The sequence below is a fragment of the Mesorhizobium sp. 1B3 genome (genome assembly GCF_050958605.1).
Classification (GTDB): Bacteria; Pseudomonadota; Alphaproteobacteria; order Rhizobiales; family Rhizobiaceae.
In genome coordinates this window covers 1-175,588 of sequence record NZ_JBJHDO010000013.1, presented here as the reverse complement: position 1 = coordinate 175,588, position 175,588 = coordinate 1, and the positions used below count along the sequence as shown (strand labels likewise).

Sequence of the window (175,588 nt, the reverse complement as noted above, 5' to 3'; positions counted from 1 at the left end):
GCATGCGGGGAGAGATGTCCGGCAGGACAGTGAGGGGCAGCGCAAACCGTCAATCCTCACGATCCCAGCCGCTCCATTCGCGCCGCATCAATCCCGGGCCAGCGAAGCGAAGAACGCACGCACCGCTTCGAACAGGAACACCTCGGTGGCCTCGTCGGCCAGCATGCCGTCCTTGACCTTGGCATTGGCATGGGTGACCACGACTTCCTGCCAGACGAAGGTTCGCGCCAGCACGGCACCCAGTATGTTCTTCAGATGCGCCTGAGCACGCACCCCGCCGAGCGCGCCGCCTGAGACGGAGGCGATGAACACCGGCTTGCCCTTGAGCACCGATGCGTAGCCGGGACGCGATGCCCAGTCGATGGCATTCTTCAGCACGCCGGGAACGCTGTAATTATATTCCGGCGTGACGATGATCATCCCGTCCGCGGCCGATATGGCCGACTTCAGCGACATCACGGGCTCGGGCAGCGGGTCGAGATCGGCGTTGTAGTGCGGCAACGACCCTATATCGAAACGAGAGAAGTGGGCTTCGTCTGCCAGCTTCTCGCAGATCGTCTCCACGACCGCCTTCGAGGTGGACGCGGTGCGCAAGCTGCCCGACAGGCAGAGGATCGAAACCATCTCAAAGCCTCGCCAGCCAGGTCGCGATCTCAGGGAAGATCGCGAGGATGATCAAGCAGACGACCATGGCCATGACGAAGGGCATCGACCCGCGGAAGATTTCGCCGACTTTCAACGTCCGGTCGTCGATGGCCGCTTTGATCGTATAGACCGACAGGCCGAAGGGCGGCGTGAGCAAGCCGATCTCCACCGCAACCACCGTCATAACCCCGAACCATATCTTGTCGAAACCAGCCGCCTCCGCCACAGGCAGGACGATCGGCAGCAGGATCAGCATGATCGAGATGGAGTCGATGAAGCAGCCCATCACGATGACCAGCGCGATGAACAGCACCAGAAAGCCGTAAGGGCCGATGGTGCCGCCGATCAGGAGCCCGGCAAGCGCGGCCGGGAGGCCCGACATGGCCAGCATCCTGCTGAAGAAGGTCGCGGCCACGATCAGGAACAGCACCGACACGGTGATCTGCCCGGTCTCGACGAGCAGCGACCAAAACTTCGATGGATTGAGAGAGCGCCGCTGCAGGGCGATGCCGAGCGCGCCAAGAGCGCCGACGGCGCCAGCCTCCGTCGGGTTGAGGAAACCGCCATAGAGCCCACCGAGCACCAGCGTGACGAGCAGGACGATCGGAGCGCCCTTGCGGAAAACCTCGAGGACACTGCTCGATGGCAACGTCTCGAGCTTGGCCTCCGCCTCGAAGACCGAGGCAGGCCGCCAATAGGCCATGATCAGGATGGTCACGGCGAAGAGAACGGACAGCAGGATTCCTGGGCCGACACCGGAGAGAAACATGCGGCCGACCGACTCTTCGGCGAGCACCGCGTAGACGACCATCAGCAGCGACGGTGGAATGAGCATGCCGAGGACGGAGCTGCCCGCGACGACGCCGGTCGAAAACCGGCGCGTGTAGCCATGCCGGACCATTTCGGGCACCGCAACGCGCGAAAACACCGAGGCTGAGGCGACCGAGATCCCTGTGATCGACGCGAAAACGGCGTTGGCGAAAACCGTGGCGATGCCGAGCCCGGCCTTGACCCGGCGAAGCAGCCGCTCGAACAGATCGAACGTGTCCTTCCCGACGCCCGAAACCGTCACGAGCAGGCCCATCAGCACGAACAGCGGCACGATCGCGAAAAGATATTCCTCCAGACTGTCATTCGCCACCGAACCGAGCATCCTGAGAGCGACTATTTCGTTGCGGATGAAAGCGACGCCACCGAAGGAGGCCACCATCATCGCGACGCCGATCGGCATGCCGAGAATGATCAGGAGCAGAAGGACCGCGATTGCCGCCACGCCGATCTCGATGCCGGTCATCGCGATCCATCTCCAGGGCTTGCCGGCTGACGCAGCCGGCTTGCCGCCAGGAGCACGAACTGCACCGCGGCGACCACGGCTCCGATGAAGATCAGGGCACGGAAGGGCGAAGTCTGCATCGTCAGCACGCCCGTCACGCCGATGAACTCCCGGTGCTCGATGTCGCGCCAGAGGATTCCCCAGCTCGACCAGGCGATCCCGGCACAGACCGCCGCGCCGAAAAGGTCCCAGACAGCGCGTATGACCGCCGCCGCTTTCGGACGGCGGAGGGAGACGGCATCGAGGAAGAAGTCCGTGCTGGCCAGCCTGTCGTTTCGCACGGCGGTGCCGAGCTGCAGGAAGACGATCAGCACCACGGTCAGCGCGCCGAGCTCGGCGATCAGCGGCAGCGAAGCGCCGAGCAGGTTGCGGACCACGACGTCGGCGACGATCATGGCCATGAGCAGCACGATCATGATCGTGCCGAGCGCGGCGAGCCCGTCGACCCCCCTGTTCCAGAGACCCAGCCGCTCGTGAACGCCCGGCACGGACGGTGCCCCGGCGTTCGGGTTCTTGTCTTCACCCTCCATGACCAACCCGATCCGATTTCCTAGAGCGCCTTGTCCCAGTCGCGCGCCGGCTTCTCGCCCTTGGCGCGCAGGCCATCCATGTAGGCCTTGAGGAATGCCTTGCTCGGAAGGCCCCGCGCTTCGGCCTCGGCCGCCCACTCACCGGCAATGTCAGGCAGGTTGTCGACCCATTTCTGGCGGTCGCCGGCCGGCAATTCGCTGATTGTGACTGGCGGGTTCTGCCCGGCGCCGAGCTCGACCATCTTGGCGAAGGCCGCTTCGTGGCGCTCCAGGAGATCCTTGCCATGCGCATCGGTGTAGAACTTGCCGGCCTGGATCATCGCCTGCTGCACCTCTTCGGGCAGTCCGTCCCAGCTATCCCCGTTGATGGCGATTGCGCCGGAGAAGGCCGTGCCGATGCGCACGCGGGTGATGTAGGGCGCCACTTCGTAGAGCTTGGCCGGCAGCACGCCGAGCGCCAGTGAGAGCACGCCGTCCGATACGCCCGTCTGGATGTCGGTGTAGAAGGTCGGCAGGGAGCCATCCACCGCATTGGCTCCGGTGCCCCGCAGCCATGAGCCGAGCACGCCCGGCGCCGAGAGCTTCATGCCGTTGAGATCGCTGAGGCCCTTGATCGGCTTCTTGGTATAAATGTCGTAGCTGTCCGTTCCCGTCAGCCCGAGAACCCTGAGATTGTACTGCTCCCACTCCTTCTTGAAGGCCTCGTTGCTGTCGAGCAGATCCCATGTCACCTGGAGCTGCACCGGAGGATTCGCGGTGGCGAAGGGGGTGTAGGTGGAAGCCTGGCTCAGCGGCAGCTTGGCACCCTCCAGAAAGGAGAAGACCCAGCCGATATCCGTCACCCCTTCCTGGACGGAGGTCAGTGTTGCATTTGCCTTATAGAGCGATCCGCCGAAGGCCTCGTTCCATGCAATCTTGTAATTGCCCTTTTCGGCCAGGATGCGGTCCGTCTCCGCCATGAAGTGCGATTTGATCATGCCGACCCAGGGGATCGCGAGCGGATGGCTCGAAGCCACCGTCAGTTCGATGGTCTCCTGCGAATGGGCCGTGATGGGAAAGGCCATTGCAACGCCAAGAAGCAGCCCAGTCAGTCTGTACATCTCCATTCCTCCCTTTGTTTCGGCTTTGTGCACGCCTATGGCGGGCTGCACCTTCATCCTTGCCGGACGACCATTCTCCCAGAATTTTCGCATAGCGAATTTTTTTTCTCTAAACGGAAAGTATGGCTCGCGTCAGCGTACTGTCAAGCTCGGATAGGCGCCATCCGCCATCGAGGATGGAATGTTCGCCACCCGCGCAGCGCCGGGGCCGAACCGGGACTTCGGCAATTGACAGGGTGGAATTCGCCAATATAGCATCCGTATCGAAAAAGTTTTCGCATAGAGAAATTCTATCCCAGCCAGCCCTCGTGTTGGGCCGGCAGCATCGAGGTGGTCAACGTTGATGCCATGAGGGTGATGCCAGGATCTCGTCGGCATCGATCGCCGCGGAAGACGGTGAGCAATCCCCTTTGTGGCAAGGATGTCGACAGGCCTTGCGCCTGTTGCCATGGAGGAGGAATTCGATGCCCCGCACGCTCCCCTTACTGCCGACGTCTCTGGTCGGCTCCTATGCCCAGCCTGACTGGCTGATCGACCGCAAGAAACTGGCCGGGCGCTTTCCTCCGCGCGTGCGCGCCCGCGAGCTGTGGCTCGTCGCACCCGAATGGCTCGACGAAGCGCAGGACGACGCCACGCTCCTCGCCATCCGCGACCAGGAACGCGCGGGGCTCGACATCATCACCGATGGCGAGATGCGGCGCGAGAGTTACTCCAACCGCTTCGCCACCGCGCTCGACGGTGTCGACATCGATAATCCCGGGACCGCGCTCGACCGCTCCGGCCATCCCAACCCGGTACCCCGCGTAACCGGCAAGGTGCGCCGCCGGCATCCGGTGGAGGTGCGTGACGTCCAATTCCTGCGCGCCGCCACCGACCATCGCATCAAGATGACCGTGCCCGGCCCCTTCACCATGTCACAGCAGGCGCAGAACGATTTCTACGAAAGCGAGGAGGCGCTTGCGATGGACTATGCTGCGGCGGTCAACGAGGAGATCAAGGATCTCTTTGCCGCGGGTGCCGACATCGTCCAGATCGACGAGCCTTATATGCAGGCCCGCCCTGAAAAGGCGCGCGCCTATGGGCTGAAGGCGCTGAACCGGGCGCTCGAGGGCGTCGAAGGCGAGACGGCGGTGCATATCTGCTTCGGTTATGCCGCGATCATTCACGAGCGGCCCGAGGGTTATTCTTTCCTGCCGGAACTCGCCGGCTCGACCGCCAAGGCGGTGTCGATCGAGACCGCCCAGTCCGGCCTCGACTGTTCCGTGCTGGCAAAGTTGCCGGACAAAACGATTATTCTCGGCGTGCTCGACCTTTCGACACACGAGGTCGAGGCGCCCGAAACGGTCGCGGCACGCATCCGCCGCGCCTTGCCCTATGTGCCGCTCGAACGCATCGTCGTGGCTCCCGACTGCGGGCTCAAATACCTGCCGCGCGATGTTGCCTTCGGCAAGATGAAGGCGATGGCGGAAGGCGCGGCGATCGTCCGCGCCGAACATGCCGGCGGCGCCCGGACATAGGCCGCCGGCAAACGCTGCGCCCCACACTCCTCTGGCCTGCCGGCCAGAGGAGTGTGGGGCATGCGAACATCCATATTGCGGCAACGTGGCGGACGAGGGACAATATGTGCTTCTAGCGCATTTCGCAGCCGACCGGATTCGGTCGGCGTCGTGAGAATGCGGCAAAAACAAAGATTTAAAGCGTGTCACCCGAGTCCGATTGCCAGCGACACGCTTTAAGCATCGGAGAACGGTCGCCTATCGAAAGACGCGGAGGGGGGAGGCCCGCATGGGCAGGACAGGGAGATGGCGGCGCGTGGCGCTCGTGGCAGGGGGCCTGGTAGCAGCGTATCTGCTTGTCGCCTATCTCGTGCTTCCCGCCGCATGGACTCATTACGAGCGGCAGCCGGGCCTCGCCGGTCGGCCTATGGTCACGCGCACGGCGCAAGGCATTCCCGGCGATCCGCTGAATGTCGGCCTGGTCGGCGACCGTGACGACATCGCCAGAGCGATGCGGGCCGCGGGGTGGTACCCCGCCGATCCGTTGACGCTTCGCTCCGATGCCGAGATCGTCGGCAGCGTGCTTCTGGATCGCCCAGACCCGACTGCCCCGGTTAGCACGCTCTATCTCGACGGCCGTCGCGAGGATCTCGCCTATGAATTTCCCGTCGGCGACAACGCCAGACATCGGCATCACGTGCGGCTTTGGCGCGTGATGGACAAGGGAGCCGAGGCCCGCCCCGTCTGGCTGGGCTCGGCGACGTTCGACCGCCGGGTCGGCGTGAGCGACTATACGGGCCAGGTGACCCACGACATCGCGCCCGACATCGACGCCGAGCGCGATTTCCTGGCCGAGACGCTCGTCAAAGCGGGCATGGCCGAAACCCTCTACCAGATCTCGGGCGTCGGACCGACGCTCAACGGTCGCAACGGCGAGGGAAGCCGCTATTGGACCGATGGCGAAATCCGCGTCATCGTGCTCGTCGCCGACGGGGTCCGCTGGCCCTCGCCGCCGGCCGTGGTGTCGGCGCCCACCTTCATCGCGGCGAAGGATGCGCTATGGCAATCGGTTGGCAACGCATTCTGGGATTGATGGTGGCCGGCCCGCAGGCCCTCTGGGGTCACCCAGCCAATCCCACTACTTCCCATTCACCAGCCTGAGGATGAGCTGATGGACATTGCCCCCGTCGCTCATCTCGACCTTGTCGAAATCGCGGCTGCGCTGCCGCTGCGCCAGAGAAAGTTCGGCGAGCCGCTTGGTGAGCTCCGTCCTGATCTTGCGGCAATCGGGATCGGCGGGAACGGAAAATCCGACGCTCGTCGCCTCGATCGCCTTCACCATGTCGACGATGATGTCGCCATGCACCTTTTCATGGGCGCTCAGCCCCGAGATGAAGGTCTCCCAGTTTTTCCGGATCTCGGGCGGGAGTTTGGCGGCAGGCTTGGGCAGGGTGTAGGTGATGATGAGCTTGGGCTTTGCCGTCACCAGCGTGCAGGCGCCGTCCGCCTGCGGCTCGTATTTGCGCGTCCAGGTGAGCTTGAAATTGGTATGGGCGATGGTGCGGACGAGCCCACGGATCTTCGGGCCTTTTTCCCCAATTGAGCGGTATAGCTCGGCCCCAGTCTTGCCGGAGATCGCATAGGTTTCGACCTTCTCCACCGGCTTCCATTGGGCCCGCGCGGCAGTCGCGGCCGGCAGCAAGGCGGCCAGCAGAAAAAGTCGGAGGGCTGTCCTCACCTGAATCCTCACCCCTGAATTTCGAAGGCCAAGCCATAGGAGGAACGCGCACTGGTTTCAACCGGCCGCCGGCAGGTAAACCGGGCAATCGACCCCTGCCTTACCAGGACGCGGAATTCGCTTTCGGCAAGCTGCTGGCGAACCCGAGGGAAAGCAATTACAACTTCGGCGCGATGACAGCAGCTGTCACCTGGAGAAGGAGGTATTCCATGCGGATCTCGCTCGCGATCCTTGCGGCAACCTTGGCTACCGCCGCCATCGCCATGCCGACAAGAGCAACCGCCGACGAATGCGACAATGCCCAGGGCGGCCAGGCGGGGCTGAATGAATGCTACGACAAGCTTTCCAAGAAATCGGATGCCGAGCTCAACAGGCTCTACAAGGAAATCGAAACCCGGCTGAAGGATGATCCGGACACGAAGAAGCTGCTGGTAACGGCACAGCGCAGTTGGGTCGCCTTCCGCAACGCCGAATGCAATTTTCAGGCGGCGGGTTCTTCGGGAGGCAGCGTCGCCCCGATGATCTATTCGATGTGCCTGGATGGCCTGACGAAAAGCCGGGTCGAGGACTTCAAGGGCTACCTGCAATGCGAGGAAGGCGACCTGAGCTGCCCGGTCCCGGCGGCGAACTGATCGGCCAGGTCGGCGGGATCGGCTGGCGCGCTCCGCTCTTCCTTCGAGCGAAACAAGTGGCCTGACCAGCAGGCGCCTCCATCCTACGGTGAAGGAAGGGCGGTCGATCACGCAAAGCGTGATTTGGTCGTCAAGCCGGGCTTTGTTACCTTGCGCTGGTCGCAGACGAAACGAGGATGACGAGAATGACCAGAGCCCTGCTAGTGGCCGCTGCTCTTGGCCTATCCCTCGCAGGAGCGAATGCCTGCGAGTTCCAGCGTTCCGCCTCAACCAAGGTCGACCAGACCAAGGTGGCAAGCACCACCCATTCCATGTCCAAGCCGATGAGCACGGCACCGACCGTCACACAGGCGGACCAGAAAAAAAACACCACCGCGACCGTCGAGAAAGACGGTTAATCCAAGGGTCGATTATCGACCCTGGAAGCGCGCGACCGCGCGCCGCGCCCGTTGGCGCGAAAGCCAAGCGGCCTGGATAGGCCGCGCCGGCGACTGAGGCGACCTGGATGTGTCAACATCCAGGTCCAGTGATTTGAGTTCCCTGCCCACTGCCGGCTACGGCTGGCGAGGGTCCTCGGGCGGCGGCTTCGATCGAAGTTGCCGCCCCAGTCTCTGGGATACCAAGACCAAGTTGTGCGTTTCCCGCGCATATGCGGCTTGGCTGGCGTTCCGCCCACCAGGGGCCGGAGCGAGTTGCGTTTTGCTAACAAATGAAACCGAAGCGCACTTTCCGCGTTCTTCTGCCGTAGCAACCGACGGAGGACCGCCCAATGGCCAATCCCGCACGGAAATATGACGACCCACAGGATCCGCGTCTCGTCAACGATCCCGTCAATCCCGTTCCACCGCTTGGAACGGACCCGGCGGAGCCCCGCATGTCGGCGGACATGCCCCGCGGCGACGACCCTGTAATGCGTACGGATCGCGGCATGGGGACGAGCGTCTTGATCGCGGCAGTAGTGCTGGTGCTGGCGGTGATCGCCTATTTCATGTTCGGGCCGCAAGGCACCGAGACGGTGACGCCGACCGATCAGCCGGCAGCGACCGAACCGGCTACGCCGTCGACACCGGCGCCTGAATCGAGCGCGCCGACAACGCCGGCTCCGAGCGATTCCGCTCCGGCCACGCCGACGGAACCCGCTCCGGCTCAGCCCAACCCGGCGACGCCCGCACAGCCCGCTCCAGCGCAGTAGGCGAGAAATAAAGGCGGCCCGCTCCTGGCGGGCCGTGCCCTGAATTCCGCGACGGCCGATCCGGCCGGGCGATTATGTTCGTTCGTCTTTTTTAGATGTGGATCGGCTTGAAGAAGGTCGCCAATGCGGCCTCCTTCACCGCCTCCGACATGGTCGGATGGGCATGGCAGGTACGAGCGAGGTCTTCCGACGAGCCGCCGAACTCCAGCAGGACCGCCGCTTCGTGGATCATCTCGCCGGCGCCGAAGCCGACGATGTGGGCGCCGAGCACTCGATCCGTATCCTTGTCCGCCAGGATCTTGACGAAACCGTCCGTATGGAGCGAGGCGCGAGCCCGGCCATTGGCCGAGAACGGAAACTTGCCGGCCTTGTAGGCGATACCTTCGGCCTTGAGCTGCTCCTCGGTCTTGCCCACCGAAGCCACTTCCGGGCTGGTGTAGACGACACTCGGGATGACCTCGTAGTTCACATGGCCCGCTTGGCCGGCGATGATCTCGGCGACGGCCACGCCCTCGTCCTCGGCCTTGTGGGCGAGCATCGGCCCGGCGATCACGTCCCCGATCGCGTAGATGCCGGGAATATTGGTGCGAAGATGGGCGTCCGTCTTGACACGGCCGCGCTCGTCGACCTCCACGCCCGCTTCGGCAAGGCCCAAGCCTTCGGTGTAGGGCTTGCGACCTGTGGCGACGAGCACGACGTCGGCTTCGATCGTCTCGGCCGCGCCGCCCTTCACAGGCTCGAAGGTCACCTTCGCGCCTTTCCCATCCTTCTCGACGCCGGTCACCTTGGCGCCCAGCTTGAAGTCCACACCCTGCTTGGCCAGCATGCGCTGGAACTGCTTGGCCACCTCGCCATCCATGCCGCCGAGGATCGTGTCGAGGAATTCCACCACCGTCACCTTGGCGCCGAGCCTGCCCCAGACGGAGCCGAGTTCGAGCCCGATCACGCCGCCGCCCACCACGACCAGATGGCCGGGAACCTTCTCCAGCTCCAGCGCCCCGGTCGAGGAGACGATCACCTTTTCGTCGAATTCGAAATTCACGCCGGGAATGCCGTTGACGTCCGACCCCGTTGCGATGACGATGTTCTGCGTCTCGATCTCCTGGACCTTGCCGTCCTCAGCGGTGACGGCCACCTTGCCTGTGGCCACGATGCGGCCCGTGCCGCGCAGCACGTCGATCTTGTTCTTCTTCATGAGGAAGTCGAGACCCTTGACGTTCTGGTCGACCGTCTGGGTCTTGTGGTCCAGCATCTTGGCGAGGTTGAGCTTCGGCTTGGCGATCTCGACGCCGAGCGCCTCGAAACCGTGGCTCGCCTCAGCGAAAACCTCCGAAGCATGGAGCAGCGCCTTGGAAGGAATGCAGCCGACATTGACGCAGGTGCCACCATGGGTCGGGCGCTTCTCGACCACGGCGGTCTTCAATCCGAGCTGTGCTGCCTTGATCGCGCAGACATAGCCCCCGGGGCCGGTTCCGATCACCACGACGTCATAAGCCATTGCAACAATTCCTTTTGCCAACCGCATCTAAAGCATGTCTCCCGAAAGTGTGCAGCGGTTTCGGGAGAAAGACATGCGCCGAATCAAGAACCTACAGCGCGCCGCGTGAATCTTTTTCGCGCGGCCCGCTGTAGGAGCCGCCGCGCTTTCGCGCCATGGCGGAGCCAGTCATTCCTGACAACCCTTCAATGCAAAAACATCGAAGGGCAACTTCGTAAATCCCTTCTCGCCAAAGGCGGAGGATTGCTTCAGCGCCGGTCCGAGATCGGGAAAGATCAGCGTCTGCGGCGCAGCCGTCCCTTCCGCCGGCAACAGCCCGACTACACCGGACGAATCAGCCGTGTAGACGACGCCCTGCCAGGCCGTGCAGGCGGCAATCTCCTCGCCGGTCACGTCGCCTTTCGGGCAATCATGCATCAGCATGCCGTTGGGTCGCGCCACATCGGCCGACCACATGACGATGCCGTCGAGCACGAGGCCCTCGCCCAGCACCATGCGGAAGGTGTTTGTGACCACCGCGCTCCCGCCCGTGGGCACGAACTCCACCGAAGCCACGCCATCTCGGTCATCGAAGACGGCGAGCTCGATCGGGCAGGCAGCGTGAACTGGCGACGCGATGCCCAGCATCAGCGCGGCGACAAGAACGGCCGGGGCCTTAAGACACCCCCTTCTGATCGTGGCGCGTGCGATAGGTCCCCCTCTCCGTCTCGGCTTCGCCGAGCCACCTCTCCTCCACTTCGTGGGGAAGAGGAAGGGCGCCGAGTGTACAGCTGCCGATTCCTCTCCCTCACGATAGTGGGGGAGAGGTGGCTCGGCGAAGCCGAGACGGAGAGGGGGAACCTGCCAGGCAATGAGCCAGGACAGAAAAGGGCGCGAAGAAGGAATGCCGCGCCTCATCTCGCCTTCCCGATCGGCGCGTTGAAGGCCCAGACATGGCCGAAAGGGTCTTTAACCTTGCCGTAGCGGGCGCCCCAGAACATGTCCGCTACGGGCGTCGAAACAATCGCTCCCGCGGCGACCGCCCGCTCCACCGCCTGGTCGACTTCGGCAGGCGCCTTGAGATTGACATGAACAGTCAGGCCCGCGCCGCCCCGGCTTTCCGGCGACATGACGTCCGCTCCGAATTCGGGAAATTCGTCGTGCAACATCACCTCGGTGCCGAACATCGAGAGATTGGCGTGCATCACCCGCTCGCCATCCGGGGCCATTTGCTCATAGGTCTCGATCGCGCCGAAGGCTTGCTCGTAGAAAGCGATCGCGGCTTTGCCGCGTCTGACACAGAGATGCACCTGGATGGGCGGGATGTCGGGTTCGAAAGCCATGCCGGATGGTCCTCTCCCTCAACAGACGGGACGGCGCCGGCCGCCCCATCTTTTGTAGCTGCGGAGCCCGCGATTACAGGTCCAGCACCAAGCGTTCCGGATCCTCGAGGCTCTCCTTGACCCGCACGAGGAAGGTCACCGCCTCCTTGCCGTCGACGATGCGGTGATCGTAGGAGAGCGCCAGATACATCATCGGCCGGATCACGATCTGGCCGCCGACCACCACGGGCCGCTCCTGGATCTTGTGCATGCCGAGAATGCCCGACTGCGGAGCGTTGAGGATCGGCGTCGACATCAGCGAGCCGTAGACGCCACCGTTGGAGATGGTGAAGGTGCCGCCTTGCATGTCGGTGACGGCGAGCTTGCCGTCGCGTGCGGCCACGCCCAGCCGGCCGATCTCCTTCTCGATCTCGGCGATGCTCATGCTGTCCGCGTCGCGCACCACCGGCACCACGAGGCCCTTGTCGGTGCCGACGGCGACGCCGATATGAGCGTAGTTCTTGTAGATGATGTCGGTGCCATCGATCTCGGCGTTGACGGCCGGGATCTCCTTCAGCGCATGCGTCACCGCCTTGGTGAAGAAGCCCATGAAGCCGAGCTTCACGCCGTGCTTCTTCTCGAACACGTCCTTGTACTTGGCGCGCAGGTCCATCACCGCCTTCATGTCCACCTCGTTGAAGGTGGTCAGCATGGCGGCAGTGGACTGGGCCTCCTTCAGGCGGCGCGCGATGGTCTGGCGCAGCTTGGTCATGCGCACGCGCTCCTCGCGCGGCTCGTCCTCGGCGGGCGACGGCGCGCGCGCCGCAACCGGGGCGGCCGCCTGAGCCGGCGCGGGCTGCGCGCCGGCACCCCTGGCGATGGCATCGAGCACGTCACCCTTGAGCACCTGGCCACGCTTGCCGGAACCGGCGACCTGGTCTGCCGAGACATTGGCCTCGGCGAGCAGCTTTGCGGCGGCGGGCGCCGGCGGCATGGTCCGTTCGGTGATCGGCGGAGAGCCGGCGATCTTCGCGGTCTTGGCCTCGGCCTCGCCGACCGTCGCCGCGCCGGAATTGCCGGCCGCCTGGGCGACGGCCTCGGGCTTCGCCTCGGCGGGCTTGGCCGGTGCGGCCGCCCCCGCGGCGATCGTGCCGAGCAAGGCGCCGACATTCACCGTCTCGCCCTCGTTCACGGCGATCTCGGACAGCGTGCCGGCGGCAGGCGCAGGGACCTCGACCGTCACCTTGTCGGTCTCCAGCTCGACAAGCGGCTCGTCGACCGCGACGGCGTCGCCTGCCTTCTTGAACCATTTTCCGATGGTCGCCTCGGTGACGGATTCGCCGAGGGTCGGAACACGGATTTCGGTAGCCATCGGTTCTTCTTCCTGCCTTTAGCTTTGTTCGCCGAGCGCGTCCTCGAGCAGGGACTCGAGCTGCGCCAGATGCTTTGACATGAGGCCGGTCGCGGGGGACGCCGCCGCGGGCCGGCCGGTATAGCGCACGCGCTGGTGCTTGGCGTCGATATGGGCGAGCACCCACTCCAGGTAGGGGTCGATGAACGACCAGGCGCCCATGTTCTTGGGCTCCTCCTGGCACCACACCATCTCCGCGTTGCGGAAGCGCGACAGCTCCGTGATCAGCGCCTTGGCCGGGAACGGATAGAGCTGCTCGACGCGCAGCAGATAGACGTCGTCGATGCCGCGCTTCTCGCGCTCCTCGTAAAGATCGTAATAGACCTTGCCCGAGCACAGGACGACCCGGCGGATCTTGGAATCCTTGACCAGCTTGATCGACTGGCCGTCCTGGTACTGCGCGTCGTCCCACAACAAGCGGTGGAAGGAGCTTTCGCCCGACATCTCGGCCAGCGTCGAAACCGCGCGCTTGTGGCGCAGGAGCGACTTCGGCGTCATCAGGATCAGCGGCTTGCGGAAGTCGCGCTTAAGCTGCCGGCGCAGGATGTGGAAATAGTTGGCCGGCGTGGTGACGTTGGCCACCTGCATGTTGTCCTCGGCGCAAAGCTGGAGAAAGCGCTCCAGTCGGGCCGAGGAATGCTCCGGCCCCTGCCCTTCATAGCCATGCGGCAGCAGGCAGACCAGGCCCGACATGCGCAGCCATTTGCGCTCGCCCGACGAGATGAACTGGTCGAACACCACCTGAGCGCCGTTGGCGAAATCGCCGAACTGCGCTTCCCACAGCGTCAACGCTTTCGGATCGGCCAGCGAATAGCCGTATTCGAAGCCGAGCACCGCCTCTTCCGAGAGCATCGAGTTGATGACCTCGTAATTGGCCTGCGCCGCCGACAGGTTGTTGAGCGGGATGTAGCGGTTCTCGTCGCGCTGATCGTAAAGCACGGAGTGGCGCTGCGAGAAGGTGCCGCGCTCGGAATCCTGGCCGGAGAGGCGGATCGGGTTGCCGTCGAGCAGGATCGAGCCGAAGGCCAGCGCCTCGCCGGTCGCCCAGTCGATGCCTTCGCCGGATTCGATCGCCTGCCGGCGATTGTCGAGGAAGCGGCCGATCGTGCGGTGGACCTCGAAATCCTTGGGAACTTCGGTGAGCTTCCTGCCGATCTCCTTGAGCGTCTTCACCGGCACGGCGGTCTTGCCGCGGCGCAGCTCGTCCTGCTGGTCGGCGGTCCGGAGCCCTGTCCACGCGCCGTCCAGCCAGTCGGCCTTGTTCGGCTTGTAGCTCTGGCCCGACTCGAACTCGGTCTCGAGATGGGCACGCCACTCGGCCTTCATCGCATCGACTTCGGCCTGCGTGACGAGTCCCTCGCCGATCAGCTTCTCCGCATAGAGCTGCAGGGTGGTCTTATGATTGCGGATGGAGCGATACATGATCGGCTGCGTGAAGCCGGGCTCGTCGCCTTCGTTGTGGCCGAAGCGGCGATAACAGAACATGTCCACCACCACCGGCTTGTGGAAGCGCATGCGGAACTCGATCGCGATCTTGGCCGCGTAGACCACGGCTTCCGGATCGTCGCCGTTCACGTGGAAGATCGGCGCCTCGATCATCTTGGCGACGTCGGACGGATAGGGAGACGAACGCGAGAAGCGGGGATTGGTGGTGAAGCCGATCTGGTTGTTGATGATGAAATGCAGCGTGCCAGCGACGCGGTGTCCGCGCAGGCCGGAGAGGCCGAGGATCTCGGCGATCACGCCCTGGCCGGCGAAGGCGGCGTCGCCGTGGAGCAGCAGCGGCAGCACCCTGGCGCGCTCGGCCAGCGGCACGATCTCCTCGCGCTTGCGGCCGTAGAGCTGGTCCTGCTTGGCGCGCGCCTTGCCCATCACCACGGGATCGACGATCTCGAGATGCGAGGGGTTGGCGGTCAGCGACAGATGCACCTTGTTGCCGTCGAATTCGCGGTCCGACGAGGCGCCGAGGTGGTACTTGACGTCGCCCGAGCCCTCGACGTCGTCCGGCGCGTAGGAGCCGCCCTTGAACTCGTGGAAGATGGCGCGATGCGGCTTGCCCATGACCTGGGAAAGCACGTTCAGACGGCCGCGGTGGGCCATGCCGAGCACGATCTCTTCCATGCCGAGCGAGCCGCCGCGCTTGATGATCTGCTCCAGCGCCGGGATCAGCGCCTCGCCGCCGTCGAGACCGAAACGCTTGGTTCCCTTGTACTTGACGTCGATGAACTGCTCGAAGCCTTCGGCCTCGACCAGCTTGTGCAACATTGCCTTCTTGCCGGCGTCGGTGAAGGCGATGCCCTTGTCGACGCCTTCGATGCGCTCCTGGATCCAGGCCTTCTCTTCCGGATCGGAGATATGCATGAACTCGACGCCGAGCGTCGAGCAGTAGGTGCGCTTGAGGATCTCCAGCATCTGCCGGATGGTCGCGTATTCGAGCCCCAGCACATTGTCGATGAAGATCTTGCGGTCGTAGTCGGCCTCGGTGAAGCCGTAGGTGAGCGGCGACAGTTCGTTGTAGTCCTCGATCGGCTTGGCGAGGCCGAGCGGGTCGAGATCGGCATGGAGGTGGCCGCGCATGCGATAAGCGCGGATCATCATGATGGCGCGCACGGAATCGCGCGTCGCCCGCAGCACGTCGCCGTCGCTGAGCGACACGCCGCCGGCCGCGGCCTTGTCGCGCACCTTCTTCTCCAGGTGCTTCTCGACCTGGCCCCAATTGCCGTCCAGCGCCGACACCAACTCGCCATTGGCGGCGATCGGCCAATTGGGCTTCGACCAGGACGCGCCCTCCGCGTTCTTCCTGACGTCGCCTGCCTCGTCCTTCAGCCCGGAGAAGAAATCACGCCATTCCTCGTTCACCGAGGAGGGATCGTCCTGGTAGCTGGAATAGAGCTCCTCGATGTAATCGGCATTGCCGCCGTAGAGGAACGAGGTGAGGGAAAATTGGTCGTTGGCCTGATCCTGCCGTGCCATCTTCAAATCGGAGCTTTTGCTCCGTCTCCTTTTGCGCGGGCTCTGCCGCTTCCATCGAACAGGTCCGTTCTTTCCCGTAACCGTGCCCTCAATATGGCCCGGCTCGTCTTTCGCGACCTGTCCGTCAATGACCGGGCGGCGGCCCGCTGGGAAGCCGCCGCCTTGTTCTTCAGCCCTTGATCGCCTCGAGCAGCGTGGTGCCGAGGCGCGCCGGCGACGGCGATACGCGGATGCCCGCAGCTTCCATCGCCGCGATCTTGTCTTCCGCGCCGCCCTTGCCGCCGGAGATCACTGCGCCGGCATGGCCCATGGTGCGGCCGGCAGGCGCCGTGCGGCCGGCGATGAAGCCGGCCATCGGCTTTTTGCGGCCGCGCTTGGCTTCGTCCTTGAGGAACTGCGCCGCATCCTCCTCGGCCGAGCCGCCGATCTCGCCGATCATGATGATCGACTGCGTCTCGTCGTCGGCCAGGAACATCTCCAGCACGTCGATGAACTCGGTGCCCTTGACGGGGTCGCCGCCGATGCCGACGGCCGTCGTCTGGCCGAGCCCGGCATTGGTGGTCTGGAAAACCGCTTCGTAGGTAAGCGTTCCCGAACGCGAAACGACGCCCACCGAACCCTTGCGGAAGATGTTGCCGGGCATGATGCCGATCTTGCATTCGTTCGGGGTCAGCACGCCGGGGCAGTTGGGACCGATGAGGCGCGACTTGGATTTGTCCAGCCTGGCCTTGACCTTGACCATGTCCGTCACGGGGATGCCCTCGGTGATGCAGACGATGAGCGGGATCTCCGCGTCGATCGCCTCGATGATGGCCTCGGCCGCACCTGCCGGCGGCACATAGATCACCGACGCGTTGGCGCCGGTCTTGTCGCGGCCCTCGGCCACGGAGGCAAAGATCGGCAGGGTTTCGCCGCCGGCGCCCGTCCAGGTCTCTCCGCCCTTCTTGGGGTGGATGCCGCCGACCATCTTGGTGCCGTGATAAGCGAGCGCCTGCTCGGTATGGAAGGTGCCGGTCTTGCCGGTGAGTCCCTGGACCAGGACCTTGGTATCTTTGTTGACGAGAATGGACATGCCGTTTCCGTTCGAATTGGGGTGGGACCGTATCGCGTGGCGGGGGCGCTCCCGTGAGCGCCCTGCCTGCCCGCGACGGCTCTATCCGTTCACCGCGGCGACGATCTTCTTGGCCGCGTCGTCGAGATCGTCGGCCGGCGTGACGTTCAAGCCGCTCTCGCGCAGGATCTTCTTGCCGAGATCGACATTGGTGCCTTCGAGGCGCACGACCAGCGGCACCTTGAGCCCCACTTCCTTCACCGCGGCCACCACGCCTTCGGCGATGATGTCGCATTTCATGATGCCGCCGAAGATGTTGACCAGGATGCCCTTCACGGCCGGATCGGCGGTGATGATCTTGAACGCCGCCGTCACCTTTTCCTTGGACGCCCCGCCGCCGACATCGAGGAAGTTCGCCGGCTCGGCGCCATAGAGCTTGATGATGTCCATGGTCGCCATGGCGAGACCGGCGCCGTTGACCATGCAGCCGATATTGCCGTCGAGGGCGACATAGGCGAGGTCGTATTTGGAGGCCTCGATCTCCTTCTGGTCCTCTTCCGTCGTGTCGCGCAGCTCCAGCACGTCCGGATGGCGGAAGAGCGCGTTGTTGTCGAAGGACACCTTGGCGTCGAGCAGCCTGAGCCGCCCGTTGGTCATGACGATCAGCGGGTTGATCTCGAGCAGGCTCATATCCTTCTCGACGAATGCCTTGTAGAGCGCCGGGAACACCTTCCCACCGTCCTTGGCCGCCTCGCCGGTGAGCTTCAGCGCGTCGTTCAGCTTGGCGACATCCTCGCTGGTCACGCCCTTGTCCGGGTCGATCGCCAGCGTCACGATCTTCTCCGGCGTGTCATGAGCCACCTGCTCGATGTCCATGCCGCCCTCGGTCGAGACGACGAAGGCGATGCGGCCGGCCGTGCGGTCGACGAGGATCGACAGATAGAGCTCCCGGTCGATGTCGGCGCCGTCCTCGATATAGAGGCGATTGACCTGCTTGCCGGCCTGGCCGGTCTGCTTGGTCACGAGCGTGTTGCCGAGCATCTCCTTGACGTTGGCCACCACCTCGTCGGCCGAGCGCGCGAGCCGCACGCCGCCCTTGGCGTCCGGGCCGAGCTCCTTGAACTTGCCCTTGCCGCGGCCTCCGGCATGGATCTGGCTCTTCACAACGTAAAGCGGTCCCGGCAGGCTGGCCGCCGCCGCGGCGGCTTCCTCTGCCTTCAGCACGGGAACGCCCTCGGCGACGGGAAGGCCGTAACCCTTGAGCAACTGCTTGGCTTGGTATTCGTGGATATTCACGGGCAAGGCCTCCTTACTTCGCGCCGAGATTCGGCGCGATGCCGATGCAGGCCTCGCACAGGCCCTGCACGGCGGCGACCGACTTTTCGAACATCGCCTGCTCCGCCTTGTTGAGGTCGATTTCGATGATGCGCTCGATGCCGCCGGCGCCGATCACGGTCGGCACGCCGACATACATGTCCTTGACCCCGTACTGGCCGCCGAGATGGGCCGCGCAGGGGAGCACGCGCTTCTTGTCCTTAAGATAGGCTTCCGCCATGGCGATCGCCGAGGAGGCAGGCGCGTAATAGGCCGATCCGGTCTTCAGCAGACCGACGATCTCGGCGCCCCCGTCACGGGTGCGCTGCACGATCTGGTCGAGCTTCTCCTGCGAGGTCCAGCCCATCTTGACGAGGTCGGGCAGCGGAATGCCGGCGACGGTGGAGTAGCGGGTGAGCGGCACCATCGTGTCGCCATGGCCACCCAGCACGAAGGCGGTCACGTCCTCGACGGAAACCTTGAACTCCTCGGCGAGGAAATAGCGGAAGCGAGCGGAGTCCAGCACCCCGGCCATGCCGACGACATGGCTCTTCGGCAGGCCGGAGAATTTCTGCAGCGCCCAGACCATGGCGTCGAGCGGGTTGGTGATGCAGATCACGAAAGCCTTCGGCGCGTATTTCTTGATGCCGGCGCCGACCTGCTCCATGACCTTCAGATTGATGCCCAGGAGATCATCCCGGCTCATGCCCGGCTTGCGCGGCACGCCGGCGGTCACGATGCAGACGTCGGCGCCCTCGATCGCGGAATAGTCGTTGGCGCCGGAATAGCGCGCGTCGAAGCCATCCACCGGCGAGGACTGGGCGATGTCCAGGCCCTTGCCCTGCGGAATGCCTTCGGCGATGTCGAACATCGTGACGTCGCCGAGTTCCTTGAGGCCGATCATATGGGCGAGTGTGCCACCGATCATGCCTGAGCCGATGAGGGCGATCTTGTTACGAGCCATGTTGGAGAGTATCCCTTGTCTGAACCGTCACGGACGGCGCTGTGGTGGGCATAAAAGGACAGGCCGGAAGGGCCGGGATTTCAGCGCTGCAGATAGCCCCATGGGTCGCAATATTCAACCGATTCTTTGAGCGCTAGGTTTTTCAATCGTTTAGATTGTCTGGCATTTACGTAAAGGTAAGAATTTCGGATCGCTCGCGGTAGAGGACCACAGCATGGAGATCGAAATAAGGCGGGTCGGACCGGGCGACGCCAATCTCTTCGGACATGTCGCAGAGGAGGTCTTCGACGAGACGGTCGATTCCTGTCGGCTCGCGGCCTATCTCGGGCAACCCGGCCACCACATGATCGTCGCGGTGCATGACGGCACGGTGATCGGCCAGACCGCCGCGGTCATCCACCGCCATCCCGACAAGCCCACCGAACTCTACATCGACGAGGTCGGCGTATCGCCCCTCTTCCACCGCCAGGGCATCGCGCGCCGGATGCTCGAAGCGATGTTCGCGCTCGGTCGCGAGCTCGGCTGCGAGGAGGCGTGGGTCGGCACCGAGATGGACAACATCCCGGCACGCCGGCTTTACGAGACGCATGGCGAGACAAAGACGGAGCCCTTCGTCATGTATGTGTATGAGCTGTAGCTAACAGGTTGCGGCGCACCCCTCATCTCCCACAAGGGGAGAAGGGAAGGCCCACCGCAACGCCGATGCCAATCGCCAACGTTTGCGATTGGCGAGGAGCGCTCATGCCAAACTCCTCCCTTCTCCCCTTGTGGAGAAAGTGGCCTCGCGAAGCGAGGTCGGATGAGGGGTTGCTTGCGCCGACCGTTCAAGCCTGCTCGACGCCAACCTCCTCCCGATGTGGGCCGGAGCGCATCGCCCAGTCGCGGCTCTGCATCTCGATCAGCCGCGACGCGGTGCGGTCGAACTCGAAGGCTTCCGTCCCGCGCTTGCCGACATAGAGCCCTTGCGGCGGAGCCTCGGCGCTCGCGATCAGCCGCGCCTTGCGGTCATAGAGCGTGTCGACGAGCAGGATGAAGCGTTTGGCCTCGTTGCGCCGAGCTTCGGCGAGCACCGGCACGTGATCGAGGAAGATCGTGTCGTAGCGCTCCACGATCGCGAGATAATCGCGCGCGCCGAGCGGTTTTTCGCAAAGGTCGCGGAATGTGAAGCGAGCGGCCGAGCCGGCCGCCCTCGGGATCGGGACATGACGTCCTTTCACCACGATCTCGGCCGGAGCGATGCCATGCCCCTCCGTTGCCGTCGCCCAGGCGGCATCCATCCTGGCGTCGGCCTCCGCCCCGAGCGGTGTGAGATAGACCGGAAGGTTGTCCAGCTTCTCCAGCCGGTAGTCCTTCTTGGCGTCCAGCGACAGCACGTCGGCGTACTCTTTCAGGATGGCGATGAAAGGCACGAAGAGCTGCCGGTTCAGCCCGTCGCGATAGAGTTGGTCGGGCACCACGTTGGAGGTGGCCACCAGCACCACGCCTTCGGCGAAAAGCGCCGAGAACAGCCGCGACAGGATCATGGCGTCGGCGATGTCGGTCACCGTGAATTCGTCGAAGCAGAGCACCCAGGCTTCTTCGGCAAGCGCCTTGGCGACCGGCGGGATCGGATCGTCCTGTCTGGTCTCGCCATTCTTGCGCGCTGCCCGCTGCTTTTGGATGCGGTCATGCACATCGGCCATGAAATCGTTGAAATGGGCGCGGCGCTTACGCCGCACGGGCACCAGCTCGAAGAACATGTCCATCAGCATGGTCTTGCCGCGACCGACGCTGCCATGGATGTAGAGGCCCTTGACCGGCTCCGGCTTGCGCTTGCGGCCGAACAACCAACCGAGGGAACTGGATTTTGCCGCCAGCCTTTTTTCCGCGATCTCGCCGATCAGCCGGTCGAGGGCCTTGGCGACGACTTCCTGCGCGCCGTCATGGCCGATGGCGCCGGTCTCGACGAGATGGCGGTAGCGCTGCACGACGGAAGGGTGCGTCTGTATGCCGTCGCGCAGGTGGTGCATCAGATGTTCCGGAAGCGAAGGGCCAGGGGCGCTTTATTACCTGATTACCTGGAGAGCGAAATCGGAACTCCGCCTTCGGTCTGGCCGTCGAACTTCTCCGCGCCCGAGGAATAGAGGCGCGCGAGCGTGCTGCCGCTCTCGTCATAGAGCGTGAGCTGCTTGCCCGAGACGTTCCACGCCTTCACCCCGTCGAGCGGCGCCGGGCAGCGCAACGGCCCGGCACGGAAACCGGCGCCGAATTTGGTCTGCGGCGTCGCCACCTTGCAGCTCTGCCCCGAGACGGAGGCATTCCACACACCGGCGACGTTCGCGGCCGTGAGGTCGGGCGCGTCGGCCGGCGGCTGCGGGGGCAGCGCGGCGACGTTGGTGCCGGCACCCGGTGCGGGCGGGAAGGTACCCGGCTGTGCCGGCGGCGGCAGTTGCGAACCGGTGACGGTGCCCGACGGCGCCGGCGTCAGCGGTTCAGGCTGCGACTCCAGCGATGAAAACCGCGAGCTCGAGCACCCCGCCACGGTCAAAGCCACCAACGAAACCGCAACCGCGCCCATCTTCGAGAAATTCATGACACCCTCCGTCGAAGCTCCTTGCGCTTCGGCCGACCCTGATCATCGCAACCAAATCTGCGATGTTGGCGAAATTGCAACATCACATGGTTAAAATAGCGTATCTATCCGGCAATTGTTGCGTTTCTGCCACGGTTTTCGCGCAGACCTCCGCTTTCGTCGCTCGACCGCGCGCCCGCATAAGCGAGGAACCTATCCCGCCTCCGCTACGTTCAACTCGCGATGGAGGTAAGTACCCGATGATCAAATGGATCCTCATTCTTCTCGTCGTGGCCGCGATCGCCGGCCTGCTTGGCTTCAATACGCTGGCCGGCACTGCCCTGACGGCGGCGCGCCTCCTCATCGTCGTCGTGCTTGTCCTGTTCCTGCTCGTCCTCTTCGGCATCATCGCCATAGCCTGAGCCTGCTTGCACTGGTAATTCCCGCTGGTTTCCGCCATATAGCGCCCAAACGGAACAGGCCTTGGGGAAACAAGCCCTAGAATGACCGCGAGAGCGCAATTCGCCAAGATGAACGGGCTCGGCAACGAGATCATCGTCGCCGATATGCGCGGGCGCGCGGATCGCGTGTTGCCCGCCGCCGCGGTCGCGCTCAATGCCGACCCCGCCACCCGCTTCGACCAGATCATGGCGATCCACGACCCGCGCACGCCGGGCACGCAGAACTATGTCGAGATCATCAATTCCGACGGGTCGATGGCGCAGGCCTGCGGCAACGGCATGCGTTGCGTGGTGCAGGCATTGGCAGCCGAGAACGGGCGCAAGCGCTACACCTTCGAGACGATCGCCGGCATCCTGACAGCCGAGGAGCATGCCGACGGCCTGATCTCCGTCGACATGGGCGTACCGCGTTTCGGCTGGAAGGACATCCCGCTTGCCGAGGAGTTCCACGACACCCGCGCGATCGAGCTGCAGGTCGGCCCGATCGACGATCCGGTGCTGCATTCCCCGTCGGTCGCATCGATGGGCAATCCGCACGCGATCTTCTGGGTCGATCGCGACGTCTGGTCCTACGAGCTCGATCGCTTCGGGCCGCTGTTGGAGAACCATCCGATCTTCCCCGAGCGGGCCAACATCACCATCGCCCAGGTGACGGCGCCGGACGCCATGACGATCCGCACCTGGGAGCGCGGTGCAGGCCTCACCAGGGCCTGCGGCTCGGCAGCCTGCGCAGCAGCCGTCAGCGGCGCGCGCACAGGGCGAACCGGGCGCAAGGTCACGGTGACCGTGCCGGGCGGTCCGCTCTCCATCGAATGGCGCGACGACGACCATGTCGTCATGACCGGCCCGGCCGAGTGGGAATTCTCCGGCACCTTCGATCCGGCCACCGGCGGATGGGACCGCGACCGGCAGGACGTCGCCTGATGGCTGTCGATATCGTCACATTCGGCTGTCGGCTGAACACCTATGAATCCGAGGTGATGCGCCGCGAGGCCGAGACGGCCGGGCTCGGCGCGCTCAAGAATGGCGCGGTGATCTTCAACACCTGCGCGGTCACGGCCGAAGCCGTACGGCAGGCCAAGCAGTCCATCCGCAAGGCGCGTCGCGACAACCCGAACGCCCGCATCATCGTCACCGGCTGCGCGGCGCAGACCGACCCGGCCGCGTTCACGGCGATGGGCGAGGTCGACCTCGTTCTCGGCAACGAGGAGAAGCTGAAGTCATCGAGTTACCGGGCGCTCCCCGATTTCGGCGTCAACGACACGGAGAAGGCGCGCGTCAACGACATCATGAGCGTGCGCGAGACCGCCGCCCATATGGTCGACGCCATAGAGGGCCGCGCCCGCGCCTTCGTGCAGGTCCAGAATGGCTGCGACCATCGCTGCACCTTCTGCATCATTCCCTACGGCCGGGGCAATTCGCGCTCGGTGCCGATGGGCGCGGTGGTCGAGCAGGTGAAGCGGCTCGCCGGCAACGGTTACGCCGAAGTGGTGCTGACCGGCGTCGACATCACGAGCTACGGCGCCGACCTGCCGGGCGCCCCGAAGCTCGGCAGGCTGGTGAAGACGATACTGAAACAAGTGCCCGACGTCCGGCGGCTGCGCCTTTCCTCGATCGATTCGATCGAGGCGGACGACGATCTGCTCGACGCCGTGGCGAACGAGAGGCGGCTGATGCCGCATCTCCATTTGTCGCTCCAGGCGGGCGACGACATGATCCTGAAGCGCATGAAGCGGCGCCATCTGCGCGACGATTCCATCCGCTTCTGCGATGAGGCGCGCCGGCTTCGTCCTGAGATCGTTTTCGGCGCCGACATCATCGCCGGCTTCCCGACCGAGACCGAGGCGATGTTCGAGAACTCGCTCAGGATCGTCGAGGAATGCGGCCTCACGCATCTCCACGTCTTCCCCTTCTCTCCGCGCCAGGGAACGCCGGCGGCACGCATGCCGCAGGTCGACCGCGCCGTCGTCAAGGAACGGGCCGCGCGCCTTCGCGCCGCGGGCGAACGAGCCTACCAGGCGCATCTCGCCGCCCTTTCCGGCACGCGCCAGTCTTTGCTCGTCGAGCGCGACGGGCTCGGCCGCACCGAGGGCTTCACCCTCGCAGCGATCGCCGGCGGTGGCCCCGGCGATATCATCGACGCGATGGTGACCGGCCATGACGGGCGCCAGCTCCTGGCTTCCCCCCTCGCCGCGCGCGCGGCCTGACGGAACGATCGATGGCGTTCAATTTCATCAAAAAGGTCTTCTCCTTTGGCCGCAAGCAGGCCGAGGAGAAAGAGCAGGCCGCAGACCAGGCGGCGGAGGAATTGCGGCCACTGGATCAGCCCGAACAGGCTGGCCCCGTCCCGCAGGAGCCGCAACCGGCGCCGCCGCCCCCACCTGAACCGGCTCCGGCTCCCGAGCCTGTCGAGCCCGAGAAGACGCCGGAGATGCCGCAGCCGGCACCGCCCGCGCCGCCCCCGGCGCCGCAGCCTCAGCAGCCACCCGTCGAGGTCCCGACACCGCCAGCCGAACCGGCTGCGGAGCCCCAGCCTGAACGGCCGGAAGTCGAACCGGCGATACCCGAGCCGCAGCCCGAGCAGGCTCCGGACGAAGTACCGCCACCACCAGCACCCCCGGCCCCTTCTCCCAACACGCCGACCAAGGCTGCCGCTGAAGAGACGCCAAGCGCCGCAGAGACGTTAGCGGCCGCACCGACGTCTCCTTCCCCCTCGAGGGGAGGGTCGATCGGCGTAGCCGATCGGGGTGGGGTCGCCGAAGAACCTGGCACTGCCGTCGAAGCGCTGACCACCACGGAACGGGTGCCGCTCCCTCCCCTCAATGAGGAGGAGGAAGCGAGCTCGTCTGCGTCTGATGTTATCGAGGAAGCGCCGCGCGCTGCCGAGACCACCCCCTCTGGCATAGAGCCCGCCCTCGAGCTTGCCGAAGGCAAGATCCGTGGGGGCCCTCCTCCCCTCGAAGGGGGAGAGGACGCCGCGCCCGTTTCGGGCTCGCCGGATGACGCCGCGCCGACGCCTCCCTCCCCCTCGAGGGGAGGGTCGATCGGCGTAGCCGATCGGGGTGGGGATGCCGCAGAACCTGACACCGTCGAAGAAGCGCCGCACGCTCCCGATTCGCCATCTGCCGACCAGACGCGAGGCGCCGTCCCGTCACCTGCCGGCAGGGTCACCGTCAGCAAGAAGGTCGAAGAGAAAGCCGTACCTGCCAAACCCGCCGAGACGGCCCCAAGGCTCTCCTGGTTCCAGCGGCTGAAGCAGGGCCTGTCGCGCTCGTCCAAGGAACTCTCGGGCAACATCGCCGGCGTCTTCACCAAGCGCAAGCTCGACGAAGACACGTTACAGGACCTGGAGGACGTGCTGATCCGCGCCGACCTCGGCGTCGAGACCGCGCTGCGCGTGACCGACGCCCTGGCTTCCGGCCGCTACGGCAAGAACGTGTCGGACGAGGAGGTCCGCACGATCATGGCCGAGGAAGTGGAGAAGGTGCTGAAGCCTGTCGCGCTCCCGCTGGAACTCGACCTCTCGCACAAGCCGCACGTGATCCTGGTGGTCGGCGTCAACGGCACGGGCAAGACGACGACGATCGGCAAGCTCGCAGCCAAGCTGACCGAAGGCGGGTTGTCGGTGACGCTCGGGGCGGGCGATACGTTCCGGGCCGCGGCCATCGAGCAATTGAAGATCTGGGGCGAGCGGACCGGCTCGCCGGTCGTGTCCTCCAAGCTCGGCGCCGACGCGGCGGGCCTCGCCTACGACGCCTTCGAGAAGGCGAAGGAGGCCGGTTCCGATGTGTTGATCATCGACACGGCCGGCCGCCTCCAGAACAAGGCCGAATTGATGGCGGAGCTCGAGAAGATCGTGCGCGTGCTCGGCAAGCTCGATCCGGAAGCGCCGCATACCGTGCTGCAGACGGTCGACGCCACCACCGGTCAGAACGCGCTGAACCAGGTCGAGATCTTCCGCAACGTGGCGGGCGTCAACGGGCTGGTGATGACCAAGCTCGACGGCACGGCTCGCGGCGGCATCTTGGTGGCCATCGCCGCCAAGCATAAACTGCCGGTCTATTTCATCGGCGTCGGCGAACAGGTCGACGACCTCGAACCCTTTTCCGCGAGCGATTTCGCCAAGGCGATCGCCGGAGTGGCGTGATCATGAACGAACCGATCCTCGAACGCGACCCCACCGATCCGAAGAAGAAGGAAATCAACCCGCTCCTGAAGCTCGCGCTCGAACTCGGGCCGTTGCTGGTTTTCTTCTTCGCCAACACCCGCGGCGAAGCCCTGATCGCGCGCTTCCCGGCGCTCGGCGAGTTCGGCGGCCCGATCTTCCTGGCGACCGGCCTCTTCATGGTGGCGACGGGAATCGCGCTCGCCGCTTCGTGGCTCCTCACCCGCACCTTGCCCCTGATGCCGCTCGTATCGGGCGTGGTCGTCTTCGTGTTCGGCGCGCTGACGCTTTGGCTGCAGGACGACGTCTTCATCAAGATGAAGCCCACCATCGTCAATACGTTGTTCGGCGCGGTGCTGCTCGGCGGACTTGTCTTCGGCAAGTCGCTGCTAGGCTACGTCTTCGATTCGGCCTTCCGCCTCGACGCCGAAGGCTGGAAGAAGCTCACCTTCCGCTGGGGCCTGTTCTTCCTGTTTCTGGCTGTCGTCAACGAGATCGTGTGGCGGACGTTCTCGACCGACGCATGGGTGGCTTTCAAGGTCTGGGGCATCATGCCGATCACGCTCGTCTTCACCTTCAGCCAGATGCCCCTGATCATGCGCCATTCGCTCGACGAGCGCATGCAGAAGTAGCGCACGGTCGCGACGGGTTTTCACGTCGACCGAACCGAAGTAACGTCGCTCCACGTCACGGGAGGGGGAGATCCATGGAGTTCGTCGGCACACGCGAGGAACTGCGCTCGATCTACAAGCAGCCGGGAGACGGCGCGGTGCGCAAGGAGTTGAGGGCTCTCGATTCCCACTGCCGCGGCTTCATCTCAAAAAGCCCGTTCGTGCTGATCGGCTCCTCCGACGGCGACGGCAATGGCGACGTCACGCCCAAGGGGGACAAGCCCGGCTTCGTCGCCATACTCGACGACAACACGATCGCCATACCCGACCGGCCCGGCAACAACCGGCTCGACACGCTTGAAAACCTTCTCGTCAATCCCGCGGTCGGCCTGCTCTTCCTGATCCCCGGCATGAACGAGACGCTTCGCATCAACGGCGAAGCCCGGATCACCACCGACCAGGTGCTGCGCGAAAGCATGGCGGTCGAAGGGCGCCTCCCGATCAGCGTCATCGTGGTCAAGGTGAAGGCCGCCTACATGCATTGCGCCAAAGCTTTCATGCGTTCCGAGCTGTGGAAGCCCGACACCTGGATCGACCGCTCGACGCTGCCGACGCTCGGCACGATCCTCAAGGATCAGCTGGCACTCAGCGAGCCCGCCGCGGAGACCGATGCGTGGCTCGACGAGGCTTATAAGAAGTCGTTGTGGTGAGCGGTAGCTTTGAGCTGCCCTCGTCCCCGCGTTGAGTGATCCTGCCTTGCCGTCCAGAGTTTCACCTCCGAGCCTGCAAGCGTGTCCAGGGATCGCGCCTACCGCTCGGTGGGGCGGATGCTATTGCGGAAGCGCGACGACGGCATCGATCTCCACCAGCCATTCGGGCAGACCGAGACATGCAACTCCGACATATGTGCTGGCACAGAGCGGCCAATCCTCGCCGAAAATGTCACGACCGGCACCGAAGATCTCCTCGATGCGGGCCGGCAAGTGGTCCACGACATGGATTCGCATCTGCAATATGTCGGATGGCTCCGCTCCAATCGCGTCCAATGCAAGGCGTATGTTGAGGACGCACTGACGTGCCTGCTTGGCATGGCTGCCCGGACCGATGAGCGCGCCTTCGCCGTCGATCGCCACCTGGCCGGAGATTGCTGCCAGGCGCGCACCGGCGGGGGACACGACAATCTGGGAGTAGAGGTCCATGACGGGCGGCGCCATGGTGGAAGGATTGAGACGCTGCATTGAAGATTCCTTTCCTTGAACCATCCGCTTCAGGCCGCCGAGGCAAGATAGCCGTCGGGACGGACCAGGAGAGCGGAGTAGCCCGCAAACAGTTCGTCCTCGGAGGATACGCGAAGATCAAGGACGTCCCGGTCGCCCAGCCAGTCGGGGCGTGGCGCGGTCGTCCCCGCCGCCAGCGACAGATGCAGCCATTTGCCGCCGGCCAAGAAGCTGTGCAGCCCGGCCAGCTCTCCTTCCTTCGTCGCCAGCTCGACGTCGGGAACGCGGCTCCCGGGAAGCAGGCGGCCGTCCTGCGCGCTGCATCCCGCGGCCTCGTCATAGGCGACATCGAAGCCGGAGAGTTCTCCGGCCAGGTACCTGTTCACGGCGGGTATCTTGAGCAGCGCTTCCATGGTTACGCGCAGCGCCTGACCGGAAGGGCTGAAGGCGCTGACCAAGGCTGTCTGGGACAGAGTGTTGGCGTACAGCCGTTCGCCGACCGGACGCCGTTCGCGCTCGTAGCTGTCGAGCAAACTTTCAGGCGCCGAACCTTTGACGACGGCTGCCAGCTTCCAGCCCAGATTCATCGCATCCTGGATTCCGACATTCATGCCCTGGCCGCCTGCGGGCATGTGGATGTGAGCGGCATCGCCTGCAAGGAGAACCCTGCCCTTGCGATAGGTGCGCGCAAGCCGTGTCTCGTCGGTGAAGCGGGAAAGCCAGATGGCATCCGTCGCGCCGAAGTCGCTTCCGAGGATTTTGCGCGCCGAAGCCGATAATTCGTCGAGGGTGAGCGGCTCGTTCTGCGGGACACCGCTTCTGTCGGGATCGAGCAGGACGATGCGGTGATGAACACCGTCGCCGAGCGGCGCCACCATGGCACAACCCTGTGAGTTGACCGACGAGATGACCGGTTTCGGCAAGGGCTCGCCGAGCACTACATCGCCGAGGACGAGCGTCTGCGTAGCCGGATAGCCTTCGAACCCAATGCCTGTTTCTCGCCGCACGAAACTGCGCGCACCGTCCGCCCCGACGACGTAAGAAGCCGAAAGCCTAATACGGCCTTCCTTTCCCTCGGCGTGCACGACCATGTTTGCTCCGGCGTCATCGAGGCCCATTGCCGTCCAGCCGCGCATGATATGGACCCCAAGCTCGCGCGCTCGCTCCTCGAGCATGGCCTCGGTCGTGGCTTGCGGAATGAACAGGGTGAAAGGATAACGGCTGCGGAACGGCGAGAAATCGAGCCTGGTGTCGAGCACGCCAAAATGCCCCGTCGGAATGGGCCTGCCGGAGCCGAGGAACCGTGCCTCCAGCCCCCGCAACGCGAACACTTCCAAGGTCCGCCCGTGAATGGTCAGAGCCCGCGATTGGCGCGCCGGTTCGTCACGCCGATCGATCAGAGCCACGTCGACGCCGGCAAGCCCCAATTCGCACGCAAGCCAGAGCCCGACAGGACCCGCGCCAACGATGACGACATCATGTTCGTTCTTCATATCACCCCTCCATTGTCGCGATTTCTTCGATCTTGCGGGCAAGTTCACCGGGCTGCGTGAACATGACCATGTGGCCTGTCTCGATGTCGCCCCGACGCCAGCCCTGCCGTTCAGCCTTCTCGGCCGTCGCTGCAAAGATCGGAAAATCCGTGCATCGAATGTAGTGCCGGTCGATTGTCGTCAGCCGCGCCATGTCATGACGGAACGGCGTGGAATGTGTCCGGATCGGCATGGGACGAGTCCTGGCGTCGTGACGCTCCGCCTGCGGCCCGTCCGGCAGACCAAGGGCGGAGGCCGGCAAGGGCATGATCTGCCAGGGCGCCGTCGGGTTCAGCAGCGGTTCGGTGATGGCACGGATTTCAGGATGCAGGTCGAAGACGGAGCGTCCGGTCTCGGCCAAAAAGCCGTCGACGATTACGAGTGATCGGATTTTCTCCGGGATGCGACAGGCGACCGCGCTGGCGACAAGTCCGCCATAGCTGTGCCCTACGAGAACGATGGCGGCGGCATCGGCGAATTCGACCGTCTGGATCACGTCCTCCGCATGGAGCTCATGATCGATATTCTCATCGATGAGATGGGTCCGGTCGCCGAGGCCCGTCAGCGTCGGCACCAGGATACGCCCGGCTGCGCCGGTCATGCTTGCGACCACCTCGTCCCAGACCCATCCGCCTCCCCAGGAGCCGTGGACGAGCACGACGGTCGCATCGGGTTTTTCTGTCATTCTTCCCCTCCTCAAAGATCCAGAACCAGCGTCGCGCTCGAACATCCGGAGACGCAGGGCGTCAGGAATTGCCGCCGTTCGGCAGGCTTCATGACTAGGTCACGATGAATCGGTTCGCCGTCCAGGAACCGTATTCTGCAGTCGAGACATACGCCCGCTTCGCAGGACGCAGGCATGTCGACGCCGGCTCGCCGCAACGCATCCAGCATCGTCATCCCTTCGAGAACCTCGATCCTTCGGCCGGTTTTGGCGAGCTCGAGCGAGTAGGCGGCGCCTGTCGTCGTGACGGTCGGGCCAAAATGCTCGACGTGAAGCCTGCCTTCCGGCAGCAAGGTCCCCGCGATCGCCTGAGCAGCATGAATCAGGGATGAAGGACCGCAGCAATAGACGTGAGCGTCGGGCGCAGCCGCGCTCAGGACGGCAGCCAGATCGATACGATGGGGTTCCCTTTCCCGGCTGAAATAGTGGATCAGCCTTCCGCTTACCGCGAGGGGCTGGAGCTGTCTCAGGAACGGCGTGTCCGCCCGGGTTCGCGAGCAGAAATGCAATTCGAGGTCGGCTCCCGCTCGTTCGATCTCGGGGATCATCGACAGGAAAGGCGTGATGCCGATGCCTCCGGCGATCATCACGTGCCTTCGGGCCGCCGCCAGCCCGAAACAGTTGCGCGGCAATGAGACCGGCAGGATGGTTCCCACGCCGGCATGGCGATGAAGGCACAACGAGCCTCCCCGCCCACCATCCTCGCGCCGGACCGCGATCCGGTACCGATCGGCCTCGGCAGGGTCGCCGATGAGCGAATACTGGCGCACCATTCCATTCGGCAGGTGGACGTCGATATGGGAGCCCGCCGTGAAGGGCGGCAGCTTCCATCCATCGGGATCGGCTAGCTCGATCGCGACGACATCGTCGCAGACCGCTTCCATGCCGACGATCTTGACCGTCACCCTGTGGATCAGCTTGGGCACCGTTCACTCCGGAATGATGGCGTCGCCCAAGCGAACGCGACCGCCTTCGAGAATGCGCGCATGCAGCCCCGAGCGATTGAGCAGGAGCGTGAAGATCTCCTGCCCTGTTATCTGCTCGATATGACGGCACGGGGTGCTCAGCCTGGTTCCTTCCAGGACGGCACCGCCGATCCTGAACCTGCGGCCGACCAGATGATTGAGCGGCACGTTGCGCGTCGTGATGTTTCGGCGATGGTCGGCGGTGCCGAGTGTCACCTTGTGGTCGCGCAAGAGCGCTTCAAGCGTCTCTGCCTCGAAAAGCGTCACCTGCCGCCCCTCTTCCGGACGGTCGGAATAGAAGCCTTCCCCGGTTGCGTAACGATCGCCCTCCACGCCCTTGCCCGCAACAAGGAGCAGTTCCCCTGCTGCCTTCATCGGCAGGAAGGAGCGCGGCGCAAGATGAAGGGCATCCACACGTCCCGACCTCATCGCAAATGCCCTCCTCCGGTGCCGATATACGAGAGCGACCATCGGCCGCTTCTACTGACGCGGATGGACAACTTAGTTGTCCATAAGGCAACTATGTACCAAGGCAAGGTCGAACACGCAAGCCTCGCGCCGCCAAAACTCATCTGAGCCTTTGCATTTGATCCCTGCCGTCGACGGTCGCGGCCGAAGCTGCTATCTCTCCCGGTGCCCCCCAGGACAACCGAGACAACAGAGCGACGAAAATTGAATAAACAAGAAGGGACCCCGAGCGAGGGCATCGCCAATTACGGTTTTCATGCCCGCGCCTTGCGCATTGGCAGGAACATCACGCTCGATCAGCTGGCGGCGCAGACGGGATTGAGCAAGGGGCACCTCTCGCGATTCGAGCGAGGCCAAAAGTCGCTCTCGGTAGCGGCCCTGATCAGGCTGGCGGCCGCCCTCGACACGTCCGTCTCGTCGCTGTTGGGCGAGACCCTGGACGAGGACGCGCTCCATGTCGTGCGGCGTCGGGACAGAAAGATGCACAGGGCCCCGGTCGAAGACGGCGGCTATCTCTACACCATGCTGAGCCGCCCTTCTGAGAATCGCGCGGTCAGCGCTTTCCTTGTCGAGATCGCCGCCGAGGCGGAGCGCCCCAGTGAGGGCCACCATTCGGGGGAGGAAATATTCCTGGTTCTCAGCGGCGAGGTGGAGATCCGCATCGCGGATCGCGTGGTGATTCTTGGTGAGGGGGACTATCTCCAGTTCCCCGGTCGGCTAACCCATGTCATCAAGGGACGGGAGGCCATGAGCCGCGTCTTCGTCGTTGTGATCGGCGGTTGAAAGGCTGCCGCGGCAGCGGTGGACATGGAGCCGCCGCCGACAACGTATTTTCATGCATGTCGTTTGCCCAAACCACTGCACTTGGGCGACATGCATTACGGCTCACAACTCCAGGGATCGCCATGCAAAACATGCATTGCTGCGATGCAGCAGTATATTTTGCAGTGCAGCATCGCTATGTCATGCTTGCAGAACGAGGAAAGCAGCGCGCCGGATGGGCCGGCGCCGAAAGGACAATGCGATGGTCTTCTCCAACCTTATCGGCCGAGCGCAAGACAGGCTCGCCAAGCGCGCCAGGTATCGCCGGCTGGTTAGCGAGATCGAAAGCCTCTCCAACCGCGATCTCGTCGACCTCAGGGCCGACCGCGGCGAGATGCTCTATCAGGCCTACCGGTCCGTCTACGGTTGAATTGAGCTTACCGCAGCCCTTGGCCGGCGCTTCATCCATGCGATGAGGATTGCGGCGGTGATATAGGCGACCAGCCCGTAAAGTGCCGGCGGTATGGCCATCTCCGGATTGTTCAGGAGATCCCTGCTCAGCGCGATCGTGATCACCAGCACGGCGTTGTGTAATCCGATCTCCATACAGATGGCGATCGACTGCCTTTCGTCGAGGTTGAAGAAGCGCGGCACCCAGTAGCCGACGGCCATGCTGACCAGGTTGAAGGCGAGCACCGCAAGCCCGACAACCGGGCCCCAGGTCAGAAGCGTGTTCCATTCGCGCGCGACCGCCACGAGCACCAGCACCACGACGAAGACGAGCGACAGGATCTTGACCGGCCGTTCCATCCGGTCGGCCAGTTCGGGATACCCGCGGCGGACAACCATGCCGATGATTGCCGGCACGACGACAAGCCCGAGGAACAGCAGGATCTGGCTGAACTGCAAGGGGATCACCATCCCTTCGCCGTAAAAGGCGACCAGCGAGAAATTGACGATGATCGGCAGGGTGACCACCACCAGGACCGAATTGATCGCGGTGACGATGATATTGAGCGCCACGTCGCCCCCGGCGAGGTGACTGTAGAGGCTGGCGGACGTTCCGCCCGGACTGGCGGCGAGCAGCATCATGCCGACTGCGAGCGCCGGCGGCAGGGCCATTGCTTGGACTATGCCGAAGCAGACGACCGGCAGGACGAGCGTCTGGCAGACCAGCGCCACGATGACCGGCTTCGGCCGCGCCAGCACCTTGCGGAAGTCGGCGACCGTCAGCGACAGGCCGAGGCCGAGCATGATGATGACGATCACCAGCGGCATGAAGACGGTCAGCACGGCGCTTTGCTGCATGTCGATGGCCCTGGTGATCCCGCCACGAATTCGCGATTCGCCAAGGTTAGATCAACCCGAGCCTGCTATGAAGTGGCCCCATCACGTTCTTGTGAAGCGGTGGCGATGCTATCGCAGCAGGAGCGCCTCAGACGCCGATCGACCGTGGCGCGTTTCCCGGCATTGTCCGCCTGCGCGCCAGTTGGAGCGCGGCGATGCAGGCGGCGAGGGCGAGCGCAGTGCCGATGGGGATGGCCGTCGATGGCTGGTCCGCCTTGCGCAGGACCGCGGCGACATCATAGCCCGCTTCGAGGCCAATGCGCTTGGCTTGGGAGCCGAAGGCGACATTGGTGATGGTCAGCATTTCGCCTGTTCCGGCCAGCGTCAGCCCGACGGCGCGCAACCGCTCGGCGGATGTGCCGGGTTCTCCGACCGGAAGGGTGACGGTCTTGCGGACATCGTCGCCGTTGAGGTCGATGCCTTCGACGACGAAATCGACGTGGCTGCCGGGACTCGCCTGCTCGACCTCGGCCAGGAACTGGCTTGCGGGAAGCTCGTGATAGGGCTCCGACACCTGGTTGATCCACCAGTCCGGGCGGAAAAGGGTGAAGCTGACGACGAGCAGGATGGCCGATTCCCAGAGGCGGCTGCGGGTGACGAAATAATTCATCGTCGCCGCCGAAAAGAGCAGGATGGCGGCGAGCGAGATCGCCCCCACCCAGACGGTATGCGTCCAGCTCTCGACGCCGATCAGGAGCATTGCCGGATTGAAGATGAAGACGAAGGGCAGGATCGCCGTGCGCAGTGAATAAAGCGCACCCTGGAAACCGGTCGAGATCGGGCTTTCCCTGGAGATCGCGGCGGCGGCGAAGGCCGCCAGTCCCACCGGCGGCGTGATGTCGGCCATGATGCCGAAATAGAAGACGAAGAGGTGCACCGCGATCAGCGGGATGGCGAGGCCGGCCTGCGCGCCGAGATCGACGACGACAGGCGCCATCAGCGTGGCGACCAATATGTAATTGGCGGTGGTGGGAATGCCCATGCCCAGCACGAGGCTGACCGCGGCGATCAGAAGAAGCATCAGGACGACGTTGCCGCCCGAGATGAGTTCGACCAGTTCGGTCATCATGAGGCCGAGGCCGGTGAGCGTGATGGTGCCGACGACGATACCGGCCGTGGCGGTCGCCACAGCAATGCCGATCATGTTGCGCGCGCCCAGCGCCAGCCCCTCGACGAGGTCGTCTCCGGCGGCGCGGATCGCCGCGGCAAGCTGCTCGTTGCGGAACAGCGCCATCAGCGGCTTGCGCGTGGCCACGATACCGATGATCGTGATCGTCGCCCAGAAGGCCGAGAGGCCAGGCGACATCTGCTCGACCATCAGGCACCACAGCAGAACGACGATCGGGATCAGGAAATCCAGCCCGGTGCGCGTCACGTCCCATGCACGCGGCAATTCGAGGATAGGAGCATTGGGATCGTCGAGCTCGAGGTCGGGGTAACGGGAGGCGAACCAGACCGACGCCACGTAAAGGGCGAGCCCGGCCAGGGCGAGAGTGAACGGGGCGGCCGGGCCGAGCAGCAACTGGACCAGGAGGATGCCGTAATAGAGCACACAGACGGCCAGCACGCTGCCCGAGATGCCGATGCCCATGCGCAGCAGGCGCTCCCTCGCCGGGGTGGGACGCTGGGGGATCGGCTTCAGCCCCATCTTCACCGCCTCGAGATGCACGATGTAGAGCAGCGCCAGATAGGAAAAAACCGCTGGCAAGAGCGCGTGCTTCACCACCTGCGAATAGGGGATGCCGACATATTCGACCATCAGGAAGGCGGCCGCGCCCATGACGGGCGGCATGATCTGGCCGTTGATGGAGGCGCTCGCCTCGATGGCGCCGGCCTTCACACCGGACAGGCCCGTCCGCTTCATGAGGGGTATGGTGAAGATGCCGCCGGATACGACATTCGAAACCGACGAGCCGGAGACGATGCCGTTCAGCGCCGACGAGATGACGGCCACCTTGGCCGGGCCGCCGCGCAGGTGGCCGAGCAGCGCGATGGAGATCTGCATCATCCAGTTGCCGGCTCCAGCCCTCTCGAGCAGCGTGCCGAAAAGCACGAAGAGGAACACGAAGCTGGTCGAGACGCCAAGCGCGATGCCGAACACCCCTTCGGTCGTCAGCCATTGATGGTTGAGGAACTTCACCAGCGACGCGCCGCGATGTTGGATGACGTCGGGCATGTATTGACCGCCGAACGTGTAGGCGATGAAGACGACGGCGACGATGACCATGGGCAGGCCGAGGGCACGCCGCGTGGCTTCGAGGAGCAGCAGGATGCCGACCGTACCGGTGACGAGGTCGAGCGTCGTCGGCAAGCCGGGCCGCTGAGAAAGCGCGTCGTGGAACAGGAAGAGGTAGGAACCGGCGAAGGCGCCGACGATGGCCAAAACCCAGTCGAGCAGAGGCACCCTGTCGCGCGACGAAGATTGCAGGGCGGGATAGGCGATGTAGGTCAGGAACAGCGCGAAGCCGAGATGGATCGCGCGCGCCTTCGTATCGTTGAGGATGCCGAAACCGAGGACGAAAGGCAGCGGCGAGGCATACCACAGCTGAAACAGCGACCAGGCGACGGCGGTCCAGAGCAGCACCCGGCCGGCGACACCGACGGCATGACGTCCGCCCGTGTCGGCTTCGGCCACGAGTTGCTCCAGATCGACCTCGGCCGCTTGCGGTTTGGCTTCGCTCATCTTGTCCTCCCGGAGCATCTTGCAGTCAGTGCATCATCTGGCGTCGCAGGATGCGACCAAGATAGATCGCCCTGACGCGTCCAAAGGGACGCACGGCGTTCCATCGCGCATGACGAAGCGGGCACCTTCAGGCCTGCTGCCCAGTGCCCGCCATGTTGCCTTAGACGGCAAGCTTATTTGAGCCAGCCTTTCTCCTTGTAGTACTTCTCGGCTCCGGGATGGAGCGGCGCCGAGAGCCCGTCCTTGATCATCTTCGCCGGGTCGAGGTTGGCGAAGGCCGGATGGAGCGCCTTGAAGTCCTCGAAATTCTCGAAGGTCGATTTGACGAGCTGGTAGACGGTTTCCTCCGGAACCTTGGCGGAGGTGACCAGCGTGGCCAGCACGCCGTAGGTTTCGGTGTCGTCGGGATTGCTGTTGTAGAGGCCACCCGGAATGGTTGCCTTGGCGTAATAGGGCGATTCCTCGAGCAGCTTGTCGACGGCCGGCCCCGTCAAGGAGACGAGCTTTGCGCCGCAGGTGGTCGTCGGATCCTGGATATTGGCCGAGGGGTGGCCGACACCGTAGAAGAAGCCGTCGATCTTGTTGTCGCACAGCGCCGGGCCGTGCTCGTCGGCTTTCAGCTCCGAAGCCAGCGAGAAGTCTCCGAGCGTCCAGCCCATCGCGCTCAGCAAGCGCTCCATGGAATCGCGGGTTCCCGAACCTGGATTGCCGACATTGAAACGCTTGCCCTTGAAGTCCTCGAACTTCGTGATGTTTGCGTCAGGGCGGGCGAGCACCGTGAACGGCTCCGGGTGGATCGAGAAGACCGAGCGCAGATCGGAATGCGCCCCGCCCTCCTTGAAGGCGCCCTCGCCCTTGAAGGCGTTGTACTGCACGTCCGACTGCGTGGTGCCGAAATCGAGCTCGCCTTCCTTGATGGCGTTGACGTTGAAGGCGGAGCCGCCGGTCGACTCGACCGAGCAGCGGATGCCGTGGGTCTTGCGGTCCTTGTTGAGGAGACGGCAGATGGCGCCACCGGCGGCGTAATAGACGCCGGTGACGCCGCCCGTGCCGATCGTCACGAAATTCTGCTGCGCCGAGGCGCTGCCGCAGAACAGCAGCGCCGCCGACAGCACTGCGGTTTGGGCGGCGGCCCGGAATGTTTTGGCCTGAAGCATCCGATTTTCTCCCATTGGTGATTCGCCTAGGTCAGTGGTTATTGTGCAACGGCGGCAATCGCCGCGTCGATGGCATCGCCGAGTCGCTCGACGATGCGGCCGATGTCTTCGCGGTCGGCTATGAAAGGCGGCGCCAAGAGCACATGGTCGCCGAGCCGGCCGTCGATCGTGCCGCCCATCGGATAGACCATGAGGCCGCGAGCCATCGCCTCCCGCTTGATGATGCCGTTGAGTTTCACGGCTGGATCGAACGGTGCCTTCGTCGTCCGGTCGGCCACCAGTTCGATGCCGCGGAACAGGCCGCGGCCGCGGATGTCGCCGACATGATGATGGTTGCCGAGGCGTTCCGTCAACCGGTGCTCGAGCTCCTCGCCCATCGCCACGACATTGGCGAGAAGCCCCTCGCGACGGATGGTCTGCTGGACCGCCAGGCCGGCGGCGGCGGCCATGGGGTGGCCCATATAGGTGTGGCCGTGCTGGAAAAAGCCGGATCCCTGCTCGAAAGCCTCGAAGATCTTACCCGACAACAGAACCGCGCCGATCGGCTGGTAGCCGCCGCCAAGGCCCTTGGCGATGGTCATCAGGTCGGGAGCGACACCCTCCTGCTCGCAGGCATGCAAAGTGCCGGTCCGGCCCATGCCGCACATCACCTCGTCCAGGACGAGCAGGACGCCGTAGCGATCGCAGATTTCCCGAATGCGCTTGAAATAGTCCGCCACCGGCGGCACCGCGCCGGCGGTCGCGCCGACAACCGTTTCGGCGACGAAGGCAAGCATCTGATCGGGGCCGAGTTCCAGGATCTTGTCCTCGAGTTGACGGGCGGCGCGTTCGGCATAGGCCTCGTCGCTCTCGCCGGCCTGTTGCAGCCGATAGGCGTAACAGGGGTCGATATGATGCGTCTCGATGAGCAGCGGCCGGAACTGTTCGCGTCGCCATTCATTGCCGCCGGCCGCGAGCGCGCCGAGCGTATTGCCGTGGTAGCTCTGCCGCCGGGCGATGATGTGCCTGCGCTGGGGTTCGCCCTTCTCCACGAAATATTGCCGGGCCATTTTCAGCGCGGCCTCGACGGCCTCGGAGCCGCCGCTGACGAGATAGACATGGCTGAGCCCCGCCGGCGCGTCTTCGATCAGGAGCTCCGCAAGCTCCTCGGCCGCCTCGCTGGTGAAGAAGGCGGTATGGGCGTAGGCGAGCTTGTCGAGTTGCGCATGCAGGGCCGAGAGCACGGCCGGATGACCGTGGCCGAGGCACGAAACGGCGGCACCTCCCGACGCATCGATATAGGCTTTCCCCGATGCGTCGAAGATCTCCATGCCGCGGCCACCGACGGCCACGGGCGGATTCGAACGGATAACGCGCTGCAGGAGTCTGGTCACGAGCGTTTGGCCCTGTTCTTGATATGCGTGTTGAGCGCCGCGGACTGGCGATCGGCACGGGCGATGGCCTCCCTCGCCGCATCACCCCCGTGCCCGGCGACGAGCGCTCCGAGGATCTCGGCGACCATGAAGGCCGGTGCCATGGTGTGCAGGAAGGACGGACTCTCCGTCGGAACGACGACGGCGGCGGCGGCAAGCTGCGCCAGCGGCGCGACCGGGCTGTCCGTGATGGCGACGATCCGGACGCCAAGGGATTGAGCATAGTCGACGATCTCGACGGTCTGGCGCGTATAGGGCATCACGCTGACCGCGACGAGAACGTCCTGCGAAGCAGCGCTGCTCAGAACATCCGGCCCGATGCCGCCGGCGCTTTCGAGCATGGTGGCGTTACCGCCGGCCAACGCCAGCATGTAATGAAGATGCCACGCCACCGGATAGCTCGAGCGCAAGCCGAGGCAATAGACTCGTCGGGCCCGCTCGATATGCCGCGCCGCCTCCACCAGGCTTTCGAGGCCTGCCGAGTCGGCGAGCGCGACGACGTGGATGCCGGCCCCGCGCAGGATCTCGGCGGCCAGAGCCTGGTCGCCCTTCAGCCTCTGGTTTTGCGCCTGAGCATCGACGCGCGGAGCAAAGCCTGAATCCTCGCCGCGAAGGTAGTCCGCATAGAGCTGACGCACGTCTTCGTAGCCGGCAAAGCCGAGATGCTTGGCAAGCCTTGTCATGGTGGCCGGCTGGACCTCGCCCCGCCTTGCCTGCTCGCGCATCGACAGCAGCGCGACCTCCCGCGGATTGTCTAGAATGTAACGGGCGGCCGCCTGCAGCTGTTTCGACATGTCGTCGAAACCATCCACGATCGTGTCTGTCAGCGGCCCCCTCTGCATCGAGCCAAGCTAGCCACTTGCCCGCAGTCTTGCAACAATTGTTTCATCGCAAAACCGAATGACTGGATTGGATCATCGGCGTACCGACTGGAAAGTGACAGCCGTGTCCGGCTTGAGCATCGGGTAGTCCTCCCTAGTTTCCTTCTGATCAAGCCAGGACATGGAAGGAACATTGCATGAAACCCTGCTTTGTGGTGATAGGCCTGCTGTCGGTTGGCGGGCTGGCTTCGATGACCGCCCCGGCCTTTTCGGAGACTCCCATCCGCGCGCTGGCGGAATGGTCGCCGGTCCGCCCCCCGGCTGGCCTTGGCGATAGTCAGCCGCCGCTGGTGCGCCTCGCCCAAGCGGAGGCCGACCGCGAACAGGGTCCGAAGCGGATGTCGGATCGTGGCGGAGATCGCGCCGGCCCACGAGGATGTTGCCGGGGCGAGATGCCCAGGATGGGACGCATGGGCCACCATGGCGAAGCGCATCGCCGGGGCCCTGTCGGGCTCAGGATCGCGGCAAGATTGGCACAGACGGAGACCTATGTCGGAATCACATCGGCGCAGCTCGACGTTTGGCGCGCCTATACCTCGGCCCTGATCGATTTCTTCGAGCGGCCAGCTCGGGATCGCGACGAGGGTGGCCCACGTCCGTCCGACGCACCGCCGCCGCCCTCGCAGGATGAGGCCGGACCAGCGCCAGCCGATGCCGGGCCTGCCCTGTTCGCCGACCGTCTCGCCGACCGGGCGATCGCACGGGCGGACAAGGCGAGAGCCCTCAAGACGGCCCTCGATGCACTTCGAGCCCAGCTCACTCCCGAACAGCTCGACAGGCTGATGAAGGCCGATCGCGCTTTCGGGCCGCATCGGCGTCATCATGACTCCGGCGGGCCTCACCACCGACAGCGGGCCGGCATGCCGTCAATGTCTCCCGAGGACATGCCTGCGGCATCGCCCGGGGATATGCCCGAGGCCTCGCCGCAAGACATGCCCGATACCGAGGAGATGCCTACCGAAACGCCCGAGGATACATCTCCGGAAGATCCCCAGGAATAGCCACCGTCCGCGGCAGAGCGAACCTGCAAAAAATCAGGAAGCCGGAGCCGACAGCGCCTTCTCGATTTCCGGCAGCAGCCGGTCCCTGACGGCTCCGGGCGTCAGCGGGCCGACATGCTTGTAGAGGATGGTGCCGTCCTTGCCGACCAGGAAGGTCTCCGGCACGCCATAGACGCCCCAGTCGATCGCCGTGCGACCCTTTTCGTCGACGCCGAGGGCGCCGAAAGGATTGCCGAGATCGGCGAGGAAGCGGCGGGCGTCTTCCGGCCGGTCCTTGTAGTTGAGGGCCGAGATGCCGAAACGCTTGTCCTGGGCGAGCGCCATCAGCACCGGATGCTCCTCGCGGCAAGGGCCGCACCACGAAGCGAAGACGTTGACCAGCGTGACCTTGCCGATGAAATCCTTGGAAGCGAGGCCGGGCAGACCAACGCCCTCGAGCGGGGGCAAGTCGGTCGCGGGAGCCGGCGACCCGATCAGCGCGGAAGGGATGACCGAGATGTCACGGCCGGAATAGAGCTGCATCAGGAACACGCCGGCTAAGGCCACGAACACCGCCAGCGGCAGGAGCACGAAGATCTTGCGCGGCTTCCTCGCATTTTCGGCTTCGCTGCTCATGCCTTTGCCCCGCCGTCGCGATCGGAACGACGGCGCACGCCACGCGCCTCGAGTTCGAGGAGTTCGCGGCGCCGGCTCCTCTGGTCCACGAGCAGCCAGCCGATCAACCCGGCAAGCACCAGCACGGTGACCCCGTAGGCGACCGCGACGTAGAGGGCGTGGGCGCTCATGCCGGCGCCTCCGTGGTTTCGGCGCGCCGCGCCGCCACCCGCCGCATGGCCGTCACGCGGCGGCGCCAGATTTCGGTGCGCATCGCCATCAGATGCAGGGCGAAGAACAGGATGGTGAAGCCGAGCGCCATGACCATCAGCGGCCAGAGCAGGCTCGGATGGATGGTCGGGCCATCCAGGCGGAACACCGAGGCCGGTTGGTGCAGCGTCGCCCACCAGTCGACCGAGAACTTTATGATCGGGATATTGATGAAGCCGACCAGCGCGATGACGGCGGCCGCCCGCGCCGAGCGCGAAGGGTCGTCGAGCGCGCGGGTGAGCGCGATGATGCCGAGATAGAGAATGAAGAGCACGAAGACCGACGTCAGCCGGCCATCCCACACCCACCAGGTGCCCCACATCGGTTTGCCCCAGACCGAGCCGGTGATCAGCGCCAGCGCCGTGAAGACGGCGCCGATGGGCGCGGCCGCCTTCAGCGCGACATCGGCGAGCGGATGGCGCCAGACCAACGTGCCGAGCGCCGAGATGGCCATGACCGTGTAGCACATCATCGACAGCCAGGCGAAAGGCACGTGAATATACATAATGCGCACGGTGATACCTTGCTGGTAATCCTCGGGCGCGGCGAAGCTCATATAGAGGCCGGCGGCGAGAACCAGCGTCGCCAGGCCCGCGAGCCAGGGGATCAGCCGGTCGGCCAGCGCGACGAAACGCGTCGGGTTGGCCAGATCGGTCCAGCGGAGGGACTGGGTGCTCGTCTCGTTCATCGCCGTTAAATAACCTCGCGACCTCATGTCCGCAATTCGCCGACTTTGCCGCATGTCCGGCGGCAAAGGGTGGATCAATCCGCCGAATAGCGCAATGCCGCCGCCGCCGCGATGGGGCCGATCACGGCAAGGAACAATGTGAGCGCGGCAAGAATGAGGAAAGGCGGCAGGAAAGGGTTTGGCTCGGCCACTGCCGCGTAAGCCGCCGAGACGCCGAAGATCAGCACCGGGACGACCAGCGGCAGCACCAGCACGGAGACCAGAACGCCGCCGCGCGGCAGCGCGACGGCAACGGCCGCGCCGGCCGCCCCGATGAAGGCGATGGCCGGCGTGCCGACGAGCAGCGTGAGCGCCGTCGCTCCGATGCCGACAGCCGACATGTTCATGAACAGGCCGAAGAGCGGCGCCGCAACGACCAGCGGCAGGACGCTCACCGTCCAATGTGCCAGGCATTTCACGAAGACGGTCAGCGCCGGCATGTGCCTGTCGCGCGCGATCAGCAGCGCATCCAGCGAGCCGTCCTCGCGGTCGGCCTGGAACAGCCGGTCTAGACCGAGCAGGCTGGAGAGCAGCGCGCCGATCCACAGGATCGCCGGCCCGATGCGGGCGAGCAGGTTGAGGTCCGGCCCGACGGCAAAGGGCACCGCGGTCACGACCGCCAGGAAGAACAGGACGCCGGTCAGCCCGCCGCCTCCGGCGCGTATGCCTAGCCTTGTCTCGCGCAGGAAGAGGGCTAGCATGGAGGGGGCGCTCCGCAGCCTAGGTCGCGCTCTACGTTGCCCCCCTCTGTCCTGCCGGACATCTCCGCCCCAAGGCTACGAGATTCACACATCCGGCGGAGCTTTCTGGAGCGCCCCTCATCCGACCGCGCTTGGCGCGGCCCCCTTCTCCCACAAGGGGAGAAGGGGGAGTTTTGCAGAAGCGCTCCTGCCAATCGCAAACGCTGGCGATTGGCATGAGCGCTGCGGCCGTCTTGCCTTCTCCCCTTGTGGGAGAAGGTGGCCGACAAGCTTGTGACGCGGCCAGGCCGCGGCACAAGCGCCGGAGGTCGGATGAGGGGTGTTCCAGAGACCGCCGACGATACGTGAGATGTGTGAATGTCGTAGCCCACAAGGGGGGAGATTGGCTGTGGCTGGCTACGGCGTTTGTTCTGCAATGTTGCCGATTGGCGAAAACCAAGCGGGCGGCCAATCTCCCCTCTTGTGGGGGAGATGTCCGGCAGGACAGAGGGGGGCAACGTCGAGCGCGACACCACAAGACCTGTCATCCCACCCGCCCCTTCATCGCTAGTGTCTTTCCTTCCAGCCCCAACGGCAGATGCGTCGCCGCGACGATGATGCCGCCACCCTCGAGATGGGAGCGCATGAGCCCGGCGAATCGCTCCTCCGACGCCTTGTCGAGCCCCGCCGTGGGCTCGTCGAGCAGCCATACCGGGCGGTGGCTGACCAGGAGCCGGGCGATCGAGGCGCGCCGCCTCTGGCCGGTCGACAGGTATCCGAACGGCAAATGTCCGATCGCCTCCAGCCCGACCGCTTCCAGCGCCTCGTCCACCGCCAGGCGCGCCGCGCCATTGTAGTCCTGCCAGAAGCGCAGGTTCTCCGTGACGGTGAGAGCCGCCTTCATCGCGTTCTGGTGGCCGAGATAGTGAAGCGCGCCGCCAAGCGTCCGCCATTCCTCGCCGCCGTCCTCGAGCGCGACGCGGCCGGCCGAAGAAGGCAGCAACCCCGCGATTACCCGCAGCAGCGTCGATTTGCCGGCGCCGTTCGGTCCCGTGACGACGAGGCTCTCGCCCTTGCCAAGGGCGAAGCCGAGATCGGAAAACACCGTTTCCCCGCCGCGTTCGCCTGCCAGTTTCTCGGCAATCAGCCGCATCTTCATCCCGTAGCCGGAGCCTCTTGGCGGGCCATGTGCACCGCGGCGAAATTGCCGATTCTCGGTCTAGAACTATTCCAGGAATTTCTCTATATGCGTCTGGACCATGCCAGCGGTCGGCATGGGAAACATATTTGCGCCGAACCAGCGCGCGCGCCGCCTTGAACGGCCGGGTGCGAGGGGGCGGACAGCGGAAATGGCCGTACCCGCACCTTTGCGCGTGATTCCAGCATGCCGAGGCGTCCGTTCCCAGGCAGAACAGACCAATGGGATCGCACGTGTCCAAATCTCTCGACAGTTTCAATTCCCGCAAGACGCTGAAAGTCGGCGACGCGGAATATGTCTATTACGACCTCGTCGAGGCCGAAAAGAACGGCCTGACCGGCATTGCCCAGCTTCCATACTCGATGAAGGTGCTGCTTGAGAACCTGCTGCGCAACGAAGACGGCCGCTCCGTCACCAAGGAAAGCATCCAGGCGGTCGCCGGCTGGCTGACCGACCGCGGCAAGGCCGGCGTCGAGATCGCCTACCGCCCGGCACGCGTGCTGATGCAGGACTTCACCGGCGTTCCCGCCGTGGTCGACCTTGCCGCCATGCGCGACGGCATCAAGGCGCTCGGCGGCGACCCCGAGAAGATCAACCCGCTCGTTCCCGTCGACCTGGTCATCGACCACTCCGTCATCGTCGACGAGTTCGGCACGCCGATGGCCTTCGCCCGTAATGTCGAGTTGGAATACGAGCGCAACGGCGAGCGCTACCGCTTCCTGAAATGGGGCCAGCAGGCGTTCCGCAATTTCCGCGTGGTGCCGCCCGGCACCGGCATCTGCCACCAGGTGAACCTCGAATATCTCGGCCAGGTCGTGTGGACCAACACCGGCGAGGACGGCGACATCGTCGCCTACCCCGATACTTGTGTCGGCACCGATTCGCACACCACCATGATCAACGGTCTCGGCGTTCTCGGCTGGGGCGTCGGCGGCATCGAGGCCGAGGCGGCCATGCTCGGCCAGCCCGTATCCATGCTCCTTCCGGAGGTCATCGGCTTCCGCCTCACCGGCAAGCTCAAGGAGGGCGTGACCGCCACCGACCTCGTGCTGACCGTCACGCAGATGCTGCGCAAGAAGGGCGTGGTGGGCAAGTTCGTCGAGTTCTTCGGCCCCGGTCTCTCCAACATGACGCTCGCCGACCGCGCCACGATCGGCAACATGGCGCCGGAATATGGCGCGACATGCGGCTTCTTCCCGGTCGACGCCGAGACGATCCGCTATCTCACCATGTCCGGCCGCGCCGAGAACCGCATCGAACTGGTCGAAGCTTATTCGAAGGCGCAGGGGATGTGGCGCGACAACAGCTCGCCGGACCCGGTCTTCACCGACCTGCTCGAGCTCGACCTCGCCGACGTCGTGCCGTCCATGGCCGGCCCGAAGCGTCCCGAGGGCCGCATCGCGCTCGAAGGTGTCGCCTCGGGCTTCGCCAAGGCGCTCGAGACCGAATACAAGAAGACGGCCGATGTCGCCAAGCGCTACGCCGTCGAGGGCACTGATTTCGATCTCGGCCATGGGGATGTGGTCATCGCGGCCATCACGTCCTGCACCAACACCTCCAATCCGAGCGTGCTGATCGGCGCAGGGCTGCTTGCCCGCAATGCCAACCGCATCGGCCTCAAGCAGAAGCCTTGGGTAAAGACCTCGCTCGCCCCCGGCAGCCAGGTCGTGGCGGAATATCTGGAGAAGTCCGGCCTGCAGAAGGAGCTCGACCAAATCGGCTTCAACCTGGTCGGTTTCGGCTGCACCACCTGCATCGGCAATTCCGGCCCGTTGCCGGGGCCGATCTCCAAGACCATCAACGACAAGGGCCTGATCGGCGCGGCCGTGCTGTCCGGCAACCGCAATTTCGAAGGCCGTGTGTCGCCCGACGTGCAGGCGAACTATCTCGCCTCGCCGCCGCTGGTCGTGGCCTACGCGCTCGCCGGCACCGTCACCAAGGACCTCACCACCGAGCCGATCGGCGAGGACCGCGACGGCAATCCGGTGTTCCTCAAGGATATCTGGCCCTCCAGCCAGGAGATCGAGGAGTTCATCGCGAAGAACGTCACCCGCGAGCTCTTTGCCCGCAAATACGCCGACGTCTTCAAGGGCGACGAGAACTGGCAGCAGGTCAAGGCGCCGAGCGGCCAGACCTATGCCTGGGACGACAAGTCGACCTATGTGCAGAATCCGCCCTATTTCGCCGGCATGGGTGCCAAGCCCGGTCAGATCGGCGATATCAAGGGCGCGCGTATTCTCGGGCTGTTCGGCGACAAGATCACCACCGACCACATCTCGCCCGCCGGTTCGATCAAGGCGGCTTCGCCGGCCGGAAAGTACCTGATCGACAATGGCGTGGGCGTCGCCGACTTCAATCAGTACGGCACGCGGCGCGGCAACCACGAGGTCATGATGCGCGGCACCTTCGCCAACATCCGCATCAGGAACCACATGCTGGGGGAGAACGGACGCGAGGGTGGCTACACCATCCATTATCCGTCCAAGGAAGAGATGCCGATCTACGACGCCGCCATGGAATACCGCAAGGAGGGCGTGCCGCTCGTGATCTTCGCCGGCGTCGAATACGGCAACGGCTCGTCCCGCGATTGGGCGGCCAAGGGCACCAACCTGCTCGGCGTGCGTGCCGTCATCGCCCAGTCCTTCGAGCGTATCCATCGCTCGAACCTGGTCGGCATGGGCGTGATCCCCTTCGTGTTCGAGGAGGGCACTTCCTGGGCCTCGCTCGAATTGAAGGGCGACGAGACAGTCACCATCGACGGCCTGGAGACGATCAAGCCACGCCAGAAGATGCACGCCACGGTCACCTTCTCCGACGGTACGGTGAAGAACGTGCCGATCGTCTGCCGCATCGATACGCTCGACGAGCTGGACTACTTCAAGAACGGCGGCATCCTGCAATACGTGCTGCGTGATCTCGCGGCCTGATCCCTCGCCTCCGCAACAGCGTCACCGGGCCTCCGCGCCCGGTGATTCCTAAAGCGTGTCACCCGAATCCGATTGCCAGCGATACGCTTTAGGTTCTCGATTTGCGCATGTCTTTCCCGAAACCGCTGCACACTTTCGGGAGACATGCTTGTGTCCTGGCCGGCGGCGGCCGGGCTCTGATTTCAAGCGAACGTGACTTCCCGTTGAAATACGCTTCTGCCAGTTTGTCCGCCAAACAAAACAGCCGGCAAAGCTGGCGCAATGTGACGGAACGGCCAATGGGTTTTCGGCAACTTGTCCGGCTGGCGGCAACGGCGCTGGCCACGGCAGCTCTTGCTGGGCAAGCCGGCGCGGGCGAGTCCAAACAGCCGAAAGGGGTGATTGAACTCTTTACCAGCCAAGGCTGCAGTTCCTGTCCGCCCGCCGATGCCGTGTTCGGCGAGATGGCGGACAAGGGCGACGTCGTGGCGCTGGCCTATCATGTCGATTATTGGGACTATCTCGGCTGGCGCGACACGCTCGCCAATCCCGACAACACGGCGCGGCAGAAGGACTATATGCGCGCCTTCGGCAGCCGCTCTGTCTACACCCCGCAGGCCGTTATCAACGGCCGTACCCATGTCAACGGCTCCAACCGGCAGGCTATCGAGACCGCGCTTGCCGAGACTGGCGGCCTGCCCGTCGCCGTTTCCGTCAAACATGCCGGCGACAGCATGGTGATCGAGGTCGGCGAAAGCAGCGGGACCAACCAGAAGGCGCATGTGTTGCTGGTTTATTACGACCTGGCGACGCCGATCGCCATCCGCGACGGCGAAAACCAGGGCCGCACGCTTTACTACTGGAATCCCGTGACCGGCATCCAAACCGCCGGCATATGGCACGGCGCGGTGGCCCGATTCGAAATGCCGGTCAGCGAAATCGCCAAGAAGGGCACGGGTGGTTGCGCGGTGCTGCTCCAGGCCGTCGGCAAGGACGGCGCACCGGGCCCGATTCTCGGCGCGGCGACCATACCGCGTGCCGACAGCCTGTGATTCGGTTTCGAGCTTTCGCCGGGGAAAGCGGCGCGATACGAAATACTGTTGGTCGAGCCGGCTCATAGGCAATAAAAAACCGGCGCCAGCCGTAACTGACACCGGTTCAGTCGATTTGGGATCGTCGCACCCGGTTCCTTGCTAAACCGAGGTTGGTTCGATCCGACGCGGGCCCGTGGGCGGGGGGCTTGGGGTTTACGAGCCGGTGCCGGACCGAACCGTCTCAGGCAACGGGTGAATGGTCGCCAGAGATTGGGGCGACAGATTGGATAATTTGTGGCGACATTGTGTCACAGGATCACCAATTCTAACGTGACCGCCTAGTTTGTGACCTGACGTGAACGTAAAGTTTCAATTGGTTTGCAGTTTTTGTGAAAGCTGAAAATTTGAGCGAAGGCTTGCTTTTGCGGAATGAAAGGGCAAACTGCCGAAGAACTCGATCAAAACTTGAGGAAAAGGTCGAAATATGACGGATCGCGGTGCCGGAACGGAGGGTAGGGACGAATCCGCAATATTGATCCCCTTCCAGGCACGCCGAGAACGATCTGATATGCCTGTCACATTCAATCGGCGGGAGCTGGACCAGATTCTTCGCCTTTATGGCCAAATGGTAGCGGCCAATGAGTGGCGGGACTATGCGATCGACCATCTTTCCGACCGCGCCGTTTTCTCGGTTTTCCGGCGCGCCAGCGAGACCCCGCTCTTTCAGATCGTCAAGGATCCCCGGCTCGCCCGCAAGCAGGGCGCCTATTCGGTGATCGCCGCCACGGGGCTGATCCTGAAGCGTGGCCACGAACTCGCCCGCGTGCTCGGTTTCTTCGACAGGAAGCTGAAGGTGGTTTAGCCGTTCGTGCGTCCTTCGAGGCCCGCTTCGCGGGCACCTCAGGATGAGGATCATAGCGCCGACCTTCCTCATCCTGAGGTGCCCGCGAAGCGGGCCTCGAAGGACGCACTATGACTCCTTTCGGAAATTCCTCTCCGGCAAGGAATCCGGATCGGGCGCCAGGGACGAGCCGCCATTGAGCGCGAGCTGCATGATCACCGTGTCGAGCCAGCGCCCATGCTTGTAGCCCGTTCCTTCCATCGTGCCACAAAGGCGAAAGCCCATCGCTTCATGAAGGCGTACGGAGGTGCTTTGCGGCGAGCCGTCGCCGATCACCGCGACGATCTGCCGGAAGCCCAGCGCCTCGCAGGCGTTTATGAGCCCCTGTAGCAACAGTCGTCCTACGCCGCGCCCCTGATGGTGAGGAGCGATGTAGATGGAATCCTCGACGATGAAGCGATAGGCAGGCCGCGCCCGGAACGGACCGGCATAGGCGAAGCCGACCACGCACCTGGCTTCCTCCGCGACGATATAGGGGTAAGAGCCGTCCTGAAGAGCGGCGAAACGCTCACCTATTTCGGCCCGGGACGGAGCTTCGAGCTCGTAGCTCGCCGTGCCATGGCGCACCGCATGGGCATATATGTCGGTGACCGCATCGAGATCGGTCGTGGTCGCCGGCCTTAATATCATCGATCGGGCTTTCTGCATGGGACGTCAGCGCGCCGCGATCGCCGCCGCCGCTCCAGCCATGGTGGTGGCGCTGACGCGGTTGGCGATGCGCATGGCGCGCGCGCTCTTCAACAACCGGCGCGCCTGCGCCGCGGCGAAGACCCAGGCGAGATCGATCGCGATCAGAACGATTGCCAACGTGAGCGTCAGCTCCATCCAGCCGAGCAGGGTGACCGAGGCCAGATCGATGATGGTGGGCAGGAGCGCCATGTAGAACATCATGATCTTGGGATTGCCGAGGGTCACGGCCATGCCCGCCAGGAACATCTTGACGGCTGAGTCGTCGCTCGGCATGTCGCCTTCCGACACGACCACCGGCGCAGTCCACATCTTCCAGGCGAGATAAGCGAGATAGACGACGCCAGCCCATTTCAGGACCGTGAAAGCGAGGTGGAAGGTCTGCGCCACGAAAGCGAGACCGAAGACCGCCAGGGACAGCCAGATCGCTTCCCCGATCCACATCGCAGCCAGGAACGGCAGCACGTCGCGATGCCCCTTGGCGATGACACGGGCGACAAGCGCGGCAATCGACGGTCCTGGCGAGCCGGCCGCGACGAAGAGCGCGGCCGCGAATATGAGAAGCGAGGTCGGTTCCATGGCGTGCCTCAAAAGCTGAGACGGGGACCTTACAGCAGCGAACTCGGTTTCGGAATCGGTCCGTTGTAGGAGATTTGTTGTTTTCGCACCCGCGCGGCCATCATTGGCCTGAACTTAGGCGGAATGTCCGGCCGCTTGTCGTTTAAGACGGCGTATTTCTTCGAAGCGGGTCGTCACATCCCGCAAGATAGCAGCCATACCGTGGATCTCATGGGTGCCATCACGAAGCAGGATGATCGTGAACTCGACTGAAATCTGGCGGCCGTCCTTGGTCACTGCTGGTACCGCCAGCAGGTCGCCTTCGCCATAGCGTGTTTCGCCGGTTGCCATGACGTGTTCCCATCCGCTCCAGTGCCGCTGCCTGAGCCGTTCGGGAATAATGATGTCCAGCGACGCTCCGAGAGCTTCCTTCCGGGAGAAGCCGAAGATGCGAACTGCGCCAGGGTTCCAGAAGCGGATCACACCCTGTCGGTCGGTTGCAAGAATGGCGTCGCCCGAGGCGGCGAGAACAGCTTGTGCCAAGCCGTCGATGACCTGCTCCAGATCGCGTCCCATTTACGGCTTTGCCCGCCCGGCGGTGACAGCCGCGGCAAGCCCGCGTTCCAGATCGGCAACGAGATCGACCTCGGCCTCGAGACCCACCGAGAGGCGCAGCAGCCCGTCGCCGATGCCGGCGGCCCGGCGAGCCTCCGCTCCCATGCCGGCATGGGTCATCGTTGCCGGGTGGGCGACAAGGCTTTCCACGCCGCCGAGCGACTCGGCCAGCGTGAATATCTTCACCGCCTCCACAAAGCGGCGTACCGCGTCGACGCCGCCGGCGAGCTCGAAGCTCAGCATGGCGCCGAAACCGTCCTGTTGGGAACGCGCCAAGACGTGACCCGAGTGAGATGCAAGTCCCGGATAATGGACGACGCTTACAGCCTCGTGCTTCTCCAGGAAAGAAGCGACCACAGCGGCGTTCGCCTGCTGGCGCTCGATGCGCGGGAACAGCGTCCGTATCCCACGCAGGGTCAGATACGCGTCGAACGGGGAGCCGGTCACTCCGGTAATGTTGGCCCATGCCCGCAACTGTGCCAGATCAGCCTCGGCGGCGCAGACCACCGCGCCGCCAACGACATCGGAATGGCCGTTGAGGTATTTGGTGGTGGAGTGGACGACGAAGTCCGCCCCAAGTTGGATCGGCCGCTGTAGCGCCGGCGACAGGAAGGTGTTGTCGACGGCAACCTTTGCGCCCGCTTCCTTCGCTCGCCGTGCGATGGCACGGATGTCGACCACGCGCATCAGCGGGTTGGACGGGGTCTCGACCAGCACCAGAACTGGCCTGCGCGCAAGCACGGCGTCGAGCGCGGCAACGTCGGATTGGTCGATGTAGACGACGCCGAACTGGCCTTTGTCACGGCGAGCACCAAGAAGCCTGTAGGTGCCGCCATAGCAATCGTGCGGCGCAACGATCAGGTCGTCGCGGCCGGCAAGCGACAGAACGAGATCGACGGCTGCCATCCCCGACGACGTGACGACGGCGCCAGCGCCACCTTCGAGCTGCGCCACCGTGTCGGCAAGAAGGTCGCGCCCCGGATTGGCGGTGCGACCGTATTCGTAGCCGCGGTGTCTCTCGAAACCGGAAAAGGCAAAGGTGCTGCTGAGGTAGAGCGGCGGCGTCACCGCCCCATAGCTCTCATCGATGGCAACGCCGTTAGCGGCTGCAACAGTCCTGGGATCACGCTCGCCCATCTTGTCCTATCCGTTTGCGCTCGAGCGATTCCCAACAACTATCTGCCGAGCCAGACGGTACCGCTCTCGTTGACGACTGGCACGCCGACGGCGTTGCCGTATTCCAGGAGCCATCGTAGTTACGGGTATCGTATCCGGGCAAGCGCTTAAACGCGAACCAAAAGCGGCTCGGCTCGACCGCTCGCCGAGCAGATGATCGCCGTGGCCTTGGACCGGCAGCCATTGCCCAGCGCCCGCCGCGTCACTGCCGAACCACCACCTCCTTGAGCCCTCTCAGCGCGTCCTGAACGTCGCTCCGTCCTTCCGCTGATTCCGGATAGACGGCATAGGCAGGGTAGGTGAATTCCGGCGCCCCCGCGACGAGTTCCAGCTCTCCCGCCTGGATATGGGGAGCCGCCACCCCTCTTCGGAAATATCCCATTCCGCCGGCGCGCAGAATGTAGTTGAGGCCGAGGGGGCCGAGCCCGACAAGAAGTCCGGGCTCCCCGAAGGCAGCCTGTCCGAAGCCGGCTTCGGCGGCGAATTGAGGCCCCCAATCGACATGAACATAATCGAGAGGTTCGTCGTCCCTGGCCGGCGTCCTGACCAGCACGAGCTGTTCTTCTTCGACGAGCTCGACCTTGAAGCCGGGCAGAAGCTTGGGTGCATAGAGCACCGCGAGATCGAGTACGCCCGTCCTCAACTGCTCCAGCAACTGATCGGGCACGCCGACATGCGCATGGATCGCGATCTTCGGCTGCTCCCTCTTCATCCAGACGAGCCAATCGAGCAGGAGCGGATTCCACAAGCTGAGCTCGCCTCCCAGCGCCACCACGCTGGTCCGCCCTGGCGGGATGGTGAGCTGCTGTCGCGCACGTTCCCATATCTGAACGAAGGATTGCGCGAAGCGCTCGAACTCGCGGCCGGCCGGCGTCAGCGTCGCACCGTTACGGGTGCGGACGAACAGCTGGCGCCCGAGCCCTTCCTCAAGGGTACGGATACGCGCGCTCACCGTTGTCTGGGTGACGTGAAGGCGATCCGAGGCCTTCAGGAAGCTGCCGGTATGGACGATCTCCAGAAACGTTCTGGCCCGATCGATATCCATGAAGCGCACTCCTTAAATGCAATTTTTTTGTAGTCATACAGCATTTAATTCCGTTTGCCTTCCTGTTTCAGCACGCGCAGGCTGGCTTCGACAACAGCGGAAACGACATCATCGCCCTGCTCTATGCACGAATGGCGCCAGGTCATCGCGTGTGCCCGCAAGCCACTCGTCATAGGCGTCCGATATGCCTGGAGCAGGACACAGACCGTTTATCCTCAACCCCACGGCATTCCCATGGAGACGTGATCGTTAGGGACTGATCCACAAGACACAGGCAAGGCCTGGCGCCATCGCGACGACGGCATCTGACGCCGTCCCGTTCCGAAACCACCGGGCCTGCCGCAATAGAAAGGCAGGACGAGATGTCAGACACGGCCAGCAGCGAGATCGATCACAAACCGGGCTTCGTGGCGCGCTGGCTGTTCTCCACCAATCACAAGGACATAGGTACGCTCTATCTCGTCCTGTCCATGCTTTCGGCTATCCTCGGCACCGGCCTGTCGGTTCTCCTGCGTGCCGAATTGCAGGAGCCGGGGCTGCAGATATTCGCCGATCCCAGCCTCTTCAACGTCGTCGTCAGCTCGCACGGCCTGGTGATGATCTTCTTCGTCATCATGCCGGCGCTGATCGGAGGCTTCGGCAACTGGTTCGTGCCGATCGTCATCGGCGCGCCTGACATGGCGTTTCCGCGCATGAACAACGTCTCGTTCTGGCTGCTGGCAACGTCGCTCGCCCTGTTCATCCTGTCGATGTTCGTTCCCGGCCCGCCCGGCTCCACCGGTCACGGCGGCGGATGGACGCTCTATCCCCCCTACGCGACGGACGGCCAGCCGGGTCCGGCGGTAGATCTCGTCATCCTGTCGATCCACCTGTCCGGCGCTTCTTCGATCCTCGGCGCGATCAACTTCATCACCACCATCTTCAACATGCGCGCGCCCGGCATGACGCTGCACAAGATGCCGCTATTCGCCTGGTCGATGCTGGTCACGGCATTCATGCTGCTCCTTGCGCTGCCCGTGCTTGCGGGCGCCATCACCATGCTGCTCACCGACCGCAACTTCGGCACGGCCTTCTTCGCGCCACAGGGCGGTGGCGACCCGATCCTCTACCAGCACCTGTTCTGGTTCTTCGGGCATCCGGAAGTCTACATCATGATCCTGCCCGCATTCGGCATCGTCAGCCATGTCGTGTCGACTTTCTCCCGAAAACCTATTTTCGGCTATCTGGGCATGGTCTACGCGATGGTGGCGATCGGCGCTATCGGCTTCGTCGTGTGGGCGCACCACATGTACACGTCGGGCATATCGCTGGATTCGCAGCGATACTTCGCCTTCGCGTCGATGGTCATCGCTGTGCCGACCGGGGTGAAGGTGTTTTCCTGGATCGCCACAATGTGGGGCGGTTCGATCACCTTCAGGACGCCGATGCTCTGGGCGCTGGGCTTTGTGATGCTCTTTACGATAGGCGGCGTGACCGGGGTCGTGCTCGCCAATCCCGGCGTCGATCGCGCGCTGCACGACACCTACTACGTGGTGGCGCATTTCCACTACGTCCTGTCCCTTGGCGCTGCCTTCGCGATTTTCGCCGGCTTCTATTACTGGTTCCCGAAGATGTCGGGATACATGATGAGCGAGACGCTGGGCCGGCTGCACTTCTGGCTTACCTTCGTCGGCGTCAATCTCGTCTTTTTCCCGCAGCATTTTCTCGGCTTGGCCGGCATGCCGCGTCGCTATGCCGACTATCCGGACGCGTTCGCCGGTTGGAACTTCGTCTCCTCGATCGGCTCCTACATCTCGGCCGCGGGCCTGGTCGTCTTCTTCGTCGCCGTAGCGGAAGCTTTTGCACGCAAGCGCAGGGCGAAAGCCAATCCCTGGGGCGAGGGCGCGACGACCCTGGAATGGACGCTGTCCTCGCCGCCTCCATACCACCAGTTCAACCTTCTGCCCCGCATACGCTGATGGAGGATCGCCGTGAATGAAACCGCCGACATCGCAAACAACATTCCCGCCATTGTCCTGCTCTCGATGTGGTGGGCGTTCCTGTCGACGCTGGACATGCTGCTTACGCCACGCGAGCCCGACAAGGCGGACCGCATAGCCGCCAAGCCCGCGGATGGCGACGAGCAAGCCACCCCGGATGATCCAGGTTTGCGGGAGTTTCGCAAACTCGATCCGGAGTTCAACGCGGAGACCTTCCTGAGAGGAGCGGAGCGCGCCTACGAGGCTGTCCTTCAAGCTTACGCGGCAGGCGATCTGGCAACGCTGCGACCGCTTCTCTCCACCGAGGTGCTGGAGACCTTTGCCGAAGCCTGTGCGGAAAGGATCGCGAGACAGGAAACGCTGGAGCTTACCTTCATCGGGATCGAATCCGCCGAGATCGTCGGCGCCGCGACAACCGCCGAGGCAATGGAGATCACCGTGCTCCTCCGGGCGCATGTCGTCAGTGCCGAGCTCTCGGCCACGGGCGATGTTCTTCGCGGCGATCCCCTAGCCGTCATGATGACGACCGACCTCTGGACATTCTCCCGCCCGATGCCAGCTGGCGGCGCTGAATGGCGCATCGTGGCAACCGATGAAGGCTGAGACCGGCCAGCGCGATCACTTTTTCTCTTCGATGAATTCCTTCAGCACGACCGCCTGGTTGTGCGCTTCATCCTTGGCGCCGTAAAGAAGCGTCACACGTCCATCACCCCCGTGCTGGCGCAGGCTCTCGATCTCTTCGTTTCTATCGCTCAATTCGGCGCGGTAGCGACGACGGAACTCTGCCCACTTCTTCGGGTCGTGCCCAAACCATCTGCGCAACTCGGCGCTCGGCGCTATTTCTTTCAGCCACAGGTCGATGTCGGCTTCCTCTTTCGTCAAGCCGCGGGGCCAAAGGCGATCGACAAGCACCCGCAGTCCGTCGTCCTTCGCCGGCTGCTCGTAGACGCGCTTCAGATGAAGTTTCATGACGGTCCCGTTCGGGAATCGGACGACACCACCGGCCTCGTCGGGCAGGATATGAGGGCCGCCTCCTCGCCCCGGGCTGCCTGCACGACTTGCGCGAGGATCGAGAGCGCCAGATCGCTGGCGCTCCGGGCATGAGGAAGCAGGCCCGCCGGCCCCTGGATGCGCTCCAGATCCATCCTGCCGAAGCCCTTTTCACGGAGCTTCTCGAGCCGCTGGACCTGCGTCGTACGGCTTCCCATCGCACCGATGTAGAAGGCATCGGTTGCGAGTACCGCCGGCAGCAGCCGCTCTTCGCGGTCATGGTCATGGAAGGCGAACACGACCGCGCTGCGGTCGTCGATGTCCTCGAGATCTCCCTCGCCCGATAAGCCGATGGCAGCGCCTGCAAGGCGGGCGGCGTCGGCCGTCAGCTCGTCCGGCGTGCGCACGACGACCTCGAAGCCGGCCGCGATCGCCACTCTCGCCAGATGTACCGGAACCGGCCCGAGCCCGAAGACGACAAGCCGGCGGCGTGGCAGATAGCGTCGCGTGAAGAATAGCTCTTCTTTCCCCTCGTCGATCCGAGGTCCGGCGACCGGCACCTGCAACGCGGCCGGCTGACGCTGCTCGAGCCTGGCGTCGATCGCGTCCAGGCGCGCCAATGGAACCCCCACGTCGAAGATCAGCTCGATCGCGCTACCACATGGCAAGCTGATGTCGATGTAGCGTGAACCCCGGCCGTAGCGGACGCGCCGGCTCCGGCCACTGGCGATCGCATCGCCTGCTTCCGCCGCGATGGCGCGCTCGATGCAGCCGCCCGACAGATAGCCGACCCATGCTCCGGTTTCGGAAACCGCCATTTGGGCGCCGAGGGGACGTGGCGACGAGCCTTCGATCTCGACCAGCGTGACGATTGCGACACGTTCCTTCGCCCTCATGCGCTCCACGGCGAAATCGAGCACATAATCGTCGAAGGGATCCCAAGTCCCGTCAGGCCGCTTCATGCCGAACGCCTCCCATCCTTAACGTCGTCGGCAAGGTCGCCGAGGACGGCCGGGTCGGCAAGGGTGGAGACGTCGCCCAGATCGTCGAAGCGACCCTCCGCCAACTTGCGCAGAATTCGCCGCATGATCTTGCCGGATCGGGTTTTCGGCAGTGCCGATGCCCACTGCACGATATCGGGTTGGGCAATCGCGCCGATCTGGCGGCGGACAGAGACGCGCAGTTCCTGCCGCAGCGCCTCGGTTTCCTCCTCCCCGGCCTTGAGCGTGACGAAGGCATGGATACCCTGGCCTTTGACGGCGTGGGGAAAACCCACGACCGCGGCCTCGGCGACAGCGGGGTGTGCCACGAGCGCGCTCTCGATCTCCGCGGTGCCTAGCCGATGGCCGGAAACATTGATCACATCGTCGACACGCCCTGTGATCCAGTAATAGCCGTCTTCGTCCCGCCGGCATCCGTCACCGGTGAAGTAGAGCCCGGGAAAGCGCCTGAAATACGTTTCCACGAACCGGTCCGGATCACCATAGATCGTACGCATGATGCCTGGGCCGGCATCCTTCAGGCATAAAAACCCCTCGCCCGCGCCTTCGATGACGCGCCCCGCATCGTCGACCAGCACCGGCTGAACACCGAAGAACGGCAGTGTCGCCGAGCCGGGTTTGAGCGGCGTCACCCCGGGAATGGGCGCGATCATGATGGTGCCGGTCTCGGTCTGCCACCATGTATCCACGACCGGGCAGCGCTTCTCTCCGACGACATCGAAGTACCACCGCCAGGCTTCAGGATTGATCGGTTCGCCGACGCTGCCCAGCACCCTGAGCGAGCTCCTGTCGGTCCGCTGCACATAGGCATCGCCTTCCCGCATCAGGGCTCGGATCGCGGTCGGCGCAGTGTATAAGATATTGACGCCGTGACGATCGCAGACTTCCCAGAAACGTGAAGGCGTCGGATAGGTCGGAACGCCTTCGAACATCAGCGTGGTGGCGCCGTTGGCCAGCGGCCCGTAGACGATATAGCTGTGGCCCGTCACCCAGCCGACATCAGCCGTGCACCAGTAGATGTCGCCTTCGCGGTAGTCGAAGACATGGCGGTGAGTCAGGGCGCAAGAGACCAGATAGCCGCCGGTCGTGTGCAACACGCCCTTCGGCTTGCCGGTCGAGCCTGAAGTATAGAGGATGAACAGCGGGTCTTCGGCGCTCATCCACTCCGGCTCGCATTCCGTGCCCATGGCGTCGACCAACCGCAGATAGTGGACGTCACGGCCTTCGACCCAATTCACATCCGTGGCCGTTCGACCGACAACGATGCACTTTTCCACCGACGGACAGGATTTCAACGCGTCGTCGACATTGTCCTTGAGCGGCACCTTCCTGCCTCCGCGGACGCCTTCGTTGGCGGTGATGACCAGACGCGCCCCGCAATCCTTGATCCGCCCGGCCAGCGCGTCGGCCGAGAAGCCTCCGAAGACGACCGAGTGGATGGCGCCTATGCGCGCGCAAGCGAGCATGGCAATCGCCGCTTCCGGAATCATCGGCAGATAGATTGCAACCCTGTCGCCCTTGCCGATGCCGAGCGATCGCAGCCCGTTGGCGAGGCGGCAGACCGCGGCGTGCAACTCCTTGTAGGTAATCCTCTCACAAAGGCCAGGCTCATCGCCTTCCCAGAGGATTGCGACCTGCTCCCCGCGCGTGGCCAAGTGCCTGTCGATGCAGTTGAAGCTGGCGTTGAGGACGCCATCCCAGAACCATCTGATGGACACGGTGTCAGGCCCGATCTGGATGTCGCGTATTTTTGTGAACGGCTTTCGCCAGTCGAGACATTGGGCTTGGTCGGCCCAGAAGACCTCCCATTCTTCCACCGAGCGTCGGTATATCTGGTCGTACGTGGCGCGGTTGTACGCAGGGGCATAACCAGGCACCGTGATGATATCGGGTGTTACGTTCATGGCGGCCTGCCTCGGGTCCATCTCGACCAGGAGGGTCCGGCACCGGACCGATTGCGCCGGAACGCAACCAGTATCGGAACGACGACGGTACGCCGCAAATGAAATTAAATGCTGCCTCGAAGCGAAAAAATTGCGCCGATCGCAGAGCAGTTGACGCCCGTGTATCGGCAATCAGAACCGCGGCCACACACTCCAATGAAAGAGGCGCCGGATCGCCCGGCGCCATACTGTAAGTCTATCAGGGAATGTCTGATCAGGCCGCGCCGGCCGTCTTCGACTTCTCGAAACGCTTGCGTTCATGCGTGTCGAGATAGAGCTTGCGCAGGCGAATCGACTTCGGCGTCACCTCGACCAACTCGTCGTCCTGGATCCAGGCAAGGGCGCGCTCGAGCGTCATCCGGACCGGTGGGGTCAGCCGGACCGCCTCGTCCTTGCCGGCCGCGCGGATGTTGGTGAGCTTCTTGCCCTTGAGCACGTTCACTTCGAGGTCGTTGTCGCGCGTGTGGATGCCGACGATCATGCCGGCATAGACCTTGACGCCGGCATCGATGACCATCGGGCCGCGATCCTCGAGGTTCCAGAGCGCATAGGCCACCGCCTCGCCCGGTTCATTGGCGATCAGCACGCCGTTGACGCGGCCGGGAATCTCGCCCTTGAACGGCTCGTAGGAATGGAAGAGCCGGTTCATGACGGCGGTGCCGCGCGTATCGGTCAGGAGCTCCGACTGGTAGCCGATCAGGCCGCGGGTCGGCGCATGGAAGACCAGACGCTGACGGTTGCCGCCGGAAGGCTTGAGTTCGACCATCTCGGCCTTGCGTTCAGACATCTTCTGTACGACCACGCCGGCATGCTCCTCGTCGACGTCGATCACGACTTCCTCGACGGGCTCGAGCATCTGGCCCGCTTCGTCCTTCTTCATGACGACGCGCGGACGCGAGACCGCGAGTTCGAAGCCCTCGCGGCGCATGGTCTCGATCAGCACGGCAAGCTGGAGTTCGCCGCGGCCCGAGACGTAGAAGGAGTCCTTGTCGGCCGACTCCTCGATCTTGAGCGCGACGTTGCCTTCGGCCTCACGCAGCAGCCGGTCGCGGATGACGCGGCTCGTGACCTTGTCGCCCTCGGTGCCGGCGAGCGGCGAGTCGTTGACGATGAAGCTCATGGTCACCGTCGGGGGATCGATCGGCTGCGCGAGCAGCGGCTCGGTCACCGCCGGATCGCAGAACGTGTCGGCGACCGTGCCCTTCGACAGGCCGGCGATCGCGACGATATCGCCCGCCGAGGCTTCTTCGATCGGCTGCCGCTCGATGCCGCGGAAGGCAAGGATCTTGGAAACGCGGCCGTTCTCGAGCACGCTGCCGTCGCGCGCCAGGACCTTCACGGCCTGATTGGGCTTCAGCGTGCCGGATTCGACGCGCCCGGTGATGATGCGGCCGAGGAAGGGATTGGCCTCCAGGATCGTGCCGATCATGCGGAACGGTCCGGTTCCGACCCTGGGCTCCGGCACATGCTCGAGCACGAGATCGAACAGCGGCGCCAGCCCCTCGTCCTTGGGGCCCTCCGGATCGGCGGCCATCCAGCCGTCGCGCCCGGAACCGTAGAGGATCGGGAAGTCGAGCTGCTCATCGGTGGCGTCGAGCGCGGCGAAGAGGTCGAACACCTCGTTGATGACCTCGTCGGCGCGCGCGTCGGGGCGGTCGATCTTGTTGATCGCAACGATGGGGCGCAAGCCCACCTTGAGGGCCTTGCCGACCACGAATTTGGTCTGCGGCATCGGGCCCTCGGCGGCGTCGACCAGCACGATTGCGCCGTCGACCATGTTCAGGATGCGCTCCACCTCGCCGCCGAAATCGGCGTGACCCGGCGTGTCGACGATGTTGATACGGGTGTCCTTCCAAACAACCGAGGTTGCCTTGGCGAGGATCGTGATGCCTCGTTCCTTTTCGATATCACCGGAATCCATGACACGCTCGGCGACGCGCTGGTTGTCGCGCACGGAGCCCGATTGCTTGAGGAGCGCATCGACCAGCGTGGTCTTGCCATGGTCGACATGCGCGATGATCGCGATATTGCGGAGTTGCATATTCTGCTCGGGAATGTTCGGGCCACGACAGAGGGCGGCCAGCATTTCGGTTGGCCGCGCTCATACAGTGTTTTTCGCAATTGCGAAAGGGGGCCCGGGGTGCCTCGGCCGACGCCGGGCACCCGAATGTCTAGCGAACCACGTAGACGATACGCCGCGTCTCGGGCTCGACCAGCACGGGCTGGCTGTTTACATAGACGTAGCGATAGCGGTAATCCGGGATCTCGCGGAACTCCACATCTTCGGGCAGCATGGCCCCGACCGCAACCTCGCCGTCGAGATAGATGGTATCCGTGCGGTTGTCGACGACATAGGACCTGATCTCGGTCGGCGGTTCGATGGCTTCACCAAGCTCTCCGCCAACGATGGCGCCCGTCACTTCGTTGGAAACAACGACGTCGCTTTCCGGTGCGGGAATGTACTCGATGTCGAAATCGGCAGGCCGCTCGGTGATCACGACACGCCTCCCGCCGACATCGCCGACCAGGTATTCGGAATAGGCCCAGCCCTTGCCGCCATTGACAGAGCACCATTTGCTTCCCTTGATGCAACCATCGAGCGTGGCCGGCTGTCCGCGGCCGATCATGCCGACCACCGGATGGTGGGGTCCCGGCCCGGCACGGACGTTGAGATCCGTAGTGGCTGTAACGGACGAGGCGGCGGTCGCGCCCGCGACCCCGGCAAGTAGAATGGCCGTCGCGGCCGAAACCAGAAGATGCGTTCTCATCTTTCTTACTCCGTGTTGTCCCTCGACGGGAAAAACGGAGCCGAAGACGATCCGTTCCTTGATGAAATCGGAACAACATCACGGTTTGTTTCTGACTATCGTTTCGAATTCCATTGCGATTGAGGCCCGGCATCCAGCCGATTTACTCCATTCTGCTCACAATCTGCGGCCGATCATCGAACCTCTTTCCTTTGCCTCGCCACGCCCTACTTCAACGGGTTGCGCCTGGGGATGGTTGACCTTAGGAGAGTTTCTGCCGCAATCAGCAAGACTTGCTTCTGCCGTAAACTTGATCTTAACGATGGCGATAAGAAATTTCCGCCGGCGTGCCCGGCACACCAATCAGGCAATAAGGAGAAGGGAATGGCAGCTCTTGCCAAGGTGAAGATTGTGGCCGTGGCGGCTGCCTTGATGGGCCTGGCGGCTGGGGCGGCGCAGGCTGCCACATGCGGCAACAAAGCCGGTGGCTTCGAGGGATGGAAGGCCGAATTCGGACGGGAAGCCGCCGCCAACGGCGTGGGCAAGCGGGGCCTCTCCGCGTTGGCCGGCACGAGCTACGCCTCGAAGACTATCTGGGCCGACCGCAACCAGAAGAGCTTCAAGCTTTCGCTCGACCAGTTCATGGCCAAGCGCGGCGGCAAGGCCATCGCTTCCAAGGGCAGGGCGCTCAAGAAGCAGAATGCCGCCCTGTTCGACCGCATCGAGCAGCGCTACGGCGTGCCGGCCGGCCCGCTGATCGCCATCTGGGGCATGGAGACCGGCTTCGGCAGCTTCATGGGCAACGCCAACATCCTGTCGGCAGTGGCCACGCTCGCCTATGACTGCCGACGCACGGAATATTTCACCGAGCAGCTTTATGCGGCGCTGACGCTCGTCGACAGAGGCACGCTCAGCCCCTCGGCCATCGGTGCCATGCATGGCGAGATCGGCCAGACCCAATTTCTGCCGCTCAGCGTTGTGCGCTACGGCGTCGACGGCGACGGCAACGGCTCGATCGACCTGATCCGCTCCAAGGCCGACGCCCTGGCTTCCACCGCGAATTTCCTGCGCGGCCATGGTTGGCGCGCCGGCGCCGGCTACCAGCCGGGCCAGCCCAATTTCGGCGCGCTGCAAGGCTGGAACGCGGCCAGCGTCTACCAGCAGGCCATCGCCATCATCGGCGCCGAGATTGATGGGAGATAGCGAACAGCAATGGCGATAGCGTAAAAGCGAAAGTCCCTTTTTCCGCTATTTGCTTTGTTACGTCCTATCGCTCTTCGCATCGTTGATGCCCGCCCGACGAAACGAGCCCGTCGGGCGGTCCAGATAACCCGACGCTATCCCTCGACGGGCTTCGATGCCTCTGCGGAATTCGGCTCGGCATTCCGAACCGGAACCGCATCCATCGCCGCCAGTTGTTCGGCACACAGATCGGCCGCTCCTGGAACTGGGTTGTCGAGGCCGACGAGCTTGGCCCAGCCGCCATCGGTGATGAAGTCATCCCGCTGGTAGGAAGAAGCTTCCTTCAGTTGGGCAAGGCTCTGAGATGCATTGGCCGCAGTCACGAACTTTTCAACGCAAACGCTGGCCGCAAGTTCGGCGCGAGCATTCCGAGCCGCATCTCTGGCCATTTCCGCAGCCGTCCCTCCGGTCGTCCAGCCTCCTGCAGTGAAGCCGACGATCATGGTCGCGACAGCAGCGCCCGCCGCCGACCAGAACCAAAGTGCCTTGGATGGTCGGTAGCTCTCCCAACGCTGCGACAGAGACTCGTTCGCGGTCATTTTTTCCCCTTTCGTTCCCGGTTCGTTACACTCAGTTACAAATCGAGAGTAACATGATGACAGCGAGCGCATAACCCTGCTTTTAAATTTTGTGACCCTCGCTCAAAAAACTCCCTAGTTCAGCTCCTTATCTTTGAAGCTTCTTGAATAATTCATCTCATTATAAATAGTCATCCGAACCTGACTTTCATGTCATCGAAATTCTCATGATGTATACGGAATACTGTCAAAATCCGAGGAATATTTAAATAAGATTTTTCCTAGCACGAAAGTGGATTTTCTTTGATTTTCGATCGAACGCCAGAATTAAAATTGTTCTGAATTGTTCGACACCGTCGCCGCTGGATCCCGAAAGTCATCGTCCGAACCTCTCGCCGGGGTAGGTGCCCCACAGATGTGTTTGTCTGATGAAACCGGTGAACGACTTGACTGCAACCCGGCACCACTCGCCGTCACAGTCGGCCAGCTCGAGCATTACCTTTGGCTCCAGCCATGCAACGACGCGGCTTTGTTCGTTCGGCCGCTTGCGTAACGCAATGTTCGTCTTGCTCCACGGCGCGGCGAGCCCGGTACGGCGGCTTGAAAGAAGCGATCCGAACACCCATCCGCTGTTTCCCTCCCAATCGCGAACGCGTCGCCAATGACCGTATTCCTGGTAAATCTCCAGAGGGAGGCTCCGCATGACATACACCCACTTGACCTTGTACTGAACGCCGGGTCCGACCCGCACGTTGACCGGACTCCCCTTGAGGGATGCAAAGCGGGGCAAGGGAAATCCGCTTGCGCCTGGCGCCGGACCAGCCACGATGGCCGCTGCGGCAAATGCGATTACGAAGAAGAACCACCTGATCGGGATGGGTCTCGCTCGAACGAGCCTCGCTGGGAACCGAGACGGAGAGCGGTGATCGGCAATGTTCGATCCGGCAGTGCTTGAGGACATCACGAAATCCGACACGATGCAAAAATAGCTGATCGACAGAATGCTCCCTATGCCCCACAGTGTCGGACCGACGCAATATCGGAACATTCCGTTTAGGCGAGTCGACCGCTCGACAGGAAGACGAGCGCGACGGCAACGACGATTGATCGGCTATTCGAAATAGCACCCTTGTCCGGAGGTTTCGAACAACGCTGGAAACGGTATGAAGACAGCAGCTTCCATGGTTCTCTGCGCCTTGGCGCTGAATGTGTTTTCCGCTCTGCCATCCCTTGCGCAAACCCGGATGTGGGTCGGCGTCGATGATCTGTGGCGGCACTCCTGCCCGTCGATCGACTGCGGGATCGTCGGTCGGCTGTTCTTCCGGGAATCGGTTATCGTCTATCAAACTCGGGATGGCTGGTCGCGAATATCAGGTTACAGCGCAGCCGGCTGTTCCGGCGGGAAAGCGGCATTCGTGCAGTCCGGGCGCGACGACTGCTCCAAGGAAAATGGAATCTCTAACGGCGAATTCGCGGAATGGGTGGACTCGAAAGGGCTCGCCACCGAGAAGCCCGATCGGCCGCAGGACTTGTCGGCAAATCCTGCGGCCGCGTTGCCGATCGACTGATGCATCTCGCTCAAACTGCAGCCAAGCAGCATCACCTGGCGCCGCACAAACGCGGCTGGAACGAATAGAGCGCCGCAGCGCGCCCGAACGGACGCGGCGCTCCATTCGCTGTTCGCGCCGTCAAAGCGTGTCTCTCGCAATCGGCTTCGGGTGACACGCTTTAGGTCTTTGTTTTTGCCGCATTCTTGCGACGCCGACCGAATCCGGTCGGCTGCGAAATGCTCTAGCGTTTGCGCGCGGCGAGGGTACGAAGCCTCAGTCCGTTGAGCCGGATGAAGCCCTCGGCGTCCTTCTGGTCGTAGGCGCCGCGATCATCCTCGAAGGTCACCAGCGCATCCGAGTAAAGCGACTTCGGCGACTTGCGGCCGGTGACGATGACGTTGCCCTTGTAGAGCTTGAGCCGGACGGTGCCTTCCACATCCTCCTGGCTCTTGTCGATCAGCGCCTGCAGCATCTCGCGCTCCGGCGAATACCAGAAGCCGTTATAGATGAGCTCGGCGTAACGCGGCATCAGCTCGTCCTTGAGGTGAGCCGCGCCGCGGTCGAGCGTGATGGACTCGATGGCGCGGTGCGCCGCGATCAGGATCGTACCACCCGGCGTCTCGTAGACGCCGCGCGACTTCATGCCGACGAAACGGTTCTCGACCAGGTCGATGCGGCCGATGCCGTTGTCGCGGCCGAGATCGTTGAGCCGCGAAAACAGCGTGGCCGGTGACAGCTTCTCGCCATTCAGCGCGATCGGATCGCCCTTCCTGAACTCGATCTCGATCTCGGTCGCCCGGTCGGGCGCATCCATCGGGGAGACGGTGCGCTGATAGACATATTCCGGTGGCTCCAGCCAGGGGTCTTCCAGCACCTTCCCCTCCGAAGAGGAGTGCAGGAGGTTGGCGTCCACCGAGAACGGCGCCTCGCCCTGCTTGTCCTTCGGCACCGGGATCTGATGGTCGCGCGCGAAGTTCAGGAGGTCGGTGCGCGACTTGAAGGACCAGTCGCGCCAGGGCGCGATGACCTTGATGTCGGGGTTCAGAGCATAGGCCGAAAGCTCGAAACGCACCTGGTCGTTACCCTTGCCGGTAGCGCCATGGGCGATCGCATCGGCCCCCGTCTCGCGGGCGATCTCGACGAGATGCTTCGAGATCAGCGGTCGGGCGATGGAGGTTCCGAGCAGATAGACCCCCTCATAAAGCGCGTTGGCACGGAACATCGGAAAGACGAAGTCGCTGATGAACTCCTCGCGGACATCCATGATGCGGATATCCTTGATGCCCATGAGCTCGGCCTTCTGGCGCGCCGGCTCAAGCTCGCCGCCCTGGCCGAGATCGGCCGTGAAGGTCACGACTTCGGCCTTGAGCTCGGTCTGCAGCCACTTGAGGATGATCGAGGTGTCGAGCCCGCCGGAATAGGCAAGCACGACCTTCTTCACGTCTTTCCACTTCGACATGTCTTCTTCCGCCTGGATTGGGTTGGAGACTGTCCGAGACTGTCTCTTGCCGCCAGCTATCACGCTGGTTCCCGGCTTCGCAAGGGCATGGACGCTGAACCAGCGGTTAGAAATTTTCTTGCCGCAATGGGACGGTTCAATCGAGCATGCCTGATTCGCGAAGGCCGTGGGATTTAGAGACGTGAAACAACTTGGCTTGTCGATAACGCTTGCTTTCGCCTTGCTCGCCGCTTCTCAGGCATGGTCCTCGTCATGGCAGGAGGCAGGAAGCGGCGCGGTCGCGATCCTGCCCGCGCCCGAAAAAGCATCGGGTGTCACCGGAGCGTCGCTCTTCTGCGCCGAGCAGCGCTGGAGCTTCCTGTTGCGCCTCGAGCCGGGAAGCCTCGCTTCCGACACGAACATGCCCGGCGTGCTGACGACCGGCGGCACACGTTTCCCCGTCGAAGGCCTGCCGGAGAACGGGCAGCTGGTCGTACCGCTTGGGCCCGATATGCTCGAGCCTATCAAGGCATCGGTGCGCATGAAGGTCGAAATCGGCGACAAGGACAAGGGCGTGAAGGCGGAGTTCGCGCTCGCCGCGTCCCGCGCCGTGATCGACAGGATCACCCCCCGCTGCAGCCCGGTCGACATGTCGGCCTATGAGCGGGTCGCGCTGGTGGAAACCGACCCCGCGGTGGCGGAGGCCCGGGCTCTGCTCGCCGACGAGGCAAAGCTCTTCCGCGAGGCGACAGGGCTAGAACCCGCTTACGCCGCGAGCAAGCTGGACCTGGCCGACGGCAAGGCCCTGCTGCTCGCCTCCGTCTGCGGTTCCACTCGCTATTACGGCGAATCCGGCTGCAGTATTTTCGGCTTCGTGCGATTGAAGCCGCAAGACGAATGGCGCCTCGCCTATGACACCGAGGGCGTCCAGCTCTATCTGGACCGAGAGGCGGATAAGGACGGCTTCCCCACGCTCCTGACCCTGCCGATGACCGGTGCGGCGGAACCGAGCCGCTGGGCCTGGACGGGGAAGGCCTACGAAATCCGCGACGACATGATGGCCGAAGGACATCGCACCGGCGCCGGCCAGGCGCAGTGAGCGACTAGATCCGTCGCTTGGCGGCATCCGCCTTATCGGATAGTAGAGCGGTAAGATGATCGGATGTCGGCCTGGTTTACCGGCAACACGATCGTGCGTCCTTCGAGGCATCTGTGACCATTTCGCCGCAACTGGAGAGCCTTGTCAGGTGACCCACGCCATTGAAGCCGGCCCGCGCGCGCTCCTGCGCGCCGACACAAGTTTCGGCCTGCTGCTCGCCCTGCTCCTCGCAGCGCTGGTCTTGCGCATCGGCGGGCTCGCAGTCTCCCATGCCGAGCTGTTCTTCGACGAGGCGCAATATTGGGCCTGGGCGCAGGATCCGGCCTTCGGCTACTACACCAAGCCGCCGCTGATCGCGTGGCTTATCGGTGCGTCCACCTCGCTCTGCGGCGACAGCCCGGCTTGCGTCCGCCTGCCGGCGCCGCTCATGCATTTCGCCACGGCGCTTCTCGTCTACGCCGTCGCGGCCCGGCTCTTCGACAGGCGTGTCGCCTTCTGGTCGTCGCTGATCTATGCGATCATGCCAGGCACGTCGATCTCGGCGACACTGATGTCGACCGACGTGCCACTGCTCTTCTTCTGGACGCTTGGGCTCTTCGCCATCGTTCTCCACGTCGAGCGGCCATCGCTCGCGGCCGGCGCGCTGTTCGGCCTGGCGGTCGGGCTGGGCCTCAACGCCAAATACGCCATGGCGTTCCTGCTCGTCTGCTTCCTTCTTTACGCGGCGTCCACCCGCGAGGCTCGCCACCTCCTCAAGCATCCTGGAACCTGGCTTGCGGTTCTCATCGCCGCACTGCTGATTGCGCCGAATGTCTGGTGGAACATGGAGCACAGTTTCGCCACCTTCTCCCACACGCGCGACAACGCCGGCGCCTGGGGCTCACGTTTTCCGAATTTCCTCGGAGTGCTCGAATTCATTGGCATCCAGGCCGCCATCATCGGCCCCGTTCCTTTCGTCGCCTTCGTGCTGACGGTGCTCGGCGCAGGCGGCAAGGTGGCGGCCGGTCCGAAGCGCCTTCTTCTTTTCCATTCGCTGTCGGTTTTCCTGGCGATCATCGGTCAGGCGTTGCTGCACAAGGCGAACGGCAACTGGGCCGCCACCGGCTTCCCTGCCGCCGTGATCCTTGCCGTGGCAGCCATGCTGGCGCTCGAGTGGCGCCGCGGCATGATCGCGACGCTCTGGATCTCGGCCGTGGCATTGGTTGCCGTCTCCTTTGCCGGCGCGCTGGCCGGTACGCTGACAAGCGGTCCCGCCGGCCGCGAGCTCGGCAAGATGGTCGGCTGGGGCGATCTCGCCGCAAATGTGCGCCGTATCGCCGAAACGAGCGGCATCCGGACGGTCGTCTTCCCGCAACGCGGCCTGACGGCTTCAATGATCTACGAGCTGCGCGACAGCGGTCTCGACGTCAAGGCTTGGCGGGCCGATCCCGACCATCCGCTCGACCATTTCGAGCTGACACGGCCGTGGGGCGCTGCCGATGCCGGCCCCGTGCTGTTCGTCACCATGGGTGAGGCACCGCCGCCCGAGCCGCTCGCGGCGCGCGCCACCCTGCTCGAATTGTTCCCCACCCAGGTCTTCATCGCCCGCCGCGCCGGCGCCGTCGCCTCGGCCTATCGGATAGACTGACAAAGCCACCAGAGCTGCAGAGATGAATTTCATTCCCGAAACGACGATCCTGCTGCAATTCATCGCGGCGACCATCGTGCTGGCGATAACGCCGGGCCCCGACATGACCCTCTTTGTCAGCCGCACGCTGAGTCAGGGCCGCGTTGCCGGCTTTGCCACGGCGATGGGCACCTATTGCGGTGTCGTCGTGCATACCACCTTGGTGGTGGTCGGCATCTCGGCGCTCATCGTCGCCTCGCCGCAGGCCTTCCTCGCGCTCAAGATCTTCGGCGCCGGCTATCTGCTCTATCTCGCCTGGCAGGCGATCCGCCACGGCTCGGCCTTCTCGCCCAAGACCACTAGCGGCGGCGACCGCTCGCTCCTGCGCAATTGGGCCAACGGTTTCTGGGTCAACCTCCTGAACCCCAAGGTCATCCTCTTCTACATGACCTTCCTGCCGTTATTCGTGTCGGCGCACGACCCTGACGCACCGGCCAAGCTGCTGTTCCTCGGCCTGCTATCGATCGCCGTTTCGATCCCGATCACCGCGCCGATGATATTCGCCGCCGACCGTTTCGCCGCGATGATGAAGAAGAGCCCGCGAGTCACCCGTATCGTCGACTATCTGCTGGCAGGCCTGTTCTCGGCCTTTGCCATCAAGATCCTGTCGGCCCAGGCGAAGTAGACCGCCGCCAACCACCTGCCCAGCGACCGGCGACGAGCCAATAGGCGATGCCGCCGATGATGCCGCTGCCGACGATGGTCAGGATGAAACCGGGATCGATAGGGGCTGGCGGCGCCGTCGGATCGGCTTGGTAGACGTACCACGACGTCTGCCAGGAGAGGCCGACGACCACGGCTCCCACAAGACCGCCTGCCAGCGCATAGGACAGCCAGTCGCGCTTGCCCAGGAGTTCGGCCACGACGATCGCCGCGCAGGCAGGAAGAAAGGCATAATAGGCGACGAAAAACGCCATCACCGGAACGGCAACCGCGAGCGAACCCGTCATCACCCACGGGATCTCTTCGGGCAACCAGCCGAGCGGTCCGACAATGAGCAACACGACGAAGGCGCTCGCGGCGAGCGCCGCAACGGCATAGCCGAAAAGGATGACGGCGAGGCGCAGGATGAGGGTGAGAAGGCCGTTCACGCAGCACCAATTATCATTTGTGACATCAGCTGGCCATCGGAGGAGCGACTGAACTTCCGCCTTCGCGACACACCGGCCTGTCAGCCAACCAGCCGCCGGACGGTGGCTGTTGTCAGTTTCACGCTTCGCCGTGGCCGGCGATCATCATCGCCTCGAGCGCCAGGCGGTCGCTCTTGCGCATGCGCTCCGACTCCGACTTCAGCTGACCGCAGGCGGCGAGGATGTCGCGGCCGCGCGGCGTGCGGATCGGCGAGGCGTAGCCTGCCTGGTTGATGTAGTCGGCGAATTTCTCGATCGTCTCCCAATCCGAGCACTGGTAGTTGGTGCCGGGCCAGGGATTGAAGGGGATGAGATTGATCTTGGCCGGGATGCCCTTGAGCAGCCGTACCAGTTCCTTGGCATCCTCCAGCGAATCGTTGACATCCTTGAGCATCACATACTCGAAGGTGATGCGCCGGGCGTTCGACAGGCCGGGATAGGCGCGGCAGGCTGCCATCAGTTCCTTGAGCGGATACTTCTTGTTGATCGGCACCAGCATGTCGCGCAGATCGTCGCGCACGGCGTGCAGCGAGATCGCCAGCATGACGCCGATCTCCTCGCCGGTGCGGGCGATCCCCGGCACGACGCCCGACGTTGAAAGCGTGATACGGCGCTTGGAGAGCGAGAGGCCGTCGCCGTCCGACGCGATCAGCAGCGCCTTCTTCACGTCCTCGAAATTGTAGAGCGGCTCGCCCATGCCCATCATGACGATGTTGGATATCTTGCGGCCCTCGGCCGGGACGATCGCGCCGTCGGGCGTGTCACGGTCGGGAAAATCTCCCAGCCGGTCGCGCGCCGTGAGGAGTTGCGCCAGTATCTCCTCCGCCGTCAGGTTGCGCACGAGCTTCTGCGTGCCTGTATGGCAGAACGAGCAGGTCAGCGTGCAGCCGACCTGCGAGGAGATGCACAGCGTGCCTCTGCCCTCTTCCGGAATGTAGACGGCCTCGATCTCGACCGGACGCCCGGCGCCGCGCGGCGGAAAGCGGAACAGCCATTTGCGGGTGCCGTCCTTGGACACCTGCTCCTCGACGATCTCCGGCCGGGCGATCGAGAAATGCCGGTCGAGCGCGGCGCGCAGATCCTTGGAGATGTTGAACATGTGAGCGAAGTCGGAGACGCCGCGCACATAGAGCCAATGCCAGAGCTGCTGGACACGCATCTTCGCCTGGCGTTCCGGCACGATGCCGGCCGACACCAGCGCCTCCGCCATCTCGGAACGAGACAGGCCGATAAGCGACGCCTTCTGCGCAGCTGCCGAGCGGGCGGCGAGCGCGGCGCGCGTCGTGTCATTGGTGAGATCGAGCGAAAGGGCCATGATGGACCGCAATATAGGGTGGCGCTGTAGGATTTGTCGAATGGGGCGCGCTCTTATCACGCATGGCGCGCCGCGTCACGTGTGGTGGATGGTCTCGGGGCTGACGAGGTACTACGCCAACCCGCTCATCAACTCGGGCAGTTCGCCGAGATGCGCGACTTGGCGAAAGCGGGGTGCGTCGACAGGGGGTTCGACATGCTCGAACACCCAGGTCAGGTCGTGAGGAATGTAAACGCCCCAGCCGCCTGCCTCGAGGGCCGGCACGATGTCGGACTTCAACGAATTGCCGACCATCACGGCGCGGTCCGGACCGTCGCCATGACGATCGAAGATGCGCCTGTAGGTCTCGACGTTCTTCTCGCTGACGATCTCGACCGCCTGGAAGAGCTTCGCGAGTCCGGAACCGGCGAGCTTGCGTTCCTGGTCGAAGAGATCGCCCTTGGTGATCAGCACCATGCGATAGGTCCCGGCGAGGCGGTCCAGCGTCTCCTCGACATGCGGCAGGATCTCGATGGGATGGGCGAGCATCTCGCGTCCGGCGGCGAGGATTTTCTCGATGACGGTGGTGGGCACCTTGCCCCCGGTCACCTCGATCGCTGTCTCGACCATCGAGAGCATGAAGCCCTTGATCCCGAAGCCGTATAGCTTCAGGTTACGCCGCTCGACGTCGAGCAGCCTGCCCTTGAGGTCGCTTCCCTCGGCGTGATCGGCGACCAGCTCGGCGAAGCGATCCTCGGTGAGCCGATAGAACTGCTCGTTCTGCCAGAGCGTGTCGTCGGCGTCGAAACCGATCGTGGTGGGCGTCAAGGACATTGCCCATACTCCGAAACGCAAAGGCCGGACGTTTCGGCCGGCCCCCACATCTCATCTTATGTATGTCCGCCGCTCGCTACTTGCAGGTGGCGATCGACTGCAGGGCGGCCGTGATACCCTTCAGCGAGAAGGTGTAGTTGGTCGGATTGCCCCGTCCCGACTTGGCGGCGACCTTCATATCGGCACCGCCCTTCATGGCGGCGATGAGAGCCGGCTCCTCGGCCGCGTTCTCCATCCAGGCGGACTTGCCGCGCGTGAACATGGAGAAGCTCTTATTGCCGACCGACACTTGGACCTTGGAATCTTCCTGGAAATTGTAGGACGCAATGAACTGCGGCTCGTAGGAAATGTTCTGTCCGGGCTTCTGACTGACGAAGAAGAAGATGTCGCCGTGATCGAGATTGGTCGGCTGCTTGTCGGTGGGGACGGTAAGCACATAGCAAACCTTACCGTTGCCGGCCTGGTAGGAATAGGTGCCCCAGGCATCGTGCTGCTTGATCTTGGTGGCCGATTGGGCCAGCGCCGGCGCGCTTGCCGCGATCAGAGCCAAGCCTGAGAGAATGGAAATCAGTCCGCGCATTGTCGTCCGTATCAACCCCTGTCTTTGGCGTGGTGCAGGCGAGCGGCCCGGCCCCCCAAGCCAAGCCCGATTGCTTCATTTTGATTTAATCTGAGTTACCAAAAGATGAATCGCGGGGCAAAAACCACGAACCGATACCCAGACACCACCACCGTCGTCGCCGTCCGCCCCGTGCGAGGCTTTCCGCATGAACCGTCCCTTGCCCGTCGTTGAAGACTACGAAAACGGCGAGAGTTTGGCTGGCCAAGCCGATGGACAAGACGCTCAGCGACCGGCAAGCGCCTCGCGCGCCGCAGCCTTGTGCCCCGGCTTGAGATGCGTTCGTACCGTGGAGATGGCAGCTGTCAGGACGGCGATATCATCGGTGAAGCCGAGACCGAGCATGACATCGGGAATGGCGTCTGCGGGAAGAACGAAATAGCCCAGAGCGGCAAGCAGGATGCCTTTGGCACGCAGCGGCGTCTGCTTGTCGAGGGCGCAGTAATAAGCCGCCACGACATCCTCCATGAACGGCACCTGGCGCGCCGCCTTCTTGGCCGTGCGCCAGAAATCCCTGCGCACGCTCGCTTCGTCATGGTCGATCGTCGTCGTCACCGTCGTTCCTTTCCAAGGTCCGCAAACCTCGGCTTCTTCCGTTCCGAAACCTGGTTTGTTATGTGGGAACCACCGCCCCTCCCCGCAAGCGGGACGATTTCGTTCTCGCGCGGTGCGTGTTACGGGGATCGGCCATGAACGAAATCCCTGTTTCCATTCTGTTCGTCTGCCTCGGAAACATCTGCCGTTCGCCCTTGGCCGAGGGCGTGTTCCGCGCCGTCGTCGAGGCGCGGGGCGAGGCCTCCCGCTTCAGGATCGATTCGGCCGGCACCGGCGGGTGGCACGCCGGGTCGGCGCCCGACCCGCGCTCGATCGCGATCGCGGCGCGCCATGGCGTCGACATTTCCGGCCAGCAGGCGCGCAAGGTGTGCCCGCGGGACTTCGCCGAATTCGATCTCATCCTCGGAATGGATCGTTCGAACGTGGACGATCTGCGCAGGGTTGCACCTAGGGAGGTGCAGCCCCGCATCCATCTCTTTCTCGACTTCGCGGCCGGTCAAATCGTTGACGTGCCGGACCCCTATTATGGCGGACCGGAAGGATTCGCCGACGTCTACCGCATGATTCGGGAGGCGTCGGAAGCGCTGGCCGGAAAGGCGGCATGGCGCGAATCGGTGCCGACGAGCGGCCATGCCTCCTCGACGATGTAAGGCCCCCCGCCGACCGAATCGCGCGACGACATCAGCACGAAGCGGTTGACGCGGAACGGCATGGCGGCGAAGTTGCCGCGCGCCGACAGATAATGCGCGACAGCGGCCGGATTGGCGTTCTTGAGGCGGGCCAGCGTCACATGAGGCGAGAACTTGCGGGGATCGGCGGGCAGGCCGAGCCGCTGGCAGATCCGTTCGATATCGGCCTGCAGGGCGTGGAGGTTGGGAGAAGCGGCAACACCCGCCCACACCGCGTGCGGCTTTTTGCCGAAGGCGCCGACGCCGGAGAGCGTCAACGAAAAACCAGGACGCCGGACACGGTCCAGGGCATTGGCCACCTCGTCGGCGACGTGGCCTTCGACATCCCCGATGAAGCGCAGGGTGAGATGGTAGTTCTCGACATCGACCCAGCGGGCTCCCGGCAATCCCCCGCGCAGGAGGGAAAGCGACAAGGCGGCATCGCGTGGGATCTCGAGGGCGGTGAAAAGTCGCGGCATGGCTACCTCCCCGATTCGAACTGACGATGGAAGCGAATCACCGATTGGCTGCCTGGGCAAGCTCTTTGTACGCGCAGGTCCCCTGCCCAGACTCTGGTGACGCTGTGATCCTGCCCTGGGAATAGTCCGGATTTGTGACAGGCCTGTGGGTGGCACGGAGGGAACGGGCACGAAGCCGAAATGCTGTAGCAATCCAATCGCTTATCTGTCCAGATCGGTTGCGCATGTCCTATCGTCTCAACGCGCCGCCTCCGCAGCAATGGCTTTTTCCACAGCTGGCAGCATCTTCTCCACCATGCGGTCGATGCCGATCGCGTTGGGATGTATCCCATCCTCCAGCAGGAAAGCACGGTCGGCGGCGACACCATCGAGAAAGAAAGGATAAAGCGCGATGCCGTGCTTTTCCGCCAGTCGCGGATAGATCGCATTGAACGAATCGGCGAAGTCCGACCCGAGATTGGGCGCGGCAACCATGCCGGCGAGCAACACGGAGATGCCGCGCTGCTTGAGCCGCGTGATCATGGTGTCGAGGTTTTTTTCCGTGATCTCGGGTGGGATGCCGCGCAGCATGTCGTTGGCGCCGAGTTCCAGGATAACCAGTTGCGTTCCGTCCGGAACCGACCAGTCGAGCCTGGACAGGCCACCGCTGGTCGTATCGCCGGAAACGCCGGCATTGGCGATCACGACATCGTGACCTTTCTTGCGTAGCGCAGCCTCCAGCTTTTCCGGAAAAGCTTCGCCTGGGCCGAGGCCGAAACCGGCCATGAGGCTGTCACCGAAGCCGACGATTCGAAACGGTTCCGCGGGGGCGGCGGCAATGCTGGCCAGGAGGACGAGAAGTGTTGCGATGAAAGCCCGCCCGATCCGTTTGAAAGCCATGATCCGCAACCCATATGACGAAAACTGCCCTGCCTTCTCCATATAGGATGATTCAGCCGTGACAGAAGCCGTCATCGAACTGCGGGACGTGTCGCTCACCCTGGGCGAAGGAGCATCCTCCGTCCATGTGCTGAAGGGCGTGAGCCTCGACGTGATGGCTGGGGAGGCGACGGGGATCGTCGGCCCGTCGGGTTCGGGCAAGTCGACCCTGCTGATGGTCGTGGCCGGCCTGGAACGGGTCGACTCCGGCACGGTGCGTATCGCCGGGCAGCTGCTGAACGGCCGGACCGAGGACCAGATCGCTTCGTTCCGGGGCCGCAACGTCGGCATCGTGTTCCAATCCTTCCACCTCATCCCGAACATGACGGCGCTGGAGAACGTCGCGGTTCCCTTGGAGCTTGCCGGCCATCCCGATCCCTTCGCGGTCGCGGAGCGCGAGCTCGCCGCCGTGGGGCTGAGCGACCGCGTCACCCACTATCCCGGCGAATTGTCAGGCGGCGAGCAGCAGCGCGTGGCGATCGCCCGCGCCCTGGCGCCGGAGCCGCGCATCCTGATCGCCGACGAGCCGACCGGCAATCTGGATCAGACGACCGGCCGTCAGATCGCCGACCTGCTCTTCGCCAAGGCCGCCGAGCGCGACATGACGCTTCTCCTGGTCACGCATGACCCCGCCTTGGCCGCGCGCTGCTCGCGCCAGGTGGCGATGCGCTCGGGGCGGATCGAAGGCGCCACCTTGGCTTCTGCCGAGGTCGCCTCAATAGAGGTTGCATAGTCCGTGCGTCCGTCGAGGCTCGCTTCGCTCGCAACGCGGTATGAGGGCGGTTGGCGCTGTAGCGATTATTTCCGGCGCGGTCGCCTGGCGGCCGATCTTTGCAGTCGAGCACGGAGCGTACGACAGTTCCCCCTCTCCGTCTCGGCTTCGCCGAGCCACCTCTCCCCCACCTTGGTGAGGGAGAGGAACCGCCGGCCGCATGCTCGACGCCTTTCCTCTTCCCTACGAAGTGGGGGAGAGGTGGCTCGGCGAAGCCGAGACGGAGAGGGGGAACTGCCAAGCGATGAGGGAAGACATTTCCAGAAGTGTGAATGTTGTAGTCCTCATCCTGAGGTGCGAGCGAAGCGAGCCTCGAAGGACGCACCCGCCATTTCTTCTGCGCGGAGATTTTAAGTGGACGCCCGATCACCAGCGCCGGCTGCCTTCCCGTCGACCTCGGTTGCCAGGGGCGGCGCGCCTCGCAACCTCAAGCTGGCCATCCGGTTTGCCCTGCGCGAGATGCGGGGCGGCCTGTCGGGCTTCATGATCTTTCTCACCTGCATCGCGCTCGGCGTCGCGGCGATTGGTGGGGTCAATTCGGTCGCTCGGGCAATCACGGCCGGGGTCGCCGACGAAGGCCAGACGCTGCTCGGCGGGGACATGCGTTTCGAACTCGCCCAGCGCGAAGCGAGTGCTGCCGAACTCGCCTTCCTCAGCGAGTTCGGGGCGCTGGCGACGAGCGCCTCCATGCGTTCGATGGCGCGGCTGGAGAACGGCGCCGACCAGGCTCTCGTCGAGGCGAAGGCGGTCGACGACGCCTACCCGCTCTATGGCGAACTGGTGACCCAGCCCGCTCTGCCGCTGGCAGAACTCTTCGAGCAGAAAGACGGCGTCTTCGGCGCCGCGGCGCCCGACCTGCTGTTCGAGCGGTTGGGCGTCGCGCCGGGCACCCGCATCAAGCTCGGCAACGCCACATTCGAGCTCCGTGCCAAGCTGATCACCGAGCCCGACGCGCTTTCCGACGGCTTCGGCTTTGCCCCGCGGCTGCTCGTTTCCCTCGAAGGCCTGCGTGCGTCGGGCCTGATCCAGCCGGGCAGCCTCGTGGAGCACGCCTACAAGCTGCGCCTTCCCGCCGGCTCGAGCGAGGCCGACATGGTGGGGATCCGCGAGCAGGCCAAGGCCCGGTTTCCGGAAGCCGGCTGGTCGATCCGCACGCGCAGCAACGCCGCTCCCGCGCTTTCCGCCAATATCGAGCGATTCTCCCAATTCCTTACCCTCGTCGGGCTCACGGCGCTGGTGGTTGGCGGGGTAGGCGTGGCCAATGCGGTCCGCGCCTATCTCGACGGCAAGCGCGGCGTGATCGCCACCTTCAAGAGCCTCGGCGCCTCCGGCGGTTTCGTCTTCACCGTCTATCTCGTGCAGATCATGACCATCGCCGCGCTCGGCATCGCAGCCGGCCTCGTGCTCGGCGCGCTGATGCCTTTCGCGGCCGGCGCGGCACTTGCCTCCATCCTGCCCCTGCCCGCCGAAGCTTCCGTCTATCCCGGCGCGCTCGGTGTCGCCGCCCTTTTCGGCGTCATGGTCACGCTCGCCTTCGCGCTCCTGCCGCTCGGCCGTGCGCGCGACGTGCCGGCCACTGCCCTGTTCCGCGAGTTGGGATTCGAGGGCAGCGGCTGGCCGCGCTGGCCCTATGTCGCCGGAGCGGTCGGCATCGCGGCCCTGCTTGCCCTTTTCGCCATCTGGTTTTCCGATGACAGGCGCATCGCCACCATTTTCGTCGGCGCAGCCATCTTCGCCTTCGTCGTGCTGCGTTATGTCGGCGTCGCGGTGCAGTGGATCGCGAGGAAAAGCCCACGCGTCCGCTCCACCGCGCTTCGGCTTGCCATTGGCAATATCCACCGGCCGGGTGCGCTCACGCCTTCGGTCGTGCTGTCTCTCGGCCTCGGCCTCACCTTGCTGGTGACGCTGGCCCTTATCGACGGCAATCTGAGACGCCAGATCGCGGGCAGCCTGCCCGAAAGGGCGCCGAATTTCTTCTTCGTCGATATCCAGGCAGCGGAAGTCGAGAATTTCACGCAACTCATGGAGCGCCAGGCTCCGGAGGGAGTGCTGGAGCGCGTGCCCATGCTGCGTGGCAGGGTGATGGCGATCAACGGCACCGACGTCCAGAAGATGAGCGTGCCGGCGGAGGGGGCCTGGGTGCTGCGCGGCGACCGAGGTCTCACCTATGAGGCCGATATCCCGGACAATGCGCGCCTGACGGAAGGCGCGTGGTGGCCGCAGGATTATGCCGGCGAGCCGCTCGTCTCCTTCTCGGCCGAGGAAGGCAAGGCGATCGGGCTGAAAATCGGCGACACCGTCACCGTCAACGTGCTCGGCCGTAACGTGACGGCGCGCATCGCCAATTTCCGGCAGGTCGAATGGGAATCGATGGGGATCAATTTCGTCATGGTGTTCTCGCCCAACACCTTCGCCGGCGCGCCGCATTCCTGGCTGGCGACGCTCACATCGAAGGACACCTCGGCTGCCGAGGAAGCCCGGATTCTCAACGCCGTGACGCGAGCCTTCCCCGCCGTCACGACCGTGCGCGTCAAGGATGCGCTCGACGTAGTGAACCAGCTTGTGGCGCAGCTCGGGACCGCGATCCGCGCGGCGGCGGCGGTCGCCTTGGTCGCCTCCGTGCTGGTGCTCGCGGGCGCGCTCGCCGCCGGCAACCGCGCGCGCATCCACGACGCTGTGGTGCTGAAGACCCTCGGCGCCACGCGACGCACGCTGATCACGGCTTTTTCGCTGGAATATGCCCTGATCGGACTGGCGACCGCCATCTTCGCGCTTCTCGCCGGCGGGCTTGCGGCATGGTTCGTCGTCGCCCGCATCATGACGCTGCCGTCAACCTTCCTGCCGGAGGTCGCCGCCGCGACCGTGGCGATCGCTCTCGCCCTCACCATCGGCATCGGTCTCGTCGGCACCTGGCGGGTGCTTGGCCACAAGGCGGCTCCGGTGCTCCGCAATCTGTAGCCCTCAGCGTTTCCCGCCGGCAATGCGGACCGCTTCGGGCTGGTATCGCAGCCGCCACATGGCCAAAACCCCGAGCGCGGGCCCGATGGCCAGAACGGCGAAGGCGAAACGCCAGCTCAGCAGGTCGATGACAAGGGGCATGGCCTGTATGGTGAAGAAGGTGAGCAGAAAGCCGAGGCAGGTCTGAATGGTCAGCATGGTCCCGACCATCTGAGGCGCCGACAGTTCCGTGATGGCAGCCGAGAACTGCGCGGAATCGGCCACGATCGTCAGGCCCCAGAGGATCGCCACCCCGACGAGGATGGGTGCGCCGAGCGCCGGCACGAGGCCGATCGTGGCAGCACAGGATCCGCTCACCGCCATGCAGAGCATCGTCACCGTGGTTCGGCCCAAGCGATCGGCAAGCAGGCCCGCGACCACCGACCCGACCGCGCCGGCGGCGATGACGAAGAAGGTCAGCACGCCGACACTCGCTGTCATGGGAGCGCCGGCCTGAGAGAAGCCCCAGGTCAGGAAGACGCCGATCCAGGCCCACATGGCGTAGAGCTCCCACATGTGGCCGAGATAGCCGGCATTGGCCAGAAGCAGCGGACGGCTGCGGAACTCCTGGAAGGCGTGAGCGAAAACGAAGCGCTGGCTCGGCCGGTGCTTCGGCCCGAGCCCGACGGCCAGGATCGCGACGCCGGCCGCGGCGGCGCACCCGGACGAGGCCAGGATCGTCGTCCGCCAATCCAGGCCACTCCAGGCGTTGAAGAGATGGGGCAAGGCCGAGCCGAGCGTCAGCGCGCCGACAAGCGTTCCGATCATCAGGCCGACGGCCCGCTCCGCCCATCCGGCGGCCATCTTCATACCGACGGGATAAACCCCGGCAAGGACCGCCCCGGTTACGAAACGAAGCGCGACGGTGCCCCAATTGTCGAAGCCGAAACGAAGAAGCAGGAGGTTGGCCCCGGCGCCGATCAGTGCGGCGACACAGAAGAGCCGGCGGGGATCGAGCCTGTCGGCGAGGCCGAGCAAGGCGCTTGCTATCGTTCCCGCCACGAAGCCGAGTTGAACGGCGCCGGTCAGCAGCCCGGCCTGCTGGTCCGAAAGCCGGCCAGCCTCCACCAGGCCGGTCGCGGCAGCCGTGGCGGAAAACCACAACGTCATCGCGGAGATCTGGCACAGCACGATCAACAGAACAGATCCCGCCTTGCCGAGCATCGGTCTTTTCCCCCGAGGGTTCCCGCCGTTCGCCACCAGTCGCCGCGGGACATTTGTCGAACCCGACCCTAGACCATGATCAGGCCGGATGCGAAGGGCGAGAACTGTCCGTCGACCGAAATCCCGTCATGACAAGACGAACGGTCTTCGCTACTCCAGCCGGCACGAGCCAGGAGAGGAGATCCCATGACATCACCGCTCACCACCTTCGTTGGCGTCGTCCATCCCTGGATGTGCGACGTGATGGGCCATATGAACGTGCGCTACTACGCCAGCATCTTCGACGATGCGAACTTCCAGCTCGTAGGCCACCTAGCCGGGCTGGAAGGCGCCGAAGACAAGACCAAGGGGTGGGTCGATGTCCGCTCGGAGACCGAATACAAGCACGAGGTGAAAGCAGGCGCCCTCGTCACCGTCCGCTCCCATATTGTAAAGGTGGGGCGCAGCTCGATCACCCTCGAGCAGATCATGTCCGGGAGCCTCGACGGCGCGGTCCATGCGATCAATCGGGCTGTGACGGTGCGGTTCGATCTCGTCGCTCGAACGTCCATCGAACTCGACGCGGCCACGCGCGGGCGTGCCGAGGCGCTGTTGCTGGCAGGTTGAGCGCGCGACCACTGACCGCCGAGACCACCCGCGCAGCCATCACCACCCGGCCGCCATACCCTCTGGACGTATGAAAAATGTAGGTTATTGTGCGGTAACGGTCGTTTGCGCTTCGTAACGGGCCTTGTTCTCGCCCGAAAGAAGCATCATATTTCGCGCAGGCATGCTGGAGTCCCGCCAGCGGCGCCTGGGCGCCGACAAGCCCGACACCCGACGGGACAGTAGCAACAGAGGAAAACATGGCTGACCTTCGTAACTACCAGACCCGCGTCGCGGCCGGCAGCCGCGTCGACGCGTCTATCGACGAAGGCCTGCGCGCCTACATGCTCAAGGTTTACAACCTTATGGCGCTTGGCCTCGTCATCACCGGCGTCGCCGCGTTCGGCACGATCATGCTGGCCACCACCAATGATCCCGCCACGGCCGTCGCCACGCTCGGCAACGGCAAGATGCTGACCGCATTCGGCGCCACCATCTACGGGTCGCCGCTGCGTTGGGTCGTCATGCTTGCCCCGCTCGCCGTCGTGTTCTTCCTGTCCTTCAGGGTCCACACGATGAGTGTTTCCGCCGCCCAGACCACCTTCTGGGTCTACGCCGCCCTCGTCGGTCTCTCGCTGTCGTCGATCTTCCTGGTCTTCACCAGCCAGAGCATCGTGCAGACCTTCTTCGTGACCGCCGCCGCCTTCGGCGCGCTGTCGCTCTACGGCTACACGACGCGTCGCGACCTGACGGCCATGGGCTCGTTCCTGATCATGGGCGTGTTCGGCATCATCATCGCGATGCTGGTGAACCTCTTCCTGCAGTCGTCGGCTCTGCAGTTCGCTATCTCGGCGATCGGCGTGCTGGTCTTCTCGGGCCTCACCGCCTACGACACGCAGAAGATCAAGGAGATGTATTTCGAGGGCGACGATGTGCTGGTCGCCGGGCGCAAGGCCATCATGGGCGCGCTGACCCTCTACCTCGACTTCATCAACCTGTTCACCTTCCTGCTGCAGTTCCTGGGCAACCGCGAATAACGGTCGGAAGACAGCTAATCGATTAGACGGAAAGGGCGGCCTTCGTGCCGCCCTTTTCTTTTCCGACGACAGGCGCCATCGTCATCTTCCGTTCACCGCTTGGCTACATTTTCGCGTGAAAGGGAGGGATGAAGGCGGTCGTCAAAAGGTGGCCGTCTGATACGATAGCCTGATGCGTCGAGCCCGCAGGGTAGACGCTGGAAACACGCATGCGGCGAGAGGGAAACGCCATGGTCGTCAGCCAGAAAGTGAAGAGCGCGTCGAAATCGGCGCCCGCCGGCGAGAAGCGCAGCGGCGCGGCGAGGCTGGCCGCCTTCCTTCTCGACCGGGCCGCGGCCGAGGACGTCGCCGCCTATGAGTCCGCGGAGTTGGAGAAAGCCGCCGCACTCGCCTGGGACGCGGTCTCCAAACACCGCAAGGGCTCGAGCGTCGTTGCCATCGACAATGGCAGGCAAGTGCGGCGGGAAGGCCGCCCGATGACGGTGATCACCGTCGTCAACGACAACATGCCCTTCCTGTTCGATTCGCTGCTCGGCGAGATCACCGACAGCGCCGGCGAGCCGGCATTCGTCGTGCATCCGGTACTTCTCGTGAAGCACGGCCGCGAGGGGGTGAGCGAGATCCTCGACGAAGCGGGCCACGTCAAGGCCGATGCCGGCGCCGATCGTATCAGCGTCGTCCATGTCCATGTCGGCCAGCTTTCCGACCAGCAGGCGGCCGGTCTTAGCGCCCGCCTCGACAAGATCCTGGGCCAGGTGCGCGCCGCCTTCACCGACTGGAAACCCATGCTCGCCCGGCTCGACCATGCCATCTCGGAGTTCCGCTACGGTTCCGTGCCCCTCGACAAGGACGACGTGGCCGAAGCGATCGCCTTTCTCGAATGGCTGCGCGACGACAATTTCACCTTCCTCGGCATGCGCGAATTCAAATATTCCGGCGGAGAAAAGAGCGGCATGCTCGAGCGCGCCGACAGCCCGGGTCTCGGCATTCTGGCCGACCCCGACGTGCTGGTGCTGCGGCGCGGCGGCGAGGCGGTGACGACGACGCCGGAAATCCGGGCATTCCTGCATGGACCCGACCCGCTGATCATCACCAAGGCGAACGCCAAGTCGGTGGTCCATCGCCGCGCCTATCTCGATTATGTCGGCGTCAAGACCTACGACAAGAAGGGCAAGCTGTCGGGCGAGTTGCGAATCGTCGGCCTGTTCACCTCGACCGCCTATACCCGCTCGGTCATGAAGATCCCCTACCTGCGTTCCAAGGCGCAGGCGATCATCGCCAAATCGGGCTTCGATCCCAACGACCATTCCGGCAAGGCGTTGACGAACGTGCTGGAATCCTATCCGCGCGACGAGTTCTTTCAGGTTCCCGTACCGAAATTGCGCAAGCACGCCATGGCGATCCTGGCGCTGGGAGAGCGGCCGCGCGTCAGGGCGCTGGTGCGTGTCGACCAGTTCGACCGTTTTGTCTCCGTGCTCGTCTTCGTGCCGCGCGACCGCTACGATTCGATCGTGCGGGAGAAGATCGCGGCCTTCCTGAAGGAGCGTTTCGACGGGCGCCTGTCCGCCTTCTACCCGGCCTTCCCCGAAGGGACACTCGCGCGCATACACTTCATCATCGGGCGATCGCGCGGACGCACGCCGCGGGTTGAGCAAGCCGAGCTCGAGGCCGGCATCCGCGACATCGTGCGGACCTGGGAGGATGCGCTGCGCGAAGCCGCCGCCGACAGCGGCGTCGAGGGCGGGCTGACCGATATCGCCAGGCGTTTCCCGGACAGCTATCGTAACTCCTTCTCGCCGGCCGTGGCGCTTGCCGACGCCGGACGGATCGCCGAGCTCAGCGCGGAAAGCCCCATTGCGATAGACTTCTATCGCAACGGCAGGACGCCGGAGCAGGCAGCGCTGAAGATCTATCATTTCGGTGCGCCTGTCGCGCTGTCCCGGCGCGTGCCCATGCTGGAGAACGCCGGTTTCCGTGTGATCAGCGAACGCACCTTCGAGGTGGGCGAGACCGATCGCGACACGGTCTTCGTGCACGACATGGAGTTGGAGAACGCCTTTGGCGGCCCGATCGACCTCGCGGACGACGGCGAGCTGTTCGAAGACCTCTTCCTCTCGGTCTGGCGGGGCATTGCCGACAATGACGGCTACAATGCGCTTGCCCAGACCGCCGGCCTGCGCTCTGCGGAGATCACGGTGCTGCGCGCCTATGGCCGCTATCTGCAGCAGGCAGGCATCCCGCAAAGCCAGGATTTCATCGCCGCCGCGCTCAACCGCTACCCGGCCATCGCGCGCGGCCTCTATCAGCTCTTCGTGACCCGCTTCGACCCTGAGGCGGCGAACGGAGAGGTGACGGCCCGGCATCTCGTCGCCAAGGTCAAGGACGAGCTCGATGCCGTGCCCAGCATCGACGACGACACCATCTTGCGTCGCTATCTCAACCTGATCGAAGCCTCGCTGCGCACCAACTATTTTGCCCCCGGCACGAGCGGCGAGAGCGTATCGCTGGCGATCAAGTTCGATCCCCATGCGATCTCCGGCCTGCCCGAGCCGCGGCCGTGGCGCGAGATCTTCGTCTACGGCCCCGAGGTGGAAGGCGTGCATCTGCGTTTTGGTCCTGTGGCGCGTGGCGGCCTGCGCTGGTCCGACCGGGCCCAGGACTACCGCACGGAAGTGCTCGGCCTGGTCAAGGCGCAGCAGGTCAAGAATGCCGTCATCGTCCCCGTCGGCGCCAAGGGTGGCTTCTTTCCAAAGCAACTGCCCGCGGGCGGCACCCGCGACGCCGTCTTCGAAGCCGGCAAGCGGGCCTATGTGAACTTCGTGTCGAGCCTGCTTTCGATCACCGACAATCTCGAGGCCGACATGGTCGTTCCGCCGGCGGGCGTACGCCGCCACGACAATGACGATCCGTATTTCGTCGTGGCCGCAGACAAGGGCACGGCGACCTTTTCCGACACGGCCAACGCGATCAGCGAGCGTCACGGCTTCTGGCTCGACGACGCCTTTGCCAGCGGCGGCTCTGCCGGTTACGACCACAAGAAGATGGGCATCACCGCGCGCGGCGCCTGGGAAGCGGTCAAGCGCCATTTCCGCGAGATGAACCGTGACATCCAGGCCACGCCCTTCACGGTGGTCGGCGTCGGCGACATGTCCGGCGACGTGTTCGGCAACGGCATGCTGCTCTCCGAGCAGACCCGGCTGATCGCCGCCTTCGATCATCGCGACATCTTCATCGATCCGGATCCGGATGCGGCGGTCTCGTTCGCCGAGCGCAAGCGTCTCTTCGAACTGCCCCGCTCGAGCTGGCAGGACTATGACAAGTCCAAGCTCTCGGCCGGGGGCATCGTCGTGTCGCGCTCGCAGAAATCGGTCACGCTGTCCGCGACCGCGGCGGCAGCCATCGGCCTCGACAAGACGACGGCGACACCCGTCGAGATCGTGCGCGCCATTCTCAAGGCGCCGGTGGACCTGCTCTGGTTCGGCGGCATCGGCACCTATGTCCGGGCCTCCTCGGAAACGAATGTCGAGGTGGGCGACCGCGCCAATGACGCAATCCGCGTCACGGCCGCCGAGGTCGGCGCCAAGGTCATCGGCGAGGGCGCCAATCTCGGGGTCACCCAGCGTGCGCGCATCGAATTCGGATTGAGGGGCGGAGCCTGCAACTCCGATGCCATCGACAATTCGGGCGGCGTCAATTCCTCCGACGTCGAGGTCAACATCAAGATCGCGCTGGCCTCGGCAATGCGCCGGGGGGCGCTTACCCGTCCGGCCCGCAACAAGCTGCTGGCCGAGATGACCGGCGAGGTCGCCGGACTGGTGCTCGACAACAATTATCAGCAGACGCTCGCCATCTCGCTCGTGCAAAAGCGGGGGCTTGCCGAGCTTCCCCACCAGGCGCGCTTCATGACGGCGCTGGAAACGCGTGGCCTGCTCGACCGTGCCGTGGAGCATCTCCCCTCGTCGGCCGCCCTCGCCGAGCGCGAGACCCGCGGCGAACCGCTCACCCGGGCCGAGATCGGCGTGCTCCTGGCTTATGCCAAGATCGTGCTGTTCTCCGACATTGCCGAAAGCAGCCTGCCCGACGATCCGCATTTCGAACGGGATCTGCTCGGCTACTTCCCGGATCGCATGGCCGGGAAATTCGCCGACGACATCCGTGGCCACAGGCTGCGCCGGGAAATCATCGCGCGCGTCGTGGTCAACGACCTCGTCAACCGCGGAGGCCCGACCTTCGTCAACCGGCTCCAGGATCTGACGGGGCGCGGGCCAGCCGAGGTGGTGCGGGCCTTCGCGATCGTGCGCGACGGCTTCGGCCTCGCCGGCGTCTATCGCGACATCGACGCACTCGACAACAAGGTCGACGGCCAGGCTCAGCTCGCCTTCTACGAGACGGCCGGCAAGCTGACCTGGGGAGCGACGGCATGGCTCCTGAAGAACGACCATGGCGACGCCTTGCTTGACGAACGCATCGCGGAGCTTCGTGACGCACGCAAGCTGCTCGAACCGGCGATCGGTGACCTCCTGCCCGCTTTCATGCGCGAGAGGCTCGAGGAGCGTCGGCAGGATTTCGCCAAGGCCGGAGCACCGCAACGCCTTGCCGAGCAACTCGCCGCGCTCACCGTCGCCGAGCTTCTCCCCGACATCGTCCAGGTGTCGCGCTCGAGCGGCGCCGACCTCACCGTGTCGGCCAAGGCATTCTTCGCGGCGAGCGATGCCTTGCGCATCGTCCGCATCGAGGATGCAGCCCGCGGTCTCCAGCCCTCCGATTATTATGACGGGCTGGCGCTGGCGCGCGCCCAGGATACGATCGACGCGGCAAGGCGAGGCATCGCCGTGTCGGCGCTCTCAGCCTACCGCGAAGCCGCCGACCCGGTGGCGGCATGGCTCGACGCCGGCGGCCAGCGGGTCGCGCGTACGCGAGAAAGGCTGCAGGCGCTGACGGAAGGGGGCGATCTGACTGTATCGAGGCTGTCGGTGGCGTCAGGCCTGATGAGCGACTTGATCACTGTGTAATACCAACGGCATTGACCATTGACCGGTCGCAAGTTGCCCCTCACTGTCCTGCCGGACATCTCTCCCCGCAAGCGGGGCGAGAGACGACGGCCGCATGGGTTTCGCTAGTCGCCAGCGGTAGGCGACTTGGCGAAAGCGGAGACGACATCGGTCTTCTCCTCGCTGGCGGGGAGAAGGTGCCGGCAGGCGGATGAGGGGCTGGCGTTCGAGCCCGTGCTGCAGGCGCGTGTCCGATAGACGGACCAGACGGATGGAGCAGGGCATGCTCCGGGAAGCGGGAGAGGGAATGCCGTCACAAGGGATTTTGACGCCACGGCGCGGCGTCTGGGGATGGATGCTGTTCGATTGGGCGGCCCAGCCCTTCTTTACAGTCGTCACCACCTTCATCTTCGGCCCCTATGTCGTCTCGCGCATGGCGAGCGATCACGCGGCGGGACAGGCCGCCTGGGCTTACGGCATAGCCGCGGCCGGCTTCGTCATCGGCATCCTGTCCCCGGTGCTGGGTTCGATCGCCGACCAGACGGGGCCGCGCAAGCCGTGGATCGCATTCTTTGCCGCCATCAAGATCGTCGCGCTGGCCTTGCTATGGTACGCGGAACCGGGATCGAGCCTCGTCGCGGTCATCGTCGTCTTCTCGCTCGCCTCGATCGCGGCGGAATTCTCCATCGTTTTCAACGATTCCATGATGCCGCGCCTCGTCACGAGGGACGAGATCGGCAAGGTCTCCAACATCGCCTGGGGCCTCGGCTATCTCGGCGGCATGATCTTCCTGATCTTCGTCATCGTGCTGTTGTCGGCCTCGCCGGAGACCGGCAAGACCATGTTGGGCGTCCCTCCCCTGTTCGGCCTCGATCCGGCGAAAGGCGAGGATGCGCGCATCACCGGCCCGCTCGCCGCGCTGTGGTACCTCGTTTTCATCCTGCCGATGTTCCTGTTCACCCCTGACAGCGGCAAGGGCTTGCCGGCCGGCCGGGCGGTACGCCTCGGCCTGGCCGAACTCACGGCGACGCTGCGGGAAGCCAGAAGGCGCGGCGGTATCTTTCGTTTCCTGATCGCCCGGATGATCTACCAGGACGGGGTCAACGCGCTGCTCGCGCTCGGCGGCACCTTCGCGGCCGCCATGTTCGGCTGGTCGATCATGGAACTCGGCCTCTATGGCATCATCCTCAACGTCGTCGCCATAGCCGGCTGCCTGGCAGCGAGCCGCATCGACACGGTCCTCGGCTCCAAGGCCGTGGTCGTCATGTCGCTGGTGCTGCTGTCGGTCGCCACCATCGGCATCATCTCGACCGGCCCCGGCTATACGTTGTTCGGCCTGCTGTCCCTGCCCGGCGCGGACACGGGCGGCCCGTTCGGCACGCCGGCGGAAAAAGCCTATATCGTCTTCGGCCTCTTGATCGGCATCGCCTTCGGCCCCGTGCAAGCCTCGTCACGCTCGTATCTGGCACGCAGCGTAGCGGCCGACGAGGCCGGCCGCTACTTCGGCCTCTACGCTCTGGCCGGCCGCGCCACGAGCTTCCTGGCGCCGTTCCTGGTGGCGACGGTCACGGCAACCAGCGGTTCGGCCCGTCTGGGTATGGCCGTGATCATCCTGTTCCTGCTCGCCGGCCTGCTGATGCTCGCCGGCACGCCCTACCCGGCAGCGAAGGTCGAGGAGTGAGATCGTCCTACGATTGCGCGTTGCGGGACGGGAGATTGGAACGTGGGGCGGCCGGCCGAGAGGTCACGGCATGGATCCACGGATCACCTTCGGCTTCGCTTCGCTTGCCTCCGGGTCCGTGGATGACGAAGCTTCTATGTCGATGCCAATCGCAAACGTTGGCGATCGTAGTATGCGCCTAACGCGGTCGTCATCCTCGGACCCGAGCGAAGCGAGGTGATCCGAGGATCCATTCCGTGACCTCTCGGCCGACTGCCCAACATCCCAGGACCAACCGACCCATCAAAAATCGCTAGTCATGCCCTTGACCTCCCAGTCGCCGTAGCGGCCGGGCTCGCGGCCGCCGCGACCGCCGATCTCCTTGGGCATTTCGGCTTCCTTCCTCAGATATTCGGCACGACGCGCCTGGGCTTCGGCGAGCGCGCGAGCGGCGGCCGGCGAGAGCTTCCGCTGCTCCGTCGCGATTTCCTGCGGCGCGGGTTCCATCTTGTCCGATCCTTCCTCGATCATCGTTCCAACCCTTGCAAAGCATTGAAAGAAGGCTTTTGCCGTCCCATCATATCATCATATAGACAGGCCCGGTCGTAGGATCGACCCTTTCGAGGAGCACGGAACCAAGATGAACATCATGCGCACGGCCATGCTGCTGGCCCTGATGACCGCGCTCTTCATGGGCGTCGGCTATCTCATCGGCGGCTCCGGCGGCATGACCATTGCCTTCTTCATCGCCGCTGCGATGAACCTGTTCAGCTACTGGAACGCCGACAAGATGGTGCTGCGCATGCACCATGCCGTCGAGGTGGACGAGCGCACCGCGCCCGAATATTACGGCATCGTGCGCGAGCTCGTCCAACGCGCCGGCCTGCCCATGCCGAAAGTCTACCTGATCGACAACCCGCAGCCCAATGCCTTCGCGACGGGGCGCAACCCTCAAAATGCCGCGGTCGCAGCGACGACGGGCCTCCTCGACAGGCTCTCCTACGAAGAAGTGGCCGGCGTCATGGCGCACGAGCTCGCCCATGTCGAGCATCGCGATACACTGACCATGACGATCACCGCCACGCTTGCCGGGGCGATTTCCATGCTCGGCAATTTCGCCTTCTTCTTCGGCGGCAACCGCGACAACAACAATCCGCTCGGCTTCGTCGGCGTGCTCGTCGCGATGATCGTCGCACCGCTGGCCGCCGGTCTCGTGCAGATGGCGATCAGCCGCACACGCGAATACGCGGCCGACCGACGCGGCGCGGAGATCTGCGACCACCCGCTCTGGCTGGCCTCCGCCCTCGACAAGATCGCGCGCAATGTCCAGCGCATCCACAATCCCGACGCCGAGCGCAATCCCGCGAGCGCCCACCTCTTCATCATCAATCCGCTGTCGGGCGAGAGGATGGACAATCTGTTCTCGACCCATCCGGCGACGGAGAACCGCATCGCCGCATTGGTCGAGCTGGAACGTGAACTGTCGAGCCGGGTTCCGGACCGGACCGCGCCCGACGCCTCGCCCCGTTCCGCCGCGCCGGAGGCGCAGGTGCGTCCGACGAAGCCGCGCGCGACGGGGCCTCGACCCCCGGCGAATTCCGGACCTTGGGGCGAAGCTGAAAAACCTGCCGAGCCCCATAAGAGCGGCCCTTGGGGACGCAATCCGACCGGCCCCAAGGGCGGGCGGAAGGGCCCGTGGTCGTGACCGTCGCGGCCAGGAAGCCAAAGCCGGACAGGAAAGGCGGAACCACGGACGACACAGTACCCGGACTTGCAGCGCGCAAGGCGGCGGCGAAGCTGTTGGCGGCTGTCATCGATGCCCATACCCCACTCGACGGCCTCACCGACCACGAGCATGGCCATCCGCAGTATCGGGCACTCGACATGCGTGATCGGGCGCTGGTCCGCGCCATATTGGTGACGGCATTGCGCTTCCGCGGCACGATCGAACGACTTATCGCCCGCAGGCTGGAGCGGCCGCTGCCGGCCAACGCCCATGCGCTCGCCCATGTGCTCCACGTGGCCGCGGCGCAGATTTTGTTCCTGGACGTCCCCGACAGTGCCGCGGTCGATCTCGCCGTCACCCACGCCAAGTCCGATCCGCGTACGGCACGTTTCTCCGGCCTGGTCAACGGCGTGCTGCGGGCGCTCGTCCGGGTCAAGGACAGAGCCTTGCCCGCCGAGCTCGCCAGAAACGACGACGCGCCGCAATGGTTCGCGGAGCGCCTGGCCGACGCCTATGGGCCGGACCGCGCGAAGGCCATTCTCGCCTCCCACAGGATCGAGGCGCCCACCGATTTCACCGTCAAGTCCGACCCGCGGGGCTGGGCCGAAAAATTCGGCGGTATCGTTCTGCCCACCGGCACTGTCCGTGTCGAGCGGCTGCCGGCGCAAGTTTCGGATCTGCCCTGCTTCCGCGAAGGCGAATGGTGGGTGCAGGACGCTGCCGCCGCCCTGCCGGCGCGCCTGCTCGGCGAGGTCAGCGGGCTCGATGTCGCCGACCTCTGCGCCGCTCCGGGCGGCAAGACGGCGCAACTCGCGCTCGCCGGGGCACGCGTCACGGCGGTTGACGCGTCGAAGAGCCGTCTCAAGCGCCTCGCCGCCAATTTCGAGCGGCTGAAGCTCTCGGCCGAGATCGTCGAAGCCGATATCGGCACGGCAACGCCGCCGAGGCTGTTCGATGCTGTGCTGCTCGATGCGCCTTGCTCGTCCACCGGAACGGTGCGGCGCCATCCCGACGTGCCCTGGACGAAGTCTCCTGACGATATCGAGAAGCTCGCGGGGCTTCAGCGGCGTCTTCTTGCCCGCGCGGTGGGATGGGTGAAGCCCGGCGGGTTGATCGTCTTCTCCAACTGCTCGCTCGATCCACTGGAGGGCGAAACCTTGGTCGCCGCCTTTCTGGAAGAGGAGCACGAGGTCATGGCCGAACCGATCCAGCCGGGGGAAACCGCCGGTGCCGATCCGTTCCTGACGCCGCAAGGCACATTGCGCACGACGCCAGCCGACATGGTTCTCGATTCGCCGGAGGTTTCGGGCATGGATGGCTTCTTCGCCGCCCGCATGCGTCGGCAGGGTTAACCGGCATAGAACCCGCGCTTGCCTGGTGGTAAAGGAATTTTCACCCTCGCAGTAAACCATTAATCAACTACACTGGCGGCATGGCGAATCTGGAACTCGCTGCTATCGGCAGCGCAACGCGCGGGTTCCGGACCGTCGGAAATCAACAATGCCGCACCGGTGCGGTGTGGTTCCGGGTCTGAAGTCCTGAACGCGGATGCCTTGGAAACAGCAGGGACTTTCTCATCCATCATGAGCGACATGCAGCCGGGGGACATCATCCGGAACAACCCGCTGTCCGGCGGGGCTGGCCTCAGGAGGCAGTTCTTGGCGAGTGCCGGCGACGTACCGCGCCTGTGGGGACTGGTCGCCCGCGAATTGTGGCGTCGCACCCGCCGGCGCCTGCGCTCCGGCCCGGTCTATCGCTGGCGATACACAGGCCGCACGCCTGATCGCGTGCTGATCGCGCCACCGGATCTCAGGCTGGCCGATCCGCAGATCGCGACCGAAATCTATTACGGCCGCTTTCCACTGGCTGGCCATCTCGTCGAGACTGGCGGCGCATCACCTTTCCAGCTCGACGTTGCCAATCGCGCGTGGCGCAAATCGCTGCACGGCTTTCGCTGGCTGCGGCACATGCGTGCAGCCGGCACGGAGCTCGCCTCGGCCAATGCTCGCGCGCTGGTCTCGGACTGGATCGCAATCCATGGCGGGCGCATTACCCGTCCTGCCTGGAAGCCGGCCACGACCGCGCGACGTATCATCTCCTGGCTCCAGCACTCCTCCGTGGTGTTGCAAGGGGCGGAATTCTCCTTTTATCGGGCTTTCCTGAAGTCCCTTGCCATCCAGATCCGTTACCTTCGCTCCATGGCTCCGGAGATGGCGCCCGGCGCGGAGCGGCTCAGGGCGCGGATCGCGCTCGCCTTCGCTGCGCTGTCGCTGCCCATGCCGGCCTCGACGCTCAGGAACGCCACCCGCAATCTGGCCCATGAGATAGAACTTCAGATCCTTCCGGATGGCGGTCATGTTTCCCGCAATCCGGCGGCCGTGCTGGAGCTGCTGGCCGACCTCCTGCCGCTGCGCCAGACCTACGCCAACCAGGCGGAGACGCCCCCGCCTGCCTTGATCGCGGCGGTCGAGCGCATGCTGCCCGCCTTGCGTTTCTTCCGCCATCAGGACGGAAGCCTGGCCCGGTTCAATGGCATGGGCATCACCATCCATGACCGCATCGCCGCGATCCTGCGCCACGACGATACGGGCGGCGCGCCACTTCTGCATGCCCCCCATTCCGGCTATGAGCGCCTGTCGATGGGCGGTACGACCGTGATCGCCGACACCGGCGCGCCGCCGTCCGTCGAATTGTCGGATGACGCGCATGCGGGATGCCTATCCTTCGAACTGTCTTCCAGCCGCCAGCTCTATGTCGTGAATTGCGGCGTCGACACTTTCGGAGCCGACGATTTCCGGCCGCTGGCGCGGGCTACCGCCGCCCATTCGACGGCCGTGCTCAACGACACCTCCTCGGCGCGTTTCAGCCATTCGGCTCGGGTCAACGGCCTGATCGGCCAGCCACTGGTGGACGGGCCGAAGACCGTGCGCTGCGAAAGGACGGACGCGGCGGGACAGCAAGGCTTCGTCGCCAGCCATGACGGTTATGTTGCCCGCTTCGGCCTCTATCACGAACGTGAGCTGACCTTGTCCAGGGACGGCGACATGCTCGACGGGGCCGACCGCTTCTTCGTCGCCCGCGGTGGCGTCGCCCCCGCCAATGGCCGCGATGCGGTGACCGTCCGCTTCCACCTTCATCCCGACGTCAGTCTCATGCGCGACGAAGAAGGTCGGCTGATCCTCATTGCTGCCGGCATGGACAGCTGGGCTTTCGCCGCGGCGGGCGTCCAGCCGACCATAGAGGAATCGATCTTCTTCGCCGGACTTTCCGGCCCGCGCCGGTCGCGCCAGATCGTGCTCTCCTTCAGGGCCTCGGAGCGGCCCGAGCTGCGCTGGCGCATGATGCGCCTGCGGGCGCTCGCGCGTGGCTAGTTTTCAGCCATGAGAGGCGGACCGACCGCGGAGGCAGATGGCCGAAGCCCCCCTCATCCGACCTCGCTTCGCGAGGCCACCTTCTCCCACAAGGCGAGAAGGGAAGACGGCCGCGACGCCGATGCCAATCGCCAGCGTTTGCAACTTTGCAGAAGCGCCGGTGCCAAGCTCCACCTTCTCCCCTTGTGGGAGAAGGTGGCCGCGCGAAGCGCGGTCGGATGAGGGGTCCTCACACGCTCCGTACTCCGCAGGAATTCCTGCCCTATTCCTCCTCGTCCTCCTGGACGCGGCCCTTGAGCGAGGAGAGCTTGGCGAAGACGGCGTTCGGATCGAGTTCCTTTTCCTCGTCCGGCTTCTCGGCTTCTGGCGACAGGCGCTCGGTGAGAGCCGCGGGCAGCAGCGTGTCGCCCACCGGCGCGGCGGGCTGCTTGCCGTGCGAGGCGCGCTGGACCTCGATATCGAGGTCGGTCTGCGAGCAGAGCCCCAGCGTCACCGGATCCATCGGCACCAGGTTGGCGGAGTTCCAGTGCCGACGCTCGCGGATCTGCTCGATGGTCGACTTGGTCGTGCCGACCAGGCGCGAGATCTGCGCGTCCTTCAGCTCCGGATGATTGCGCACCAGCCACAATATGGCGTTCGGACGGTCTTGTCGCTTCGACAGCGGCGTGTAGCGCGGGCCCTTGCGCTTGGTTTCCGGCACGCGGACCTTCGGCTCCGAGAGCTTCAGGCGATAGTTCTGGTCTTTCTCGCCCTTGGCGATCTCATCGCGGGTGAGCTGGCCGGTCATGATCGGGTCCATGCCCTTTATGCCCTGCGCCGACTCGCCGTCGGCGATCGCCTTCACCTCGAGCGGGTGCAGCGTGCAGAACTGGGCGATCTGGTCGAAGGACAGCGCGGTGTTGTCGACCAGCCAGACGGCGGTCGCCTTGGGCATCAGAAGCGTGTTGGCCATGGGTCAAATCCTCTCGTTCGCCCGCGTCCCTGGCGCGGGCGGTGGATGGAAACCACCAAAAATTGGGAAATCGCGCTTCATATAGCGGTTCGTCCGCCTCTTCGCAACGATTTCTCGACGAGGCGGAAGATCTATGGGGTGCAAAGATCTCTGCATGCGAGAACTGTCTCGTTCAGGCGACGTCCAGCACGATCTTGCCGATATGCTCGCCTTCTTCCATGCGTTCATGTGCTCGCCATGCCTCGCGGAAGGGAAAGATCATGTCCATGACCGGGGCGATGCGGCGGTCTGCCAGAAGCGGCCAGACCTGCGCCTCCAATGCCGCCGCCACCGCGCCCTTGAACTCGACCGTGCGCGGCCGAAGCGTCGAGCCCGTATGGATGAGACGCTTGACCATGAGCTTGGCGAAGTCGGCGCTCGCCACTGCCCCGGCCTGGGTCGCGATCTGCACGATGCGCCCGTCGACGGCGGCGGCGTCGTAATTGCGCGCGACATAGTCGCCGCCGACCATGTCGAGGATCAGGTCGGCGCCGCGCCCGCCCGTCGCCTCCTTGGTGACGGCCACGAAATCTTCCCGCCGGTAGTTGATGGCCCTGTCGGCGCCGAGGGAAAGACAGGCCGCGCATTTCTCGTCCGAGCCGGCGGTCGTCAGCACATAGGCGCCGAAGGCGGAGGCGAGCTGGATCGCGGTGGTGCCGATGCCGGACGAGCCGCCATGCACGAGGAAGCTCTCCCCCTTCTTCAGCGCGCCGCGCTCGAAGACGTTATGCCAGACGGTGAAGAAGGTCTCCGGCAGCGCCGCCGCTTCGGTGAAGGTGAAGCCGGCCGGCAGCGGCAGCGCGTTGCTCTCGTGGACCTTCGCATATTCGGCATAGCCCCCGCCGGGCGTCAGGGCGCAGACCGCGTCGCCGACACGCCAGCGCGAGACGCCCTCGCCGACCGCGGCGACCTCGCCGGAGACTTCGAGGCCCGGCAGGTCCGAAGCACCCGGCGGCGGCGGATAGGCGCCCTTGCGCTGCGCAACGTCCGGCCGATTCACGCCCGCAGCGCGCACCCGGATCAGGATCTCGCCCGGCGTGGGGATCGGAACGTCGCGCTTCTCCGGCTTCAGCATCCGGGGGCCGCCCGGCTCGGTGATGGCGATGGCGGTCATCCGGGTGGGAAGCTTCAACGTTTCGGTCATGATCGGCGTCTCGTCCTGTCGCCGGCAGAGCCGGCAATTGCATCATCGATCCCCGACTATGTATTCTCCCTGTTGGACAATCAAACCGGAGAAGCGAAATGGCCATCTTCGACGACGAATCTGTGAAAAAGCCTCGCGTTCACGAGATCGGCCAGGATCTTTCGCTTCTGTCAGTGGGCGAACTCAACGAGCGCATCGTCCAGTTGAAGGTCGAGATCCACCGGCTCGAGGCCGAGCTGAAGGCCAAAGGCGCGACAAAGGCGGCGGCGGAGGCGCTGTTTCGACGCGAAAGTTGAAACCTGTGGCGCTGGATCGCCGTTGAAAAGCCTGAAACGCTTTATCGTTTGACGATATTGTTCCGATCCTTCCCGCCTCCGGACCCACGCATGCTCGCTTCCTACAGACCGATCTTTTCGCTCCTGCGCGGCACGGCCTTCCTGCTTGCCGCTTCCGGCCTGCACGGGCTGCTCCTGCCGTTGCGCGGTCAGCTCGAAGGCTTCTCCACCACGGCTCTCGGCCTCATGGGAACAGCCTGGGCCGCGGGTTTCGTCACGGGATGCTTCTTCGCCCCGCGCCTCGTGCGTCGGGCCGGTCATGTGCGGGCCTTCGGCGCCTTCGCCGCGTTCGGCGCCATCATCGCGCTGCTCACCGGGCTGATCATAGAACAGACAGTATGGATCGTGCTGCGCGCCTTCACCGGTTTCACCATGGCTGGCGCCTTCATGGTCATCGAGAGCTGGCTGAACGAGCGGGCGACCAACGAAAACCGCGGCACCGTCTTCGGCCTCTATATGATGGTCACCTATGCGTCCATCATGGCCGGCCAGATGATCGTCGCGGCGGGCGACATCCGCACCGACGCCCTCTTCATGGTCACCGGCATCTTCTTCTGCTGCTCGCTGATCCCCACAGCCGTATCGAGCCAGGCGATGCCGAAACCCCTGCAGGATGTCTCACTCGATCTTGGGAAACTCTACGACAATTCGCCCGTGTCATTCGTCGGCTGCCTGCTGATCGGCGTCGCCAACGGCGCCTGGGGCACGCTCGGCGCCGTCTATGGCGCGCGCATCGGCATTTCGACGGCCGGGATCGCGCTGATGATGAGCCTTGTCGTGGTGTCCGGCGCCGTGCTGCAAATGCCGGTGGGGCGCATCTCGGACGTGACCGACCGGCGCTACGTGCTCGGCGGAGCCGCACTCGGAGCCGCGCTGATCGGCGTGCTGATCTATATCGTCGCGCCGCGCTCCGCCTTTTTCATTATCGCCATGACGGCCTGCTACGGCGCGCTCGCCTACACGCTCTATTCGGTGGCCGTCGCCCATGCCAACGACCATGCCAGCGCCGAGGAATTCGTGAAGGTGTCGGGGGGACTGCTGCTGCTCTACGGCTTCGGCACCATGATCGGCCCGGTGATCGCGGCGGCCCTCATGGACAGGCTGCATCCCGAGGGTCTGTTCCTTGCCACCGCGCTCGCGCATTTCCTGCTGGCTGGCTACGCCGCCTTGCGCGTCAACCGCCGCGCTCCTGTGCCGCTCGAGGCCCGCGAAGCCTTCCAGACGATGCCGGCCGACCGGGCGGTCACGCCGGAGGCCGTGCACCTCGACCCGCGCGCCAACCCCGAACCCGAAGAAGGAGGAGGTTGAGATTCAGCCGGTGTTGCCGCCGCACAAAGGCTTATAGGGAGAGTCGGCGGCAGGGCTGCCGCCGACTAGGCCGTGCGCCGCGCACGGCAATTGGAATGCTGGGGGTCAATGGGTCGTGGAACGCGACCTCAACTTTTCAATCTCGTCCTTGAGCGCCAACTTGCGTCGCTTGAGGCTCACGATTTCAAGGTCGTCGACCGACGGATGCGCCATCGCTTCGTCGATTTCACGCTCGATGTCACCGTGCTTGCGCTTCAGCTCATCAAGATGGGATGCAAGAGACATGATTGGTTCTCCCTTTCATGGTTTCTCGAAGCACCGCCTACGGCCCGTCCGAGGGGCCGGCCGGTCCCGTGACGGTACGGTGACACTCTGACACCAAGTCGGCTTAAAGTCGAATAGGTCGTAGTAGCATTTCCCGAAGCCTTGAAATGTGGTAAGAGCTGGCCGCCGGATTCGAGAGGCTCCGGACCCGCCGGTTGGCGCCTCGAAGTGGCGTCGGAGACTTCAGACGGTAGACATGTCGGAACAGGAACAGGCCGAGATTCGTCTCGAGTTTGCACGTTTGAAGCAGGAGCATGCGGATTTCGACGCGGCCATCAACGCCATGATCGCAACCGGCTGCGACCCGCTGCAGATTCAGCGCATGAAGAAAAAGAAGCTTGTTCTCAAGGACAAGCTCAAGATGCTGGAAGACAGGATCATCCCCGACATCATCGCCTGAATGGTGAAGGGTGAACGGAACGCATACGGCTGCGTTCCGCAGAAAGCCATTCACCATTGACCATTCACCATTCACCGCTTAATCCCGCGCGGATAATCCGGGAGATGCTGGTGAGCCGAGCCGACGTCGCGATCATCATGGGCAGTCAGTCCGACTGGGCGACCATGCGTCATGCCGCCGAAACGCTCGACGCGTTGGGCGTTTCCCACGACGCCCGCATCGTTTCGGCGCACCGCACGCCGGAACGCCTTTACGAATTCGCCAGGGGTGCCAAGGAAGCCGGTTTCAAGGTGATCATCGCCGGCGCCGGCGGTGCTGCCCATCTTCCGGGAATGGCCGCGGCGCTGACCCCGCTCCCCGTCTTCGGCGTGCCGGTTGAATCGAAGGCGCTCTCCGGCCAGGACTCCCTGCTTTCCATCGTGCAGATGCCGGCCGGCATTCCCGTCGGCACGCTCGCCATCGGCAAGGCGGGCGCCGTCAACGCCGCTCTCCTTGCCGCCGCGGTGCTTGCGCTTGGCGACCCAGCGCTCGCCGGACGCCTCGACGACTGGCGCGCGGCGCAGACCGCTAAGGTGGCCGACAGACCGTCGGACCAGGCATGACCGCCCTTCCCATCGGCTCGACCATCGGTATCGTCGGCGGCGGCCAGCTCGGTCGAATGCTGGCGATGGCCGCGGCGCGCCTGGGCTACCGCACGATCGTCCTGGAACCCGAGCCGGGCTGTCCGGCAGCCCAGGTCGCGAATCGCCAGATCGTCGGGGCCTATGACGACCCCGCTGCCCTCGCCGAGCTCGCCCGGGAAAGCGCCGTCGTCACCTATGAATTCGAGAACGTGCCTGTCGCGGCCGCCGAGAAGCTGTCGGACCTGGTCCCTGTCTTCCCGCCGGCGCGGGCGCTCGAGGTGGCCCAGGATCGGCTGGTCGAGAAAACCTTCCTGAACGATATCGGAATATCCACGGCGGAATTTCGTGCCGTGGACAGCGACGCGCAACTGGCGCAGGCGCTGGACAAATTCGGCGGCGCCGGCATCCTGAAAACCCGTCGCCTGGGCTATGACGGCAAGGGCCAGCGCGTCTTCCGTGCCGGCGAGCCAGCGGCGGGGGTGTTCCAGGCAATGGGTGGCGTGCCGCTCATCCTGGAGAGCTTCGTGCCCTTCGAACGCGAGATCTCGGTGATAGCCGCACGTGGCAGGGACGGCGCCCTTGCGGCTTACGAGCCGGCTGAGAACGTCCACCGCGAAGGTATCCTGCGCAGTTCCACCGTGCCGGCCGCCATCAAGCCCGAAACGGCGGCGGCGGCACGCGCGGCAGCCTTCGCCATCCTGTCGGCGCTCGACTATGTCGGCGTCATCGGCGTCGAATTCTTCGTGCTCGCCGATGGCGGCTTGCTCGCCAACGAAATCGCGCCGCGTGTCCACAATTCCGGCCACTGGACGGAGGCCGCCTGCGCGATCTCGCAATTCGAGCAGCATATGCGCGCCGTCGCCGGCCTGCCGCTCGGCGACGCCTCGCGCCACTCGGACTGCGTTATGGAGAATTTGATCGGCGACGACGTGCTAAAGGTGCCGGCGCTGCTCGCCGAGCCTCACCTCGTCCTGCATCTCTACGGCAAGGCCGAAGCCCGGCCGGGCCGCAAGATGGGCCATTTCACCAGGCTTTCCAAACGCTCCTGAGCGATTACCCCTCATCCGACCTCGCTTCGCGAGGCCACCTTCTCCCACAAGGGGAGAAGGCTGGAGTTTGGCATGAGCGCTCCTGCCAATAGCAAACGCTGGCGGTTGGCATCGACGTTGCGGCGGTCGTTCCCTTCTCCCCTTGTGGGAGAAGGTGCCCGAGCGAAGCTCGGTCGGATGAGGGGTCCCCGCGCCCCCGCGGCTACTTCTTCCGGCTCTTCTGCCGGTAAACATCGGCGACGACGGCGGCGATGATGATCATGCCCTTGATGATCTCCTGGTAGAAGGCGTCGACCCTCAGGAAGGTGAAGCCGGAGGTCATGGTGCCCAGGATGATCGTGCCGATCACCGTCCCCGTGATGCGCCCGACGCCGCCGGTGAGTGAGGTGCCGCCGATGACGGCCGCGGCGATGGCGTCCAGCTCGTACATCACGCCCATACCGGCCTGCGCGGTCTGGGCGCGCGCGGCGGTGACGACGCCGGCCAGTCCGGAAAGCAGGCCGGCAATAGCATAGACCTTGATGAGGTGCCGCTCGATGTCGATGCCGGAGACCCGGGCGGCCTGCACATTGGCGCCGATCGCATAGGTGAACTTGCCATAGCGCGTGTAGCGGAGCGCGACATGGAAGATCAACGCCACCGTGAGGAAGATCACCACGGGCCAGATGCCGGAACCGATCGTGGTGAAGGAATCCGTCAGGCCGGAGACCGGCTGGCCCTTGGTGTACCATTTGGACAGGCCGCGCGCCGACACCATCATGCCGAGCGTCGCTATGAAGGGCGGGATCTTGGTGTAGGCGATCAGCAAGCCGTTGATCGTGCCGGCGAGGAGACCGGTGCCGAGGCCGACAAGGACCGGCACGATCGGCGGCAGGTCGGTCAGCGCGGGATAGAGCGCCTTCGTCCATGCCGAGGACTGCGCCAGGCTCGCCGCGATCATGGCGGTGAGGCCGACGACAGAGCCCGACGACAGGTCGATGCCGCCCGTGATGATGACCTGGGTGACGCCGACCGCGATGATGCCGATCACCGAAACCTGCAGGATCATGATCGTCAGCCGTTGTGGGTTGGCCAGAAAGCTCTGGCCGATGACGATCCAGCCCAGCACTTCGAAGACCAGGGCGATGCCGATCAGGATGAGCAGGATGCTCGCTTCGACCGGGAGGCGGCGCTTGGACGCTGCCGGAACGGCGATGGAAGAGGTCGCGGACGTGTTCTGCACGGACATTTGCGGTTCCTCCCGGTTGCTCTCCGGACCTCCTGCAGCCCTATTTCGCTGCCAGTTCCATGATCCTGACCTGGTTGGCCTCCGCGCGGTCGAGAATGCCGGTGACGCGGCCTTCATGCATGACCATGATGCGGTCGCTCATCCCCAGCACTTCCGGCATCTCGGACGAGATCATCATGATGGCCACGCCTTCGCGGGCAAGCTGCGTGACCAGGCGGTGGATCTCGGCCTTGGCGCCGACATCGATGCCGCGCGTCGGCTCGTCGAGGATGAGAATGCGCGGCCTGGTCAGGAGCCAGCGCCCGATCAGCACCTTCTGCTGGTTGCCGCCCGACAGGTTCTCGATGCGCTCATGAAGATCGGGCGTCTTCACGCGGAGCTTGTCGCTCATGGTCTTGCAGGCGTCGGTGACGCCCCGCTCGGCCACAAAGCCCCTGGAGACGAAGTTCTGCTGCAGCACGGCGATCTGCATGTTATCGAGTACATCCAGAATGAGCAGGCAGCCTGTTTCCTTCCGGTCCTCGGTCAGCAGCGCCATGCGGTGGCGGATCGCCGCGTTCGGCGAGGCGATGGCCACCTCCTTGCCCATGATCTCGATCCGGCCCGAGGTCGCCGGCGTTACGCCGAACAGCGTCTCTGCCACGTTCGAACGGCCCGACCCGACCAGGCCGGCCACGCCCAGGATCTCGCCTGCCCTGATATCGAAGGAGACGTCCTCGAAGACGCCCTTGAGGCCGAGCCCTTTCACCGACAGCACGACGTCGCCGATCGGCACCTCTTCCTTCGGGAACATCTGCGTGATCTCGCGCCCCACCATCATGCGGATGATGTCGTCTCGGGTCACGTCGGTGGAAGCATGCGTTCCAATATAGCGCCCGTCGCGGAAGACGGAGGCCTCGTCGGCGATCTCGAACAGCTCGTTCATCTTGTGGGTGATGTAGATGATGCCTTTACCCTGCGCCTTGAGGTCACGGATGATGGCGAAGAGATGCGACACCTCGCGTTCGGTGAGCGCCGAAGTAGGCTCGTCCATGATGAGAACGTCGGATTCGTAGGAGACCGCCTTGGCGATCTCGACCATCTGACGATTGGCGACGGTGAGGTCGCGCACCTGCACTTGCGGATGGATGTTGATGTTGAGGCGCCGGAACAGCTCGGCGGTCATGCGATTCATCCTGGGGTGATCGACGAGGCCGAACCGGTTCAGCGGCTCGCGGCGGATCCAGATGTTCTCCGCCACGGTCATGAAAGGCATCAGGTTGAGTTCCTGATGGATCATGGCGATGCCGTTTTCGAGCGCGTCGAGCGGCGACTTGAGCCGGATGGGCTGCCCGCGAAGCGTCACCTCGCCGGCATCGGCCGAATAGATGCCGGCCACGATCTTCATCAGCGTCGACTTGCCCGCGCCGTTCTCGCCCATCAAAGCGTGCACCGTGCCGCGCCTCAGCCTGAACGACACGTCGTCGAGCGCAAGCACGCCCGGGAACTCCTTGCGCACCCCCTCCACGGTCAGGAGATATTCGGAATTAGGGACCGCTCCGCTAGCGCGGACAGCCGCCATGGTCGACGGACTGATCATAGCGTTCTCCTCCCACGAGGACCGACGAGGCACGGCCGCGGCGTGCCCCGTCGACGGGACGGCTCAGTTCTTGGCCTGGTATTTTTCCAGGTTGGCCGAGGTCACCAGTTCGAACGGAATATACACCTTCTGCTCGACCTTTTCGCCCTTGGCGAGCTTGAGCGCGGCGTCGACCGAACCCTTGCCCTGGCCGGCCGCGTTCTGGAACACGGTGACGTCGAGGTCGCCCGCTGCCATCGCGGCCAGAGCATCCTGGGTGGCGTCGACGCCGCCGACGATGATTGTCTTCATATCCATGCCGGCCGCTTTCATCGCCTGGATCGCCCCGATCGCCATTTCGTCATTGTTGGAAACCACGGCATCGAACTGCAGGCCGGCCGAAAGCCAGTTGCTCATCAGGTCGGCGCCCTGAGTGCGCTGCCAATTGGCGGTCTGCTCCTCGACGATCTTCATGAAGGAGCATTCCGGCGTGGCAATCACGTCGTGGACGTCCTGCGTACGCTGGCGAGCCGCCTGGTTGGACAGCTCGCCCATCATGACGACGATATTGGCCTCGGTCTTTCCGGCTTCCTTGAGGAGCCGGCAGATCTCCTTGGACTCCAGCGTCCCGGATTCGCGTTCGTCGGACGCGACGAAGGCCTGGGTCTCGGGCAATTCGTTGACGTTGATCGGCTCGCGGTTGACATAGACCAGGGGGATCTTCGCTTCGGCGGCGATCTTCGACATGGCCGCGGTCGCGTCCGTGTCGACCGGGTTGACGATGATGGCGTCGACGCCCGCGGCGATGAAGTTCTGGATCTGGCTCTGCTGCTTGGCCACGTCGTTCTGGGCATCCTCGACCTGGAGGGTCACCCCGTCCAGTGTCTTGGCGTATTCGATCATGCCGTTGCGCAAGACCGTCAGGAAATTGTCGTCGAACAGCGCCATCGACACGCCGATATTCTCGGCGAGCGCCGACGTCGTCATGAGGGCCGACGCGGCCACGCCCAAAAGCAGCTTCCTCATTGGTCTTCTCCTCCACATAGCGGGTGTCCGGTCTCACCCTTTTCCGGAAAATCCCCTCCTCCGGGGATTTCATGCAGGAGACGCAAAGAACGTACTCGCACCCATCGCGGCCGAGCCCTCCGACCTCGCCGGAGGAAAATGAAACATTTAATCTGCATTCGCCTCCATTTGGATTATTTATTCTAAATCCTTCGGGCGCGTCAAGCGCGATTCGGACCCGTGCTTCGAGCGACCCTGCTTGCCGCCTGAGGTGATTCCCGTGAAACGACCGTGCTTTATGGAACAATCCCCGACACCGATCTTCGCGAAATAAAGTTGCGCGGCGACGAGCAAATACGACGCGGACCCGCGCTCACCTTCCCCCACGGAGCGTGATACAGTCCGCGCCGACCGGGGCAGGCGGATGCGGATTCCGCCCCGGGGTGACAAAGGGAGGCTGCGTCGTGACATCCGATAGAGTTTCGCCCGCGCCGTTGCGGCTCCATGTACCGGAGCCGGAGGTGCGACCCGGCGGCACGCCCGACTTTTCCAGCGTCAAGATTGCGCCGGCGGGCTCCGTGCGGCGGCCGGAGGTGGACGCGAATCCCGAGGACATCCGCGACCTCGCCTATTCCATCATCCGCGTGCTCAACCGCCAGGGCGAGGCTGTCGGCCCCTGGGCGGGCTTGCTCAGCGACGAGGAACTGATCGAAGGACTGCGCCATATGATGACGCTGCGCACGTTCGACGCACGCATGCTGATGGCGCAGCGACAGGGCAAGACCTCGTTCTATATGCAGCATATGGGCGAGGAGGCAGTGAGCTGCGCATTCCGCCGCGCGCTCCAGCCCACGGACATGAATTTCCCGACCTATCGACAGGCCGGCCTGCTCATCGCCGGCGGTTATCCGATGGTCGACATGATGAACCAGATCTTCTCCAACGAGGCCGACCCGCTGAAGGGACGGCAGCTCCCGATCATGTATTCGTCGAAGGAGCACGGCTTCTTCTCGATTTCCGGCAATCTCGGCACGCAATTCGTCCAGGCGGTCGGCTGGGCAATGGCCTCGGCGATCAAGAACGACACGCGGATCGCCGCGGGCTGGATCGGCGACGGTTCGACAGCGGAATCCGATTTCCATGCGGCCCTCGCTTTCGCCTCGACCTACCGGGCGCCGGTCGTCCTCAATATCGTGAACAACCAGTGGGCGATCTCCACCTTCCAGGGCATCGCGCGCGGCGGCTCGGGAACCTTCGCCGCCAGGGGTCTCGGCTTTGGCCTGCCTTCCCTGCGGGTCGACGGCAACGACTATCTGGCCGTTCACGCCGTGGCCTCCTGGGCGGCGGAGCGGGCGCGGCGCAATCTCGGCCCGACCCTCATCGAATATGTGACCTATCGGGTCGGCGCCCATTCGACCTCGGACGACCCCTCCGCCTATCGGCCGAAGACGGAATCCGACGCCTGGCCGCTGGGTGACCCGGTCATTCGCCTCAAGAACCACCTGATCAAAAGGGGCGTGTGGTCGGAGGAGCGGCAGAAGCAGACCGAGGCGGAGATCCTCGACACGGTGATTTCAGCGCAGAAAGAGGCCGAGCGCCACGGCACGCTGCATGCAGGGGGCAAGCCGTCAGCGCGCGATATGTTCGAAGGCGTCTATGCCGAGATGCCGCCGCATCTGAGGCGGCAACGTCAGCAGGCGGGGGTTTGATCATGCCGCGCAAAACGATGATCGAGGCGATCCGCGACGCCATGGACGTGATGATGGGGCGCGACGATGACGTCGTCGTGTTCGGTGAGGACGTCGGCTATTTCGGCGGCGTCTTCCGTTGCACGCAGGGGCTCCAGGCGAAATACGGCAAGACGCGCTGCTTCGATACGCCGATCAGCGAACTCGGGATCGTCGGGACGGCGATCGGCATGGCCGCCTACGGATTGAGGCCCTGCATCGAGGTGCAGTTCGCCGACTATGTCTATCCCGCCTACGACCAGATCGTTTCGGAAGCGGCACGGTTGCGTTACCGCTCCAACGGCCAGTTCACCTGCCCGATCGTCATCCGCATGCCGACCGGCGGCGGCATTTTCGGCGGCCAGACGCACAGCCAGAGCCCGGAAGCGCTGTTCACTCATGTCTCCGGCCTGAAGGTTGTCGTGCCATCCAACCCGCGCGACGCCAAGGGCCTGCTCATCGCGGCGATCGAGGACCCGGATCCGGTGATCTTCCTGGAGCCAAAGCGTCTCTACAACGGCCCGTTCGACGGGCATCACGAGCGGCCGGTCACCGCTTGGTCGAAACATCCGCTGGGCGAGGTGCCGGACGGCCATTTCACCGTGCCGCTGGGCAAGGCGGCGATCCGGAGAGAAGGCACGGCCATGACCATCCTCGCCTATGGCACGATGGTCTATGTCGCCGAAGCCGCGGCCGAGGAGACCGGGATCGACGCCGAGGTCATCGATTTGCGCACCCTGCTGCCGCTCGATCTCGAAACGATCGTCGCCTCGGTCAGGAAGACCGGACGCTGCGTGGTGGTCCATGAGGCGACGCTGACGTCAGGCTTCGGAGCCGAGCTTGCCGCGCTCGTCCAGGAACATTGCTTCTACCACCTGGAAGCGCCGGTCGCCCGGGTGACGGGTTGGGATACGCCCTATCCGCATGCGCAGGAATGGGACTATTTCCCCGGCCCGGCCCGTCTGGGCCGCGCCATGCTCGAAACGATGGAGAATTGAAGCCATGGGCGAGCATGTCATCAAGCTCCCGGATGTCGGCGAGGGTGTCGCGGAGGCCGAACTCGTTGAATGGCACGTGAAGGTGGGCGACCTCGTGCGCGAAGATAGTCTGCTCGCCGCCGTCATGACCGACAAGGCGACGGTGGAGATTCCTTCGCCCGTCGATGGCGAGATCCTGTGGCTGGGCGGCGAGATCGGCGACACGATCGCCGTGGGGTCGCCGCTGGTTCGGCTCAAGGTGGAGGGCGAGGGTAACGCTGCCAAGGCCGCCATTCCTGAGCCGGCAGCCATCGAGGTGATGGTCCCCGCTCCGGCCGCGGAACCTGCAGCGAAGAAGCCCTCGGACACAGCGCCGAAGCAGAAACCCACGGCTGAGCCCGAGCCCCCTCCCGCCGCTTTCAGTTCGCCAGTCGGCGCTCCGCGTCCTGAGGGCGAAAAGCCCCTTGCTTCGCCGGCGGTAAGGGTTCGCGCCAAGGAGGCAGGCATCGACCTGCGTCAGATTCCCGGTACCGGTCCGGCGGGGCGCATCACGCATGAGGATATCGAAGCCTTCATGCGTCGTGGGCCGCAGTCGATTCGGCCGGCGACGGGTCTTGCCGAGGACAACACGGTCGAGGAGATCAAGATCGTCGGCCTGCGGCGGCGGATCGCCGAGAAGATGGCGATCGCCAAGTCGCGCATTCCGCACATCACCTATATCGAGGAGATCGACGTCACCGCGCTCGAGGAGTTGCGCGCGACGCTCAACAAGGAGAAGCGGCCGGACCGGCCGAAGCTCACCCTGCTTCCCTTCCTGATGCGCGCCATGGTCAAGGCCATCCGGGAGCAGCCCGGCATGAACGCCCTCTTCGACGACGAAGCTGGCGTCATCCACCGCCATGGCGGCGTCCATATCGGCATTGCCGCGCAGACATCTGCCGGGCTCGTCGTGCCCGTGGTGAAACATGTCGAGGCGCGGGACCTCTGGGATTGCGCCGCCGAGGTCAACCGGCTTGCGGAAGCCGCCAAGAACGGCACGGCGACGCGCGAGGAGCTTTCCGGTTCCACCATCACCATCACCTCGCTCGGTGCCATGGGCGGGGTCGCCACCACCCCGGTGATCAACCATCCCGAAGTCGCCATCGTCGGCGTCAACAAGATCATGGTGCGACCGGTATGGGATGGCTCCGCCTTCATCCCGCGCAAGATGATGAACCTGTCGTCGAGCTTCGATCACCGCGTCGTCGACGGCTGGGACGCGGCGGTCTTCGTCCAGCGCATCAAGACGCTGCTGGAAACGCCGGCCCTGATCTTCGTAGGTGAATAGGCAATGGCAGGCGATACCGCCCTTCGGGAACCCCTCATCCGACCCCTTCGCGGCCCCCTTCTCCCACAAGGGGAGAAGGGGGAGCTTGGCATGTCGGCATCTGCAAATCGCCAACGCCAGCGATCGGCGCGAACGATCCCGCCAACCTTTCCTTCTCCCCTTGTGGGAGAAGGTGGCCTCGCGAAGCGAGGTCGGATGAGGGGTGAGCCAAAGAGCACATTGTGCCAGATGCAACATCGGACCCGGTCATGAAGGAAATCTCCTGCAAGCTGCTCGTCATCGGCGCCGGCCCCGGCGGCTATGTCGCGGCCATCCGTGCCGGCCAGCTCGGTATCGACACCGTCATCGTCGATGACCAGAAGCCCGGTGGCACATGCCTCAATGTCGGTTGCATCCCGTCCAAGGCACTCATCCACGCGGCCGAGGAATTCGACAAGGTGGTTCGCGCCAGCCGCGCCAAGAGCCCGCTCGGCATCTCGCTTTCCGATCCCGCCCTCGACCTGGCCCAGACCATCGCCTGGAAGGACGGGATCGTCGGGCGCCTGAACAGCGGCGTGTCAGGGCTCCTGAAGAAGGCAAAGGTGAAGATCGTCGAGGGGCGCGCAAGGTTCCGCGACGGCAAGACGGTGGAGGTCGCGACCGAGATCGGGTTGCAGGTGATCCGCGCCGAGACGGTGATTATCGCCACGGGTTCCGCACCGGTCGAGCTCCCCGCCTTGCCCTTCGGCGGGCCGGTGATCTCGTCGACGGAGGCGCTGGCGTTGACCAAGGTGCCCGAGCGTCTCGTGGTGGTTGGCGGCGGTTACATCGGTCTGGAACTGGGCATGGCCTTCGCTCGCTTCGGGTCGACGGTCACGGTGGTCGAGGCCGAGCAGAAGGTCCTGCCGCTCTACGACTCCGAACTGACGCGGCCGGTGGTGAAGCGCTTGTCGGAACTCGGCGTCGAGGTGCTGACCGGAGCCACGGCGAGGGGTCTCTCGGCGAAAGGCGATGCCTTGCTGGTCGAGACGGCCGATGGCGCGGAAAAAAAGATCGCGGCCGACAAGATCCTCGTCACTGTCGGACGCAAGCCGGTCACCGAGGGGTGGGGTCGCGAAGAGATCGAACTCGACATGGCCGGCCGCTTCATCCGCATCGACGAACAATGCCGCACCTCGATGCGCGGCATCTACGCCATCGGCGACGTCACCGGCGAGCCGATGCTCGCTCATCGCGCCATGGCCCAGGGCGAGATGGTCGCCGAGATCGTCGCCGGCCACAAGCGCAGCTGGGATAAGCGCGCCATTCCCGCGATCTGCTTCACCGACCCCGAGATCCTCTCGGTCGGCCTCTCTCCGGACGAAGCGAAAAAGGCAGGGCGCGAGGTCAAGATCGGCCTCTTCCCCTTCCAGGCCAACGGCCGCGCCATGACCAAACTGGCCGAGGATGGCTTCGTGCGGGTGGTAGCGCGCGCGGACAACCATCTGGTGCTGGGCATCCAGGCAGTGGGCGAAGGTGTGTCGGAACTATCGGCGGCCTTCGGCCTCGCCCTCGAGATGGGCGCACGGCTCGAAGATATCGCCGGCACGATCCACGCCCATCCGACCCAGGGCGAAGCCTTTCAGGAGGCCGCGCTCCGGGCGCTCGGCCACGCTCTACATATTTGATGGCGAGGAAGAACGCTGGGGCTTGGATGACCGCGTCAGTCTTGATCGTTGGGCAGCCGGCTGAAAGGTCACGGAATGGATCCACGGATCACCTTCGGCTTCGCTCCGCTCGCCTGCGGGTTCGTGGATGACGAGGATCTACCCTCATCGCCCACGTTTGTGATTGGCGTCGACATCGTAGCTTCGTCATCCACGGACCCGAGCGAAGCGAGGTGATCCGTGGATCCATTCCGTGACCTTTCGGTCGGCTGCCCTGCGGTTAAGCCTAAAACCTCTCCCCTCAGCTCCGCCTGACCTGCCAGGCGAGATAGGCGATCGAAGAGCCGACGCTGATCAGCTCGATGCCGAGGAGCAGCCCGATCAGCCACACGGCTGTTACAGGCAGACTTGCCCACAGCACCAGCGACAGCAAGATCCCGACGAACCCGCTCGCCAGCACCCAGCCCCAATTGGGAAACGGTCGAATGGTGAGGGCGAAGACGATCTTGGAGATGCCCTCGATCATGAAGAAGACGAGCAGCAGCAGCGTGATCGTCACCAGGCCTTGCTCGGGATCGCGCAGGAACAGGAAGCCGATGAGCACGGCAAGGATGACGGAGATGAGCTGCAGCCAGAAATGCGGCGCCTGGCCGGCGCCGATCAGGCTGATCCCCTGGGCGATGCCGCTGATGATGAGCAGCCAGCCGAGGAGCACGATGACGGCCACCGAAGAGATCACCGGATAGATGATCGCCAGCACGCCCGCGATGATGAGAAGGATGCCTTCTATGAGATACCAGAGCGAATAACGCTTGACCGCCCGGCGCATCGCTTCGCGAAAAACTTCCGCTGCTGCATCCAATGACATCGACATGGCCTGCCTCCTCTTTCCAGCCGTCCCCTTCGCCTCACGGCCACGCCAGCCAAGCATGACCGAAGCGTCGGCATTTTGATTTGTATCACGGAACGGTGGAACATTGTTACAGGCGTTCGCTCCTGCCGCCTGCCCTCCTAGGGCTTGCGCCATCGCGGCGTCAAAGCACTACCACCTTCGACCCGTTGGGAACGCGGCCATAAAGATCGATCACGTCCTGGTTCATCATCCGGATGCAGCCGGATGAGACCGCTTTGCCGATCGACCAGGGCTCGTTCGTGCCGTGGATACGATAGAGCGTGTCCTTGCCGTCCTTGAACAGATACAGCGCACGTGCGCCGAGCGGATTGCGCGGGCCGGGCTCCATCCCGCCGGCGAGCGGCCCGTAGCGGCCCGGCTCACGCTCGATCATGTCCGGCGTCGGTGTCCATCGCGGCCACTGCCTTTTGTAGGTGATGTTGGCCGTACCGGTGAATTCGAGCCCCGCCTTGCCGACACCCACGCCGTAACGCAGCGCCTTGCCTCCTTCCTGGACGAGATAAAGGAAGCGGTTCTTCGGGTCGACGACGATGGTGCCCGGCGGCTGATCGGTCGGATAGTCGACGATCTGGCGCCGGTTCTGCGGCGGCAGATGCTTGAGCGCAACGGCGGGAACGGGGAACTTCTCGTCGCTGACGGCGCCGTAGCGCAGGGCATCCGGCGAGCTTTCGACTACGGCGGCAGGTTTCACCGGAGCCTTCTCGGAGGGCGTCGTGCAGGCTGCCGCGAAAACGGTCAGGACAAGGATCGTGGCAAGACGGAAGGCGGAGCGAAGCATCGGGATCAACGTCCCTCCTGGGCGGCGCGGGCGTCGGCGACGACTTGCTTGAAGCCCTCATAATCGAGGGTCGTGGTGCGGAACGGCCCGATGAGATAGGCAGGCGTGCCGTTGATGCCGAGCGCCTCGGCCTGCGCCAGATTGCGTTTCAGCAGGGCCGAAATCTTCGTTCCATGCGTGGTGAGGTCAGCCTTGAGCCGGGCCATGTCGATGCCGGCCTTTTTGATGGCGGCCTGCATCTCTTCCGCTGTCGTGCCCCGGCTTTTGATGCTCATCAGGGCCTTGTGCGCGGCTCCGTAACGCCCCTGATATTTGGCGCCGAGCGCCAGCTGCGCCCCGTGCACGGAGGATTCCGAGAGGATCGGCCAATCCTTGTAGACGAGCCGGATCTTCCCGTCCGTCTTTACGATGCGCTCGAGATCGGGCGCGGTCTTTCGGCAATAGGGGCAGTTGTAATCGAGGAAGGCGACGATGGTGACGTCCCCCTTCGGGTTGCCCGCGGTCGGCGCCTCCGGGTCGTTGAGGATCGCGTCGACATCGACCTCTTGCGACAGGGCCGGTCCGGCCGCCGCGAGAAGCGACACGCCGGCGAGAGCGGACAGATGAAGAAACGAGCGGCGATGTATGGTCATGGGTTTCCCCTGGCTGCGGTTCCGTGGCGCGGCCGGAAACTGGGCGCCGGCCAATTCGTCGCGGCAACTGTCGAAAACCCACCTTAAGCCAGCCTTAAGGCGCGTGCGCTTCGACGCCTCCGGCGAGCAGCCAGGAACGGCGGCTGGCCTGAGGGCACTGGAGACGATAGGCTTCGCCGAGACCGCCGGCTTCTCGGGAGCTGCAGCCGGGGTCTTCGCCGACCAGCACATCCATCGATGGGGCAAGCCCGGCCGTGGAAAGCGTAACGACCATCCTCTTGCTGCTCCTGGCCGTCGTCGCCAGCGGTGCTCTGTCGCGCGCCTCGCCCGTTCCGCTGCCGCCGCCCCTCGTGCAGATCGCGCTCGGCGCTCTCATTGCCGCTGTCGCCGATCGGGGCATCGTGCTCGAACCGGACATCTTCTTCCTGCTTTTCCTGCCGCCCCTGTTGTTCCTGGACGGCTGGCGCATCCCCAAGGAAGCGCTGGTCCGCGACAGGCGTGCGATCGTCGGGCTGGCTTCCGGCCTCGTGGTCTTCACCGTGCTCGGCCTCGGCTTCGTCATCCATGCCATGATCCCGGCCATACCCATGGCCGTCGCCTTCGCACTGGCCGCGATCCTGTCGCCCACCGATCCCGTCGCGGTGTCGGCGATCGCTGCACGAGTGCCTATCCCAAAGCGACTGATGCAGATCCTGGAGGGCGAGGCGCTGTTCAACGACGCCTCCGGGCTGGTGTGCATGCGTTTTGCCGTGGCGGCGGCGCTGACCGGAACGTTTTCGCTCGTCGAAGCCTTTGGCACGTTTCTTTGGGTCGCCACGGTCGGCATCGCTGCCGGAGTCGCCGTGACCTGGGCCATCATCTGGGTGAAAAGCTGGATCTCCCATCGTTTCGGCGAACACACCAGCTCGCAGATCCTCGTCAGCATCCTGATCCCGTTCGGCGCCTACCTGGCAGCCGAACGCCTTCACGCTTCGGGCATATTGGCCGCCGTCGCGGCAGGCATCACGATGAGCTATGCCGAACAGTTCGGCCGGGCGCTGGCTGTTACCCGCGTCCGCCGCAACACAGTCTGGGACACGATCCAATTCGCGGCCAATGGCGTCATTTTCGTGCTGCTCGGCGAACAGTTCCCGAAAATCGCCGACGGAGCGGCGCAGGTTGTCCAGGAAGCGGGACATTACCGCGCGGCCTGGCTCGTCATCTACGTGCTGGGCATCAGCGCGGCGCTCATCGCCCTGCGCTTCGCCTGGGTCTGGCTGACTTTGCGTTTCACGCTGTTCCGGGCCGCCAGGACAAGGCGGGGCATGCAAGGGACCGAGTGGCGCGTGATCGCCGCGACCTCCTTCGCCGGCGTCCGCGGCGCCATAACCCTGGCCGGCATTCTCACATTGCCGCTCGCAACGCAGGATGGGGCGCCCTTTCCGGCGCGGGACCTCGCCATCTTTCTCGCGGCCGGAACGATCATCGTTTCCCTGGTCGCGGCCAGCATCGCACTCCCCTTCCTTTTCAAGGGGCTGAAGCTGCCGCCGGAGCCCTCCCACCAGAAGGAGGAGGACCGGGCGCGTATCGCCGCCGCCAAGGCCGCCATCGAGACGATAGACCGCCTGCAGCACGAACTCGGGGAAGGTCGCGACGACGCCGACATCTATGCCAATGCCGGCTCCCACATCATGGAGATCTATCGCCGGCGCATCGACAGCCGCTCGAAAACGGGGGACGACGCCGGCCTCATGCGCAAGATTGATGCGATCGAGCGCGAATTGCGCCTGGCCGGTCTGCATGCCGAGCGTGATGAGATATATCGCCTCGGCCGGACCGGCCAGATTCCCGAAGAGTCCGCAAGAAGCCTCGTCGAGGAGATCGACCTTGTCGAAGCCCGATTGACGGCTAAAGCACCGGCCCGAACATGGCGATGACATTGTTCCAGAGCCGCTTGCCCCCGCTCCATCGCAGGACCATGTGCTTGTCCACGGGCACCGAGGCGTCAATGTAGTGTTGCTGGCGGGCGCGCACTTGTGCGGTAAGCGGCGGGTCCCAGAACAGGATGTTGTTCTCCGAATTCAGTTCGAATGAACGGCGGTCCATATTGGCCGAGCCTATCAGGGTCAGCTCGCCGTCGACGGTCAGCGATTTGGCGTGCAGCAGCCCGCCGACATATTCATGGATATGGACACCGGCTTCCAGCAGTTCCTGGTAATAGCTGCGGCTCGCCGCCGCCACGATCCAGGAATCGTTCCTTTGCGGAAACACGACCCTGGTCTCCACGCCGCGGCGGGCGCTGGCGCAAAGGGCGGCCTGGATGGGTTCATCGGGCACATAATAGGGCGTCGTGACGACGAGTTCGCGCCGAGCCGCGCTCATCATGGCGACGAACATCTCCGGCATGGCCGAGTAACGCACCGTGGCGCCCGTGCCGATGGCCTGGGCGGGAAAGCCCGGGCCGACGCTTGCCGGCGGTGCATGAAGCAGCGCGCTCAGGTCCTCCTTCACATGTCCCATCCAGTCGCTGGCGAAAAGGTGCTGGTTCTGCCGGACGATGGGGCCTTCGAAGCGCATCATGATGTCGACCCAGGGGGCGTATTTCGCTTTGACCGCAAAGGCTGCATCGGCACAGTTCTGGCTGCCGCAATAGGTGATGCGGTTGTCGATCACCACGATCTTGCGATGGTTGCGCATGTCGATGCGCCCCTTGAGCGGGCGCGACAGCGGGTTGCCGATCGGCAATGCACGGGCAAGGCGAACACCAGCCCCCGCCATATCCTTCCAAAAGTCGGAACGGATCAGTGCCCGTGATCCTAGATCGTCCACCATGACCCGGCAGGCCACGCCGCGCGCCGCGGCGCGCTTCAGCGCCTCGATCACCTTCAGCCCGTTATTGTCCGTCAGCCAGATGTAGAAGAGCACATGCACATGGTGGGTGGCCGCGTCGATATCGGCCACGATCGCGTCGATCGCAGCGTCCGTATCCGCCATCAACTGTGCGCGGTTGCCGCCGACGGGTGGGTAGAAGCTTATGGACTGCCCCACCCGGAAGAGCGGCGCATAGGGCTCCGGCACGGAAGCCTCGCTCTCATGTTCGTCAGCGCCGCTGATTTCGGCGAGGGACGGCAGGCGCCGGAGCGCGGCGCGCATGCGGGCGATGCGCCGTCGCCCGATATTGGTCTCGCCGAAGAAGACATAGGCCAGGATACCGATCACCGGCGCGACGGCGATCGCCACCACCCAGGCCAGCCGCGACGCCGGCTCACGATGGGGACGCAGCAACGCCCGGATGATGAAGAATATCTGCAACGCGACATGCAGCGCCGCCAAACTCCAGGCGATGTAGTTGGTTACGTCCATCCGACGAGCCGTCCTCCGTTCTGCTTCGATATGCCTCTTCACCGCCCGTGGGAGAAGATGATGCTTGCAATGTTTTCATCAACCATCCCGAGAATGACAACGCAGGCGCATGCCGGCCTTGCGAGGCGGCCCGCCGCGCCCCATCTGCGCGTCACGCGTGTCGGCCGCCAGGTGGCGCCACGCGCCCGCCGACCGAGCATTTGCGAGAGATCCTTTTCATGGCCTCCCTGGATTTCAACGACGAAGCGTTCTTCGCCGCGCCTCCCGGCTGGATGCTGGACGGCTACGACTGGACACGACAGACCATCGGCTGCTCCGACGCTGCGGTATTCCGTTTGGAGAAGGCCGGCCGGCCCGCTCTATTCGCCAAAACCGAACCTGTCGGGCGGCATGCGGAACTGCCAGGCGAGATCGCCAGGCTGCGCTGGCTTGCTGGCAAGGACGTTCCCTGTCCGCTCGTCCTCGACGTGGCCGAACACCACGATCGCACCTGGCTGCTGATGAGCGCGGTTCCGGGACGGGACCTGGCATCGTCCGGGCTGGAGCCTCTGCGTATCGTCGAGATCGCGGCGCACGCCTTGCGGGACTTGCATCGGCTCGACATTTCGGGCTGCCCTTTCGACCACAATGTGAACACCCGGATAAATTGGGCATCGGCTCGCATAAAAGCGGGTCTCGTGGACGAGGACGATCTCGACGAGGAAAACAGGGGTTTCGGCGCGGCGGAACTCCTTGCAAAGCTGCAAGCCCAGCGCCCCGCGAGCGAAGATCCGGTTGTTGCGCATGGTGACGCTTGTCTTCCCAACATGCTCGCGGATGAGCATGGCCGCTTCACCGGTTTCATCGATTGCGGCCGTCTCGGCGTCTCCGACCGGCATCAGGACCTGGCGCTCGCGACGCGCAGCATCGCGTCGAATTTGGGCGAAGAATGGGTTGGCCGCTTCCTCGACCGCTACGGCATCGCGGCCGATCCCAATCGAATCGCTTTCTACAGGCTGCTCGACGAGTTTTTCTAAAGCTCGATCTACAGCCGCGCGCGGGTGCTGCGCGGCGTCGCCAGCAGGAGGTTGGTCTCCGAAGCCGTGACACCTGGAATGAGCCGGATGCGCCTCAGGACCGCATCGAGGTCGGTGAGGCTCTTGGCGCCGAACTCGGCGATCAGATCCCATTTGCCGTTGGTGGTATGGATCGCCGAGACCTCGGGAAAACCGCCAAGAACCGAAACCACCCGGTCCGCTGCCCGTCCTTCCACTTCGATCAGCATGATGCCGCGAACCGGCATGGCAACTGCATCGGCGCGCAGGATGACCGTGTAGCCGACGATGTCGCCCGCCTTTTCCATGCGCGCCATGCGCGCGCGAATTGTCGCCCGCGACACGCCGAGTTCGGCGGCAAGGTCGGAGACGCTGCGCCGCCCGTTGTGGCGCAGAAGGGTCAGGAGCTGTTGATCGAGATCAGCCATGCCAAAGTGGCGCTATGAACTACCAGTTTGATAAGCCATTTTAGACGGCTTGCCAATTTGCTTGTTCGTTTCGCCAGCACTCCTCGTTAGCCTCGGTGCAATCGCAAGGAGCTACCTTTGAATCAGAAGACATGCATCTTGATAGGGGCGCCCGTCCAGGAAGGCACGGGCCGGTTCGGCTGCGACATGGGGCCGAGCGGCTTCCGGGCAGCGGACCTGGCCGGCGCGCTCGGCCAGCTCGATTATTCCGTTGTCGACCGAGGCAATCTGACGCCCGCGCCGCTGCGCGACGTCAGCCACCCCAACCCGGCGGTCAAGGCGCTGCCCGAGATCGTGGCCTGGACGGAATCGATCGCCGAAGCAGCCTACCGCGTCAGCGCCGAAGGCATGCCGATCGTGCTCGGCGGCGACCATTCGATCGCGGCCGGCACGCTTTCCGGCTTGAGCCGCCGTGCCGCGGAAGCGGGCCGCAAATTCTTCGTGCTCTGGCTTGACGCCCATCCCGACTTCCATACGCTCGACACGACCCAAAGCGGCAACCTGCATGGCGTCCCCATGGCCTATGCGACGGGGCGGCCCGGTTTCGGCGGCATCTTCCCGCCGCTGCCTGCTCCGGTGGATCCCAGGAATGTCTGCATGATGGGCCTCCGCAGCGTCGACCCGGCCGAGCGCAAGGCTCTGGCCGAGGCGGGCGTAATCGTGCACGACATGCGTGCCATCGACGAGCATGGCGTCGGGCCTCTGCTCGATCGTTTCCTGCGTGAGGTCGCCGCCGCCGACGGCATCCTCCATGTCAGCCTCGACGTCGACTTCCTCGATCCAGAGATCGCGCCCGGTGTCGGCACGACCGTGCCGGGCGGCGCGACCTTTCGGGAGGCGCATCTGGTGATGGAGAAACTACACGACAGCGGGCTGGTGGCGAGCCTCGACGTCGTCGAACTCAACCCGTTCATGGACGAGCGTGGCCGCACGGCGCGCCTGCTCGTCGATCTCGTGGCGAGCCTGATGGGCCGCCGCGTCCTCGACCGTCCCACCAGGAGTTTCTAAGAGATGACGTCCAAATTGAATGTCGTGCCCTTCGTCAACGTCGACAACATGATGAAGCTGGTACTGTCGATCGGCGTCGAACGCTTCCTGGTCGAACTCGCCGGCTATATCGAGGACGACTTCAAGCGCTGGGAACTGTTCGACAAGACACCGCGCGTCGCCTCGCACAGCACGGAGGGCGTCATCGAGCTGATGCCGACCAGCGACGGCGCTGTCTACGGCTTCAAATATGTCAACGGCCACCCGAAGAACACGCGCGACGGCCGCCAGACCGTGACGGCCTTCGGCGTGCTGGCGGATGTGGGCACGGGCTATCCGCTGCTGCTTACCGAAATGACCATTCTGACGGCGTTGCGCACCGCCGCCACCTCGGCGGTTGCCGCCAAATATCTCGCGCCGAAGGAAGCCCGCACCATGGCGATCATCGGCAACGGCGCGCAATCCGAGTTCCAGGCGCTCGCCTTCAAGGCCCTGCTCGGCGTCGACAGGCTGCGCCTCCACGACATCGATCGTTCGGCGAGCCTCAGATGCGCGCGCAACCTCGCCGGCTTCGAATTCGACATCGAAATCTGCTCTTCGGTCGAGGAATCGATGGAAGGTGCCGAGATCGTCACCACCGTCACCGCGGACAAGCAATATGCGACGATCCTGACCGACAATCTGGTCGGGGCCGGAATTCACATCAACGCGGTGGGCGGCGACTGCCCGGGCAAGACCGAGCTTCATGCTGACATCCTGAAGCGCTCCGCTATTTTCGTCGAATATCCGCCGCAGACGCGCATTGAGGGAGAGATCCAACAGCTCGCGCCCGACCATCCGGTCACCGAGCTGTGGCAGGTCATGACCGGACAGGCCATCGGACGCCGCGACGCCAGGCAGATCACGCTGTTCGATTCGGTTGGCTTCGCGATCGAGGATTTCTCGGCGCTGCGCTACGTGATGGCTCAGCTCGAGCGCACCAAGCTCTATGACGAGTTGGACCTCCTGGCCGACCCTGACGAGCCGCGCGACCTCTTCGGCATGCTGCTGCGGGCGCAGGCGGCGCAGACCGCTGCCTGAAGCGGCAAGATGGCCGGCTGAAATCATCTCATGCCCGAGGAGCGGCCAAATGATCGAATCGCGCGAACGCTGAAGTAATGGCACGTTTTCAAGGCCATAGCACTCTCCATACGAGAGTGCTAAAATTTTTTCCTCTGCCTCTTGAAAGGCGAAAATCTTCAAACTAGCTCGATAGCGCGCGATGCTCTTCCAGGGATCGCGCGCCCCGCCCGGTCCCCTTAGGGCCGGCGCGGAGGAACCTCTCAATCTGTTTGTCCTTAGAGGAGAACGACATGACGTTCCGTCCATTGCATGACCGTATCCTGGTCCGTCGCATCGAGGCCGAGGAAAAGACAGCAGGCGGCATCATCATTCCCGACACTGCCAAGGAGAAGCCTCAGGAGGGCGAAGTCGTCGCCGTCGGCCCAGGCGCCCGTGACGAGAGCGGCAAGCTGGCCGAACTCGACGTGAAGGTCGGCGACCGCATCCTGTTCGGCAAATGGTCCGGCACCGAAATCAAGCTCGATGGCGAGGACCTGCTCATCATGAAGGAAAGCGACGTGATGGGCGTGATCGAAAGCACGGCCGAGCAGAAGAAGGCCGCCTGACGGCTTCTTTACCGGCCCGAAGAGTCAACGAAAGCTGCCGATGAAGGAGTGATCCAATGGCTGCCAAGGAAGTCAAATTCCATTCCGAAGCTCGCGAGAAGATGCTGCGCGGTGTCGACATTCTCGCCAATGCCGTGAAGGTGACGCTCGGCCCGAAAGGCCGCAACGTCGTCATCGAGAAGTCGTTCGGCGCGCCGCGCATTACCAAGGACGGCGTCACCGTCGCCAAGGAGATCGAGCTCGAGGACAAGTTCGAGAATATGGGCGCCCAGATGGTGCGCGAGGTCGCGTCCAAGACGAACGATCTGGCGGGTGACGGCACCACGACCGCGACCGTTCTCGCACAGGCAATCGTCAGGGAGGGCGCGAAGGCGGTCGCCTCGGGCATGAATCCGATGGACCTGAAGCGCGGCATCGACAAGGCGGTGGATGCCGTTGTCGAAGAGCTGAAGAAGAATGCTCGAAAGGTCACTCGGAATGACGAGATCGCCCAAGTCGGCACCATCTCGGCCAATGGCGACACCGAGATCGGCCGCTTCCTCGCCGAGGCCATGCAGAAGGTCGGCAATGAGGGCGTCATCACCGTCGAGGAGGCCAAGACCGCCGAGACCGAGCTCGAAGTGGTCGAGGGCATGCAGTTCGACCGCGGTTATCTCAGCCCCTATTTCATCACCAATCAGGACAAGATGCGGGTCGAGCTGGACGAGCCCTATGTGCTGATCCATGAAAAGAAGCTGTCCAATCTGCAGGCCATGCTGCCGGTGCTGGAGGCGGTGGTGCAATCGGGCAAGCCGCTTCTGATCATCGCCGAGGACGTCGAGGGCGAGGCGCTGGCGACGCTGGTGGTCAACAAGCTGCGCGGCGGGCTGAAGGTGGCGGCGGTCAAGGCGCCGGGCTTCGGCGACCGCCGCAAGGCCATGCTGGAAGATATCGCCATCCTGACCGGCGGCACGGCGATCTCGGAGGATCTCGGCATGAAGCTCGAGAACGTCACCCTGCAGATGCTGGGCCGCGCCAAGAAGGTGGTCATAGAGAAGGAGAACACCACTCTTGTGGATGGCGCCGGCCGCAAGGAGGAGATCCAGGGCCGCATCGCGCAGATCAAGGCGCAGATCGAGGAGACCACGTCGGACTACGACCGTGAGAAGCTGCAGGAGCGGCTGGCGAAGCTGGCCGGCGGCGTCGCGGTGATCCGGGTCGGCGGCTCGACCGAGGTCGAGGTCAAGGAAAGAAAGGATCGCGTCGACGATGCCATGCATGCCACCCGCGCGGCCGTCGAGGAAGGCATCCTGCCCGGTGGCGGCGTTGCCCTTCTCAGGGCGGCGAAAGCGCTCGATGCTGTCGAGGCCGAAAACGCCGACCAGAAGCACGGCGTAGAGATCGTGCGCAAGGCCATCGAAGCCCCGGTGCGGCAGATCGCCGAGAACGCCGGAGCAGAAGGCTCGATCATTGTCGGCAAGCTGCGTGAAAAGGCCGAATTTGGTTATGGCTGGAACGCGCAGACCGACGAGTTCGGCGACCTTTTCACCCAGGGCGTGATCGATCCCGTGAAGGTGGTGCGTGCTGCGCTGCAGGACGCCGCTTCGGTTGCTGGCCTGCTCGTGACGACGGAAGCCATGGTCGCGGAGAAGCCCAAGAAGGAGGCTGCTCCCGCCATGCCGGCCGGCGGCATGGACTTCTAAGCTTCCATCAGGCCCGCTCCCTCCGGAGCGGGCCTCTTATCTCGACGGAGCTTGGAGACGATCATGACAGCAATGACAGGCATCGGCACCGTGCCGCCGCCCACCTATCGGGCCAACGAGTTCGTCGCCTATGAAGCCGAATGCAAGACCGCCCTGGCGCCATTGTTGGCGGGACTACTCGATATGGCCGAGCAAGCGGGCTGGAACCGCCGGACGGCAGCATCCACCCTGATGTACCTCGCCGCGCAGAATCTGACCGCGACGAGGGCGAGCGCCTCGGCCGCGTCTCCCTGACCCATGGCGCGCATCATGTGGACTTGGCGCGATAGGGCAGCGGAGCAAAACCCCGAAGGACTTAAGCCTCGACCAAGGCGCGCTCGATCAACGCCTTTGCCGGCACGCCGGGGCCGAGCGTCCCAAAGACCAGCCCGTGGTCTCCCGAAAGGCGGGAATCGCAAAAAGACCGCGCCACAACCTCGTTGCCCGCCTTGAGCAGGATCGCTCCCTGAAGGGCGAGCGCCGCCTTCTCCACCAGGAGGCGGCTGCGCCGTTCGATGTTCTCCCGGTCGGCCAGGGCGTTCTCGATCCACGCGACCTCGCGGTCGAGGCCGGCATGCAGCCCCTTGACCGAGCGCAGTTCGGCAAACAGCGCGTCGGCCACCTCCGGCTCCCTGTTCACGGCGCGCAGCACATCCAGGCACTGGATGTTGCCGCTGCCTTCCCAGATGGAGTTGAGTGGCGCCTGGCGATAGAGGCGGGCAAGATTCGCCTCCTCCACATAGCCGATGCCGCCCAGGCATTCCTGCGCTTCGTTGACATGCGCCGGCGCGCGCTTGCAAATCCAGTACTTGCCGATCGCCGTGGCGATGCGGGCGAAGCTGGCTTCGGCTTGACTAGCCGCGGCTCCGTCGACCGCCCGCGCCACGCGCATGGTCAGCGCGATTGCCGCCTCGCTCTCCAGAATAAGATCGGCTAGCACGTTCTGCATCAGGGGCTGGTCGATCAGGGCTTTGCCGAAGGCATGGCGCTGCCGCGTATGGTTCAGCGCCTGTACCACTGCCTGGCGCATCAGACCGGCCGAGCCCGTCATGCAGTCGAGCCGGGTGAGCGCCACCATCTCGATGATCGTCGCGATGCCGCGTCCCTCGTCTCCCACGAGGAAGCCTGTGGCGCCGGCGAACTCGACCTCGGAGGAGGCATTGCTCCAGTCGCCGAGCTTGTCCTTCAGGCGCTGGATGCGCACGGCGTTGCGCGATCCATCGGGCAGGATGCGGGGAACCAGGAAGCAGCTCAGGCCACCATCGGCCTGGGCCAGCACGAGATGGGCGTCGCACATCGGCGCGGAGAAGAAATATTTGTGGCCGACGATCGCGTGAGTGCCGTCCGGCTGGCGGATCGCCCTCGTCGTATTGGAGCGGACATCGGAACCGCCTTGTTTCTCGGTCATGCCCATGCCCACGGTGCAGCCGGCCTTCTCGCCGGCCGGCACCGAGCGGGGGTCGTAGTCCAGCGACGTGATCTTGGGCAGCCAGTCCCTGGCCAGATCCGGCGCGTGGCGCAGCACCGGCACCGAGGCATAGGTCATGGTCAGAGGGCAACCCGTGCCGGAATCGGCCTGCCCGGCCATATAGGCGAGGGCTGCGCGGGCGACATGCGCGCCCAGCCGGTTGGCGTTGCGCCAGGCGAAGCTGTGCACGCCGAAGCGCATCGAGAGCCGCATGATCTCGTGATAGGCGGGATGGAAGTCGACGTCGTCGAGACGCCTGCCGTAGCGGTCGAAGGAATGCAGCTTCGGCCTGTTCTCGTTGGCCGCATAGCCGAGCTCCATGAGCTCGCCGCCGACCAGCTTCCCGAATTCGCCGAGATGGGCTTCCGCCCAGCCGCCTCCCTCGCGTTCGACCGCTTCGCGCAGCGCCGCGTCTGTTCCCCAGGCATCGTAAGCCGCCAGGGGAAGCGGCTGGTTCTCCAGCTCGTGGGTAAGGAATTGACTGGATATCGACATGGCGCTCTCGCCTCCCTGGACCGCCGCTTGGCAATATATTACTGATACGGTAAGTTTCGGTCAATATGAGTAATATTCCCAGCCCCGCCGCCCGACATCTCCTGATGAACCTGCTGCTGGCCGTCGAAGACGGTGTGCTCAGCGCGGCCGACGCCGTGGCGGCCGCGCGTCTCTTCGACATATCAGGCAACGCCACGCGTGTTGCACTGGCACGGCTCGTGTCAGCCGAGCTGATCGAAGCCGTGGGGCGCGGCAGATACCGTCTCGGCCCCGCTGGAAGGGGCGTTGCGGAGGAAGTTTCGACCTGGCGGTCTGCGGAGGAAAGGCTGGGGCCGTGGGACGGCGGCTGGATCGTGGTGGCCACCGGCGGTCTGCCGCGAACCGACCGCGGCGCCTTGCGTATGCGGGACCGCGCGCTCGGGATGCTCGGCTTGCGCGAGATGGAGGCCGGTCTGTTCATCCGCCCCGACAATCTTGCGGGCGGCGCCGCCGGGCTGAGAGCACGACTCCAGGTGCTGGGCGGGGAGGCGCCGGTGTTCCGGGCGACCGATTTCGACGACGAGCGGGAACGCGGCGCCCGGAAATTATGGGCGGCCGACGATCTCGCCAATGTCTACCGCGATGGGCTCCGCCGTATCGATGAGTGGCTCGCCCGGGCCGAGGGCCTGCCGCAGGGACTCGCGGCACGCGAATCGTTCCTGCTGGGCGATGCCGCGATCCGGCAACTCGTCTTCGATCCGCTCCTGCCGCAGCCGCTCGTCGACGTGCAACTGCGCCGCGCATTCCGCGATGCCGTCATACGGCTGGATGATGCGGGCCGCGAGATCTGGCAACGCTATCTCGCCGGGGGATAGCCGCGGCACGCTCGGCCGCCGAGGTCACCCCGACATTGCGGTCAGGCGACAGCTGCGAGCTGCCTCAGGCCTGTCAGCACCGCCTCGCTGTCATGCTCGGGAAGATCGCCGATCTCGGACATCTTGCGATCGAGCTTGGAGAGCATCTCGATAAAGGCGGAAGCATAGGTCGGATCGCTTGCGCGGTTATGCAGCTCGAAGGGGTCTTCCCAGCAGTCGAACAGCTCCCATTCCGGCGGCTCGTCACCTTCGTGCGCGCCGCTTTGTCCGAGCGGATCGTTGTACCAGTAGATCAGCTTGTAGCGTGCGTCGCGCACGCCGTAGTGAGCGAACGCGTTGTGGAACTCGTCCTTGTGCATCCAGTAACGATGGTAAGCGACATCCTGCCAATCGGCGCCTGCTGTCTGCTCGAGCACCGGGCGCATGCTGATGCCCTGCATGTAATTCGGTATCTCGACGCCGGCATAATCCAGGAAGGTCGGGGCGAAATCGACATTGGTCGCGATCATCGAGGAGGTCGCACCTGCTGCGATCGCCTGGGGGTAGCGGATGAGGAAGGGCATACGCAGCGACTCCTCATACATGAAACGCTTGTCGAACCAACCATGCTCGCCGAGGAAGAAGCCCTGGTCGGAGGTGTAGATGACGATGGTGTTTTCGCTCAGGCCCTCGGCGTCCAGATAGTCCAGCAGGCGGCCGACATTTTCGTCGATCGAGGCGATCGTCTGCAGATAACGCATCATGTAGCGCTGGTATTTGAACAGAGCGAGCTCGGCCGGATCGGTAAAGATGTAGTTTTGGCCGGTAACCGCATCGACGAGCCGCAACTCCTCGCCCGGCCTGATTTCCGGTACTTTGCGATCCTTCCAGCCCGCCGTCAAAAGTTCGCCCACCTCCGTGCCGCCCTCCGGCTGTACGAGGCCCAGATCCTTGTAGGTCATGTCAGAGCGAATGCGCATTTTGGCTGCGGCCGCTGCCGCGGCGCGGTTCGCATAGTCGTCGTTGAAGGTCTCGGGAACCGGCAGCTTGCCGTCGGCATAAAGGTGCCGGTGCTTGGGATGCGGCTCGAAGCTGCGATGCGGCGCCTTATGATGGCACATCAGGAAAAAGGGCCGCTCCGCGTCCCGGCACGACAGGAACTCCAGGCACTTGTCGGTAATGATGTCAGTGGCGTAGCCCAGCTCCACGTGCTCGCCGCTCCTGTCGATCATCACCGGGTCGAAATAGTCGCCCTGCCCCGGCACGACGGCCCAGTGATCGAAGCCGGTGGGCTGATGGGCCTTGCCCTCGCCGAGATGCCATTTGCCGAAGATTGCGGTCTGGTAGCCGGCGGAACGCAGATGCTTGGCGACATTGGGCAGCCGGTTGTCCATATGCGTGTCGAGCGTCGTCACCTGGTTCACGTGGTTGTAGGTGCCCGTGATGATCGCCGCCCGGCTCGGCGTGCAGATCGAATTGGTGACGTAGCAATTGTCGAGTCGCATGCCCTCATTGGCAATACGGTCGAGGTTCGGCGTGCTGTTGAGGCCGGAGCCATAGCAGGAGATCGCGCGCGCGGCGTGATCATCCGACATGATGAAAAGGATATTGGGTCGTCTGCTCATGTAAGTCTCTATGGTCCGGCAGCGGCGGTTCGCGCCGCTGCCCTGTGTGCAGAATGGAAGAATGTCACAGCTCGCGCTGGCGCGGCTCCGTTGCCTCTCGCTGCAGGGTCGCTGGCCCGGGTCCGCGCATATAGTGCTTCTCGGGCTGATAACGCTTCCGGCCGATCTGGCGCAGCCATCGCTCCAGGCGCTTTCGCAAATCCGACAGCGTTGCGGACTTCCCTGTCGCCATGGCAGGCTTGGTTCCTTCTTCGTTTATTCAGATCTCGAAGGGCGTATTCCCAACTCAACCGCCGGCATACAGATCGCCGAGGTAATAATCCTTTGGATCGAGCGGGTTCTGCAGCTTGCCGAAAGCGACGAACTGCTCGTTGAGGCCCTTCAGCCAGCTGGCCACCGAACCGTCCTTGGTCGCGGCGATGAGTTCGGCTGTGGTCAGATATTTCCCGTTTTGGCTTTCCGTCACAAACGGATCCGCGGGGACGCCTAGGAACTTTGCGGTGATCTCGACCGACCGCGGCACGTCGGCGGCACGGTAATCATTTGCATCCTTGAGAACGGCAATGAACTTCTTGACCGCCTCGAGATCCTGCTCCGCCACCTCGTTCCGCGCCACGAAAGCCGAAGGAAAGGAGTTCGCCGGGTAGAAATCGGCGCTCTTTGCCACTTCCACCAGGTCCGGCACGGTCTTCTTGATGACGCCGACCAGCGGGTACCAGATGCCGGCACCGTCGACCTGCTTTGACGCAAAGGCCGATACGACCGTCGACGGATCCATCTTGATCACCTCGACGTCGGAAATCTGCATGCCGGCCTTGGCCAGGGCGAGACGCAGCAACATATCGCCGGACGTGCCTTCCGGGACGCCGATCTTCTTGCCCTTCAGATCGGCCATGGTACCGATGCCGGCCTGAGCGATGACGCGGTCGGAGAGGCCGAGCGCGTTCATGGCGACGATCTTCGCCTTGCCTGAAGCCGGAAGCCACAGCGCGCCCGGGCCGACATAGCCGAAATCGAGACTGCCCGCACCGAGCGCCTGGATCTGGATCGGGCCATTGGTGAACACCTTCAGCTCAGGCTCCAGCCCGTGCTTTGCCCACAGGTCCTGGTCGTTGGCGATGGCTGTCAGGCTGGTGCCGAAGTAATCGGCGATGTAGCCGACACGGATCGTCTTGGCCTGCGCCCGTACGCGGCTGGCCGTGCTCAGCAGTGCCGGTGCGGTGGCAACGCCTGCGGCCGACAAAGCCAGAAAATTCCGTCTGGTGATGCTCATGTGCACTTCCTCCCTGATCAGTGCCTTGCTTCGATCTGCGGTTTTTGGTGGTAAACGGCGTGCCAGACCCGGTTGCGGATTTCCGCGAACTCCGGCGACAACCGCATCTCCTCGGTTCGCGGATAAGGCAGGTCGACCGGAATGACCTTGTGCAACCGGCCCGGCCGCGCCGCCATGACGACGACCCGGTTGGCGAGATAGACCGCCTCGTCCACGTCGTGCGTGATGAAGATCACGGTGCGACGCTCGCGGCTCCAGGTGTCGAGCAGCTGGTCCTGCATATTGACCCGCGTCAGCGCGTCGAGCGCGCCGAAGGGCTCGTCCATCAGCAGAACGCTGGGATTGACCGCATAAGCGCGAGCGATGGCGCACCGCTGTTTCATGCCGCCCGAAAGCGTCTTCGGCAGCGCGTCGGCGAAATCCTTCAAGCCGACGAGGCCGATGAAGTGATCGGAAATCCGACGCCGCTCCTCGGCCGGAATGCCCTTTATGCGAAGACCGAACTCAACGTTTTGCCGCACGGTCAGCCACGGGAACAGAGCGTATTGCTGGAAGATCACGCCACGCTCCGGCCCCGGACCGCGCACCGGCTTGCCGTCGACCAGCACCCGCCCTTCGGAGACCTCGGTCAGCCCGGCGGCTATGTTCATGGCCGTTGATTTACCGCAGCCGGACGGCCCGACGACCGTCACGAACTCGCCGTCGGCAATGTCGAGGGAGAGCCGGTCGAGCGCCAGGAACGCCTTCTCGGCTTCGCCGAAGCGGCGCGTGACGCTCTGGAACGAAATCTTCGGCTGGGCGGTGCCTGGCTGTGCGGTCATTGGGCGCGCTCCTGCCAGCGGGTGAGACGGCGTTCGGTCGCCTGCAGCAGGCGGTCCATGGCGAGGCCGAGAATGCCGATCGTGATGAGGCTGACGAAGATCGTCGGCAGGTCGTAATAGAGCTGCGCCTGCTGCATGCGGAAACCAAGGCCCGACTGCGCGGCGATCAGCTCCGCCGCCACGACGGTCGCCCATGCGGAACCCAATCCGATGCGCACCCCCACCAGGATGAAGGGAATGGAGGCCGGTATGATGACGCGCGGGAAGATCACCGAATCCGTGGCTCCAAGCACGCGCGCGGCGTTGATCAGCGTGCGGTCCACGCTGATCACGCCTTGATAGGTTGCCACGACGCAGGACAGGAACGAGGCGAGGAAGATGACGAATATCTTCGGTGCCTCGTCTATGCCCATCGTGACGATGGCCAGCGGGATGACCGCCAAGGGCGGGATCATGCGGAAGAATTGGACATAGGGCTCGATCAGCGCTCGGGCGACCTGATACCAGCCCATCAGGAAACCGACGGGAACAGCCAGCGCGACGCCCAGCAGGAATCCGGTCAGCACACGTCGCAGGCTCGACACCATGTCGAGCGGCAATTGGCCGTTCGCGGCAAGTTCCATGGCCCTTTGCAGGACCTCCAACGGCCCCGGCAGGACGGCCAGCTTTGCCGCGGTGATCGCCCACCAGATGGCGATGCCGATCGCAAAGGCAATCAGGTTGAGAAGGAAAGGAGGCATTTGCGCGATCGACCGCCTTTGTCGACCTTCGGTGATCACCGCGCCGTTCAATGGAGAACTCCCGAATAGAAGAAGTGGTCGAGGGCCGTGGCCGCGCCACCGATAGCGCCAGCTTGCGAGCCGAGACTGGATCGCTGGATGTTCAGTATGTCGCGCATATGCGGCATGACGCGCGGAGGCAGATCGCTTCGCAGCCGGTCGAACAGGCTGTCCGGTGCTTCGCCGAGATGACCTCCGAAAACGATAAGGTCCGGCGTCAACAGATTGACGGCGCTGGCAAGCGCACTGGTGAGATGCCGCACCACCACATCCCAAGCCTCCGGGTTCTTTTCGACATGCGCCAGCAAGTGCTCTGGCGCGCTGCCCGTCAGCCCAGATGCGTGCATGAGTGTGCTCTCGCGTACGAACGTCTCCAGGCAGCCGGTATTTCCGCAGGCGCAAGCCGCGCCGCTTTGCGTGACCTGGATGTGCCCAAGCTCGACCGCGCCGTGTCCGCCGGGGCGAAACGGCATGCCATCGACCACAAGGCCGGCGCCGAGGCCCGTACGAAGATAAACGTAGAGCAGCGCCGGTACATCCTTGCCGATGCCGTAGCGGCTTTCGGCCAATGCCATGGCGCTGACATTGTGCTCGACGATCGCCGGCTTGCTCAGCGCCTGTTCCATCAAGTCCGCGAAGGGAACGTTCCGCCAGCCGATATTGATCGATGCGATGGCCTTGCGGCGCGCCGCGTCGACCGGCCCTGGCACGCTGATGCCGACGCCGATCAGGCGCTCCGCCTCGATCTGCGCCTCTTCCGCGAGTTTGTTCACAGCCTCTGAAATGCGCTTGACTATGGCCGTGGGATCGCCGCCCTTCACAGCGAAGTCGAACGACGTCGCGGCTTTGGTCGAAGCCCTGAGGTCGGTGACGGTGACCTGAATGCTGCTCGCGCCGATATGCACACCGGCTACGGCATAAGCTTCCGGCGCGAGCCGGATCGCCTGCGCAGGGCGACCGACGGAGCCCAAGCCTCCGCTCTCCAACTCGATAACGGAACCGTCCTTGAGCAGATGCGCCGTGACATGGGTCAGAGTGGTCGCCGACAGCTTGCTGCGGCGCGCAAGCTCGGCTCGCGACTGGGGTCCCTCGTCACGCAGGATGCGTAGCACATGGCCGTGATGGATACCCATCCAGGCCCACCTCCCTAGTTATTTTCTAAACTTTAGAAAATAACCCTGGCAGAGTCAATCGCCGGTGGACGGATCGCCTGAGCCGAAGATGGAGGCGCGAAGCCGATAAACATGAATTGACTCCTAGCCGATGATTGGCCTGATATTCCAGGCCAATTTCTTCAGGTAAATCAGACCAATTGTTCAAGCACTCTCAACTTGAATCCGTGCAGGCGTGGCTGGCAAATCCCGCTCATGCGGCAATGCCGCTTCACGCGCGAATACAACGGGCGGTCCGGCAACTGATCCTCGACGGCGCGCTTGGGCCCGGCAAGCCGCTGCCGGCAACGCGCGCTCTTGCGAAATCGCTCGGCGTCTCGCGCGACACCGTGGAGTCCGCCTATGCCCAGCTTTACGCCGAAGGTTTCATCGAGCGTCGCGTCGGCAGCGGCAGTTTCGTGGCTGAGATGACGGAGTTCACCTACGGCCATCGGAGTTCGAAGCGTGATGCGCTTCTGCGCAATCAGGCTCCGAACCTGAGCAAACGCGGCAGCGCCATGTTCCGCAGCGGCGGCGTGCGCGAGATGCTGATGCCGCAGCCATTCGCCCATGGGGTGCCGGAGACCCGCAGCTTTCCGATCCGGCTATGGGAACGGCTCGAGCGACAGGTGCTGAAGGAGGTCGGAACGCGCGCGCTTCTCCACTGCGATCCGCAGGGAGCCGAGCCGCTGCGGCAGGCCATCGCCGATTATTTGAACCTCGAACGCGGCGCGCGCGCCACGGCCGATCGGGTGCTCGTCCTGACCAGCTCGCAGCAGGCGATGACGCTGTGTGCGAACATGCTGCTCGATCCCGGCGATTCGATCTTCATCGAGGACCCGTCCTATTACGGTGCGCGCAAGGCGTTCGATGCCGCCGGCCTCGAATGCGTGCCGGTCCGCGTGGACCGCCAGGGTATCGTGGTCGAACGGATAATGGACAATCCGGGCCGCGCCAAGGCAGTGTTCCTCACGCCCTCACACCAGTTCCCGACCGGTGCCACGCTGACTCTTGACCGCCGTCTTGCACTGATCGAATGGGCGGCCCGAAATCAAGCCTGGATCATCGAGGACGATTACGACAGCGAATTCCATTATTCCGGCAAGCCTACCGCTTGCGTGCAGGGCCTCGATCCGCATGACCGCACCATCTATATCGGCACCTTCACCAAATCCCTCTTTCCGGGCTTGCGCATCGGCTATGTCGTGCTGCCGCCCCAGCTTGTAAAGCCGATGGCGCTCGGCCGCACGCTGCTCGACGGCCACACAGCCTCTATGGCGCAACTGACGCTGGCCCGGTTCATGGAGGGCGGGCATTTCGGGTCGCACGTCCGCACAATGCGCGGGATCTATGCCCAGAGACTCGATGTCCTGGCGGACCAGGTCAACAAGCACCTTTCCGGATTTGTCGAACCGCGCGTCCCCATCGGCGGGCTGCAAATGCCCTGCATGATGACTTGCGATATTCCGGAGCGGGTAGCAATCGACGCCGGGCGGAGGGCCGGCGTCGAGCTGCTGGGATTGTCGGCGCTCCATGCGGGCGACGATGGCAAGGCCGGGTTCCTGATGGGCTTTGCCGCCTACACACCGGCCGAAATCGAGGGCGCCGTCAGGAAATTGGCGAAAGCGCTTAAATCGCTAAGACGGAAGTAGCTCTCGCGATGCCTGGCATCACCTCGTCCGGTGCTGGCACACTGTTGCGCGCGACAGAAATGGCGGCCATTCGATCGCCAACGAACCACTGACAACTGCCACGCAATGGTCTGCATCCGTCCTTGGAATTGGATGGGCGCAGCAGACCATCTCCATGATAGAGGCCGGTGAACTTGCCGTCATGCGAAACCCGCACGGCGGCGATTATCCTTGCCGGCATTTGAAGGGAGATTGGCGATGCAAACATCTGTCGCGCAGCACGCGGGTGAAACAAGAGAAACCGCCGGCGTGAGCGCGGCTCCATGGGCCTTCGCCGACGAAGCCGTCGCCGTTGCGATCGCCAACGAAAGGGCCCGCCAGCGCGACTCAATCGAGCTGATCGCTTCGGAGAATTTCGTCAGTCCCGCGGTTATGGAGGCGCAGGGGTCGGTTCTCACCAACAAATATGCCGAAGGCTATCCACACCACCGCTACTATGGCGGCTGCGCGAACGTCGATGTCGTCGAGGATCTTGCGATCGAGCGCGTGAACCAGCTCTTCGGCAGCACCCATGCCAATGTCCAGCCGCATTCGGGCAGTCAGGCCAATCAGGCGGTGTTTCTCGCGCTGCTCAATCCTGGTGACACGATCCTTGGCCTCGACCTCAAGGCCGGCGGGCATCTCACCCATGGCGCTCCCGTCAACATGTCCGGGCGCTGGTTCAATGTCGTCAGCTATGGCGTGGACGCGAACAGCCATCTCATCGACATGGATCAGGTGGCCGAACTGGCGCGACAACATCGCCCCAAGCTGCTGATCGCCGGCGGCTCGGCCTATCCGCGTGTGATGGATTTCGCGCGCTTCCGCCAGATCGCCGATGATGTGGACGCGATCCTGTTGGTCGATATGGCGCATTTCGCGGGGCTGGTGGCTGGCGGAGTCTACCCATCGCCGGTGCCCTTCGCCGATGTCGTCACCTCGACCACGCATAAGACTTTGCGTGGGCCGCGCGGCGGCTTCGTTCTGACCAATGACGCCGAGATCGCGAAGAAGATCAATTCCGCCGTCTTTCCTGGCCTTCAGGGCGGTCCGCTCATGCACGTCATCGCGGCAAAGGCGATCGCCTTCGGCGAGGCGCTGCAACCGTCCTTCAGGACCTACGCAGGGGCGGTGGTCGAGAATTGTCAGGTGCTGGCGCAGGCCCTTGCCGATGGCGGGCTCAAGATCACCTCCGGCGGCACGGATTGCCATCTTGCGGTGGTTGATCTGCGCCCCTTCGGCGTGACGGGCAACATCGCCGAGAAGGCGCTGGAGTCGATCGGCATTACCCTCAACAAGAATGCCGTACCGAACGATCCGGAAAAGCCGATGGTGACGTCAGGTATCCGCGTCGGCAGCGCCGCCGGCACATCGCGCGGCTTCGGTCCCGATGAATATCGCCAGATCGCCGCGCTCATGCTCGATACGCTTGAAGCTGTCCGTGGCGGAACGCTCGAAACACGCCGACAGGAAATCAACGGCCGCGTGCGCCAGCTCGTCGCGCATTTCCCTTTGCCTTACTGATCGGGAGCGGGGTCGACATGAACGCGCCATTGCAGATCGAAGTTTTCCCCGAGGAGATCGCCCGGTTCGGCAACGATCCTACCACGACGTTTGCGCCATCGGGGCCAAGGACGGCGATGCTCCTCGCTCATTCGAACAGCTTCTTGATATCCGTCATAGGCCGGAACAGCCTCATCGGCTGATCCAGAAAAGCTAGAATTTCCAACTTATCACATCACAGGAGCGATCCGCGGCAAGCTGGGGAAGACGACGATCAGCGACGGCCTCCGGCTCTCCCGGCGCGATTCACTGTTACCGCCGAAGCGTCGCCCTCAGGGAGAGTGCGAGCGGTAGCTGGAGATGATCTTCCGGCAGACGGTACATGTCGTCGGCATCGCGCAGCATGTTCGGAAAATAGGGCCAGGTCAGCCGCGTATGTTCCCTGATCCAATCGAGACGCAGCCCTGCGCCGACAAACGCGTTCAGCATGTCAGCGATCGGATGGATCCACTCATAGCTTGGCAAGTCGGCCCCCTGGTCGCCCGTATAGGTCGTTTCGCCGGTCTCGACCATGGGTCGGCCCCTTGGCGTGCGCCAGTCGGTCCGCAGGGTAATTCGCCCATCCACCATATTCATGCACAGCATCATCGGATGGCAATCAGCGAAATAGAGCGACCCGCCCGGTTTCAGCAGTGAGGCGACAACACGCGCCCAGGCGGCAACATCGGGAAGCCAGACGATGGTGCCCCAGGTCGAGTAAACCATATCGAACTCGCCTTCGAGGAGGTCGCGGGCGTCATGGACGTCGCCTTCCACAAATCGAACATGGGTGCCGGTCTGCTGCGCCAGCTTGCGTGCCTCGGCGACAGCAGGCGGCGAGAAGTCAAGTCCCGTGACGTTTGCCCCGCGCCGCGCCAGGCAGATGGAGTCCATCCCGAAATGACATTGCAGATGCGCGATGCGCAGGCCGCGCACGTCACCAATTTCGGAAGCCTCGATCGGATAAAGTACGTCCTTGCCGGCAAGGAAACTCTCGACCCTGTAAAAGCCGGTTTCGTCCCGGCGGTGGATCGCGACGCGCTCGTCCCAGAGTCTGCGGTTTGCATCAAACGCAGTTTTTAGGTTGTCTGTCATCGTAACGTGCCCTGGCCGCGCATGCTGCGGAACTCTCCTCCATTCTTGCACCGGCTTGGTGTCTTCGCCGACCGGCCGCTACAGGTGAGCATTGCGCCCGCACGTCGCACCGTGGCGCTTGTCGAGCCGGGTTTGCCGAAGCATTCATGAGCATATTAGGATCACTTGGGAGAGAAAATCTTGAGCCAAGCTACGGCAGAGGTGATCATACTCGTGATCAACGCGCTTGGAGCGGGAATCCTGCTCTTCGTTGCATATTTCATTTGATGAGCGCCATGACATCCGCCTGGCAATCGGCGAGCGGATTAACATCATTGGCCGCGCGCGCCGCCAATGACCGCATCCAGGCGGCGTGCCGGCATCGAAGTTTATGCCCCGTTGTCCACATCACCGATTTATTGATGTCGATGAACCCACTCACATCCGTGGAGACGATTGACAAGGGCTGCTGGCAAGGTCTTTCTGGGATCATGACCTCGTGTGAAGCGAGTCGTATCGTCTCTCTCGTATCGTCCCTCTTTGTCAAAGCACAGGGCTCAACAAGGAAGTATAGGGTCTCTCGATGTCAGCGCATGTTGTCATCAATCACATGATGGAATTCTTTTCCAGCTTGGCTCTCGGCTAGTAGCCGATTTCCCACATTTACCACTGACGAGATTGCTGTCGGGCGTCGGGGCTCTCAATTTTGATTGAGCTGCCGAGGTTGGCCTTTGTTCTGTTCTGCAAAGTGTCTGACTGCTGACGCGCAAGGCACGTCGCGAGCGCTCCCATCCTTCGGGTGATCGTTTGGCCATTGCTGCGAAAGCCGCAAGCCAGCGGTCGCACGCGGCTGCAGCCGGCTCTCGCCAGATCGTTCTCACTACGACCCAAGGCTCCGGCGCGCCAGCGTGCCTGCGCGCGTGCGGTCTTTCTCAAGAACCAAGGAGATGAACGTGCACCTCGCACCTCATGAAACCGATAAACTGATGCTGGTAACAACCGGCCAATTGGCGCAGCGCCGCCTGGCACGCGGCATCCGCCTGAACTATCCGGAGGCCGTCGGGCTTATTTCGCTCGTTCTTCTGGAATTGATGCGCGACGGCAAACATTCGGTCGCCGACCTCATGGCCATCGGAGGCACGCTGCTTGGAAAGCGCGAAGTCCTTGCCGGTGTCCCCGAAATGCTCGAGGAAGTGCACATCGAAGGCACCTTCCCGGACGGCACGAAGCTGGTTGCCGTTCAGTCGCCGATTACCGCAGAACACGGCGACATGGACCTGGCACTGTACGGCAGTTTCCTGCCCGTTCCAGCAGCCTTTTCCGAGCCCCGGGGCGATACAGCGACGGTCGGTGCCGTCATCAGCCAGGAAGGCGAAGTCGAGCTCAACGCCGATCGTACCACAACGACGCTGACGGTTTCCAACACGGACGACCGGCCGATCCAGATCGGCAGCCACTACAATTTCGTCGAGGCCAATGCGCGCCTGACATTCGACCGTGAAGCCGCGTACGGGAAGCGGCTCGACATTCCCGCCGGCACGGCGATCCGCTTCGAGCCCGGCCAGACCCGTGACGTGACGCTGGTCGAGATCGCCGGCAACAGGATCATCCGCGGCGGCAACAATCTGGCCGACGGCGAAATCAACGATGCCAACAAAGACCGAATGCTGGATCGCGTCAACGACCGTGCATTCGGCAACAACTGATCGAAGGACGACCATGGCATACAAAATTTCACGCGCCGACTACGCAAAGCTCTTTGGACCGACAAAGGGCGACAAGATACAGCTTGGCGACACGGGCCTGTTCGCGGAGATCGAGCACGACTTTGCCGTCTACGGCGACGAATGCGTCTTCGGCTCGGGCAAGGTCATTCGTGACGGCATGGGGCAGGCGACGGGCGTCAGCGCCGACAGAGCGCTGGATTGCGTCATCACAAACGCGGTGATCATCGATTACACCGGCATCATCAAGGCCGACATCGGGATCAAGGACGGCAAGATCGCCGGCATCGGAAAAGCGGGCAACCCCGATATCATGGCGGGCGTCGATCCGGATCTCATCGTCGGCGTCAACACCGAGGTCATTTCGGCCGAGGGCGCGATCATCACGGCAGGCGGTATCGATACGCACTACCACTTCATCACGCCATCGCAATGCACGACGGCGATCGCCAGCGGCCTCACCACGGTGCTCGGCGGCGGCACCGGCCCTGCGACCGGGTCGATGGCCACGACCTGCACGCCCAATCCGACCTACATCCAGCAGATGATGCAGGCGACGGACGACATTCCCTTGAACGTCGTTTTCACCGGCCGGGGCAGTTCCTCGCGTCCCGAAGGTGTTCGCGAGCAGATTCTTGCGGGCGTCGGCGGCCTCAAGCTGCATGAGGACTGGGGCACGACACCCGCGGCAATACATGCCTGCATGAGCATTGCCGATGACTACGATATCCAGGTGACCATCCATACGGATTCGGTCAATGAAAGCTGCTCGCTCGAGGACTCCGTCAAGGCCTTTGGCGGGCGCACGATCCACACCTACCACTCGGAAGGCGCCGGCGGCGGCCATGCCCCGGATCTGCTGCGCATCTGCTCCGAGCCGAACATCCTGACCAGCTCGACCACACCGACATTGCCGTTCACGATAAACACGGTGGACGAGCATCTCGACATGCTCATGGTCTGCCATCACCTCGACAAGAACATTCCGGAAGACGTGGCCTTTGCCGCGAGCCGCATCCGGGCGAACACCATTGCCGCCGAAGGCGTGCTGCACGATATCGGCGCCATTTCGATGATGTCGTCCGACAGCCAGGCCATGGGACGCGGCGGCGAGGTCATCATGCGTACCTGGCAGGTGGCCGACCAGATGAAGGCGCAGTACGGCTCCTTGTCCGGCGATGGTGCGGGAAACGATAATTTCCGCATCAAGCGCTATATCGCCAAATACACCATCAACCCGGCCATAGCCCACGGCATGAGCCACCTCATCGGATCGGTGGAAAAGGGCAAGGTCGCCGATCTCGTCCTGTGGAAGCCGGCATTCTTCGGTTCGCGTCCGCAACTCGTGATCAAGAGCGGGTTCATCGCATACGGGCAGATCGGCGATGCCAACGCCTCGATCCCGACGCCGCAGCCGATGATCATGCGGCCCATGTTCGGCGGCTCCTGCAGCGGTATCGGCAAGACCTCGATTCTGTTCGTGAGCAAAGCCTCCCTGGACGATGGCGATGTGATGCAGCTCGGCTTGCGCAAACGCATCGAGCCCGTCGTGCGCTGCCGCGGCCTTACCAAAGCCGACATGAAGCTCAACAGCGCCCTGCCGAAGATCGAAATCGACCCGGCGACCTACAAAGTTAGCGCCGACGGGGTCGAAATCGGCGTCAAGCCGGTCTCAAAGGTGCCGCTGGGACAGCGTTACAACCTGTTCTGAGCGCTGACCGGGCACGTTCCGGTTCAGAACAGCGCGGAGTTGTTCCGAGCCGTGTTGCGGATGTCGGCAATTCAGTCTGACGGCATCCGCTGCCGACGGCCTGCCATAGTTCCTTGTGGCTGGCCGTCAGCCCCCCCTTTTGTCGACCAAAGATAATAGGCACGCATGCTTGGATTTCCCGAGACCCTCGTCACCGGCCATCAGGATTTTTTGGCCAGCCGCTTCACCAGGGAAACAGCCCGCTACAAGGCGCTCGCCGGGCCCGGGCAGGCACCCGATACGCTTGTGATTGCGTGTTGCGATTCCCGCGTGACGCCCGAGATCATCTTCGACGCGGCACCGGGCGACCTCTTTGTCGTCCGCAATGTCGCCAACTTGATACCGCCCTGCGAACCTGACGGAGCGTACCATGCCACATCGGCCGCAATAGAATTCGCCGTGCAAAGTCTGAAAGTCGGCAACATCGTCGTTCTTGGCCATGGCGGATGTGGAGGCATCAGGGCGGCGCTCGATACCGCCAGCAGTCCCTTGTCGCCCGGCGACTTCATAGGCAAGTGGATGAACCTGCTGGCCCCCGCTGCCAATACCGTTCTGGCCGAACCCACGCTCAGGGATTGCGAACGGCAAACAGCGCTCGAACGCATCTCGATCCGTTGCTCCATCGAAAATCTTCGTACCTTTCCCTGCGTCGAGGCTCTCGAGCGGCAGGGACGCCTGGGATTGCACGGTGCGTGGTTCGATATCTCCTCGGGTGCGATGTGGCTGATGGACATGCACACGGGCCGGTTCGAACAATCCATCTCGGATCGAGCCAAAAGCTCTGGAAAGACCAAGCTATGAAACGCATCGATCTGCTTGCGCGCCTCAAGGCCGTCGAAGGCAACGACTTCTACAAGGGAAAACGCGTCGGCGCCCTGAGCGCTTACATGAGCGATGAACAGCTCGCGAAACATATAAGCGACCTGGAGGAACGCATTCGCTCCGAACCCACTGTCAAACGTCCCTGAGGGCGGCCAACTATGACACCGCCGGAGATTCCTGCCGCGCCGAAGCAGCCTGTTTGCGCTCGGCGCCGCCTGCACGACACCAACCGGACCGGCTGGCTTCAGGTCCTGGAAAATTGCATTCTCAGGACGTGCCGTCAGACAATCTGTTCGGCCCCCATGGGGTCCGGAATGACCAAGATGGTGCTACCATCTCGAACGTTATCGGCAAGGTGGATAACGTCCTGGTTTACCATGCGGATGCAGCCCGAAGAGACGGCCTTCCCGATCGTCCAGAATTCCGGCGAGCCATGAACACGGTAGATCGTGTCCCGGTTTCCCTGATGAATGTAGAGCGCCCGTGATCCAAGGGGATTGTTCAGCCCCGGTTCCATACCGCCGTTCGCAATGCTGACCGGTTCGAGTTCAGGTTGCCGCGCCACCATCTCATCGGGGGGATTCCATCGCGGCCATTCCCGCTTATAGGCGATGTGGCCCCTGCCGGACCACAAGAAGCCGTCCCGACCCACGCCGACGCCGTAGCGAGTGGCCCTGCCATTCGGCCTGACGTGGTAAAGGTAACGATTGGGCGTATCCACCACCACAGTGCCGACCTTTTCTTCGGTCGGGTAGTCCACTTCCGTTCGCCACCATTTCTGATCGACCTGGGAAACATCAACTTCTGGAATCGGAAAGCGCTCGTTGGGGATTGCATAATACATCGGAGGCGTTGGCGGAGGCGGTGGTACCGGTTTTGCCACCCCTTGCGTTTTTCTCGTCGTGCTGCATCCGGCAAGAGCGAGCGCTCCCGCCCCAACGAGAAATGTGCGTCTCCCGACGATGCCTGAAAATCGGCTATGCGTACTCAAAACAGTGTCCTCGTACTTGTCCGTGGAATAACCGCAAGACGAAGGACCTACCTTAAATCTACCTTAAGGGTATACACGTCTTGCGCCCCGGTTTCGGTGCCTCGGCTTATTCGACCACTCCCGTTGCTGAAATAGCATCGGCATCGGCGTCTGGCTTACTGCTCTGAATCCGCTCGATACCTGCCAGCAGTCCCTCGCGCGAGATCTCACCCATATGGACCGACTGCACCATGCCGTCACTTCCGATGAACAGCGTGGCCGGCAGTCCGGGTACTTCGTAGTGGCGACCAAACTCGCCCAGCGAGTCCAGGACGACATGATCGAGTTCAAGGTTCTCGGCCGTCAGATAGCGCTCAATGACGCTCATGCCCTCACCCTGATTGACGAAGACGAACCTGGCGTCGCCGCTGGTCGCCGCCACATCCGCCATCATCGGCATTTCACGGCGGCAAGGTGGGCACCATGTCGCCCAGAGATTGATGACGGTCGGTTGCCCTTCAAGCTCCGAGGGGTCGAACGGCGCGCCGGCGAGCGTGCGATACATGTCTCCAGTCGGCAGTGGGGTGGACGGGGCACCTGCCGTAAGCTGAAGGACGAAGAAGGCGACATAGGCTGCCGCAACACCCGGCAGCGGCGTCCACAACGCGAGTCGGAGCTCGCGCCGGAAACGAAAGAGCGTATACACGAGCGCCAACGCTACGCCGGCCCCTATCAGGAAGCCGCCCTGCCAGATGTAAAGAACCCGCAGCGGCTCGGCGAGAAAGCTGCCGGCATGCTCGATGACATGCCCGGCACGAGCGCCGACTATAAACGCCATCGTCGCACCCCATGCCCAGACCGAAAAACGCTGGTCGACCTTGCGCGCCAGGATTTCGCTCGAGACGAGGAAGACGGCGATCGCGAGGATCGCCGCAAGACGGTCGGGTGCGAAGACAAAGGGTCCAATGGCAACCGCGTTCATATCACGGCCCCGCCAGCGCGATCGATGCCCCCAGGGTCTCGGTCGTGACCTCGCCTACGAGGCGAGAGCCGTCAGCCTCGGCGGCATTCCGATCGAAGAAGATCATTGTGGGCGGGCCGATGACGGCGAGATCGCGCATCAGGGCCTGATTGGTCTCGTCCAGTGTTGTCAGATCGACCTTGATGCGCTGAAAGCCATCGAGTCCCGCAACGATCTCCTTCTGCGGCAGGACGTTGCGCTCGATCGTCTTGCAGGTCACACACCAGTCAGCGGTGAAGTAGACCAGCGTGGGACGCCCATCCGCAGAGGCGATCGCCTGCTCGACCTCCGGCGTCGAACGCGCTTCCATGAACGTAACCTCAGCCTCGGCAAGCTGCTGTCCCGAACCTCCCACACCAAAATGAGCAAGAGGGCGCAGCGGATCGGTCCCGCCCGATGCCGCACCGATGGCGATCATCACGCCACCGAGGAAGAAAGCGAGGCCTGCTGCCTTGCGAAAGCGCGGCCCGGCCGGTGCATCGGCGTCGAGGCGGTCGGAGACGCCGACGAAGACGGCTGCGGTCAGAAGCAGGATGGCCCACAGCGCCATACCGGCCTGCGACGGCAATATGCGTTCGGCCATCCAGATGGCGGCACCGAGGAACACAAACCCGAAGACGTATTTGACCTGCACCATCCAGGCTCCGGCTCGCGGCAGCGCCCGACTGCCCATGGTTCCGAAAGCAATCAGCGGGATGCCCTGGCCGAGCCCAAGCGCAAAGAGCGCCGCAGCGCCAAGCCAGGCATCGCCGGTGTGGGCGATATAAAGAAGCGCTGCCGCAAGCGGAGCGGTGACACACGGCCCTACGATCAGCGCAGAGAGGAAACCCATTCCGGCAGCTCCGCCGACCGAGCCGCGTGCGCCGGTCTTCATGCCTGCCATCCGGCTGACCCAGGCCGTCGGCAGTTGCAGTTCGAAAAAGCCGAACATCGAAGTCGCCAGCACCACGAATAGAACGGAGACGGCCCCGATGGCATAGGGTGACTGCAGGACTATCTGCAGGTTCTGGCCCGACCACGCGGCCACCACGCCGAGCAGGCCGAAGGCGGCAGCCATCGCCAGCACATAGGCTGACGACAGAACGAAGCCGCGGCGCGCCGTCAGCGCCTCTCCCTGCCGGGCAAGAGTCGCGCTGAGGATCGGATACATGGGCAAGACGCATGGCGTAAACGCGAGCAGAAGGCCAAAGGCGAGGAAGCTGACGACGACCCAGAGCGCGCCGCCATTCTCGAGCAACGAGCCCACCATGCCGCCGCCCAGCGTCTCCTCGGCCAGCGTGAAATTAGCGCCACCCGCGTTGTCAGGAGGAGTGGCCGCAGGTGCGGCGACACCGAAGCCGACCGTTGGCTCGGACGTCTGCAGAGTCTGTGTGTCCACTGTCAGCGTAAGCGGCGGATAGCAGATCGAATCCTTCTTGCAGCCCTGATAGGTCACGGCCACCTCGGCGGGGGCACCAGAGCCCAGCCGCGCAATCGTTTCGAGGTAGTAGACCTCCGACGGCCCGAAATTGGCGTCCGCGGCTTCCACGACGCCCGGCTCGGTGTGGAGCGTGACCTCCTCGTTGGTCGAGGCGTCCTTCGCCTTCAGATGATCGCGATAGAGATAGTAGCCGTCCGCTATTTGCCAGCGCAGCACGATCTGCTCGTTCGCATCGCGTTCGACAGAGAAGCGGAAGGCGTCTTCGGCTTGGAGAAGATCGTCCTGTTGAGCGGAAGCAGGGACGGACCAGAACGCGAAGAACAGGATTGCGAGAAGGCGGAACATGGTCATACGGAGCATGAAGTCACTCGGATTTCAGATCGATCGGCCGGAGACACTTTAGGAGGCTTCCCACCCATCCTGACGCTTTGCCGGAACCCGAGCTCATAGAGCGCGGAAGCGACGAGGAACTGCCCGATCAGGAAGACAGGCGCACCGCGAAGGCCCAGTCCAGCGAGATAATCGCTGTGGAGGTCAAAAAAGCATCGTCGCGTTGCCATGCATGCGGTCCTTCGTGGATCGTTGGAACCGCAAACGCCGTTTCCACCTTAAGAGAGCCTTAAGAGCCGGCTCTCCGATGCAGAGCTGGCTACTGCGAGCCTTCAGCGCAGGTGCGTGAACGGCCTGTCGCCGCCGTCTCTCCCAGATTGTCGCGCTATAGTCTGCCATCAGGTGGCATGCGCGATCACGGCGCGCAAGCCGCCAGCATCTCGGTTCTGGAGCTGCAATCTCCAGCCGCCTCGCCCGAGCGCGAGTTCGACGATGGCCAGCCCCAGCCCGCTTCCGACAGGCGCCTTGTTGCGCCCCCTGAAAAATCGTTCCGTGACCTGGCCTAACTCCTCATCGGGTATGCCGGGACCATGATCCTCGATGACGATCCGCCCCCCTTCGGAGGTATTGTCGAGGCGGCACTGCACGACGCCGCCCGGCGGCGAGTGATTGACCGCGTTCTCCACGAGGTTCCGGGCTGCCAGGGTGAAGAGTTCCGGTTCGATCTCCAACTCTACCGCATCGAGGTCAGAGGAAACTTCAACAGTCACGTCCCTTGCAGGGTCTGCGAGTTCTTCCGCGAGCGATCTTAGAATCGACGCCGGCTGCACGACTCCCCCTCGCTTCTCCTGGTCGAGCGCCTCGATCGCCGACATGTCGAGCAGCTGGCGCACCAGTCGTCCTGTGCGGTCGACACCCACCACGATCTGACGCAGCGCCTGGTCCCGGATCTCGCCATTCTCGCTGGCGAGCGCGACCTGCGCCTGTGTCTTGAGGCCAGTCAGCGGCGTGCGCAACTCGTGGGCGGCGAAGGCGGTGAAATTGCGCTCGCGTTCGCGCAGACTTGCCACGCGAGCGAACAAGCCGTTCAGCGATTGGAGTACAGGCACGATCTCCTTCGCCGTCTCCACGTCCTCGATCGGACTGAGATCGGAGGCATGGCGCGCCTCCAGATCGTGGGCGACCTTGTTCAAAGGCGCGAGCCCCTTCCTTACGCTTAGCCAGATCAGCCCGGCCAAGACAGGCAAGATCAGCATCGCGGGCAGGAGAAGTCCACGAATGACGTCGTTCACCAGGCCGTCGCGTATCCTCAGATTGTCACCCACCAGGACGCGCACACCGAGATCGGTGTTCGTAACGGCATAAACGCGCCACCTCTCGCCGTCGATCTCGGTTTCGGAAATTCCGTCCGCATGCTCGGCCAGCTTCTGATCGGGTGCATCCTCGGAACGTCCGATCAGCGTGCCTTGCAAGGACCAGATCTGGCAAGAGAGTTGACGGTCGTAGGAACTGTGCGCACGCACGGGAATATCTGCGGCGACGGTCTTGTTCGTGTCTGCAGCGATCTCCTGACTGACGATCAGCGAGGAAACCATGCGGCCAGCCTCCATCAGCCGCGCATCGAGGACCCGTTCGACTTCCGCGCGGGTGCTCAGGAAAATCCAGACCACAGCCGACAGCCAGACAAGCCCGGTGGTGAGAACGAGGATAAGGAAGAGCCGCTTCGAGATCGAAGGCATCACTGTTCCTCCGCGAGACGATAGCCGATGCCCCGGACGGTCTGGATCAAGCCCGGCCCCACCTTGCTGCGGAGATTGTGGATGTGGACTTCGACAGCATTGCTCTCTACCTCCTCCTGCCATCCGTAGAGCTTTTCTTCTATCCGGCTTTTCGACAGGATCTGTCCGGGATGAATCATGAGCGCATGGAGGATCGTGTATTCCCGCCGGGAAAGGCGGATATGTTCGCCATCCTGCTCCACCCGCTGGGTTGCCGGATCGAGGCTGAGGCCGCGCCACTCGAGGAGTGAATGGGGGCGCCCCGACGCGCGACGGACGAGAGCACGCAAGCGGGCGGCGACCTCGTCGAGATCGAACGGCTTGCCCAGATAATCATCGGCGCCAGCATCCAGTCCGAGAATACGATCGGCGACGCGGTCGCGTGCCGTCAGAAGCAGGACCGGCGTGGTGTCGCGGCGCTCCCGCATGGTCTTGAGCACGTCGAGACCCGAACCGTCCGGAAGCATCAGGTCGAGCACCAGCGCGTCGAATTCGTGATTCCTCAGGACCGCGTTGGCTTCCTCGCAGCTTTCGACCGCGTCGGCGTTAAAGCCGCCGATCGCGAGCCCCACCTTGAGCCCGTCCCTCAGAACGGCGTCATCTTCGACTATAAGAACGCGCATCGTCACCATCCACGAGTTGGCTCCGCTTCCTGCACGAGGCTTAAGGCAGCCTTAAGGAACGGGAGTTGATGGACGAGTGACATTTACTGTCCGGCGGGGCTTTACAAACCACATACTGCGTGTCTTTCGCGCTCGTCGTAGCATTGACACTCACCGCCTGCACAACGGAACGAACCTCGTCGTGGACATCTCCCTCAGTGTCGTTGGCCCAATCCACCTTACCGCGAGCGTTTCGTCCGGTGACAGGTAGGCCGTCGGAGATCTACGCCGCAAAGAAGGACGGCTCCTACACGATTGCGGCGGTGGATACGACGGGAATGAAGCCCGGCCACGCGTTGATGTCGGGATCAGCAGAGGGAACGAACAGGATGGGGCGGAAAGTGCAGTTTGTATCCTGATCCTTGTCGCTATTCCGTCTGCGGTATTCATTCCTTTCAAGTAGCCAAGACGAACGCCGCGCTGTGATCGGTGCGGACTACAAGCTGGTCGCGGCGGTATAGAAGCTCGCGGGTAACGGCACCGGCGACACGCACTGGAGATTCCCGGCGGGCTCGGCTGATCGGCATGTCGCAGCCCATCGCGGCTTGCTGGTCGAACACTATCTGCGCTACCGCCGCGATCACCGTGCTCACCGGAACCGGGGCTCAAGCGCTTCTACATCGCCCGCGATCTCGACCCCGCAGGCGATCGGGCGCATGACATCCCCCGGCAAGGCAGGGATCGAGCCGCTGGACCTGTCGTCGGCGTGACGTCACAGACATGGACCGTGACGACACGATATTCTCGACCGTACCGCCAGTCGCCTCGATCCTTGCCCTTGAGATTTTCGCAGATTTGGCGCGTCTGACGCTCATAATCGCGGACGCCGATGGCCGCACCTTCACTGTCCCGCGCCGTCAGACCTGGAATATAGAGGGTACGGCGTGATCACTGGGAGAGTGATCGCCAGACGCCGAATGCTGCGGAAAGCGGTCGATGGCTTTCACAAGACAATATCATACCGCTCATGCTTCATGGTTCCGCTCCCGGCTGTCGGAGCGGAAGCTGGTCGAAACCGACTGATGACCGCCGCTCTCCTGCAACGCCTCTTCGCGGTAGAGGCCAAGGCGCTCCATCGCCGGTTGGTCCGTGATAGAAAAGAGATAGGCATCGCCCGTCCCGTTGTGGTGCTCATGCCAGGCCCAGATCGGTACCACGAAGACATCACCCTTCTGCCACTCAAAAAGCTGTCCGTCGATCACGGTCGAACCGCTGCCGGCAATGACGTAGTAGATGGTGCTCGCCGTGGCCCGATGCGCCTTCAGACGCTCCCCGTCGCGAAGAAGTTGTGCGCGGCAGGAGAGAGTGGGCAGTGTGGGACCGGAGCTGAGCGGATTGATGTATTCGAGAAGAATCCCGTCATGGGGACATCCCTTGTCACCGGAGCGTCGATCGAGGGCAGCACGCATCTCGACCCAAGGATATCGCAAGGTTGGCTGCGCCTCGCTGTAGTCACCGCCGCCAACGGTCCGATAGAGGCCAAGTGCATCGCGGGTGTAGTTGTCCGGTTTGTCGGCGCACACCGCCCCTTCACCCGGCTCGAAAATGCTCGTCTTGAGCAGATTGACGAGCGGAAAGTCGAGAGCGTCGAGCCAGACGATGTCGTGATCGGTTTCGTTGGCATGCTCGTGCCATGCCCAGGAAGGTGTCAGGATGAGATCATTCTCCTCCATCATGAGCCTCTCTCCCTGAACTTTCGTGTAGACCCTCCCTCCCTTGCTGGAAGCAGCAAAGCGGATGGCACCCGTTGCGTGCCGATGCGCAGGGGCACGTTCCCCAGCCTTCACCAGTTGCACGGCCGTCGCGATCGTGTGGCTGGTGGAATAATACGGCTTCAGATCCGGGTTCACATGCTCCATCGAGCGCCGTTCGGCGCCACGGTCGGGGGTGATGAGATCCCCTGCACGCTGCAGGAGCGGAAGGATCTCATTCCAGCGCCAGAGCCACGGCCTGTAAGTCGCCTTGGGTTCCTTAGAGACAAAATCGGCTATGTACTTCCATGTCGGAGCCATATTCGCGGCAGCGAGGTCTTCGTGAAGCTGTTCCAGGGAATCGTTACTGAGATGTGTGCCGGTCATCATCAATCTCCTTCATGACGGTATTCATCGAGCAGCAGCTCACAAGCGCGCCCATCTTTGGACCGGGAGTTCGGTCTAATCCACCGGCGCAAGGGAAAGCCGGTCGGAAAGGCGGACATACGACGCCGGACCGGCTAGCCGCCCGAGGGGACTCAGCCTATCCAGATCGACGTGCAGGTTCTGGCTGACGATATCTTCACCGAAATGCATGGCAACAATCTCGCCCAGCACCATATGATAAGGCACCGCCCCGACGGGAATTATGTTTTTGACGACGCACTCGAATTGCGCGGGACACCTAGCAATGCGCGGCGGCCTTACCTTGCGGCTCGGCAGAACTTCGAAGCCGGCGAGTTCGGTCTCGTTGACTTCGGGCGGGTAGTAGCCCGCACACAACTGCATCGCCTCTCTCTCGTCTTCATGCACGATATGGACGACGAATTCAGGCACCGCGCGCAGATTGCGAAGGGTGTCCTTCTCGAGCTCCTCGCCGCGCATCCCGATCGACAGCATGATCGTTGGCGGCGCCACGCCAACGACGTTGAAGAAACTGAACGGCGCCGCATTCACTCCAGCGGAACCCAAGGTGGTCACCAGCGCGATCGGGCGCGGCACGATCGAACCGGTGAGCAGCTTGTATTGCTCACGAGTCGATAGATTTGCGGGATCAAATTCGCGGGTCGCCGACCCGCGGCCAAGGAAAACAGTGCTGTTCATATTGTCGTCCATTTTCGCGGGCCCAGCCGCTCGAGGGCATAGCAAGAGCCTGGGGAACGGCTCAGAAACGTTCGTCTCCAGGCGCATAAAGCCAGGCAAGGTCGTCATAGATTTGCGCGACGGGGGCGCGATCGAAGTAGGTCTTACGCACTTGCGAAAGCACAGGCCCTGCCTGGCACACGTCAACGAAATAGCGGGCAGCGGCCTGGACTCGTGCGGTGCGCAGATAACGCGCCTTCGCGTATCGGGAGAATGCACTCTCTAGATCGGCCGGCGAGCTGGCCACCTCCCGACCGAGCTGGACGACATCCTCCAGCGCCTGGCAGGCACCCTGCGCCATATATTGCAGCATCGGATGAGCGGAGTCGCCGAGCAGAACGATGCGGCCGTCGCTCCAACGCTCCACCGGCTCGCGGTCGGTGACCATCCAGCGGCGGCTCACATCCACCAACTCCAGCAGTTGCTTCACGCCGGGCGAAAAATCCAGATATGGCTTCAGCAGGTCCTCACGGCTCCCGCCGATCGCCGTCGGGTCGAGATCATAGTCGGGCTCGAACGTCGCGACCAAATTGAACAATTCGCCCCGTCGCAACGGGTAATGCACGAAATCGGCGCGCGTGCCGGACCACATGACCACGTTAGCGCTCCACAATTCATCGGGGATCTTGTCGCGGGAAATGACCGATCGGTAAACGACGAGGCGCGGCGGAGGGGGATCGCCATCCCCGACAATTTTCTTCCGGACAACGGATCGGAGCCCGTCAGCACCTATCAGGGCCGCGCCCCCCGCAGTGGTGCCGTCAGCGAAGCTCAAGACGACCCCATCATCTCGCTGACCGACGGCAACGACCTGCGCGCCGGTATTGAGTTCGATCAATGGCGATCCGGCGCAGGCATCGAGCAGAAGTTGCAACAGATCCGCACGATGGACGACCAGATAGGGATTGCCGAAACGCTCGACAAAGCAGTCCGTCAACGGCAGGGATATGTCGTCGATCGCAGAATAGCCGTTACGCATCATGAGGGCGGCAGGGGTCCAGGCACAGCGTTCCAGTTCGGCACGCAGCCCGATCTCGTCCAATGCCCGCACACCATTGGGCCCCAATTGCACACCGGCCCCGACTTCCTCGAAATTGGGGGCCTGCTCGAAAACACGAACCTGATGTCCCATGCCGGCCAGGACGAAGGCTACCGCGAGGCCGCCGATCCCCCCTCCGACCACCAAGATCGGACTTTTCAGTTCTTTCACTTCATTCCTCCACATCATGCTTTAGCCAGTGGGCCATGAGAACAAACGAGAGTCAACTCATTTAACGATTAAATTTCATTTTAACGACAAAAAAGGCCTTGGCAAAAAGCTTCCATAAGCCGGCGTGGGGCATTAAACGCCGAGCGGGAGATCCGCAGGGGGAAAAGCCGGTGGTATCCCGACTTCCAGAGCCTTTCCGGCAGCAAGACAGTTCGCTTCGCAAAAGCGCGCCGAGATCAACTGGACTCCGGCGGGCACCCCCTCAACAATTCCGACAGGGGCGACCAGGCTGGGCAAACCAAGAAGAGATATCGATACCAGCGGGTGCTGGGCATCCAACAGTTCCCGCACGGAGTCGACACCTTGCTGGTCACTATCGACGCTGGCCGGCGGGCGGCACGAAACAGGCATGAGCACCAGCGGAAAGCCCTCCAGGAAAAGAGAGATTTCACGAATGAACGCTGTCCTTGTCGCCAAGGCCGACATGTAGGCAGCTTGGCCTCGCAATGGCGGCCGATATGCAAGCGTGCCTTCACGCGCTTTGCGGGCAGCCTCGCCCCCGAACTGCGCGATTGGACTCAACGGCGTCGTGTTCGCTTCAGTAGCAAGCAAAGAAAAATACAGCTCTGCCGCATCACCGATCCGGGGAGCTGCAAGCTCCTCGACAACAAATCCGGCATCAGCCAGGCATCTGCCGGCGCGACGAACGGCAGCCGATACTTCGGGCAGGACATTCATGCCTGCTACGACAGGCATCATCGCGACCCTTAACGGCGTCGGAACTTTAGGCTCCTCGACTGGAACCCACCAAGGGTCCCTGGGATCCCTTGCCCCGAGCGCATCCATTCCGAGCCGCAGATCCTCTGCTGAGCGCGCCATCGGACCTTGTACGGAAAACAGTTGCGCCGTGATCGAGCGCTCCTCTTTCGCCGTGGCATTGTAGGACGGCAGTCTGCCGGGCGTGGGTCGAAGTCCATAGACGCCGCAGCAATACGCGGGATAACGGATCGAACCGGCTCGATCATTTGCGTGCGCTATGGCACCCATTCCAGTCGCCACGGCGACGGCGGCACCTCCGCTGGAACCACCGGGGGTAATGTGCGCAGACCAGGGATTAACGGTGCGGCCATACAGCTCATTGTCGGTGAAATAGCGAGTCGAAAAGGCCGGGACGTTCGTGCGCCCTAGTATGATCGCCCCTGCTCTGCGCAGATTGGCGACTGAGGCGCTATCTTCCTCCGCGAAAAGGCCAGAGAATGCGGGAACGCCATTGGTGGTTGCCCGCCCCTTCATGTCCACATTTATCTTTACGGTGACAGGGATGCCGTGAAGCGGGCCCAGGCTGAGGCCCCTTCTGATGTCGCTGTCGGCCCTCCGCGCCGCCGCCATCACCTCCCCTGCAGGGATCATGTCAACGATGGCGTTCACCTGCGGGTTTACCGCCTCGATACGTGCCAGGCAGCTCTCAGCTACCTCCTCACAGGAGATGCTTCCCGAAAGGATCCCTTCGGAGAGATCAGTCGCGCGCCAGCTCCATAGCGGCCCTTGCGATTCAGACATGGGTTTCCTTCATCCGCTGCGGCGGTTACCGCAGAAGCGAGTATCAACGATCAGCGAATTCAGTGGGCCGGCGGTAAGCCCAGAGAGGGATCAGGCGTCAGGACGGAAGCCAGGAGAGATCGCGTATATTCTACACGCGGCTGCTGAAGCAGCGTCTGCGTCGCCCCGCTCTCGACCACCTGGCCGCAATTCATGACGGCGATGCCCGTTGCCATGTAAGCGGCGACGTCGAGATTGTGGGTCACGATAACCATCGCAAGTCTCAACTCCGCCTGAAGGTCCTTGAGCAGGTTGAGAATCTGGGCCTGCATCGATACGTCGAGCGCAGAGGTGGGCTCGTCGCAGATGATGATCTCGGGCCGCATGATAAGCGCGCGCGCGATCGAGACCCTCTGGCACTGCCCTCCGGAGAGCTGATTCGGATAGGCTCCGAGCAACCTGCCTGGCAGCCCGACATGATCAACCGCCTCGCTAACCCACTGCTCGCGTTCGGCGCGGTCGCCAACGCCGTGGATGACGAGCGGATCAAGCAGTATGTCCCTGACGCAGCGCCGGGGATTGAGAGAGGAATGAGGATTCTGGAACACGGGCTGAACGCGCCGCGCTAGTTGTTTGCGCGGAATGGAGGCGATGTCCTCGCCTTCCAGGAGGACCGTTCCCCGCGTTGGCGACAGCGCGCCGAACATCATGCGGCTCAACGTCGTCTTGCCGCTGCCCGACTCGCCCACGATCGCCAGCACCTCGCCACGGTTGACTTCCAGCGAAACCTCGTCAACCGCCGTGAATGGAGAACCGCTGCCCAGAAGCGTCCAACCTGCGCCGTAGACAAGGCTGACCTGCTGGCACTGCAGGATCGGTTCTCCGGGTGGATTTGCCGTTACTGCCCCCGACGTCTTCATTCCAAAATCTCCATCCGATCGGGCTCCGCAGGCTCCAGCGTACACAGATATTCATGCGAGCAATTGAGTTGCCGCGACGGGATCTCTCCCGAGCACGAAGGAGAGGCGTCAGGACATCTGTTGCGGAAAAGACAGCCGCCCGGATCGCCCAGAAGCGAAGGCACCACACCCGGGATCGAGGCGAGTCGTTGCGTATGGCCAGGTCGGATGATGCAATCGAGGAGGCCGCGCGTATAGGGGTGCTGCGGCCGGTTGAAGATTTCATCTACCGGACCAGCTTCGACAATTCGGCCGCCATACATGACACCGACGCGGTCCGCCATTCTCGCCACCACGCCGAGATCGTGAGTTATCAGCAAAAGCGCGGTACCGAAATCACGTTGTAAGTCACGCAAAAGGCGCAGAATCTGAATCTGGACCGTGACGTCGAGCGCGGTTGTCGGTTCGTCAGCAATGAGGACGGAAGGTTCGCACATCAGCATGATGGCGATCATAACCCGCTGCCGCAGGCCGCCCGAAAGCTGGTGCGGATATTGCCGCGCCCGGTCCCGCGCCGGTTTCACGCCGACTTTGTCGAGCATTTCCAGCGCTCGCTCCCGCGCCTCCTTCCGCGTCGCTCCGCGGTGCCGGATGTAGATCTCATCAAGCTGATCGCCGACTGTCAGGACCGGGTTCAACGACGTCATGGGATCCTGGAAGATCATCGCGATGCGATCACCGCTCATCGCCTGCCGCCGCTTGCGATCGAGCCTGGCCAGATCGTGCCCCTCGAACATGACGTGATCGGCCGTCACCTTCGCACGCCGGGGCATGAGTCCCATCAGCGCAAGGGAGGTCATGGTCTTGCCACAGCCGGATTCCCCGACGAGGCATAGGGTTTCTCCGGGCCTGACTGAGAAGCTGACATTCGAGACAGCGTGCAGGCTGCGGTTTCCCACGGGAAGCCGGACGGACAGGTTCTTCACGTCGAGGAGGGGCTCGTCGGAGCGATCCCGGGCCTGTTCAGACATTTCGTCCCTCCGGCGTGAGAATGTCGCGCAGGCCGTCACCGGCGAGGTTCACCGCAAGCACCGTCGTCAGTATGGCTACGCCAGGGACGACCACCAGCAAGGGTTTGAAGAAGATCACATTCCGGCCCTCGGCAATCAGCAACCCAAGTGACGGAGTCGGAGGCTGGACACCCAGACCAATGAACGACAGAACCGACTCGATCAGTATGATGATGCCGATCTCAAGGCTGGCGATGACGATAATATGGTTTGCCACGTTCGGCAGAATTTCCTTGAGGAGGATACGGAGATCGGAAGCGCCCACGGCGCGCGCCGAGTGAACAAATTCCTGCGACCGCAACTGCTGCGTGACGCTCCGAAGAACGATGGCGTAGCGGTCCCAAACCAATATGCCGAGAATGACGGTCAATGATCCGATCGATGCCCCGAACACGGCGATAAGGGACATCGACACGAGCAGCGACGGCAGGGCCAGCTTCACGTTCACCACATAGGTGATGAAGTTGTCTATCCAACCTCCGAAATAGCCGCCGGCTATGCCGAGGGTCGAACCAATCACAATCGAAATCAGCGTTGCACCCACACTAATCGCAAGAGATACCCGCAGTCCGTGAAGCAGTCTGCTGAGGAGATCGCGTCCGAGGGCGTCGGTGCCGAGCACATGATGCCAACTGCCCTCGGCCGACCACACCGGATCGGCCAGGCGCATCGACAGGTCCTGATAGTACGGATCGTGCGGCGACAGCCACGGCGCCAGCAATGCCACAAGAAAAATGAGCAGAAGCCCCCCGCCTCCCACGAGAAAGCCGGCGTGCGAAAGCGCCTTCTGCATCAGGAGCTTCCGCCGCGGGTCAGGCAGGTCCTTCAGCGTGGTCGCGGCAGCGACCCCTGCTTCGTGAGAGGCATGGATCCCGCCCGTCCTTCGGTCGAGCGTCCGTGTACTGTCCATCGACTAACCTCGCGAAATTCTGGGATCGAGCCGAGCGTTGACGATGTCGGCCAACAGCGTGAGCACGATGTAACAAAGCGCGAAGAAGACCGTGATGGACTGCACCACGGGAAAATCGACGCGCATGATCGACTGATGGGCAAGCGTGCCTACGCCGTTCAAAGCGAAGATCATCTCCACCACAAGTGAATGACTCAGCAGGAAGCCCAGGCTGACGGCGGCGACGGAGATGATAGGAAGGACGGCGTTGCGCAACGCATGCTTGAATATCACGGTCGAGGTATGCAGCCCCTTGGCTCGGGCGGTCCGGACAAAATCCGACCCCAATGCCTCCAGCATACCCGTGCGCGTAAGCCGCATCTGCAGCGGGATCACCGTCGTAGCGACGGTGATCCAGGGCAGAACGAACGCGCTCACCGATGCTCCCCCCGACACGGGCAACCATTGCAACGTCACGCCGAACAGGTAGATCAGCATCAGCCCGAGCCAGAAGTTGGGTATGGCGCTACCGGCTACCGCGATCGTCAGGGCTAATCGATCGACCCAGCTATTGGGACGCACCGCCGCCGCGACACCGAGGGGAATGGCCACCGCGAGACCGATGGCCAGTGCGGGAACAGCAAGAAAGAGCGTCACGGGCAGACGGTCGACGATCAGTTCCATCACCGGTTCTGAAGTGAAGAGCGAGGTGCCGAGATTTCCGCGAAGCGCATCCAGAGCCCAGTCCAGATACTGGACGAACAGCGGCTGATCCAGGCCATGTTCAAGCGCGACCTGCTCGATATCCTCCTGGGTGGCGTTGCTGCCCGCCAGGATCACGGCCAAGTCGCCGGAGGCCCGTAGCAGCGAAAAGCTGATGACTGACACTGTGAACGCGACAAGGATCGCGATCAGAAGCCGGCGTGCGATATAGATCACCATACTACCTACCTGATCATTTCCACCGCAGATCGTAGAGAGAGAGGCCGAATGACCCCGCGGTATCTCTAGGAAGAGACAAGTCCTTGGTATGAATGAACATGTCCGGCCGATTGGTGAGCGCCATGACGTAGTAGTTTTCGTTCACCCTGTCGAAAATGCGCTTGTATAGGTCTTCCCGTGTTGGAAGATCGAGCGTCGTCTCCGCCTCCGCCATCCAGACGCGTATATCCTCATCCTTCCAGTAGTCGCGAGCCGAGGCGCCGAAAAAGCGATCGACCGTTCGCGAGACATCCTCGAACCCGTAGTAATGGACCAGCATCTGAACACTGCCTTCTGCCTCTTTCCGGCTGTAGGCGGGAAAAGTGACTGGCTCGACCGCGGCACGGATGCCGACTTTCCTCATTTCCCCGGCGATCGCTTCGGCGAGGACCGAGGAGCCGGTGGGCGCCGTAAGGATCACGTCGAAGCCGTCGTCATACCCGGCCTCGGCAAGCAGCCGCCTAGCCTCATCGGGATCGTATGGGTCGGGCACCTCGGTGAAGCTGCATCCGCGCTGCTTCGGGAGGCAAAGTGCGTCGATAGCCTGGAGCGCGTCGCCGCCGGGCAGGACGCTGGTGGCCACGCTCAACCTGTCGATAGACCGGAAAATGGCTTCGCGGACGCGCAAATCCGTGAGGAACGGCACCTTTCCAGACTGATTTACGGCGTCGAGACTCAGATGGAACAGCAGGAACGCCTGGGTAGACGTCGCCTCGAAAGCCGGATTGGCCAGTAGGAGTTCCGCCTCGTCGCGTGAACTGGCCTTGACGATGTCCAGTCCGCCGGTCATCAACTGCGCCAACTGCGTCTGCGTATCGGGAACCGGGATCAATTCAACGGTGCCGATCGAGCCGGTCGGCCTGCATGGCGCAACCTGGGTATAGTGCTCGTTGAGCTCAAGCTTCACCCCGCTGGCCGAGTCCATCGAGACAAACTTGTAAGGACCCGTGCCGACCGGATTTTCACGACCGAATGCACTTTTGTCCTCGAAAGCGCGGTGGATCTCAGCAGGCACGATGCGTCCCTGCACCGCAAGCCACATCAACGCCTTGGGGGACGGTGCTTTCGTCTTTATCTCGATCGTGTCCGGCCCGGTTTGGGTCGCGCTTTCGAACCAGTTGAACTCCGATGCAAAACGCGAACTTGCCGCACGATCAACGTAATATTCGAACGAATAGACAACATCCTCGATCGTGAAATCAGAACCATCGTGCCACTTCACGTCGTTGCGCAGCGTGAACTCGAAGGTGGTATCGTTGAGCTGGCGCCACGACTGCGCCAGGACAGGATGGAACTGCCGGCCCTCGGCATCATAACAGAGAAGCGCGTCGAAGATCGAATAGGTAGCCATCGCCGTTTCGGGCCGCGGGTCGTCGGCGGCCCACACTGTCGCCAGCGTTTCCCGGATAGGAATCCGCACCGTATCGTTCGCCTTGTCGGCGAAGGCGCAGGTGGTCGTCGACAGCGCGGCGACGGCGGCAAGTGCGAAGTGTCGCGATTTCAAGCGCATGTGTTTCCCCCTGTCTGTGTTATGCTGATTTCGGTTCTTGACCCTGCGGCATGCTCAGTCTTCGCTGGGCATCGAGCATTGAGGTTCGCATCAGGAAAGTCTTGGCCGCCGATGGATTCTCGGCGATCCGCGCCAGATCTTCGAGATTGCGCGCTCTCGTTGCGGGGTCGCGCTCCTCCAGGCGTTTCTTGTTCTGGATCGTCTGCGCCTGGACGAAATCGTTGGTGATGGTGCGGCGCTGTCGTGCATAGGCATCGAGGAGCTCCTCGCCGCCTTCGCCGCGCCATAGTCGACCAAGCTTATCGGCCAGATTGGCGGCGTCCTGAATGCCGCCATTGAGTCCCATGCCGCCGATCGGATTGTTCACATGAGCGGCATCGCCGGCAAGCAGGCATCGACCCTTCCTGAAACTGGCCGCCACGCGCTGGTGAACCTGATAGATGTTGCGATGAACAACGTCGTAGGACCCGGTCTTCGGAAAGAACCGCTGAAGGCGGGCCTGAACCACCGGGTCGCTCAGGAGTTCAGCCTCGCCCCCGGGTTCAGCGGGGAAGACAGTTCGCCAGAGGCCGGGCGGACCGTCGCCCGCGACCTTGAAGCAATTGCACCACTGTTCGGGATCGGCAAAATAACTGCGATAGCTGTAGCCTCGTTCTGCCATAAAATCGAAGGGTGTCGAAAGGACCACGAACCGCTCCGGCCAGGTGAAGCCCTCGAACTGGATCCCCAACGCCTTGCGAACGAAGCTTCTTCCCCCATCGGCCCCGATCAGATAGCGGCCCCCATGTCTCTCCCTGCCGACAGCCGAAGCCACGTCGATCGTGACGGAGTGCACCCCGTGTTCGAGGCTGACCACCTCGCAGCCGAACCGCACTTCCGCATGTGCAAACTGAAGTAGATGCGCCAGGGCGATCCGAGACGTCTTGAACTGCTCGCACTGGACAACATAGGGAAATGCCGTCTCGTCGCGGAGCAGATCGTGGTCAAACTGTGCAGTCAGGGCGCCGGTCTGCCGATCCCAGAACTGGAAGTAGCGCGCCACCAATCCCGCCTCCTCCACCTCCCGACGCAGGCCGAGATCCTCCAGAATTTCGAGGGTAGCGGGATGAGTGGTCGCAGCACGCGGATCGTCTTGGACGGCACCATGGCGCTCAAACACCGTCACCGGAATCCCCTGGCGTGCCAGCCCCAGCGCACAGATCAACCCTACTGGGCCGGCACCGACCACAAGGACCCTTTCATCCTCCCGAACCACATTCGTCTCCTAATGACCTGCAACGTTGAAATCATGCATCACAGACGATCGCGCGACGCGAATCCTGCGCATGGTGGGCGGTGTATTGCGGCTGCGTCCAACGAATCTCGGCATGCCGCCGCTCACCACGGCACCGACAGCAGCGGGGTCGCCGTTCCGCAGGGCATCGAGCGCCGTTGGCTGTGTACCGCCGAGTGGCGAGTCGATGATGGCGACGTCGGCATCCCTTCCCGCGCGGAGGACACCGGAACTGAGATGGAACCTCGCAGCGTTGTTGCCGGTGGCGGCCGCTATGGCGATCTCCGGCGGCAGGCCGCCTAAGCTCGCCAGATGCGAGATCGTGTACAACATGCCGAGTGGCATGATTCCGCTGCCGGTCGGAGTGTCGGTTGCGATCAGAAGGCGGTCCAGCGCGTTATGTCGCATGGCAAGCGCGGTGCATAGAAGCGCGGTGCGGAGATTCCCGGCCGTGCAGACCTGCAACGCGATGGCGCTGTCCTGTACGACCTGGGCCAGGTCGGCGTCCGACATAGCGACAGGTCCGCCATTGACGTGGAATGAGACATCCGGGGCCATCGCCAGCAGATGGCGTGCGCCTATCGCCGATGAGCCGGGTATGGAGGCGCCGCCAGTGTGAACCGTCGTAACGAATCCACGCGCCTTGGCCCACCTTACCATCGGCACGTAATCCATAGGGTCCACGACTGCACCGAATCCCGCCTTGGCCAGCCAAACGCCCTGCTCGGCGGCCTCGGTGAAATCCTCCTCGCAAAGCCCTGGCTCCAGGATCAGTGAGCCGGCCCAGACCTTCATCCCGCCGGGCCGGTAGGTGTCGAAGCAACGCTGTGCGGCAAGGGCCAGTGCCTTGATGCCGGCAGGGTCGGCCGGACGACCGGGGACGTGCACCTCCGATGCCGAGACGGCGCTCGTAACGCCGCCATGCAGATAGCTCTCCAGAAAACCCACCGTCTTCTGTCGCGGCGTGTAGTCTCCAAACGTGACATGGACATGTGAGTCGATGAGACCGGGGATGGCTGTGGCGCCGCCCGCGTCGATCACCACGTCGCAATCCTCGACCTCGGACGCGGACGCGGTTCCCACCGACGAGATGAGCCCGTTCTCAATGAGGATCGCATCGCCGGCGATGAATGGCTCGCGCCATTCGCCGGAAACGATGCAGCCGAGATTAATCAGTGCGAGCTTCACCTCAGCCCGACCTCAATAGAGTCCGTCATCGCCGCGAATCTCCCCGGCGCGCAGTCCACCGACACGGTCGTTGAGACGTCCCCTGTTGGCCGTAGCCAGAATGACCGCAATCTCGTCCGGGAGCGGCGAGTCCGCCAGCAACAACGTCATGCCATCGTAATGCGATCGGACATAGAGCGCATCCTTATGCGCCAGCGGCACGTCGATGATCGAGCCTGGGGCGGCGCGCTTGGTAAAGGACGAGATCCAGCCTTTGCCGCCGCCAACCCCCTTGCGAACAGTGTCGCCGAAGGCCGAGGTCAGCATCGCCACCGCATGCTCCTGCTCCCCGGAAAGCCCCGCGATGCCTGCCTTTCCGTAGCTGACAATGTCATAGGGCTGCATCGCTTGTACTGCTGCGGCGACCATCTCCTGGGCAATGGCGACGCTCGATCCGACGAGGCCGGAGAGATCTTCCTGGAACCGGCCGGCCAGCGGATTTCCGACCACGGCGACGACGGCCACTTTCCGCAGGACGGGATCGGCGGAAACGCCCGCTTCGCCGCGCGTTTCCTCGATGAAGGTGGAGAGCTTTCTGATCTTCATGGCCTATCCCTGCCCCTTGACGTTGAATGAGATCGTATGGGAAGACTACAAAATGTCAATTTGTCGTTGAAACTTTTTTTTGCACATAATGTGCAATCCAAGGCATGATCTCGGAGTGGATGCAGATGCAAGGATGGGATGTTCTCTTTTCGGAAATGACGCCGGCAGAACCCTGGGAGGATGAGTTCAACGCCTGGTATGATAATGAACATATTCCGCTGCGCATGGCATTGGAGGGCTTCGAAGGCGCGCAGAGATACAAACGGAACGAGCGTGATTATCTGACGGTTTACGATCTTTCCGGCAGCGGCGCGCTCGAAACGCCGCAATATCGAAACCTCAAGAACTCGCCGAGCGCGCTGACAAAACGAATGCTCGATTCAGTGGCCAACTTCTCGCGCTATGTCGGCAAATGCATTGATGCGACATCCCGCGAAAACAAGTCGATCGGCGCTTCCGTACTCTATGCGGTGTTCTTTCGCGTGCCGAAAGGCGATTTAGCGGCCTTCGACGGTTGGTACGAACGCGACCATGTGCCGATACTGATGGAATGCGAAGAATGGCTCGCTTGCCGTCGTTTTGATTTGGTCTCGTCGCATCCTAACCCCCATAACCGACTCGCCCTGCACTACCTTTCCTCCGAACGCGCACTGCGTTCAGAGGCGCGTCAACGCGCACGAGAGACGGAATGGCGGCAGCAGCTTTCGCGGAACGATTGGTTCAAGCCCGTCTATATGGTATTTCAGAAACACGGGGAGCGGTTTCATGCGCCCGCTTCGCTTTCTCCCTTAAATGCCCGAGCATCAAGATGACGTCCGTCCCCTCCAACGGCGGAAATCCTAGGACATTCGTGCTGATCCATAGTGCTTGGCATGGCGGGTGGTGCTGGCGGCGGGTCTCAGATTTGCTCGCCCGCCGCGGTTATCGCACGCTGTCACCGACCCTGACGGGGCTCGGCGAACGTTCTCACCTGATGAACCCCGCGATAGATCTCGATACCCACACGCACGACATCGTCAATGCCGTGAGGTGGGAGAACCTCGACGACATCGTCCTCGTCGCACATTCCTACGGCGGGTTCGTCGCAGCCGGCGTCTTGGAGGCATTGGGTCCGCTGGTTTCATCGCTCGTGCTGGTGGATGCATTTTTCCCGCGTGACGGCGAAGCTATGATCGACGTTCTGCCATCCAGGCCACGGCAGAACGTCGAGGAAGCCCTGGCGAAAGGCGAGATGGTCCTTCCGCCCCGACCTGCGGCAAGCTTTCGCATCAATGACGCCGACCGGGAATGGGTGGACAGTATGTGCACTCCACAGCCGCTTGGTACGTTCCTGCAACGCCGCCGCATCCAACGCGGCTGCACGAGCCTGCGCAGGAAGGCTTTTGTTCGCGCTACCGATTTCCCGAGTGAGAGTTTCGACCAAGTTCGCGATCGACTTCAATCGACTGGAGGATGGGAGATATACGATGTCGCTTGCGGCCACGACGTCATGCTGGACGATCCGGAGGCGCTATCGGAAATTCTGCATCTACAGGCCCAATGGCAGACTTGAAGGCATCTGCCGGAGGCGGAAAGACATTCCACACTTTTCATCGATAAAAGGCAATTTTGTAGTTTGACTCTGCGGGCGCGCAGCAGCACATTCCCCCGCCTTGATATAGGGAGACAACATCCGTGACTCCGATAACGGCCGATCAACTATCGCAACACGCGTTCCACACGCTTCGAACCGATATCATCGCCGGCAAGCTCGCGCCGGAGATGCGGCTGCGTATCGCGGTTCTGAAGGACCTGTATGGGATTGGCACGAGCCCATTGCGGGAAGCGCTATCACGGCTGGTCGCGGACGGATTAGTGATCGATCTGGAACGACGAGGCTTCATGGTCGCGCCTATCTCGATCCAAGATTTCCAAGACCTTACAAATACCCGTAAGTTCCTGGAGAAGGAAGCGCTCCGGCAGTCGATCCTGCACGGCAACGACGACTGGGAAGGACGCATCATCTCGTCGTTTCATCAACTCACGAAGGCGCAGGGGCGCCTGGATAAAGCAGCCCCCGAAACCGTTATGGAGTGGGAAACGCTCAACAAGGCCTTCCACGAAACCCTGATTTCGGCCTGCCCTTCGAAATGGCTGCTCCGGTTCCGAGACATGGTCTACTCCTACACCGAACGCTACAGGCGGATCTGCCTTACGACCGTCGACGTGTCGCGCAATGTCCAAAACGAACACAAGGCTCTTCTGGACGCCGTTCTCGCTCGTGACTTCGAGCGCTCCGCCACCCTCAATGACGAGCACCTGGAGAACACGTTCCAGAAGGTGATGAAAAGCGGAAAGCTCACCTAAGTCCTTGGCGTCGGCTCATTCCGTCATCATACATTTTACCGACAAAACTTGCTTTAGGCGATAAAATCTTGACATCGGGACAGCGGAAGACTAGGCATGGGTAAGTGCAAAATCCCAGCAGGCTCCAAAATGACCCAATCCCAACGCCCCGCCACGATTGTCCTCAGAAACGGCAAGGTGCTCACCGTCGACGCCAGCTTCCGCATCGCTGAGGCAATCGCAATCGAAGGCGACCGCATTGTCTCGGTGGGATCCGATGCGGACGTGGACCGCTGGACGGGAGCGGAGACGCAAGTCATCGATCTTGAAGGCAGAACGGTCGTCCCCGGCTTGGTGGACAGCCATATCCACATGCGCTCGAACGCCGCCAGCCAATTCTCCCTCCCTTTCGACGATGCAACATGCATCGCCGACATGAAGAAGCTGATCGCGGCCCAGGCGAACGCGGTTCCGACGGGAACATGGATCACCGGCTCGAGCGGATGGCACCATAACCAGCTCTCGGAGAAGCGACTGCCAAACAGGCACGACATCGACGACGTCTCTCCTCAGCATCCCGTGCAGTTCATGCGGAACGGCCATATAACCATCGCCAACTCATTAGCGCTGAAGCTGGCGGGCATCACGGCCGAAACGCCCGATCCCGAGGGCGGCAAGTTCGGGCGGGACGCCGACGGCTCGCCGAACGGCATCCTGTATGAAGCAGCCGCATGGGGCAGAATGCGCGCATTGCTCCCTCCCTTCCCTCCCGCCCAGTGGGCGCAGGGGCTGGAGAATTTTGCGCGCAAACTCAACGCCTGCGGCATCACCGCAACCCTCGAGCCAGGTCTGCTGCCCGACGAAATCGCCGGTTTCATGGAACTGTGGAGGCAAGGCAGGATGACGACGCGTGCGCATATCCTGCGCCGCTTCAAGACTGCCACAGATGCAAGATCAATGGCGATGCTTGCGCCCAATTTCGGAGATGATTGGCTCAAGTTCGGCGGCTTCAAATTCAGCATGGACGGAAGCACCGAGCAGGCCTGTCTCAGCGAGCCCTATGAAACCGCACCCGATAACGAGAGCCCTGGATACCACGGCAGGATGATCCTACCGCAGGGCGGGCTCGATGAGCTGCGCGAGATGTTCCGTATCGCCGCGAGTCAGGGATGGCCGGTTCAGGTCCACGCGCTCGGCGACGAAACGATCCGCGTGCTTCTCGATCTCTTCGAGGACGTGAACGAGGAGTATCCGATCGCGGATCTGCGTTGGGCGCTGCTGCATGCCTTCCTTCCGAGCAGCGAGGCGATCCAGCGAATGAAGCAGCTAGGCATCTTCGTCACCGTCCAGAACCAGATGGTGAAGGTGGGTCCTACGATGAACCGCTTCTGGGGCGCGTGTCGAACCGACCAAGCCGTACCGCTCCGCTCGATGCTGGCCGCCGGCATCCCGATCGGTGCCGGAACCGACTCGCCGGTCGTCTCGTACAATCCCTTCGAATGCATATGGTGGATGGTAACCCGCAAGACTTTGACCGGCGCCGTTTACGGCAAGCACGAAGCGATCGATCGCGAGACGGCGCTGCGGCTCTACACGATCGACAGCGCGCGGGTGATGTTCTGGGAGGACAAGATCGGTTCGCTCGAAGTCGGCAAGCTGGCCGATATCGCTGTGCTTTCAGACGATTACCTGCGAATCGAGAAAGACGAGATCCGGAACCTGACCGCTCTGCTCACCATCGTCGGGGGCAAAGTCGTCCACGACGTCCTCTCATAGCGCCCGCTCGCAATCCTATCCGAGAAAATGGCTGCACGTCATTGACGTCCTACCAGCAAATGAAGGAGGGGGCGCGGGCGCCCCGCAAGGCTCGTGACCGACCATCTCAAATTTCTCGACTACAAGGGCGGTTGCCGAAGTGCTTGCACAGTACCGCGCCCAATCGAAGTGTACGGTGAAGCTGACCTTCCAACCGGCGGAAAAGGCCTTCCGGGCAGAGAGATCGCCGGAGCTCGTCTAATGGTGAACAAGGCGCGATAGAGAACCCTGAACCTGATTCTATATTCGGTCTCCATGTGGTGAATGGGATCGGGGTGGGGCAGATCCGCTACCGCTTCGGGCTCATGACAGCATGGCGCGCCACGTCCAGGATCAAGGAGAAACAAACTCATGGCGCAGCGCTTACGACAAGATCGTCCGCAACCGACTCAATAGAGGGATCGACCGCGCTGCAAACAGCTTATACCGGCGCGAGATTCGCCTAGCTCGTTAGATGGCGCACTCGAAACAATTCGAACCCTGCCCCGCCAGACTAGTTAGGCTCTGGAGACCGCGGTACCATGCCCGAACCAGCACGCTATGTAGGAAATTTCTTTGAATCTGCTGCGATCACGGCGCTGACCTCGCGCGGCTTTTCCGCAAGGTCCACCCGGCTATATCCGACGATTTACCTGCGCATACTTGAATAACGCTTTGAACCCGGAAGGACTAGCCGCTCAACCAGGGAAAATGCCCGTCCTGACACTCCCTGGGCCATTGGTTTGCTTAAAAACTGGAGCGGGCGAAGGGATTCGAACCCTCGACCCCAACCTTGGCAAGGTTGTGCTCTACCCCTGAGCTACACCCGCTCACACACGGCGTCTCGCCGCAAGCCGCGCCTATATGGCCGAAGAGCGTTTGGATTGCAACAGGGAAATGACGCCGTTTTCAGCATTTTCGGCATGAGGCCGGCGACGCAAGGGAAGACGGTTGCCAAGGCCTGTTCGAGCCTCCATGCCAATGATCAGGGCTTGCGGCGGCCAGGCTTTTGGTCATAGTCGCGACCGTCAGGACAACCAGCGAACGACCAAGACATGCCCAGGACGCCGGCCGAACTTCACGCCTTTCTCGACGATCTCGGAATCGCGGTGACGACCGTCACTCATCCGCCGCTCTTCACAGTGGCGGATTCGCAGGCGCTGCGCGGCGAGATTCCCGGCGGCCACACCAAGAACCTGTTCCTCAAGGACAAGAAGGACAATTTCTTCCTGGTGACCGTCGGGGAGGATGCGACGGTGGACCTGAAAACGATCCATCAGGTGATCGGTGCGGCGAGCCGTGTCTCTTTCGGCAAGCCGGAACCGCTGATGGAGCTGCTCGGTGTGATTCCCGGTGCCGTCACCGCGTTCGGCGCCATCAACGACACCGAAGGAAGGGTTCGGATCGTGCTGGACAAGACGTTGATGGAGCATGACGTCATCAACGCCCATCCGCTCACCAACGAGGCGACGACGTCGATTGCGGCGCAAGATCTTTTGAAATTTCTGAAGGCGACAGGCCACGAAGCTGTTATCTTGAAAGTTTCCATGTGATCTCCACATGGAGGCCGCACGGCGCCGACGGCGCAGGAAGGCAGCGCACCCGGCCGCGAGGATGACCATGGACGACAAAAACAATCCCTATGCTTCGAATGGCGGCTATGCCGCGAATGTGCAGTTCGGCGCCACGCCGGCGGCTTCGCCGCAGCCCGCCAAGGACCTGATCAAGGACACCACCACGGCCACCTTCGCCGCCGACGTGATCCAGGAATCGCGCGTCCAGCCGGTGCTGGTCGACTTCTGGGCGCCGTGGTGCGGGCCTTGCAAGCAACTGACCCCGGTGTTGGAGAAGGCCGTCCAGGCCGCCGGCGGCCGCGTGAAGCTGGTCAAGATGAACACAGAGGAGCATCCGGCCATCGCCGGGCAGCTCGGCATCCAGTCGATCCCTGCCGTCATCGCCTTCAAGAACGGCCAGCCGGTCGACGGTTTCATGGGCGCTGTCCCCGAGAGCCAGGTCCGCGATTTCATCCAGCGTGTGGGCGGCAAGGCCGATGACGGCGCAGGTGTTGCCGAAGCGCTCGCCGCGGCCGCGGAAGCCCGCGCCGCGGGCGATCCCACGACGGCCGCCGAAATCTATTCGGCGCTAATGGAGCAGGCGCCGGAAACGCTGGAGGCGATCGCCGGGCTCGCCGAGCTGATGTTCGAGGCGGGCAACGTTCAGGGAGCACTCGCGGTTCTCGACGGTGCCCCCGCCGATAAGAAGGACGCGCCGGTGCTGTCGGCCGTGCGCGCAAAGATTTCGCTCGCGGAACAGGCGGCGTCGCTCGGCGAGGCGGCCGAATTCGAGCGCCGGCTCGCCGCCGATCCCGGGGATCACCAAGCGCGGTTCGACCTCGCCATGATCCAGAACGCCGAGGACAAGCGCATGGAGGCGGCCGACAACCTGCTCGCCATCGTCAAGGCCGACCGCGCCTGGCAGGAGGACGGCGCCCGCGCGCAGCTCCTGAAGTTCTTCGAAGCCTGGGGACCGACCGACGAGGTGACGCTGGCGGCGCGGCGCAAGCTGTCGTCGATCCTGTTCTCCTAGGGAAGACAAATAGAGCAGACGGGTGACGGCCGGCCCGGCTTGAGTTCGGCGGGCTGCTGCCCCACATAAGGGCACAACTGACACTCAAAGGTGATCGCCTTGCAGGCGGGAAACGCATATTACCGGGGGCCGAAGGACCTGCCCTCAACCATCCCGTTGTTTCCGCTGGCCGCCGCGCTCCTCCTTCCCGGCGGACGCATGCCGCTGAACGTTTTCGAGCCGCGTTATCTGCAGATGGTCGATGAAACCCTGGCCGGGTCGCGGCTGATCGGCATGATCCAGCCGAGCCTCGACGGAAGCCTGCGCGACGATGGCGAGCCGGAGCTCTGCCAGGTCGGCTGCATCGGCCGGATCACCTCGCTCGCCGAAACGGGCGACGGGCGCTATCTGATCTCACTCCAGGGCGTATGCCGTTTCCGGGTCTCCGAGGAACTGGCGGTCAAGACCCCCTTCCGTCAATGCCGCATCGCTCCCTTCACCTGCGACCTCGACGAGGAGCTGGGCGCCAAGGAAGTGAACCGGCCGGCTCTCCTCAAGGCGTTCCGCGCCTATCTCGAAGCCAATGGGCTCGATGCGGACTGGGACAGTGTCAGCCGGGCCGAGAACGGCACATTGGTGAATGCGCTCTCCATGATGGCGCCGTACGGGCCGGCGGAAAAACAGGCCCTTCTCGAAGCGGCCGACCTGAAGACCAGGGCCGACACGCTGATCGCCATCACCGAAATGGCCTTGGCCCGAGCAGACGACGATTTCGGGGCGGGCCTGCAATAAGCCATTCCGTGGCCGAAGGCGTCGCCGCGCCGATGCGGACGAAACGAAGAAATGGATGAAGAGATGGCCAAGGAAGAAAGCAAGCCGATGGTCGACGTCAAGCTGCTGGAACTCCTGGCCTGTCCGCTCACCAAGGGTCCGCTGACCTGGGACGCGAAGAACTGTGAGCTCATCTCCAAGTCGGCCCTTCTCGCCTATCCCGTACGCGACGGCATCCCGATCATGCTGCCTTCGGAAGCGCGGCAATTGGACGTTTGATACAACGGCCAAGTAAGGATTGACCGTTCGCGCAAGCTCCGACGTCATCTTCGCTCTCGCCAATCGCCAACGTTGATTGCTGGCGAAACCAGCCGCAGCGCACTGTCCCTGAACCTGCGACACATCGGACCGGCGGACGCCCTTTTGCGCGAAGTGGCAAGCTGGTACATAGGATGCGACCGGTGAGGCACGAAGGTGGAACACTGCCGAAAAAACGGAAGGAGCTTCGTAGTCGCGCTTGCCGCGGCTTACATCCTCATTCTCCAGTCGGTGGTCGGAGCCCTTGCCCTAGGAGCGGGTCCCAAGGGACCCCCGCTCGACATCTTCGGAAATCCGCTCTGCATCACCAGCGCCGATCACGGCGAGCAAGGGCCTGCAGGGCACGATAAAACCCCGTTGTCAGATTGCTGCACGGCAGCGTGCAGCATGTTCGCGCCGGCTTTCCTCCCAGCCCGGTTATTCTCCCATGTCGCGAACCCGCTGCCTATGGGTGCCGAGCCTCTCGGCCCTGTTGCGGAGATAGCTCCGCGAGCCGCTCTCGAACACGATCCCGGAAGCCCCCGCGCTCCTCCTTCGCGCGCCTGACCAAAGCCGCTTCATGCGGCATGTCAGATCGTCGGCATACGCGCCGGCTGCCCTTCATGGCCAGCGGCGCCGCAGGAGTACGTCAAATGCAATCCTTCACAAGCGCCACAGCGCGCATCTCCGCCTTTCCATTCGAAACCTCGAAATGCCTCAAAGGGCGCCTCGGCATCTTCGGTTTCGCTCTCGCCCTTCCCTTCGCCATGGCACATGGCTTGTGGGCGCAAGACTTCAGGGCCGGTGAAATCGAGATCGTCCGTCCCTGGTCCCGGGCCGCGCCGGAAGGTGCCAAGGTGGCGGCAGGTTATGTCGTCCTGAAGAACCACGGCCCGGCCGCGGACAAGCTGATTGCCGTAACCGCTGAGATCGCCCGAAAGGCCGAAATTCACGAGATGGCCGTGGACGACAAGGGTGTCATGACGATGCGGCCCCTGGCCGGAGGTCTCGAGATCCCGTCCAGTGGCGAAGCCAGTCTCGAGCCGGGCGGTGTCCATATCATGTTCATGGGCCTCGAGCGCAATCCGAAGCGGGGGGAGACCTTCAAAGGGACGCTCACCTTTGAGAAAGCCGGCGCAATCGACGTGGAATTCAGCGTCGACTCGATCACCGGCAACAAGGCAGGTCACGGCAGCCACGGAGGCTGAGGCGCGAACGACGCTTCGCGGACGCCATTTCCACCCGGGGAAGTAACGTCTCGCGTTGCGGCGCGTCGAAAGCTGGCGCGCGGCTGAAACGCGCGATGAAAACAGGCTCGGGCCCCCTTCACAAAATCAAAGCGCCGCCGACGCAGACCTTGCGGCGGCAGCCATCCTTCAAAGGAGAAATGCGATGTTCAAAAAGTGGATAGCCTCGGCGGCGGTGCTGATGCTCGGCAGCGGCGCAGCGCTCGCCCACGTCACCCTGGAGGGCAAGGAGGCGTCGGTCGGTTCCACCTACAAGGCGGTGTTGCGCGTGCCGCATGGCTGCGAAGGCAAGCCCACCAATGTGGTGCGCGTTCGAATCCCCGAGGGCGTGATAGCGGTGAAGCCCCAGCCGAAGCCCGGCTGGCAGCTTCAGAAAATCCGTGGCGCCTACGCCAAAACATACGACTATTACGGGACCCCGACCGGCGAAGGCGTCAAGGAGGTCGTCTGGAGCGGAGGCAATCTCGGCGACGACGAGTATGACGAGTTCGTGCTGCGCGGCTATCTGACGACGGATCTGAAGGCCGGCGAAACATTGTACTTCCCGGTCGTGCAGGAATGTCCGGGGGGCCTTGCCGAGCGGTGGATCGAGATCCCCGCGGCTGGCCAGTCGGCCGACGACCTCGAGCTTCCCGCACCCGGCGTGCTGCTGCTGGAAAAGACCGGCGGCCATTGAAGCCATCGAAGCCATGGGCCGGCGCGACAAGCGCCGGCTTTTCCCCTTCGGAAAGAAAGAGGCGCCCCTGATGATGGCATTCGGCCGCGCGATATCGTTGATCATGGCAATGCGCGCCATGATGCTCGCTGGGCTGGCCTGGCTCTGCCTGACAACCGGGGCAGCCGCGCATGCATCGCTGGTCGCGACCCGGCCCAGCGACGGCGCGGTCGTCGATGCGCCGCCGGCCCTCTTCACCCTTTCGTTCAGCGAGCCCGTTTCGCCTCTCGCCCTGCGGCTGGTAAAGCCGGACGGTAGCGCTTCCATCCTCGATTCCTTCCGGCTGCGCGATCGCGAGGTCGAGATCGAGATGCCCGGCACTCTGGATCGCGGCACGCATGTCCTCTCCTGGCGTGTCGTCTCCGAAGACGGCCATCCCGTCGGTGGGTCGGTCGTCTTTTCCGTAGGCGAAACGAGCGCCTCGCCACTGAAATCCGTGGAGCCCGGCAACCGGGACGTTCGCACCGGGCTTTGGTCGAGCAGGGTCGCGCTCTATCTCGGACTGTTTTTCGGAGTCGGCGGAGTGTTCGCCTTCCACTGGCTCCTGGGAGGAGAACAGGCAGGCCGGAACTTGGTGGCTGGCGCTCTGGCTTTGGGCGTGGGCGGTACCATCGCTTCGGCCGGGTTTCAGGGACTGGATGCGCTGGGTGTCCCTCTTTCCAGCTCCTTCGATCCGTCGGTTTGGCGATCTGGACTGGAAACGAGTTACGGCAGGACGGTCATTGTCATGATGATCGCCTTGGCGGCGGCAACCGCCGCCCTGATGCCGGAAGCGAAGATCCTGGGACGGTCGCTTTCGCTCGGCGGCCTTCTGGGCGGAGCCGCCGCTCTGAGCCTGAGCGGGCATGCCGGCGCCGCCGAACCGCAATGGCTGACGCGGCCGTCGGTGTTCGTGCATGCCGCGACGATCGCATTCTGGGCCGGCGCGCTCATGCCTCTCGGCATATCGCTGCGCTCGGGCGGGCCCGGCGGCGCTGCGGCGCTCCGACGCTTCTCGGCGGTCATTCCCTATGCCGTATGTGCCCTCGCCACTGCCGGCGTCATATTGGCTGTCATACAGGTCGAGGAGCCCCGCGCCCTCGTCGAAACCGCCTACGGCAAGCTGCTCCTCGTCAAGCTGGTGCTTGTTTCGATCCTCCTGCTGCTCGCCGCGATAAATCGCTGGAAATTCACGGCTCCCTCTGAAGCCGGTGAGCCGGCCGCCGTGCGAAGGCTTGTCCGCTCGATCGCCGTCGAGTCGCTTGTCATCCTGACCATCTGCGCTGTGGCGGCGGGTTGGCGTTTCACGCCGCCGCCACGCGCGATCGCTATCGCCAGCGCGCAGCCCGCTTCCACGCACATCCATGCCGCCAAGGCCATGGCCGATGTCGAGATCACCCCCGGCCGCATCGGGCCTGTAACGGCCTCGGCCGCGATCATGACGGGGGATTTCGGTCTCCTCGACGCGAAGGAGGTCACATTCGTCTTCTCCAATCCCGGCGCCGGCGTCGAACCGATCAGGCGCAAGGCCGCGAAGGCGACGGATGGAAGCTGGCGCGTCACGGATCTCGTCCTGCCCCTGCCTGGAACTTGGAAGATCCGCCTCGATATCCTGATCAGCGATTTCGAGATGACGCGAATCGAAGGCGAGATTGTCGTTAGCCCGTGACACCCCGACGAGTGTGCTTCGGCCGCACGATCGGAATCTCACCAGCCTTCTTGTTCTGCTATATCGTCTGCGCCCACCCGGCCGCCATGTGCGGCACATTGGCCAATAGGGATAGGAACGGTGGACGATTATCCCGACGATCCGCAGCGCCTATAAGAGGATGAGCAGCAGCCGGTCGTCGACCGTGATAAGCCAGCCGGCATGACGGAGCCGGCGTCTGAAATTCGATTAGCGAGGTAGATCCATGTCCAGACCGAATTCCACCGCCGCGCGCGACATTGCGCACCAGCTCCACCCCTATACCGACGCGGTACGCCATGCGGAGATCGGACCGATCGTCATGGAGCGCGGCGAAGGCATCTATGTCTTCGACGACCAGGGGAAGCGCTACATCGAAGGCCTGGGCGGCCTGTGGAGCGTGGCAGTCGGCTTCGGCGAGAAGCGGCTTGTCGAGGCGGCTGCAAGGCAGCTCGAGAAGCTGCCCTACTATCACACCTTCGCCCACAAATCGCACCTGCCGTCAATCGCGCTCGCCGAGAAGCTCGCGGAGATGGCACCGGAAGGGCTGTCGCACGTCTTCTTCACCAATTCCGGCTCCGAAGCCAACGACACGGTCATCAAGCTCGTCTGGTATTACAACAATGCCCTCGGTCGCCCGGCGAAGAAGAAGTTCCTGGCCCGCACCCAGGGTTATCACGGAGTGACCGTGGCGGCCGCGAGCCTGACCGGCCTGCCGAACAACCACCGCGATTTCGACCTGCCGGCGATCCCCGTGCGTCATCTGACCTGCCCGCATTACTACCGCTTCGGCCAGCCCGGCGAAACCGAGGCCCAATTCGTCGATCGCCTGGCGGCCGAACTCGAGGCCGTCATCCGGGAAGAAGGCCCCGAGACCATTGCCGCCTTCATCGGCGAACCGCTGATGTCGGCCGGCGGCGTGTTGCCGGCGCCGGAGGGCTACTGGCAGAAGGTTCAGGAGATCTGCCGCCGCCATGATATTCTTGTCGTTGCCGACGAGGTGATCACCGGTTTCGGCCGTCTCGGGACGACCTTCGGCTGCGACTATTATGGCATCAAGCCCGACATCCTCGTGGTGTCCAAACAGATCACCTCTTCCTATCAGCCGCTGGCAGCGGTCATCATGTCGGACGCGATATACAAGGTCATCGCCGACAACAGCGGCAAAATCGGCACGTTCGGGCATGGCTACACCGCGAGCGGCCATCCCGTCGCCACGGCGGTCGCGCTGGAGAACCTGGCGATCCTGGAAGAACGAAGGTTGATCGAAAATGCCGCCGCGATGGGCCGCGTCCTGCAAAAACGGCTGCGCGATCTCAACGCGCATCCGCTGGTCGGCGAAGTCAGGGGCGTCGGCCTTATTGCCGGCGTCGAGTTGGTGGCCGACAAGGCGACGAAAGCGCGCTTCGACACGCCCGGCAAGGTCGGCGCCTATGTCTTCGCGCGCGCCCATCATCACGGCCTGATCGTTCGCAACATCCTGGACACGCTCGCCTTCTGCCCGCCGCTGATCATCACGGAAAGCCAGATCGAGGACATGGTGCAGGCCTTCGAGCGCACGCTTGACGACGCTGCGGAGTGGATCGCCGCCGGGCAGCCCGCCTACTGACGAACCACGAGGAGCTTGACGGCGCGGCGGCAACCGCCGCGCCGTTCTTCCTTAGATCCGCACCGGGGAAAGATGCCATGAGCAAGCACAGGATCGCGGTCATTCCAGGCGACGGCATCGGCAAGGAGGTCGTGCCCGAGGGACTGAGGGTCCTCGAGGCCGCCGCCGCGAAATTTGGGATCGGCCTCGAATTCGAACACTTCGACTTCGCGTCCTGCGACTACCACGCCAAGCACGGCGCGATGTTGCCGCCGGATTGGAAGGAGCGGATCGGCGGGCATGACGCGATCTTCTTCGGCGCTGTGGGCTGGCCCGATACCGTTCCCGATCACATATCCCTCTGGGGCTCGCTCCTGCAGTTTCGTCGTGAATTCGACCAATATGTCAATCTTCGCCCCGTCCGGCTGATGCCCGGCGTCCCCACCCCGCTCGCCGGCCGCGTGCCCGGCAGTATCGATTTCTATATCGTGCGCGAGAACACCGAGGGCGAGTATTCTTCGATCGGCGGGCGGATGTTCGCCGGCACCGAACGGGAGGTGGTCATCCAGGAAACGGTGATGAGCCGCATCGGTGTCGACCGGATCCTGCGCTACGCCTTCGAGCTGGCCGGCCGGCGCGAGGCCAGGCACCTGACGTCGGCGACGAAGTCCAACGGCATCTCCATCACCATGCCCTATTGGGATGAGCGCGTCGAAGCGATGGCGCGGAACTATCCCGGCGTGCGCTGGGACAAGTACCATATCGACATCCTCGCCGCGCATTTCGTGCTCAACCCCGATCGCTTCGACGTGGTCGTCGCCTCCAACCTGTTCGGCGACATCCTTTCGGATCTCGGCCCTGCCTGCACCGGCACCATCGGCATCGCGCCCTCGGGCAATATCAATCCGGAGCGGCGCTTCCCCTCGCTGTTCGAGCCGGTCCATGGTTCGGCGCCAGACATTGCCGGCAAGGGCATCGCCAACCCTATCGGGCAGATCTGGGCGGGTGCGATGATGCTCGACCACCTCGGCCATGCCGATGCGGCCGCGGCCATCGTAAAGGCGATCGAAGCAGTGCTGCCGTCCAAGGCGTTGCGCACGCGCGATCTCGGCGGCGATGCCGACACGGTCACCTGCGGCAAGGCTATCGCCGAAGCGCTGACCGGCTGATGAGCAGCCACGTTCGTGCCAAGCGGCGCCGATGTCCTGCCGAACGGTCCTCGCCTGTTCGTTCAAAGCCAGAACCTTTCTCCTGGATGGCACTTTGCAGCGGTGCAGCGGATGGGCTATCGAACCGCCATCGCTTCGCAAGGGAAGAAAGACATGGCCTCTCCTATCGCATGGCCTGCGCTGCGGCGCTCGCTGGTCGCAATCCTGCGCGGCATCACGCCTGACGAAGCCGCGGAGGTCGTGGGCGTCCTTGTCGAGGAAGGCTTCGAGCTCGCGGAGATCCCGCTCAACTCGCCCGATCCCTTCACCTCGATCCGCCGCGCTGCCGCAGCCTTCGGCGACAGATGTGTGATCGGCGCGGGAACCGTGCTCGAGCCCGAGCAGGTCGACCGGCTGGCCGAAGTCGGCGGGCGGCTCCTGGTGAGCCCGAACATCGACCCCGGCGTGATCGCCCGCGCATCGGAACACGGAATGCTCACCATGCCCGGCGTCTTCACGCCGACCGAGGCCTTGCTTGCCGTGAAGTGCGGCGCCTCGGCGCTGAAGTTCTTTCCGGGCAGCGTGTTGGGCGCCAGCGGTATCGCGGCGATCAAGGCCATCCTGCCGAGGGAGACTGTCATCGGCGTCGTCGGCGGGGTCTCCGAGAAGTCCTTCGCGGAATTCAAGAAGATCGACGTCGGCACTTTCGGCCTCGGCACCAACCTCTACGCGCCCGGCGACAGTGCCGAGACGGTTCGCCAGAAAGCCCGCCGCATTATCACGGCCTATGACGCCGTCTTTGCCGACCGGCCGTGAGTCCAGTCAGAGACCGGTCGACGGTCCAGGGCAGTTCCCCAGGGAATTTCGAGCACGCCGCACACCCGCATAGTTTCAGCGGCGGGCTGTTCACACAGTTGGTCACATGCCAAACTGCCCGGCGTCGAACGGCGAGGCCGAAAGAGCGGCGGCGAAGCGATGAAACGGATTTGGCGCAGACGCGACGAGCCTGGACTGGAAGTCTTCCAACTTGATTCCGACGCCGATGGATTCTCGGCCCTGTCGACCATCGTGCACGCCGGCGAAGATGCATTCGGCATGTCTTACATGTGGCGTCTCTACCCGGACATGCGGACACGGGATCTCGATCTCCGCCTCACCAGCCCGACACGACGGGAGATGAGAATCGAGCGGATCGCGAGCGGCTGGCGCGTCGACGGACAGGAGAGGCCAGACCTGGCCGGATGCGACGAGGTCGATCTGTCGGCAACGCCGTTTTGCAACACACTGGCCATGCTGTTGCTCAAGGGGTCGGGCGAATTGACCACGCTGTACGTGGACCTGCCTTCGATGCGCATGGAGCCCTCCAGGCAACGTTATGCCACCCTCGGGCAAAATCGCTGGCGGTATTTGGACCTCGGTGCCGCCAACGGCTTCGAGGCAGACATCGAGGTCGATGACCGCGGCCTGGTGGTCGATTATCAGGGCTTGTTCGAGACGGTGCGCTGACTGCACGGGCCCGCCGCTCCGATAGTCAACATCCGCTTTTCGGTACCCCTGGCCTTCGAGCTGCTGCTTCTTCGTTTCCGGCGAAAATGTCGCATGAGCGGCGAACCATCAGGAAAGAAGAACAATCTCAATTGGTTGGTGGCCGGCTGTCGCTCCCAGCGATGGCTTCTGGAGCTTGACCTCGACCATTGTTGAGGAAGTAGGGGAGCGTCGTCCGATCAACCAGGAGCATCGCCATGCGCGCCTTCTTGCGCACCGTTTCGATTTCGACGACCGTATTCCTTGTCAGCCTACCGAGTGCCCAAGCCCAGACCGGCAACGTCGCGGCGGGCGAGAGACTGTTCAAGAAGTGCCTGATCTGCCACGCCGAAAGCGTCGACGAGGCCAGGCGCGGGCCATCGCTGGTGGGCATCGTCGGCCGCAAAGCCGGAGTCGCGGATGGCTATCCCTATTCGGAGGCGATGCGCGCGGCCGGCGCGGCAGGACTCGTGTGGGACGAAGACGAACTGGCGGCTTTCATCAAAAGCCCGCAGGCGAAGGTGAAGGGAAGCTGGATGTCCTTTTCCGGGGTTTCCCGCCCGAAGGACATCAGCGATGTCATCGCCTATCTGAAACAGCTCGCGCGATGAGCTCCACCATGGGAAGATCAAGGAAATGGCAGGTCATCCTACTTCCGGCCGGCCCCGGAGGTGAGGGAGCGGCCATGGTTCTCCGTTTGCCCCATGCCATTTCGTCCAGGCGAAGTGGTCGGCATTCGGAACGTCAACCTGCCGATCGGTCGGCTTTGCTGGCCGGGCTGGCGGCCGCGGCATTGAAGCAGACTTGAAAGCATGCGCCTTTGTCGGGCAGGCCGGGCAACCGGCCTGCACTCTCGCCTCGGGCTACCCGGGTCACGGCGGATTGTCGAACATCCCAGAACGCAAAAACCCCGCCACAAGGGCGGGGCTTTTACATTTGCAATTGGTTGCGGGGACAGGATTTGAACCTGTGACCTTCAGGTTATGAGCCTGACGAGCTACCGGGCTGCTCCACCCCGCGTCAACTCTGAAAGGGTGACGCACCCTTATATAGGCCTTCGCCTACGTCTTTTCCATATTCTGCGCCCGGCGTGGCGACATTTGTCAGAGAAGATATCTCGA

General features: G+C 63.6%; 165 protein-coding genes, 2 tRNA genes and 1 pseudogene. 75 read left to right on the top strand and 93 right to left on the bottom strand.

Annotated features, from left to right (window positions below; all coding sequences use genetic code 11):
• Positions 1-87 precede the first annotated feature (87 nt).
• Genes ACCO56_RS27770 through ACCO56_RS27755 form a run of 4 tightly spaced genes read right to left on the bottom strand, consistent with a single transcriptional unit; the run spans position 88 to position 3,608 of the window.
• Positions 88-624, bottom strand: coding sequence for an NADPH-dependent FMN reductase (locus tag ACCO56_RS27770; protein ID WP_433644159.1), 537 nt, complete (start codon positions 622-624; stop codon positions 88-90).
• Position 625: 1 nt separating this feature from the next.
• Complete coding sequence (locus ACCO56_RS27765) at positions 626-1,939, bottom strand: TRAP transporter large permease (RefSeq protein ID WP_433644158.1); 1,314 nt, start codon at positions 1,937-1,939, stop codon at positions 626-628.
• A complete protein-coding gene (locus tag ACCO56_RS27760; RefSeq protein WP_433644157.1) occupies positions 1,936-2,508 on the bottom strand; it encodes a TRAP transporter small permease subunit in 573 nt (190 codons plus the stop codon). The genes ACCO56_RS27765 and ACCO56_RS27760 overlap by 4 nt, the downstream gene beginning before the upstream one ends.
• A gap of 20 nt (positions 2,509-2,528) precedes the next feature.
• A complete protein-coding gene (locus tag ACCO56_RS27755; protein ID WP_433644156.1) occupies positions 2,529-3,608 on the bottom strand; it encodes a C4-dicarboxylate TRAP transporter substrate-binding protein in 1,080 nt (359 codons plus the stop codon).
• Between the two features lie 464 nt (positions 3,609-4,072).
• Between ACCO56_RS27755 and ACCO56_RS27750 the strand changes: the two genes are divergently transcribed.
• Together ACCO56_RS27750 and ACCO56_RS27745 are read left to right on the top strand one after the other, a co-directional pair.
• The gene (locus ACCO56_RS27750) at positions 4,073-5,125 is read left to right on the top strand and encodes a uroporphyrinogen decarboxylase family protein (protein WP_433644155.1); all 1,053 of its coding nucleotides are present in this window, start codon (positions 4,073-4,075) and stop codon (positions 5,123-5,125) included.
• A gap of 268 nt (positions 5,126-5,393) precedes the next feature.
• Entirely contained in the window at positions 5,394-6,197 is an 804-nt protein-coding gene (locus ACCO56_RS27745) for an LssY C-terminal domain-containing protein (protein ID WP_433644154.1), read from the top strand.
• A gap of 45 nt (positions 6,198-6,242) precedes the next feature.
• Here the strand turns inward: ACCO56_RS27745 and ACCO56_RS27740 are convergent, their stop codons facing one another.
• Entirely contained in the window at positions 6,243-6,842 is a 600-nt protein-coding gene (locus tag ACCO56_RS27740; RefSeq protein ID WP_433644153.1) for a DUF922 domain-containing Zn-dependent protease, read from the bottom strand.
• A 209-nt stretch (positions 6,843-7,051) separates the two neighbouring features.
• Between ACCO56_RS27740 and ACCO56_RS27735 the strand changes: the two genes are divergently transcribed.
• From ACCO56_RS27735 to ACCO56_RS27725, 3 genes are all read left to right on the top strand, one after another.
• Positions 7,052-7,474: a lysozyme inhibitor LprI family protein gene (locus ACCO56_RS27735; RefSeq protein ID WP_433644152.1), complete on the top strand. Its 423-nt coding sequence runs from the start codon at positions 7,052-7,054 to the stop codon at positions 7,472-7,474.
• Positions 7,475-7,659: 185 nt separating this feature from the next.
• Positions 7,660-7,872, top strand: coding sequence for a hypothetical protein (locus tag ACCO56_RS27730; RefSeq protein WP_433644151.1), 213 nt, complete (start codon positions 7,660-7,662; stop codon positions 7,870-7,872).
• A gap of 371 nt (positions 7,873-8,243) precedes the next feature.
• Positions 8,244-8,666 (top strand): hypothetical protein, encoded by a 423-nt coding sequence (locus tag ACCO56_RS27725; protein WP_433644150.1) that lies wholly within the window; start codon positions 8,244-8,246, stop codon positions 8,664-8,666.
• Positions 8,667-8,757: 91 nt separating this feature from the next.
• On the opposite strand, the gene lpdA (ACCO56_RS27720) is transcribed toward ACCO56_RS27725, so the two are convergent.
• From lpdA (ACCO56_RS27720) to mdh, 8 genes are all read right to left on the bottom strand, one after another.
• Complete coding sequence (lpdA, locus tag ACCO56_RS27720) at positions 8,758-10,164, bottom strand: dihydrolipoyl dehydrogenase (RefSeq protein ID WP_433644149.1); 1,407 nt, start codon at positions 10,162-10,164, stop codon at positions 8,758-8,760.
• 168 nt (positions 10,165-10,332) lie between these two features.
• Complete coding sequence (locus ACCO56_RS27715) at positions 10,333-10,791, bottom strand: hypothetical protein (protein WP_433644148.1); 459 nt, start codon at positions 10,789-10,791, stop codon at positions 10,333-10,335.
• Between the two features lie 266 nt (positions 10,792-11,057).
• Positions 11,058-11,486, bottom strand: a complete 429-nt coding sequence (locus tag ACCO56_RS27710) for a VOC family protein (RefSeq protein ID WP_433644147.1) — start codon at positions 11,484-11,486, stop codon at positions 11,058-11,060.
• A gap of 73 nt (positions 11,487-11,559) precedes the next feature.
• Complete coding sequence (gene odhB / locus ACCO56_RS27705) at positions 11,560-12,837, bottom strand: 2-oxoglutarate dehydrogenase complex dihydrolipoyllysine-residue succinyltransferase (protein WP_433644146.1); 1,278 nt, start codon at positions 12,835-12,837, stop codon at positions 11,560-11,562.
• A gap of 18 nt (positions 12,838-12,855) precedes the next feature.
• Complete coding sequence (locus ACCO56_RS27700; RefSeq protein WP_433644145.1) at positions 12,856-15,849, bottom strand: 2-oxoglutarate dehydrogenase E1 component; 2,994 nt, start codon at positions 15,847-15,849, stop codon at positions 12,856-12,858.
• A gap of 169 nt (positions 15,850-16,018) precedes the next feature.
• Positions 16,019-16,921, bottom strand: coding sequence for a succinate--CoA ligase subunit alpha (gene sucD, locus ACCO56_RS27695; RefSeq protein WP_433644144.1), 903 nt, complete (start codon positions 16,919-16,921; stop codon positions 16,019-16,021).
• Between the two features lie 81 nt (positions 16,922-17,002).
• On the bottom strand, positions 17,003-18,196 hold the full coding sequence (gene sucC, locus ACCO56_RS27690) for an ADP-forming succinate--CoA ligase subunit beta (RefSeq protein ID WP_433644142.1): 1,194 nt from the start codon (positions 18,194-18,196) through the stop codon (positions 17,003-17,005).
• A gap of 13 nt (positions 18,197-18,209) precedes the next feature.
• Complete coding sequence (mdh, locus tag ACCO56_RS27685; protein WP_433644141.1) at positions 18,210-19,178, bottom strand: malate dehydrogenase; 969 nt, start codon at positions 19,176-19,178, stop codon at positions 18,210-18,212.
• Positions 19,179-19,392: 214 nt separating this feature from the next.
• Here mdh and ACCO56_RS27680 point away from each other — a divergent pair, with 214 nt between their 5' ends.
• On the top strand, positions 19,393-19,815 hold the full coding sequence (locus ACCO56_RS27680; protein ID WP_433644140.1) for a GNAT family N-acetyltransferase: 423 nt from the start codon (positions 19,393-19,395) through the stop codon (positions 19,813-19,815).
• Between the two features lie 187 nt (positions 19,816-20,002).
• On the opposite strand, the gene zapE is transcribed toward ACCO56_RS27680, so the two are convergent.
• Positions 20,003-21,187, bottom strand: a complete 1,185-nt coding sequence (zapE, locus tag ACCO56_RS27675) for a cell division protein ZapE (protein ID WP_433644139.1) — start codon at positions 21,185-21,187, stop codon at positions 20,003-20,005.
• A gap of 44 nt (positions 21,188-21,231) precedes the next feature.
• Positions 21,232-21,750 carry a protease inhibitor Inh/omp19 family protein gene (locus ACCO56_RS27670; RefSeq protein ID WP_433644138.1) on the bottom strand — a complete coding sequence of 173 codons (519 nt, stop codon included), beginning with the start codon at positions 21,748-21,750 and terminating at the stop codon, positions 21,232-21,234.
• Positions 21,751-21,989: 239 nt separating this feature from the next.
• On the opposite strand from ACCO56_RS27670, the gene ACCO56_RS27665 reads away from it, so the two are divergent.
• The 6 genes from ACCO56_RS27665 to ACCO56_RS27640 all read left to right on the top strand — a co-directional run bounded on the left by ACCO56_RS27665 (position 21,990) and on the right by ACCO56_RS27640 (position 27,676).
• Entirely contained in the window at positions 21,990-22,151 is a 162-nt protein-coding gene (locus ACCO56_RS27665; RefSeq protein ID WP_433644137.1) for a DUF1328 family protein, read from the top strand.
• Positions 22,152-22,232: 81 nt separating this feature from the next.
• Positions 22,233-23,114 (top strand): diaminopimelate epimerase, encoded by an 882-nt coding sequence (gene dapF / locus ACCO56_RS27660; RefSeq protein ID WP_433644136.1) that lies wholly within the window; start codon positions 22,233-22,235, stop codon positions 23,112-23,114.
• A complete protein-coding gene (gene mtaB / locus ACCO56_RS27655) occupies positions 23,114-24,397 on the top strand; it encodes a tRNA (N(6)-L-threonylcarbamoyladenosine(37)-C(2))-methylthiotransferase MtaB (RefSeq protein WP_433644135.1) in 1,284 nt (427 codons plus the stop codon). Before dapF ends, mtaB begins: the two co-directional genes overlap by 1 nt.
• A 521-nt stretch (positions 24,398-24,918) precedes the next feature.
• A complete protein-coding gene (ftsY, locus tag ACCO56_RS27650) occupies positions 24,919-26,337 on the top strand; it encodes a signal recognition particle-docking protein FtsY (protein ID WP_433644166.1) in 1,419 nt (472 codons plus the stop codon).
• Between the two features lie 2 nt (positions 26,338-26,339).
• The gene (locus tag ACCO56_RS27645) at positions 26,340-26,987 is read left to right on the top strand and encodes a septation protein A (RefSeq protein WP_433644134.1); all 648 of its coding nucleotides are present in this window, start codon (positions 26,340-26,342) and stop codon (positions 26,985-26,987) included.
• 74 nt (positions 26,988-27,061) lie between these two features.
• Positions 27,062-27,676: a pyridoxamine 5'-phosphate oxidase family protein gene (locus ACCO56_RS27640; RefSeq protein ID WP_433644133.1), complete on the top strand. Its 615-nt coding sequence runs from the start codon at positions 27,062-27,064 to the stop codon at positions 27,674-27,676.
• A gap of 120 nt (positions 27,677-27,796) precedes the next feature.
• Here the strand turns inward: ACCO56_RS27640 and ACCO56_RS27635 are convergent, their stop codons facing one another.
• Genes ACCO56_RS27635 through ACCO56_RS27615 form a run of 5 tightly spaced genes read right to left on the bottom strand, consistent with a single transcriptional unit; the run spans position 27,797 to position 31,833 of the window.
• Complete coding sequence (locus tag ACCO56_RS27635; protein WP_433644132.1) at positions 27,797-28,204, bottom strand: RidA family protein; 408 nt, start codon at positions 28,202-28,204, stop codon at positions 27,797-27,799.
• Positions 28,205-28,233: 29 nt separating this feature from the next.
• Positions 28,234-29,676, bottom strand: a complete 1,443-nt coding sequence (locus ACCO56_RS27630; protein ID WP_433644131.1) for an FAD-dependent oxidoreductase — start codon at positions 29,674-29,676, stop codon at positions 28,234-28,236.
• A 1-nt stretch (position 29,677) separates the two neighbouring features.
• On the bottom strand, positions 29,678-30,400 hold the full coding sequence (locus ACCO56_RS27625; RefSeq protein WP_433644130.1) for an alpha/beta fold hydrolase: 723 nt from the start codon (positions 30,398-30,400) through the stop codon (positions 29,678-29,680).
• Between the two features lie 11 nt (positions 30,401-30,411).
• Entirely contained in the window at positions 30,412-31,365 is a 954-nt protein-coding gene (locus tag ACCO56_RS27620; RefSeq protein ID WP_433644129.1) for a PDR/VanB family oxidoreductase, read from the bottom strand.
• A 3-nt stretch (positions 31,366-31,368) separates the two neighbouring features.
• Positions 31,369-31,833: an MOSC domain-containing protein gene (locus tag ACCO56_RS27615; RefSeq protein ID WP_433644128.1), complete on the bottom strand. Its 465-nt coding sequence runs from the start codon at positions 31,831-31,833 to the stop codon at positions 31,369-31,371.
• A gap of 243 nt (positions 31,834-32,076) precedes the next feature.
• Between ACCO56_RS27615 and ACCO56_RS27610 the strand changes: the two genes are divergently transcribed.
• Both ACCO56_RS27610 and ACCO56_RS27605 read left to right on the top strand, forming a co-directional pair.
• Positions 32,077-32,655 (top strand): helix-turn-helix domain-containing protein, encoded by a 579-nt coding sequence (locus tag ACCO56_RS27610; RefSeq protein ID WP_433644127.1) that lies wholly within the window; start codon positions 32,077-32,079, stop codon positions 32,653-32,655.
• Positions 32,656-32,869: 214 nt separating this feature from the next.
• Positions 32,870-33,064, top strand: a complete 195-nt coding sequence (locus ACCO56_RS27605) for a hypothetical protein (RefSeq protein WP_433644126.1) — start codon at positions 32,870-32,872, stop codon at positions 33,062-33,064.
• Here the strand turns inward: ACCO56_RS27605 and ACCO56_RS27600 are convergent.
• From ACCO56_RS27600 to ACCO56_RS27580, 5 genes are all read right to left on the bottom strand, one after another.
• Positions 33,055-33,942, bottom strand: a complete 888-nt coding sequence (locus tag ACCO56_RS27600; RefSeq protein WP_433644125.1) for a bile acid:sodium symporter family protein — start codon at positions 33,940-33,942, stop codon at positions 33,055-33,057. The two genes, ACCO56_RS27605 and ACCO56_RS27600, sit on opposite strands and share 10 nt — an antisense overlap.
• A gap of 127 nt (positions 33,943-34,069) precedes the next feature.
• On the bottom strand, positions 34,070-36,664 hold the full coding sequence (locus ACCO56_RS27595; RefSeq protein WP_433644124.1) for a TRAP transporter permease: 2,595 nt from the start codon (positions 36,662-36,664) through the stop codon (positions 34,070-34,072).
• 173 nt (positions 36,665-36,837) lie between these two features.
• The gene (locus tag ACCO56_RS27590) at positions 36,838-37,821 is read right to left on the bottom strand and encodes a TAXI family TRAP transporter solute-binding subunit (protein WP_433644123.1); all 984 of its coding nucleotides are present in this window, start codon (positions 37,819-37,821) and stop codon (positions 36,838-36,840) included.
• A gap of 38 nt (positions 37,822-37,859) precedes the next feature.
• A complete protein-coding gene (locus ACCO56_RS27585; protein WP_433644122.1) occupies positions 37,860-39,194 on the bottom strand; it encodes an aspartate aminotransferase family protein in 1,335 nt (444 codons plus the stop codon).
• Positions 39,191-40,075: a MurR/RpiR family transcriptional regulator gene (locus tag ACCO56_RS27580; RefSeq protein ID WP_433644121.1), complete on the bottom strand. Its 885-nt coding sequence runs from the start codon at positions 40,073-40,075 to the stop codon at positions 39,191-39,193. The genes ACCO56_RS27585 and ACCO56_RS27580 overlap by 4 nt, the downstream gene beginning before the upstream one ends.
• A gap of 176 nt (positions 40,076-40,251) precedes the next feature.
• Here ACCO56_RS27580 and ACCO56_RS27575 point away from each other — a divergent pair, with 176 nt between their 5' ends.
• Positions 40,252-41,115: a hypothetical protein gene (locus tag ACCO56_RS27575; protein WP_433644120.1), complete on the top strand. Its 864-nt coding sequence runs from the start codon at positions 40,252-40,254 to the stop codon at positions 41,113-41,115.
• Positions 41,116-41,148: 33 nt separating this feature from the next.
• Here the strand turns inward: ACCO56_RS27575 and ACCO56_RS27570 are convergent, their stop codons facing one another.
• The 5 genes from ACCO56_RS27570 to ccmA all read right to left on the bottom strand — a co-directional run bounded on the left by ACCO56_RS27570 (position 41,149) and on the right by ccmA (position 44,539).
• Positions 41,149-41,730 carry a DsbE family thiol:disulfide interchange protein gene (locus ACCO56_RS27570; protein ID WP_433644119.1) on the bottom strand — a complete coding sequence of 194 codons (582 nt, stop codon included), beginning with the start codon at positions 41,728-41,730 and terminating at the stop codon, positions 41,149-41,151.
• Positions 41,727-41,900, bottom strand: coding sequence for a heme exporter protein CcmD (gene ccmD / locus ACCO56_RS27565; protein ID WP_433644118.1), 174 nt, complete (start codon positions 41,898-41,900; stop codon positions 41,727-41,729). Before ccmD ends, ACCO56_RS27570 begins: the two co-directional genes overlap by 4 nt.
• Complete coding sequence (locus ACCO56_RS27560) at positions 41,897-42,667, bottom strand: heme ABC transporter permease (protein WP_433644117.1); 771 nt, start codon at positions 42,665-42,667, stop codon at positions 41,897-41,899. Before ACCO56_RS27560 ends, ccmD begins: the two co-directional genes overlap by 4 nt.
• A 74-nt stretch (positions 42,668-42,741) precedes the next feature.
• Complete coding sequence (gene ccmB, locus ACCO56_RS27555) at positions 42,742-43,407, bottom strand: heme exporter protein CcmB (protein WP_433644116.1); 666 nt, start codon at positions 43,405-43,407, stop codon at positions 42,742-42,744.
• Between the two features lie 523 nt (positions 43,408-43,930).
• Positions 43,931-44,539, bottom strand: coding sequence for a heme ABC exporter ATP-binding protein CcmA (ccmA, locus tag ACCO56_RS27550; RefSeq protein ID WP_433644115.1), 609 nt, complete (start codon positions 44,537-44,539; stop codon positions 43,931-43,933).
• 278 nt (positions 44,540-44,817) lie between these two features.
• On the opposite strand from ccmA, the gene acnA reads away from it, so the two are divergent.
• The 3 genes from acnA (at position 44,818) to ACCO56_RS27535 (ending at position 49,386) form a co-directional block, all read left to right on the top strand.
• The gene (gene acnA, locus ACCO56_RS27545) at positions 44,818-47,511 is read left to right on the top strand and encodes an aconitate hydratase AcnA (protein WP_433644114.1); all 2,694 of its coding nucleotides are present in this window, start codon (positions 44,818-44,820) and stop codon (positions 47,509-47,511) included.
• 278 nt (positions 47,512-47,789) lie between these two features.
• Positions 47,790-48,542, top strand: a complete 753-nt coding sequence (locus tag ACCO56_RS27540; protein ID WP_433644113.1) for a DUF1223 domain-containing protein — start codon at positions 47,790-47,792, stop codon at positions 48,540-48,542.
• Positions 48,543-49,008: 466 nt separating this feature from the next.
• Complete coding sequence (locus ACCO56_RS27535; RefSeq protein ID WP_433644112.1) at positions 49,009-49,386, top strand: DUF2794 domain-containing protein; 378 nt, start codon at positions 49,009-49,011, stop codon at positions 49,384-49,386.
• Positions 49,387-49,494: 108 nt separating this feature from the next.
• Here ACCO56_RS27535 and ACCO56_RS27530 read toward each other — a convergent pair whose 3' ends face one another.
• The 6 genes and pseudogenes from ACCO56_RS27530 to ACCO56_RS27505 all read right to left on the bottom strand — a co-directional run bounded on the left by ACCO56_RS27530 (position 49,495) and on the right by ACCO56_RS27505 (position 53,506).
• Positions 49,495-50,055 (bottom strand): N-acetyltransferase family protein, encoded by a 561-nt coding sequence (locus ACCO56_RS27530; RefSeq protein WP_433644111.1) that lies wholly within the window; start codon positions 50,053-50,055, stop codon positions 49,495-49,497.
• A 24-nt stretch (positions 50,056-50,079) separates the two neighbouring features.
• Entirely contained in the window at positions 50,080-50,691 is a 612-nt protein-coding gene (locus ACCO56_RS27525; RefSeq protein WP_433644110.1) for a LysE family translocator, read from the bottom strand.
• Positions 50,692-50,805: 114 nt separating this feature from the next.
• Positions 50,806-51,246 (bottom strand): PAS domain S-box protein, encoded by a 441-nt coding sequence (locus ACCO56_RS27520; protein ID WP_433644109.1) that lies wholly within the window; start codon positions 51,244-51,246, stop codon positions 50,806-50,808.
• Entirely contained in the window at positions 51,247-52,422 is a 1,176-nt protein-coding gene (gene metB, locus ACCO56_RS27515) for a cystathionine gamma-synthase (RefSeq protein WP_433644108.1), read from the bottom strand. It lies immediately after the preceding gene.
• A 38-nt stretch (positions 52,423-52,460) separates the two neighbouring features.
• A pseudogene (locus ACCO56_RS27510) lies at positions 52,461-52,591 on the bottom strand (sulfurtransferase); the annotation flags it as partial.
• 72 nt (positions 52,592-52,663) lie between these two features.
• Positions 52,664-53,506: a LysR family transcriptional regulator gene (locus ACCO56_RS27505; protein ID WP_433644107.1), complete on the bottom strand. Its 843-nt coding sequence runs from the start codon at positions 53,504-53,506 to the stop codon at positions 52,664-52,666.
• A gap of 362 nt (positions 53,507-53,868) precedes the next feature.
• On the opposite strand from ACCO56_RS27505, the gene ctaD reads away from it, so the two are divergent.
• Positions 53,869-55,464, top strand: coding sequence for a cytochrome c oxidase subunit I (ctaD, locus tag ACCO56_RS27500; protein ID WP_433644106.1), 1,596 nt, complete (start codon positions 53,869-53,871; stop codon positions 55,462-55,464).
• A gap of 12 nt (positions 55,465-55,476) precedes the next feature.
• Positions 55,477-56,088, top strand: a complete 612-nt coding sequence (locus ACCO56_RS27495; RefSeq protein ID WP_433644105.1) for a Tim44/TimA family putative adaptor protein — start codon at positions 55,477-55,479, stop codon at positions 56,086-56,088.
• A 15-nt stretch (positions 56,089-56,103) separates the two neighbouring features.
• Here ACCO56_RS27495 and ACCO56_RS27490 read toward each other — a convergent pair whose 3' ends face one another.
• The 5 genes from ACCO56_RS27490 to ACCO56_RS27470 all read right to left on the bottom strand — a co-directional run bounded on the left by ACCO56_RS27490 (position 56,104) and on the right by ACCO56_RS27470 (position 62,187).
• Positions 56,104-56,454 carry a DUF488 domain-containing protein gene (locus ACCO56_RS27490; RefSeq protein WP_433644104.1) on the bottom strand — a complete coding sequence of 117 codons (351 nt, stop codon included), beginning with the start codon at positions 56,452-56,454 and terminating at the stop codon, positions 56,104-56,106.
• The gene (locus ACCO56_RS27485; RefSeq protein WP_433644103.1) at positions 56,451-57,437 is read right to left on the bottom strand and encodes an XdhC family protein; all 987 of its coding nucleotides are present in this window, start codon (positions 57,435-57,437) and stop codon (positions 56,451-56,453) included. The genes ACCO56_RS27490 and ACCO56_RS27485 overlap by 4 nt, the downstream gene beginning before the upstream one ends.
• The gene (acs, locus tag ACCO56_RS27480; protein ID WP_433644102.1) at positions 57,434-59,380 is read right to left on the bottom strand and encodes an acetate--CoA ligase; all 1,947 of its coding nucleotides are present in this window, start codon (positions 59,378-59,380) and stop codon (positions 57,434-57,436) included. The genes ACCO56_RS27485 and acs overlap by 4 nt, the downstream gene beginning before the upstream one ends.
• Before the next feature lie 253 nt (positions 59,381-59,633).
• Positions 59,634-61,460, bottom strand: a complete 1,827-nt coding sequence (gene typA / locus ACCO56_RS27475; RefSeq protein ID WP_433644101.1) for a translational GTPase TypA — start codon at positions 61,458-61,460, stop codon at positions 59,634-59,636.
• 130 nt (positions 61,461-61,590) lie between these two features.
• Entirely contained in the window at positions 61,591-62,187 is a 597-nt protein-coding gene (locus ACCO56_RS27470) for a DUF1236 domain-containing protein (RefSeq protein WP_433644100.1), read from the bottom strand.
• A gap of 363 nt (positions 62,188-62,550) precedes the next feature.
• On the opposite strand from ACCO56_RS27470, the gene ACCO56_RS27465 reads away from it, so the two are divergent.
• Positions 62,551-63,369, top strand: coding sequence for a lytic murein transglycosylase (locus tag ACCO56_RS27465; RefSeq protein ID WP_433644099.1), 819 nt, complete (start codon positions 62,551-62,553; stop codon positions 63,367-63,369).
• A gap of 134 nt (positions 63,370-63,503) precedes the next feature.
• On the opposite strand, the gene ACCO56_RS27460 is transcribed toward ACCO56_RS27465, so the two are convergent.
• Positions 63,504-63,947 (bottom strand): hypothetical protein, encoded by a 444-nt coding sequence (locus ACCO56_RS27460; RefSeq protein WP_433644098.1) that lies wholly within the window; start codon positions 63,945-63,947, stop codon positions 63,504-63,506.
• A 355-nt stretch (positions 63,948-64,302) separates the two neighbouring features.
• Complete coding sequence (locus ACCO56_RS27455) at positions 64,303-64,887, bottom strand: SH3 domain-containing protein (RefSeq protein ID WP_433644097.1); 585 nt, start codon at positions 64,885-64,887, stop codon at positions 64,303-64,305.
• 202 nt (positions 64,888-65,089) lie between these two features.
• Between ACCO56_RS27455 and ACCO56_RS27450 the strand changes: the two genes are divergently transcribed.
• A complete protein-coding gene (locus ACCO56_RS27450; protein ID WP_433644096.1) occupies positions 65,090-65,494 on the top strand; it encodes a hypothetical protein in 405 nt (134 codons plus the stop codon).
• A gap of 223 nt (positions 65,495-65,717) precedes the next feature.
• Here the strand turns inward: ACCO56_RS27450 and ACCO56_RS27445 are convergent, their stop codons facing one another.
• Positions 65,718-66,935 (bottom strand): argininosuccinate synthase, encoded by a 1,218-nt coding sequence (locus ACCO56_RS27445; protein WP_433644095.1) that lies wholly within the window; start codon positions 66,933-66,935, stop codon positions 65,718-65,720.
• Positions 66,936-67,116: 181 nt separating this feature from the next.
• Here ACCO56_RS27445 and ACCO56_RS27440 point away from each other — a divergent pair, with 181 nt between their 5' ends.
• The 3 genes from ACCO56_RS27440 to ACCO56_RS27430 all read left to right on the top strand — a co-directional run bounded on the left by ACCO56_RS27440 (position 67,117) and on the right by ACCO56_RS27430 (position 70,304).
• A complete protein-coding gene (locus ACCO56_RS27440; RefSeq protein ID WP_433644094.1) occupies positions 67,117-68,013 on the top strand; it encodes a hypothetical protein in 897 nt (298 codons plus the stop codon).
• A 148-nt stretch (positions 68,014-68,161) separates the two neighbouring features.
• Complete coding sequence (locus ACCO56_RS27435) at positions 68,162-69,640, top strand: ArnT family glycosyltransferase (protein ID WP_433644093.1); 1,479 nt, start codon at positions 68,162-68,164, stop codon at positions 69,638-69,640.
• A gap of 22 nt (positions 69,641-69,662) precedes the next feature.
• The gene (locus tag ACCO56_RS27430) at positions 69,663-70,304 is read left to right on the top strand and encodes a LysE family translocator (protein WP_433644092.1); all 642 of its coding nucleotides are present in this window, start codon (positions 69,663-69,665) and stop codon (positions 70,302-70,304) included.
• On the opposite strand, the gene ACCO56_RS27425 is transcribed toward ACCO56_RS27430, so the two are convergent.
• The 5 genes from ACCO56_RS27425 to ACCO56_RS27405 all read right to left on the bottom strand — a co-directional run bounded on the left by ACCO56_RS27425 (position 70,276) and on the right by ACCO56_RS27405 (position 74,111).
• The gene (locus tag ACCO56_RS27425; protein WP_433644091.1) at positions 70,276-70,770 is read right to left on the bottom strand and encodes a hypothetical protein; all 495 of its coding nucleotides are present in this window, start codon (positions 70,768-70,770) and stop codon (positions 70,276-70,278) included. The genes ACCO56_RS27430 and ACCO56_RS27425 overlap by 29 nt on opposite strands.
• Positions 70,771-70,888: 118 nt before the next feature.
• On the bottom strand, positions 70,889-72,124 hold the full coding sequence (gene rlmN, locus ACCO56_RS27420; protein ID WP_433644090.1) for a 23S rRNA (adenine(2503)-C(2))-methyltransferase RlmN: 1,236 nt from the start codon (positions 72,122-72,124) through the stop codon (positions 70,889-70,891).
• A gap of 111 nt (positions 72,125-72,235) precedes the next feature.
• A complete protein-coding gene (locus ACCO56_RS27415; protein WP_433644089.1) occupies positions 72,236-72,937 on the bottom strand; it encodes an HAD family hydrolase in 702 nt (233 codons plus the stop codon).
• Between the two features lie 76 nt (positions 72,938-73,013).
• Positions 73,014-73,517: an invasion associated locus B family protein gene (locus ACCO56_RS27410; RefSeq protein ID WP_433644088.1), complete on the bottom strand. Its 504-nt coding sequence runs from the start codon at positions 73,515-73,517 to the stop codon at positions 73,014-73,016.
• Positions 73,518-73,781: 264 nt separating this feature from the next.
• A complete protein-coding gene (locus tag ACCO56_RS27405) occupies positions 73,782-74,111 on the bottom strand; it encodes a YkvA family protein (RefSeq protein WP_433644087.1) in 330 nt (109 codons plus the stop codon).
• Positions 74,112-74,245: 134 nt separating this feature from the next.
• On the opposite strand from ACCO56_RS27405, the gene ACCO56_RS27400 reads away from it, so the two are divergent.
• Entirely contained in the window at positions 74,246-74,761 is a 516-nt protein-coding gene (locus ACCO56_RS27400; RefSeq protein ID WP_433644086.1) for a low molecular weight protein-tyrosine-phosphatase, read from the top strand.
• On the opposite strand, the gene thpR is transcribed toward ACCO56_RS27400, so the two are convergent.
• Together thpR and ACCO56_RS27390 are read right to left on the bottom strand one after the other, a co-directional pair.
• Entirely contained in the window at positions 74,665-75,258 is a 594-nt protein-coding gene (gene thpR, locus ACCO56_RS27395) for an RNA 2',3'-cyclic phosphodiesterase (protein ID WP_433644085.1), read from the bottom strand. The two genes, ACCO56_RS27400 and thpR, sit on opposite strands and share 97 nt — an antisense overlap.
• Before the next feature lie 237 nt (positions 75,259-75,495).
• Positions 75,496-76,137 (bottom strand): arylesterase, encoded by a 642-nt coding sequence (locus ACCO56_RS27390; RefSeq protein ID WP_433644084.1) that lies wholly within the window; start codon positions 76,135-76,137, stop codon positions 75,496-75,498.
• A gap of 58 nt (positions 76,138-76,195) precedes the next feature.
• Between ACCO56_RS27390 and ACCO56_RS27385 the strand changes: the two genes are divergently transcribed.
• Together ACCO56_RS27385 and ACCO56_RS27380 are read left to right on the top strand one after the other, a co-directional pair.
• Positions 76,196-76,909, top strand: coding sequence for an ABC transporter ATP-binding protein (locus ACCO56_RS27385; RefSeq protein ID WP_433644083.1), 714 nt, complete (start codon positions 76,196-76,198; stop codon positions 76,907-76,909).
• A gap of 498 nt (positions 76,910-77,407) precedes the next feature.
• Positions 77,408-79,906, top strand: a complete 2,499-nt coding sequence (locus ACCO56_RS27380) for an ABC transporter permease (protein ID WP_433644165.1) — start codon at positions 77,408-77,410, stop codon at positions 79,904-79,906.
• Between the two features lie 3 nt (positions 79,907-79,909).
• Here ACCO56_RS27380 and ACCO56_RS27375 read toward each other — a convergent pair whose 3' ends face one another.
• Positions 79,910-81,109, bottom strand: a complete 1,200-nt coding sequence (locus tag ACCO56_RS27375) for an MFS transporter (RefSeq protein WP_433644082.1) — start codon at positions 81,107-81,109, stop codon at positions 79,910-79,912.
• Between the two features lie 186 nt (positions 81,110-81,295).
• Between ACCO56_RS27375 and ACCO56_RS27370 the strand changes: the two genes are divergently transcribed.
• From ACCO56_RS27370 to ACCO56_RS27355, 4 genes are all read left to right on the top strand, one after another.
• On the top strand, positions 81,296-81,715 hold the full coding sequence (locus tag ACCO56_RS27370; protein WP_433644081.1) for an acyl-CoA thioesterase: 420 nt from the start codon (positions 81,296-81,298) through the stop codon (positions 81,713-81,715).
• A 239-nt stretch (positions 81,716-81,954) separates the two neighbouring features.
• Entirely contained in the window at positions 81,955-82,731 is a 777-nt protein-coding gene (locus tag ACCO56_RS27365) for a Bax inhibitor-1/YccA family protein (RefSeq protein WP_433644080.1), read from the top strand.
• A gap of 209 nt (positions 82,732-82,940) precedes the next feature.
• The gene (locus ACCO56_RS27360) at positions 82,941-87,743 is read left to right on the top strand and encodes an NAD-glutamate dehydrogenase (RefSeq protein ID WP_433644079.1); all 4,803 of its coding nucleotides are present in this window, start codon (positions 82,941-82,943) and stop codon (positions 87,741-87,743) included.
• Between the two features lie 286 nt (positions 87,744-88,029).
• Positions 88,030-89,403: an MFS transporter gene (locus tag ACCO56_RS27355; RefSeq protein ID WP_433644078.1), complete on the top strand. Its 1,374-nt coding sequence runs from the start codon at positions 88,030-88,032 to the stop codon at positions 89,401-89,403.
• A gap of 282 nt (positions 89,404-89,685) precedes the next feature.
• On the opposite strand, the gene ACCO56_RS27350 is transcribed toward ACCO56_RS27355, so the two are convergent.
• Positions 89,686-89,889 carry a DUF1674 domain-containing protein gene (locus ACCO56_RS27350; RefSeq protein WP_433644164.1) on the bottom strand — a complete coding sequence of 68 codons (204 nt, stop codon included), beginning with the start codon at positions 89,887-89,889 and terminating at the stop codon, positions 89,686-89,688.
• A 133-nt stretch (positions 89,890-90,022) separates the two neighbouring features.
• Between ACCO56_RS27350 and htpX the strand changes: the two genes are divergently transcribed.
• The 3 genes from htpX to ACCO56_RS27335 all read left to right on the top strand — a co-directional run bounded on the left by htpX (position 90,023) and on the right by ACCO56_RS27335 (position 94,479).
• Entirely contained in the window at positions 90,023-91,087 is a 1,065-nt protein-coding gene (gene htpX, locus ACCO56_RS27345; protein ID WP_433644077.1) for a zinc metalloprotease HtpX, read from the top strand.
• Entirely contained in the window at positions 91,084-92,460 is a 1,377-nt protein-coding gene (locus ACCO56_RS27340; protein ID WP_433644163.1) for an RsmB/NOP family class I SAM-dependent RNA methyltransferase, read from the top strand. Before htpX ends, ACCO56_RS27340 begins: the two co-directional genes overlap by 4 nt.
• Positions 92,461-92,691: 231 nt before the next feature.
• Entirely contained in the window at positions 92,692-94,479 is a 1,788-nt protein-coding gene (locus ACCO56_RS27335; protein ID WP_433644076.1) for a heparinase II/III family protein, read from the top strand.
• A 262-nt stretch (positions 94,480-94,741) separates the two neighbouring features.
• Here the strand turns inward: ACCO56_RS27335 and ACCO56_RS27330 are convergent, their stop codons facing one another.
• Positions 94,742-95,431, bottom strand: coding sequence for a DUF1013 domain-containing protein (locus ACCO56_RS27330; protein ID WP_433644075.1), 690 nt, complete (start codon positions 95,429-95,431; stop codon positions 94,742-94,744).
• Between the two features lie 172 nt (positions 95,432-95,603).
• A complete protein-coding gene (locus tag ACCO56_RS27325; RefSeq protein ID WP_433644074.1) occupies positions 95,604-96,614 on the bottom strand; it encodes an NAD(P)H-quinone oxidoreductase in 1,011 nt (336 codons plus the stop codon).
• Between the two features lie 98 nt (positions 96,615-96,712).
• Between ACCO56_RS27325 and ACCO56_RS27320 the strand changes: the two genes are divergently transcribed.
• Both ACCO56_RS27320 and ACCO56_RS27315 read left to right on the top strand, forming a co-directional pair.
• The gene (locus ACCO56_RS27320) at positions 96,713-96,910 is read left to right on the top strand and encodes a DUF1192 domain-containing protein (RefSeq protein ID WP_433644073.1); all 198 of its coding nucleotides are present in this window, start codon (positions 96,713-96,715) and stop codon (positions 96,908-96,910) included.
• Positions 96,911-97,000: 90 nt separating this feature from the next.
• Positions 97,001-98,257: an MFS transporter gene (locus tag ACCO56_RS27315; RefSeq protein WP_433644072.1), complete on the top strand. Its 1,257-nt coding sequence runs from the start codon at positions 97,001-97,003 to the stop codon at positions 98,255-98,257.
• A 105-nt stretch (positions 98,258-98,362) separates the two neighbouring features.
• On the opposite strand, the gene ACCO56_RS27310 is transcribed toward ACCO56_RS27315, so the two are convergent.
• Positions 98,363-98,542, bottom strand: a complete 180-nt coding sequence (locus ACCO56_RS27310) for a YdcH family protein (protein WP_433644071.1) — start codon at positions 98,540-98,542, stop codon at positions 98,363-98,365.
• Positions 98,543-98,777: 235 nt separating this feature from the next.
• Here ACCO56_RS27310 and ACCO56_RS27305 point away from each other — a divergent pair, with 235 nt between their 5' ends.
• From ACCO56_RS27305 to ACCO56_RS27295, 3 genes are all read left to right on the top strand, one after another.
• Entirely contained in the window at positions 98,778-98,981 is a 204-nt protein-coding gene (locus ACCO56_RS27305; RefSeq protein WP_433644070.1) for a YdcH family protein, read from the top strand.
• Between the two features lie 104 nt (positions 98,982-99,085).
• Entirely contained in the window at positions 99,086-99,583 is a 498-nt protein-coding gene (purE, locus tag ACCO56_RS27300; RefSeq protein WP_433644069.1) for a 5-(carboxyamino)imidazole ribonucleotide mutase, read from the top strand.
• Positions 99,580-100,653 carry a 5-(carboxyamino)imidazole ribonucleotide synthase gene (locus tag ACCO56_RS27295; protein ID WP_433644068.1) on the top strand — a complete coding sequence of 358 codons (1,074 nt, stop codon included), beginning with the start codon at positions 99,580-99,582 and terminating at the stop codon, positions 100,651-100,653. Before purE ends, ACCO56_RS27295 begins: the two co-directional genes overlap by 4 nt.
• Positions 100,654-100,855: 202 nt before the next feature.
• Here the strand turns inward: ACCO56_RS27295 and ACCO56_RS27290 are convergent, their stop codons facing one another.
• The 3 genes from ACCO56_RS27290 to ACCO56_RS27280 form a co-directional block, all read right to left on the bottom strand.
• Complete coding sequence (locus tag ACCO56_RS27290; RefSeq protein WP_433644067.1) at positions 100,856-101,881, bottom strand: ABC transporter permease; 1,026 nt, start codon at positions 101,879-101,881, stop codon at positions 100,856-100,858.
• A gap of 40 nt (positions 101,882-101,921) precedes the next feature.
• Complete coding sequence (locus ACCO56_RS27285) at positions 101,922-103,460, bottom strand: sugar ABC transporter ATP-binding protein (RefSeq protein WP_433644066.1); 1,539 nt, start codon at positions 103,458-103,460, stop codon at positions 101,922-101,924.
• Positions 103,461-103,523: 63 nt separating this feature from the next.
• The gene (locus ACCO56_RS27280; protein WP_433644065.1) at positions 103,524-104,465 is read right to left on the bottom strand and encodes a sugar ABC transporter substrate-binding protein; all 942 of its coding nucleotides are present in this window, start codon (positions 104,463-104,465) and stop codon (positions 103,524-103,526) included.
• A 443-nt stretch (positions 104,466-104,908) separates the two neighbouring features.
• Here ACCO56_RS27280 and ACCO56_RS27275 point away from each other — a divergent pair, with 443 nt between their 5' ends.
• The 4 genes from ACCO56_RS27275 to lpdA (ACCO56_RS27260) all read left to right on the top strand — a co-directional run bounded on the left by ACCO56_RS27275 (position 104,909) and on the right by lpdA (ACCO56_RS27260) (position 110,121).
• A complete protein-coding gene (locus tag ACCO56_RS27275; RefSeq protein WP_433644064.1) occupies positions 104,909-106,153 on the top strand; it encodes a 3-methyl-2-oxobutanoate dehydrogenase (2-methylpropanoyl-transferring) subunit alpha in 1,245 nt (414 codons plus the stop codon).
• 2 nt (positions 106,154-106,155) lie between these two features.
• Complete coding sequence (locus tag ACCO56_RS27270) at positions 106,156-107,169, top strand: alpha-ketoacid dehydrogenase subunit beta (RefSeq protein ID WP_433644063.1); 1,014 nt, start codon at positions 106,156-106,158, stop codon at positions 107,167-107,169.
• A 4-nt stretch (positions 107,170-107,173) separates the two neighbouring features.
• Entirely contained in the window at positions 107,174-108,475 is a 1,302-nt protein-coding gene (locus tag ACCO56_RS27265) for a dihydrolipoamide acetyltransferase family protein (protein WP_433644062.1), read from the top strand.
• Between the two features lie 248 nt (positions 108,476-108,723).
• Positions 108,724-110,121 carry a dihydrolipoyl dehydrogenase gene (gene lpdA, locus ACCO56_RS27260; protein ID WP_433644061.1) on the top strand — a complete coding sequence of 466 codons (1,398 nt, stop codon included), beginning with the start codon at positions 108,724-108,726 and terminating at the stop codon, positions 110,119-110,121.
• Between the two features lie 280 nt (positions 110,122-110,401).
• Here lpdA (ACCO56_RS27260) and ACCO56_RS27255 read toward each other — a convergent pair whose 3' ends face one another.
• The 4 genes from ACCO56_RS27255 to ACCO56_RS27240 all read right to left on the bottom strand — a co-directional run bounded on the left by ACCO56_RS27255 (position 110,402) and on the right by ACCO56_RS27240 (position 112,697).
• Positions 110,402-110,974: an HdeD family acid-resistance protein gene (locus ACCO56_RS27255; RefSeq protein WP_433644060.1), complete on the bottom strand. Its 573-nt coding sequence runs from the start codon at positions 110,972-110,974 to the stop codon at positions 110,402-110,404.
• Between the two features lie 160 nt (positions 110,975-111,134).
• Complete coding sequence (locus ACCO56_RS27250; protein ID WP_433644162.1) at positions 111,135-111,791, bottom strand: L,D-transpeptidase; 657 nt, start codon at positions 111,789-111,791, stop codon at positions 111,135-111,137.
• 5 nt (positions 111,792-111,796) lie between these two features.
• Positions 111,797-112,423, bottom strand: coding sequence for a DsbA family protein (locus tag ACCO56_RS27245; RefSeq protein ID WP_433644059.1), 627 nt, complete (start codon positions 112,421-112,423; stop codon positions 111,797-111,799).
• A gap of 94 nt (positions 112,424-112,517) precedes the next feature.
• Positions 112,518-112,697 (bottom strand): hypothetical protein, encoded by a 180-nt coding sequence (locus ACCO56_RS27240; RefSeq protein ID WP_433644058.1) that lies wholly within the window; start codon positions 112,695-112,697, stop codon positions 112,518-112,520.
• Between ACCO56_RS27240 and ACCO56_RS27235 the strand changes: the two genes are divergently transcribed.
• The gene (locus tag ACCO56_RS27235; protein WP_433644057.1) at positions 112,678-114,339 is read left to right on the top strand and encodes a Na+/H+ antiporter; all 1,662 of its coding nucleotides are present in this window, start codon (positions 112,678-112,680) and stop codon (positions 114,337-114,339) included. The genes ACCO56_RS27240 and ACCO56_RS27235 overlap by 20 nt on opposite strands.
• Here the strand turns inward: ACCO56_RS27235 and cls are convergent.
• Complete coding sequence (cls, locus tag ACCO56_RS27230) at positions 114,311-115,765, bottom strand: cardiolipin synthase (protein ID WP_433644056.1); 1,455 nt, start codon at positions 115,763-115,765, stop codon at positions 114,311-114,313. The two genes, ACCO56_RS27235 and cls, sit on opposite strands and share 29 nt — an antisense overlap.
• Before the next feature lie 218 nt (positions 115,766-115,983).
• On the opposite strand from cls, the gene ACCO56_RS27225 reads away from it, so the two are divergent.
• Positions 115,984-116,781 carry an APH(3')-II family aminoglycoside O-phosphotransferase gene (locus ACCO56_RS27225; protein WP_433644055.1) on the top strand — a complete coding sequence of 266 codons (798 nt, stop codon included), beginning with the start codon at positions 115,984-115,986 and terminating at the stop codon, positions 116,779-116,781.
• Between the two features lie 8 nt (positions 116,782-116,789).
• Here the strand turns inward: ACCO56_RS27225 and ACCO56_RS27220 are convergent, their stop codons facing one another.
• Positions 116,790-117,227 carry an Lrp/AsnC family transcriptional regulator gene (locus tag ACCO56_RS27220; protein WP_433644054.1) on the bottom strand — a complete coding sequence of 146 codons (438 nt, stop codon included), beginning with the start codon at positions 117,225-117,227 and terminating at the stop codon, positions 116,790-116,792.
• A 117-nt stretch (positions 117,228-117,344) separates the two neighbouring features.
• On the opposite strand from ACCO56_RS27220, the gene rocF reads away from it, so the two are divergent.
• From rocF to ACCO56_RS27195, 5 genes are all read left to right on the top strand, one after another.
• Positions 117,345-118,274, top strand: a complete 930-nt coding sequence (gene rocF, locus ACCO56_RS27215) for an arginase (RefSeq protein WP_433644053.1) — start codon at positions 117,345-117,347, stop codon at positions 118,272-118,274.
• A 3-nt stretch (positions 118,275-118,277) separates the two neighbouring features.
• Positions 118,278-119,333 carry an ornithine cyclodeaminase gene (locus ACCO56_RS27210; RefSeq protein ID WP_433644052.1) on the top strand — a complete coding sequence of 352 codons (1,056 nt, stop codon included), beginning with the start codon at positions 118,278-118,280 and terminating at the stop codon, positions 119,331-119,333.
• A 272-nt stretch (positions 119,334-119,605) separates the two neighbouring features.
• Positions 119,606-119,920 carry a co-chaperone GroES gene (groES, locus tag ACCO56_RS27205; RefSeq protein WP_433644051.1) on the top strand — a complete coding sequence of 105 codons (315 nt, stop codon included), beginning with the start codon at positions 119,606-119,608 and terminating at the stop codon, positions 119,918-119,920.
• A 56-nt stretch (positions 119,921-119,976) separates the two neighbouring features.
• Complete coding sequence (gene groL, locus ACCO56_RS27200) at positions 119,977-121,602, top strand: chaperonin GroEL (RefSeq protein WP_433644050.1); 1,626 nt, start codon at positions 119,977-119,979, stop codon at positions 121,600-121,602.
• A gap of 63 nt (positions 121,603-121,665) precedes the next feature.
• Entirely contained in the window at positions 121,666-121,896 is a 231-nt protein-coding gene (locus tag ACCO56_RS27195) for a hypothetical protein (protein WP_433644049.1), read from the top strand.
• A gap of 61 nt (positions 121,897-121,957) precedes the next feature.
• Here ACCO56_RS27195 and ACCO56_RS27190 read toward each other — a convergent pair whose 3' ends face one another.
• Positions 121,958-123,604, bottom strand: coding sequence for an isovaleryl-CoA dehydrogenase (locus tag ACCO56_RS27190; RefSeq protein ID WP_433644047.1), 1,647 nt, complete (start codon positions 123,602-123,604; stop codon positions 121,958-121,960).
• Between the two features lie 65 nt (positions 123,605-123,669).
• On the opposite strand from ACCO56_RS27190, the gene ACCO56_RS27185 reads away from it, so the two are divergent.
• Complete coding sequence (locus ACCO56_RS27185; protein ID WP_433644046.1) at positions 123,670-124,458, top strand: PaaX family transcriptional regulator C-terminal domain-containing protein; 789 nt, start codon at positions 123,670-123,672, stop codon at positions 124,456-124,458.
• A gap of 41 nt (positions 124,459-124,499) precedes the next feature.
• Here the strand turns inward: ACCO56_RS27185 and ACCO56_RS27180 are convergent, their stop codons facing one another.
• The 6 genes from ACCO56_RS27180 to ACCO56_RS27155 form a co-directional block, all read right to left on the bottom strand.
• Complete coding sequence (locus ACCO56_RS27180) at positions 124,500-126,062, bottom strand: sulfatase family protein (protein WP_433644045.1); 1,563 nt, start codon at positions 126,060-126,062, stop codon at positions 124,500-124,502.
• 64 nt (positions 126,063-126,126) lie between these two features.
• Entirely contained in the window at positions 126,127-126,294 is a 168-nt protein-coding gene (locus tag ACCO56_RS27175) for a hypothetical protein (RefSeq protein WP_433644044.1), read from the bottom strand.
• 54 nt (positions 126,295-126,348) lie between these two features.
• Positions 126,349-127,329 carry an aliphatic sulfonate ABC transporter substrate-binding protein gene (locus tag ACCO56_RS27170; protein WP_433644161.1) on the bottom strand — a complete coding sequence of 327 codons (981 nt, stop codon included), beginning with the start codon at positions 127,327-127,329 and terminating at the stop codon, positions 126,349-126,351.
• Positions 127,330-127,352: 23 nt separating this feature from the next.
• Positions 127,353-128,156, bottom strand: a complete 804-nt coding sequence (locus ACCO56_RS27165; protein WP_433644043.1) for an ABC transporter ATP-binding protein — start codon at positions 128,154-128,156, stop codon at positions 127,353-127,355.
• Positions 128,153-128,896, bottom strand: coding sequence for an ABC transporter permease (locus tag ACCO56_RS27160; protein WP_433644042.1), 744 nt, complete (start codon positions 128,894-128,896; stop codon positions 128,153-128,155). Before ACCO56_RS27160 ends, ACCO56_RS27165 begins: the two co-directional genes overlap by 4 nt.
• 47 nt (positions 128,897-128,943) lie before the next feature.
• Positions 128,944-130,068: an ROK family transcriptional regulator gene (locus ACCO56_RS27155; protein ID WP_433644040.1), complete on the bottom strand. Its 1,125-nt coding sequence runs from the start codon at positions 130,066-130,068 to the stop codon at positions 128,944-128,946.
• Between the two features lie 179 nt (positions 130,069-130,247).
• On the opposite strand from ACCO56_RS27155, the gene ACCO56_RS27150 reads away from it, so the two are divergent.
• Both ACCO56_RS27150 and glyA read left to right on the top strand, forming a co-directional pair.
• The gene (locus tag ACCO56_RS27150; protein WP_433644039.1) at positions 130,248-131,738 is read left to right on the top strand and encodes a PLP-dependent aminotransferase family protein; all 1,491 of its coding nucleotides are present in this window, start codon (positions 130,248-130,250) and stop codon (positions 131,736-131,738) included.
• Between the two features lie 237 nt (positions 131,739-131,975).
• On the top strand, positions 131,976-133,280 hold the full coding sequence (gene glyA, locus ACCO56_RS27145; protein ID WP_433644038.1) for a serine hydroxymethyltransferase: 1,305 nt from the start codon (positions 131,976-131,978) through the stop codon (positions 133,278-133,280).
• A gap of 291 nt (positions 133,281-133,571) precedes the next feature.
• On the opposite strand, the gene ACCO56_RS27140 is transcribed toward glyA, so the two are convergent.
• Positions 133,572-134,393 carry a class I SAM-dependent methyltransferase gene (locus ACCO56_RS27140; RefSeq protein WP_433644037.1) on the bottom strand — a complete coding sequence of 274 codons (822 nt, stop codon included), beginning with the start codon at positions 134,391-134,393 and terminating at the stop codon, positions 133,572-133,574.
• A gap of 259 nt (positions 134,394-134,652) precedes the next feature.
• The gene (locus ACCO56_RS27135; protein WP_433644036.1) at positions 134,653-134,865 is read right to left on the bottom strand and encodes a hypothetical protein; all 213 of its coding nucleotides are present in this window, start codon (positions 134,863-134,865) and stop codon (positions 134,653-134,655) included.
• A 454-nt stretch (positions 134,866-135,319) separates the two neighbouring features.
• Here ACCO56_RS27135 and ACCO56_RS27130 point away from each other — a divergent pair, with 454 nt between their 5' ends.
• The 4 genes from ACCO56_RS27130 to ACCO56_RS27115 all read left to right on the top strand — a co-directional run bounded on the left by ACCO56_RS27130 (position 135,320) and on the right by ACCO56_RS27115 (position 138,814).
• Positions 135,320-136,078: an urease subunit beta gene (locus tag ACCO56_RS27130; RefSeq protein ID WP_433644035.1), complete on the top strand. Its 759-nt coding sequence runs from the start codon at positions 135,320-135,322 to the stop codon at positions 136,076-136,078.
• 13 nt (positions 136,079-136,091) lie between these two features.
• Positions 136,092-137,807: an urease subunit alpha gene (gene ureC, locus ACCO56_RS27125; protein WP_433644034.1), complete on the top strand. Its 1,716-nt coding sequence runs from the start codon at positions 136,092-136,094 to the stop codon at positions 137,805-137,807.
• Positions 137,808-137,972: 165 nt separating this feature from the next.
• Positions 137,973-138,647, top strand: coding sequence for a carbonic anhydrase (locus ACCO56_RS27120; protein WP_433644033.1), 675 nt, complete (start codon positions 137,973-137,975; stop codon positions 138,645-138,647).
• A complete protein-coding gene (locus ACCO56_RS27115; protein WP_433644032.1) occupies positions 138,644-138,814 on the top strand; it encodes a hypothetical protein in 171 nt (56 codons plus the stop codon). Before ACCO56_RS27120 ends, ACCO56_RS27115 begins: the two co-directional genes overlap by 4 nt.
• A 134-nt stretch (positions 138,815-138,948) precedes the next feature.
• On the opposite strand, the gene ACCO56_RS27110 is transcribed toward ACCO56_RS27115, so the two are convergent.
• The 5 genes from ACCO56_RS27110 to ACCO56_RS27090 form a co-directional block, all read right to left on the bottom strand.
• Positions 138,949-139,659: a L,D-transpeptidase gene (locus ACCO56_RS27110; protein WP_433644031.1), complete on the bottom strand. Its 711-nt coding sequence runs from the start codon at positions 139,657-139,659 to the stop codon at positions 138,949-138,951.
• Positions 139,660-139,765: 106 nt separating this feature from the next.
• Positions 139,766-140,620, bottom strand: a complete 855-nt coding sequence (locus tag ACCO56_RS27105) for a prolipoprotein diacylglyceryl transferase family protein (protein ID WP_433644030.1) — start codon at positions 140,618-140,620, stop codon at positions 139,766-139,768.
• 1 nt (position 140,621) lies between these two features.
• Positions 140,622-142,439 carry a protein-disulfide reductase DsbD gene (gene dsbD, locus ACCO56_RS27100; RefSeq protein ID WP_433644029.1) on the bottom strand — a complete coding sequence of 606 codons (1,818 nt, stop codon included), beginning with the start codon at positions 142,437-142,439 and terminating at the stop codon, positions 140,622-140,624.
• Positions 142,440-142,807: 368 nt separating this feature from the next.
• Positions 142,808-144,148: an ATP-binding protein gene (locus ACCO56_RS27095; protein ID WP_433644028.1), complete on the bottom strand. Its 1,341-nt coding sequence runs from the start codon at positions 144,146-144,148 to the stop codon at positions 142,808-142,810.
• On the bottom strand, positions 144,148-144,810 hold the full coding sequence (locus tag ACCO56_RS27090; protein WP_433644027.1) for a response regulator: 663 nt from the start codon (positions 144,808-144,810) through the stop codon (positions 144,148-144,150). The genes ACCO56_RS27095 and ACCO56_RS27090 overlap by 1 nt, the downstream gene beginning before the upstream one ends.
• Before the next feature lie 759 nt (positions 144,811-145,569).
• On the opposite strand from ACCO56_RS27090, the gene ACCO56_RS27085 reads away from it, so the two are divergent.
• Positions 145,570-145,737 (top strand): hypothetical protein, encoded by a 168-nt coding sequence (locus tag ACCO56_RS27085; protein WP_433644026.1) that lies wholly within the window; start codon positions 145,570-145,572, stop codon positions 145,735-145,737.
• Between the two features lie 77 nt (positions 145,738-145,814).
• On the opposite strand, the gene mabB is transcribed toward ACCO56_RS27085, so the two are convergent.
• The 12 genes from mabB to ACCO56_RS27025 form a co-directional block, all read right to left on the bottom strand.
• On the bottom strand, positions 145,815-146,930 hold the full coding sequence (gene mabB / locus ACCO56_RS27080; protein ID WP_433644025.1) for a 5-aminosalicylate 1,2-dioxygenase: 1,116 nt from the start codon (positions 146,928-146,930) through the stop codon (positions 145,815-145,817).
• A gap of 72 nt (positions 146,931-147,002) precedes the next feature.
• A complete protein-coding gene (locus tag ACCO56_RS27075) occupies positions 147,003-147,656 on the bottom strand; it encodes a flavin reductase family protein (RefSeq protein ID WP_433644024.1) in 654 nt (217 codons plus the stop codon).
• A gap of 49 nt (positions 147,657-147,705) precedes the next feature.
• The gene (locus ACCO56_RS27070) at positions 147,706-148,893 is read right to left on the bottom strand and encodes an FAD-dependent monooxygenase (protein WP_433644023.1); all 1,188 of its coding nucleotides are present in this window, start codon (positions 148,891-148,893) and stop codon (positions 147,706-147,708) included.
• 132 nt (positions 148,894-149,025) lie between these two features.
• Complete coding sequence (locus ACCO56_RS27065; protein ID WP_433644022.1) at positions 149,026-150,453, bottom strand: amidase family protein; 1,428 nt, start codon at positions 150,451-150,453, stop codon at positions 149,026-149,028.
• Between the two features lie 59 nt (positions 150,454-150,512).
• Positions 150,513-151,352, bottom strand: coding sequence for an ABC transporter ATP-binding protein (locus ACCO56_RS27060; RefSeq protein ID WP_433644021.1), 840 nt, complete (start codon positions 151,350-151,352; stop codon positions 150,513-150,515).
• The gene (locus ACCO56_RS27055; protein ID WP_433644020.1) at positions 151,349-152,362 is read right to left on the bottom strand and encodes an ABC transporter ATP-binding protein; all 1,014 of its coding nucleotides are present in this window, start codon (positions 152,360-152,362) and stop codon (positions 151,349-151,351) included. The genes ACCO56_RS27060 and ACCO56_RS27055 overlap by 4 nt, the downstream gene beginning before the upstream one ends.
• Positions 152,355-153,194: an ABC transporter permease gene (locus tag ACCO56_RS27050; protein ID WP_433644019.1), complete on the bottom strand. Its 840-nt coding sequence runs from the start codon at positions 153,192-153,194 to the stop codon at positions 152,355-152,357. The genes ACCO56_RS27055 and ACCO56_RS27050 overlap by 8 nt, the downstream gene beginning before the upstream one ends.
• A 120-nt stretch (positions 153,195-153,314) precedes the next feature.
• A complete protein-coding gene (locus ACCO56_RS27045) occupies positions 153,315-154,232 on the bottom strand; it encodes an ABC transporter permease (RefSeq protein WP_433644018.1) in 918 nt (305 codons plus the stop codon).
• Positions 154,233-154,245: 13 nt separating this feature from the next.
• Positions 154,246-155,781 (bottom strand): ABC transporter substrate-binding protein, encoded by a 1,536-nt coding sequence (locus ACCO56_RS27040; RefSeq protein ID WP_433644017.1) that lies wholly within the window; start codon positions 155,779-155,781, stop codon positions 154,246-154,248.
• A 19-nt stretch (positions 155,782-155,800) separates the two neighbouring features.
• The gene (locus tag ACCO56_RS27035; protein WP_433644016.1) at positions 155,801-157,036 is read right to left on the bottom strand and encodes an FAD-dependent oxidoreductase; all 1,236 of its coding nucleotides are present in this window, start codon (positions 157,034-157,036) and stop codon (positions 155,801-155,803) included.
• Positions 157,037-157,045: 9 nt separating this feature from the next.
• Entirely contained in the window at positions 157,046-158,242 is a 1,197-nt protein-coding gene (locus ACCO56_RS27030; RefSeq protein WP_433644015.1) for an amidohydrolase family protein, read from the bottom strand.
• Positions 158,243-158,254: 12 nt separating this feature from the next.
• Positions 158,255-158,827, bottom strand: a complete 573-nt coding sequence (locus tag ACCO56_RS27025; RefSeq protein ID WP_433644014.1) for an amino acid synthesis family protein — start codon at positions 158,825-158,827, stop codon at positions 158,255-158,257.
• Positions 158,828-158,931: 104 nt separating this feature from the next.
• On the opposite strand from ACCO56_RS27025, the gene ACCO56_RS27020 reads away from it, so the two are divergent.
• The 4 genes from ACCO56_RS27020 (at position 158,932) to ACCO56_RS27005 (ending at position 162,928) form a co-directional block, all read left to right on the top strand.
• Positions 158,932-159,639: a hypothetical protein gene (locus ACCO56_RS27020; RefSeq protein WP_433644013.1), complete on the top strand. Its 708-nt coding sequence runs from the start codon at positions 158,932-158,934 to the stop codon at positions 159,637-159,639.
• On the top strand, positions 159,636-160,379 hold the full coding sequence (locus tag ACCO56_RS27015) for an alpha/beta fold hydrolase (protein WP_433644160.1): 744 nt from the start codon (positions 159,636-159,638) through the stop codon (positions 160,377-160,379). Before ACCO56_RS27020 ends, ACCO56_RS27015 begins: the two co-directional genes overlap by 4 nt.
• Before the next feature lie 122 nt (positions 160,380-160,501).
• Positions 160,502-161,173 (top strand): GntR family transcriptional regulator, encoded by a 672-nt coding sequence (locus ACCO56_RS27010; protein WP_433644012.1) that lies wholly within the window; start codon positions 160,502-160,504, stop codon positions 161,171-161,173.
• Positions 161,174-161,302: 129 nt separating this feature from the next.
• A complete protein-coding gene (locus tag ACCO56_RS27005; protein ID WP_433644011.1) occupies positions 161,303-162,928 on the top strand; it encodes an amidohydrolase in 1,626 nt (541 codons plus the stop codon).
• Positions 162,929-163,701: 773 nt separating this feature from the next.
• On the opposite strand, the gene ACCO56_RS27000 is transcribed toward ACCO56_RS27005, so the two are convergent.
• Positions 163,702-163,776, bottom strand: a tRNA-Gly gene (locus ACCO56_RS27000).
• 225 nt (positions 163,777-164,001) lie between these two features.
• Between ACCO56_RS27000 and ACCO56_RS26995 the strand changes: the two genes are divergently transcribed.
• The 12 genes from ACCO56_RS26995 (at position 164,002) to ACCO56_RS26940 (ending at position 175,078) form a co-directional block, all read left to right on the top strand.
• Entirely contained in the window at positions 164,002-164,499 is a 498-nt protein-coding gene (locus ACCO56_RS26995; protein ID WP_433644010.1) for a prolyl-tRNA synthetase associated domain-containing protein, read from the top strand.
• Positions 164,500-164,566: 67 nt separating this feature from the next.
• On the top strand, positions 164,567-165,532 hold the full coding sequence (trxA, locus tag ACCO56_RS26990; RefSeq protein ID WP_433644009.1) for a thioredoxin: 966 nt from the start codon (positions 164,567-164,569) through the stop codon (positions 165,530-165,532).
• Between the two features lie 99 nt (positions 165,533-165,631).
• Positions 165,632-166,303 (top strand): LON peptidase substrate-binding domain-containing protein, encoded by a 672-nt coding sequence (locus ACCO56_RS26985; RefSeq protein ID WP_433644008.1) that lies wholly within the window; start codon positions 165,632-165,634, stop codon positions 166,301-166,303.
• 63 nt (positions 166,304-166,366) lie between these two features.
• Positions 166,367-166,561, top strand: a complete 195-nt coding sequence (locus ACCO56_RS26980; protein ID WP_433644007.1) for a Trm112 family protein — start codon at positions 166,367-166,369, stop codon at positions 166,559-166,561.
• A 671-nt stretch (positions 166,562-167,232) separates the two neighbouring features.
• The gene (locus tag ACCO56_RS26975; protein WP_433644006.1) at positions 167,233-167,787 is read left to right on the top strand and encodes a copper chaperone PCu(A)C; all 555 of its coding nucleotides are present in this window, start codon (positions 167,233-167,235) and stop codon (positions 167,785-167,787) included.
• Positions 167,788-167,971: 184 nt separating this feature from the next.
• A complete protein-coding gene (locus ACCO56_RS26970) occupies positions 167,972-168,502 on the top strand; it encodes a YcnI family copper-binding membrane protein (RefSeq protein ID WP_433644005.1) in 531 nt (176 codons plus the stop codon).
• Between the two features lie 70 nt (positions 168,503-168,572).
• A complete protein-coding gene (locus ACCO56_RS26965; protein WP_433644004.1) occupies positions 168,573-170,189 on the top strand; it encodes a copper resistance CopC/CopD family protein in 1,617 nt (538 codons plus the stop codon).
• Positions 170,190-170,433: 244 nt separating this feature from the next.
• Positions 170,434-171,816 (top strand): aspartate aminotransferase family protein, encoded by a 1,383-nt coding sequence (locus ACCO56_RS26960; protein WP_433644003.1) that lies wholly within the window; start codon positions 170,434-170,436, stop codon positions 171,814-171,816.
• A gap of 77 nt (positions 171,817-171,893) precedes the next feature.
• Positions 171,894-172,964, top strand: a complete 1,071-nt coding sequence (locus ACCO56_RS26955; RefSeq protein WP_433644002.1) for a tartrate dehydrogenase — start codon at positions 171,894-171,896, stop codon at positions 172,962-172,964.
• Positions 172,965-173,117: 153 nt separating this feature from the next.
• On the top strand, positions 173,118-173,759 hold the full coding sequence (locus ACCO56_RS26950) for a 2-dehydro-3-deoxy-6-phosphogalactonate aldolase (protein WP_433644001.1): 642 nt from the start codon (positions 173,118-173,120) through the stop codon (positions 173,757-173,759).
• Between the two features lie 159 nt (positions 173,760-173,918).
• Positions 173,919-174,449 (top strand): putative glycolipid-binding domain-containing protein, encoded by a 531-nt coding sequence (locus ACCO56_RS26945; RefSeq protein WP_433644000.1) that lies wholly within the window; start codon positions 173,919-173,921, stop codon positions 174,447-174,449.
• A 236-nt stretch (positions 174,450-174,685) separates the two neighbouring features.
• Complete coding sequence (locus tag ACCO56_RS26940) at positions 174,686-175,078, top strand: c-type cytochrome (RefSeq protein ID WP_433643999.1); 393 nt, start codon at positions 174,686-174,688, stop codon at positions 175,076-175,078.
• Positions 175,079-175,410: 332 nt separating this feature from the next.
• Here the strand turns inward: ACCO56_RS26940 and ACCO56_RS26935 are convergent.
• Positions 175,411-175,487 (bottom strand) — tRNA-Met (locus tag ACCO56_RS26935).
• Positions 175,488-175,588: the final 101 nt, after the last annotated feature.

What these genes read in the sequence shown, in the direction of transcription:
- ACCO56_RS27770 (WP_433644159.1), bottom strand. Translation starts at nt 624, where the DNA reads ATGGTTTCGATCCTCTGCCTGTCGGGCAGCTTGCGCACCGCGTCCACC.
- ACCO56_RS27765 (WP_433644158.1), bottom strand. Translation starts at nt 1,939, where the DNA reads ATGACCGGCATCGAGATCGGCGTGGCGGCAATCGCGGTCCTTCTGCTC.
- ACCO56_RS27760 (WP_433644157.1), bottom strand. Translation starts at nt 2,508, where the DNA reads ATGGAGGGTGAAGACAAGAACCCGAACGCCGGGGCACCGTCCGTGCCG.
- ACCO56_RS27755 (WP_433644156.1), bottom strand. Translation starts at nt 3,608, where the DNA reads ATGTACAGACTGACTGGGCTGCTTCTTGGCGTTGCAATGGCCTTTCCC.
- ACCO56_RS27750 (WP_433644155.1), top strand. Translation starts at nt 4,073, where the DNA reads ATGCCCCGCACGCTCCCCTTACTGCCGACGTCTCTGGTCGGCTCCTAT.
- ACCO56_RS27745 (WP_433644154.1), top strand. Translation starts at nt 5,394, where the DNA reads ATGGGCAGGACAGGGAGATGGCGGCGCGTGGCGCTCGTGGCAGGGGGC.
- ACCO56_RS27735 (WP_433644152.1), top strand. Translation starts at nt 7,052, where the DNA reads ATGCGGATCTCGCTCGCGATCCTTGCGGCAACCTTGGCTACCGCCGCC.
- ACCO56_RS27730 (WP_433644151.1), top strand. Translation starts at nt 7,660, where the DNA reads ATGACCAGAGCCCTGCTAGTGGCCGCTGCTCTTGGCCTATCCCTCGCA.
- ACCO56_RS27725 (WP_433644150.1), top strand. Translation starts at nt 8,244, where the DNA reads ATGGCCAATCCCGCACGGAAATATGACGACCCACAGGATCCGCGTCTC.
- lpdA (WP_433644149.1), bottom strand. Translation starts at nt 10,164, where the DNA reads ATGGCTTATGACGTCGTGGTGATCGGAACCGGCCCCGGGGGCTATGTC.
- ACCO56_RS27715 (WP_433644148.1), bottom strand. Translation starts at nt 10,791, where the DNA reads ATGCTGGGCATCGCGTCGCCAGTTCACGCTGCCTGCCCGATCGAGCTC.
- ACCO56_RS27710 (WP_433644147.1), bottom strand. Translation starts at nt 11,486, where the DNA reads ATGGCTTTCGAACCCGACATCCCGCCCATCCAGGTGCATCTCTGTGTC.
- odhB (WP_433644146.1), bottom strand. Translation starts at nt 12,837, where the DNA reads ATGGCTACCGAAATCCGTGTTCCGACCCTCGGCGAATCCGTCACCGAG.
- ACCO56_RS27700 (WP_433644145.1), bottom strand. Translation starts at nt 15,849, where the DNA reads ATGGCACGGCAGGATCAGGCCAACGACCAATTTTCCCTCACCTCGTTC.
- sucD (WP_433644144.1), bottom strand. Translation starts at nt 16,921, where the DNA reads ATGTCCATTCTCGTCAACAAAGATACCAAGGTCCTGGTCCAGGGACTC.
- mdh (WP_433644141.1), bottom strand. Translation starts at nt 19,178, where the DNA reads ATGGCTCGTAACAAGATCGCCCTCATCGGCTCAGGCATGATCGGTGGC.
- ACCO56_RS27680 (WP_433644140.1), top strand. Translation starts at nt 19,393, where the DNA reads ATGGAGATCGAAATAAGGCGGGTCGGACCGGGCGACGCCAATCTCTTC.
- zapE (WP_433644139.1), bottom strand. Translation starts at nt 21,187, where the DNA reads ATGCACCACCTGCGCGACGGCATACAGACGCACCCTTCCGTCGTGCAG.
- ACCO56_RS27670 (WP_433644138.1), bottom strand. Translation starts at nt 21,750, where the DNA reads ATGAATTTCTCGAAGATGGGCGCGGTTGCGGTTTCGTTGGTGGCTTTG.
- ACCO56_RS27665 (WP_433644137.1), top strand. Translation starts at nt 21,990, where the DNA reads ATGATCAAATGGATCCTCATTCTTCTCGTCGTGGCCGCGATCGCCGGC.
- dapF (WP_433644136.1), top strand. Translation starts at nt 22,233, where the DNA reads ATGACCGCGAGAGCGCAATTCGCCAAGATGAACGGGCTCGGCAACGAG.
- mtaB (WP_433644135.1), top strand. Translation starts at nt 23,114, where the DNA reads ATGGCTGTCGATATCGTCACATTCGGCTGTCGGCTGAACACCTATGAA.
- ACCO56_RS27645 (WP_433644134.1), top strand. Translation starts at nt 26,340, where the DNA reads ATGAACGAACCGATCCTCGAACGCGACCCCACCGATCCGAAGAAGAAG.
- ACCO56_RS27640 (WP_433644133.1), top strand. Translation starts at nt 27,062, where the DNA reads ATGGAGTTCGTCGGCACACGCGAGGAACTGCGCTCGATCTACAAGCAG.
- ACCO56_RS27635 (WP_433644132.1), bottom strand. Translation starts at nt 28,204, where the DNA reads ATGCAGCGTCTCAATCCTTCCACCATGGCGCCGCCCGTCATGGACCTC.
- ACCO56_RS27630 (WP_433644131.1), bottom strand. Translation starts at nt 29,676, where the DNA reads ATGAAGAACGAACATGATGTCGTCATCGTTGGCGCGGGTCCTGTCGGG.
- ACCO56_RS27625 (WP_433644130.1), bottom strand. Translation starts at nt 30,400, where the DNA reads ATGACAGAAAAACCCGATGCGACCGTCGTGCTCGTCCACGGCTCCTGG.
- ACCO56_RS27615 (WP_433644128.1), bottom strand. Translation starts at nt 31,833, where the DNA reads ATGAGGTCGGGACGTGTGGATGCCCTTCATCTTGCGCCGCGCTCCTTC.
- ACCO56_RS27605 (WP_433644126.1), top strand. Translation starts at nt 32,870, where the DNA reads ATGGGCCGGCGCCGAAAGGACAATGCGATGGTCTTCTCCAACCTTATC.
- ACCO56_RS27600 (WP_433644125.1), bottom strand. Translation starts at nt 33,942, where the DNA reads ATGCAGCAAAGCGCCGTGCTGACCGTCTTCATGCCGCTGGTGATCGTC.
- ACCO56_RS27595 (WP_433644124.1), bottom strand. Translation starts at nt 36,664, where the DNA reads ATGAGCGAAGCCAAACCGCAAGCGGCCGAGGTCGATCTGGAGCAACTC.
- ACCO56_RS27590 (WP_433644123.1), bottom strand. Translation starts at nt 37,821, where the DNA reads ATGCTTCAGGCCAAAACATTCCGGGCCGCCGCCCAAACCGCAGTGCTG.
- ACCO56_RS27580 (WP_433644121.1), bottom strand. Translation starts at nt 40,075, where the DNA reads ATGCAGAGGGGGCCGCTGACAGACACGATCGTGGATGGTTTCGACGAC.
- ACCO56_RS27575 (WP_433644120.1), top strand. Translation starts at nt 40,252, where the DNA reads ATGAAACCCTGCTTTGTGGTGATAGGCCTGCTGTCGGTTGGCGGGCTG.
- ACCO56_RS27570 (WP_433644119.1), bottom strand. Translation starts at nt 41,730, where the DNA reads ATGAGCAGCGAAGCCGAAAATGCGAGGAAGCCGCGCAAGATCTTCGTG.
- ccmD (WP_433644118.1), bottom strand. Translation starts at nt 41,900, where the DNA reads ATGAGCGCCCACGCCCTCTACGTCGCGGTCGCCTACGGGGTCACCGTG.
- ACCO56_RS27560 (WP_433644117.1), bottom strand. Translation starts at nt 42,667, where the DNA reads ATGAACGAGACGAGCACCCAGTCCCTCCGCTGGACCGATCTGGCCAAC.
- ccmB (WP_433644116.1), bottom strand. Translation starts at nt 43,407, where the DNA reads ATGCTAGCCCTCTTCCTGCGCGAGACAAGGCTAGGCATACGCGCCGGA.
- ccmA (WP_433644115.1), bottom strand. Translation starts at nt 44,539, where the DNA reads ATGCGGCTGATTGCCGAGAAACTGGCAGGCGAACGCGGCGGGGAAACG.
- ACCO56_RS27540 (WP_433644113.1), top strand. Translation starts at nt 47,790, where the DNA reads ATGGGTTTTCGGCAACTTGTCCGGCTGGCGGCAACGGCGCTGGCCACG.
- ACCO56_RS27535 (WP_433644112.1), top strand. Translation starts at nt 49,009, where the DNA reads ATGACGGATCGCGGTGCCGGAACGGAGGGTAGGGACGAATCCGCAATA.
- ACCO56_RS27530 (WP_433644111.1), bottom strand. Translation starts at nt 50,055, where the DNA reads ATGATATTAAGGCCGGCGACCACGACCGATCTCGATGCGGTCACCGAC.
- ACCO56_RS27525 (WP_433644110.1), bottom strand. Translation starts at nt 50,691, where the DNA reads ATGGAACCGACCTCGCTTCTCATATTCGCGGCCGCGCTCTTCGTCGCG.
- ACCO56_RS27520 (WP_433644109.1), bottom strand. Translation starts at nt 51,246, where the DNA reads ATGGGACGCGATCTGGAGCAGGTCATCGACGGCTTGGCACAAGCTGTT.
- metB (WP_433644108.1), bottom strand. Translation starts at nt 52,422, where the DNA reads ATGGGCGAGCGTGATCCCAGGACTGTTGCAGCCGCTAACGGCGTTGCC.
- ACCO56_RS27505 (WP_433644107.1), bottom strand. Translation starts at nt 53,506, where the DNA reads ATGGATATCGATCGGGCCAGAACGTTTCTGGAGATCGTCCATACCGGC.
- ctaD (WP_433644106.1), top strand. Translation starts at nt 53,869, where the DNA reads ATGTCAGACACGGCCAGCAGCGAGATCGATCACAAACCGGGCTTCGTG.
- ACCO56_RS27490 (WP_433644104.1), bottom strand. Translation starts at nt 56,454, where the DNA reads ATGAAACTTCATCTGAAGCGCGTCTACGAGCAGCCGGCGAAGGACGAC.
- ACCO56_RS27485 (WP_433644103.1), bottom strand. Translation starts at nt 57,437, where the DNA reads ATGAAGCGGCCTGACGGGACTTGGGATCCCTTCGACGATTATGTGCTC.
- acs (WP_433644102.1), bottom strand. Translation starts at nt 59,380, where the DNA reads ATGAACGTAACACCCGATATCATCACGGTGCCTGGTTATGCCCCTGCG.
- typA (WP_433644101.1), bottom strand. Translation starts at nt 61,460, where the DNA reads ATGCAACTCCGCAATATCGCGATCATCGCGCATGTCGACCATGGCAAG.
- ACCO56_RS27470 (WP_433644100.1), bottom strand. Translation starts at nt 62,187, where the DNA reads ATGAGAACGCATCTTCTGGTTTCGGCCGCGACGGCCATTCTACTTGCC.
- ACCO56_RS27465 (WP_433644099.1), top strand. Translation starts at nt 62,551, where the DNA reads ATGGCAGCTCTTGCCAAGGTGAAGATTGTGGCCGTGGCGGCTGCCTTG.
- ACCO56_RS27460 (WP_433644098.1), bottom strand. Translation starts at nt 63,947, where the DNA reads ATGACCGCGAACGAGTCTCTGTCGCAGCGTTGGGAGAGCTACCGACCA.
- ACCO56_RS27455 (WP_433644097.1), bottom strand. Translation starts at nt 64,887, where the DNA reads ATGTCCTCAAGCACTGCCGGATCGAACATTGCCGATCACCGCTCTCCG.
- ACCO56_RS27450 (WP_433644096.1), top strand. Translation starts at nt 65,090, where the DNA reads ATGAAGACAGCAGCTTCCATGGTTCTCTGCGCCTTGGCGCTGAATGTG.
- ACCO56_RS27445 (WP_433644095.1), bottom strand. Translation starts at nt 66,935, where the DNA reads ATGTCGAAGTGGAAAGACGTGAAGAAGGTCGTGCTTGCCTATTCCGGC.
- ACCO56_RS27430 (WP_433644092.1), top strand. Translation starts at nt 69,663, where the DNA reads ATGAATTTCATTCCCGAAACGACGATCCTGCTGCAATTCATCGCGGCG.
- rlmN (WP_433644090.1), bottom strand. Translation starts at nt 72,124, where the DNA reads ATGGCCCTTTCGCTCGATCTCACCAATGACACGACGCGCGCCGCGCTC.
- ACCO56_RS27415 (WP_433644089.1), bottom strand. Translation starts at nt 72,937, where the DNA reads ATGTCCTTGACGCCCACCACGATCGGTTTCGACGCCGACGACACGCTC.
- ACCO56_RS27410 (WP_433644088.1), bottom strand. Translation starts at nt 73,517, where the DNA reads ATGCGCGGACTGATTTCCATTCTCTCAGGCTTGGCTCTGATCGCGGCA.
- ACCO56_RS27400 (WP_433644086.1), top strand. Translation starts at nt 74,246, where the DNA reads ATGAACGAAATCCCTGTTTCCATTCTGTTCGTCTGCCTCGGAAACATC.
- thpR (WP_433644085.1), bottom strand. Translation starts at nt 75,258, where the DNA reads ATGCCGCGACTTTTCACCGCCCTCGAGATCCCACGCGATGCCGCCTTG.
- ACCO56_RS27390 (WP_433644084.1), bottom strand. Translation starts at nt 76,137, where the DNA reads ATGGCTTTCAAACGGATCGGGCGGGCTTTCATCGCAACACTTCTCGTC.
- ACCO56_RS27380 (WP_433644165.1), top strand. Translation starts at nt 77,408, where the DNA reads ATGCGGGGCGGCCTGTCGGGCTTCATGATCTTTCTCACCTGCATCGCG.
- ACCO56_RS27375 (WP_433644082.1), bottom strand. Translation starts at nt 81,109, where the DNA reads ATGCTCGGCAAGGCGGGATCTGTTCTGTTGATCGTGCTGTGCCAGATC.
- ACCO56_RS27370 (WP_433644081.1), top strand. Translation starts at nt 81,296, where the DNA reads ATGACATCACCGCTCACCACCTTCGTTGGCGTCGTCCATCCCTGGATG.
- ACCO56_RS27365 (WP_433644080.1), top strand. Translation starts at nt 81,955, where the DNA reads ATGGCTGACCTTCGTAACTACCAGACCCGCGTCGCGGCCGGCAGCCGC.
- ACCO56_RS27360 (WP_433644079.1), top strand. Translation starts at nt 82,941, where the DNA reads ATGCGGCGAGAGGGAAACGCCATGGTCGTCAGCCAGAAAGTGAAGAGC.
- ACCO56_RS27355 (WP_433644078.1), top strand. Translation starts at nt 88,030, where the DNA reads ATGCCGTCACAAGGGATTTTGACGCCACGGCGCGGCGTCTGGGGATGG.
- ACCO56_RS27350 (WP_433644164.1), bottom strand. Translation starts at nt 89,889, where the DNA reads ATGGAACCCGCGCCGCAGGAAATCGCGACGGAGCAGCGGAAGCTCTCG.
- htpX (WP_433644077.1), top strand. Translation starts at nt 90,023, where the DNA reads ATGAACATCATGCGCACGGCCATGCTGCTGGCCCTGATGACCGCGCTC.
- ACCO56_RS27335 (WP_433644076.1), top strand. Translation starts at nt 92,692, where the DNA reads ATGAGCGACATGCAGCCGGGGGACATCATCCGGAACAACCCGCTGTCC.
- ACCO56_RS27330 (WP_433644075.1), bottom strand. Translation starts at nt 95,431, where the DNA reads ATGGCCAACACGCTTCTGATGCCCAAGGCGACCGCCGTCTGGCTGGTC.
- ACCO56_RS27325 (WP_433644074.1), bottom strand. Translation starts at nt 96,614, where the DNA reads ATGACCGAAACGTTGAAGCTTCCCACCCGGATGACCGCCATCGCCATC.
- ACCO56_RS27320 (WP_433644073.1), top strand. Translation starts at nt 96,713, where the DNA reads ATGGCCATCTTCGACGACGAATCTGTGAAAAAGCCTCGCGTTCACGAG.
- ACCO56_RS27315 (WP_433644072.1), top strand. Translation starts at nt 97,001, where the DNA reads ATGCTCGCTTCCTACAGACCGATCTTTTCGCTCCTGCGCGGCACGGCC.
- ACCO56_RS27310 (WP_433644071.1), bottom strand. Translation starts at nt 98,542, where the DNA reads ATGTCTCTTGCATCCCATCTTGATGAGCTGAAGCGCAAGCACGGTGAC.
- ACCO56_RS27305 (WP_433644070.1), top strand. Translation starts at nt 98,778, where the DNA reads ATGTCGGAACAGGAACAGGCCGAGATTCGTCTCGAGTTTGCACGTTTG.
- purE (WP_433644069.1), top strand. Translation starts at nt 99,086, where the DNA reads ATGCTGGTGAGCCGAGCCGACGTCGCGATCATCATGGGCAGTCAGTCC.
- ACCO56_RS27295 (WP_433644068.1), top strand. Translation starts at nt 99,580, where the DNA reads ATGACCGCCCTTCCCATCGGCTCGACCATCGGTATCGTCGGCGGCGGC.
- ACCO56_RS27290 (WP_433644067.1), bottom strand. Translation starts at nt 101,881, where the DNA reads ATGTCCGTGCAGAACACGTCCGCGACCTCTTCCATCGCCGTTCCGGCA.
- ACCO56_RS27285 (WP_433644066.1), bottom strand. Translation starts at nt 103,460, where the DNA reads ATGATCAGTCCGTCGACCATGGCGGCTGTCCGCGCTAGCGGAGCGGTC.
- ACCO56_RS27280 (WP_433644065.1), bottom strand. Translation starts at nt 104,465, where the DNA reads ATGAGGAAGCTGCTTTTGGGCGTGGCCGCGTCGGCCCTCATGACGACG.
- ACCO56_RS27270 (WP_433644063.1), top strand. Translation starts at nt 106,156, where the DNA reads ATGCCGCGCAAAACGATGATCGAGGCGATCCGCGACGCCATGGACGTG.
- ACCO56_RS27265 (WP_433644062.1), top strand. Translation starts at nt 107,174, where the DNA reads ATGGGCGAGCATGTCATCAAGCTCCCGGATGTCGGCGAGGGTGTCGCG.
- lpdA (WP_433644061.1), top strand. Translation starts at nt 108,724, where the DNA reads ATGAAGGAAATCTCCTGCAAGCTGCTCGTCATCGGCGCCGGCCCCGGC.
- ACCO56_RS27255 (WP_433644060.1), bottom strand. Translation starts at nt 110,974, where the DNA reads ATGTCGATGTCATTGGATGCAGCAGCGGAAGTTTTTCGCGAAGCGATG.
- ACCO56_RS27250 (WP_433644162.1), bottom strand. Translation starts at nt 111,791, where the DNA reads ATGCTTCGCTCCGCCTTCCGTCTTGCCACGATCCTTGTCCTGACCGTT.
- ACCO56_RS27245 (WP_433644059.1), bottom strand. Translation starts at nt 112,423, where the DNA reads ATGACCATACATCGCCGCTCGTTTCTTCATCTGTCCGCTCTCGCCGGC.
- ACCO56_RS27240 (WP_433644058.1), bottom strand. Translation starts at nt 112,697, where the DNA reads ATGGTCGTTACGCTTTCCACGGCCGGGCTTGCCCCATCGATGGATGTG.
- cls (WP_433644056.1), bottom strand. Translation starts at nt 115,765, where the DNA reads ATGGACGTAACCAACTACATCGCCTGGAGTTTGGCGGCGCTGCATGTC.
- ACCO56_RS27225 (WP_433644055.1), top strand. Translation starts at nt 115,984, where the DNA reads ATGGCCTCCCTGGATTTCAACGACGAAGCGTTCTTCGCCGCGCCTCCC.
- ACCO56_RS27220 (WP_433644054.1), bottom strand. Translation starts at nt 117,227, where the DNA reads ATGGCTGATCTCGATCAACAGCTCCTGACCCTTCTGCGCCACAACGGG.
- ACCO56_RS27210 (WP_433644052.1), top strand. Translation starts at nt 118,278, where the DNA reads ATGACGTCCAAATTGAATGTCGTGCCCTTCGTCAACGTCGACAACATG.
- groES (WP_433644051.1), top strand. Translation starts at nt 119,606, where the DNA reads ATGACGTTCCGTCCATTGCATGACCGTATCCTGGTCCGTCGCATCGAG.
- groL (WP_433644050.1), top strand. Translation starts at nt 119,977, where the DNA reads ATGGCTGCCAAGGAAGTCAAATTCCATTCCGAAGCTCGCGAGAAGATG.
- ACCO56_RS27195 (WP_433644049.1), top strand. Translation starts at nt 121,666, where the DNA reads ATGACAGCAATGACAGGCATCGGCACCGTGCCGCCGCCCACCTATCGG.
- ACCO56_RS27190 (WP_433644047.1), bottom strand. Translation starts at nt 123,604, where the DNA reads ATGTCGATATCCAGTCAATTCCTTACCCACGAGCTGGAGAACCAGCCG.
- ACCO56_RS27185 (WP_433644046.1), top strand. Translation starts at nt 123,670, where the DNA reads ATGAGTAATATTCCCAGCCCCGCCGCCCGACATCTCCTGATGAACCTG.
- ACCO56_RS27180 (WP_433644045.1), bottom strand. Translation starts at nt 126,062, where the DNA reads ATGAGCAGACGACCCAATATCCTTTTCATCATGTCGGATGATCACGCC.
- ACCO56_RS27175 (WP_433644044.1), bottom strand. Translation starts at nt 126,294, where the DNA reads ATGGCGACAGGGAAGTCCGCAACGCTGTCGGATTTGCGAAAGCGCCTG.
- ACCO56_RS27165 (WP_433644043.1), bottom strand. Translation starts at nt 128,156, where the DNA reads ATGACCGCACAGCCAGGCACCGCCCAGCCGAAGATTTCGTTCCAGAGC.
- ACCO56_RS27160 (WP_433644042.1), bottom strand. Translation starts at nt 128,896, where the DNA reads ATGCCTCCTTTCCTTCTCAACCTGATTGCCTTTGCGATCGGCATCGCC.
- ACCO56_RS27155 (WP_433644040.1), bottom strand. Translation starts at nt 130,068, where the DNA reads ATGGGTATCCATCACGGCCATGTGCTACGCATCCTGCGTGACGAGGGA.
- glyA (WP_433644038.1), top strand. Translation starts at nt 131,976, where the DNA reads ATGCAAACATCTGTCGCGCAGCACGCGGGTGAAACAAGAGAAACCGCC.
- ACCO56_RS27140 (WP_433644037.1), bottom strand. Translation starts at nt 134,393, where the DNA reads ATGACAGACAACCTAAAAACTGCGTTTGATGCAAACCGCAGACTCTGG.
- ACCO56_RS27135 (WP_433644036.1), bottom strand. Translation starts at nt 134,865, where the DNA reads ATGATCCCAGAAAGACCTTGCCAGCAGCCCTTGTCAATCGTCTCCACG.
- ACCO56_RS27130 (WP_433644035.1), top strand. Translation starts at nt 135,320, where the DNA reads ATGAACGTGCACCTCGCACCTCATGAAACCGATAAACTGATGCTGGTA.
- ureC (WP_433644034.1), top strand. Translation starts at nt 136,092, where the DNA reads ATGGCATACAAAATTTCACGCGCCGACTACGCAAAGCTCTTTGGACCG.
- ACCO56_RS27120 (WP_433644033.1), top strand. Translation starts at nt 137,973, where the DNA reads ATGCTTGGATTTCCCGAGACCCTCGTCACCGGCCATCAGGATTTTTTG.
- ACCO56_RS27115 (WP_433644032.1), top strand. Translation starts at nt 138,644, where the DNA reads ATGAAACGCATCGATCTGCTTGCGCGCCTCAAGGCCGTCGAAGGCAAC.
- ACCO56_RS27105 (WP_433644030.1), bottom strand. Translation starts at nt 140,620, where the DNA reads ATGAACGCGGTTGCCATTGGACCCTTTGTCTTCGCACCCGACCGTCTT.
- dsbD (WP_433644029.1), bottom strand. Translation starts at nt 142,439, where the DNA reads ATGCTCCGTATGACCATGTTCCGCCTTCTCGCAATCCTGTTCTTCGCG.
- ACCO56_RS27095 (WP_433644028.1), bottom strand. Translation starts at nt 144,148, where the DNA reads ATGCCTTCGATCTCGAAGCGGCTCTTCCTTATCCTCGTTCTCACCACC.
- ACCO56_RS27090 (WP_433644027.1), bottom strand. Translation starts at nt 144,810, where the DNA reads ATGCGCGTTCTTATAGTCGAAGATGACGCCGTTCTGAGGGACGGGCTC.
- ACCO56_RS27085 (WP_433644026.1), top strand. Translation starts at nt 145,570, where the DNA reads ATGGACCGTGACGACACGATATTCTCGACCGTACCGCCAGTCGCCTCG.
- mabB (WP_433644025.1), bottom strand. Translation starts at nt 146,930, where the DNA reads ATGATGACCGGCACACATCTCAGTAACGATTCCCTGGAACAGCTTCAC.
- ACCO56_RS27075 (WP_433644024.1), bottom strand. Translation starts at nt 147,656, where the DNA reads ATGGACGACAATATGAACAGCACTGTTTTCCTTGGCCGCGGGTCGGCG.
- ACCO56_RS27065 (WP_433644022.1), bottom strand. Translation starts at nt 150,453, where the DNA reads ATGTCTGAATCGCAAGGGCCGCTATGGAGCTGGCGCGCGACTGATCTC.
- ACCO56_RS27060 (WP_433644021.1), bottom strand. Translation starts at nt 151,352, where the DNA reads ATGAAGACGTCGGGGGCAGTAACGGCAAATCCACCCGGAGAACCGATC.
- ACCO56_RS27055 (WP_433644020.1), bottom strand. Translation starts at nt 152,362, where the DNA reads ATGTCTGAACAGGCCCGGGATCGCTCCGACGAGCCCCTCCTCGACGTG.
- ACCO56_RS27050 (WP_433644019.1), bottom strand. Translation starts at nt 153,194, where the DNA reads ATGCAGAAGGCGCTTTCGCACGCCGGCTTTCTCGTGGGAGGCGGGGGG.
- ACCO56_RS27045 (WP_433644018.1), bottom strand. Translation starts at nt 154,232, where the DNA reads ATGGTGATCTATATCGCACGCCGGCTTCTGATCGCGATCCTTGTCGCG.
- ACCO56_RS27040 (WP_433644017.1), bottom strand. Translation starts at nt 155,781, where the DNA reads ATGCGCTTGAAATCGCGACACTTCGCACTTGCCGCCGTCGCCGCGCTG.
- ACCO56_RS27025 (WP_433644014.1), bottom strand. Translation starts at nt 158,827, where the DNA reads ATGAAGATCAGAAAGCTCTCCACCTTCATCGAGGAAACGCGCGGCGAA.
- ACCO56_RS27020 (WP_433644013.1), top strand. Translation starts at nt 158,932, where the DNA reads ATGATCTCGGAGTGGATGCAGATGCAAGGATGGGATGTTCTCTTTTCG.
- ACCO56_RS27015 (WP_433644160.1), top strand. Translation starts at nt 159,636, where the DNA reads ATGACGTCCGTCCCCTCCAACGGCGGAAATCCTAGGACATTCGTGCTG.
- ACCO56_RS27005 (WP_433644011.1), top strand. Translation starts at nt 161,303, where the DNA reads ATGACCCAATCCCAACGCCCCGCCACGATTGTCCTCAGAAACGGCAAG.
- ACCO56_RS26995 (WP_433644010.1), top strand. Translation starts at nt 164,002, where the DNA reads ATGCCCAGGACGCCGGCCGAACTTCACGCCTTTCTCGACGATCTCGGA.
- trxA (WP_433644009.1), top strand. Translation starts at nt 164,567, where the DNA reads ATGGACGACAAAAACAATCCCTATGCTTCGAATGGCGGCTATGCCGCG.
- ACCO56_RS26980 (WP_433644007.1), top strand. Translation starts at nt 166,367, where the DNA reads ATGGCCAAGGAAGAAAGCAAGCCGATGGTCGACGTCAAGCTGCTGGAA.
- ACCO56_RS26975 (WP_433644006.1), top strand. Translation starts at nt 167,233, where the DNA reads ATGCAATCCTTCACAAGCGCCACAGCGCGCATCTCCGCCTTTCCATTC.
- ACCO56_RS26970 (WP_433644005.1), top strand. Translation starts at nt 167,972, where the DNA reads ATGTTCAAAAAGTGGATAGCCTCGGCGGCGGTGCTGATGCTCGGCAGC.
- ACCO56_RS26965 (WP_433644004.1), top strand. Translation starts at nt 168,573, where the DNA reads ATGATGGCATTCGGCCGCGCGATATCGTTGATCATGGCAATGCGCGCC.
- ACCO56_RS26960 (WP_433644003.1), top strand. Translation starts at nt 170,434, where the DNA reads ATGTCCAGACCGAATTCCACCGCCGCGCGCGACATTGCGCACCAGCTC.
- ACCO56_RS26955 (WP_433644002.1), top strand. Translation starts at nt 171,894, where the DNA reads ATGAGCAAGCACAGGATCGCGGTCATTCCAGGCGACGGCATCGGCAAG.
- ACCO56_RS26950 (WP_433644001.1), top strand. Translation starts at nt 173,118, where the DNA reads ATGGCCTCTCCTATCGCATGGCCTGCGCTGCGGCGCTCGCTGGTCGCA.
- ACCO56_RS26945 (WP_433644000.1), top strand. Translation starts at nt 173,919, where the DNA reads ATGAAACGGATTTGGCGCAGACGCGACGAGCCTGGACTGGAAGTCTTC.
- ACCO56_RS26940 (WP_433643999.1), top strand. Translation starts at nt 174,686, where the DNA reads ATGCGCGCCTTCTTGCGCACCGTTTCGATTTCGACGACCGTATTCCTT.